The sequence below is a fragment of the Phenylobacterium deserti genome, from assembly GCF_003254705.1.
Classification (GTDB): domain Bacteria; phylum Pseudomonadota; class Alphaproteobacteria; order Caulobacterales; family Caulobacteraceae; genus Phenylobacterium; species Phenylobacterium deserti.
The window spans coordinates 55,814-274,436 of sequence record NZ_QFYR01000002.1 but is presented as its reverse complement, the minus strand read 5'-3'; the positions used below and the strand labels follow the sequence as shown (position 1 = coordinate 274,436).

216 protein-coding genes, 3 tRNA genes, 3 pseudogenes and 1 other annotated feature (2 of these 223 cut by a window edge) are annotated in these 218,623 nt (G+C 68.7%); of the genes and pseudogenes, 109 read left to right on the top strand and 113 right to left on the bottom strand.

Annotated features, from left to right (window positions below; translation table 11 throughout):
* Positions 1-19: the start of an alpha/beta hydrolase gene (locus DJ018_RS11005; RefSeq protein ID WP_111514998.1), read on the bottom strand. The gene continues 845 nt to the left of window position 1, outside the view; the window shows 19 of its 864 coding nt (coding positions 1-19); its start codon is at positions 17-19; its stop codon lies beyond the left edge, outside the window.
* Between the two features lie 249 nt (positions 20-268).
* Here DJ018_RS11005 and DJ018_RS11000 point away from each other — a divergent pair, with 249 nt between their 5' ends.
* The 9 genes from DJ018_RS11000 (at position 269) to DJ018_RS10960 (ending at position 10,279) form a co-directional block, all read left to right on the top strand.
* Positions 269-1,234 (top strand): alpha/beta fold hydrolase, encoded by a 966-nt coding sequence (locus DJ018_RS11000; RefSeq protein ID WP_111514997.1) that lies wholly within the window; start codon positions 269-271, stop codon positions 1,232-1,234.
* A gap of 25 nt (positions 1,235-1,259) precedes the next feature.
* Complete coding sequence (locus tag DJ018_RS10995; RefSeq protein WP_111514996.1) at positions 1,260-1,457, top strand: hypothetical protein; 198 nt, start codon at positions 1,260-1,262, stop codon at positions 1,455-1,457.
* Between the two features lie 435 nt (positions 1,458-1,892).
* Positions 1,893-2,699 (top strand): alpha/beta hydrolase, encoded by an 807-nt coding sequence (locus DJ018_RS10990; RefSeq protein ID WP_111514995.1) that lies wholly within the window; start codon positions 1,893-1,895, stop codon positions 2,697-2,699.
* 225 nt (positions 2,700-2,924) lie between these two features.
* A complete protein-coding gene (locus DJ018_RS10985; protein ID WP_240609521.1) occupies positions 2,925-3,368 on the top strand; it encodes an OsmC family peroxiredoxin in 444 nt (147 codons plus the stop codon).
* Positions 3,369-3,412: 44 nt separating this feature from the next.
* Positions 3,413-4,375, top strand: a complete 963-nt coding sequence (locus tag DJ018_RS10980; RefSeq protein WP_111514994.1) for an alpha/beta fold hydrolase — start codon at positions 3,413-3,415, stop codon at positions 4,373-4,375.
* 58 nt (positions 4,376-4,433) lie between these two features.
* A complete protein-coding gene (locus DJ018_RS10975; RefSeq protein ID WP_111514993.1) occupies positions 4,434-5,087 on the top strand; it encodes an isochorismatase family protein in 654 nt (217 codons plus the stop codon).
* 36 nt (positions 5,088-5,123) lie between these two features.
* On the top strand, positions 5,124-5,387 hold the full coding sequence (locus DJ018_RS10970) for a DUF1427 family protein (protein WP_111514992.1): 264 nt from the start codon (positions 5,124-5,126) through the stop codon (positions 5,385-5,387).
* Positions 5,388-5,406: 19 nt separating this feature from the next.
* Entirely contained in the window at positions 5,407-7,374 is a 1,968-nt protein-coding gene (locus tag DJ018_RS10965) for an amidohydrolase (RefSeq protein ID WP_111514991.1), read from the top strand.
* 202 nt (positions 7,375-7,576) lie between these two features.
* Entirely contained in the window at positions 7,577-10,279 is a 2,703-nt protein-coding gene (locus DJ018_RS10960; RefSeq protein ID WP_111514990.1) for an ATP-binding protein, read from the top strand.
* A gap of 42 nt (positions 10,280-10,321) precedes the next feature.
* Here the strand turns inward: DJ018_RS10960 and DJ018_RS10955 are convergent, their stop codons facing one another.
* Positions 10,322-11,194 carry an alpha/beta fold hydrolase gene (locus DJ018_RS10955; protein ID WP_240609520.1) on the bottom strand — a complete coding sequence of 291 codons (873 nt, stop codon included), beginning with the start codon at positions 11,192-11,194 and terminating at the stop codon, positions 10,322-10,324.
* Positions 11,195-11,706: 512 nt separating this feature from the next.
* Between DJ018_RS10955 and DJ018_RS10950 the strand changes: the two genes are divergently transcribed.
* A complete protein-coding gene (locus tag DJ018_RS10950) occupies positions 11,707-12,792 on the top strand; it encodes an alpha/beta fold hydrolase (protein ID WP_111514989.1) in 1,086 nt (361 codons plus the stop codon).
* Between the two features lie 275 nt (positions 12,793-13,067).
* On the opposite strand, the gene DJ018_RS10945 is transcribed toward DJ018_RS10950, so the two are convergent.
* From DJ018_RS10945 to DJ018_RS10935, 3 genes are all read right to left on the bottom strand, one after another.
* Positions 13,068-14,765 carry a sensor histidine kinase gene (locus DJ018_RS10945; RefSeq protein WP_165842884.1) on the bottom strand — a complete coding sequence of 566 codons (1,698 nt, stop codon included), beginning with the start codon at positions 14,763-14,765 and terminating at the stop codon, positions 13,068-13,070.
* Between the two features lie 354 nt (positions 14,766-15,119).
* Positions 15,120-15,716: an NADPH-dependent F420 reductase gene (locus tag DJ018_RS10940; RefSeq protein ID WP_111514987.1), complete on the bottom strand. Its 597-nt coding sequence runs from the start codon at positions 15,714-15,716 to the stop codon at positions 15,120-15,122.
* Between the two features lie 24 nt (positions 15,717-15,740).
* Positions 15,741-16,493, bottom strand: coding sequence for a 3-oxoacyl-ACP reductase family protein (locus DJ018_RS10935; RefSeq protein WP_111515294.1), 753 nt, complete (start codon positions 16,491-16,493; stop codon positions 15,741-15,743).
* A gap of 103 nt (positions 16,494-16,596) precedes the next feature.
* Here DJ018_RS10935 and DJ018_RS10930 point away from each other — a divergent pair, with 103 nt between their 5' ends.
* On the top strand, positions 16,597-17,523 hold the full coding sequence (locus DJ018_RS10930) for a LysR family transcriptional regulator (protein ID WP_111514986.1): 927 nt from the start codon (positions 16,597-16,599) through the stop codon (positions 17,521-17,523).
* A gap of 99 nt (positions 17,524-17,622) precedes the next feature.
* On the opposite strand, the gene DJ018_RS19700 is transcribed toward DJ018_RS10930, so the two are convergent.
* Both DJ018_RS19700 and DJ018_RS19695 read right to left on the bottom strand, forming a co-directional pair.
* Positions 17,623-18,432, bottom strand: a complete 810-nt coding sequence (locus DJ018_RS19700) for a SulP family inorganic anion transporter (protein ID WP_476742285.1) — start codon at positions 18,430-18,432, stop codon at positions 17,623-17,625.
* Positions 18,387-19,100: a SulP family inorganic anion transporter gene (locus tag DJ018_RS19695; RefSeq protein WP_476742284.1), complete on the bottom strand. Its 714-nt coding sequence runs from the start codon at positions 19,098-19,100 to the stop codon at positions 18,387-18,389. Before DJ018_RS19695 ends, DJ018_RS19700 begins: the two co-directional genes overlap by 46 nt.
* Before the next feature lie 46 nt (positions 19,101-19,146).
* Positions 19,147-19,202, bottom strand: a sequence feature (sul1 is cis-regulatory element that is thought to sense ions involved in sulfur or methionine metabolism; They are found in Alphaproteobacteria).
* Positions 19,203-19,791: 589 nt separating this feature from the next.
* Between DJ018_RS19695 and DJ018_RS10920 the strand changes: the two genes are divergently transcribed.
* The 8 genes from DJ018_RS10920 to DJ018_RS10875 all read left to right on the top strand — a co-directional run bounded on the left by DJ018_RS10920 (position 19,792) and on the right by DJ018_RS10875 (position 27,402).
* Positions 19,792-19,974 (top strand): hypothetical protein, encoded by a 183-nt coding sequence (locus DJ018_RS10920; RefSeq protein WP_111514985.1) that lies wholly within the window; start codon positions 19,792-19,794, stop codon positions 19,972-19,974.
* A 100-nt stretch (positions 19,975-20,074) separates the two neighbouring features.
* Positions 20,075-20,794, top strand: a complete 720-nt coding sequence (locus DJ018_RS10915; protein ID WP_111514984.1) for a Crp/Fnr family transcriptional regulator — start codon at positions 20,075-20,077, stop codon at positions 20,792-20,794.
* A 1,017-nt stretch (positions 20,795-21,811) separates the two neighbouring features.
* Positions 21,812-22,894, top strand: coding sequence for an SDR family NAD(P)-dependent oxidoreductase (locus DJ018_RS10900; protein ID WP_111514981.1), 1,083 nt, complete (start codon positions 21,812-21,814; stop codon positions 22,892-22,894).
* Between the two features lie 84 nt (positions 22,895-22,978).
* Positions 22,979-23,356: a hypothetical protein gene (locus tag DJ018_RS10895; RefSeq protein ID WP_111514980.1), complete on the top strand. Its 378-nt coding sequence runs from the start codon at positions 22,979-22,981 to the stop codon at positions 23,354-23,356.
* Between the two features lie 680 nt (positions 23,357-24,036).
* Positions 24,037-24,705: a hypothetical protein gene (locus DJ018_RS10890; RefSeq protein ID WP_111514979.1), complete on the top strand. Its 669-nt coding sequence runs from the start codon at positions 24,037-24,039 to the stop codon at positions 24,703-24,705.
* Between the two features lie 42 nt (positions 24,706-24,747).
* Positions 24,748-25,500 (top strand): CPBP family intramembrane glutamic endopeptidase, encoded by a 753-nt coding sequence (locus DJ018_RS10885; protein WP_111514978.1) that lies wholly within the window; start codon positions 24,748-24,750, stop codon positions 25,498-25,500.
* 88 nt (positions 25,501-25,588) lie between these two features.
* On the top strand, positions 25,589-26,377 hold the full coding sequence (locus DJ018_RS10880) for a hypothetical protein (RefSeq protein WP_111514977.1): 789 nt from the start codon (positions 25,589-25,591) through the stop codon (positions 26,375-26,377).
* A gap of 11 nt (positions 26,378-26,388) precedes the next feature.
* Positions 26,389-27,402 (top strand): L,D-transpeptidase, encoded by a 1,014-nt coding sequence (locus DJ018_RS10875; RefSeq protein WP_111514976.1) that lies wholly within the window; start codon positions 26,389-26,391, stop codon positions 27,400-27,402.
* 226 nt (positions 27,403-27,628) lie between these two features.
* On the opposite strand, the gene DJ018_RS10870 is transcribed toward DJ018_RS10875, so the two are convergent.
* Entirely contained in the window at positions 27,629-28,972 is a 1,344-nt protein-coding gene (locus DJ018_RS10870; protein ID WP_111514975.1) for a sensor histidine kinase, read from the bottom strand.
* Positions 28,973-29,342: 370 nt separating this feature from the next.
* On the opposite strand from DJ018_RS10870, the gene DJ018_RS10865 reads away from it, so the two are divergent.
* Together DJ018_RS10865 and DJ018_RS10860 are read left to right on the top strand one after the other, a co-directional pair.
* Positions 29,343-29,999: an AraC family transcriptional regulator gene (locus tag DJ018_RS10865; RefSeq protein ID WP_165842883.1), complete on the top strand. Its 657-nt coding sequence runs from the start codon at positions 29,343-29,345 to the stop codon at positions 29,997-29,999.
* A gap of 49 nt (positions 30,000-30,048) precedes the next feature.
* Positions 30,049-31,530 carry a serine hydrolase domain-containing protein gene (locus DJ018_RS10860; RefSeq protein WP_111514973.1) on the top strand — a complete coding sequence of 494 codons (1,482 nt, stop codon included), beginning with the start codon at positions 30,049-30,051 and terminating at the stop codon, positions 31,528-31,530.
* 320 nt (positions 31,531-31,850) lie between these two features.
* On the opposite strand, the gene DJ018_RS19185 is transcribed toward DJ018_RS10860, so the two are convergent.
* Positions 31,851-32,060: a hypothetical protein gene (locus DJ018_RS19185; protein WP_165842863.1), complete on the bottom strand. Its 210-nt coding sequence runs from the start codon at positions 32,058-32,060 to the stop codon at positions 31,851-31,853.
* Positions 32,061-32,245: 185 nt separating this feature from the next.
* On the opposite strand from DJ018_RS19185, the gene DJ018_RS19420 reads away from it, so the two are divergent.
* Positions 32,246-32,383 (top strand): hypothetical protein, encoded by a 138-nt coding sequence (locus tag DJ018_RS19420; RefSeq protein ID WP_240609519.1) that lies wholly within the window; start codon positions 32,246-32,248, stop codon positions 32,381-32,383.
* Between the two features lie 108 nt (positions 32,384-32,491).
* Here the strand turns inward: DJ018_RS19420 and DJ018_RS10850 are convergent, their stop codons facing one another.
* The 3 genes from DJ018_RS10850 to DJ018_RS19650 are packed head-to-tail and all read right to left on the bottom strand — an operon-like array spanning position 32,492 to position 34,357.
* The gene (locus DJ018_RS10850) at positions 32,492-33,265 is read right to left on the bottom strand and encodes a YsnF/AvaK domain-containing protein (protein ID WP_111515293.1); all 774 of its coding nucleotides are present in this window, start codon (positions 33,263-33,265) and stop codon (positions 32,492-32,494) included.
* Between the two features lie 17 nt (positions 33,266-33,282).
* Entirely contained in the window at positions 33,283-33,945 is a 663-nt protein-coding gene (locus DJ018_RS10845; RefSeq protein ID WP_165842882.1) for an OmpA family protein, read from the bottom strand.
* Complete coding sequence (locus tag DJ018_RS19650) at positions 33,938-34,357, bottom strand: YsnF/AvaK domain-containing protein (RefSeq protein ID WP_111514971.1); 420 nt, start codon at positions 34,355-34,357, stop codon at positions 33,938-33,940. The genes DJ018_RS10845 and DJ018_RS19650 overlap by 8 nt, the downstream gene beginning before the upstream one ends.
* A 206-nt stretch (positions 34,358-34,563) precedes the next feature.
* On the opposite strand from DJ018_RS19650, the gene DJ018_RS19645 reads away from it, so the two are divergent.
* A complete protein-coding gene (locus DJ018_RS19645) occupies positions 34,564-34,935 on the top strand; it encodes a DUF3761 domain-containing protein (RefSeq protein WP_205853749.1) in 372 nt (123 codons plus the stop codon).
* Positions 34,936-35,084: 149 nt separating this feature from the next.
* The gene (locus tag DJ018_RS10830; RefSeq protein ID WP_133254271.1) at positions 35,085-35,702 is read left to right on the top strand and encodes a Gar/GrdA family gentamicin resistance ATP-binding protein; all 618 of its coding nucleotides are present in this window, start codon (positions 35,085-35,087) and stop codon (positions 35,700-35,702) included.
* A gap of 665 nt (positions 35,703-36,367) precedes the next feature.
* On the opposite strand, the gene DJ018_RS10825 is transcribed toward DJ018_RS10830, so the two are convergent.
* The 4 genes from DJ018_RS10825 to DJ018_RS10810 all read right to left on the bottom strand — a co-directional run bounded on the left by DJ018_RS10825 (position 36,368) and on the right by DJ018_RS10810 (position 40,403).
* Positions 36,368-36,853 carry a helix-turn-helix domain-containing protein gene (locus DJ018_RS10825; protein ID WP_111514968.1) on the bottom strand — a complete coding sequence of 162 codons (486 nt, stop codon included), beginning with the start codon at positions 36,851-36,853 and terminating at the stop codon, positions 36,368-36,370.
* Positions 36,854-37,226: 373 nt separating this feature from the next.
* Complete coding sequence (locus DJ018_RS10820) at positions 37,227-38,477, bottom strand: RNA polymerase sigma factor (RefSeq protein ID WP_240609517.1); 1,251 nt, start codon at positions 38,475-38,477, stop codon at positions 37,227-37,229.
* Positions 38,464-38,811 (bottom strand): YciI family protein, encoded by a 348-nt coding sequence (locus tag DJ018_RS10815; RefSeq protein ID WP_240609537.1) that lies wholly within the window; start codon positions 38,809-38,811, stop codon positions 38,464-38,466. Before DJ018_RS10815 ends, DJ018_RS10820 begins: the two co-directional genes overlap by 14 nt.
* Before the next feature lie 371 nt (positions 38,812-39,182).
* A complete protein-coding gene (locus DJ018_RS10810) occupies positions 39,183-40,403 on the bottom strand; it encodes an MFS transporter (RefSeq protein WP_111514966.1) in 1,221 nt (406 codons plus the stop codon).
* A gap of 147 nt (positions 40,404-40,550) precedes the next feature.
* On the opposite strand from DJ018_RS10810, the gene DJ018_RS10805 reads away from it, so the two are divergent.
* From DJ018_RS10805 to DJ018_RS10775, 6 genes are all read left to right on the top strand, one after another.
* Positions 40,551-41,534 (top strand): AraC family transcriptional regulator, encoded by a 984-nt coding sequence (locus DJ018_RS10805; RefSeq protein ID WP_111514965.1) that lies wholly within the window; start codon positions 40,551-40,553, stop codon positions 41,532-41,534.
* Positions 41,535-41,653: 119 nt separating this feature from the next.
* Positions 41,654-42,565, top strand: a complete 912-nt coding sequence (locus DJ018_RS10800; protein WP_111514964.1) for an SDR family oxidoreductase — start codon at positions 41,654-41,656, stop codon at positions 42,563-42,565.
* A gap of 150 nt (positions 42,566-42,715) precedes the next feature.
* Positions 42,716-43,735, top strand: coding sequence for an AraC family transcriptional regulator (locus DJ018_RS10795; protein WP_111514963.1), 1,020 nt, complete (start codon positions 42,716-42,718; stop codon positions 43,733-43,735).
* A 94-nt stretch (positions 43,736-43,829) separates the two neighbouring features.
* A complete protein-coding gene (locus DJ018_RS10790; RefSeq protein WP_111514962.1) occupies positions 43,830-44,744 on the top strand; it encodes a MipA/OmpV family protein in 915 nt (304 codons plus the stop codon).
* A 79-nt stretch (positions 44,745-44,823) separates the two neighbouring features.
* Complete coding sequence (locus DJ018_RS10785; protein WP_111514961.1) at positions 44,824-45,675, top strand: SDR family oxidoreductase; 852 nt, start codon at positions 44,824-44,826, stop codon at positions 45,673-45,675.
* Positions 45,676-46,555: 880 nt separating this feature from the next.
* Positions 46,556-46,837, top strand: a complete 282-nt coding sequence (locus DJ018_RS10775; protein WP_133254270.1) for a hypothetical protein — start codon at positions 46,556-46,558, stop codon at positions 46,835-46,837.
* Positions 46,838-47,080: 243 nt separating this feature from the next.
* Here the strand turns inward: DJ018_RS10775 and arsC are convergent, their stop codons facing one another.
* Genes arsC through DJ018_RS10760 form a run of 3 tightly spaced genes read right to left on the bottom strand, consistent with a single transcriptional unit; the run spans position 47,081 to position 48,959 of the window.
* Positions 47,081-47,488 (bottom strand): arsenate reductase (glutaredoxin), encoded by a 408-nt coding sequence (gene arsC, locus DJ018_RS10770; protein ID WP_111514958.1) that lies wholly within the window; start codon positions 47,486-47,488, stop codon positions 47,081-47,083.
* Between the two features lie 5 nt (positions 47,489-47,493).
* Positions 47,494-48,564: an ACR3 family arsenite efflux transporter gene (arsB, locus tag DJ018_RS10765; RefSeq protein ID WP_111514957.1), complete on the bottom strand. Its 1,071-nt coding sequence runs from the start codon at positions 48,562-48,564 to the stop codon at positions 47,494-47,496.
* 41 nt (positions 48,565-48,605) lie between these two features.
* A complete protein-coding gene (locus DJ018_RS10760; RefSeq protein WP_111514956.1) occupies positions 48,606-48,959 on the bottom strand; it encodes an ArsR/SmtB family transcription factor in 354 nt (117 codons plus the stop codon).
* Positions 48,960-49,015: 56 nt separating this feature from the next.
* Here DJ018_RS10760 and arsH point away from each other — a divergent pair.
* A pseudogene (gene arsH, locus DJ018_RS10755) lies at positions 49,016-49,743 on the top strand (arsenical resistance protein ArsH).
* A 233-nt stretch (positions 49,744-49,976) separates the two neighbouring features.
* Here arsH and DJ018_RS10750 read toward each other — a convergent pair.
* The 8 genes and pseudogenes from DJ018_RS10750 to DJ018_RS10715 all read right to left on the bottom strand — a co-directional run bounded on the left by DJ018_RS10750 (position 49,977) and on the right by DJ018_RS10715 (position 61,909).
* On the bottom strand, positions 49,977-51,389 hold the full coding sequence (locus DJ018_RS10750) for an alkaline phosphatase D family protein (RefSeq protein ID WP_111514955.1): 1,413 nt from the start codon (positions 51,387-51,389) through the stop codon (positions 49,977-49,979).
* Between the two features lie 50 nt (positions 51,390-51,439).
* Positions 51,440-53,935, bottom strand: a complete 2,496-nt coding sequence (locus DJ018_RS10745) for a TonB-dependent receptor (RefSeq protein ID WP_111514954.1) — start codon at positions 53,933-53,935, stop codon at positions 51,440-51,442.
* Positions 53,936-53,982: 47 nt separating this feature from the next.
* Positions 53,983-55,011 (bottom strand): FecR family protein, encoded by a 1,029-nt coding sequence (locus DJ018_RS10740; protein WP_111514953.1) that lies wholly within the window; start codon positions 55,009-55,011, stop codon positions 53,983-53,985.
* The gene (locus tag DJ018_RS10735; protein WP_111514952.1) at positions 55,008-55,562 is read right to left on the bottom strand and encodes an RNA polymerase sigma factor; all 555 of its coding nucleotides are present in this window, start codon (positions 55,560-55,562) and stop codon (positions 55,008-55,010) included. The genes DJ018_RS10740 and DJ018_RS10735 overlap by 4 nt, the downstream gene beginning before the upstream one ends.
* A gap of 274 nt (positions 55,563-55,836) precedes the next feature.
* Positions 55,837-56,751, bottom strand: a pseudogene (locus DJ018_RS19640) (esterase-like activity of phytase family protein); the annotation flags it as partial.
* 104 nt (positions 56,752-56,855) lie between these two features.
* On the bottom strand, positions 56,856-57,872 hold the full coding sequence (locus DJ018_RS10725) for a LacI family DNA-binding transcriptional regulator (protein ID WP_111514950.1): 1,017 nt from the start codon (positions 57,870-57,872) through the stop codon (positions 56,856-56,858).
* Between the two features lie 64 nt (positions 57,873-57,936).
* Entirely contained in the window at positions 57,937-60,282 is a 2,346-nt protein-coding gene (locus tag DJ018_RS10720) for a TonB-dependent receptor (RefSeq protein ID WP_111514949.1), read from the bottom strand.
* Between the two features lie 349 nt (positions 60,283-60,631).
* Entirely contained in the window at positions 60,632-61,909 is a 1,278-nt protein-coding gene (locus tag DJ018_RS10715; protein ID WP_111514948.1) for a TetR/AcrR family transcriptional regulator, read from the bottom strand.
* A gap of 145 nt (positions 61,910-62,054) precedes the next feature.
* On the opposite strand from DJ018_RS10715, the gene DJ018_RS10710 reads away from it, so the two are divergent.
* Complete coding sequence (locus DJ018_RS10710) at positions 62,055-64,679, top strand: TonB-dependent receptor (RefSeq protein ID WP_111514947.1); 2,625 nt, start codon at positions 62,055-62,057, stop codon at positions 64,677-64,679.
* 22 nt (positions 64,680-64,701) lie between these two features.
* Positions 64,702-65,763, top strand: coding sequence for a tyrosine-protein phosphatase (locus DJ018_RS10705; RefSeq protein ID WP_111514946.1), 1,062 nt, complete (start codon positions 64,702-64,704; stop codon positions 65,761-65,763).
* Between the two features lie 286 nt (positions 65,764-66,049).
* Here the strand turns inward: DJ018_RS10705 and DJ018_RS10695 are convergent, their stop codons facing one another.
* Positions 66,050-66,712, bottom strand: a complete 663-nt coding sequence (locus DJ018_RS10695; RefSeq protein WP_165842880.1) for a glutathione S-transferase family protein — start codon at positions 66,710-66,712, stop codon at positions 66,050-66,052.
* Positions 66,713-66,729: 17 nt separating this feature from the next.
* Positions 66,730-67,398, bottom strand: coding sequence for a glutathione S-transferase family protein (locus DJ018_RS10690; RefSeq protein ID WP_111514943.1), 669 nt, complete (start codon positions 67,396-67,398; stop codon positions 66,730-66,732).
* Between the two features lie 156 nt (positions 67,399-67,554).
* Here DJ018_RS10690 and DJ018_RS10685 point away from each other — a divergent pair, with 156 nt between their 5' ends.
* Complete coding sequence (locus tag DJ018_RS10685; RefSeq protein ID WP_165842879.1) at positions 67,555-68,448, top strand: LysR family transcriptional regulator; 894 nt, start codon at positions 67,555-67,557, stop codon at positions 68,446-68,448.
* A gap of 924 nt (positions 68,449-69,372) precedes the next feature.
* On the opposite strand, the gene DJ018_RS10680 is transcribed toward DJ018_RS10685, so the two are convergent.
* The 3 genes from DJ018_RS10680 to DJ018_RS10670 form a co-directional block, all read right to left on the bottom strand.
* A complete protein-coding gene (locus DJ018_RS10680; RefSeq protein ID WP_111514942.1) occupies positions 69,373-69,783 on the bottom strand; it encodes a nuclear transport factor 2 family protein in 411 nt (136 codons plus the stop codon).
* A gap of 182 nt (positions 69,784-69,965) precedes the next feature.
* On the bottom strand, positions 69,966-70,211 hold the full coding sequence (locus DJ018_RS10675) for a tautomerase family protein (RefSeq protein ID WP_111514941.1): 246 nt from the start codon (positions 70,209-70,211) through the stop codon (positions 69,966-69,968).
* A 54-nt stretch (positions 70,212-70,265) separates the two neighbouring features.
* A complete protein-coding gene (locus DJ018_RS10670; protein WP_111514940.1) occupies positions 70,266-70,976 on the bottom strand; it encodes an SDR family NAD(P)-dependent oxidoreductase in 711 nt (236 codons plus the stop codon).
* Between the two features lie 79 nt (positions 70,977-71,055).
* Between DJ018_RS10670 and DJ018_RS10665 the strand changes: the two genes are divergently transcribed.
* Entirely contained in the window at positions 71,056-71,940 is an 885-nt protein-coding gene (locus DJ018_RS10665) for a LysR family transcriptional regulator (protein WP_111514939.1), read from the top strand.
* A gap of 202 nt (positions 71,941-72,142) precedes the next feature.
* On the opposite strand, the gene DJ018_RS10660 is transcribed toward DJ018_RS10665, so the two are convergent.
* From DJ018_RS10660 to DJ018_RS10640, 5 genes are all read right to left on the bottom strand, one after another.
* Positions 72,143-72,451, bottom strand: a complete 309-nt coding sequence (locus DJ018_RS10660) for a hypothetical protein (RefSeq protein ID WP_111514938.1) — start codon at positions 72,449-72,451, stop codon at positions 72,143-72,145.
* Between the two features lie 67 nt (positions 72,452-72,518).
* Positions 72,519-73,439: a 3'-5' exonuclease gene (locus DJ018_RS10655; RefSeq protein WP_276309825.1), complete on the bottom strand. Its 921-nt coding sequence runs from the start codon at positions 73,437-73,439 to the stop codon at positions 72,519-72,521.
* Positions 73,440-73,503: 64 nt separating this feature from the next.
* The gene (locus DJ018_RS10650) at positions 73,504-74,499 is read right to left on the bottom strand and encodes a relaxase/mobilization nuclease domain-containing protein (RefSeq protein ID WP_240609516.1); all 996 of its coding nucleotides are present in this window, start codon (positions 74,497-74,499) and stop codon (positions 73,504-73,506) included.
* Positions 74,496-75,035: a plasmid mobilization relaxosome protein MobC gene (gene mobC, locus DJ018_RS10645; protein WP_111514936.1), complete on the bottom strand. Its 540-nt coding sequence runs from the start codon at positions 75,033-75,035 to the stop codon at positions 74,496-74,498. Before mobC ends, DJ018_RS10650 begins: the two co-directional genes overlap by 4 nt.
* Before the next feature lie 264 nt (positions 75,036-75,299).
* The gene (locus DJ018_RS10640; RefSeq protein WP_111515289.1) at positions 75,300-75,611 is read right to left on the bottom strand and encodes a DUF736 domain-containing protein; all 312 of its coding nucleotides are present in this window, start codon (positions 75,609-75,611) and stop codon (positions 75,300-75,302) included.
* Between the two features lie 318 nt (positions 75,612-75,929).
* Here DJ018_RS10640 and DJ018_RS10635 point away from each other — a divergent pair, with 318 nt between their 5' ends.
* Positions 75,930-76,907 (top strand): HEPN domain-containing protein, encoded by a 978-nt coding sequence (locus DJ018_RS10635; protein ID WP_240609515.1) that lies wholly within the window; start codon positions 75,930-75,932, stop codon positions 76,905-76,907.
* Here DJ018_RS10635 and DJ018_RS10630 read toward each other — a convergent pair.
* Positions 76,904-79,057, bottom strand: a complete 2,154-nt coding sequence (locus DJ018_RS10630) for an AGE family epimerase/isomerase (RefSeq protein ID WP_111514934.1) — start codon at positions 79,055-79,057, stop codon at positions 76,904-76,906. The two genes, DJ018_RS10635 and DJ018_RS10630, sit on opposite strands and share 4 nt — an antisense overlap.
* A 145-nt stretch (positions 79,058-79,202) precedes the next feature.
* Positions 79,203-79,769 (bottom strand): polysaccharide biosynthesis/export family protein, encoded by a 567-nt coding sequence (locus DJ018_RS10625; RefSeq protein WP_111515288.1) that lies wholly within the window; start codon positions 79,767-79,769, stop codon positions 79,203-79,205.
* Positions 79,770-79,834: 65 nt separating this feature from the next.
* On the opposite strand from DJ018_RS10625, the gene DJ018_RS10620 reads away from it, so the two are divergent.
* From DJ018_RS10620 to DJ018_RS10590, 7 genes are all read left to right on the top strand, one after another.
* Positions 79,835-80,851, top strand: a complete 1,017-nt coding sequence (locus DJ018_RS10620) for a transglutaminase-like cysteine peptidase (protein ID WP_111514933.1) — start codon at positions 79,835-79,837, stop codon at positions 80,849-80,851.
* A 275-nt stretch (positions 80,852-81,126) separates the two neighbouring features.
* Positions 81,127-81,921: a transglutaminase-like cysteine peptidase gene (locus tag DJ018_RS10615; protein ID WP_111514932.1), complete on the top strand. Its 795-nt coding sequence runs from the start codon at positions 81,127-81,129 to the stop codon at positions 81,919-81,921.
* A gap of 34 nt (positions 81,922-81,955) precedes the next feature.
* Positions 81,956-83,317 (top strand): O-antigen ligase family protein, encoded by a 1,362-nt coding sequence (locus DJ018_RS10610; protein WP_111514931.1) that lies wholly within the window; start codon positions 81,956-81,958, stop codon positions 83,315-83,317.
* Entirely contained in the window at positions 83,314-83,901 is a 588-nt protein-coding gene (locus DJ018_RS10605) for a hypothetical protein (protein WP_111514930.1), read from the top strand. Before DJ018_RS10610 ends, DJ018_RS10605 begins: the two co-directional genes overlap by 4 nt.
* Before the next feature lie 139 nt (positions 83,902-84,040).
* The gene (locus tag DJ018_RS19180; protein WP_165842878.1) at positions 84,041-84,580 is read left to right on the top strand and encodes a hypothetical protein; all 540 of its coding nucleotides are present in this window, start codon (positions 84,041-84,043) and stop codon (positions 84,578-84,580) included.
* A 116-nt stretch (positions 84,581-84,696) separates the two neighbouring features.
* The gene (locus DJ018_RS10595; RefSeq protein WP_111514929.1) at positions 84,697-86,016 is read left to right on the top strand and encodes an outer membrane beta-barrel protein; all 1,320 of its coding nucleotides are present in this window, start codon (positions 84,697-84,699) and stop codon (positions 86,014-86,016) included.
* Positions 86,017-86,116: 100 nt separating this feature from the next.
* The gene (locus DJ018_RS10590) at positions 86,117-88,369 is read left to right on the top strand and encodes a GumC family protein (RefSeq protein ID WP_111514928.1); all 2,253 of its coding nucleotides are present in this window, start codon (positions 86,117-86,119) and stop codon (positions 88,367-88,369) included.
* 73 nt (positions 88,370-88,442) lie between these two features.
* Here DJ018_RS10590 and DJ018_RS10585 read toward each other — a convergent pair whose 3' ends face one another.
* Complete coding sequence (locus DJ018_RS10585) at positions 88,443-88,697, bottom strand: hypothetical protein (RefSeq protein WP_133254269.1); 255 nt, start codon at positions 88,695-88,697, stop codon at positions 88,443-88,445.
* A 245-nt stretch (positions 88,698-88,942) separates the two neighbouring features.
* Here DJ018_RS10585 and DJ018_RS10580 point away from each other — a divergent pair, with 245 nt between their 5' ends.
* The 5 genes from DJ018_RS10580 (at position 88,943) to DJ018_RS10560 (ending at position 94,225) form a co-directional block, all read left to right on the top strand.
* Positions 88,943-89,617 carry a sugar transferase gene (locus DJ018_RS10580; protein ID WP_111514926.1) on the top strand — a complete coding sequence of 225 codons (675 nt, stop codon included), beginning with the start codon at positions 88,943-88,945 and terminating at the stop codon, positions 89,615-89,617.
* 23 nt (positions 89,618-89,640) lie between these two features.
* The gene (locus DJ018_RS10575) at positions 89,641-90,864 is read left to right on the top strand and encodes a glycosyltransferase family 4 protein (RefSeq protein WP_111514925.1); all 1,224 of its coding nucleotides are present in this window, start codon (positions 89,641-89,643) and stop codon (positions 90,862-90,864) included.
* A gap of 44 nt (positions 90,865-90,908) precedes the next feature.
* Positions 90,909-91,985, top strand: coding sequence for a GDP-mannose 4,6-dehydratase (gene gmd / locus DJ018_RS10570; protein ID WP_111514924.1), 1,077 nt, complete (start codon positions 90,909-90,911; stop codon positions 91,983-91,985).
* Positions 91,986-91,995: 10 nt separating this feature from the next.
* The gene (gene fcl, locus DJ018_RS10565; RefSeq protein WP_111514923.1) at positions 91,996-92,943 is read left to right on the top strand and encodes a GDP-L-fucose synthase; all 948 of its coding nucleotides are present in this window, start codon (positions 91,996-91,998) and stop codon (positions 92,941-92,943) included.
* Positions 92,944-93,028: 85 nt separating this feature from the next.
* Positions 93,029-94,225, top strand: a complete 1,197-nt coding sequence (locus DJ018_RS10560; protein WP_133254268.1) for a hypothetical protein — start codon at positions 93,029-93,031, stop codon at positions 94,223-94,225.
* Between the two features lie 71 nt (positions 94,226-94,296).
* Here DJ018_RS10560 and DJ018_RS10555 read toward each other — a convergent pair whose 3' ends face one another.
* From DJ018_RS10555 to DJ018_RS10545, 3 genes are read right to left on the bottom strand one after another with little or no spacing between them, the layout of a single operon-like run.
* Complete coding sequence (locus DJ018_RS10555) at positions 94,297-95,406, bottom strand: glycosyltransferase family 4 protein (protein ID WP_111514921.1); 1,110 nt, start codon at positions 95,404-95,406, stop codon at positions 94,297-94,299.
* A complete protein-coding gene (locus DJ018_RS10550) occupies positions 95,403-96,743 on the bottom strand; it encodes an oligosaccharide flippase family protein (protein WP_165842877.1) in 1,341 nt (446 codons plus the stop codon). Before DJ018_RS10550 ends, DJ018_RS10555 begins: the two co-directional genes overlap by 4 nt.
* A complete protein-coding gene (locus DJ018_RS10545) occupies positions 96,740-97,765 on the bottom strand; it encodes a glycosyltransferase (protein ID WP_133254267.1) in 1,026 nt (341 codons plus the stop codon). The genes DJ018_RS10550 and DJ018_RS10545 overlap by 4 nt, the downstream gene beginning before the upstream one ends.
* A gap of 140 nt (positions 97,766-97,905) precedes the next feature.
* Here DJ018_RS10545 and DJ018_RS10540 point away from each other — a divergent pair, with 140 nt between their 5' ends.
* Both DJ018_RS10540 and DJ018_RS10535 read left to right on the top strand, forming a co-directional pair.
* Entirely contained in the window at positions 97,906-98,838 is a 933-nt protein-coding gene (locus DJ018_RS10540) for a glycosyltransferase (protein WP_111514918.1), read from the top strand.
* 110 nt (positions 98,839-98,948) lie between these two features.
* The gene (locus tag DJ018_RS10535; RefSeq protein ID WP_133254266.1) at positions 98,949-99,974 is read left to right on the top strand and encodes a glycosyltransferase; all 1,026 of its coding nucleotides are present in this window, start codon (positions 98,949-98,951) and stop codon (positions 99,972-99,974) included.
* 142 nt (positions 99,975-100,116) lie between these two features.
* Here DJ018_RS10535 and DJ018_RS10530 read toward each other — a convergent pair whose 3' ends face one another.
* The 3 genes from DJ018_RS10530 to DJ018_RS10520 form a co-directional block, all read right to left on the bottom strand.
* Positions 100,117-100,581: a DUF4112 domain-containing protein gene (locus tag DJ018_RS10530; protein WP_111514916.1), complete on the bottom strand. Its 465-nt coding sequence runs from the start codon at positions 100,579-100,581 to the stop codon at positions 100,117-100,119.
* Positions 100,582-100,616: 35 nt separating this feature from the next.
* Positions 100,617-101,627, bottom strand: coding sequence for a tyrosine-type recombinase/integrase (locus tag DJ018_RS10525; RefSeq protein ID WP_165842876.1), 1,011 nt, complete (start codon positions 101,625-101,627; stop codon positions 100,617-100,619).
* An 83-nt stretch (positions 101,628-101,710) separates the two neighbouring features.
* A complete protein-coding gene (locus DJ018_RS10520; protein WP_165842875.1) occupies positions 101,711-102,709 on the bottom strand; it encodes a tyrosine-type recombinase/integrase in 999 nt (332 codons plus the stop codon).
* Positions 102,710-103,355: 646 nt separating this feature from the next.
* On the opposite strand from DJ018_RS10520, the gene DJ018_RS10515 reads away from it, so the two are divergent.
* The 4 genes from DJ018_RS10515 to DJ018_RS10500 all read left to right on the top strand — a co-directional run bounded on the left by DJ018_RS10515 (position 103,356) and on the right by DJ018_RS10500 (position 105,706).
* Positions 103,356-103,544, top strand: a complete 189-nt coding sequence (locus tag DJ018_RS10515) for a hypothetical protein (protein ID WP_111514913.1) — start codon at positions 103,356-103,358, stop codon at positions 103,542-103,544.
* Between the two features lie 60 nt (positions 103,545-103,604).
* Positions 103,605-103,787, top strand: coding sequence for a hypothetical protein (locus tag DJ018_RS10510; protein WP_111514912.1), 183 nt, complete (start codon positions 103,605-103,607; stop codon positions 103,785-103,787).
* Between the two features lie 330 nt (positions 103,788-104,117).
* Complete coding sequence (locus DJ018_RS10505; protein WP_165842874.1) at positions 104,118-104,684, top strand: RNA polymerase sigma factor; 567 nt, start codon at positions 104,118-104,120, stop codon at positions 104,682-104,684.
* A gap of 5 nt (positions 104,685-104,689) precedes the next feature.
* Positions 104,690-105,706 (top strand): FecR family protein, encoded by a 1,017-nt coding sequence (locus DJ018_RS10500; RefSeq protein ID WP_111514910.1) that lies wholly within the window; start codon positions 104,690-104,692, stop codon positions 105,704-105,706.
* Positions 105,707-106,006: 300 nt separating this feature from the next.
* On the opposite strand, the gene DJ018_RS10495 is transcribed toward DJ018_RS10500, so the two are convergent.
* Positions 106,007-106,447: a thermonuclease family protein gene (locus DJ018_RS10495; protein WP_111514909.1), complete on the bottom strand. Its 441-nt coding sequence runs from the start codon at positions 106,445-106,447 to the stop codon at positions 106,007-106,009.
* Positions 106,448-106,790: 343 nt separating this feature from the next.
* On the opposite strand from DJ018_RS10495, the gene DJ018_RS10490 reads away from it, so the two are divergent.
* Positions 106,791-107,174 (top strand): helix-turn-helix domain-containing protein, encoded by a 384-nt coding sequence (locus DJ018_RS10490; RefSeq protein WP_111514908.1) that lies wholly within the window; start codon positions 106,791-106,793, stop codon positions 107,172-107,174.
* A 60-nt stretch (positions 107,175-107,234) separates the two neighbouring features.
* On the opposite strand, the gene DJ018_RS10485 is transcribed toward DJ018_RS10490, so the two are convergent.
* The 6 genes from DJ018_RS10485 to DJ018_RS19175 form a co-directional block, all read right to left on the bottom strand.
* Positions 107,235-108,170 (bottom strand): DUF2493 domain-containing protein, encoded by a 936-nt coding sequence (locus DJ018_RS10485; RefSeq protein ID WP_111514907.1) that lies wholly within the window; start codon positions 108,168-108,170, stop codon positions 107,235-107,237.
* A 125-nt stretch (positions 108,171-108,295) separates the two neighbouring features.
* The gene (locus tag DJ018_RS10480; RefSeq protein WP_111514906.1) at positions 108,296-108,835 is read right to left on the bottom strand and encodes a GcrA family cell cycle regulator; all 540 of its coding nucleotides are present in this window, start codon (positions 108,833-108,835) and stop codon (positions 108,296-108,298) included.
* A 102-nt stretch (positions 108,836-108,937) separates the two neighbouring features.
* Positions 108,938-111,046 carry a ParB/RepB/Spo0J family partition protein gene (locus DJ018_RS10475; protein ID WP_133254265.1) on the bottom strand — a complete coding sequence of 703 codons (2,109 nt, stop codon included), beginning with the start codon at positions 111,044-111,046 and terminating at the stop codon, positions 108,938-108,940.
* Positions 111,047-111,048: 2 nt separating this feature from the next.
* Complete coding sequence (locus DJ018_RS10470) at positions 111,049-112,008, bottom strand: DUF7146 domain-containing protein (protein WP_111514904.1); 960 nt, start codon at positions 112,006-112,008, stop codon at positions 111,049-111,051.
* Positions 112,005-112,688, bottom strand: coding sequence for a JAB domain-containing protein (locus DJ018_RS10465; RefSeq protein ID WP_165842873.1), 684 nt, complete (start codon positions 112,686-112,688; stop codon positions 112,005-112,007). The genes DJ018_RS10470 and DJ018_RS10465 overlap by 4 nt, the downstream gene beginning before the upstream one ends.
* 154 nt (positions 112,689-112,842) lie before the next feature.
* Positions 112,843-112,998, bottom strand: a complete 156-nt coding sequence (locus DJ018_RS19175) for a hypothetical protein (RefSeq protein ID WP_165842872.1) — start codon at positions 112,996-112,998, stop codon at positions 112,843-112,845.
* A gap of 466 nt (positions 112,999-113,464) precedes the next feature.
* Here DJ018_RS19175 and DJ018_RS10455 point away from each other — a divergent pair, with 466 nt between their 5' ends.
* Entirely contained in the window at positions 113,465-114,082 is a 618-nt protein-coding gene (locus tag DJ018_RS10455) for a retropepsin-like aspartic protease (RefSeq protein WP_111514901.1), read from the top strand.
* 565 nt (positions 114,083-114,647) lie between these two features.
* Here DJ018_RS10455 and DJ018_RS19170 read toward each other — a convergent pair.
* Positions 114,648-114,818 (bottom strand): hypothetical protein, encoded by a 171-nt coding sequence (locus DJ018_RS19170; RefSeq protein ID WP_165842871.1) that lies wholly within the window; start codon positions 114,816-114,818, stop codon positions 114,648-114,650.
* Between DJ018_RS19170 and DJ018_RS10450 the strand changes: the two genes are divergently transcribed.
* On the top strand, positions 114,817-115,188 hold the full coding sequence (locus DJ018_RS10450; RefSeq protein ID WP_111514900.1) for a tRNA-binding protein: 372 nt from the start codon (positions 114,817-114,819) through the stop codon (positions 115,186-115,188). The two genes, DJ018_RS19170 and DJ018_RS10450, sit on opposite strands and share 2 nt — an antisense overlap.
* A gap of 52 nt (positions 115,189-115,240) precedes the next feature.
* On the opposite strand, the gene DJ018_RS10445 is transcribed toward DJ018_RS10450, so the two are convergent.
* Together DJ018_RS10445 and DJ018_RS10440 are read right to left on the bottom strand one after the other, a co-directional pair.
* Positions 115,241-115,933 (bottom strand): RES family NAD+ phosphorylase, encoded by a 693-nt coding sequence (locus tag DJ018_RS10445; RefSeq protein ID WP_205853748.1) that lies wholly within the window; start codon positions 115,931-115,933, stop codon positions 115,241-115,243.
* Positions 115,934-115,935: 2 nt separating this feature from the next.
* Positions 115,936-116,334: an MbcA/ParS/Xre antitoxin family protein gene (locus tag DJ018_RS10440; RefSeq protein WP_111514899.1), complete on the bottom strand. Its 399-nt coding sequence runs from the start codon at positions 116,332-116,334 to the stop codon at positions 115,936-115,938.
* Positions 116,335-116,492: 158 nt separating this feature from the next.
* Between DJ018_RS10440 and DJ018_RS10435 the strand changes: the two genes are divergently transcribed.
* Entirely contained in the window at positions 116,493-116,843 is a 351-nt protein-coding gene (locus DJ018_RS10435) for a hypothetical protein (protein WP_111514898.1), read from the top strand.
* The gene (locus DJ018_RS10430) at positions 116,812-118,014 is read left to right on the top strand and encodes a tyrosine-type recombinase/integrase (protein WP_111514897.1); all 1,203 of its coding nucleotides are present in this window, start codon (positions 116,812-116,814) and stop codon (positions 118,012-118,014) included. Before DJ018_RS10435 ends, DJ018_RS10430 begins: the two co-directional genes overlap by 32 nt.
* Positions 118,015-118,025: 11 nt before the next feature.
* Here the strand turns inward: DJ018_RS10430 and DJ018_RS10425 are convergent.
* The 15 genes from DJ018_RS10425 to murA all read right to left on the bottom strand — a co-directional run bounded on the left by DJ018_RS10425 (position 118,026) and on the right by murA (position 128,036).
* Positions 118,026-118,102 (bottom strand) — tRNA-His (locus tag DJ018_RS10425).
* A 146-nt stretch (positions 118,103-118,248) separates the two neighbouring features.
* On the bottom strand, positions 118,249-118,977 hold the full coding sequence (locus DJ018_RS10420; protein WP_111514896.1) for an energy transducer TonB: 729 nt from the start codon (positions 118,975-118,977) through the stop codon (positions 118,249-118,251).
* A gap of 11 nt (positions 118,978-118,988) precedes the next feature.
* Positions 118,989-119,426, bottom strand: a complete 438-nt coding sequence (locus tag DJ018_RS10415) for an ExbD/TolR family protein (protein ID WP_111514895.1) — start codon at positions 119,424-119,426, stop codon at positions 118,989-118,991.
* Between the two features lie 5 nt (positions 119,427-119,431).
* The gene (gene exbB, locus DJ018_RS10410) at positions 119,432-120,331 is read right to left on the bottom strand and encodes a tonB-system energizer ExbB (protein WP_111514894.1); all 900 of its coding nucleotides are present in this window, start codon (positions 120,329-120,331) and stop codon (positions 119,432-119,434) included.
* 549 nt (positions 120,332-120,880) lie between these two features.
* Positions 120,881-120,956: transfer RNA gene (locus tag DJ018_RS10405), tRNA-Phe, on the bottom strand.
* Positions 120,957-121,021: 65 nt separating this feature from the next.
* Positions 121,022-121,192 (bottom strand): DNA gyrase inhibitor YacG, encoded by a 171-nt coding sequence (locus DJ018_RS10400; protein WP_111514893.1) that lies wholly within the window; start codon positions 121,190-121,192, stop codon positions 121,022-121,024.
* Positions 121,189-122,226 carry a ribonuclease E/G gene (locus DJ018_RS10395; protein ID WP_111514892.1) on the bottom strand — a complete coding sequence of 346 codons (1,038 nt, stop codon included), beginning with the start codon at positions 122,224-122,226 and terminating at the stop codon, positions 121,189-121,191. The genes DJ018_RS10400 and DJ018_RS10395 overlap by 4 nt, the downstream gene beginning before the upstream one ends.
* Complete coding sequence (locus DJ018_RS10390) at positions 122,223-122,810, bottom strand: Maf family protein (protein ID WP_111514891.1); 588 nt, start codon at positions 122,808-122,810, stop codon at positions 122,223-122,225. The genes DJ018_RS10395 and DJ018_RS10390 overlap by 4 nt, the downstream gene beginning before the upstream one ends.
* 12 nt (positions 122,811-122,822) lie before the next feature.
* Complete coding sequence (gene infA, locus DJ018_RS10385) at positions 122,823-123,041, bottom strand: translation initiation factor IF-1 (protein WP_111458197.1); 219 nt, start codon at positions 123,039-123,041, stop codon at positions 122,823-122,825.
* 110 nt (positions 123,042-123,151) lie between these two features.
* On the bottom strand, positions 123,152-123,628 hold the full coding sequence (locus tag DJ018_RS10380; RefSeq protein WP_111514890.1) for an arsenate-mycothiol transferase ArsC: 477 nt from the start codon (positions 123,626-123,628) through the stop codon (positions 123,152-123,154).
* A complete protein-coding gene (locus DJ018_RS10375; protein WP_111514889.1) occupies positions 123,628-124,104 on the bottom strand; it encodes a UPF0262 family protein in 477 nt (158 codons plus the stop codon). Before DJ018_RS10375 ends, DJ018_RS10380 begins: the two co-directional genes overlap by 1 nt.
* A gap of 138 nt (positions 124,105-124,242) precedes the next feature.
* Positions 124,243-124,842 carry an SH3 domain-containing protein gene (locus tag DJ018_RS10370; RefSeq protein ID WP_111514888.1) on the bottom strand — a complete coding sequence of 200 codons (600 nt, stop codon included), beginning with the start codon at positions 124,840-124,842 and terminating at the stop codon, positions 124,243-124,245.
* A 188-nt stretch (positions 124,843-125,030) separates the two neighbouring features.
* Complete coding sequence (gene hisD, locus DJ018_RS10365) at positions 125,031-126,314, bottom strand: histidinol dehydrogenase (protein ID WP_111514887.1); 1,284 nt, start codon at positions 126,312-126,314, stop codon at positions 125,031-125,033.
* A 2-nt stretch (positions 126,315-126,316) separates the two neighbouring features.
* Entirely contained in the window at positions 126,317-126,742 is a 426-nt protein-coding gene (locus DJ018_RS10360; RefSeq protein WP_111514886.1) for a DUF2948 family protein, read from the bottom strand.
* A gap of 1 nt (position 126,743) precedes the next feature.
* The gene (murA, locus tag DJ018_RS10355) at positions 126,744-128,036 is read right to left on the bottom strand and encodes a UDP-N-acetylglucosamine 1-carboxyvinyltransferase (protein ID WP_111514885.1); all 1,293 of its coding nucleotides are present in this window, start codon (positions 128,034-128,036) and stop codon (positions 126,744-126,746) included.
* Positions 128,037-128,363: 327 nt separating this feature from the next.
* On the opposite strand from murA, the gene DJ018_RS10350 reads away from it, so the two are divergent.
* Positions 128,364-128,438, top strand: a tRNA-Thr gene (locus DJ018_RS10350).
* Positions 128,439-128,518: 80 nt separating this feature from the next.
* The gene (locus tag DJ018_RS10345) at positions 128,519-129,094 is read left to right on the top strand and encodes a DUF2239 family protein (RefSeq protein ID WP_111514884.1); all 576 of its coding nucleotides are present in this window, start codon (positions 128,519-128,521) and stop codon (positions 129,092-129,094) included.
* A 57-nt stretch (positions 129,095-129,151) separates the two neighbouring features.
* Here the strand turns inward: DJ018_RS10345 and DJ018_RS19635 are convergent.
* Positions 129,152-129,403, bottom strand: a pseudogene (locus DJ018_RS19635) (DUF1353 domain-containing protein); the annotation flags it as partial.
* A complete protein-coding gene (locus DJ018_RS10335; protein WP_111514883.1) occupies positions 129,400-129,660 on the bottom strand; it encodes a hypothetical protein in 261 nt (86 codons plus the stop codon). The pseudogene DJ018_RS19635 and the gene DJ018_RS10335, both read right to left, overlap by 4 nt.
* A gap of 153 nt (positions 129,661-129,813) precedes the next feature.
* Here DJ018_RS10335 and DJ018_RS10330 point away from each other — a divergent pair, with 153 nt between their 5' ends.
* Positions 129,814-130,044: a hypothetical protein gene (locus DJ018_RS10330; RefSeq protein ID WP_111514882.1), complete on the top strand. Its 231-nt coding sequence runs from the start codon at positions 129,814-129,816 to the stop codon at positions 130,042-130,044.
* A 9-nt stretch (positions 130,045-130,053) separates the two neighbouring features.
* On the opposite strand, the gene DJ018_RS10325 is transcribed toward DJ018_RS10330, so the two are convergent.
* The 3 genes from DJ018_RS10325 to DJ018_RS19165 all read right to left on the bottom strand — a co-directional run bounded on the left by DJ018_RS10325 (position 130,054) and on the right by DJ018_RS19165 (position 132,261).
* The gene (locus DJ018_RS10325; RefSeq protein WP_111514881.1) at positions 130,054-131,721 is read right to left on the bottom strand and encodes a L,D-transpeptidase family protein; all 1,668 of its coding nucleotides are present in this window, start codon (positions 131,719-131,721) and stop codon (positions 130,054-130,056) included.
* 13 nt (positions 131,722-131,734) lie between these two features.
* Entirely contained in the window at positions 131,735-132,031 is a 297-nt protein-coding gene (locus tag DJ018_RS10320) for a hypothetical protein (protein WP_133254263.1), read from the bottom strand.
* 86 nt (positions 132,032-132,117) lie between these two features.
* Positions 132,118-132,261 carry a hypothetical protein gene (locus DJ018_RS19165; protein ID WP_165842870.1) on the bottom strand — a complete coding sequence of 48 codons (144 nt, stop codon included), beginning with the start codon at positions 132,259-132,261 and terminating at the stop codon, positions 132,118-132,120.
* Positions 132,262-132,655: 394 nt separating this feature from the next.
* On the opposite strand from DJ018_RS19165, the gene DJ018_RS10315 reads away from it, so the two are divergent.
* Entirely contained in the window at positions 132,656-134,047 is a 1,392-nt protein-coding gene (locus DJ018_RS10315; RefSeq protein ID WP_111514879.1) for a sensor histidine kinase, read from the top strand.
* A gap of 9 nt (positions 134,048-134,056) precedes the next feature.
* On the opposite strand, the gene DJ018_RS10310 is transcribed toward DJ018_RS10315, so the two are convergent.
* Both DJ018_RS10310 and DJ018_RS10305 read right to left on the bottom strand, forming a co-directional pair.
* Complete coding sequence (locus DJ018_RS10310; protein ID WP_205853747.1) at positions 134,057-137,338, bottom strand: PAS domain S-box protein; 3,282 nt, start codon at positions 137,336-137,338, stop codon at positions 134,057-134,059.
* Positions 137,339-137,476: 138 nt separating this feature from the next.
* Positions 137,477-138,988, bottom strand: coding sequence for a PAS domain-containing sensor histidine kinase (locus DJ018_RS10305; RefSeq protein ID WP_111514878.1), 1,512 nt, complete (start codon positions 138,986-138,988; stop codon positions 137,477-137,479).
* Positions 138,989-139,144: 156 nt separating this feature from the next.
* Between DJ018_RS10305 and DJ018_RS10300 the strand changes: the two genes are divergently transcribed.
* Positions 139,145-139,615, top strand: coding sequence for a DUF4402 domain-containing protein (locus tag DJ018_RS10300; protein ID WP_165842869.1), 471 nt, complete (start codon positions 139,145-139,147; stop codon positions 139,613-139,615).
* Positions 139,616-139,681: 66 nt separating this feature from the next.
* Positions 139,682-139,909, top strand: coding sequence for a ComEA family DNA-binding protein (locus DJ018_RS10295; RefSeq protein ID WP_111514877.1), 228 nt, complete (start codon positions 139,682-139,684; stop codon positions 139,907-139,909).
* Between the two features lie 31 nt (positions 139,910-139,940).
* Here DJ018_RS10295 and DJ018_RS10290 read toward each other — a convergent pair whose 3' ends face one another.
* Positions 139,941-140,198 (bottom strand): GlsB/YeaQ/YmgE family stress response membrane protein, encoded by a 258-nt coding sequence (locus DJ018_RS10290; RefSeq protein WP_111514876.1) that lies wholly within the window; start codon positions 140,196-140,198, stop codon positions 139,941-139,943.
* A 172-nt stretch (positions 140,199-140,370) separates the two neighbouring features.
* Between DJ018_RS10290 and DJ018_RS10285 the strand changes: the two genes are divergently transcribed.
* A complete protein-coding gene (locus DJ018_RS10285) occupies positions 140,371-141,684 on the top strand; it encodes a calcium-binding protein (RefSeq protein WP_111514875.1) in 1,314 nt (437 codons plus the stop codon).
* A gap of 19 nt (positions 141,685-141,703) precedes the next feature.
* On the opposite strand, the gene DJ018_RS10280 is transcribed toward DJ018_RS10285, so the two are convergent.
* The 3 genes from DJ018_RS10280 to DJ018_RS10270 form a co-directional block, all read right to left on the bottom strand.
* Entirely contained in the window at positions 141,704-143,041 is a 1,338-nt protein-coding gene (locus DJ018_RS10280) for a hypothetical protein (protein ID WP_111514874.1), read from the bottom strand.
* Positions 143,038-143,544: a terminase small subunit-like protein gene (locus DJ018_RS10275; protein ID WP_111514873.1), complete on the bottom strand. Its 507-nt coding sequence runs from the start codon at positions 143,542-143,544 to the stop codon at positions 143,038-143,040. The genes DJ018_RS10280 and DJ018_RS10275 overlap by 4 nt, the downstream gene beginning before the upstream one ends.
* Before the next feature lie 246 nt (positions 143,545-143,790).
* A complete protein-coding gene (locus DJ018_RS10270; protein ID WP_111514872.1) occupies positions 143,791-144,627 on the bottom strand; it encodes a flagellin in 837 nt (278 codons plus the stop codon).
* A gap of 327 nt (positions 144,628-144,954) precedes the next feature.
* On the opposite strand from DJ018_RS10270, the gene DJ018_RS10265 reads away from it, so the two are divergent.
* Complete coding sequence (locus tag DJ018_RS10265) at positions 144,955-145,365, top strand: DUF6491 family protein (RefSeq protein ID WP_111514871.1); 411 nt, start codon at positions 144,955-144,957, stop codon at positions 145,363-145,365.
* Between the two features lie 7 nt (positions 145,366-145,372).
* Here the strand turns inward: DJ018_RS10265 and DJ018_RS10260 are convergent, their stop codons facing one another.
* Entirely contained in the window at positions 145,373-148,036 is a 2,664-nt protein-coding gene (locus DJ018_RS10260; protein ID WP_240609513.1) for a glycoside hydrolase family 3 protein, read from the bottom strand.
* A gap of 234 nt (positions 148,037-148,270) precedes the next feature.
* Between DJ018_RS10260 and DJ018_RS10255 the strand changes: the two genes are divergently transcribed.
* Entirely contained in the window at positions 148,271-148,858 is a 588-nt protein-coding gene (locus tag DJ018_RS10255) for a sigma-70 family RNA polymerase sigma factor (protein ID WP_111514870.1), read from the top strand.
* Here DJ018_RS10255 and DJ018_RS10250 read toward each other — a convergent pair.
* On the bottom strand, positions 148,855-149,511 hold the full coding sequence (locus tag DJ018_RS10250; RefSeq protein ID WP_111514869.1) for a hypothetical protein: 657 nt from the start codon (positions 149,509-149,511) through the stop codon (positions 148,855-148,857). The two genes, DJ018_RS10255 and DJ018_RS10250, sit on opposite strands and share 4 nt — an antisense overlap.
* A gap of 183 nt (positions 149,512-149,694) precedes the next feature.
* Between DJ018_RS10250 and DJ018_RS10245 the strand changes: the two genes are divergently transcribed.
* Positions 149,695-151,008, top strand: coding sequence for an SLC13 family permease (locus DJ018_RS10245; protein WP_111514868.1), 1,314 nt, complete (start codon positions 149,695-149,697; stop codon positions 151,006-151,008).
* A 9-nt stretch (positions 151,009-151,017) separates the two neighbouring features.
* Here DJ018_RS10245 and DJ018_RS10240 read toward each other — a convergent pair whose 3' ends face one another.
* Both DJ018_RS10240 and DJ018_RS10235 read right to left on the bottom strand, forming a co-directional pair.
* Positions 151,018-151,557, bottom strand: a complete 540-nt coding sequence (locus DJ018_RS10240) for a lysozyme inhibitor LprI family protein (RefSeq protein ID WP_111514867.1) — start codon at positions 151,555-151,557, stop codon at positions 151,018-151,020.
* Complete coding sequence (locus tag DJ018_RS10235) at positions 151,557-152,390, bottom strand: TIGR00266 family protein (protein WP_111514866.1); 834 nt, start codon at positions 152,388-152,390, stop codon at positions 151,557-151,559. The genes DJ018_RS10240 and DJ018_RS10235 overlap by 1 nt, the downstream gene beginning before the upstream one ends.
* Positions 152,391-152,575: 185 nt before the next feature.
* On the opposite strand from DJ018_RS10235, the gene DJ018_RS10230 reads away from it, so the two are divergent.
* The gene (locus DJ018_RS10230; protein ID WP_240609512.1) at positions 152,576-153,199 is read left to right on the top strand and encodes a YceI family protein; all 624 of its coding nucleotides are present in this window, start codon (positions 152,576-152,578) and stop codon (positions 153,197-153,199) included.
* Positions 153,200-153,337: 138 nt separating this feature from the next.
* Positions 153,338-154,159, top strand: a complete 822-nt coding sequence (locus DJ018_RS10225) for a class I SAM-dependent methyltransferase (RefSeq protein ID WP_111514865.1) — start codon at positions 153,338-153,340, stop codon at positions 154,157-154,159.
* 35 nt (positions 154,160-154,194) lie between these two features.
* Here DJ018_RS10225 and DJ018_RS10220 read toward each other — a convergent pair whose 3' ends face one another.
* From DJ018_RS10220 to DJ018_RS10200, 5 genes are all read right to left on the bottom strand, one after another.
* Complete coding sequence (locus DJ018_RS10220) at positions 154,195-155,316, bottom strand: alpha/beta fold hydrolase (protein ID WP_111514864.1); 1,122 nt, start codon at positions 155,314-155,316, stop codon at positions 154,195-154,197.
* Positions 155,317-155,355: 39 nt separating this feature from the next.
* The gene (locus tag DJ018_RS10215) at positions 155,356-157,518 is read right to left on the bottom strand and encodes a histidine kinase dimerization/phosphoacceptor domain -containing protein (RefSeq protein ID WP_111514863.1); all 2,163 of its coding nucleotides are present in this window, start codon (positions 157,516-157,518) and stop codon (positions 155,356-155,358) included.
* A 117-nt stretch (positions 157,519-157,635) separates the two neighbouring features.
* Positions 157,636-158,211, bottom strand: coding sequence for a hypothetical protein (locus tag DJ018_RS10210; RefSeq protein WP_111514862.1), 576 nt, complete (start codon positions 158,209-158,211; stop codon positions 157,636-157,638).
* Positions 158,212-158,244: 33 nt separating this feature from the next.
* Complete coding sequence (locus DJ018_RS10205; protein WP_111514861.1) at positions 158,245-158,442, bottom strand: hypothetical protein; 198 nt, start codon at positions 158,440-158,442, stop codon at positions 158,245-158,247.
* Entirely contained in the window at positions 158,439-158,690 is a 252-nt protein-coding gene (locus tag DJ018_RS10200) for a hypothetical protein (protein WP_111514860.1), read from the bottom strand. The genes DJ018_RS10205 and DJ018_RS10200 overlap by 4 nt, the downstream gene beginning before the upstream one ends.
* 65 nt (positions 158,691-158,755) lie before the next feature.
* On the opposite strand from DJ018_RS10200, the gene DJ018_RS10195 reads away from it, so the two are divergent.
* From DJ018_RS10195 to DJ018_RS10175, 5 genes are all read left to right on the top strand, one after another.
* Entirely contained in the window at positions 158,756-159,418 is a 663-nt protein-coding gene (locus tag DJ018_RS10195; protein WP_240609511.1) for a helix-turn-helix domain-containing protein, read from the top strand.
* Between the two features lie 53 nt (positions 159,419-159,471).
* Complete coding sequence (locus tag DJ018_RS10190; protein ID WP_240609510.1) at positions 159,472-160,059, top strand: SOS response-associated peptidase family protein; 588 nt, start codon at positions 159,472-159,474, stop codon at positions 160,057-160,059.
* A gap of 67 nt (positions 160,060-160,126) precedes the next feature.
* Positions 160,127-161,440 carry a glycoside hydrolase 5 family protein gene (locus DJ018_RS10185; protein WP_240609509.1) on the top strand — a complete coding sequence of 438 codons (1,314 nt, stop codon included), beginning with the start codon at positions 160,127-160,129 and terminating at the stop codon, positions 161,438-161,440.
* Positions 161,441-161,495: 55 nt separating this feature from the next.
* On the top strand, positions 161,496-162,161 hold the full coding sequence (locus tag DJ018_RS10180) for an HAD family hydrolase (protein WP_111514857.1): 666 nt from the start codon (positions 161,496-161,498) through the stop codon (positions 162,159-162,161).
* Between the two features lie 83 nt (positions 162,162-162,244).
* On the top strand, positions 162,245-162,442 hold the full coding sequence (locus tag DJ018_RS10175) for a hypothetical protein (RefSeq protein WP_111514856.1): 198 nt from the start codon (positions 162,245-162,247) through the stop codon (positions 162,440-162,442).
* Here the strand turns inward: DJ018_RS10175 and DJ018_RS10170 are convergent.
* From DJ018_RS10170 to DJ018_RS10160, 3 genes are all read right to left on the bottom strand, one after another.
* Positions 162,439-162,645, bottom strand: coding sequence for a DUF3126 family protein (locus tag DJ018_RS10170; RefSeq protein WP_111514855.1), 207 nt, complete (start codon positions 162,643-162,645; stop codon positions 162,439-162,441). The genes DJ018_RS10175 and DJ018_RS10170 overlap by 4 nt on opposite strands.
* Positions 162,646-162,708: 63 nt before the next feature.
* Positions 162,709-163,539, bottom strand: coding sequence for a serine O-acetyltransferase (gene cysE, locus DJ018_RS10165; protein WP_111514854.1), 831 nt, complete (start codon positions 163,537-163,539; stop codon positions 162,709-162,711).
* Between the two features lie 29 nt (positions 163,540-163,568).
* Positions 163,569-164,183, bottom strand: a complete 615-nt coding sequence (locus DJ018_RS10160) for an NUDIX domain-containing protein (protein WP_111514853.1) — start codon at positions 164,181-164,183, stop codon at positions 163,569-163,571.
* An 82-nt stretch (positions 164,184-164,265) separates the two neighbouring features.
* Between DJ018_RS10160 and DJ018_RS10155 the strand changes: the two genes are divergently transcribed.
* A complete protein-coding gene (locus DJ018_RS10155) occupies positions 164,266-164,877 on the top strand; it encodes a nitroreductase family protein (protein WP_111514852.1) in 612 nt (203 codons plus the stop codon).
* Positions 164,878-165,166: 289 nt separating this feature from the next.
* Here the strand turns inward: DJ018_RS10155 and queF are convergent, their stop codons facing one another.
* The gene (gene queF / locus DJ018_RS10150; RefSeq protein ID WP_111514851.1) at positions 165,167-165,622 is read right to left on the bottom strand and encodes a preQ(1) synthase; all 456 of its coding nucleotides are present in this window, start codon (positions 165,620-165,622) and stop codon (positions 165,167-165,169) included.
* Between the two features lie 619 nt (positions 165,623-166,241).
* Here queF and DJ018_RS10140 point away from each other — a divergent pair.
* Positions 166,242-168,182: a polysaccharide biosynthesis protein gene (locus DJ018_RS10140; protein ID WP_111514850.1), complete on the top strand. Its 1,941-nt coding sequence runs from the start codon at positions 166,242-166,244 to the stop codon at positions 168,180-168,182.
* A 64-nt stretch (positions 168,183-168,246) separates the two neighbouring features.
* On the opposite strand, the gene DJ018_RS10135 is transcribed toward DJ018_RS10140, so the two are convergent.
* Positions 168,247-170,100 (bottom strand): phosphoenolpyruvate carboxykinase (GTP), encoded by a 1,854-nt coding sequence (locus DJ018_RS10135; RefSeq protein ID WP_111514849.1) that lies wholly within the window; start codon positions 170,098-170,100, stop codon positions 168,247-168,249.
* 421 nt (positions 170,101-170,521) lie between these two features.
* On the opposite strand from DJ018_RS10135, the gene DJ018_RS10130 reads away from it, so the two are divergent.
* Positions 170,522-171,535 carry an NAD-dependent epimerase gene (locus tag DJ018_RS10130; RefSeq protein ID WP_111514848.1) on the top strand — a complete coding sequence of 338 codons (1,014 nt, stop codon included), beginning with the start codon at positions 170,522-170,524 and terminating at the stop codon, positions 171,533-171,535.
* A 79-nt stretch (positions 171,536-171,614) separates the two neighbouring features.
* Positions 171,615-171,827 (top strand): hypothetical protein, encoded by a 213-nt coding sequence (locus DJ018_RS10125; protein WP_111514847.1) that lies wholly within the window; start codon positions 171,615-171,617, stop codon positions 171,825-171,827.
* A 1-nt stretch (position 171,828) separates the two neighbouring features.
* Here DJ018_RS10125 and DJ018_RS10120 read toward each other — a convergent pair whose 3' ends face one another.
* On the bottom strand, positions 171,829-173,118 hold the full coding sequence (locus tag DJ018_RS10120; protein ID WP_111514846.1) for a nucleotide sugar dehydrogenase: 1,290 nt from the start codon (positions 173,116-173,118) through the stop codon (positions 171,829-171,831).
* 144 nt (positions 173,119-173,262) lie between these two features.
* On the opposite strand from DJ018_RS10120, the gene DJ018_RS10115 reads away from it, so the two are divergent.
* The gene (locus DJ018_RS10115; protein WP_111514845.1) at positions 173,263-173,583 is read left to right on the top strand and encodes a hypothetical protein; all 321 of its coding nucleotides are present in this window, start codon (positions 173,263-173,265) and stop codon (positions 173,581-173,583) included.
* 82 nt (positions 173,584-173,665) lie between these two features.
* Positions 173,666-175,450, top strand: a complete 1,785-nt coding sequence (locus DJ018_RS10110) for a serine aminopeptidase domain-containing protein (protein WP_111514844.1) — start codon at positions 173,666-173,668, stop codon at positions 175,448-175,450.
* On the opposite strand, the gene DJ018_RS10105 is transcribed toward DJ018_RS10110, so the two are convergent.
* The 7 genes from DJ018_RS10105 to DJ018_RS10075 all read right to left on the bottom strand — a co-directional run bounded on the left by DJ018_RS10105 (position 175,364) and on the right by DJ018_RS10075 (position 183,482).
* Positions 175,364-177,763 carry a glycoside hydrolase family 2 protein gene (locus DJ018_RS10105; protein ID WP_205853746.1) on the bottom strand — a complete coding sequence of 800 codons (2,400 nt, stop codon included), beginning with the start codon at positions 177,761-177,763 and terminating at the stop codon, positions 175,364-175,366. The two genes, DJ018_RS10110 and DJ018_RS10105, sit on opposite strands and share 87 nt — an antisense overlap.
* Before the next feature lie 42 nt (positions 177,764-177,805).
* The gene (locus DJ018_RS10100; protein WP_111514842.1) at positions 177,806-178,768 is read right to left on the bottom strand and encodes a DUF1839 family protein; all 963 of its coding nucleotides are present in this window, start codon (positions 178,766-178,768) and stop codon (positions 177,806-177,808) included.
* 2 nt (positions 178,769-178,770) lie between these two features.
* Complete coding sequence (locus DJ018_RS10095; RefSeq protein ID WP_111514841.1) at positions 178,771-179,676, bottom strand: amino acid--[acyl-carrier-protein] ligase; 906 nt, start codon at positions 179,674-179,676, stop codon at positions 178,771-178,773.
* A gap of 1 nt (position 179,677) precedes the next feature.
* The gene (locus tag DJ018_RS10090) at positions 179,678-180,859 is read right to left on the bottom strand and encodes an acyl-CoA dehydrogenase family protein (RefSeq protein WP_111514840.1); all 1,182 of its coding nucleotides are present in this window, start codon (positions 180,857-180,859) and stop codon (positions 179,678-179,680) included.
* Complete coding sequence (locus tag DJ018_RS10085) at positions 180,856-181,104, bottom strand: acyl carrier protein (protein ID WP_111514839.1); 249 nt, start codon at positions 181,102-181,104, stop codon at positions 180,856-180,858. Before DJ018_RS10085 ends, DJ018_RS10090 begins: the two co-directional genes overlap by 4 nt.
* 128 nt (positions 181,105-181,232) lie before the next feature.
* A complete protein-coding gene (locus DJ018_RS10080) occupies positions 181,233-182,186 on the bottom strand; it encodes a glycosyltransferase family 2 protein (RefSeq protein ID WP_165842868.1) in 954 nt (317 codons plus the stop codon).
* 90 nt (positions 182,187-182,276) lie between these two features.
* Positions 182,277-183,482: a DUF4861 family protein gene (locus DJ018_RS10075; RefSeq protein ID WP_165842867.1), complete on the bottom strand. Its 1,206-nt coding sequence runs from the start codon at positions 183,480-183,482 to the stop codon at positions 182,277-182,279.
* A gap of 79 nt (positions 183,483-183,561) precedes the next feature.
* On the opposite strand from DJ018_RS10075, the gene DJ018_RS10070 reads away from it, so the two are divergent.
* On the top strand, positions 183,562-184,731 hold the full coding sequence (locus tag DJ018_RS10070; protein ID WP_111514836.1) for a glycoside hydrolase family 88/105 protein: 1,170 nt from the start codon (positions 183,562-183,564) through the stop codon (positions 184,729-184,731).
* On the opposite strand, the gene DJ018_RS10065 is transcribed toward DJ018_RS10070, so the two are convergent.
* Entirely contained in the window at positions 184,728-186,608 is a 1,881-nt protein-coding gene (locus DJ018_RS10065) for a glycoside hydrolase family 2 protein (protein WP_111515281.1), read from the bottom strand. The genes DJ018_RS10070 and DJ018_RS10065 overlap by 4 nt on opposite strands.
* Before the next feature lie 226 nt (positions 186,609-186,834).
* On the opposite strand from DJ018_RS10065, the gene DJ018_RS10060 reads away from it, so the two are divergent.
* From DJ018_RS10060 to DJ018_RS10045, 4 genes are read left to right on the top strand one after another with little or no spacing between them, the layout of a single operon-like run.
* Complete coding sequence (locus DJ018_RS10060) at positions 186,835-187,215, top strand: response regulator transcription factor (RefSeq protein WP_111514835.1); 381 nt, start codon at positions 186,835-186,837, stop codon at positions 187,213-187,215.
* A 2-nt stretch (positions 187,216-187,217) separates the two neighbouring features.
* Complete coding sequence (locus DJ018_RS10055; RefSeq protein WP_111514834.1) at positions 187,218-188,321, top strand: YaiO family outer membrane beta-barrel protein; 1,104 nt, start codon at positions 187,218-187,220, stop codon at positions 188,319-188,321.
* Positions 188,321-189,370 carry a HEAT repeat domain-containing protein gene (locus DJ018_RS10050; protein ID WP_111514833.1) on the top strand — a complete coding sequence of 350 codons (1,050 nt, stop codon included), beginning with the start codon at positions 188,321-188,323 and terminating at the stop codon, positions 189,368-189,370. Before DJ018_RS10055 ends, DJ018_RS10050 begins: the two co-directional genes overlap by 1 nt.
* Positions 189,367-190,797 carry a glycosyltransferase family 2 protein gene (locus DJ018_RS10045; RefSeq protein WP_111514832.1) on the top strand — a complete coding sequence of 477 codons (1,431 nt, stop codon included), beginning with the start codon at positions 189,367-189,369 and terminating at the stop codon, positions 190,795-190,797. The genes DJ018_RS10050 and DJ018_RS10045 overlap by 4 nt, the downstream gene beginning before the upstream one ends.
* A 108-nt stretch (positions 190,798-190,905) precedes the next feature.
* On the opposite strand, the gene DJ018_RS10040 is transcribed toward DJ018_RS10045, so the two are convergent.
* From DJ018_RS10040 to DJ018_RS10025, 4 genes are all read right to left on the bottom strand, one after another.
* Positions 190,906-191,301, bottom strand: a complete 396-nt coding sequence (locus DJ018_RS10040) for a response regulator (protein WP_111514831.1) — start codon at positions 191,299-191,301, stop codon at positions 190,906-190,908.
* Complete coding sequence (locus tag DJ018_RS10035; RefSeq protein ID WP_111514830.1) at positions 191,298-193,772, bottom strand: CHASE3 domain-containing protein; 2,475 nt, start codon at positions 193,770-193,772, stop codon at positions 191,298-191,300. The genes DJ018_RS10040 and DJ018_RS10035 overlap by 4 nt, the downstream gene beginning before the upstream one ends.
* Before the next feature lie 80 nt (positions 193,773-193,852).
* Complete coding sequence (locus DJ018_RS10030) at positions 193,853-195,562, bottom strand: MHYT domain-containing protein (protein WP_111514829.1); 1,710 nt, start codon at positions 195,560-195,562, stop codon at positions 193,853-193,855.
* Positions 195,563-195,643: 81 nt separating this feature from the next.
* The gene (locus DJ018_RS10025; RefSeq protein WP_111514828.1) at positions 195,644-196,114 is read right to left on the bottom strand and encodes a universal stress protein; all 471 of its coding nucleotides are present in this window, start codon (positions 196,112-196,114) and stop codon (positions 195,644-195,646) included.
* 140 nt (positions 196,115-196,254) lie between these two features.
* Here DJ018_RS10025 and DJ018_RS10020 point away from each other — a divergent pair, with 140 nt between their 5' ends.
* The gene (locus DJ018_RS10020; RefSeq protein ID WP_111514827.1) at positions 196,255-197,130 is read left to right on the top strand and encodes an NAD(P)-dependent oxidoreductase; all 876 of its coding nucleotides are present in this window, start codon (positions 196,255-196,257) and stop codon (positions 197,128-197,130) included.
* 27 nt (positions 197,131-197,157) lie between these two features.
* On the opposite strand, the gene pstS is transcribed toward DJ018_RS10020, so the two are convergent.
* The gene (gene pstS / locus DJ018_RS10015; RefSeq protein ID WP_111514826.1) at positions 197,158-198,252 is read right to left on the bottom strand and encodes a phosphate ABC transporter substrate-binding protein PstS; all 1,095 of its coding nucleotides are present in this window, start codon (positions 198,250-198,252) and stop codon (positions 197,158-197,160) included.
* Positions 198,253-198,570: 318 nt separating this feature from the next.
* Between pstS and DJ018_RS10010 the strand changes: the two genes are divergently transcribed.
* The 10 genes from DJ018_RS10010 (at position 198,571) to DJ018_RS09965 (ending at position 207,031) form a co-directional block, all read left to right on the top strand.
* Positions 198,571-199,044 (top strand): helix-turn-helix domain-containing protein, encoded by a 474-nt coding sequence (locus DJ018_RS10010; protein WP_111514825.1) that lies wholly within the window; start codon positions 198,571-198,573, stop codon positions 199,042-199,044.
* Positions 199,045-199,343: 299 nt separating this feature from the next.
* A complete protein-coding gene (locus DJ018_RS10005; protein WP_111514824.1) occupies positions 199,344-199,568 on the top strand; it encodes a Flp family type IVb pilin in 225 nt (74 codons plus the stop codon).
* Between the two features lie 17 nt (positions 199,569-199,585).
* The gene (gene cpaB, locus DJ018_RS10000; protein ID WP_111514823.1) at positions 199,586-200,437 is read left to right on the top strand and encodes a Flp pilus assembly protein CpaB; all 852 of its coding nucleotides are present in this window, start codon (positions 199,586-199,588) and stop codon (positions 200,435-200,437) included.
* A gap of 25 nt (positions 200,438-200,462) precedes the next feature.
* Entirely contained in the window at positions 200,463-201,863 is a 1,401-nt protein-coding gene (locus tag DJ018_RS09995; RefSeq protein ID WP_111514822.1) for a type II and III secretion system protein family protein, read from the top strand.
* Positions 201,860-202,153 (top strand): hypothetical protein, encoded by a 294-nt coding sequence (locus tag DJ018_RS09990; RefSeq protein WP_111514821.1) that lies wholly within the window; start codon positions 201,860-201,862, stop codon positions 202,151-202,153. The genes DJ018_RS09995 and DJ018_RS09990 overlap by 4 nt, the downstream gene beginning before the upstream one ends.
* Positions 202,150-203,331 carry a CpaE/TadZ family protein gene (locus DJ018_RS09985; RefSeq protein WP_111514820.1) on the top strand — a complete coding sequence of 394 codons (1,182 nt, stop codon included), beginning with the start codon at positions 202,150-202,152 and terminating at the stop codon, positions 203,329-203,331. The genes DJ018_RS09990 and DJ018_RS09985 overlap by 4 nt, the downstream gene beginning before the upstream one ends.
* Entirely contained in the window at positions 203,328-204,683 is a 1,356-nt protein-coding gene (locus tag DJ018_RS09980) for a TadA family conjugal transfer-associated ATPase (protein WP_111514819.1), read from the top strand. The genes DJ018_RS09985 and DJ018_RS09980 overlap by 4 nt, the downstream gene beginning before the upstream one ends.
* Positions 204,684-205,634: a type II secretion system F family protein gene (locus tag DJ018_RS09975; RefSeq protein ID WP_111514818.1), complete on the top strand. Its 951-nt coding sequence runs from the start codon at positions 204,684-204,686 to the stop codon at positions 205,632-205,634.
* Positions 205,635-205,637: 3 nt separating this feature from the next.
* On the top strand, positions 205,638-206,576 hold the full coding sequence (locus DJ018_RS09970) for a type II secretion system F family protein (RefSeq protein WP_111514817.1): 939 nt from the start codon (positions 205,638-205,640) through the stop codon (positions 206,574-206,576).
* Between the two features lie 2 nt (positions 206,577-206,578).
* Complete coding sequence (locus DJ018_RS09965) at positions 206,579-207,031, top strand: A24 family peptidase (protein ID WP_111514816.1); 453 nt, start codon at positions 206,579-206,581, stop codon at positions 207,029-207,031.
* Here the strand turns inward: DJ018_RS09965 and DJ018_RS09960 are convergent.
* Complete coding sequence (locus DJ018_RS09960; RefSeq protein ID WP_111514815.1) at positions 207,028-207,282, bottom strand: hypothetical protein; 255 nt, start codon at positions 207,280-207,282, stop codon at positions 207,028-207,030. The genes DJ018_RS09965 and DJ018_RS09960 overlap by 4 nt on opposite strands.
* Before the next feature lie 305 nt (positions 207,283-207,587).
* On the opposite strand from DJ018_RS09960, the gene ccoN reads away from it, so the two are divergent.
* From ccoN to hemN, 9 genes are read left to right on the top strand one after another with little or no spacing between them, the layout of a single operon-like run.
* On the top strand, positions 207,588-209,075 hold the full coding sequence (ccoN, locus tag DJ018_RS09955) for a cytochrome-c oxidase, cbb3-type subunit I (protein WP_240609535.1): 1,488 nt from the start codon (positions 207,588-207,590) through the stop codon (positions 209,073-209,075).
* A gap of 14 nt (positions 209,076-209,089) precedes the next feature.
* A complete protein-coding gene (ccoO, locus tag DJ018_RS09950) occupies positions 209,090-209,833 on the top strand; it encodes a cytochrome-c oxidase, cbb3-type subunit II (RefSeq protein WP_111514813.1) in 744 nt (247 codons plus the stop codon).
* Positions 209,830-210,003 (top strand): cbb3-type cytochrome c oxidase subunit 3, encoded by a 174-nt coding sequence (locus DJ018_RS09945; RefSeq protein WP_111514812.1) that lies wholly within the window; start codon positions 209,830-209,832, stop codon positions 210,001-210,003. Before ccoO ends, DJ018_RS09945 begins: the two co-directional genes overlap by 4 nt.
* Positions 209,996-210,862, top strand: a complete 867-nt coding sequence (gene ccoP, locus DJ018_RS09940) for a cytochrome-c oxidase, cbb3-type subunit III (RefSeq protein ID WP_111514811.1) — start codon at positions 209,996-209,998, stop codon at positions 210,860-210,862. The genes DJ018_RS09945 and ccoP overlap by 8 nt, the downstream gene beginning before the upstream one ends.
* Positions 210,863-210,867: 5 nt before the next feature.
* Entirely contained in the window at positions 210,868-212,379 is a 1,512-nt protein-coding gene (ccoG, locus tag DJ018_RS09935; RefSeq protein WP_111514810.1) for a cytochrome c oxidase accessory protein CcoG, read from the top strand.
* A complete protein-coding gene (locus tag DJ018_RS09930; RefSeq protein ID WP_111514809.1) occupies positions 212,376-212,876 on the top strand; it encodes a FixH family protein in 501 nt (166 codons plus the stop codon). Before ccoG ends, DJ018_RS09930 begins: the two co-directional genes overlap by 4 nt.
* Entirely contained in the window at positions 212,873-215,041 is a 2,169-nt protein-coding gene (locus DJ018_RS09925) for a heavy metal translocating P-type ATPase (protein ID WP_111515280.1), read from the top strand. The genes DJ018_RS09930 and DJ018_RS09925 overlap by 4 nt, the downstream gene beginning before the upstream one ends.
* Positions 215,041-215,196, top strand: a complete 156-nt coding sequence (gene ccoS, locus DJ018_RS09920) for a cbb3-type cytochrome oxidase assembly protein CcoS (protein WP_111514808.1) — start codon at positions 215,041-215,043, stop codon at positions 215,194-215,196. Before DJ018_RS09925 ends, ccoS begins: the two co-directional genes overlap by 1 nt.
* 53 nt (positions 215,197-215,249) lie before the next feature.
* Entirely contained in the window at positions 215,250-216,629 is a 1,380-nt protein-coding gene (gene hemN / locus DJ018_RS09915) for an oxygen-independent coproporphyrinogen III oxidase (protein ID WP_111514807.1), read from the top strand.
* A gap of 6 nt (positions 216,630-216,635) precedes the next feature.
* Here hemN and DJ018_RS09910 read toward each other — a convergent pair whose 3' ends face one another.
* A complete protein-coding gene (locus tag DJ018_RS09910) occupies positions 216,636-216,941 on the bottom strand; it encodes a hypothetical protein (protein WP_111514806.1) in 306 nt (101 codons plus the stop codon).
* A gap of 103 nt (positions 216,942-217,044) precedes the next feature.
* Here DJ018_RS09910 and DJ018_RS09905 point away from each other — a divergent pair, with 103 nt between their 5' ends.
* On the top strand, positions 217,045-217,428 hold the full coding sequence (locus tag DJ018_RS09905) for a hypothetical protein (protein WP_111514805.1): 384 nt from the start codon (positions 217,045-217,047) through the stop codon (positions 217,426-217,428).
* Here DJ018_RS09905 and DJ018_RS09900 read toward each other — a convergent pair.
* Positions 217,425-218,327, bottom strand: a complete 903-nt coding sequence (locus DJ018_RS09900) for a LysR family transcriptional regulator (RefSeq protein ID WP_111514804.1) — start codon at positions 218,325-218,327, stop codon at positions 217,425-217,427. The two genes, DJ018_RS09905 and DJ018_RS09900, sit on opposite strands and share 4 nt — an antisense overlap.
* Before the next feature lie 98 nt (positions 218,328-218,425).
* Here DJ018_RS09900 and DJ018_RS09895 point away from each other — a divergent pair, with 98 nt between their 5' ends.
* A protein-coding gene (locus DJ018_RS09895; protein ID WP_111514803.1) for a glutathione S-transferase family protein crosses the window boundary here: on the top strand, positions 218,426-218,623 show its start. It continues 480 nt past the right edge of the window; the window shows 198 of its 678 coding nt (coding positions 1-198); the start codon lies at positions 218,426-218,428; its stop codon lies beyond the right edge, outside the window.

Sequence of the window (218,623 nt, the reverse complement as noted above, 5' to 3'; positions counted from 1 at the left end):
TTTCGGAAGGACTGGACATGGAACGGCTCCGGATGATGTCCGCGAGCCTAGCCGCACGGCCCGCCCGGACGATTGAACGGAGGCACGGCGCTTTTGACGATCCGCCGGCCGCGCGCGCCGGCCTCCCGCACCGCAGTCTCGCCTGAGCAGCAGCACGGCGGCGCATCGCCAGGAGCGTGTCCTTCAACTGGCGCCGGAACCGTCCAATCGGCGTCGGCCGCCGCCGCCTAACGTTCCTTGGCCAACCTCAACCAGGGACCCGAACATCATGAGCACGGACACTCAGACCGCTTCCCGCCGCGCGGTGCTTTCCGCCGGCTTCGGCGCGGCCACGGGCGGCGCCCTGGCGAACCAGGCCGCCGCGCAGCCTCTGGCCACGGCGCCCCACGCCTCCAAGGAGCCCCGCAGGATGAACTATGTCACCGCCAAGGACGGCGCCCAGATCTACTTCAAGGACTGGGGCGCCGGCCAACCGATCGTCTTCAGCCACGGCTGGCCGCTGACCGCCGACGACTGGGACGCCCAGATGGTGTTCTTCGCCGACCGCGGCTTCCGCGTGATCGCCCACGACCGCCGCGGCCACGGCCGCTCGACCCAGACCTGGGGCGGCAACGAGATGGACACCTACGCGGACGACCTGCGCGCCCTGGTGCTCGCCCTGGACCTGAAGGATGCGATCCACATCGGCCACTCCACCGGCGGCGGCGAGGTCGCCCGCTACCTCGGCCGTCACGGAACCGACCGGGCGGCGAAGGCCGTGCTGATCGGCGCGGTGCCGCCGGTCATGGTGAAGAAGCCCGGCAATCCCGAAGGCACCCCGATCGAGGTGTTCGACGGCTTCCGCGCCGCCCTGACCGCCGACCGGGCCAAGATGTTCCTCGATGTCCCGTCCGGCCCGTTCTACGGCTACAACCGTCCGGGCGCGAAGGTCAGCCAGGGGGTGATCCAGAACTGGTGGCGGCAGGGGATGATGGGCGGGGTCAAGGCGCACCACGACTGCATCAAGGCCTTCTCCGAGACCGACTTCACCGAAGACCTCAAGAAGATCGACATCCCCGTTCTGGTGATGCACGGCGATGACGACCAGATCGTGCCGATCAAGGCGTCCGCGCTGAAGACCATCGGGCTGCTGAGGCAGGGGACGCTCAAGGTCTATCCCGGCTTCGACCACGGCATGGCCACCACCCACGCCGAGATCATCAACGGCGACCTGCTCGCCTTCCTGCGGGCCTGACCCCCGACGACGCGCGGAGCGAAGCATGGGACGGTTCTGGACCTTTCCGCCGACCGGCGCGCCGCCCCGGGCGCGCTGGGTCACGGCGGGCTTCATCCCCTGCCGCGTCGACGGCCGGCCGGTGCTCGGGATCGTCGAGGTGCTCGCTCGGGAGGCGCCCTGCCCGGCGCCGACCCGTCGCCGCCCGGGCCTTCGCGAGCAAACCCCAGCAGGTCTCGACTGAGCCATGGGTGAACCCCGCGACAGCGAACCGCCCGGCGCGGCGGACCGGGACAGGCGCGATCAGGACCGCCGGCTGGAGGAAGCGCTCGAGGAGTCCTTCCCGGCAAGCGATCCACCGGCGGCCAATCGACCCGAAGGCCCCTGACGCGCCTGCGGGCCGCACAGCGCAGGCTGTGCGGCCCGCTTCCGCTTGTCGCGAGGTTGCGCGGTCAAGCCGCCTTGGCCGGTGAGCCGCCAGTCTTCGCCCTGCGCCAGCACGGATCTTCTCGCCCGCCTCCCGGCGGCATCCATCCCGGCGCGCCAGCGCCAGAGCCCGCCGCCGGCGGGCCTGTTCGGCGCCAGCCGGCCCGGAAACGTCCAAGACCAGGCGCCCGCCCTTCGCCCACCCTGTCGGCGCCCTCAGAACAGGCTTGCCGATCTGCGCAAGGAGAACGCCATGTCCAAGACCATCATGCTCATCCACGGGGCCTGGCTGAACGCCAGGTGCTGGGACGGCTTCCGCAAACACTACGAGGCGCGCGGCTACACCGTCATCGCCCCGGACTGGCCGCTCGACGACCGCGAGCCCCGGGCCCTGCGCGATCAACCCGATCCAGCGCTGGCCAAGGTCGGCCAGAAGCGGATCGTCGAGCACTATGAGCGGCTGATCCAGAGCCTGCCGGAAGCGCCGATCCTCATCGGCCACTCGCTCGGCGGCGTGTTCGTGCAGCACCTGCTGGACCGCGGGCACGGCGCCGCGGGCGTGGCCATCGACCCCGCGCCGACGCCTGGCGTCCCGCTCGGGCCCCACGCGATCGTCTCAGCCTGGCCGGTGCTGTCCGACCCGTTCAGCGGCGGCAAGCTGATGCACATGTCGCGCACCTTCTTCCGAACCCGCTTTGCGCAGACCCTGCCGCTGCACGAAAGCGACGCCATGTACGACCGCTACATCGTGCCGACGCCCGGCAAGGTCTACTGGGACGGCATCCTCAAGGCGGCGGGCGCCATCACCTGGAGCAGCCGGACCCGCGCCCCGCTGCTGCTGATCGGCGGCGGCAAGGACCTCATCGCCGATGCGAGCATGACCCGGGCCATCTTCGAGAAGCAGAAGCGCGCCGCCTCCCGCACGGAGCTCAAGATCTTCGAGGACCGCTCGCACTGGACGTGCCTGGACCGGGGCTGGGAGGCCGTGGCCGACTACGCCCTCGACTGGGCGGCGGCCAACGCCCACAGCCGCCTGACCCGCCCCCTGGCCGCGGCCTGATCCCTTCCGTCGGCCACCTCCCGCCCAACCTGAGCCGACCGACTGCCGGCGCGCCTCGCAAGGCGCGCCGGCCTTTTCCGTTCTGGCGGGGGCGCCCCGTCGGCGACTCCGGGCGGACGCCGGCCGGCCACGCCGGTCCAGACAATCGGCGCCGGTTCCGTCAAATCCAGGCGACGCCCGATGCGGGATGCTCTGCGGACACACCCGAGCCGAGGAGCGCTGTCCATGCCCATCAAGGTCAAACGTCGAGGGTCCGCGACCTGGACCGGCGGCGCGTTCGAAGGCCGCGGCTCGATCTCGAGCGCCAGCGGCGCCCTGTGCGACTTCCCCTACGGCGCGGCGAGCCGCTTCGAGGGGCGGCCCGGGTCCAACCCCGAGGAGCTGCTGGCCGCGGCCCACGCCGCCTGCTTCACCATGGCCCTGACCCTGGTGCTGGGTCAGGCCGGGCTGAAGGCGGACGCGCTGCGCACCGAGGCCGAGGTCACCCTGGAGGAGCAGGACGGAGATTTCGTGATCCCCGCCGTGCATCTCACCGTCCGCGGCCAAGTCGCGGATCTCAGCCTGGCGGACTTCCAGGCCCACGTGGCCCGCACCCACGAAATCTGCCCGGTCTCCAAGCTGTTCCGGGCGGAGATCACCCACGCAGCGTCGCTCGACGCCGCGGCCTGAGCTCCTGCGCCGCCGTCCCGCCCCATTTTCCGGAGAGTCCCGCCATGCGCTTAAACCGCCACACCCGCCGCGTGCGAGGCGCCCTGGCCGGCGTTGTCGCCGCGCTCACGCTGAGCGCCCCCGCCCTGCCCGCCGCCGCCGCGCCGCCGGACCGCTGCCTGTCGGTCTGCGCGCCGACCTCGAGCCTGAAGGTCGGCGAGGTCACCTACGCCTATCGGGCGGTGGGACCGGCCGGGGCCAGGCCGCTGGTGCTGCTCAACCGCTTCCGCGGCTCGATGGACGAGTGGGACCCGGCCTTCCTCGACGCCCTGGCCCGGACCCGACGGGTGATCATCTTCGACAATGTCGGGGTCGCGCGGACCGACGGCCTCGCCTCGCCGCGCCTGGCGGGCTGGTCCGACAACGCCGCCGCCTTCATCCGCGCGCTCGGCCTGAAGGAGGTGGACCTGCTCGGCTACTCCTTCGGCGGCCTGGTGGCCCAGCAGCTGACGCTGGACCATCCCGAGCTGGTCCGCCGGCTGGTGATCGTCGGAAGCGGCGCGGGCTATGTCGAGGGCGCCAACCTGCGCGCCGAGGCGCTGCAGGTCGCCACCAAGCCCGTGAACACGGACGAGGACTTCCTTTTCCTGTTCTTCCGCAACACGCCGACCAGCCAGGCCGCCGGCCGGGCGCACCTGGCGCGCCTGCGGCAACGGCCCGGCGCCTTCGACGTGCGGGTGAGCGAAGCCACCTGGCGGGCCATGCTGTCGGCCGGCTCGGACGTCGGCACGCCGGAGACCTCGTTGCTGCGCCGCGCCCCGCAGATCCGCAAGCCGGTGCTGGTCGCCAACGGGGTGGAGGACAACATGATCCCGACCATCCAGTCCTACGCGCTCGCGCAGGCCCTGCCCCAGGCCCGGCTGATCCTCTACCCGGACGCCGGCCACGCCTTCATGTTCCAGTATCCCCAGCTCGTCGGGCGGGACGTCGCCGCCTTCCTGGACGAGCCGCCGCCCCCGGCCGGGTGACGCGCGCCTTCCGCCCCCCTTCTCCAGGTCCCACCCCGCACGCCCTTCGGAGGCCTCCATGCCGCTGACCGCCACCGCCGCACCCGCCGCCCGGCTCCTCACCCCGCACGACCATGCCCTGGTCATGATCGACTTCCAGTCGCAGATGGCCTTCGCCACCCACTCCATCGACCCGGTTCTGCTGCGCACCAACGCCGCGCTGGTGGCGCGGGCCGCGGCCGGGTTCGGGGTGCCGACCCTCCTGACCACCGTCGCGGAGCGCAGCTTCTCCGGCCCGATGTTCGACGAGGTCACCGCGCCCTTCCCGAACCACCGCCTGCTCGACCGCACGACCATGAACGCCTGGGAGGACGCCGGGGCGGTTGCGGAGATCAACGCCGCCGGCCGCACGCGGGTGGTGTTCTGCGGCCTCTGGACGTCGGTCTGCATCGTCGGACCGGTGCTCTCGGCCCTCGAGCAGGGCTTCGCGGCCTATGTGATCACCGACGCCTGCGGCGACGTGTCGACGGAAGCCCACGAACGGGCGGTCCAGCGCATGATCCAGGCCGGCGCCCAGCCGCTCACCGCCCTGCAGTACCTGCTCGAGCTGCAGCGCGACTGGGGTCGCGCCGAGACCTACGCCCTGACCACCGGCATCGCCGCGCAATACGGCGGCGCCTACGGGCTGGGCATCATCTACGCCAAGACCATGTTCGACGCGCACGAAGGCTGAGCGCGCCCGTCAGAGCCCACCTCCCGCGAGGCCGCCATGAAGCCCTACCTGATCGCCCTGGCCATGGGGCTCGCCGCCGGCCTCCTCTACGGCGCCTTCCAGGTGCGATCGCCGGCGCCGCCGGTGATCGCGCTCGTCGGCCTGTTCGGCATGCTGGTGGGCGAGCAGGTCCCGGCGCGGATCCGGCAGCTGGTCGCCCGGCCGGCCGGGCTGGCGGAGACCCGCACCGACGCCGATCGCGACATCCGCCGGGTCCCGCTGTCGCCCAGGCCGCCTCCGCAGCCGGGCGCGGACGGCTGACGCCCCGGAGGTCTTGGCGATGGACACCCCACTCACCCGCCGACCGGTGCTGGGCGGCCTGGCGGCCGGCGCCGCCGCCATTCTCCACGCCCGCCCCTCGGAGGCCGCGATGACCCCTCCCGACCTGATCCTGATCCACGGCCGCTTCTCCACCCTCGACCCGGCCAACCTCGACCCGGAGGCGGTGGCGATCACCGCCGGCCGGATCTCCGCCGTCGGCGCGGCCCGCGACCTCCTGGGCGCCCGCGCCCCCCGGACCCAGGTGCTCGACCTCGGCGGGCGGCGGGTGGTCCCCGGCCTGATCGACAGCCACATGCACGTGATCCGCGGCGGCCTGAACTACAACATGGAGCTGCGCTGGGACGGGGTCCGCAGCCTGGCGGACGCCATGTCCATGCTGAAGCGGCAGGTGGCGGTCACCCCGCCGCCCCAGTGGGTGCGGGTGGTGGGCGGCTTCAGCGCGCATCAGTTCGCCGAGCGGCGCCTGCCGACCCTGGCCGAGCTCAACGCCGCGGCGCCGGACACGCCGGTGTTCATCCTGCACCTCTACGACCGCGCCTTGCTGAACGCCGCCGCCCTGCGCGCCGTCGGCTACACCCGTGAGACGCCGGATCCGCCCGGCGGCGAGATCCAGCGGGATGCGGCGGGGAACCCGACGGGCCTGCTGCTGGCCCGGCCGAACGCCAGCCTGCTCTACGCCACCCTGGCCAAGGGCCCGAAGCTCCCGCCCGACTACCAGCTCAACTCCACCCGCCATTTCATGCGCGAGATGAACCGCCTGGGCGTCACCTCGGTGATCGACGCCGGCGGCGGCCTGCAGAACTACCCGGAGGACTACCAGGTCATCGAGACGCTGCATGCCGAGGGGCAGCTCACCCTGCGCATCGCCTACAACCTCTTCACGCAGAAGCCGCGGGAGGAGCTGGCCGACTTCGCCGGCTGGGCCGGGCAGGTGCGGCCGGGCCAGGGCGACGACCTCTACCGGCACAACGGGGCCGGCGAGATGCTGGTCTATTCGGCGGCCGACTTCGAGGACTTCCGCCAGCCGCGGCCGGAGATGCCGCCGAACATGGAAGCCGACCTGGAGCCGGTGATCCGGCTGCTCGCCGAGAACCGCTGGCCCTGGCGGATGCACGCCACCTATGACGAGACCATCAGCCGGGCCCTGGACGTTTTCGAGACTGTCCACCGCGACACCCCGATCGATCGCCTGCCCTGGTTCTTCGATCACGCCGAGACGATCAGCGACCGCAACATCGATCGCATCGCCGCCCTGGGCGGCGGCATCGCCGTGCAGCACCGCATGGCCTACCAGGGCGAGGACTTCGTGGCGCGCTACGGCGCGCGCGCGGCCGAAGCCACGCCGCCGATCCGCCGGATGCTGGCGGCCGGCGTGCGCGTCGGGGCCGGCACCGACGCCACCCGGGTGGCGTCCTACAATCCCTGGGTCTGCCTCGCCTGGCTCGTCACCGGCCGGACCGTCGGCGGCCTGCCGCTCTACCCCGCCGCCAATCGCCTCGACAGGGAGGCGGCCCTCCGGCTCTGGACGCAGGCCAACACCTGGTTCTCCAGCGAGGCGGGCAAGAAAGGGCAGATCGCCGTCGGCCAGCTGGCGGACCTGGCGGTCCTCTCGGCGGACTACGTCCACGTCCCCGAACAGGCGATCGCAGAGATCAGCTCGGACCTCACCCTGCTGGGCGGCGAGGTGGTGCACGGCTCGGGCCCCTTCGCCCACCTGGCGCCGCCCCTGCCCCCCGCCATGCCCGACTGGTCGCCGACCCGCACCTTCGGCGGCCAGCACGCCCGTCCGTCCACAGCCCGCCCCGCCACCAGCGACGACGCCCTCGCCAGGCTGAGCTCCGCCTGCGGCTGCGCCAGACCCTGCGGCGTGCACGGCCACCAGCATGCCCGCGCCTACGGGCCCGCCCCGGCCGGTGACGCCGCGGCCTTCTGGGGTGCGTTCGGCTGCGCCTGCTGGGCGGTCTGACGTCTGTCGCAGCGCCAGAGGCCTGGCCGCCGGGGCTCAGGTCGCCGGCGACGGGCGCCTGATCCCCCGCGCCCGCCGACCGGCGCGCCGCGCGCGGGAACACAAGGTGGCAGCCGCAAGGCGACGGCGGGCGGCGACCCTCTCCCGTCAGGTCGGATTGGTGTAGGTTGGCCGCCAGCTTCCATCCCACCGAGACGCGCCGATGCTCGAGACGAGCGACACCCGACCGGCCGCCGCGCTGCACTTCGCCGGCTTCGCGCTGTTCCCGGCGCAGCGGCGCGTGCTGCGGGACGACGTCGCCGTGCCGCTCGGCTCCCGCGCCTTCGACATCCTCTGGGCGCTGGCCGAGGCCCGGGGCGCGGTGGTCCCCAAGGCGGAGCTGATGGCCCGGGCGTGGCCCGGCCTCCATGTGGAGGAGGCGAACCTCCGGGTGCAGATCGCCGGCCTCCGCAAGGCGCTCGGGCCGGAGGATCTCGTCGCCAGCGTGCCTGGCGTCGGCTACAGCCTGGCGACGGCGGTCCTCGACGCCGCTTCCGCGACCCCCGTGCGGCGGGACCCGGACGCTGTCGCCGCCCCCGAGTTGATCGGCCGCGGCGAGCTGCTCGCCGATCTGCAGCAGCGCTTCGAGCACCAGCGTCTGGTGACCCTCGTCGGGCCCGGCGGCGTCGGCAAGACCAGCGTGGCGCGGCGCCATGCGGGCGCGGCGGCCCGGACGGCCTTCGTCGACTTGAGCGCCCTCGCCGACGCCCGTCTCGCGGCGAGCACGCTCGCCGTCGCCCTCGGACTGCCGGTGATGTCCAGCGATCCGACGCCAGCCATCGTCCGCCACCTTGCGGGCGGCGACTGGCTCCTGGTGCTCGACAACTGCGAGCACGTCGTCGAGACGGTGGCGGGCCTCGCCGAACAACTGCTCCAGGCCTGCCCCACGCTCGCCATCCTGGCCACGAGCCGCGAACCTCTACGTTGCGAGGGCGAGTGGGTTCTCCGCCTCGATGCTCTGGCGGCGCCGCCGGCCGGCGACCTGACCGCCCGCGAGGCCCTGCAGTATCCGGCGATCCAGTTGCTGGTGACGCGGGCCGAGGCCGCCTGGGCGGGTTTCACGCTGACCGACGCGGACGCGCCGGTCGCCGCCGAGCTTTGTCGTCGACTCGACGGTCTTCCGCTGGCGCTCGAGCTCGCCGCCGCCCGCATCGAGGCCTTCGGCCTCGAGGGCCTGGCCGGACAGTTGCACGACCATCTCGAGTTGCTGTCGGGCGGACGGCGAACAGCCCTGCCGCGGCGCCAGACGATCGCCGCGGCCCTGGACTGGAGCTACGCCCTTCTCTCCCCGGCCGAGCGGCAGGTCCTGGAGGCCCTGGCGGTCTTCCGTGGCCCGTTCTCCCTCGCGGCGGCCGTGGAGGTCTCGGCGGGCGATGACCTGTCGCCCGCCGCCGTGCGCGCCGCCGTGGGCGAGCTTTCAGCCAAGTCCCTTCTCGCGCGCGAGCGGACCGGGCCGCGGCTTACCTTCCGGCTGCTCGAAACCACCAGGATCTACGCCGCCCGCAAGCTGCAGGCCTCCCCTCGGGCGCCGGAGATCGCGGCGCGGCATGCCCGTCACGTGCAGGGGCTGATCGCCCAGGCGAACGAAGATTGGAATCCGGCCGCTCACCAGGCCTGGGCCGAGGTTCACGGTCGGATCATCGACGAAGTCCGGGCGGCGCTCGCCTGGCGCTTCTCGGCCGGCCAGGATGTCCAGGCGGCCGCCGACCTCGTCGCGGCCTCCGCTTCGCTCTGGTTCCAGCTTGTCCTGCTTGACGAGTACATCGGATGGCTCGAGCGGGGCCTCGCCTTACCGGGCGCGTCGGCCGACAGCCGCATGCGCATGCACGCCGCGCTCGCGCACGCGGTGGTGCAGGCTCGCGGCCTGCACCCGCTCGTCCCGCAATCCTTCGAGGCCTGCCTTGCGCTGGCCGAAGCCCAGGAGGACGTGCGCCATCAGTGGATCGCGGTCTGGGGGCTCGCGGGAGAGGCGTCCATGCGCGCCGACTACCGCGCCGCACTGGGCTTCGCCGAGCGTCTCACGCCGGTGGTGCAGCGGACGGGATCACGCGATGCGCAGCTGGTCCAGCGGCGGCTGCTGGCCCTGCAGACCCACATGCTCGGGCGGCACGATCGCGCGCTCGACCTCGTCGCCGAGGTCCTGGCGGAGCCGTGCCTCGAAGTGGCTTCGGCCTTCCACAGCCAGGTGCATCTCGACCAGGTCTGCGCCATGCAGGTCATCGAAGCCCGCGCGCTCTGGCTCACCGGGGCTGCGGATCGGGCGCGCGCCGTCGTGGACGCGGCGCTCGCCCGGGCCGCGGCGATCGAGAACGCGTTCACCGAGGCCTATGTGCTTTCGGCGGCGGCCTGCCCGGTCGCGTTCTGGCGCGGGGATCCGGATGTCGAGACCCTGATCGAGCGGCTGACGCGCCTCTCCGTCGGCCGCTCCCTTGTCGTCTACGAGAGCTGGGGACACGCCTTCGCGGCGGCCCGCCGGTTCCGGCTCGGCGGCCCGCCTCCGCGGGTCACGGCGATCAAGGCGCTGGACGAGCTGGCGGTGATCGACGCGCGGCTCCTGTCCGACGAGACCGTGAGCCGCTGCCAGGCCGGCACGGTCGGCTGGTGCGCGCCAGAGGCCCTGCGGGGACAGGGCCTCGCCCTCGCCGCAGCTGGCGATCTCGCGTCGGCCTGCGCCCGGTTCGAGGCCGCTGAACGGCTGGCCGACCAGCAGGGCGCGGCCGCGCTCGCCCTGCGCGCCGCCACGAGCCTCCTTGAACACCGACCGGGGGACGCGGCGGTCCGGGCGCGGCTCGCCGAGCGGGTCGGAAACCTCAACGAAGGACGCACCACGCGGGACGTGCGCGCCGCCGTTGCGCTGCTCGCCTGAGCACGTCGGCTCCGTCCCTCGCCGGCGGCCCTGAGCCGCGCCCTAGATCGCCGAGCGTGTGCTTCGAACGAACGCTGCGATGTGGGCCGCGGAGGCCTCCGGGTGTTCGTGCTGCGGACCGTGACCTGCGGAGGGGTAGGTCAGGAGCTGCACCGTCGGCAGCTGACCGTTCAGCGCGTACCAGTTCTCGACCGGGAAGATGATGTCGTGGTCTCCGCCGATGTGCAGGATCGGCAGATCGGTGGTCTTCAGCGCCTCGAGCACATGGTCGGCGGGGAAGCTGGGGTTGCGCGGTCCGGACCCGAGCTTGGCGCGCGCGAACGCGATCGGCACCGGCCGGCTGCGCGCTTCCGTCCGGCTCGCAATGCGCGCCACCGACGCCTGCGCCGCCGCGCGGCTCCGCGCAGACTTCGGCTCGAAGAACAGGATCTCCTCCTCTTCGAGGCCGTAAACCTCGATGCCGGCCGTATCGTAGAACAGCTGTTCGGCGGTTTTCACCAGCGGTCCGGGGGGGCCACAGCCGATCAGCACGGCGTGGGTCACCTGCCCGGGCTTCGAGGCGACGACGATCTGAGCGACCAGCCCGCCCAGGGACCAGCCGGCGATCACAACCTCCTTCAGCTGAAGCGCCTCGATCAGGTCGAGGGGATCCCGCACCATCTCCGACGGATCGTAGGTCGGCACGCCGCTGGAGAGCCCCAGACCGCTGTAATCGAAGACGATGGCCCGAAAGCCCTCGGCCGCCAGTCCGTCCAGGAACGCCGGGTCCCAGGAGTCCATGTTGCCGCGGAACCGCACGCAAAGCAGGATCGGACGACCCTCGCCGACGCTGCGATAGGCCAGCCTGCGGCCGTTGATCTCAACGAATTCGTTCGGGGCGGAGCGCGCGTCGCAAAGGCCGGTCATGGCGTTCATCATCTCACCTGCTCGAGGGCGTTTTGCTGCGGCGCCGCGAGGGGCGCGTCAGCGGCGGTCTGCGATCAGGCGTCGCGCCGGTGTTTGAAGGCGCCGGCTTGGCGGCCGTGGAGCCCGAAGCACCGCGAACCTTCCCGTGGCTGGCGCCCTGATCTTCACCGTCGCTCCCTGGTCTGCGCCGAGGATGTCAGCGCCGCGCCGGCCGCGATTGCACCGATCACCCCTATTTGGCGGGAAGCGTCAGGTTCATGCCCCGACCGCGCCGCAGGCCGGTGTCCGGCAGCGTCCGACGTCGCCAGAGCGGCGCCGGAACGAAGCTCCGCGCCGCGTCGGGTGCGCACCACACCCGATCGGCCCGCTGATCGGGCGAAGATCCCGGCGGGTCTGGCTCCGCGTCCGGGACCGCGCTGACCAAGGGAATTGATCGAGCCGCCGCGGAACGATGTTGCGCTGCACAATGTTGATCGTCGCGAAGGGGGCGCCGTGCGTTCTCACATTCCCAAGAAGATGCGATGAACCAGCTCACTGCCAGGCTGCCGGCCGGCGGCAGGACGTCCCGCGCCGGCGCCAAGCTCCCGCTCAAGGCCGGCGTCGCCGCTGTCGCTGTCGGCGCGCTGATCGCCGCGGCGATCGGCAATCACCTGGCGGCCGAACGGACGGAAGGACGCAACCCGCCTGCCGGGCGCTTCGTCACGGTGGACGGCGTTCGCCTGCATTACCAGGAGCGCGGACACGGGCCGACGCTGGTGCTGATCCACGGAAACGGCGTCAGTTCGGAGGATTACGTGCTCTCCGGCCTCTTCGACGCGCTGGCGCAAGGCCACCGTGTCATCGCCTTCGATCGCCCCGGCTTCGGCTACAGCGCCCGGCCGCGGAACCGGTCCTGGACCGCCCAACATCAGGCGCGGCTGCTCCTGGAAGCCATGACGGCTTTGGACGTCCCGGAGGCGGTTCTTGTGGCCCACTCCTGGGGCACCCTCGTCGCCATGCAGGCGGCGCTGACCGCGCCGGACCGGGTCCGCGGGCTGGTGCTGATGTCAGGCTACTACTGGCCGACGGCGCGCCTCGACGTCCCCTTGCTGGGCGGTCCGGCGATCCCGGGGCTCGGCGACGTGATGCGGTTCACCGCATCCCCGCTTCTCGGGCGCCTGATGACGCCGCTGGTGCTCAAGCAGATGTTCTCCCCCGCCGAGGTTCCGGATCACTTCCGGCGGGGCTTCGCCTCCGACATGTCGCTGCGGCCTTCGCAGCTTCGCGCGACGGCCGCCGATACGGCCAGGATGCCGCTGGAGGCGGGGAAGCTGGCGGGGCGGCTGAAGGCCGTCGCCGGCCCGGTCCTGATCCTGAGCGGCGACGGCGACAGGATCGTCAGCTGCGAGCATCAGTCCCGTCGCCTGGCCCGCGAACTGCCCGGCGGCGAGATCCAGGTGGTCGAGGGCGCCGGCCATATGTTGCACCACATCCGGCCGCAAGCTGTCGCCGAAGCCGTTGCAGGCTTCCTGCGCCAGATCGCATTCGACCCGGACCGCGCCGGACCCCGCGCCGATCCGGAGCCCCGCCGGCTGCCCGAGCCGCTGCCGCTGCCGCTGCCGGCCTGACCGGGCGCAAGGCTCGCCGCACGGCCAACGAGCAGAACGGCCGTCCCGCGCACGGGCGCCGCGGCCGGCAGGTTGTCTGACGAGAGGCTGGCCTGTCGGCGTGCAACCTCCCGAGCGCGTGGACTCGTCCGCCGTCCGCCAGCGGGTGCGACGGGGCGAGGCCGAGACGGCGCGGCCGCGCGAGCACGCCGTGCGTCGGCGCACGCGCGCGCATGAAGATGGAAGGCAGGTCCATCCCGGATCCTCGCCGGCTGCCGAACGTCTGCGACGCCTTGTCAGCGACCGTTCGGAATCGGACCTGCGCCGCTGGCTCGTGTGGAGACCTCGGGGACTCCCGCGTGACCCGTAAGGCGCTCCGTCAAAGGGAGGCGGAACCGGTAGGTAACGCCTCGCTCGCCCCATGTTCGCTCAAGCGAGCCTTGTAGCTCCCGCTCTATGCTTGCGCGGATCAGGCGCGACCCGAAGCCTTCGGCCCCGGTGGGCTCCGGCTTCGTCAAGCCGCTCTCCGTCCAGGTCGCATCAAGCGACGGGCGGGCGTGATCCACGGCCCATTCAAGCACGACCCGGCCGCCCGAGGCCAAGGCCCCGTACTTGGCGGCGTTCGTGGCGAGTTCATGCAGCACCAAGACCAAGGACACGGCGGCGTAGGAGGAAAGCGCGAAGGAAGGTCCGCTGAAGCTGATCCCCCGGTGCGGAGCCAAGACCGAACGGGCCAGGTCCCTCAGGTCCGTGCTCTGCCAGCTGTTCGCCGTCAGCAGGTCATGAGCGCGGGCAAGCGCCATGAGCCGGTGCTCGAAGCCGTCCAGGGACGCTTCGCCGGCGGCTTCCTTGCGGGCCTGCCGAGCCAGGGCCTGCACTGTCGCCAGCGTGTTCTTGACCCTATGGTTGAGCTCGTTCACCAGGGTGCTCTGGCGCTCGAGCGCCTGCTTCTGCTCCGCATCGTGTCGGAGCAGCCGGGCTGAGGCGGAAGTGAGAGCATCGTGAACGCGCTGGGTCTCCGCAAGCCCGGTGGATCGCTCTCGCACCTGCTGTCCTTCGCCGAGCGCGGCCGCGGCGGCTTCGAGGTTCTGCAGGTCTCGAGCGATCCGGCGGCTGAAGAACGCCGTCGCCCCCAGCGCCGTCGCAAGCAGCAGCAGCAGCTGGGCGGCGGCGACCGCGACCCCCTGCCATGCCGCCGTCGTCAGTTCGCTTTGCGGGGCGGCGACGACAAAGGTCCAACCTGAGGGCGCCCGGCTAAAGGCGAGGATCGAAGGCAAGCCCTCCAAGGTCCGGGAGCGGATCACGCCCTCGGAGCGGACGCGCACAGCTCGGGTCAGGTCCGGGGTCGCCGAGCCGCCGATCGTGCGCTCCGCATTGGCCGAACGGGCGACGATGCGGCCCTGCTGATCGAGGATGACGGCGATCCGGCCGGGCTCGCGGACCTTCGCCCGTATGAAGGGCACGAAGCGGCGGGCGGGCTGAATGTAACTGAGAGCGTACAGCTTCGATCCGATGACCGCCGGAGTGTCGATCGCAACGATGGGTTCGGCGCTGAGCTTGCCAAGCGTCACGCCCGAGATGCGGGTGCGACCTGCCTGCAGCTCCTGCCAGGCGGACTGTGGGAAGCCTCCGGCCGGCGGCAGCGCCCCCCCTGGAGGCAGGCGCGTGTTGATCACCTGCCCCTGGTCCTCCGCGAGGAGCACAAACCATCCCGGAGCGCCCCGCGCCGCGTCCCGCAACTCGGCTTCGAAGCCCCTGAAGTCGCCGCTCTGCAAGGTCCGGCGAACGCTGAGCGCCTCAAGACGCGCGCTATCCTGGCTCAGGAGGGACTCGCCCTCGAGAGCCAGCCCGCGGGTGCGGCTCACAAGATCCGCCTCGAACCGCGCTGCGCTCTCCTGATACCGCGCCAACAGCAGCACCACGGTGAGGACCAGCACCGGCGCCAGCGCAGCGCCCGACATGAGGAGGAGCCAGCGCCGCAGAGGAAGTTGCATGCGGGTTCTGGAGATCACCGCCTGACGCCGGGGAAGAGCAAGCCGCATGACGCCCCGTAACACGGACGAGCTTGTTTCCGCAGCCCCTCAGCCATCGGGATCACGCGAACCTTCGCCGTCATGACGAGCCTCGAGCCGATGTTCCCGTGCTCGCCGGCTCCGTGTTGTTGCGGGAGGCGCTCACGCCCGCCCATCTGGGCTGGCGTTCTCTGCGTCGCCGCCGCCGCCTGAGGCGCCGCCTGGTCCAGTGTCCCGCCCCGACGCCGGGACGCGCCGCAGACCCGACACGCGCCTTGTGATCGGGGCGCGCCGAGAGCGGTCATCGCGACCGCTCCAGTTTCAGGACCTAAAGTCCTACAGCCTCACCAGATTGAGCCCAGGCAGGGGACCGCCGGGGAACTGGCCCAGCCGACCGCCGGTCTCGAGGCCGCCGAGATCGATCCCCGCAAATCCGAGGCGGTCGACCAGGGCCGCCACCTCGGCCTTCGCGCCGGCGTCGTCGCCGGACAGGAAGAGCACGCGCCGCCCGCCGCCCTCTTGCGGATCCGCGCCCAGCAGCTCCGGCGGAAGGGTGTTGAAGCCCTTCACCACCCGCGCGCCGGGGACCAGATCGGCGAACACCTGGGTGGAAGCACGGCCGCCGAGGTCAACCGGTTTGAACAGCGGCGCCTCCAGAGGGTTGTTGGCGTCCACCACGATCCGGCCGTTCCACGGGCCCAGTCCCGCCAGGGCGGCCGGGAGCTTCGACCAGTTCACCGCCACGAACACGAGGTCGGCCTGCGCCGCTTCCGCGACCGTGGCCGGGGTCGCCAGACCGAGCTCGTCCGCCAGCGTCCGCAGGCTGTCCGGACCGCGCCGGTTGGCGATGAGGAACGGCAGGCCCGAGCGCGCGAGCGAGCGGCCGATGGCGGCGCCGACGCCGCCTGCCCCGATGATGCCGAGGGTGGTCATCCGAGTTCTCCCTGCGCTCGAGGTTCAGGCCGTGAACCCGCCGTCGACCGCGAGGTCGGCGCCGGTGACGAAGGCGGCTTCGGGGCTGGCCAGATAGGCCACCGCGCTGGCCACCTCCTCCGGGCGGCCGTAGCGGCCCACGGCGATGCCGGGACCGACGATCTGCGAGACCGGGCCGTCCGCCGGGTTCATCTCCGTGTCGGTGGGACCGGGATGGACCGTGTTGACGGTGATCCCCTTGGGACCAAGGTCGCGGACCAGGCTGCGGTTGAAGCCGCTCACCGCCCCCTTGGTGAGGGTGTAGAGCGAGGCGGTCGGAAAGGCCGCGTAGCGGGCCATGGACGAACCGATGTGGATGATCCGGCCGCCGGCCTTCATGTGCCGCACCGCCTCCTGGGTGGCGACGAACACGCCGGTCACGTTGACGGCGATCACCCGCTCGTAGGTTTCGAACGGGATATCCTCGATCGGGCCGCCGGTCCCGAGGCCCGCGTTGTTCACGAGGATGTCCAGGCTGCCAAGCTCCCGCGCCGTCCGCTGCACGGCGGCGCGAACCGCCGCCGGGTCGCCGGCGTCGGCCTGGATGGCCACAGCCCGGCCGCCGGCCGCCTCGATGTCGCGAACCACGTCCCGGGCGCGCTGCGGAGAGGCCGAATAGGTGATGGCCACGGCCGCACCGTCGGCGGCCAGCCGCCGGGCGATCGCCGCGCCGATGCCGCGCGAGCCGCCGGTGACCAGGGCGGTCTTGCCGGCGAGAGGTGGGTGGGAAGATGTCATGTCGCGCTCCGTCGCTGGGGTTTCGATGGAGCTGAAGATCACCGCTTTGTTCCGGCGCGGTTAGCCGCCTATCCTGCCAATGATCTTCAAGGGATGGTTGAAAATGGAGAGCCTCGCCAATCTCGAGTGCTTCGTCCGCAGCGCCGAGGCGGGCGGCTTCTCCGGCGCCGCGCGACGCCTGGGTCTGACGCCGGCGGCCGTGAGCCGCAATGTGGCCCACCTCGAGCGGAACCTGGGCGTGCGTCTCTTCCACCGTTCCACCCGCAGCCTCACCCTCACGGAGACGGGAGAGCGCTTCCTGCTGGCGCTTCGGGACGACCTCGCGGGCGTGCAGGCCGCCATCGCCGCGGTGGCGGGCGGCGACCAGCCGGCCGGCGTCCTTCGGGTCTCCATGAGCCTGACCTTCGGCGCCGACGTGGTCCTGCCCCTGCTTCCCGAGTTCCTCGCGCGCTACCCCCTGGTGCGCCCCGACTGGCGCTTTGAGAACCGGCAGGTGGACCTGGTGGCCGAGGGCTATGACGCCGCCATCGGCGGCGGCTTCGACCTGCCGGTCGGGTTCGTGGCCCGGCCGCTCGCGCCGGCGCACATCGTCGCCGTCGCGTCGCCCAGCCTGCTCGAGGGGCGTGCGCTCCCGTCTCACCCCGCCGAGCTGTCAGGCTGGAGCGGCGTCGTCATGCGCAGCGACACCACCGGCAGGATCCGCGAGTGGACATTCAGGAACCCGGCTGGCGAGGAGGCGCCCGCGCGGCTGGCGCAGTCCGTCGTGGTCAACGATCCCGCGGCCGTGCGACAGGCGGCCCGCCTCGGCCTCGGCGTCGCCATGCTCGCCATGCCCGATGTCGTCGCCGACCTTGCGACAGGACGCCTGGTCCGGCTGGCGCCTCGATGGTGGGCCGACGCGGGCGCCATCTCGATCTACTATTCGAGCCGGGCCCAGCTGCCGGCCAAGACCCGGGCCTTCGTCGATCACGTGGTCGAACAGTTCCGGCGGGAGCGTCTGGCGGATCGGTTCGACGGCAGCCTCGGCTAGCGCGCCGAGCACCTGGGTGCGCCCGCGTCATCGACGCCCCGCCCGCAAAGCCTCGATCGTCGCCCGGCGCGGCGCGGCCGCCCCATCGCCGCCGGGACGTCAGTGGCCGCCCGACAAGGGCAGATGGGTCTTGTCGTGCTTGCCGACCTGCTCCACCAGGGCCTCCTCCGCAGCCGTCAGACCGCTGAGCACGACCTCGGCGCCCTGGCGTCGGTAGCGGAACACCACCTTGTCCAGCGCGGCGACGCCGGTCAGGTCCCACAGGCGCGCCTCCGACAGGTCGATCTCCACCCGCTCCGGATGGCCGTGATGCTCGAACGCCGCGGCGAACACGTCCGCGGACGCGAAGAACAGCTGCCCCGCCACCAGGTAACGCAGCTGCCCCTCAGGAGCAGGCTCTTCGACCACCTGGATGGTCTTGCCGACCTTGCGCATGAAGAACACGGCGCTCAGCAGGACCCCGAGGACCACGCCCTTGGAGAGATCGTGCGTGGCGACCACCGTGAGCGTGGTGGCCGCCATCACGATCGAGGACTGCAGGGGCGTCGAGGGCAGGCGGCGCAGGGAGCCCCAGTCGAAGGTGCCGATCGACACCATGATCATCACCGCCACCAGCGCGGCCATCGGGATCCTGGCCACCCAGTCCTGCAGCACGAGGATCAGGAACAGCAGGAAGACGCCGGCCCAGAGCGTCGACAGACGCCCGCGCGCGCCGGACGACACATTGATCATCGACTGGCCGATCATGGCGCAGCCCGCCATGCCGCCGAACAGCGGCGAGAGCACGTTGGCGATCCCCTGCCCGCGCGTCTCGCGATCCTTGTCCGACGGCGTATCGGTGATGTCGTCGAGGAGGCTGGCGGTCAGCAGGCTCTCCAGCAGGCCGACGAACGCCAGGGTGAGCGCCACCGGCCGATGATCGTCAGCGTCTGCCAGCTGAGGGGGACCTGCGGCAGGGCGAAGACCGGAAAGGCGCTCGGCATCTGGCCCATGTCGCCCACCGTCCGGACATCCAGCCCCGTGGAGATGGCGAAGGCGCTGAGCACGACGATGGCGGCCAGGGCCGAGGGGATCGCCGTGGTCAGCCGCGGCAGGCCGTAGATGATGGCGAGCCCTGCCGCGACCATGGCGTAGGTCTGCCAGCCGGCGCCGATCAGCTCCGGCATCTGCGCAAGGAAGATCAGGATGGCGAGCGAGTTGACGAAGCCGGTCATCACCGACCGCGACACGAACCTCACGTAGCGGCCGAGGCGCAGGAGCCCCACCACGATCTGGATCAGTCCGCACAGCAGCGAGGCGGCGAACAGGTACGGGAGGCCGTGGTCCTTCACCAGGTCCGCCATGAGCAGCGCCATGGCGCCCGTGGCGGCGGAGATCATCGCCGGCCGTCCGCCCAGGAAGGCGATGGTCACGGCGATGACGAAGCTGGCGTAGAGGCCGACCGCCGGGTCGACCCCGGCGATGATGGAAAAGGCGATGGCCTCCGGAATCAGCGCGAGCGCCACGACCGTGCCGGACAACAGGTCGCGACGCGGGTTTGCGAGCCACTGCTGGCGCGCGGATGCAAGGACGGACATGGAAGATTCATCAGAACCCGCCGGCCGCAGCGCGGCGGTCCGGCGATATCGCCCGGCGGATCGGCGGCCGGGATAGCCACCCGCCCTCGCGGCGGGTCCATGGTGGTGCGCGCTCGTAGCTCAGGACGGGGGCGCAAGGCAAGGCGGCTCGGGGCACCACCACCCGGTCGGCTCGGCCGGCCAAGCGGACCGGGCCTCGCCCAGGCAGGCGGATCCGCACAGGACCGATCGGCGCGCTGGACGCCCGCCCGCAGACGCCGAACCGGGCCGGCGGCCCTGCCCCGACGGGCCGCGGCCGCCTGCCGCAGACCGCAAGGCTTGGACGGGCGTCTCAAGCGCCTAGATGCGGTCCTGGCGCTCGGCTGTTCGCCTGCAGCGCCTGGCGGCCCTGGCTCTGCGTGCATTGAGACGGGGCCGCCGATCCCCTCCCATCAGTCCGGCGCCAGATCCGCGGAGCCCCCGCGTCGCCCAGCTGCGTCAGTCCACTCTGCGCGTGACGACGCCGGCCTCGGACTCGAGAACCAGAACCGGACGCTTCCGGCGGGCGGGAGGCCGACGTCCCCGGGGCGACCGTCGCGCAGCCCCCTACCCTGCCGAAGCAACGGCGTGGCTCGCAACCCGCGCCAGGGGAACGCCGGCGAACGTCAGATGTTAGGTTCGCGACCTAGTTGCCTGAAGTTCGAGCACGCAGATGCCGCGTCCCACTTATGACAAGCCGCTTGAAGCGGGCGCCGTGGACGGCGAGGTCGCGATCACCGGCCCTGGAAACGTCCAGGGGGCCTTCACGCCTGAGGCGGCTCTCGAGAGCGCTCAGGAACTCATAGAGGTCGCCAAGCAGGCTGAGGCCCAGGAACCTCCGTCCGCATCCCCCTAGTCAGGTCGGCGACAGCCTTCCCCCTTCGCCCTGTCGGGTTCCAGACGGTGTGCCGAGCGCTCTCCCGCTATAGCGGAGGAGTCGCGGGGGGGGTGTTTTCATGAAACCGACGAGTCCGAACCTTCTGCTGGCCGAGCTCGAGCCGGCGGCGCTCAGCAAGCTCGAACATCGCGCTCGGCGCATCGAGGCGCACAAGGGCGACGTACTTCAGCACCCGGAAGGTGAGCTCCAGGCGGTCTTCTTTCCCGAAACGGCGGTGCTGTCCGTGGCCGCCGGGACTTCGGCGGGCGAGAGCGTCGATGTGACGCTTGTCGGGTCTGAAGGTGTCTTCGGCGCTTTCGAGGCCTGCGGCAGCCAGCGTGTCTTCTCGCGCCTGGCGGTCCACCTTCCCGGGAACGTCCTGCGGGTTCCCGCCAGCGCCTACCGGGAACTCTTCGATCAGAGCCCGGCTCTTCGGAACGCCGTTCACCGGTATGTGGAGCTGCTGCTGATCGAAGCGCGCCAGTTCGTCGCCTGCAACGCCCTGCACTCCGTCGAAAACCGCCTGGCGCGTGCGCTGCTGGACACGAACGACAGGAGCGGCACGCCGCTCCTGATGGTCACTCAGGATGCTCTGGCGCAACTGCTTGGCGTCCAGCGAACGACCATCGCGGCGGCCGTCTCGACGCTTCAGCGGGCGGGCCTCATCCGGTCCGGACGCGGAGCGTTGGAGCTGCTCGACCTGCCGGGGCTGGAACAGGCGGCATGCAGTTGCCGCGAAAGCCTGAGCATCGCCCGACGCGGCATATGGACCTCGGCGCGGCAGGCCTGCGAAGCCTAGCATCAGACCGGAGCTTCGGCCCATTGCACCCCTTCAGCATACACGCCTGATGCGTCCTCGCTGGCGAGGTCCACGAGCCGGGCCCTCAGGGCGGCCGCGGTCGCCGCGGCAACCAGCCAGCGGGCTTTGTCGAGCGCATCGTCCAGCTCCGCATGATCGCTGAGGCGATCTGCGTTGGCCAGGAAGGGACGAAGGCGTTCCGCGCCTGGAGGCTGAGTTCAGGCTGCGTGGCGCGCTCCCTCATCTGCCTGCTGAACGTCAGCTTCGGTCGGAGCGGACAGACGGTCCGACGTGAGGCTAGCGTCGGGAACTCCGGCGACAGCGAGCATGTCTGGAGAACCGAAGGCGTGCCGCGCAGCGTGCTGCTACCGAAACCGTTCGAAACGGCTCAGCTCATCAGGGCCGTGCGGAAGGCCTGTGAGGTGCCCGAGCGATGAGGGCCAGCCGGGCGGGCTGCTGGAAACCCGCGCCGCGCCGGCGCGTGCCGGCAGCGACCCTCGGTCGAACAGGCAACGTCGACACGCCGACAGTCGGACCGTAGCCTCGATCATAGGCGCCCAGCCCGCTTGATTGGAGGACCTCGTGCCGGGGTATCGCTTGTACTTGGTCGACGCCGCTGGCCACTTCGCAGGAAGCGACGAGTTCGAGGCGGCGAGTGTTCGGGACGCGATGGCCGAAGCGGAACTGCGACGCGCGGGTCCCGCGGCCGAACTCTGGCAGCAAGCCCGTCAGCTGTGGGGGCTTGGCGCCTCTACTACCGGCCGGATGGCTTTGCAGAGCTGACCGGCTCCCGGCCGCGGCGCAGGTTCCGCCCCTAGCCCGGGACAAGGCGGCGGCCACGCGACTTTTGCAGGTGTCGGAAGACCTCATGGGGGTGAGCTTCGACCGCATGGCGGAGGTCTGACGCCCAGGGTCAGGCCCGTATCGGCCCGTAGCATTGGGCAGGTTTTCCGCGCCAATCGGCATATCGCCCGAAGCCAGCGTCGATAGCCTCAAGGGGATTTCACGAGGTGAGCCATGACGACCGACCACGCTGAGCACCGCTTTGATTCGCGTCCCCACGACCCCGCCTCCAGACTGTCTCGGCGCGGGCTCCTCGCGCTCTCAGCCGTTGGGCTGACGGCAGCGACGCTCGGCGGCTGCGCATCGACAGGATCGGCCGACGGTGGCTGGACGGCGGCAGATGTCCCGTCCCAGCGCGGGCGCACCGCGCTGGTGACCGGCGGCAACGGCCATCCGGAAGGCGGTCTCAGCGGCCTCGGCTATCATGTGGCCCTGCAACTCGCGCGAGCCGGGGCCGATGTGACTATCGCCTCTCGCAAACAGGCGCGCGGCGCTGAAGCGGTTCGGATCATCCGCGCCGAAGTCCCCGGCGCGACGATCCGCTACGAGCCTCTGGACCTTGCCGACCTGTCGTCGGTCTCGGCCTTCTGCGGCCGGATGCACGAAGGCGGCCGAGGCCTCGACCTTCTGGTCAACAACGCTGGGGTCATGGGCCGACGTCACCGGGAGGTCAGCGTCGACGGGTTCGAACGCTGCATGGCGACCAATGTGATCGGCCATTTTGCACTGACGGCGCAACTGCTCCCGCTTTTGAAGCAGGGACGCAGTCCCAGGGTCGTCTGGGTGGCGAGCCTGCGCGGAGCCAACGGCGAACTCGATTTCTCGGACCTCCAGCTCGCCCGCGCCTACGACTATGTGAATTCCTACGACCAGACGAAGCTGGCCATGCTCCTCTTGGCCCAAGAGTTCCAGCGTCGCAGCCAGGACGCCGGTCTCGGGGTGACAAGCATCGCCGCCCACCCTGGAACCGCGCGCACCCACATCGTGCTGGATGGGCCCGGCCCCGACAGCCAGGAAGGGTTCCGGTTCAAGAACATGCCCTTCATGTTTCGCGACCCGGCGGGACGGGCGCTCTCACTTCTCTATGCAGCGACCGACTCGAAGGCCGTCGGGGGCCGCTACTACGGGCCAGCCGGCTTCGGTCACATCCTCGGGCCGCCCGGCGAGACGCCAATACCGGAGCGCGCCCAGGATGCCCACGCCGCTTCGAAGCTCTGGGCCGCCATGGAGACCCTGAGCCATCAACGGCTCGCCTGACGGGCGCGAACGGCGCTGTCGTCGAACACCTTTCGCCCCAAACCAACGCGGACGCGGTCACCCCGCCGCTCGAGGAGCCAAGCCATGACCAAACCGGTTCTCGTCTTTCCCGTTCTGATCAGTCTCGCCGGCTGCGCGACCCTAACCCAGGGAACCAGCCAAGAGATCGCCGTGGTGACGCCCGGTGTGGAAGGCGCGCACTGCGTCATCACCGACGCCAACCGAAAGGTGGCGACCCTCATGGCCGGGAACACCCGCGCAAAGCTATCCCGAGGCCGTCGTCCTTTGATGGTCCGCTGCGAGAAAGCGGGATTCCAGCCGGGCGTTGCGGAGATCAAGGCGTCGATGTCGTCACGCTCGCGCGTCCAAGCACCGCTCGGCTACGCAGTTGACGGGCTGTCTGGCGCCATGTGGAGCTACCCTGCGGAGGTCACAGTGACCCTGTCACCGAGTGCCGGCTAGCGCGGTCAATGTCGGCATGTCCTGCGCTTCTTCCTGGCAGGCGGCGACGCTGAGGCCAGCGGACGTTCCGGCTCTTCTGCTTGAGCGTGTCGGTTTGGAGGTCGGGAATGTAGACGTCCCGAACCGAAATGCCCTGAGCGTCACGGGGATCGCGCTGAGGTCGCATCGTACGCTCAGGCGCGATCGAACATCATAGTCGCGACGCATGCCACGATTGTTCAGGCTGCCCCACCCGAGCCAAAGCCTCCCACCTGCAGCGTTCGAGAAGCCTGAATGGCGGCAGCTCAGGACGTCCGCTTTCCGCCTCCTGGCTGATGTCGGCTCCCGACCCATGGCTGACGTTCGCAGCCAATGACCGGTTCGGGTCGGAAGACGACATACAGAGGGGAACGAACCTGCGGTACCTGCGTCGTTCCCGACGCTAGCCTACACTTCGCACCATCTGCTCTCGGGCGGGAGGCTAGCCTCCGAGTTCGACCTGTCGAGGCTCTGCACTTCAGCATCATCCAGCGGCTGCATCCGGATGTTCTGAGCGTCTGCTGTGAATGGCGCCCAAGCGCGTTGCGAGGACGCCGTGCGGTAGGGCTTAGCTAGTGCTCAGCTGATGGCGTACGAGCGTCTCCGATGGCAGCTTAGGGGCGCTACGCGTCTGGCCGGCAAGGAACCAACACGAGGGTCGCTTGGATTTTCTCAAACTGCTTCGCAGCTTCGAGGATCTGATCTTTGAGGTCGCAACCTGGCTGCTGTTTTATCCACGTACCCTCTGGCGGATTTTCGTCGGACCAATCGGCGCGATGACTTACTCCGACGCAGAGCAAGCCGATCCGGAAGATCAGCGCTACGATGACGCCATATCCCCGCCGCTGTTCCTGCTGCTGACCGTGGTGCTGGTGAACGCCGTTGGGATGGCGCTTCACGTGCCGACACCGCAGACTTCATCCGAGACAGTAAGAGCGATCCTGAACTCCCCGCAAAATGCGGCGCTGTTCCGCGCGCTGCTGTTCAGTCTGATCCCGTTGGTCGCCGCCTCATCCCTGCTGGGGCGCAGGCAGGTCCCACTTTCCCGCCAGTCGCTCCGCCCTCCCTTCTATGCACAATGCTTCCTTGTTAGCCCGTTCGCCCTGGTGGTCGGCATTGGCGGCATTATCCTCCAGCGCCCTGATCTGCCGAACGCCTTTGGCGCGGCGCTTCTTGGCGCCGGATGCATCTGGCTCCTGACGGCGCAGACGCGCTGGTTTGCAAGTCGCACCCCCATGGGAACATTGCGCGCGCTGATCCAAGCAATCTGGTGCTTGTTCGTCTCCGTGACCTACCTCCTCCTGATCCTGATCCCCGTCGCTTTTCTCTAGGCTCAGCCGAGCTGAAGTTTGCCGACATCGAGGGCCGCTATCATGTGGAAACGAGCCTCCTGTGACCACGAGACCAGGCGGCGGGACTTCCCCTTCTACGACGGTGAGCCAGCAGCCCTGCCTGCGATCCGGTGGCTAGCGGCATTGCTCGTCGCGGCGGCCGCCTTTGCGACACTCATCTTTTTAGATGGCGATTGGGCTGGCGTGTTCTCCCAAGCAGCTCCCATGGTGCTGTTCGCCTGCCTCATGCTCACTGCCCTTCGGGTGATGGCCGGGCCCAGATGGCACGTGCTCTTTCGTCGACCGACTGGCCGCGACATCGCAGTCGGCCTCGGCGGGGCTGTCCTAAGCCTCTCCTGCAGCGGCCTTGTCGGCATGCTCTTGGTCACACGCATCAGCGTCGCACCCAATCCCGCTGTAGCTGACCTCAGCGACCTTGATGCGGCGCGACTCGTCTTGTTTGTCGCTGCGAGCGCACCGCAGATCCTCGGAGAAGAGCTGATCACGATCATTCCATTCCTGGCGCTTCTGACCGCGTGCTTCGCGAAGGCGCGCTGCGACCGGAGCCTGTCGGTCGTGGTCGCCTGGGTGGGATCGGCCGTGCTGTTCGCGCTGCTGCACCTGCCGACTTACGACTGGCATGTGGTGCAGACGCTCGCCGTGATCGGAACCGCCCGTCTCGCGCTGAGCGTGCCCTACCTCGTCACCAAGAACATCTGGGCCTCGACGTTCGCTCATGTGCTCAATGACTGGACGCTGTTCGCGCTTGCAGGCCTGCTGAGCGCCCGCCTCTGACCTGACGTGAAACTGACGCCAACCGTGCCTATTGCAAGAATATCGCTTCGCGGTTGAGATAGAGTTCGTAGGTCACAAGGGGTCCGCCATGCGCATCAGCCGAAGTCTGCTCGGCATCTTCCTCGCGCTCGCAGCCAGCTCGGCCGCCGCGCAAAACACCCCGGCCGATGTACGCGACTTGGTTGGAGCGCGCGGATCTTCGGGCGAAGCTCAGCTTGCGGCGCGCGGCTACGTGAACGTCGGCGGACAGCAGGGAGACGACACCTCCTGGACCTACTGGTGGAACGACCGTCGCGGCGTGTGCCTTTCGGTCGCCACATCCAATGGCCGCTATCAGTCCATCGTCACCACTCCGGCTCCCGATTGCCGCCGCGGTGGCGGACAGGCACAGCGCCCGCCGAGTCGGCCGGAGTTCGGCGGCGGCTATCGTCCCGGGTATGGCGGCCCTCCCGGCTCGGGCGAGGAGCACATCACGCTCGTTTGCTATGGCGAGGGCCGCCGCCCGGTCGTCGAGAGCCGTCCTGGCTACGAGTGGGACAACAACAAAGACCACTATGTTCCGAAGAACCGGATGGAGCTTTCAAGCCAGAACTTCGACGCCACCGTGATGGTGGAGTTCTGGGGAAACACAGGCCGGATCCGGCCGGCAAGATCGCTGATCCCGCCCATCAACGCCGGCGGCGATGGCGGCTGGTGGCCGCTCACGGACGTATCCGTCGGGCGTGACAGGATCACAGCCCAGTTCCGGTTCAGCGCCCTCAACAAGCCACGGGTGCAGGTTGACCGTCGAAGCGGCAGGATCTCCGTCGAAAACGGCCAAGCCGGCTTCCGAGGGAACTGCGACACGGTCGACGAGCGCGACCATCGGCGCTTCTAAGTCGTCGCGCCATGCGCTTCACCCTGACCGCCGCTGCGCTTGCTCTAGGCTTGGCCAGCGCAGCGGGCGAGAAGGCACGCGCCCAAGGCCTGCCGGCGAGCTCGCCGGCCGAGCTCGCCCGCCAGGCGGAGTTGCTCAAGCCTGGTCAGTGGGTATGGCTCCCGCAGATCGCTCCGAGCGGCCCGCTCCTGATCTACGTTGATCTGTCGCGCCAGCTTGCCACCGTCTACCGCAACGGCGTGCGGATCGGCGTCAGCACCATCTCGTCCGGCAAGCCTGGTCACGAGACGCCAACTGGCGTTTTCACGATCCTACAAAAGGACGCAAAGCACCACTCGAGCCGCTACAACAACGCCCCTATGCCCTTTCAACAGCGCCTGACGTGGGACGGCGTGGCGCTGCATGCTGGCGGATTGCCGGGCTATCCCGAGAGCCACGGCTGCGTCCACTTGCCGATGGCCTTCGCCAGAGCCTTGTTCGAGGTGACGCACCTTGGCGCGACCGTCGTCATAGCCGGCGGAGCGGGTGACCATGTGCGCGCCGCGCCGGGCACATTGCTGGCTCCCGTCGAGGCTGGCGGACGAGCCGCATCGGCTGCCCCTCTGCGCGACCAAGAGTTCCGCTGGCGGCCGGAAGCCTCGCCACGCGGCCCGCTGACGGTCATTGTCTCAAGGCGCGATCAGCGCATCGTGGTGCTCAGGAACGGCGTGGAGATCGGGCGCAGCGTCGCCCTGGCGCCAAGCGCCGCCGCGGGCTTGCACGTCGCGACCTACGCGCCTGACGCCGACCGCCGGCCGCATTGGATCTTTCTAGGTGTGGCTGGCCACAAAGAAGAGGCTGGAAGGCCAGCGGACGAGATCCTGTTAAACAAGATTCAGGCGCCCCGGGCATTCCAAGCCGCACTCAGTGAAGCTCTGCGTCCGGGTGCTACGTTCGTGATCACCGACGCCGGGGTCGGAGCCGCCGCGGGCACGAAGCTCACTGTGCTTGATGGCGCATTGCTTGGGGGCGCACCGCCAAACTGAGGGGCGCCGGCACTTCGAAGTCCCGGCGACGAAGCAGGCTACTCCGCAGAATGTGCGCTTCCCGGCGGAGGCGAACATCCGCGTTCCGTCCAGCGTCTGCTCATCAGCAGCCAAGTGACTGTCCGCTCCGCGACCGGGGCCAAGTTCCGCTTCCGACCCAAGGCGTCATCGGCGAACAACGCCGAACTGGACGGCGCGGCCGGCACGGGGCGGCGCTGAGGCAAAGTTAAGTGGCCGAGAATTCCAGACGCACAGTAAGCCCCTCCGGCTTCCAGTCGTACTCGGCCTTGCCTCGAAGCTGTTCAGCCAACTGGCTGACGAGGCGTGCGCCGAAACCCTGCCGCTCGGGGGGCGCGTCCACGGCCGGGCCGCCCACCTCTTTCCACTCGAGTCTGAGGGTTGCGCCGGCCGACCAGGTCACAAGAACCTGGCCCTCCTCTTCGTGAAGTGCGCCGTACTTGATCGCGTTAGTGACGAGCTCGTGCACGATCATCGCCACAGGCTGCGCCTGTATGGCGGCGACCATCACGTCCGGCCCGTCCAGCACGTACCGCGCCGGCGGAACGAGCGCCGCCAGTTCCTGCGAAACCAGGCCTCGCAGTGAGGCGCCTTCCCACTTCTCCGCCGCAAGCATGCCTTGCGAGCGGGCGAGCGCATCCACCCGGCCAGCCACCACGTCCTTGAAGGTCTGAAGGTCAGGGGCACGGGTGAGCCGCAGGATGGATTGCACGACCGTCAGTGCATTTCGGGCCCTGTGGTCGACCTCCCGCATCAGCAGCTCGCGTGCCGCCAACGCCGCTTTTTCAGCGGTGATGTTCCGCACCTCGATGATTGTGCCGATCGACTTGGCGCTCTCATCCCGGATCGGGCTGGCGGTGAAGGCGACCGTGTAGAAGTTACCATCCTTGTGGACGAAGATCTCTTCGCCCTGCTGGTGGTTGTTCTCCGGGAAGGCGCGGTCGATCGGGCACTCTTCGAGCGGATACGGCGAGCCGTCCGGCCGCGTATGGTGGACCACATCATGCAGCGGCCTGCCGCGGGTCTCAGCCAGGGTGTAGCCCGTCAGCCGCTCGGCGGCCGCGTTCATGTAAGAACAGTGCTGATGCTCGTCCATCAGGAAGATGGCCACCGAGGCGTTGTCCAGCACGGCGTTGAGGCTGCGGTTCACCTCCGCAAAGCGCTCGGCTGAGCGGCGGTCTTCACCGATGTCCCGATAGAACAAGGCCAGGCCGCAGCTGGTCGGCACGGCGCGAATGCATAGCCAAATGTCGTGCAGGTCGGACCGGTAGCGATGCTCGAACTCGAGCGCTTCGCCGTCCATAGCGCGGCGGTAGTTGGCTTCAACAACCGTGCCCACACTGGCCGGGAACGCTTCCCAGTGGCTTTTTCCGATGAGTTCCTCCGGCGGACGTCCGTCCAGCCGCAGGGCTTCCCGGTTCATGAAGACGACGCGGTAGTGCTCATCGAGGAAGCAGACGGCCTCGTTGACATTATCCGCCAGAACCCTCGCCATCTCCTCGTTGAGGCGCGCGGTTCGACGCTGGCTGAACTCGAGATCTGCGTCCGCCATAGCTCCCCCAATCGCGCAGCATCTACGGCCACAGGCGCGGAGAGCGCAATGAAGCTTTCAACCGGCTCCGGTAGCACACCTGTGATGTCCGCTCTGGGGAGTCCTCCCAAGGTCAGCTATCGACCCGAATCAGATGTCGGCGCCTGCTCACAAGCGGACACGGGCTGCTCTGGGTGACACCCACAGCAGCCCTGTTGGAAGCCAGTCGCGGATTGGAGCGCCTTTGGTGCGTGAGCCGAGACAAAGCGGGGGCGATTGTCGCGTGCCGGTTTGCCGCTCTAGGATCATCGCGTTATCTGCCGGCATGTCTCAGACTCTCGAGGTTCGAAGCGCGCGGCTTGCCATCAGCCGGCGAAGCGAGACGAGGCTCGTGTACTACCCGCCGGGCCTGCGTCAGACCCGGCACGAGCATTCACGCGCCGAGATCTCGATGGTGCTGGCCGGCAGTTTCCGGGAGAGCCAGCCTGCGTCCGACTTTGCGGTCGACGCCGGGCGCCTGACCACGCGCGCGGCCGGCGCCGAACACGCGGTCACCTTCGGCGTGCGCGGCGCCTTGATCCTCAATCTCTCAGTGGGATCCGACGAAGGCGTGCCGAAGCACATCGGCTGGCGTTCCGCGAACCTGGCGTCTGTGCGCAGGGTCCTTGCGCATGATCCGGCGGAGGCGCTCTGGCGACTGGCCAAGCAGTCCGAGCCCTCAGGCGCCCGGATCGGCAGCGCGCCGCCTTGGGTGCGGAAAGCGCGCGAGCGGCTGCAGTGCACCCCGGTGTCTGTCGCCGAGCTCGCGGCCGAGTTTGGCGTGCACCGCGCCCACCTGACCCGCAGCTTCGTGAGTTGGTTTGGCGAGACGCCCAGCCGCTACCGCCGACGGATCATGGCCGAACGCGCTCTTTGCGCCTTCCTGACGGGCGGCTCGCTCGCCGAAAGCGCGCAGGCGGCCGAGTTCGCGGACCAGGCCCACATGAACCGGGCGATCGTCGAACTCACCGGCCTTGCGCCAGGGCGCCTTCGCAGGCTGCTCGGCTAGGTCACATCCGTTCAAGAACGAGGCTCGGCCGGATTGCTATGGCGCGGCGATGAAGCGTCGATCCTTGCTCGCCCTCCTTGTGTGGTTCGCCTCGGCTCAGGTCGCCTTTGGTGCGCCGTCGCCGACGGCCTTCCGCCGCGACATGGACGCCTTCGTCGCGCGCCTGAGCCGGACCCCGGGCGCTCCGCCAGGCTTCGTGGTCGTTGCGGTGACCGGCAACTCCACGCTCTACGAGCACGCGGGCGGCATGCGCGACGCCGACCGCGGGGCGCCGATGACCCTCGATACGCCCATCTACAACGCCTCCACCACCAAGGCCTACACCGGGCTGCTTGCCGCCATTCTGGATGAGAAAGGCGTGCTGCCGCTCAACACCCGCCTGGACCAGGCATGGCCTGAAGCTCAGCTGGGTGCTGGCGTGGGCGACGTCGCCGCGTCCCGCCTGCTCTCTCACACCTCGGGCCTGTCGGAAGGCGGCCTGGTCTTCCGGTCGGTCTACACCGGCCAGATCACCGCGACCGAGACACCCCGCCAGCTGGCGCGCTACGTCCAGCGTGGTCCCTCCGAGTTCCGCTATTCGAACTTCGGGCCGTTCGTCTACTCGGCCATGGCCGAAGCCCGGACCGGGCTGACCTGGCGTGACCTGCTGGCGCGTGAGGTGCTTTCGCCGCTGAAGCTGCGCCACAGCTCCGCGCGACTGGAGGACTTCCCCGTGGGCGATGTCGCGCGCTGCCACTCCCGCCGCGGCCAGGGCGGATGGACGCCGCTGGCCCTGAAGCCCACGGCGGCCCTCAACGCCGCGGGCGGCATGTACACCAGCGGACGGGACACAGGCCGCTTTCTGCAGATCTTCCTGCGCGGCGAGGCGGCGGCGGAAGGCGCCATTCCGGCGCGCACGCTGCGCCGCACCTGGCGCAAGGAGGCGCCGCAGTCCGCGACCTTCAACGGCCTCAGCCGGGACGGATACGGCCTTGGCTGGGATCTGGGCGAGTATGAAGGCTGGCGCTACGTCTCACGATCGGGCGGCTATGTCGGCTGCCGCTCCATCGCCCTGTTCATCCCGGAGCTCGATATCGGCGTCGCGGTGCTCTCCGTCGGAGACACAGGCGCGAACAGCTTCAACGTGGCTCTGGTTCAGCAAGCCCTCGACCTGTGGCGGGGGGATCCGCGCGCCACCGAGCGCGGCGCCCAGCGGATCGCCGACGGGGCGCGCAGCGCATCTGCCATCGCCCAGGCTGACAGCCAGTGGCGGGCCGCCCTGGACCGGACGAAGGGTGACCCCGTACCCGCGGGCCTCGCCGGCAGCTATCGCCACCCGCGGCTAGGTGAGCTGGTGGTCGTTTCAGGGGCGCATGGCCTGATCCTGCACGCAGGCGTCTTCAAGGCCGACCTTCTTCCGCTCGGCGGGGACGAGGTCCTGCTGGTATCGCAGGCGCTTGCGGATCCGGCTCCCGTCCGTTTCTCGCGGACAGCGACGGGCTCAATCAGTGCGCTTCAGTGGGATGACGACAGGTTCGAACGCATCCAGTGAGACCCGGCGCTGCGATGCAGCCAGGACGGCGGGCGGACTTCGCTGGCTGGCGATCGGCTGCGCGAAACCATTGCGCGTTTACGACGAGGCGGATCGGCTCTCCTTTGGCTGCACGTTCGAGGTGCGCGGCCCCGACGTCGGCGATCGAGACGTTCGAGGCCCTACCTCTTCACGGCCGACGCGCTGAACTCTGGCGAGGTCGCCGGAAGATCGTTGAGCGACGATCGAGACCACGAGCTTGAGCCCCTTTCGGGTCGCCGATGAACGCTCGGGCGTTCGGCGCTGCCCAAGGAGCCCGCCCTGCGAAGGATCCAGTCGTATCAACCGGGGCCGGCGAGAGCGCGGATCTTGCCGACCAACCTTGCTCCGTTCCAGATCTCGGCGGCGTCACAGCTGGCATGCTCCTGCAGCCATCGGCGCGCGGCGCCGCGGGCGAGATCATCATCAGCGAGATAGACGAAATCGGCCTGCGGCGACGACCCGTCGTTCCGCAGCCCTATGAACGTGTAGATGTTGAGGGCGTCAGCCATCGCAAGGCCTCTATAACCCAGCCGCCATGGGCCACCTGTCGGGTTTCCGACGATTGGGGGATCGCCAGCTTCGCCCTCGTCCCGCCGCTTCAGGTCCGGGTCATGGCCGCGGCCGGCGACGCGCCGAACCTCGCCTCGGCGGTCAACATCGGCGCCTTCAACCTCGGCACGCCATCGGAGCGGCCGTGGGTGGAGCCGTGATCGCCAGCGGGCTGGGCTATCCTGCAGTCGCGCTGGCCGGCGCCGCGGCGTCGGGCCTGGGCCTGCTGCTGGTCCTGGCGATGTCCCACCGGCGAACGGCCTTCGCCGTTGCAGCCGAGTAGGACGGGCGCCCGCTCCACGCCAGGAGCGGGCGTTCCCAGCCAATGAATGGTTCGGGTACAGCAACACCCGCCGCTCACGCGGCGGGCGTCCTTGCCTGAGGTCTGCGTTTAGCGCGGTTCAGGCCGAGTGCGGGTGTCTTCAATATCCACGTCCGTGCGACGAACGGTGTCCTGCACGTCTTCCACACGCTCGTCCTCCGAATTGAAGACGCGCACTTCCTCGACCACGCGGGCGGTCTTGCCGATGACCGCTTCTTCGCCGGTAGTGGAGACTTCGATCGACCGTTCCTGGAACGCGTCGTCAACGGCCGACAGGGGCTGGTTCACCGGCACCCGCTCGATCTCCACATGCTGCTCGCGCAGGCGCACCTGCTCGTGCACAGGGGTCTCGGTGACATAGGAGCGCACCTTGACGCCGCCGCGAGCAACTTCCCGCTTTCCGACGACCAGCTGCTCTTCGACCACGGGGATCGCCTGCTCGGAGCCGGTGTGCTCCACGGCGGCGAGGCCTTGGGCCGGGCGGTTCCAGCCTTCGGCGCGCCACTGCTGGCTGCGCTCATCGATGTCGATGGTGTTCGCTTCTTCGAGGACGCGGACCGCGGCGTCGGCGCGAGCTTCGTCCACGTCGGCGGTCACTAGGTAGCCGCCCCGCCGCACGCCTTCTTCATAGGCGTGGCGGTCGTCGTCAGGCAGGAAGGCGTTCTTGATCGATGCCCAGATGCCCGGCTGGCTGCCACTGGAGTAGGAGTCGTCGCGGTAGCCTGGGCTTGACTTGTCGTGGATACGGACGTCATCGGCGCCTAGGCCGGCGGCTTGCAGGCGCTCGACTGCGGCTTGCGCATCGCTGCGATCATCGAAGAATGCTGTGATGGTACGGGTCATGGATAGCTCCTTGGGGGTCATTTGGAGGTCACGATCAGGTCGGTGCGGCGGTTCTCGAACCGCCCTTCCGACGTGGCGTTGCTTTCGACGGGCTTGCTCTCGCCGCCGCTGGCGGTGCTGACACGGGACGGGTCTACCCCCGCCGCCACGAGAGCCTGGGACACGGCCGCCGCGCGTTGTGAGGCGAGCTGGGCGTTCTGGGCTTCGGATCCGCGAGCGTCGGCGAAGCCAATCAGCTGCACCCTGGCGTTGGGGTACGCGTTCAGGATCTGGGCGAGGGCCTGGATGGTGGGCTGGTCCACGCTGCGGATCACCGCGGCGTTGGTGTCGAAGTTCAGCTTGTCGAAGGTAAAGGTGCGGGGCGCCGGCGCATCTGAGGCCAAGAAGCGCTGCAACTCGTAGTTCAGGGTCTGCGGCGCCAAGCCGACGGTCTGTCCGCCTGGCAGCGTGACCTGCTCGACTGGCAGGGCGGCAGCCGCCTCTGCTGCTGGCGCGGCGGGCGCGGCTGGGGCGGTCTGGGGCGCGACTTCCGTTTCCCGCCTCCCGCACCGGCTGAGCAGCAGCAAGAGCGCGACGAGGGCCAGCGCGAGCAGAAGCCACAGCCGCCACTTAGGGGCCTTCTTCTTATCGACATGGACGTACTGGGGCGGCGCCCCCTGCTTGTGCGGGGGCTCACCCACGAGCGTCAGCTCCTTGTGGGTCGGTGTCGGTTGGGAGGTGTTCAACGACGGCGCGGGTGGCGCGGACGCTGCCCGGGATTTCCACCGGCTCGATGAAGGAGCGCCGCCGTACGATCACTTCTTCGATCACGAAGAGCTGCTTCACCACGACGGCGCGCTCCTCAACCACGCTGAGGATGAGGCAGTCACCCTCCTGACGGGGCGGCGGCGCTTCGAAAACCAGGTGGTTCACGGTCCGTCGCTCGACGTCGAGCTCTTGCCGCTCCAAGGCCGTTTCGAGGACGACCGGGCGTTCTTCGACCTGGGTGGTGACGCGGACTCGGTCTGTCTCCACCGCCTGCTTAGTGACGTGAAGTTTCTCTTCTACGATCGGTATAGCTTCTACTGGCGTTACAGCCGGATTTCTCTGCATAGCAGCGGTTAACCCTAGACGTCGGTGGTGACGTTTATCAGCAATAGCTGTCTTGTTTACTGAATCGTCGGGGCCGGAAGCGTCTGAAGCGCCAGCTAGTTCCTAGGGCTAAGGCAGCAACCCACGGGTGCATCGGGACGCGACAACTTTCGCAGACCTTTTGCATTCAATGAGAATTGAGGAAATTCCAGTCGCAGCAGGCGCCAATGCCATTATTCATCGCGAAAATATTCTTCGGCCTGGTTCTGATTGGAGGCGCAGGACATCTCCCGAGTGCTGCACGCGCCAGCAACCCGACGGGTGAGGCGCGGATGAAGCAGTGCGCCAACGAATGGCAGGCCCTCAAATCGAGCGGCAAAGCCGACGGCGTGAACTACCAGGCGTGGATGCAGCAATGCATGGCGTCTGGAGGGCCGTCGCCGCGTGTGTCGAAAAGCGTTTCGCCCCCCAGCACCGACGGCGTCCCGCCAAAGAGCTCCACCGCCAAGTGCCGAGACGGCACCTACACCTCGACCCGTGTACGGGCCGGAGCCTGTGCACGTCACGGCGGAGTGGAGCGCTGGCTTCAACCGGTTTGAAGGGGCCCGACCGCTCCGGGCGATTGTTCCGACTGAGCAGTCGTCCTGTCGCCGGTGAAACAACCTCCGCCAGCCCGCTCTCAAAATCGGAGCGCAGCGGCATAGTCCTGCGCCCCGCCGCTGGATGTCCGTTTTCGGGATCGATCCTGATGTCCGCGTTCAACCCGTTTGCAGACAGCCTGCGGGCTCCGCTACGCTTATGCATGTCGCGCGATGTCTTGATTGTTCTGCTGAATGGCCCTTTGGGCGTCGGCAAGTCCACGCTGGGCGAGGTGCTCGGCGAGGCGATCGAAGGATCGGTTACGCTGGATGGAGACTGGTTGACTGCGTGCAACCCACCGCCGGCTGACGAGACGTCGTATCTGCACGAGACGATAGCGCTCCTCGTCAAACACCATCTAGCGAACGGCTATAGCTGCTTTGTGATCAACCATTACTGGTCCACCCCGGCTCAGATCGCGGATCTCGCTGAACGCCTCCACGCTTTCACCTCCAACCTGCTCTTCCACTGCTTCCGCCTGACGCTTCCTGTGGAGGAGAACCTCCGGCGGATCGGCATCCGTCGCGCCTCCCGAGCTGTCGATGAAGCCGAGTTCGAGGATCAACATTTCCGGGAAGAGGCGGCCCTGTTCGCCCGTGCTGATGGCGTTGAGCTCGGCGTCCCATTCGACGCGTCAGCCCCACCTGATGTGCTCTGCCACCGCCTGCTTGCCATGCTCGGGATCTCCGGAGCTAACGAAAACGGTCCGCTGTCCACCGGGAGCTGACGCTCTGGATGCCCGCTCGTGGCATGCGGCGAATGTCCGCTCCTTGGACCCATGCGGCATTCATCAGCTCCTCGAAGCTGCGCAGGATCTTGAGAAAATCCACCTGGCCCTCGTGCTGACGGCTGGCGGGGCGAGGCTGCCAGCTAACGGCGTGAGGACCACGTGCTAAGGGGCCGGGAAGCGACCGGCGCGGCTTGCCCACCCTCGGATTGGAGAGCGGACCTTTCCGCAGTCTGCTTCCCACTCATTGCGGACATTGGGCGCGGAGCGTGAGGCGGTCCGCCAGAAGCGTCGCGGGACGGCGGCAAGGAGCCGACGACGGCCAACGATCCGCATTAGGTCGCCCGAGCTTCGGCGCAGCACGACCCCCAAAGCGTTGCCGCTGGTGGCTGTTCAAAGGAGGACCCGCATGCCGACCTAGGGTGAAGGCCTTCGACGGCGCGCGAGTTGCGTGCAGTTGCACGTTCCGCGCAGAAGACATGGCAGTTGCGCGCACGAAGTTTCAGGGGGCTTCAGATCAGGGCGGCTCGTGCGGAGCTATGGAGCCGCAGCCATCGGATCGCGGTGCGCGATCTGACTGCTGGTTCAGCCATCCCACGGCGGCAGGTGGCGCAGCGGCTGGACTAGATCATCTGCCTCAGCTTGGGCGCGTCGGCGATCGCCCCTCAGCAAGGGTCCAGCGACGGGCCCGAGCTGTTGCGCGTACGCTCCACGATCAGCCAGATCTTTGCGACGCTCGCGTAGATTTGCATCCGCAAAGGATCCAGTTGCTCCATAGCGAAGGCAGTTGGGTAGAGCCGGCTGTCGCGCCACTCCAGGTATCCCCGCTCAACAAGGCGGTGGACCTTCCTTCTGACTGTCTCTCTCGGAATGCCGCTCGCGTCCGCCACTGAGCGAACATTCGTGCCAAGGCCAGGGATGACCGGGACGGCGCGGCTGAGAAGGGCCGGGCGTGAGAGTTGTGCGAACTCAGGGGACGCCTGGGCACGCGTCAGGACATTCAGGAACACGGCCCAGTCTTCAAGATCCGGGAAGAAGGTCTGAGCGGATCGGACAACGGCTGCGAGTTCCGCCATGATCGGCGGGCCAGTAGCGGCGTAATGCTCGGCCAGGAGCTTCGCTACTGCGCTCGCGCTTTGAGACGGCTCCATGTGGAGGCAGCCCCTTCAGGTTACCGAAGTCTCGGCCGGAGAAACGCGGATCGCAAAGCGGGCGGTCAGCCTCGCCCCTGCCCCTTCGAGGCAGGCCCTGAACATCGTCGAACGCTATGCGTTCCAGCAACTAACATGCAGCAGGAACGCGCTCAGCTCGTCGGGCTTGCGCTCGTCGTCATCTTTGGTCCCGTGTCGTCATGCGGGCGTTCTGATCGGAGCCGACCGAGCCCTCCCCAGACCTGATCGCCGCCTCGAACCTGAGACGTCGTAGCTCCGTCCGTCCTCGTCAACGATCCGAACGCCACGTCTACCTTGCCGGACGAGCTCGGCGTCACATGCCGAGCTCGACTTGCTGATCCACAACGGCGCGCTAGCGCGCAGGCCTGGACCGACCAAGGGCTTTCGTCGCCTCGCTCATCCGCTGCTCAAGGAAGCGCCGCTCGGCGGGCGGCGGCGACAGGCGAAGCGCCGCCTGAAGCGCCTGGATGGCCGCTTCATAGTGGTCCGCATCGGCGCACAGTTGGGCCCGGGCGGCATGGTACGGGCGCCATGCCCGCACGCGAGGCTCGTCGGCCAGTCCCGCCAGCGCGCTCAATCCTTCGCCTGGCCCGAAAACCTTGCCCCGGCTGACCGCGCGGTTCACCTGCACGACCACGTCGGCGCGCACGGCCAGCAGCGCGTCATACAGCTTGGTGATCTCGATCCAAGGGGTGGCGCCCGTCTCCGCGCGTGACAGGTGGGCCGCGTGGATGGCGGCCTGGACCTGCCTCGGGCCCGGTCGGCCCAGCTCTGCGGCGCGTTCCAGCAGGACCGCGCCATCCGCGATCAGATCACGCCGCCAGAGGGCGGGATCCTGATCCTCCAGCGGGACCATCACACCGCAGCCGTCCAGGCGCGCCGGCCGCCGGGCTTCGGCGAACCGCACCAGGGCGGCCAGGGCGAGGACCTCCGGCTCTTGCGGAAGAATCTCGGCCAGCACGCCGGACAGCCGCAGCATCTCGGCGGCGAAGGGTGCGGCGTCGTCCGTCAGGGCGGCGTCCTCGAAGGCCTGTGCGTAGGCGACCTCCAGCGTCGAGAGCACCGCGTCGAGGCGCTCGGGCCAGTCAGACGGCTCCGGAATGGCGAACGGGACGCCGGCCGCCTGGATCTTCCGCTTGGCGCGGGTGATGCGCTGGAGCATGGCCGGCGCGCCGACCAGGAACGCCCGGGCCAGCCGCTCCGTGGAAAGGCCGCACACCACCTTCAGGGTGAGGGCCGCGCGGCTTTCCGGGGCGAGCGCCGGGTGGCAGCAGACAAAGATCAGGCGCAGGCGCTCGTCAGGGATCGGCTCCCGAGCGGCGATCAGGATTTCCTCGGGCGTGGCCTCCGGCTGCGGCAGGTCGTGCTGCGCGCGGTCCCGCACCGCCGCCTTGCGTCTGGCGTCGATGGCGCGGCGCATGGCGGCTCGCCAGAGCCAGGCGGCCGGATCGCGCGCCGGCTGCTGGCGCCAGGCGACCAGCGCCGCCGCCGCCGCATCCGAGAAGGCGTCCTCGGCAAGGTCGAGGTCACGGAAGCGCGCGGCCAGGGCGGCGACAATCCTCGGGCGCGCCGCCGCGATCCGCCCGCCGTCAGCCGTCCTCACGCATCAGCGGCCGGACCTCCACCTTGCCGCCCTCTGCAACAGGCACGCGCCTCGCGATCGCCAGCGCCTGGTCGAGGTCATCCACCTCGATCATGTAGTAGCCGCCCAGCTGCTCGTGGGTCTCCGCGAACGGACCATCGTGCAGCGTCTGCCGACCCCCCTGGGTCACGACCGTGGTGGCGGTGTCGACGCCCTGAAGGCCGGCGCCGCCCGTCTGAACGCCGGCGGCGATCAGCTCCTCCGCCAAAGCCATGTGCTTGGCCACGATCTCGGTCAGGCGCCGCTCGCCGGCTTCCCCCTGGTACGCGGACTCCGGCTCATAGATCAGAAGCATGTACTGCACGGTTTTGGTCCCCCCTTCGGGCTCGAGAATGTCCGACGCCCAGCGTGGCGTCAGCAGGGAGACGTGGAGGACCGGCCGGATTCGACAGGCCTTCGCCTTTTTCGTCAGCCACCCAGGTCACCGCGAACCCACGCGCGGTCCGCGGATCGCTCCATGGCTCCGACGAAGGCTACAGAGCCGGAGGCGCTTCGACGGCGAAGGTCGCACCAAGCCGTCTGTGCGCCCGCTACATCAACGGCCCCAGAGCTGCCGGTCAGCTCCGCGCCAGAAGCAGACATTGGCGTCACCGCCGAAAGCGGCCATTCAGAACCAAGCCCGCCGCTATGTAGAACAACGGGCTCGTTCTTGCCGCTGCTGACGGCTTAGCGGGTGCGGAAGAGCGCCGCCGTGCACCGGCGGTTTGCGACGAATGTCGCCAGGCCAGCCAGGACGCTGGCCGCGGGCACGATCAGCAGGCCGAGCCCAAGACCGTTGGAAACCTGCGCGGCGCTGGCGGCGTCGCTGACCATCCCGACGAACAGCGGCGCCAACGCCGGACCCAGCAGGCCGGAGGCGATCATTAGCAGGCTGGAGGCCAGCGCCTGACGCCCCGGCCCCGCCACCAGGTGCGCCGCGCCGAAGACGGCGGGCAGCAGGAAGGCGAACGACAGCATCCCGGGGACAAACAGCGCGATCGACATCCAGCCGACCGGCGCGAACAGCGCCGCGGTTGTGGTCCCGGCGGCGATCAGCAGCAGCACCGCCTGCGCCCCCAGCAGGCCGCCGCGCCCGGAGGCGACCGCGCGATCGAACAGCCGGCCGCCCCCCAGCGTGCCGATGACGCCCATCCCGCCCTGCAGCAGGCCAAAGGCGAGACCGACCTCTCCGGCGGTGAAGCCATGGGTGCGGATGAGGAAGGGCGCGCCGAAGGCGTAGAACGGGGCCGAGGCGAAGCCGAGCGCCACCCCGCCGATCATCAGCCAGCGAAAGGCGGGGGACGAGAGGAGACGCAAGCTTGCCTGGGCGAAGGGCTCGGCCGTGTCCGCGCTCGTCTTCGGCGGCGGCGTGGGCCCGGATGTCACGACGGTGAGGACGGCGATCAAGCCGCCGATGGCTCCGGCTCCGATCAACGCCGGCCGCCAGCCGAGCGTGTCCGCGAGGGCCCCGCCTGCAGCGAACCCGACCATGGTGCCGAGCGGTATGCCCATCGAGAACAGTCCGATGGCGAGGCCGCGCCGCGTCTGCGGAATCTTCCGGGCGATCAGGGCATGGGCGGACGGGATCGCGCCGGCTTCGCCCAGCGCCACACCCAAACGGCTGGCCGCCAGCAGGGCGAAGCTTCCGGCGAGGCCGCCGAGCGCCGTCATGGTGCTCCAGACCAGAATGCACGAAACGAGCACGAGCCGTGGCGAGCCCTTGTCCGCAAGACGGGCGATCGGCAGCGACAGCAGCGTGTAGCAGACCGCGAACGCCGGGCCGGTCATGAGGCCGATCTGGGTGTCGCTGAGCGATAGCTCCCGCTTGATCGACTCCGCCAAGATGAATGGAAGTATTCTATCGACCTGACAGAACATACTGACGAGCACGAGCGTGAGCAGGAGCATCAACGATCGCGTGTTGCTGAGACCATCTTGATGGTCGACCCTCAGAACTCTTCCGATTTCTGTTGACGATGCGCTTCCATTGAGCATTGTACGCACTCACCCGGCTGATTGGCGCCATCACGCTAGAGGGAGTGTCTTGTGGTCAGAATGCCGGAAGCCGCAGAATTTCTGCCTATTCCTACAACCGCCGTCGCGACCGCCGAGCCGGAGAAGCCCGGCCTGGGATTGCTGCTGTCGACCGTCGAGACCTATGTGTCCGCACGCGGCGGCGGAGAGGGACTGTTCAAGACGCCGATGAGCGGCGTCCACATCATCCGCTCTTTTGAAGCGCGCATGCCCAATCGGCAGATGTATCGCCCGTCCCTGTGCGTGGTTCTGCAGGGCGGCAAGCAGATCCATTTCGGCGAGGACACGCTGAACTACGGCGCGATGGAATGCCTGGTCGTCAGCATGGAGCTCCCGGCGGCGGGGCGCATCATCCAGGCGAGCGCCGACGAACCGTTCGTAGGCCTGACCATAGACCTCGACCTCGGCATGGTGCGCGAAACCGTGCAGCAGCTCGCCCCGCCGGCGACGCAGCCCGTCGCGCCGAGCGGCGCCTGCGCCTTCGTCGTCAAGGTCGATGGCGGCCTGGCGGACGGCGTTCAGCGCCTGGTGCGGCTCGCCGAAACCCCCGAGGCCGTTCCCGTTCTCTATCCGCTGATCATGCGCGAGATCTGCTACTGGCTGCTCAGCGGCCAGAACGGCGACATGTTCCGGAAGCTCGCCATGCCGGAGACCCACGCGGAGCGGGTGGCCAAGGCGCTCCGCCTCCTGCGCGACAACTTCAGCCGGGCGCTTCGGGTCGAGGAGCTGGCGGACACGGCCGGCATGAGCCCCTCGTCCTTCCATCAGCACTTCAAGGCGCTGACTTCGATGACCCCGCTGCAGTACCAGAAGCAGCTGCGATTGCTCGAAGCGCGACGGCTGATGGTGGCGGAGACCGCCAACGTCGCCCAGGCCGCCTATGAGGTCGGCTATGAGAGCGCGTCCCAGTTCAGCCGGGAGTACGTCCGGATGTTCGGCGTCGCTCCGAAGCGCGACGTGATGAACTATCGCGCCTTGCTGGAGCAAGCCACCCGCCACGTCTGAACCGGCTCCGTCGTAGGATCAGGCACGTTTTCCGCGACTTCGGGCATGGGGCCCGCGCGCCATGGGTCCTATGTCCCCACGAGGGCGCCGGAAGGCGCGTTCGTAGGAAGGCCGAAGACGTGACCAGGTGGACGACCGAGTACATCCCTTCGCAGCGCGGCCGTCGGGCGGTCGTCACCGGCACGGGCGGCTTGGGCTATGAGGATGCGCTGCAGCTGGCGCGCGCCGGCGCCGAGGTGATCATCGCCGGCCGCAACCCGGCCAAGGGCGCGGAGGCGGTCCACGGCATCCGTGAGTCAGCGCCCCGGGCCAACGTACGGTTCGAACGGGTCGACTTGGCGGATCTGGCATCCGTCGCCGCCTTCGGCGAGCGCCTCAAGGGCCAGCTCGACGGGCTCGATCTCCTGATCAACAATGCGGGGGTCATGACGCCTCCGAAGCGCCAGACCACCGCCGACGGGTTTGAGCTCCAGCTCGGGGCCAACCACCTCGGGCACTTCGCCCTGACGGCCGCGCTCCTGCCGCTGCTGCGGAATGGCGTTTCCCCGCGCATGATCAGCGTCTCCAGCGTCGCCGCCCGACAGGGCGAGATCGACTTTGATGACCTGAACGCGGAGCGAAGCTACCGTCCCATGCCGGTGTACGCCCAGTCCAAGCTGGCCTGCCTGATGTTCGCGCTGGAATTCGACCGCCGAAGCCGATCCGCGAGCTGGGGCGTCGCCGGGATCGCCGCTCACCCCGGCGTCGCCCGCACCCAGCTGCTCTTCAACACGCCAGGCGGCCATCCCATGCGCCGGGTCCGTAGCGCCCTTTGGTTTCTGTTCCAGCCCGTGCCGCAGGGCGCCTTGCCGACGCTGTTCGCCGCCACGGATCGAAGCGCGCAGGGCGGCGGCTACTACGGGCCGGACGGCCCCGCCGAAGTCCGCGGCTTCCCCGCGCCGGCCAAGATCCCGCCGCGCGCGCTGGACGAAACGGCCTGCGCGCGGCTGTGGGAGATGTCGGAACAGCTGACTGGCGTTCAGTTGCGATAAGTCGATAGCCGCGAGATCTGCAATCGCCTCGCGAAGCTTGGGAAGCCGGCGCCCGCCTCGGGCCCGCCGCCCGCCGCAGCACAGTTGACCCGAGGCTCCAGAGGACGACCGATCAAACGGACTGCCTCAGAGTGTGGAGGTCCCTTCCCCATGACGGGTTCGCTGACGCGCAACATCACCATCGCGGAGACGGCGCAAGAGGTCGCCGCCGCCCTGGCTGCGCCGCTGCAAACGGCGGCCACGGCCTACGTCGAGGCGCACGGCGGCGGCGAAGGTCGGTTCAGCACGCCGATGCGCGGCGTGCACCTGATGCGCGCCTTCCGCGAGAAGATCCCGCCGCAGGAGATCTACAAGCCGTCCCTCTGCGTCGTCATCCAGGGCGCCAAGCAGCTGGTGTTCGGGGACGACACCCTGGACTACGGCGCGATGGAATGCCTGATCGTCAGCGTCGAGCTCCCGGCCAGCGGCCGCGTAACCCGGGCAAGCGCCGAGACGCCCTTCCTCGGCGTCAACATCGAACTCGACACGAGCATGGTGCGCGAGGTGCTGCAGCAGCTGCCTTCGGCGCGCGTCGACAGCGAAGCGACGGCCCTGGGCGCCTTTGTCGGGAAGGTCGACGCCGCCCTGGCCGACGCCGTGCTTCGCCTCATCCGGATCGCCGACACGCCGGAGGCTGTCCCGATCCTCTACCCCGCCGCCATGCGCGAGATCTGCTATCGTCTCCTGACCGGCCCTCACGGCGACCATCTCCGCAAGCTGGCGCTGCCGGGGACCCACGCCCAGCGGATCGCGAAGGCGATCTATCTGCTGCGCGATCACTTCAACCAGACGCTCAGCGTCGATCAGCTGGCCGAGGCCTCGAGGATGAGCGCCTCGTCCTTTCATCAGCACTTCAAGGCGCTGACCTCCATGACGCCGATCCAGTATCAGAAGCAGCTGAGGCTTCTCGAGGCCCGCCGGATGATGGTCATGGAGGCCGCCAAGGTCGGAGAGGCCGCCTACCAGGTGGGCTATGAAAGCCCCTCCCAGTTCAGTCGTGACTACGCGCGCATGTTCGGCGCCGCGCCAAAGCGTGACGTCGCGAGTGCAAGGTCTTCCTGGCCGACGCGGCCCGCTGAGCGGCGAGACCGCCCCACGGCGAGGTGTGGACCTTCGAAGAACGCGACCTGACATCCCGGAGGATCGGGCAAGTTTTGTCGGGCTTCAGGCGCGCGGTCCAGCCGGGGCTCCGGGACAATGGCTTCACTCAAACGTGGAGCCAACGATGCGCAGACCCGCCTCCCGCCGAAACCCCGGGGCAAAACCCCACGGCGCGCCGCCAACCGCAACGATCGAGATCGAGGTGCCGGCCTGGGACTCCGACGGGGATCGCTCGCGGCCGAACATCCGCGCCTTCCTGCTTATCGCCGCGGCTGGCGGACTGAGCCTGCCGGCCGCCGAAGCGTCGGCGCAAACATCGCCTGCCGATGGCGCGCCGCAGGGCGTCGTGGCGGTTGGCGTCGGCATGGCGCCGGACTTCGACGGCGCCGATAGCGTCCGGGCCATTCCCTTCGCCTTCGGAACTGTCGATCTGGGCGGCGCCGACTTTCACCTTCGCGGGCTGCAGGCGCGCGCAGACCTGGCGTCGGATTCACGGCTATCGTTCGGGCCCGTCGTAAGCGGACGGCTCTCGCGGACCGACGCCGACGGGCCCGTCGGACAGCTTTCTGAGTTGGACACCGCGATCGAAGCGGGGGCGTTCGTGGGTTACCAGTTCGGCGGCGACTCGGCCGGCCAAGGTTCGGTGCTCACAGAACTCACGCTCCTCCACGACGTCTCCGGCGTGCACGACGGCCTGCTGATGACGGCGAGCGCCAGCTACGCCGCGGTCCGCAGGCCGGACTACGTCCTCTCGTTCGATGTTCAGGCGACCTGGGCGGACGCGGACTACGCCACGACCTATTTCGGCGTCTCGGATGTCGAAAGCGTGCGAAGCGGCCTGCCCGCCTACAGCGCCGGGCACGGGATGCGCGACCTCGGTCTCGGGGTGACCGCAGGCTACTGGTTCACCCCGAGCCTCGGCGTGATCGGCCGGGCGGGCGCCGTCTACCTGGTGGGGGACGCCGCGGACAGTCCGATCGTCGATGCCGGGAGCCGCTGGCAGCCGACCGCAGGCGTCGCCCTCGCCTACCGGTTCTGAGCCGCCCTCCCCCAAACGTCCCGCCTCGGAGCGGGGCCCGCCGGCCCATCGGCCGTCCTTCAGCAACAGGCTATTTCCCATGACTGACACCTCCCGCCGCGCCTTGCTCGCCCTTGCAGCTGCCGGAGCGCCGGCGCTTGCCGCCGGAGCCGCGTCCGCACAGTCCCGACCGTCGACCCGCTTAGACGCCGCTCCGCCGCGAGCGGGCGCCCCCCGCGTCGCCCTGGTCACCGGCTCCTCCCGGGGTATCGGCGCGGCCACCGCCCGGCGCCTGGCGCGCGACGGGTACTTCGTCACCGTGAACTACCTGACGAACGCCGAATTGGCGGCTGGGGTGGTCAGGAGCATCGAGGCCGCCGGCGGACGCGCCATCTCCCGGCAGGCCGACGTCGCCGACCCGAGCGCGGTGCGCAGCTTGTTCGATGCAAACGAGCAAGCTTTCGGCGGCGTCGACGTGGTGGTCAGCAATGCCGGCATCATGAACGTGGCGCCCATGGCGCAGATGACGGACCAGGGCTTCGACCGGATGATCGCCACCAACCTCAAGGGAAGCTTCAACGTCCTGCGCGAAGCGGCCCGTCGAACCCGGGACGGCGGCCGCATCATCGCCCTCGCCTCCACCTCGATGACCCAGAAGCGCGCCACCCACGGCCCTTACGCCGCCACGAAAGCCGCTCAGGAAATGTTCGCCGGTTCGCTGGCGAAGGAGCTGGCTGGCCGTCGCATCTCGGTCAACGCGATCGCCCCCGGCCCGACGAACACCGACCTGTTCCGCGTTCCGCCGCAGGTCCGGCGGATGGCGGCGGAGCAGATCCCCTACGGGCGCATCGGCGAGCCCGAGGACGTCGCCAACGTAATCGCCGCGCTGTGCTCCGGCGACGGCGAATGGATCAACGGCCAGCTCGTCTTCGCAAACGGCGGCTTCTTCTGAGACCCGCGCAAGATGGCGCGACAGCCCGTCCCGACGGCAAGCGCTTCCCGCAACACAAGCAAGGCAGGCTCCAGGTGGCCTCCGAACTGAGAACGCAACACCGGCGTCGGCTCCGGTCGGCGGGGGCCGATTGCTCCCGCAGTCACCTCGGTTTGCCGGCCCGCCGTAACGGGTTCGCGGAGCCGCTTGGCGAACTGCTTGATCGCCTCCTCAGCGAACCGCCCGGAGGCGCCCTCGAGCCAGCAAGCGAGCGGCTGACGCTCATAGACTGGCTTCTCGATGACGCCAGACTTGAGCCTGAAGCCGAGTCCGACATCGGCCTGAGCCTAGGCGGTTCGGAGGATCTGCTCGTGCCAGCCGCCATCCTGGGACTGGCCGGAGCAACCAGCGGCTAAGCGCCAGAAGCAGATATTAGCGTCTCTTCCAAAAGCGGACCTTCAAGCGCCCGTTCGGCCGCCCTCACCTGCCCTGCGGACGTCTATGGGTGGTTAGCGGGCGTTCGACGATCCTCCGCCGAAGGCGCTCGGTATAGAGGTTCGCCCGTGACCCTGGCCATCTCTGAACGCGACCGGTGCAACGTGGGTGACCTGCTCTGCGGAACGTCCGTTACGGGTCATCAGCTGCATGTCCACGCTCGCCGCGGTGAAGCCTGCCTTCTCGCCGATCTAGTCGCGCTTAGCGAACCTCCCGCGACACCACGAGGTCGCAATGGCCGGTTCCTGATGAACGGACGCAAGATCTACCTGCGGCGGCAGGCCTCGCCTGAGGTTGCAATAAACCTTCGCCCACACGAGGAACAACGCCAGCCCACCTAAGGTTGACGGCCGGGACTGTGAGAACACTGCAGGTCCCCGTGGTTTTCGCTGTTTGGGGTTTTGGGATGAATATTGAGAAACAACTCGCAGATGCGACGGCGGATCGCCGCGCATTCCTGTCCACAGCTGGCAAGCTTGCCGTGATCGTGCCGCCAGCCATGACCGCGCTGCTGTCCACCAGCATGAGCTCGCCAGCGATCGCCGCTTCGGGCGGCGGCGGCATCGTCCGGGGCAACAACGGCGTCGGCAACGGCCCCGACCCGCAGCCGCCAGGCAACCCGCCGATGAACGACGGTCCCGGCACCGGCCCCGGCAACCCAGGAAATCGAGGCGGCCCAAACCGCTGAGCCGTAGGGCCAACGCGTCACCACCTGTCGCTCGAGGGGTGGTGACCGCGTACAGGGCCCGGCCCCGTTCGCAGGCGCTCCAGCGCAGCCACCAGACCGCTACCGCCTGTAGCTCCCGTTTCGGCCAGAAGCCGCTGCGCGTCGGCGAGCAGATCGTTCATCCCACGATGGAAGCCGTACCGCGAAGGTCCGCCATGGGTCGGTAGCGGACTTTGGCTCCCGCCTAGAAGCCGACATCGCGGGCTAGAGTCGGACCCCTTCGCCGTCCTCTTTGGTGAAGCTGGCGGGTCTGCGCTCCAGCAGGTCCAGCACCGCCTCGGAGGGGCGGCAGAGCCTCACGCCCTTGGGCGTCACCACGATCGGCCGATTCACCAGGATCGGCTGCTGGGTCATGGCGTCGAGGATCGTGTCGTCGCTAACGCTCGGATCGAGCAGGCCGAGTTCGGCGGCCGGCGTGCCCTTCTCGCGCAGGATGTCGCGGGGCCTCGCGCCCATAGCGTTCAGCAACTCCTGCAGCTGAGGCTTGGTCCAGCCGGCCTGAAGGTACTGAACGACCTCAGGCTGGTAGCCGGCGGCCTTCACCATGGCGACCGTGTTGCGCGACGTGCCACAGGCCGGGTTGTGGAAGATGGTGATCGGGAAGTCGGACATGCAGTTCACCTCGTGATTGGCGGGGCGCAACGCGCCGCCACCCGTTGAACGGCCGCGTCGCGCTCGTACCAGCCTTTGGACCGGTTCACGATCGCGACGATGGTCAGCATCACCGGCACCTCGATCAGCACGCCCACGACCGTCGCCAAGGCCGCGCCCGACGAGAAGCCGAACAGGCTGATCGCGGCGGCGACCGCCAGTTCGAAGAAGTTGCTTGCGCCAATCAGGGCCGAGGGACCGGCGACGCAGTGCGCTTCACCCGTCGCGCGGTTGAGCAGATAGGCGATGGCCGAGTTGGCGTAGACCTGGATCAGGATCGGCACCGCGAGCATGGCGATGATCGCCGGCTGGGCGAGGATCTGTTCGCCCTGAAAGCCGAACAGCAGCACCAGCGTCGCCAGCAGTGCGGTCAGGGAGAGCGGGCCGATCCGACCGAGCACGCGTTGCAGCTCAGGCTCGCCGCCCCGCTTCAGCAGCGTGGAACGGACCAGCTGGGCGAGCACGACCGGCGCGATGATGTAGAGCCCCACCGACAGCAACAGCGTCTCCCAAGGCACCGTGATGGCGGAGAGCCCGAGCAGCAGGCCTACGATGGGCGCGAAGGCGACCACCATGATGGCGTCGTTCACCGCCACCTGACTGAGGGTGAAGTGCGGCTCGCCTCGGGTGAGATTGCTCCAGACGAAGACCATGGCCGTACAGGGCGCGGCCGCCAGCAGGATCAGGCCGGCGATGTAGCTGTTGATTTCCCCAGCCGGGAGGTAGGGCCGGAACAGGTCGCTGATGAAGACGGCGCCCAGCGCCGCCATCGAGAACGGCTTTACCGCCCAGTTCACGAACAAGGTCACGCCGATGCCGCGCCAGTGCTGGCCGACCTGGCGCATCGCGCCGAAGTCGACCTTCATGAGCATGGGGATGATCATCAGCCAGATGAGCACCGCCACCGGCAGGTTCACCTTGGCGAGCTCGGCGGAGCCAATGGCCTGGAACACAGCCGGGAACAGATGCCCCAAGCCGACGCCTGCCACGATGCAGAGCGCCACCCAGAGGGTGAGGAAGCGCTCGAAGCGGGACATGGCTTTCGCACCAGCGGCCGGCGCGGGAGGAACGAGACTCATCAGGCGCAGGCGCCTTCCGCTGAGCACGCCTGGCTGGCGATGGCGGCGAGCGGCGCACAGATCTCCGGCGAGCCGCTGCAGCAGTCTTCCATCAGGAAGGCGAGCAGCTCGCGCATCGCGTCGTATCGCGCCGTGTAGATGATCGACCGGCCTTGGCGGCGTGGCTCGATCAGGCCGGCATGGCTCAACACGTTGAGGCTGGCGGAGAGGGTGTTCGGCAGCACGCCCAAGCGCCGGGCGATCTCGCCCGCAGCCAGGCCTTGCGGGCCCGCCTGAACGAGCAGGCGGAAGGTCGAGAGCCGGCCTTCGTGCGCCAGAGCGCCGAGGCTTGCGACGGCGGACTTGGTTTCCATATTTCGACAATACAGGAACAATGCGACAGACTAAAGTCGCTGCGTGAGGTGCGCCGATGACCGACTTTCCCGCCCTTGAGGCGCAGTACCTCGACACGCCGACGCTGGAGAAGCTTGCGCCGCCGAGGATCTCGACGCATCCGCCGCGCATCCTGCTGCTCTACGGTTCGCTGCGGGAACGGTCCTACAGCCGCCTGTTGACCGAGGAGGCGGCGCGCATCCTGCAACGCCTCGGCGCCGAGACCCGCATTTTCGATCCGCGCGACCTGCCGCTGCCGGACTCCGTCTCGCCGGATCATCCGAAAGTGCAGGAACTGCGAGCGCTCTCGATGTGGTCGGAAGGCCAGGTCTGGTGCAGCCCCGAGCGCCACGGGGCCATCACCGGCATCATGAAGGCGCAGATCGACTGGATTCCGCTGGAAGTCGGTAGCGTGCGCCCAACCCAGGGACGCACGCTCGCGGTCATGCAGGTCAGTGGAGGTTCGCAGTCGTTCAACGCCGTGAACACCCTGCGCCTTCTCGGCCGCTGGATGCGGATGATCACGATCCCGAACCAGTCCTCCGTCGCCAAGGCGTTCAGGAGTTCGAGCGGGACGGTCGCATGAAGCCCTCCGCCTACTACAACCGCGTCGTGGACGTGATGGAGGAACTCTACAAGTTTACCCTGCTGACGCGGGACCGTTCTGACTACCTGGTCGACCGCTATAGCGAACGGAAAGCTGACGGCCGTCTGCCCCACGGCGCAGATCTGGCGGCGGCCGCGATGGAGCACGAGACAAGGTAGACGCCCGTATCATCCGGTAAGCGGACATTCCGAAAGTCCGCTCGACACCCAGAGCGGACATCTGGGTGCACTTCAGGCTGAGTCTCTCCCCTCGGTGCCGCCGTGGCGGTGTAGGCCCTGGCAGCCGTTTGGCGAGCATCTCAAAGATTACAATGCACAACCTGGACAGTGCTCTGCCTCTCTGCGCGCAGACGCAGAGGCTGCTGTTTCGGGAAGCCACATCCGAACAAAGCTCAATAATAGGCGCGTCCAGCTTGGGCGCGGTTCCAGCGCTCGCGCGAAAGAGCGTCGATCTTCTGGGGCCAGGTCTTACGGCCCGGAGTGAGCTCCGACGCACGCAGCTGAACAGGCGGCCACACGGCATGACCCCCTTCGTCCCGCAGTTCGAGCCCGACGGTGGGATCCGGCGGCGCAAGGTCGAAGTCTAACAAGCCGAAGTTCACGTCGCCCGAGAACGCCTGTCGCACCCGCAGTATGGGGCGCGCGGCGAGGTAGAGGTCGACGGTGTCCTGGGCGAGCGGCGAGGACACCAGCTCGTAAAGATCGTAGCCGCCGCGCTCCGACCACGGCAGGCAGTTCAACTCGCCATAGTGAGTGTCGCCAGACAGCAGCAGCACGCCCGTCACCCCGCGTCTGGTGATCTCGTTGAGGATCAAGTCCCGTTCAAAGGTGTAGGAGGCCCAGGAGTCGGCGCCTTCCGGTTTGCTGTCGTTCCAGCCGGAGCCGGACACCAAGACCTTGAAGGTCGCGCGGCTTGCCGCCAGTCCGTCCAACAACCAGCGCCGCTGCACCGCGCCAAGCATCGTCTTGCTGGGCCCGTCCGGCTGGTCGTTGGGATCGCGGTGGAAGCGCACGTCGAGAAAAAAGAAGTCCACGCCGCCGTAGGACCACCGGAAGAACGCGCCCAGCGCATTCTGCACGCCGAGCTCCGGATTGGGCCAGTAGCGGCGGAAGGTGTTCAACGCCTCCACCTTGCCGGGGTGGCGGCGGTCGTGGTCGTTCAGGCCGTAGTCGTGGTCGTCCCAGATCGCCAGCTGGGGCGTGGTGGCCATGAACCGGCGGATCTCCGGCAGGTCGCGTTGGCGGCGGTACTCCTCCGCGAGGATCTCGGGCTCGGGCGTGTCGGCGTAGACCGCATCGCCGGCCCATACGAAAAGGTCGGGACGGGCCGCCTCGATGGCGCGCCATATGGGCTGCACCGGGTAGCGCGCCCGCCGCGCACACGACCCGAAGGCCAACCGGAATCGGGACGGGAGGACGGGTGCGGTGGTCAGGCGGAAGGGCTCATGACCCGCGTCGTCCGGGTTGGGCCGGCCGTCCACCAGCACCCGGTAGTGGTAGGTCGTCGCCGGCTGCAGGCCCTCCAGCCGGTGAACGAGCACGAAGTCCTCGCCCCTTCGGGCGGTGCGCGGGGTGGTTCGCCGCGACCCCGAGAAGCCCGGATCGGGGGCGAATTCGATCGCTGTGGCGAAGGGGCCGCTGCTGCGCGTCCAGATGCTCGCCTCGTCGGGTCCGCAAGGGCCCAGCACCGGGCCTTGCATCAGCCGCGGGATGCCGCGCCAGTCGATGTTCGACTGCCCCGCCGCGCCCCCCGGGAGGGCGGCGCCAAGGGCGGATCCGATGAGGGTTCGTCGGCGAAGGGCCATGCTGCGTCTCCCTGCGACGGCCCGCCTGAGGCAGGCCGCCGCTGGTGGGTTTAGAACGCGAACCGGGCGCCCACGCCATAGGTCGCCGGCGCGCCGACCAGGCGAGCCGCGCCGTTCAGCTCCGGAAAGTACACCTCGTCGGTGATGTTGCGGCCATAGGCGTAGAGCGACCAGTCTCCGGGCGCGGTCAGCTCCACCCGGGCATTCACCAGGGTATAGGCCGGCGCCGTGTTGCCCGGACTGGCGTTCAAGCGGTTCGACTCCTCGCCGTGGTGGGTGACCCCCAGCCGGCTGTCGAGCCGCCAATCGCCGGCCAACTCCAGGTGGTGGTTGAGGGCCAAGGTGGCCGACACGTCGGGGGCGCCCGGCAGGGGATCGCCGACGGTCTGCAAAACCTCCGCCACGCGGTTCGAGCTGAAGGACAGCACCTCGGTGTCGAGGAAGGTCGCGCTTGCGTCGAGGTAGAAGCTCTGACGCCCGGTGCGGAACAGTTCGGCCCCGATGGTGATTTCGGCGCCGTCGCTGCGCGCACGGCCCACGTTGGCCCGCCCGTTGGTGTCGTTGGACAGCCGGGTGGTGGCCTGCAGCTCCTTGAACCGGTACCGGAACGCGTCGAGCGAAACCCGCAGGCGCGAGGTGGTCCACCGCAGGCCCGCCTCGTAGGCGTCCACCGTCTCGGACGCGAACGGCTGGGTCTCGGCGACCGTGAAGATCGAGGTGCCGTCGAAGCCCCCGCCGCGATAGCCCGTGCCCGCCGACACGAAGACGTTCAGGTCCGACGTCACGTCGTACTTCAGCGTGAGGCGGCCGGAGACGTTGTCGTCCTCGAAATCCTCGTCCCAGACGAAGGGATTGGTGGTGGCGAAGGTCGTGGTGAAGGTGCTGATGCCCCAGGGGTTCCGGTCCACGTTCCGACCCCGGTAGCTCGCCGTGTCGCGGGTGTAGCGCAGGCCGGCGGACAGTTGCAGCCGCGAGGTCAGCCGGTAGTCCGCCTGACCGAAAGCGGCGAGGCTGTCGCGCTCCTGCTGATGCAGGTTGTCGTAGATCGTCAGGGCGGAATAGCTGATCCAGTTGGTGTCGAAGTCCACCTCGTCGCGGACAAAGAAGCCACCCACCAGCCAGTCGAGACGGCCGCCCGTCTCATCGCTCAGACGAAGCTCCAGCGAAGCCTGGCTGAGCGTCTCGTCGGCGTCGAACTGCGAGGCGGGATAGGGCGAGCCGTCGCCGTTGCCCTGGACGGCCCGTTGGGAGCCCTGCCAGCCGCCCACCGCCGTGAAGTTCAGGTTCTCGCGGACGCGGTGCTCCAGCATCGCGGAGCCGCCGTAGATGTCGATCTCATGGCTCGGATAGGCGACCGAGTAGAACTCGTAGGGGTCGGCGTTCTCGCCGGCGTTGGCGAGGGTGGCGTCCAGGCTGCGCGCGATGCGGTCATACTGGCGCGTGTCGCCGCGGTCGCGGCTGCCGAACAGCTTCAAGGTGAGCTCGGTCTCGGGCGCGAAGGCCACCGAAAGGGTTCCACGCCCGGCGACGAGGTTCTTGTCGCCGAAGCCCTCGCGGCGGCCGGGGTTCACGAGCGGCGGAACCTGGGTCTGGACCACGCCGCGAACGGAGGGGCGGAAGCCCGCCAGCAGGCCCGCCCCGGCCCCGTCCATGAAGCCGCCGCCGGCTTCCGCGAGCACCGCGAGCCGCAGGCCCACCCGATCGGTCACGGGGCCGCCGACGGCCGCTTCGAAAGCCACGTAGTCGTAGCTGCCGTACTCGGCCCGGGCGCGGCCCTCCACCTGATCGCCCGGTCCCCGGGTGATGGCGTTGATGACGCCCGCCGTGGTGTTGCGGCCGTAGAGGGTTCCCTGCGGCCCTTTCAGGATCTCGATCCGTTCGAGGTCGAAGAGCGGCATGCCGAGGTAGGCGTTGGACGTCTGGTAGACGCCGTCCACGTGAAGCGCCACCGACGGGTTGCCGTTTGGCTTGTAGTCGTCGGCTCCGCCGATCCCGCGAATGCTGATCAAGCCGTAGTTGGTGCCGCCGAACGCATAATTCACCGAAAGGCCCGCCACCTCGTCCACGAGGTCGGTGACGCTGGTGATGTTGCGGCGCGTGGCGTCCTCGCCGTCGACCACGGCGACGGCCACCGGCACATCCTCGATGGCCGCGGCGCGCTTCTGGGCGGTCACCACCAGCTCCTCCATCACGGAGGGTGCGGCGGCGGTCTCTGCGGTGATGGTGTAGGTGCGCTCGCCCGTCGGCGTGGCCCTCAGCCCGGTTCCGACCAGGAGCTGGCGCAGCGCCTCGCGCGGTTCGAAGTTCCCGGACACACGGCCCGCCTGCCGTCCCCGCACCAGCGAGGGCGCAAACAGCACCTGGACGTCAGCCTGGCGGGCCAGGGCGGTCAAAGCCGAACCCAGGGGCTGGCTGTCGATGGCGATCGGCCCGGGCCGTTCAGCGCCCTGCGCGGCAGCGGCGTGGGCCGTCATCAGCGCCGCGCCCGCGCAGCAGGCCAGAAGGCTGCGACGGAGGAGCCCGCCGCACGAAAAGAAGCTCGTCATGGTGTTCGCCCCAACAGTTCCGGTCGGTGACCGTCGAACCCAGGAACTCAGGGCGCTGGCGAAGCCTCATCCTGTCGCGAAAATTTCATGGAAGCCGCGTCACCACCCTCAACCCGGCCGCCCGGAGGCGGCTCTACTCGCCACAAGGCTGTGTCGACTTGCCGGACCTGCAGCCCAAGGGAGGACAGCGCCTGCGCGAAGTCGCGCGCCCCCTCATAGCGGAAGGCGCCGGACACCCGCGTCGCGGCGGCGGCGTCCGCCACCACCAGCCGGTCCGCCGAGTACCGGTTGAAGGCCGCGGCGACCTCGCCCAGCGGCCAGTCGTCGAACACGAGGAGGCCCTCGCGCCACGCGGTGGCGCGCTCGACCTCCGTGGGTCCGAGCTTTCGGAGGCGAGCCGGCCCGGTGAGCACCTCGCCCCCCGTCACCCGCAAGGGGGCGGCCCCACGGCGGATCGTAACAGAGAGGGACGCCGTCTCCGAAAGCACCTCAGGCCCGCCCGGGCCTAGTGTGACCTGGAAACGCCCGCCGGGGCAGCGGGCGGCGCCCTCGCCCGCCACGACAACGAACGGCGCGCCCGCCAAATGCCGGGCCTCGAACCAGGCCTGGCCCGCCATCAACCGCACTTGTCGGCGTTCGCCGCCGAAATCGAGCTTCAGACGGCTCAGGGGCGCAAGCGTCACGGAGGAGCCGTCCGGCAGAGGCGCAACGAGGCGCTCTCCCGCGCCTGTCGATATCGTCGCCGCTGCGGCGGTGGCGAAGACTAGGGCCCCTCCGCCCGCCCCGGCCGCCGCCCCCGCGCCCGCCAGCCCCGCCATCAGCCGACGGCGGTCGACGCCGGACGCGGTCTGCAGCGCCTGGGCGCGCAGGGTCAGCAGGTCCGGATCCGCCGCGGCCGCCTTCAGGTCCGCCCAGGCGGCCTCCACTTCGTGCAGCGCGCGGGCGTTCTCCGGGGAGCGCGTCCAGTCGGCCAACTCCGCCTGCTGCTCGTCCGACAGGGCGCCGGCGTCGCAGCGGGCGAACCACTCGGCCGCGGGCTCGCACGGCGCCGCCGCCGTTTTCCGCCGCCACCTCATCCGCCCGTCTCCTGCAGCGCATCGCGCAGCACGATCATGGCGCGCGCAAGGTGCTTCTCGACGGCGCTGACCGAGATGCGCAGACGTGCGGCGATCTCGGCGTGGCTCATGTCCTCGAAGCGCCGAAGGATCACGACCGTGCGGGTGCGCGCCGGCAGGGCGCGCAGGGCCGAGCGCACGCGGGCCAGGTTCTGGCGCCCGCCCACCACCTGCTCCGCGCCCGGCGCGTCGTCCGTGGCGTCCAGGCCCTGCAGGTCGAGGCGGGCCGGCTCCGGCCAGCTGCGGTTGCGCCGGGCCTTGTCACGGCAGAGGTTCGCCGCGGCTTCGAAGACATAGCCGTCGACGTTGTCCAGCGCGGTCAGGTCGGGGCGGCGAAGCAGGCGCAGGAAGAGCTCCTGGACCATCTCCTCGGGCTCGCACGAAGGGCCCAGGCGGCGCACGAAGTAGCGGATCAGCGGACCGCGTAACCGCCGCGCCAGGTCGGCGAAGCTGCTCGCTCCGTCGCGGAGGCCCGGTGCGGACAGGGATGCTTGCAACGCCGCCTGGCTCATCGGCGCGCTCCGTCGCATCAATCTGCAACGAACCTGTGACGCGGCCATCATCTGTCTGTGTCGAGCCGCTTGCGGCCTGAGCCGGACCTCTCGATCTGCCGCCGGTGGCCGGCGGACAACTTCGGACACGGTCGCGCGGAGTGGTTCGTTGCTGGCGGGGGACGTCCCATGGCGGAGACCGGCGCCGGACGTTTCGGTCAATCCGGCCCGGGGCGCAGTTCCCGAAGCGCAGAACAACCAGCCGGGTCGGTGTGCCGACTTCGAAATTGTTGTCCGAGAAGAGGATCAGCGAGGGAGCGCCATCGACCAGTCGCGGCCCCCAGGCCATGGCCTCGAGGTTGCCGACTCCCGGCCCCTCAAGCTCGTCGAAGTTCAGAAGCAGGGTCTTGCGGACCGACCGCACGACGGGACCGGCCAGGGCCCGCCGTCTTCGAACATCGTCCGCCTGCGAGACGTCGGCGAGATAGAGCCGGATGTGGAACGTGTAGCGGCCGCTTGGGCCCTGAACGCCGGACCGCTCCAGCACCAGCAACCGATGCGCATCGACGGCGAGGATCTCGCTTACGCCGTTGTCGGCGTTCCGGCCCGCTGGCGGACGTTCCGCGGCACGGTCGATCGGATAGGCGTACTGGGCCAGCACGCGCCCGTGGCGGCTGAGTCGAGACAGACGCACCATGGCGCCTTGGTCCGAGCTGGCCGGCGGGCCGTCTTCAATCAAAGGCCCCTCCAGCGAGACCCAGAGGTCGCGGCCGTCGGCGCTCCAACTGAGGCCTTCGATGACCGCGTTGCGCCGAGGGCCGCGCCGGCCGGACGGGTCGAAACGGAACTGCCGCGGCAGTGGCGCCTCCCTCACCGCGCCGTCCGCGCCGCTCCGCCGGATCCGCGCCGGGCGTCCGTGATCGGGGTCGCCTTCGCTGGCCCAGACCAGCCCGCCGCGGGGATCAAGGCGCACGGCCTCGCCGTCCGGCGCCTCCTTCCCTGAGCCCGGCGGGCCAAAGTCGCCGACGGACGGGCGGAGCGCAGTCCACGGACCAGGCTCGAACCGGACCACGCCCGCGGCCAACCGCATGGAAGCGGCGTAAAGCCGGGCGGGCCCATGCTCCGACTTGTCATCGCTGATCAGGACCCAGGTTCCTGAGCGCCGGTCATAGTCAGCGCCCGAAATCCCGCCGAACGGCGGCTCGCCCACGCCGGGGCCCAGGGCGAGGCGCGCCTCGAGCCTCACGAAAGGCTGCGCCCAGCCGGCGGACGCGACGAGGGAGATCGCCAGCGACAGACCCAGTCGCGCCCATCTCACGGCGGGGAAGGTCCCGTCGACTCGCGCGCGGCGAGTCCGACCTTGAACACCAGACGACGGTGCGGCTCCTGCGGGTTGGCCATCCGATGAAGCAGCCGCTCGACCGCAGCCTCGCCCATCTCCTCGACGGGCATCTCGATGGTGGAAAGGGCCGGCGCGTGCCACTGCGCCCAGGGGATGTCGTCGAACCCGATCACCGACACCTGCTCCGGTACAGGCACGCCAATGCGCCGCAGCTCGCGCATCGCGCCGATGGCGATCAGGTCTGCGCCGCAGATGATCCCCGTGGCCGTGCTCGAGGCCAAGGCCGTCCGCACGTCCGGCTCGAGGTCCACGGAGAAGGCGTTGCTGACGGTCCAAGCCAAGCTTCCACGCGCCTGGATCCGCGCGATAGCCGCCTCGGCCCGCTGCCGGGCGCTGGATGCGGCATAGGGCCCAGTGATCACACCGATGCGTGTGTGACCGAGATCAAGCAGATGGTCCGCCGCCAGCGCCCCGCCCTGGGCATAGTCCGCCTGAACCACATCGTAGCCGTCCAGCGCGCGGTCCAGCACAACCGCTGGCACGCCGCGAATGAGGCGTTGCACCGGCCCCGTGTCATCGATCGGGAACCACACGACGCCGTCGACGCCCTGACGGACCAGCAGATCCACGGCTGTCAGTTCAGACTGGGGCGAACCTTCGGTATCGGTGAGCAGAACGCTGTAGCCCTGCGCCCGCGCCGCCTGGATCACGACCTGCGCCAGACTGGGGAAGAAGGGATTGGTCAGATCCGGCACGATCAGGCCGATGGCGTGAGTGCGCCCAGTCTTCATCGCCTTGGCGCTCGCGTTCGGCCGGTAGCCGAGCTCGGCGGCCACCTTGAGCACATGGGCTCGCGTGGCCTCCCCCACTGAACCGGCGCCGTTCACGGCATAGGAGGCGCTGGCCAGCGATACGCCCGCAGCCTTCGCCACCTCCTTCAGCGTAGGCCGGACAGACGCCCTTCCCGCTGGCGCATCCCCCTTGGACATTCGCCCCTCCTGCCGCCGAGTTTCCCCGGTGGAGCCTCGCCAATCCCCTGTCAACGCTTCCGGATCAGAACTGCGCCCGCAATGAAACGGTGACGGTTCGCGGCGCGCCGACGAAATAGCGGTCCAGCGTGCGGACCGTCGCTCCCGTCTGCAGGCCGAACTCCGGTTGGGTCGCCGTCGACCCGCTGACGGCGCCGAGGAAGGCCTCGTCGAACAGGTTGTCCACGTTGACCTGCAGCCGCAGATCAGGGCCGCCCGCCGGCCGGAAGTCATAGGCGGCCATCAGACCCGCGACTGTATAGGCGTCGATCGTCTCCACGCCGGCCTCGCGGAACGTGACCGGCTCAATGATGTGGCCGCCGACCCGTTCGCCGACGTAGCGCACGTTCAGCTCAAGACGCAGGGCGGACGTCGGCTTCCAGCCGGCCTGCGCGTACAGGCTGTGCTCGGGAATGTCGCGCACCCGCTTCCCGCCGATCACGCCGACCGAGGCCAGCGCGCGCCGTGCCGCGCTGCCCGGCGCAGGATCCTCGTGCTTGGCGTCCTGGTAGGCATAGGCCGCGTAGAGGTCGACCGCGCCGAAGTCGTAGAAGCTGGAGAGCTCCACGCCCCGATTGACCTGGCCGGCGATGTTGGCGGCTCGGGTCGCGACATTGCCCCGGACCACTTCGTCCGGCTCGAGCGCCGCCGTCGAGTCGCGCGGAACGATCCCGACGTTGTTCTTGAGGTCCACGTGATAGGCCTGCAGCAGGAAAGCCGCACGGTCGGAGACGAAGCGCACTCCCGCGTCCAGGTTCTCGGTTCGAACGGGTTCCAGGTCGCCTGGGCGGATCACGGCGGTCGATCCTAGGAAAGCGTCCTCCGGAATCCCCGCGAAGTTCCGGGCCCAGCCGCCGAACAGCTCGAAGCCGCGGCCGAGCGTCCAGGCCGCGCCGATCTTGGGGTTGAGGTCGGAGTTCTGCGAGAACTTGACGTTGGCCCGGTACTCTAAAGGCGAGCGCGCGTCATAGGCGACGTCGTACCAGGTGGCTCCGAGGTCAAGCTTCAGCCGGTCTCCGAACGCCCGCACCTCGTCCTGCACGTAGAACATGGTGGTTTCCACCGACGCTGTCCGCTCGTACTCGACATAGCTCAGCCGGTCGCGGTCGTAGGTGATGCCCTGGGCCGGATTGATGATCGGGTAGAAGTTGCGCCGTTCACTGGAGTCGCCGCCCTCCCACCAGCCGCCCGCGCGCAGGTTGTGGCGGCCGAAGGCGGCGCGGATCTCGCTCGTGACGCCGTAGCGTTCCCGGTCACGCGGCGTGACCCGCATGTCTGCCGGTCCGCCGACTGCGTTGCTGTTGCGCAAGGTGGTGAGGGCTGGCCGCTGCGCGCCCCCGGTGGCGCCATAGCCGGTCACTCTTCGCGGATCGCCGCCTGTCAGCACGCGCGACCGGTCCTGGTAGCGGAAGGATTCGCCCTCCAGCGTCTGATAGTACGGGTTGAACGCGACGCTGACCGCCTCCCCGAGCTTCAGATCCACGTTGACGTAGGCCAGGAGGTCATGCCGCGCGCCGCCCAGCGCGCCGCCGAAGTCGACGTCCCTTGCCGGTATGCCGCTGATCACGTCGGTCGCCCGGTCGCTGCCCGGCGCCGCCTGGAATTCCCCGAGCGTGACGATGTTGAAGTCGTTGTCGACCTGGTCGTTGTAGGACACGCGTGCGCGGATCGTGGAGCCGCCTTCGAATCGCTTCAAGGCCTTGATCTCGATGTGATCGCGCTCGGAGCCGCGGCTGCGGCGGCCGGCCCACACATCATTCTCCTGGTGCGAGGCCGACAGGTAGGCGGAAAGGCCGGCGAACTCGCCGGTGTCCAGACGGCCATACACCCGGCGGAAATCGTAGGATCCGGCACCGGCCTCGGCGGCGCTCCCGGCCTGCCGCCGCGGATCGTCCGTGACGAAGTCGATGAACCCGCCCAGCGCGAAGCGCGACGGCGCTCCGATGTCGCCGGCGCTCTGCGAGACATCGATGCGGCCGATGTTGCTGCTCTCGATGAACCGTTGCGGCGGCGAGCCCCCGTTGAAGCGGCTGTCGCCGGTCGGCACGCCATCGATCGTCAAGCCGATCTGCTCGTCGGTGAGCCCGCGCATATAGAGTTCGAACGAGAAGCTGCCGCCGCGACTGTCACCTGTTGAGACCTGTACCCCGGGAATCTTGACCAGGCTTTGGGTGATGTCGGCGCCGAGGGGTCGGGCGCGGATGTCATCGGCGCCCAGCGCGGCGCTGGCCCGCGTCAGTCCAGAGCCGAACCGCTGCGCGGTGACCACCACCGCCTCCAGTTCCTCCGGCTGGACCTGCGCCGCAGCCGGACTGCCGCCGCACAGCGCAACGGTCAGACCGGCCGAAATGAGGTAATCAGATCTCGTCATACGTCTCGCTCCGCTCAGGAAGTGAAACGTTTCATATTTGCGAGTGACGACACTCCGATGACGGTGTGCGACGACAGCTCAGCGCCAGAAGCCGACATTCGCGCTCGGTCCAGAAGCAGACATTCCGCCTGCCTGGAGTGGCGCGCCTCACTTGGTCTGCTGAACGTCGGTCATGGGTGGATAGCGAAGATCGACCTCCAGCTTGGAATTGGACCTTTCCGGTACAGGCGGCACGCAGTTCCCCTGCGCAGTCGGCGAGCATGGAATGATCGAAGCTACTGCAGTGGGTTTTCTACCCTGTAAGGCGACATCTGCGCCCAGCCTTAACCAGACACCCTGGCAGCGACGGCTAGCGAACGGCCGAGACGCAGCCTTCACCAGCGTCGCTGGCCGCTCCTGCGCCGAACAATCCTTCAAGGTTCATCCGCGCACGCGGTCTGAGCCACGCGTCGCGTTCCAGTGGCTCCAAGCCATAGACGCCTCGGATCGAGCCCATCAGCAGGGTCGAGATCATGTGGGCGTCCAGGCGATCAAGCGCATCGCCGGCCTGGACCATCTCGTCCAGCAATCGCATCGATCCTTCACCGCGCCCGGCGCGGAGCTGTCGCGCCACGCCCGCCAGCTCAGGTTCGCGAGCGGAGAACAGGATCAACTCCTCCAAGGCGGTTGCGGCCGGATGGAGGTCGCCGCCCGGTTTGAGAAGGAAGTCTACGAAGGAGTCCGCGATGGTCCGCGGGGACAAGCTGGATGGCGAAGCCCGGCGGTTGGAGGCCCCCTCCTCCGTGGCGCGCTCATGCAGGCACCGGAAGGTCGCGTGGACCAGACTGGCCTGGCTCGGAAAGTGGTGGGTGACGTTGGCCAGGGAGGCCGTCGCGACCTGAGCCACCGCCCGGTGAGTCAGCCCCTCGACGCCATGCAGTCCGACGATCTCGATCGCCGCGTCCAGCATGCGCACCGCGGCCTCCGATGTCGGCGGGCGCCAGTCGCCCGCGCTCGCCGCGCCCCGGCGCTCGGCGTTGGCCCGCCAGCCATCCCACCCCGGCAGGTCCGCCCGCCGCCCGGAGAGCCGAGCCGCGAACCGCATGCAGGTCTGCGACAGCCACGGCAATTCCTGGATCCAATCGGCCTCCGGGCCATGCACCAGCGTTGCGCCCGCCGCGAAGTCCGACAGCGTCGCCCCGCATCTCTCCGGAAGGCCGGATCGCGCGCAGACCTCAGACCAGAAGGCGTCGGCCGCAGCCTGATCCCTGGCGGCCGTGGCTCGCAATGACGGCATCCGCGCCGCGAGCTGTCGGAACTCGCGCACCGCCAGGATCGGCGAACGCTGACGGCAGAGGTCCTGAATCAAAGCCTGCAGCCACGAAGCCAGGCTCTCCGGAGGCGCCGCTTCCGGCGCGGCGGCCAGGACCCGCGTCCGCCACTCCGCCGCCTGACGGGACGCGTGTTCGAACGCCGCCGCCAGCAGGCCTTCGCGCCCTCCGAAATGGTAGTTCACCGCTGAGGCGCTTGCCCCCGCTCGTTCGGCCAGGGCGCGCGCGCTCACGCCTCGCACGCCTTCGGCCATCAGGATATCCAGCACCGCGGTGATCAGGCGGCCCTGCGGAGTGGCGGCTGCGCTCTCTTTCACGAGGCGTTCCTAGCCGATTTTCACGCGTCGCGCACGACCGTACAATCGTTCTGATAATCCCGGTTTTCACGGAATTGTCGCCGTATCGTTGCACCGCACACATGTTCGACGGGTAGTCGGCCCTTGAATTTTTTCGGGGGACCTCATGTTCATTATCCGCCCGCGGCCCGCTCGCTCGAGCTGCGCCGCCCAACTGTTCGCCGGCGCCGCCGTTCTGGCGCTGAGCGCCGGGGTCGTCCGAGCTGAGGCTCCAGATGACACGGTGGACGAGGTCATCGTCACCGGCTCCATCGTCGGAAGCCAGATGGCCGCGCTCCAGCAGCAGCGCGCGGCCGACAACCTTGTGAACATCGTGGCCGCCGACAACATCGGCCAGTTCCCCGATCAGAACTCGGCCGCCGCGCTCGCCCGGGTTCCAGCGGTGGCTGTTCAGCGGGATCAGGGCCAGGAGCGCTATCTTCAGGTCCGTGGCGCGCCCAACCGCTGGACCAGCGTCTCCATCGACGGGATCACGGTCATCGGCGTGGATGAGGCGGGCGGGCAGCGCGCCTTCCGCTTCGACGCCGTTCCGGCCGTTATCCTGAGCGCGCTCGAGGTCAACAAGTCGCTGACGCCGGATCTTTCCGCCGAGTCCGTGGTGGCCCGCGTAAACCTGCGCACCCTGTCGCCGTTCGACCGCCCTGGCTTCAGCGCTTCGGCCGACCTCGGCCTAGGGGAAATGGACCTGGGCGGCGGCAAGCAGGAGCAGTATTCGGCCCGCGTCTCCTGGTCGGACGAAAGGTGGGGCTTCGCCGCCGCCGCCTCGCACTATCTGCGCGAGCAGACCACCGACAATCGCGAGTTCGACTACGACGCCGCGGGCGTGGCCAGCGCGATCGACGTCCGCAACTACCTCGTGGAGCGCGAGAACAACGCGCTGATGGGGACCATTGAATTCCGGCCGGCCGACGGCCACTCGGTGTTCGCGAAATCCCTCTACACCGAGTTCAACGACGACGAGCAGCGCAACCAGTACGTCTTCCAGATCGGCTCTGCCGCTTCGGGCGTGCGGGGCGCCAGCCGGGGCGACCTTGTCGGCGTCCCGGTGCGGGGCAGCTTCAACTACGGCAAGTACCGCAACTGGAACCTGATCAACACCATCGGCGGCGATCACCAGATTGGCGGCTGGACCACCTCCTGGCGGGTCAACCAGACTGAGACGGAGAACACCACCGACCTGCCGCTGGTGCTGCAGCAATACTCCTCCTCATCGGTCGCCCTGCGCCCCTCGCTCAGCTACGACCTGTCAGACCCCAACCTGCCGGTGATCACGCTGTTCGGCACTGTCCCCGGCGCCACCGCGGGATCGTTTGCGCGCGGCGCGCCGCTGGCGGCGCTCAATCAGGGCAACTTCAACCAGAACCTGGTGCTGCCGCTGACCTCGGCCGTCACCTCGGAGAGCTGGATCTACAAGGCCGACGCCACGCGCGCCCTTCAGTGGAACGGTCAGGAGGTCGAGGTCTCGTTCGGCGCCCAGTATGACGACCGCCAGATCGACGGCGCCATTCTCTCCGGCGTCGCGCCGCCGGTGGCGATCTTCGCCTTGTTCCCCACCGTTGGTCTCAGCTTCAACCCCGGCGCATACGTGACCGACAGGCCCTGGGATTCGGGCTTCCCGCGCGGCTTCGACGTGAACTACGTCGACAACGAGCGCATGACCGCGGACATCCGTTCGGGCCTGGCTGCGCTGCAAACCGCCGGCCGCTACGACCCGTCCGTCAACACAGCGCCCTCCGACCGCTACTCCATCGAGGAGAAGCTGCTGGCCGGCTACGGCATGGCGAAGTTCCGGGCCGGGCCGGCGGAAGTGGTGGCCGGCCTGCGGGTCGAGCGTCTGGATCAGACCATCCAAGGGTTCGTCACCGCAGGGGCGGTCGTCACTCCGCTGAAGGTCGAGAATGACGACACCCAGCTCTTCCCCAGCTTGAACGCCAAGTTCGAGCTGTCCGAGGACCTCCTCCTGCGACTGGCCGCGCAACGCGCCATTTCGCGGCCGTCGTTCGGGACGGTGCGCACCGGCGCGTCGGTCAGCGACGTCAACGAGGTGGTCTCGGGCGGCAACCCGCTCCTGGAGCCGGAGAAGACCTGGGGTCTCGACGCCTCGCTCGAGCGCTACCTGCCGGGCGCGGGTCTGGTCTCGGTGGGCGCCTTCTACCGCCACGTGGACAATGTGCTGTTCAACAGCACCACGGTGGTCGGCGACGATCGCTACAACGCCGGCGGCATCAACCGCAGCGGCTACGACTACACCACCACCCTGAACGGCGACGACGGCAAGCTGTACGGCTTGGAACTGGCCTATCTGCAGCAGTTCGTCTTCCTGCCGGCGCCGTTCGACGGCCTCGGCGTGCAGGGGAACCTGGCGTTCCTTGACGGCGAGTTCCAGACGCCGGACGGCCGCACGGCGCCGTTCCCGGGAACTTCGAACACCATCGTCAACGCGTCGGTCTACTACGAGAAGCACGGCCTGTCCGCGCGTCTCAGCTACCAGTGGCGAGACGACTGGGTCGATACCCTGAGCCTTGTGGGCTACGGCGACCAGTACCGGAAAGCCTACGAGAGCCTGGATCTCTCGGTCCGCTATGCGCTCAACGACCGCTTCTCCGTGTTCGTCGACGCCAACAACCTCACCGACGAGACCTACATCGCCTACGAGGGCGACGAGAACCATCCAAGCGAAGTCGAGCAGATCGGCAGTCGTTGGATGGCCGGTTTCCGCTTCACCTACTGACCCTGATCACGGAGCCCAAACCATGCGTCTTCTCGCACTGCTGGCGAGCGCAAGCCTGCTCGTCTCCACGTCCGCCTTCGCCCAGGTCTCCGACGCCGCCGTTGAACGGACCGGCGACACGCTCACCGTCACCTGGAAGGCGAGCCCGAACGCGGCGGTCGACGTCCTGGTCGCCGAACGGCCCGACGCCCCCGCCTCCGCGCTCAAGCTGGTCTCGAACGACGATCGGGATGGCCGCCACACACTGGCGGCGCCCGCGAGCCGGCGGCTCTACGTCACGCTGCGGGGCGCCAAGGGCGAGACCCTGCACGTGGCCGAACGCGTCCTGCCGGTCGAGGGCGTGCAGAACTTCCGCGATGTCGGCGGCTACCGCACGATCGACGGCCGCCGCGTCCGCTGGGGCGTGATCTACCGCTCGGCCGGCCTTTCGCAGATCGCGCCGGGTGAAGCCGACGAGCTAGGCAGCCTGGGCATCCGCACCGTTCATGACCTGCGCTCCAAGGGTGAACGCGCGAACGAGCCGACGCGCTGGCCTGGCGCTGGTCAGCCGATCATCAAGGCCCGCGACTACGACATGGACATGAGCGGCTTCGCTAAGGCGTTCGCTGGCGGCATCAACGAAACCAAGGCGCGCCAAACCTTCGCGGCCTTCTATCCCGGCATTCTCGACAGCCACAGAGAGCAGTTCCGCGAGCTCTTCCAGACCCTACTCTCGGCGGAGGGGCCGGTTCTCTACCATTGCTCCGCGGGCAAGGACCGCACCGGGGTGGCCACCGGCCTGGTGCTGACGGCGCTGGGCGTGCCACGCGAGACGGTGCTGGCCGACTACGCGCTTTCGAACCGCTACTACCGCATGAACCTCTCCCCGGCTGCGAACCGCGCCCCGACGGCCGAGATGCGCATGTTCGCCAGCCTGCCCCCTGAGGTGGTCAAGGTCTTCCAGGGCGTCGAGCCGGAATACCTGGAAGCGGTCTTCGACGAGATTGATCGCCGTCACGGCGGGTTCGATGTCTACCTCCAGAAAGAACTAGGGGTGGGCCCGGCCGAACTCGCCAAGCTCAAGGCGACCTACCTCGAGCAGTAGGGCGCCGGCCCGAGCGCGGCTGCACACAGATGGCGGCGCTCACCCTCCTGTCGGCAGGCCGGTGGGCGAGCGCTCCCTCGTCGTTGGTGTTTTGGACGAAGTTCACCCTGCCCGCCGCGGTAGCCGGGTTCCGCTTCCTGCTCGCAGCTGAGTTGATCCCGCCCGCTCCGCAGATGATCCCTGCCGTCCAGGTCGGATCCACGGCAGATCTGCTATGCGCCAAGAGGGGACCTTGGTTAGCAGCCTACAAGCAGACGTTCAGCCGTCCCGCCCTGCATGCCCCTGCTCACCTCCGCCAGTGGGGTGGATAGGCAGCCTCGTAGCCCCGCATCGTTTCTAACCGCGACAACCAGGCCCCGAGTGCTGGCAGACGCGCACCGAGGTCTTCGAGGCCGAGCGCCATCTCGACAGCCTCCGGGCGCGCTGAGACCCGGCGCAGCATTTGGATATGCGGCAGGGCGACGATGTCGGCTGCCGTGATGTGGTCATCCGCCAGATAGGGCGTAATCGACAGCGCCTCGTCTATCCAACCGAGCGCGTCGTACGCGCGAACGGCGGCCGCCCGCATGCCCTGAGGATCGTTCGTCGCCTCGCCGCGTAACAATGGGCGGACGACCTCCACGAGCAGATCGCGAGTGTAGTTCTCGAACTCGTTCACGCGCTGCCAGATGCGGCCGTGCTCCTGCGGCGTCTGGCCGAACAGCGGCACGGCAGCATAGGTGCGGTCCAAAAAGGCCATGATCGCCACGGACTCGTAGAGCGCCGCGCCGCCTGTCTTGAGCACCGGCACCTTGCCTCGCGGATTAAGCTCTAGGAATGCGGGCGAGCTATGCTCCTGCTTGGCCAGCTCCATACGGTGAGAGGCGTACGGCACGCCCTTGTATTCGAGCGCCAGCTGTACCCGCCAAGCGTAGGGGCTGCCGCTGATCCAGAAGAGTTCGTGATCCATGGTCGAGCCTTCCGCGCTCACAGTTGGATACCGGCGGCTTCGAGCGCGCCATCGATCCGCGCATCGACCTCACGCTTCGTTTGAGCCCACGCAGGCACCGTCTCCAGCAACCGCTGCTGCCAAGCCACGAGGTTCGGGAATTCACCGAGCGGTATCTTCGTCCGGTGGGATTGGGAGAAGGGCGCTGCGATGTCGAGGTCCGCCAAGGTCACCCGATCACCGACAACAAAGCGCCGATCCGCTAGATGCGCGTCCAGCACGGCCGCGCCCGCCCGGATCTTCGCAAACGCCAATCGGACGATGCTCTCATCTTCGGGCTGGCCCATGAGGCGCTTCCCGATCCGTTCATCGAACGTGAGCGTCGCGAATATCCGCCACTGTTCGCCCGACCAGAACATCCATTGAAGCACCTCATACCGCTCGCGCGTGGAGGCCCCGAGCAGCTCGCCGCCCGCCTTCTCCGCGAGGTAGAGGTTGATCGCCGAGGACTCGTAGAGAACGAAATCGCCGTCGACCATCACAGGCGAGAGGCCATGGGGGTTCAGCGCCAGGAAATCGGGGGTCTGGCTCTCGCCCCTGAAGAGGTCGATGTTCACGCGCTCGAGGGCGACGCCCATGATCGCGGCTGCGGATGTGACGCGGCGAAGGCTTCCCGAACCGGGGTCGCCATAGATCTTGATCGGCATGAAGACGTGATCCTTGCGGGACGGTGCCAGTCCCCCCCGCCTGATCCTGAGGCGCGGGCGGGCTGTATGGCGGTGAAGCCGCCATGAGCGAGAACTAGGCCATTCAGCTCCGTCGGTGTATCCACCGCATTCGAACAACATCTATCCGAGTTTCGAATGGGCGATCGCTGGCAGGAGATGGCGGTGTTCGCGCGTGTCGCGGAGAGCGGCAGTCTTTCGCGCGCCGGCCGCGAGTTGAAGCTCTCGCAGCCGTCGGTCTCGCGGATCATCAGCGCTCTAGAGGCGCGGCTGGGCGCGACGCTGCTGCTGCGCACCACCCGCAGCGTCTCGCTGACCGACGCAGGGGCGCTGTATCTCGAGCGCGCGAAGTACTTGCTCGCGGAGATGGAGGAGGCCGAGCAGGCAACCCGGGGTGCAGACTCGCTGCATGGCGTGATCCGCTTGGCGGCGCCGGTGCTCTACGGCGCCCGTGCGGTCATCCCGGCCCTGGCGCCGTTCCTGGCGCAGCATCCGGAGCTTCGGGTCGAGATGATTATGAGCGACGCGCGCCAAAACCTGATCACCGACGGAGTGGATGTCGCCCTACGCATCGGGGTCGGACCACTGGAGGACTCCACCTTCGGCTCCCGCCGCCTCGCGCGCGTCGCGAGGCTGGTGGTCGCGTCACCCGCCTATCTGGCGGCGAACGGCCGGCCAGCAACTCCGGCTGAGCTCGCCCGGCACGATTGCATCCTTCAGCACGGCCTGTTCGGTCGTGAAAGCTGGCGCTTCAGCCACAACCAGACCGTCACGGCCGTCGATGTGTCTGCAAGGCTCTGGATCAACTCGGCGCCGGGCGTGCTGGCGGCCGCCGTGGCGGGGCTGGGCATCGCGTTAGCGACCCGCGTGATGGCAGGAGAGGAGCTGCGAAGCGGTCAGCTTGAACAGCTGCTTGGAGCCTATCAGCTCGATCCGGCGGAAGTGTACGCAGTCTTCCCCGCAGGACCGCGGCCATCATCGAAGGTCAGGGCGATCGTAGACCATCTCGCAGCGTCGCTCGACGTTCCCTAAGGTCAGCTGCGCGCCAAGAGCGGACATCGACTGCCGGCTCAGAAGCGGACCTTCAGGATCTCGGCGTAACACCGATGGCCTGCCACGCAGAACGATCAAGCGATGGGTGGGAAGCGCGCACGATCCTGCTGCGGGTCCGGCGTTGAAGCAGCGGGTTTAGCGTCGGCCGATGGGGGCGCACCGTGGTGGGTCTGTCTCTTCGCGGCTGATCACCGCGGGATAGGCCAAGGAGACGTCTCCTGCCGGATCGGCGGCTAGGATGAGTCCGCCTGGTTCGAGGAAGAACCTCCGACAGATGTCTTCCAGGCAGAGTTCGTTGCCAGCGATATGGTACGGTCGGGCTTCAGGCGGTGACACTGCAAGGCCATTGCTGCCTGCGTACTGGAACAAGCCATCAGGCCTGAGGTGCGCTTTATACGACGCGTCATGGGCGTGTGGCGGCATCGAGCCCGGTTCCCAAAGAACGTTCCCTACAAGCATTTGCCGCGTCTCCGCTTCCGTCAGAGCGCGGGTGCCAGCCGGCATCGGCCGCAGTGGTTCGAGCTTCGAGGGCAGGCAACCGACGCCAGAGCTAGTTTGCGAGCCGCTAACCAGCAACGCTAAGCCGAGTAGTGCATCTGCAGGACCCATAAGCGCCTCCTAGCCCGCGAGAGCACGAGGTCGTTCAGCGACCCCGCCGAAGGGTGGCCATGAACGCCTCCTGCGTTGGCCTTCGTCCCTCGTCATCATTCTACGTCCATCAGTTCTGCCTCGCGCCAGAAGCAGACATGGGCGGTCTGCCAACAAGCAGACGTTGGAGCCCTGACCTGTAAGGTCCGCATCATGCCAACTGGCGCTTATCCCTTGCCAACGAGGCTTTAGCCCGGCGCAACGTGATCGATCAGCTTGCAGACGACCATCCGAACGCCGGGCTAGTCGCTCACCTCAAACTTCGGACGCGGGAACAAGACGCATCGGCGCAAAACCGAGCTTATTGGCGAACACTTCCTGGACGAGGACGGCTGAGGGAAGCGGCCGCCACGCTACCTCGATCTGATCAATGAAACCGTTTTCGTTGAGGTGCAGGTGCTCGTTACCGTCGACCGTAACGCCGTCGCACGTGAATGAGAAGAACACGGCCACGTCGCGGTCGGAAGCAAACCTCAATTTGACCTCTAAGGTATCGATCGTCTCTAGGAAGCCCGTGAGGACCTCCACGACCGCGTCCTTCCCGAGGGTTGGCTCAGGGAAGATCGGACCGCGAAGAACGATATCGTCCGCAAGATGCGGAACGATCCGCAGATTGTCCCTGGTGCTCAGGGCATTGAAGTAGGCCTCCACATGAGCAGTGGTCATTCGGCTTAGTCCTCTTTGTGGGGGGAGTGGAACATCGGCTCGTCAGAAGGCGCGCGGATTGAGAGGGCCCGGGTGGAGCCGACGGGCGGGATGCGGGATGAACCCGGTCCGGCTCGCCCGCCCCACGAGGGTGTCCTTGGTCTGCCGGCTGCTGATCGAGCGGGACGCTTGGCGACGCGATTTCAGGCGCTTGGCTGGCTGTAGGCAGCGTGCAGGCGGCGATAGTCCGCCAGCGGCAGGCCACCCTGGCCCAGGTCTTCGATCGGATGTTCGTGGAAGATTACGGTTGTTTCTTCGCGGGGCTTCCCCATGACGTCGAAGAGAAGATCCGCGACGCCCTTGTAGATCGCGGCCTTCTGCTCGGCCGTGGTCTGGTCTGCACCTGGCCTGGTTCCCTCACGGGTGACGAAGATGTTCACGATCGGCATTGGAGGTCTCCGGAAGCAACGGAGAGCGCCGCCGGCGCTCTCTCCTGAGTAGGATCAGCGGCCAGCGATCAGACCGCCGTCCACGTGAAGGATTTCGCCCGTGGAGAATGCGGCATCCTCCAGGTACAGGACGGCGCGCACGACATCCTCGACCTCGCCCAGCTTGTTCATGGGGTGAAAGGCCCCCAGTTGCTCGACGCTCGCGGGGTCGTGCATCGGCGTGCGGATGACGCCAGGGGCGACAGCGTTCACGCGGATGCCGCGGGTTGCGTACTCGATCGCGAGGCTCTTGGTGGCGGCGTTCATGCCGCCCTTGGTCAGCATGGCGATGAAGGCCGGCGAACGCGAGCTGGCGAACTCCGCCGTGGAAGCCGTGATCTGGACCACATGGCCGCTGCCCTGCTGCAGCATCACTGGGATGACGGCTTGGGTGGCGAAGAAGAACCCGTCGAGGTTGGTTTTCGACTTCAGCCGGTAATCCGCCTCCGTGTAGTCCGTGAACGACTTGCCGATGAAAATGCCAGCGTTGTTCACCAGCGTGTCGATGCGGCCGAACTTCTCCAGCGCGGCCGCGACGAGCTGCTTGGCCGTGTCTGGGTCGCCTATGTCGCCGGTGACGGTCACCAGATCCGGATCAGCTGAGGTCTGGATGGAGCGCGAGGTGGCGACCACGCCGTAACCGCGCGCGCGGAACCCGTTCACGATAGCCTCGCCGATGCCCTGCGAGGCGCCCGTGACAATGGCTACCTTCTTGATGTCCGACATTGTTGAGCGTCCTTCATGCTTGCCTGGTGAGCGGATGTAGGGCGCTGCCGAGGGCGCGAAAATTCGCTATCTCTGATCAATGGCTGATAAAAAACGCACAGATCTAGATTGGCAGGATGTTCGGACTTTCGTGGTGCTGGCACGGCACGGGAGCCTGTCCGCCGCTGCACGAAGCCTGTCTGTCAACCACGCGACCATCTCGCGTCGGCTTCATTCCTTAGAGGCATGTCTTGGTGAGAAGCTCGTCGAGCGGCGGCCTGAAGGCTATGTGCTGACGCCGGCCGGCACGCATGCGCTTCAGGCCGCCAGCGACATGGAGCAGGCGGCTCAAATCCTCAGCCAAGGCCTGCAGGACGGCGCTCCGTTGGGCCTTGTGCGCATCAACTCGTCCCCTGGCCTTGCCGGCGGCTTCCTCTCCGCGCGTCTCCCGGCTCTCGCCATTCGTCACCCAGGGCTGGAGATCGATCTCGCGCCTGCGCTGCGATCCGTCAGCCTCGAACGGCATGAAGCCGACATCGCGATCCGCTTCGACAAGCCGAAGGACGGGGATGTCCTGGCGCGTCCGCTGGCCACCGTCGGCTACGCGTTCTACGGAACGGAAGAGACCTGTCGCGCGGTCGAGGAGGGCGGCAATCTGATCCTGATCGGGTTCAATGAGGCCGACGCTTACCTTTCCCAGGCAACCTGGATGGCCAAACAGTTCCCGCGCGCTCGCGTCGCCTTTCGCGCCAAGGATCAGTTCCTACAAGCCATCGCCGCACGTTCTGGCGTCGGTCTCGCCCTGATCCCTCATTATATCGGACGCGCTGACCCACTGTTGCGCATTTGCGATCTTGGAGCGGTGCCTTCAAGCAAGGAAGTGTTCCTCCTGACCCGCAGCCGTGACCGGAAGGACGCCTCCATCCGGGTCGTCGCTGATGAGGTACTTGCGTTGTTCGAGCGAGAACGTGACCTGTTCATGTGAGCTTCGCTCCACGTTCAACCGTCCTTGGTGTTCCAAGGCCCATCACCTTTGGGCATGCAGGGCTGGTTTGCGCCACTGGGGGGTGGGCGGAAGCCCTGAACGCCAGCTAGGCTCAGCAGCCGACGCACTGAATCGAGATTTCGAGCCGCCCGAGAGCGGACCTACCTAAGGTCAGCTAAGAGTCAGCAGCAGACCTTCACACCTAGGCGACTTTTTCGAAGCCGCTCTCCGGCCAAGCCTTCCGCTTGAGGCCCCACCGGGCATCCGACGCACGGTCGGCAAGAACGTAGTCCAGGAAGCGCTGGGTCCACGTCCCGCCCGTCCCCATGACGCTGACCGTGAACGCTTCACCCTCGTAGGCGCCGGTCCGCGCGAACATCAGATAGCCCCACCAGCGCGCCTCGCGCTCGGTGATCTGATGATCCCGATGGGGCGTCTGCAGAGCCTCGATCGCCGCGGGAGGCATCTCCGCCATGATCGTGCGGATCTCATCGCCGGTATGCTGCTTCATGGGCGGAGCTTAGCCGCACAGGCGTGCGATTCCCTTGCGATACCCGGCCGCACGCGTACCCCCGTGATCAGCAGCGATCGGAGAACCGGTCGTGAGCGTCGATCCGCCGGACCAGCAGATCCACCTCGCCACGGTAGATCTCGGCCTGCAGCCAGGCGAGTTCGTCGGCGCGCTCCGCCTCGGCGACGTCCCGCCACCAGGCCCGCGGCAAGCCGTTGCTCTCGCCGTTCCAGCGATAGCCGCGCGCCTTGAGCTGATCCTTCAGGTCGAAGGGCGCGCCCTCCGCCCAGATCCGGTAGACCGGCGCCCGCGCCGCCTCCAGCAGCCGCGCCAGGGCCGGCGCGCCGCTGCGCGGCAGCGGACGGCCCAACAGGGCGATGGCCGCCAGGCAGTCATGCGTGGCCCGGTGCTTCTCGTAGAAGAACCCCGCGCCGCCGGCGAGATAGGCGAGCTTGGTTCCTTCGAAGCCTTCCGCCGCCCAGTCCACCTGGCTCATCGAGCAGGCCCAGGGCTTGGTGGTGAACGTCTCGCAGAACCGCTCCAGGAAACGGCGGTCGAAGCCGGCGTTGTGCGCCACCACCAGGGCCGCCGGCGCCGCGAAGGCCGCCACCTCGGCGGGATCGATCCGGCGCCCGGCCACCATTTCGTCGGTGAGGCCGGTGAGCGCCGTCACCTCCGGCGGGATCGGCGCCGAGGGCTCGCGCAGGCCGTGGAACGGCGCCCCGACCGAATAGATCGTCCCGTCCAGCCCATAGGTGAAGGGCGCCATGGCCAGCTCGAGGATCTCGCAGCGGGCGGGATCGAGACCCGTGGTCTCGACGTCCACGAACAGCCCGAGCCGCGTCGGCGCGCCTGACGGCGGCGCGACCGGCGACCAGTCCTCCAGCTTACGCAGCACCCGGTAGCGGCCGCTGGCCTCCAGGGCGGCGGCCATCCGCTCCAGCTCGGCGGGATCGGCTTCGGACAGGACAGGTACGGAACCGGACACCGCCTGCTCCTTCCCGATTCCCACGCCGCTCGCCAGAGGGCGCCGCGTCGCGTCCGGTCCGGCTTCACCGCCCCCGGCTGCGATCCGGCCCGCCCCCGAGCGCATCTCGATCGACCGTCCGGCGCAGGGCCCTCGCCAGCCGCTCGCGGCGGGTCTCTGGTTCGGGCATGGCGGCGGCGAAGGCGGCCAGCTGAGCGCCCAGGGCCCGGTCGGCAGGGTCGGCGGCGCGGGCCAGCGCCAGGGCCTGGGCGGCATAGAGCCCCTGCACCACCGCCCGGCGCCGCCGGGCCGCCGCCCAGGGCCCCTCCTCCACCCCGCCGGACGCCGCCTCCCGCAGCGCCGACGCGAGCACCCGCGGCGCCGCCCCCTGCCCGGCCGCCCAGCGTTCGCGCATCCGCCGCACAGCGCCGCGTTCGGCCTTGCGGGCGACGCCGCGGGCCCGACGCGGGGTCGCCTCGGCCTCGATCCCGTGATCGCGCAGGGCGCGGGCGAAGCCCTGCCGCCAGGCCTCAAGGTCGGCCTTTCGGGGGTTCAGCCGCCGCCCGTCCCAGCCCAGCGCGCACACCGTCAGGTGCACATGCGGATGGTCGGCGTCGGTGTGCAGCGCCATCAGCCAGTCCCGTTCGTCGCCGAAGGCTTCCTGGGCGAAGGCCCGCGCCGCCGCGTGCAGCCGCAGCGCGTCCGTTCCGGCCGGCATGGACAGCACCAGCGACAGGCTAAGCGGCGCGCCCGCCCAGCGGCGGGGCTCCATCTCCGTGGCGTCCGCCCAGGCCTGCGCCGTCTCTTGCACCTCGTCCCGGCCCGACACCACACCGTCCGGCCCCTCCGCCTCCAGCAGCCCGCGCCGGGTGATGTATTCGAGGTGGGCCCGCAGGTGCCCCGCATCCCGCGTCCGCCCGGTCACCTTGACCATCACCTCCGGCGCCCGCCTCACGAGCCGCGCCAGCCGGGCCCGCGCCGCCGCGCCGCCGCCCGCCCCGAGCACCGTCTCGGGCCTTTGCAGCCGCACCGGCGGACGCCAGGCTTCCTCGAAGCCGCGCAGCAGGCGGAAGTCGCTCACCACAGGGTCTCCCACGCCGCCAGGTTGCCGGCCACGGCGGCCCGCAGGCCGCCCATCTGGGCGCGCAGCTCAGCCCTCAGGTCGGCGACGGCGGAAAGCTCCAGCTCCAGCACCCGCCCTTCCAGCACCGCCACGTTCAGGGCCCGGGCGATCTGGTTGACGTTGACGCCGATGCGCCGCAGCTCGCCCTGGATCGCCAGCAGGGCGCGCGCCTCGTCCCGCCCGAAGCAGGGCCTGCCCCGCAGGTGCGCCGCCACCAGCCCGGCCGCCCAGGCCGAGCGCGACAGGCCCATGGCCAACGCCGCCGCCCGCGCCGCCGCCGCATCGGCCTCGCACAGCCGCACCATCAGCCGCGCCGACCGCCCGCCGGCCAGCCGCCGCGCCTCGCCCGCCGCCGCTCCGCACCCGCCCCCCTCGCGCGCCACCGCCGACAGGACCAGCTGCGCCAGCCAGGCCGAGCGCCCGCCTGCCGGGCGCGACAGCGCCTCGACCTGCGCCGCCAGCCCGTCCGGGATCCGGGTGCTGAGCACCGTCATCTCGCGTCCTTGTGTCTACACGCTGCCGGCAAGGCTATCCTGCGCTCCCACACCCCAAGCAGACTGCCCCCTCCCCTCGGCCGCCACGAGGCGCAAGCCTACGCGCCCCGCGCCGTCCACCCGCCGCGCCGCCCGGGCGCGCCCCAGCCGGGCAGATGAAGAACCCAAACACGGCAGGACGCCCGCCGCGCAGGGCGCGGCGGGCGTCAGGTCCGGAAGCGCAGGCGCCCCGCCGGATGCCGGCGGGGCGCAGATCGGAGCGGTTCAGTTGACGGTGCGGCTCCGCGACCAGATGAGGCTGTAGCCCTCCTCGGCCTCCACCAGGGAGGCGAAGATCGGCTGCGGGAAGCTGGGGTCGTCGAGCTTCACCGACAGGTAGTCCCGGTTCTCGCGGGAGGTCTTCTTCCAGGCCGCGCCGAACTCGGTCTGGCCGGCGAAGATCCGGAAGTCCGGGGCCTTGTCGTCGCCCTTCTCGTTGGGCCGCAGCTGGGCGGCCTTGACGTTGAGGCTGAGGGTCTTGATCGAGCCGGCGTAGCTGCCGTCCGGGGTCTTCACGAAGGTGCCGATGGTCGCCATGGGATAGTCTCCTTTGAGGGTCCGCGCCGCGCCTGCCGCGGCCGCGATGGCGATCGACCGGACCGGGCCAGGGTCAGCGGCGCAGGCGAAGCCCGCCGCCAGCAAGACGGCCAGGGGCGCGGCTTTCTTGCCTCGCGAGGAATGGGCCGCCCGGCCCAGGGGAAGACAAGCCGCGCCGGCCGTTGCGCCGCCGCCCCGGCCCGGTCCAGATCCAGCCCGAAGCGACCGCGCAAGGCCGGCCGGTCCGCCAAGTCCAAGACGCGGGCCCGCGACTCAGCGAGACTCTCCGTAGACCTGCCCCTTGGACCGCAGCGCCGCTTGGTCCAGACTCGCAAGAACGCCCACGGCGCTCCGCCGCAGCGCCGCAACACGGAAGGCCCGGTGAGGACCAGTCTCGACCATCTGCCGGAGGCCAAGCGCCGCGAGCTGTCGCGGATCGTGGAGATCCTCTTCGCCGAGTTCGGGGACGCCCTGACCGGCAAGACGGCGCCGCACCGCAAGGCCGGCCGCATCCTCAAGGTGGTGCTGTACGGCAGCTACGCCCGCGGCGACTGGGTGCAGGACCCGATCGGCGGCTACACCTCCGACTACGACCTGCTGGTGGTGGTCAACCACGAGGAACTCGCCGACCTCGCCGAGTACTGGGGCCCGGCCGACGACCACCTGCTGCGCGCCTACCAGATCAGCCGCGAACTGACCGCGCCCTCCCACTTCATCGTCCACGCCCTTTCCGACGTGAACAGGCAGCTCAAGCGCGGCCGCCCGTTCTTCACCGACATCATCAAGGACGGCGTCGCCCTCTACGAAGCTCCCGACCACCCGTTCGACGCGCCCCAGCCGCTCTCCCCCGAGGAAGCCCGCCACGAGGCGCAGGGCTATTTTGAGCAGTGGTTCGAAAGCGCAGAGAACTTCCGTCAGCTAGCCGTAGACGGCGCGCGAAGGGAGATGCTGAAGGAGAGTGCTTTCCTGCTCCACCAGGCCACCGAGCGCCTCTACCACTGCCTCTTGCTGGTCCTGACGCTCTACAGCCCCAAGTCCCACAAGCTGAACTTCCTGCGCTCGCAGGCCGAGCGCGTCGCGCCGCAGCTGATCGAGGCCTGGCCGCGCGACAGCCGCTTCGCCCAGCGCAGCTGGGAGCTGCTGCGCCGAGCCTATGTGGACGCCCGCTACTCGCCGCACTACCGGATCACGCCGGACGAGCTGGCCTGGCTGATCGAGAGGGTCGGCGTCCTGCAGCGGCTCGTCGAGCAGGCCTGCGCCGCCCGGCTGGCCCCGGACGCGGCGACGCCGGCTTAACCGACGCGGCGCGCCGTGTCGAACAGCTCCTGGAGCGCGACCATGATGTGGTAGAAGCTGCTGGCGGGCGCCGGCTCGTCCACGAAGCTGCCGTCGGGCCGCATCTTGTCGCGCCAGGCGCCGCGGGTGGGGACGTCCAGGTACCGCGCCAGACCTCGGCACGCCATCAGGGCGTCGCCTTCCTCCCCAAGGATGAGCGCTGCTTTCAGGTACTCCGTCTGCGGCCAAAGGCGAGCCGTCGCGTCGCGCACCGACAGGTCGTCCCACAGGGCGTTCACCGCGACCTCGCGCTCCGTGTCGACGCCACGCTTGCCCAGTTCGAACAGCTTGCGCGCCGCACTCCTGCCGCGCGCATCGCCGCGGCTGACGCCCCAACGCTCAAGCAGCCACGCCCATTCGAAATGGTGCCCCGGTTCGACCAGCCCGGCCTCGCCGGTGATCGGACGCCACTCCGCGTCGAAGAACTCCTGCAGCACGCCGGTTTCGGGATCGATGAAGCGGTCCAGGGCCAAGCCCGCGAGCTCGTCGGCCAAGGCCGCCCACTCGGCGTCCCCGCCCGCCGCCTGCCATTCCAGCGCGGTTTCCAGGAGATGCATCGTCGAATTTGCTTGGAAAGGGTGAGACCCCGCCTCGCGGAATCCACCCTGCGGGTGCCGCATCGCGCCGATGGCTGTGCGCAGCTGCGTCGCCTGGTCGGCCCAGCCGCTGCCGGGCTCCAGCTCATGCAGCGCCGCCATGGCCAGCATGGCGAAGTCCTGCTCGTAGAGACGCGCCGTGTCGTCCAGCACCCTGCCGTCGCCGGCCAGCTGGCTGACGATCATCCCGTCCGGCCGGCGGCCGTGCGCCAGCAGGAAGTCCAGGCCGCGGCGAGCGACCCCCAGCCAAGGGCCCTCGTAGCCCTGCTTGGCCGCCGCGGCATAGACGAAGGCCTGGCGGGCCTGCACCCGGACCCGGCGGAACGGATCGTGCGAGCCGCCGCTCAGCGTCAGGCCTTCGCGAAAGCCGCCGTTGCGGGGATCAACGCCAAGCGTCGCCCACAGCGGCAAGGCCGCGGTGGTCAGCCAGTGTTCGTACCAGTCGGCCGCCGCCTTCAGCGAGGTCAGGGCCGAGCGGGCGCCGGGCGCGGCCGCCGCGACCGTCTTCACGGCCTGGCTCTCATCCATCCGACAGACCAGAACGGCATCGGCTTCGACCACGATCGCCAGGTTCTCCGCCCCGACGACCGCCACGTGAACGCCTTCGGTGGCGCGAACCAGGATGTTGTGAGAGCCGATAGCCTGAGCGCCGTCCGAGACGCTGTTGCCGTGGTCGTCCTTCGGCGACGCCGCCCAGACCGCGTCCCAGGCGCCGAGGTCCGACCAGGCGAAGTCGACCGGCAGCACCGCCGCCCGAGAGGTCTTCTCCATGACCGCATAGTCGATCGAGATCTTCGGAGCGCTGCGGAACGCCTCCCCGAGCGTCAGGGCGCCGTCGCCCCGCGCCTGCGCGACGCCCTTTCGCGCCGCCGCCGCGATCTCCGGCGCAAAGGCTTCGAGTTCGCCCAGCAGCGTCCGGGCCGTGGCGACGAAGTAGCCGGAGTTCCAGAGGTAGCCTTCAGCCATGTAGGCGCGCGCGCGCTCCATGTCCGGCTTCTCGACGAAGGCTTCGACCGGAAGCACGCCCCCCTCGCCAGCTTGCGGGCGGATGTAGCCGTAAGCCGTGGCCGGCTCGGTGGGCTGAATGCCCAGCGTCACAATGGCCCCCTCACGAGCGGCCTCCAGGGTGGCCGCGATCGAGCGGCAGAAGGCGTCTGGATCCGGCACATGGTGATCGGCCGACACCACCACGGCCACCGCGTCAGGATCGCGCGCTTCGATCCACGCGGCCGCCGCGGCGATCGCGGCGGCGCTGTCGCGTGCTTCGGGTTCCAACAGCAGCGCGCCGTCGGCGCTGATCATCTGCAGCTGAGTCTCGATCAAGCGCTGGTGCTTGACGCCGGCCACCACCAACGGCGCCACAGCCCCGGGGATGTCGGCGACCCGCTGAACCGTGGTCTGGAAGCTTGAAAGCGGCCCCAGGAGCGGCAGGAACTGCTTGGGCAAGGTGGGACGGGAGGCAGGCCACAGGCGCGTCCCCGACCCGCCGCACATGATCACCGGATAAACGGTCACTGCTCGCCTCCGAACATTCCAAGCTCGCCCTGTTACGCATGCGTCGGGCAAACACCAGCACAAGCTGTGCCTTTCGGACACAAGCCCGGCCGAAAACGCCGCAGATGCAGAAAGGGCGCCGTCTCCGGCGCCCTTTTCGAAGCGTCTAGAAGAAGCGCTCCGCGATGCGAATGGTGTCGCCCGGAGCGACCTGGGTGCTGGAGGTGAGCGCCAGCTCCTCCTCCTTGTCGCTGTTGGCGCGCTTGATGAACACCTTCTTGGTGTTGGCGCGGTAGGTGAAGCCGTTGGCGGTGGCCACGGCGTTCAGCACGGTCAGGCCGTTGGTGTAGGGGTACTCGCCGGGCTTGGTGACTTCCCCGAGGATGTAGAACGGACGGTAGTTCAGCACTTCCACGCTGACACGCGGCTCCTTCAGGTAGCCTTCCTTCAGGGCGGCCTCGACGGCGCGCTGGAATTCCGGCGCGCTGAGGCCCGCGGCTTGAACTTCGCCGATCAGCGGGAAGGAGACCTTGCCAGACCCGCCGACGAAGAACTCGCCGGTGAGCGCTTCCTCACCGAAGGTGATCACTCGGATCTTGTCGCCCGAGCCCAGCCGATAGTCCGCGATGGCTCGACCGGCTTCCTGCGCCTGGGCCACGGACGCCGCGCCCCCGAACATCAGAAAACCCATGCAAGCGACAACAACCGCCGCCAGCGCCAACAAGCGTCGCATCTTCAATCCCGCTCCGTAGACCAACGTCCCCGCGCGACACATACCGCAGTGCGGCGAAGCATGGAATGGCGCAGGTCCATCGGCCGCACCAGAGGCTGGCGCTCGACCTCGAAACACAGGCGAATGCGGCGCCTTCACAGGGCGATAACCTTAACGATTCCGATGCTTACGTCCGGCTAACCACATCCCTAGAAGCCTCATTAAGAGGGACCGGCGGACACTCACCCCAACAAATAGAAGTCTGTGGTGGTGTGGTGTTTCAGCATGCGATGTTGCGGGTGATCCCGCTCGCTGCAGGCCTGTGCCTGACGGGTTTGCCAGCCCTGGCGGCCCCGCCCTCGCCGCCCGCGGCGCTGGAACTGGGCCCGAGCGTCAAGCCTCCGCGCGGCTACGTTCAGTTCTGCCGCCGCGAACCGACGCGGTGTGGCGGCCGCCAGGCGCAGAGCGTTGCCCTGCCAAGGGTCCCCTCGCTCGATTTGCAGCCGTCGGCGGTGGGTCCGAGCGCCGGCACGCTGAACAGCGTCTCGGGTGAACCGGCGCTCTCTTCCGAACAGGTCGCAGAGCGCCTGCAAGTCGATGCGCAACCGGCAGATGGTCCGCTCCGGATGTCCCTTGCCCTGTGGACGTTGCTGAAGACGGTCAACAGCCAGACCAACGCGGCTATCCAAAGCGCCGAGGACCGGCAGACCCATGGGGTCGCTGATTTCTGGGACACCCCGCTCGAGAGCGGACGCACAGTCGGCGACTGCGAAGACTATGCGCTCGAGAAGCGCCGCGCCTTAAAGGCGGCCGGCGTCCCGCCTCACGCGCTCGACATCGCCATCGGCGTGACGCCCTGGGGTGAGACGCACGCGGTGCTGCTGGTGCGCACCAGTCAGGGCGACTACGTGCTCGACAATCTGACGGACTGGGTCCGGCGCTGGGATCTCACCGGCTATGAGTGGCGCCTGAGGCAGGTGGGCGGCGACGAAGGACGCTGGCGCCGTGTTCGCGCCGCCCCTCGCGCCCGGTCTGCCGCTGCGCTTCAGCTCACGGCCGCCGTATCGGACCGTGTTGTCGAAGATATGCTGAACGCCATGTAAACGCAACGGCCGCGCATGAACCCTGTATTCATGCTGAACGCGCGAACTACATGGTCAATAAACGCGCCGTACACCATGGCCGCTAAAAGCTTCACGATCGCATAACCACAACAGTAGAGACGCGCTTAACAGCCGCTCACGTAGAACATCACCAACAATACTAATCAGGTGATGGTGTGGTGTTTCAATATAGGACTCTGCGCGGGCTCACGCTCGCCGCAGGGCTCTGGCTGACGGCGTCTGCCGCCTTTGCAGCGCCTCAGCCGGGCCAAACCATGCGAATGGGGGCCACGGCCCTGCCGCCAGAGGGGTATGTCGCCTTCTGCCAGCGTCGACCTGAAGACTGCGGCGCCGACATCGGCGCCGTGATCCTGGGCGCCGCCCGCGCCCAGGCGGATCGGGCGGCGTTGCTTGCCGCCCTGAGCCCGGCTCAAGCCATGAGCGCCAGCGCCACGCCAGCGGCGACAGGCCTCTCCGCACCTGCGCCGACAGCGCCGCAGCCGCTCGTCCTGACAGCGCTCCCCGAGCTGCTGACCAGCGTCGTCGAGCGGCAGGCCGTCACCACGCACGCCGTGTTCGTCACGCCGGGAGCCCCGTCGGAGGAGGCGAGCCAGGCGCCCGCCATGACGCCCGAACTCTGGGCCAAGCTGAACCGTGTCAACGCCAAGGTGAACCGGGCGATCGCCCGCCGGACGGATGCTGAAGGCTACGGCCGGACAGACTACTGGGCGGCGCCGATCGCCGAAGGACGCGGGTTCGGCGACTGCGAGGACTACGTGCTTGAGAAGCAGCGCCAGCTCGCGGACGTCGGCGTTCCGCGCGAGGCGCTCAACATCGCCCTCGCCACGACGAGCTGGGGCGAAAGTCACGCTGTGCTGCTGGTCAGCACCCGAGAGGGCGAATACGTCCTCGACAACCTGAATCCCTGGGTCCGACCCTGGCGCGCCGTCAACTATCGCTGGGGCGCACGTCAGGTGAATGGGGAGGCGTTCAGCTGGGCCATGGTGCAAGATCCGAAGCCGCAAGCCGACATGCCGCGCGGCGCCCTATTGATCGCGTCCATCCGATAGGCTTCCTTCCCGCGCAACGGCGGGGGCCACCTTCTTGAACACGTCCATTGAGTCAGGTCGAAGCGCACGCTTCGCCAGCCGCCGTTCGCACGGCGACAAGCTTTGGCCGCCGCCAGCAGGCGGCTGGGTCGCCATCGCCAGCGTCGTGCTGCTTTATGGCGCGCACCTCGCATACGGCGCTCTGTACGACGCCGCCTTGCTCCTTGCGGCGATCAGCGCCGTCTTCGTGCTCGCGGCGCTTCTTCAGCCGCGCATGCGCGATGACCTTCTGCGCCTGAAAGGCCTGGAGTGGCCGGGCGCTCTTTTCGCCCTGGTGATCGGTGTCGGCGTATTGACCCTGACGCCCTGGACGCCGGGCGGCGCTCACCCGGTGTGGTCGTATGTCGGCGCGGGCAGCGCATCGTCCACCATCGACCGTTCCGCCACCATCGTGGAGCTGGTCCGGCTGATGGGCCTGGCCTGCCTCTTCCTGGTGGGGTGCGCCTGCGGCGCCCGGGACGACCGCGCCCGCTACGCTGTTCGCCTGACGCTGGCGTTTGGCGTCGCCTTCGGCCTCTGGGCCTTCATCGCTTCGGCCACCGGCGCGATCTATCAGAGCCAGGGTCACCGTCTCGAGGCGCGCTTCCTGAACCCGAACACGGCCGGCACCTTCTTTGCCGTGCTGCTTCTGCTCACGCTGCCCGAGCTTCGGCGCAAGCTGAAGAGCGAGCGCAAGCCGGATCTTACCGCTCTGCTGCCGCTGGCGGCGGCCGCCCTCACCTTCACGGTCTGCCTTCTTGCGTCGGCCTCACGAGGCGCGATGTTGGCGTTTCTCGCGGGCGCGGCGGCCTACCTTCTGGTGCTGCTGGCCACCGGCGGCCTGAAGATCTCCCGCGCCCTGCTCGGCGCGTTCGGCGGAATCCTGTCCCTGGTGCTCGTACTGGGGCTGGTCGGCGACCGGCTGATCGAGCGCGCCTTCCACACCGAACGAGACGCGGTGGTGCGGCACGAGATCTGGGCGGCGCACTGGCAGGCGTTCCTGGACTCGCCGCTGTTCGGTTACGGCCTCGGCACGGCCGAGACCGTCAACAAGACGCTGATCAATCCGTCCAACGCCGAGGTGCTCTGGAACATCAAGGCGATCCTCAACGTGTACATCCAGTGGCTCGAGGAAGCCGGGATCGTGGGGGCGGCTCCGATGTTCCTCTGCATCGGCGTCCTCGTTTTCATCACCCTTCGCGGCGCGCTTCGCAGAAGCCGGATGACCGGCCTGCTCGCCGCGCTTCTCGCCGTGGACGTCGTGTTCCTGGCCCACGGGCTTACCGACTTCGCCCTCCAGGTGCCCTCGATGGCGGCGCTTTGGGCCTGGCTTCTCGGACTGCAAGTCAGCCTCGCACAGGGGAGTTCGCGTCGATGAACACCCGATCTCAGTCCGCCAGAACGGCGGCGGTCGCCGGGCTCGCCATCACGACGCTGGTGAGCGCCAGCCTCGCCTTGGTCGCCCTCAACGCTGGAGGTGAAGTACGGATCGGCCCCGTGACGCTGATGCGTCTCGCCGCCGGATACGACCGGCGCGCAGAACCGCTCCTTGCGCCGGAAGCGCCTCCGCCGGCGGCCGATCGCGCTCGAGCGGTGCAGCTTAGCAGATCCGCACTCGCAGAGTTTCCGTACGACACCCCTGCCCGGCTACGGATCGCCTACGCGGAGTCCCTGGCGACCGGCACGCTCACCCCGACTGCCCGGACTGAGCTGTCGCGCTCCTATGACTTGGTCGCGATGGACCCCGACGTGGGGGGCTGGCGCGTGCGCTTCGCCCTGAACTTCGCCCAGCAGCTGCCGCCGGAGCTCAGAGAGGCGGTCAAGAAGGAGACCCTGGCGCTAGGGCGGACGTGGTCAACACGCAAGCAACTGAGGCAAGCGGTTCCGCTGTTGCGGGATCCGATGGGCGCGGTCTGGCTCACTCTTTGGCTCAACGATGCCGAAGCAAGCGTCACTCGTTGACCACAGTTCACCCGAAATGGGTGCACCGCAGCAGTGAGTTACCATAACGTTGATTATTAGGAGTTGAGAAAGCTTCGCCGTTGTGGCTGTAGCTCACCAAGCGGCGCCTTGGCCGCTTTGGATTCTGGTGGGGGGACCGATGAGCCTCAAGCAACTCTCTTTCGGCGCCGCAGCGCGTCTCTTCGCCGCGACGGCTCTGCTCGGCGGCGTGGCGGTTCCCGTAATCGCCCAGGCGCAGACGGCGGCTGAACAAGCCGCGGCTCTTGCCGACAGCATCGCGGCGGCCGTGCAAGCGGCGGTGGCGCAAGGCGATCAATCGCCGGAAGCCGTGGCGGCTCGCGTTAACCTGGCGATCGCTCAGGTGACGGCCAACGTCGATCCGGCCATCAAGCAAGTGGCGCTCCAACAGGCGCAAGCGCGCGTCGCGAGCATCGTGGCGTCGGTGCCCAGCATCGCCGCCAACCCGACCGCGCAAGCGGCGGTGACCCAGGCGGTGAACGCCGCCCTCACGACGCAGCAAGCGATCGTCACGGCGCAGCTTAACGCAGCTCCGGGTGCGACGGGCGGCGCCGGTACGGGCGCAGGCGCGGCAGGCGGTCCCGTGGGCGCTGCAGCGATCGCCGGCGGCCCCGCCGCGGGCGGCGGCGGCGGCGGCGGCGGCGGCGGTCAGCACCGCTAAGCGACAGTCTACGGCGGGCGGCCTCGACGCCGCCCGTCCGATATCAAAAGATCATCATCGAGCGATTTGGACAGCCGCCCGCAAGGCGCGCGGCTGCAACTTGACGGGGCGTCAACGTGACTTCGAACAAGCGTATTCTTTTCGCCGGGTTGGCGATCGCTTTGACGGCTGGCGGCGCCGCAAACGCCCAGTCCGCCCGCGGCGCCCTGGCTCAAGCCAGCGACACAAGCAGTAACTTCCGCCGTGACCGCAACATCGCCGTGCGGCAGCGCCCCCATGAAGGCTACGAAGCCCTGGGCGTCCGCGCCGGCGCCTTCATGGCCTGGCCGAAGCTGACCACCACCGTCGAGCACAACGACAACGTCTACGCGACCGCGGTGAACGAGCAGGACGACATCGTCGCGCACGTCGTCCCCGAAGTGGTGCTGACCTCCACTTGGTCGCGACACATGGTGCAGGCGTTCGCCCGCGCTCAGATCCACCGTTTCAAGGATCTCGAAACGGAGAACACCGAGGAGTACTCGGTGGGCGCCCAAGGCCGCCTTGACGTCCTTCGCTCGTTCCAGGTGCGCGGCGGCGCCGACTGGTCGCGCCTGGTTGAGCCGCGGACGTCGTCCGCCTCCCCGACCAACACGCTCGAACCCATCCGTTACGAGCTGTCGACCGCCAACATCGGCGCGATCCGCGAGTTCAACCGCCTGCGCGTGTCGGGCCGTTTCGACGTGCGCCGCTTCGACTACGAAAACGGCGTCACCACCACCGGCGCGCCCGTGCTGCAGGACGACCGCGACCGGAGCGTCTACACCGTGACCGGCCGTGCCGAGTACGCCGTCAGCCCGGACACGGCGCTATTCGCTCAGGTGTCGGGCAACACCCGCGCCTATCGTCTCAACAATCCTTCGGCTAGCCTCTACCCGGCCTTCGTCAACCGTGACTCCGAGGGCTACGAGGCGCTGGTCGGTGCAAACTTCGAGCTTTCGGCTCTGGTCCGCGGCGAGCTCGGCGTCGGCTACCTCCATCAGGAGTTCGACGATCCCCGCTTCAATGAGATCGACGGCCTCGGCGCGCGGGCGCAGGTGGAGTGGTTCCCCACGCAACTCGTGACCGTGACCCTGACCGGATCCCGCACGGTTGAAGACGCCGGCATCATCGGCTCTTCCGGCTATCTGTCGAGCAACCTCGGGGCGCAACTCGACTACGAGCTGCTGCGCAACGTGATCGTCGGGGCGCAGGCGTCCTACGGCAACGACGACTACGAAGGCATCGACCGCGAGGACAAGCGGTTCGTGGCCGGCGTAAGCGCCACCTATCTGATGAACCGCAACGTCGGGCTCACCGTCGGCGTCACCCACTTCGAACAGGAGTCCGATGGCGCCGCCGGCGGCCAGGATTTCGAAGTCAACCGCGTCGGCGCCACGCTTACCCTTCAGTACTGACATATCGTCGCGACCCCAGGTTGGGGTCTGGCGTGATTTTTGAAGACTGGTAGCGGTCTGCCGCAAAGCCGCGCTTGGCGCGCCCAAATCGAGACTGCTGATGAACGTACACAGCCCTGCTTCTGCGCTCGAGCCTGACGCTTACGCGCCGGGCGGCACCGGTCGTCTGGCCGGCCTGGTCGGAGGTCAACTCGACCTCCGGCGGCTGTGGCTCGCCTTCCGCCGCCGCCTGCGGCTGTTCCTTGCCGTCGCAGGCGCGGTTTTCCTGGCTGCTATCCTGCTGACACTTTCCGCGACGCCGAAGTACACGGCCACGGCGAACGTCATGCTCGACACGCGTCAGGAGAATGTCACGAACGTCGAGCAGGTGCTTTCTGGCTTGCCGGCGGACTCCAGCGTGGTCGATACCGAGGTCGAGATCCTCAAGTCGCGGCAACTGGCCGAGCGGGTCGTCACTGCGCTCAAGCTCGACCGCGATCCTGAGTTCAACTCGGCCGTCGCCAAGCCCACCGGCCTCAAGGCTGTGGCCGGCGGCATCGCCGCGCTGTTTGGCGCTAAGGCGCCCAGCCAGGTCGCCCTGAGCCCCATTGAGCAGCAAAAGCAGCACGAGCGGATCGTCGACAATGTGCTGGGCGGCCTATCCATCAAGCGCGCTGGCCTGACCTACATCATCAACGTCAGCTACGAGTCCACCAGCCCGCAAAAGGCTGCGCAGATCGCCAACAAGTTCGCCGAGCTGTACCTTCTCGAACAGCTGGAAGCGAAGTTCGACGCGACGCAGCAGGCGACCGGCTGGCTGAACACCCGCCTGTCGGAACTCCGGGGTCAGGTGCTCGCCGACGAGGCGGCGGTCCAACAGTACAAGATCGCAAACAACCTGCTCAGCGCTTCGGGGACCAACCTCACCGAGTCCGAGATCTCGAACTACAACCAGAGCCTCACCCAGGCCCAGGCGCAGGTGGCTGAAGACCAGGCCCGGCTGAACACGGCCCGCGCCCAGCTTGCCCGCGGTTCGACGGGCGAGGACGTGGGTGAAGCGCTCAGCTCTCCGGTGATCGCCAAGCTGCGCGAGCAGCGCGTCGAGGTCAGTGCGCGCGTCGCCGACCTGCAAGGTCGCTACGGCGAGCGGCACCCCGAAATGCTGAAGGCCAAGCGCGAACTCGCGGACATCGACAGCCAGATCTCAGGCGAGATCCAGCGCATCATCTCCAACCTGGAAGCCAAGGTGCAGGTCGCCCGGCAGCGGGCCGGCGCGATCGGCGGCAGCCTGGGCGGCGCCAAGGGCACCCTGGCGGCCAACAACCGGGCCATGGTCGGGTTGAACGAGCTGCAGCGGAAGGCGGACGCGTCTCGTACGCTCTATGAGAGCTACCTGAACCGCTACAAGGAAACGAGCACCCAGCAGGGCATCGAGCAGTCGGACGCCCGGGTGGTTTCCAAGGCCAAGATCCCGACCAACCAAAGCGCGCCCAAGGTGCCGTTGAACCTCGCTCTCGGCCTTCTTCTGGCCCTGGGCGCCGGGGTCGGCGCGGTCACCCTGGTTGAGATGCTCGACAGCGGTCTGACGACGGCTGAAGACGTCGAGCGCCGGCTGGAGTCCTCCTACCTCGGAGCCGTTCCGCTGCTCGCGACCGTGGCCGAGGGCTCGAACCTCGATCCCATCGACTATGTGGTGGCCAAGCCGCTCTCCAGTTTCTCGGAGTCCTTCCGGAGCCTGCGCACGTCTGTCGCCTATGCGCGCCTCGGCGAGCCTGTGAAGATCGTGGCCGTGACCTCGTCCCTGCCGGGCGAAGGCAAGACCACCACCTCCATGTGCCTGGCGCGCACGGCCGCTATCCAAGGCTTGCGTGTCATCATCGTCGACTGCGACCTGCGTCGCCGCAGCGTCAACCGCCTGCTGAAGGCGGAACCGGCGATCGGCCTCCTGGAAGTGCTCAGCGGCGACGTCCCGCTGCAACAGGCCACCGTAGTGGACGAGGCCTCCGGCGCTCACGTGCTGCCGCTCGCCAAGAGCAGCTACACGCCGAAGGACGTGTTCGGCACGGCCGCCATGGACCGTCTGCTGCAGGCTCTGCGAGCTCAATACGATCTCGTGGTTCTCGACACCGCGCCGGTTCTGCCGGTCGCCGACACCCGCGTGCTGGCCCCGAAGGCCGACGCGGTGGTCTTCCTCACCCGCTGGCGCAAGACGCCGCAGCACGCGGTCGAAAGCGCCTTCCGCCTCTTCCAAGGCACGGGCGCTCACATCGCCGGCGTCGCCCTGACCCAGATGGATATGAAGGCGCAGACCAAGTACGGCTACGGCGACCCGGGCTACTACTACGCCGAATACAAGAAGTACTACGCGAGCTGAGGCGGCCGAGCGCCGCAAACAAGAAGGGCCTCCCGATCGGGAGGCCCTTTTCTGTTTCAGGCTGCCGAGGCGTTCAGAGCTTCGCGGCGCCCCAGATTAGCGCAGCCCAGAAGAGCCCGTTGGTCAGCACCACGAAGCCGAGCGTTCGGCGGGCGGACCAGCGCGGCTCCCCTGCCCCGCTCATCGCCACCGCCAATTCGCGCTGCATGCGCCGGACCGGATTGTCGCCTTGGAGGCTCGCCGCGTCGGCGAGCTGGATCGACGGAGCGCCAGTTGCATCCCCGTCGTGCAGGTCGGCAGTTTCGGGGCGTTGCAGGGGTCGAGCCACGTCGAACTCCTTGTGAGGACACGCCCAAGCTAAGAGGCCGACGCCTAACAATTGGTCTCCGGACGCCCTTAACGGCCGGAAACTCTGCTCCCGTTCCGCGCAACTTCGGGATGTGAATGAAGCGCGACCCAAATTGGTGCGCGAATTGCCGCACCGCAGCAGAAACTCGCTCAGCGTTCGTCGAACAGCTTTGCTGGCACGCTGTTCGCACGGTAAAGGTTGGGTAAGGGCGCTGGGGGCCTAAGATGTATCTTTCCGGGACGAAGACCGCGGACGCGCCGCGCCTTGCGCCAGCTTCGGCGCCGCAGCAGGGCGTGGACCTGTGCCGCCTGTTCGACATCGTTATCGCGAGCGCCGCCCTGCTCTTTCTGGCGCCGCTGATGGGCGCCATCGCGCTGCTTGTGTGGGCGCACGATGGCGGACCCGTCCTGTTCGGGCACAGCCGGATCGGCTTCGAAGGGCGCACCTTCCGGTGCTGGAAGTTCCGCTCCATGGTCATAGACGCGGAAGCGCGCCTCGCCGCCCTCCTCGCCCGCGACCCCCAGGCGCGCGCCGAGTGGGAGGCCGACCACAAGTTGCGTCGCGATCCGCGCATCACCGCCCTCGGGCGCTTCCTACGCGTCTCAAGCCTCGACGAGCTGCCGCAACTGTTCAACGTCCTTAGAGGCGAGATGAGCTTGGTCGGCCCGCGTCCGATCGTGCTTGCGGAGGTGCCGCGCTACGGCCGCTGGTTCTCCCGCTACTGCGAGGTGAAGCCCGGCATCACCGGCCTGTGGCAGGTTAGCGGCCGCAACGACGTCGACTACCGCCAGCGCGTCGCCATGGACGTCCTCTACGCCAAGCGCTGGAGCGCCCAGACTTACGTCCGCATCCTGTTCGCCACCGTGCCGGCCGTCCTGGCCCGCAAGGGCTCGTACTGATCCTCCGCCGGGACGACCACGTCATGCGTATCGCCATTCACGACTATGCCGGTCACCCGTTTGTCTTCGAGCTGTCCCGGCAGCTCGCCCGTGAGGGCCATCAGGTCGGTCACTTCTTCTTCGAAGGCGACCCCGGCCCGAAGGGCGCGACCGAGCGCAAGGCGGACGATCCGGAAACCCTGCAGATCTTCCCGATCGCCATCTCCGAGCCTTACCGCAAGGACCAGCTGCTGAAGCGCCGCAGCCAGGACATCGAGTACGGTCGCAAGGCCGGCGCCGAGATCGCCGCGTTCCGGCCCGACGTGATCCTCTCTGGCAACACGCCCCTGGAGTCTCAGGCGCCCCTTATGGCTGCCGCGCGGCGCGCCGGCGCCGGCTTCGTCTTCTGGATGCAGGACTTCTACAGCCTCGCCGTCCGCAACCTGTTGAGCTCGAAGTTCTTCGGCGCGGGCGGGCTCGCCGCGCTCTGGTACGAGCGACTGGAAGCCACTCTGCTGAACCGCAGCGATGCCATCGTGGTGATCAGCGACGACTTCCTGGCCGGCCTCAAGCAGCTCAAGGTCGACGCCCAGGACGTGGAGATCATCCCCAATTGGGGCGCTCTCAATGAGATTCCCTTGCGGCCGAAGGCCAACGCCTGGTCCGAGCGGATGGGCCTGACGGACAGCTACGTCTTCCTCTATTCCGGCACCCTGGGCCTCAAGCACGACCCGATGATGCTCTGCGCCCTGGCCGACGCGTTCCAAGATGATCCGGCGGTCAAGGTGGTGGTCTCCGCCGTCGGCGCCGGCGCTGAGTTCCTGCGCCTGGAGCTGGACTCCAACCCGCGCCCGAACCTGCTCCTCAAGGGTCTGGAGCCGATCGAGGCCCTGCCCGACGCGCTGGGTGCAGCCGACACCTTCGTTGCACTGCTGGAGGAGGACGCCGGTCGCTACTCCGTGCCCTCTAAGGTGCTGAGCTACCTATGCGCCGGCAAGCCGGCCCTGCTCTCCGCGCCGCTGGAGAACCTGTCCGCCCGCATGCTGACGCAGGCCGGAGCCGGCCGAGCGATCCGCGCGGGCGACACTGCCGCCCTCATCGCCGCCGCGCGCGAGTTGCGCAACCAGCCCCTCACGCGCCAGCGGATGGGCGACGCCGGGCGTGCCTACGCCATCGCCAACTTCGACATGGCGGCCGTGTCCCGCCGGTTCATGGCCGTCTTCGATGACGTCCTGGCCCGGCAGCCTGCCGCCGCTGTGGCCGCCTAAGGCCGCTCAGAAACAACAACCAAAGCATCAGCCGAGAGACTCACATGCCCGACGCGCAAGGCCGCAAGGTCGCACTCATCACCGGCGTCACCGGCCAGGACGGCGCCTACCTGACCGAGCTGCTGCTCGAAAAGGGCTACATCGTCCACGGCGTGAAGCGGCGCTCGTCGTCGTTCAACACCGGCCGGATCGAGCACATCTATCAGGATCCGCACGAGGAGAACCCGCGCCTCATCCTACACTATGGCGACCTCACGGACTCCACCAACCTGATCCGCATCGTCCAGCAGGTGCAGCCGGACGAGATCTACAACCTGGCCGCCCAGAGCCATGTGCAGGTCAGCTTCGAGACGCCGGAGTACACCGCCAACGCTGACGCCGTCGGCACCCTGCGCCTGCTGGAGGCCATCCGCATTCTGGGTCTTGAGAAGAAGACCCGCTTCTACCAGGCCTCCACGTCGGAGATGTACGGCCTGGTCCAGGAAGTGCCCCAGAAGGAGACCACCCCCTTCTACCCGCGCAGCCCCTACGGCGTGGCCAAGCTCTACAGCTACTGGATCGTGGTGAACTACCGCGAGGCCTACGGCATGCACGCCTCCAACGGCATCCTCTTCAACCACGAGAGCCCGCTGCGCGGCGAAACCTTCGTCACCCGCAAGATCACCCGGGCCGCCGCGGCCATCGCCCACAAGCGCCAGGACAAGCTCTTCCTCGGCAACCTCGACGCCAAGCGCGACTGGGGCCACGCCCGCGAGTACGTCCGCGGCATGTGGATGATGCTGCAGCAGGATCAGGCCGACGACTACGTTCTCGCGACCGGCGAGACGACCACCGTGCGTCAGTTCGTCGAGTGGGCCTTCGAGGACGCCGGCTTCAAGCTGCGCTGGGAAGGCGAAGGCGTCGATGAAAAGGGCTATGACGCCAAGACCGGCAAGTGCCTGGTCGAGATCGATCCGCGCTACTTCCGTCCTACGGAAGTGGACCTGCTGCTCGGCGATCCCACCAAGGCCAAGACCAAGCTCGGCTGGGAACACGAGACTGGCGTGCGGGAGCTGGCGCGCGAAATGGTCCGGGAGGACCTGAAGTCCATGCTCACCGACCCCATCGCCGCCTACGCCTGAGCCAAGCTTGATGTACCAGCTGAAGGGAAAGCGTATCTGGGTGGCCGGCCATCGCGGGATGGTCGGCTCGGCGGTCGTGCGCCGGCTGGCGCGTGAGGACTGCGAGGTCCTCACCGCCACGCGGAGCGACGTCGACCTGCGCCGCCAGGCCGACGTCGAAGCCTGGATGGAGGCGAACCGGCCGGACGCCGTGGTCCTGGCCGCGGCCAAGGTCGGCGGCATCCTGGCCAACGACACCTACCCGGCCGACTTCCTCTATGAAAACCTGATGATCGAGGCGAACATCATCCACGCCGCCTATCGGGCGAATGTGGAGAAGCTGCTCTTCCTCGGGTCGTCCTGCATCTATCCGAAGTTCGCGCCCCAGCCGATCCCCGAGGACGCCCTCCTCACTGGCCCGCTGGAGCCCACCAACGAGTGGTACGCCATCGCCAAGATCGCCGGCATCAAGCTGGCCCAGGCGTACCGCAAACAGCACGGCTGCGACTTCATCAGCGCCATGCCCACCAACCTCTACGGGCCGGGCGACAACTTCGACCTCAACTCCTCTCACGTCCTGCCGGCCCTGATCCGCAAGGCGCACGAGGCCAAGGTCGCGAACGATCCGGCCATCACCATCTGGGGCACCGGCACGCCGCGGCGCGAGTTCCTCCATGCCGATGACTGCGCCGACGCGTTGATCTTCCTGCTGAAGACCTATTCGGACTTCGAGCACGTCAATGTCGGCTCCGGCGAGGACATCGCCATCGGCGACCTCGCCCGCCTGGTTTGCGACGTCGTCGGCTTCCAGGGCGAGATCCGCAACGACACCTCTAAGCCCGACGGCACCCCCCGCAAGCTCATGAGCGGCGACAAGCTACGCGGGCTCGGCTGGACCCCGAGCATCGGCCTGCGAGACGGGATTGCGGGAGTGTATGAGGAATGTGAACGCACGTTTGGTACTGCAGCGGCCTCATAAGTGCCGGGTCGATTACCAGAGCGGCAGGCCCCCTTTATTAACCAGGATTAACTCGGCGTATCCTATGGCGCAGCTGAATCTGCGAATGCCGCGTCCTGATATCGTTATGATATCCGGGTCAGCACTTGCACTTTTTTTCTCTCGACCCACTGCTTTGGGAGAACTGTACGCACTTCCGGCTCTCTTGATTGCAGCCGCGCTAGCCTTGGGCTCAGCTCTGATCAGCGCTGCTCACAAACAGCCAGTCGTCGGTGGATCAGCGCAACTTGGAGGTTACGCTGCGTTCGCCGTGTTTCTCATTCTCTTGGTGATTGCCGGCACCCGCTCTCAAACACTCGACATAACCACCAAGACATCCGTCGTATGCTTGATAGGCGTTTTCGTGGGCTCGGTCGTGCTCGCAACGCCAGAGCGCTGCCGCGCCTTTTTCGACGCGATCGCGGTGATCATAGTGGTGTTGTCGGCGGCGCTACTATTTTCCTTCACACTGCTGCTGGCTGGGGTTCGCGTTGAGACCCTAAGCGTCGGCCACTTCTGGTACGGCTATCCTCGCCCAGCAGTGATCATCTTGCCCGGAACGACCGTCTACAACTACGTGGCAACGTGGTTCGGGATGATGCCACGTCTCTCGGGCTTCTTCAGAGAGGTTGGAATATTCCCGGCGTTTGCATGCTGGGCAGCTGGATATTGCAGCTTCCGACGATGGAGTCCGCTCGCGACTGGGATATGCTTGATAGCCTCTGTTGCAAGCCTCTCCACCATGGGCCTAGTTGCCTTGGTGACGCTAGGCGGCGTGATAGGCGCACGACTCCGGCTTCCTTGGTGGTTCTACTTGGTAGTCGCGCCGTTTGCCGCGTTCATTCTAATCGCTGTGACATACAACATCCCATATATTGGGCTCGGGTATAAGTACACGAACGCGACCATCTCCTTCGTGGAGCGGATGAACGCAATCAGAAACGTCGGAAGTGAGGATCTGCTGATCGGCGGCGAGCCTGATGGACGCAACCTTGCCATCAACCTCATCGCCCAGGTCTCAACGTACGGCTTGATTGGCATCGGCATCATAGTTTCTAGCTTGCTTGGAGCGGTACGCGACACTCGCTACTTCTTCGCCAGCCTTCTACCGGCGTTCGTGATCGCGCTGTTCAGTCAACCGATCGCCACGGAGCCGCTTTTCTTTCTTCTTTTCATCTCGCACAGAGTTTTTGCACCCATCCCCTCGTCGGCTGCACAACATCGTGAGCAGCGCTTCTACTGGCCTACTGCATATAGATGGTGAGTTGCCGGACGTGCGCAGCTATTGGCATAGTTCAGCTGCCCTAGCGAGCACTACGCCCACTCAACAAACGACTATGCTGGGCCCACGTCAGACGCAAAGCCCGCAATCTTTAAATAGTCCCTCGCCGTCCGCCCGGCGTCATAGTCACTCAAGTCCCGCACGTAACGTTCACTGCGCCGCAGTTGGTCTGCGACAGATGCAGCAAGTTCATCGGAGTTATCTAACGGCACCAGTGTCACACCGGGCATGTACCTTGCGAACGCGAAGCTGGGTATGTCGCTCGCCACGACGGGGACCCCACTCGACAGCGCCTCCAAAAGCGCAATGCTATGCTGCTCCGCGATAGACGGCATAAGGTAGACGTCTGCTGCAGCTAACAGGTTAGGGACATCCCTCCGCGGGCCGAGAAAACGGATCCGGCCGCCTAGCCCCGTCCCTTCGATCGCAGCCACCAACTCTCGAAGATAATTCTCGTCCTCAACTACGCCAGCGAACCAGAGACTCGCGCTTGGATTGGAGGCTAGAACATTCATCAAGGATTTCACTGCGAAGCACTGCTGTTTGATCGGAGCGATCCGCCCCAATTGAAGCAGAATTCGTTCGTGAGGCCGGATTTGCAGATGGTCCCTGACTTCCTTGCGCTTCTCGGAAGTTGTCCGGAAACGTTCCACGTCAACCCCGTTTGAGATAACCTGAGGCTCGGGGCCCCATGGCACGTTTCGCTTGTAGTTGGCTGCAGCGGGTTCTGCGACAGCGATCACGCTGCGGGTAAGCGGCACAAGCATGCGCTCCGCCCAGCGCGCCTTCCAGTTAGAGAAGTCATTGGTGCTGCTGTGCAGGACGAAGTGGATCGGCGGTCGCCTCCTGACCATGGCCAAAGCAATTCGGCCGTAAAGCGCAGGGAGCAAAGAATGCGCAAACACCACGTCTGGCTCGAACGCAGCAAAAGCACGCGCGAAGTTCCGCGAGCGGGCGAGCCCGTATAACTCTTCGCGAGGAACGTAGAGCTCAACACCGGCTTCGGCCAACGCAGCGAGCTCCGGCTCGAAAGCTTCAGCCGCGGGAGCGTTCGACGCAATCGCTGAGCGTGCCCCCAGTATCCGATGTTGGATACACAAGTCTCTCGCAAGCACTTCAGCCCCCGAGTGGCGGGGAATATGAACTAGGTGGAGTATCTTCATCCAACTCGCCGGATTTGACTAATCGAGGCCAGCAGTTCGCGGGTCATGACTGGGAATTCGGGCAGAACTCGGAGGCGCTGAGCTCGGCAGTTTTGGACGCTGATCAGCAGGGCTCCAGAGGCGATGCCGATCGCTGCGCCCGTTGTCACGCCAAGCGGCCCAAACATGATGCCCAGAAAAATCCCGAAGACGGGGCCAAAGACGGTGGTGACGGCGCTACCGAGAAGGTTCCATCGCACCACGCCCGAACCAACTCCGAGCAAGTAAGCCGGAACTGAAACCACATTGAACAGCCAAGCGAAGCAGAGAACAGCCAACGTGAGGCTAAATATACCATCAACCCGGCCGAGCCAGAGCTTGCTCAGCAGAGGAGCCCCCAGCGCGAGAATGCCGAACCCAGTAACAGCAACAAGCATGATCAGCGTCACCGCACGTTGATAGAGGTCGCGGAGCGCTGGATCGTTCTCGGCTACAGCTCGCGCAAAAAGGGGCGTCAGGTTTTGGCTCGGCGTCACGAGTAGCTGGCGTGCCTGAAGAACGACGCGAGAAGCCATTTCGAAGAGGCCCAACGCGTGGACACCGCCAACAACAGAAAAAGCGAGCTTTACGGCAGGCTCATGCAGGAAGGTGGCTAAGTTGACAGCCTGAAGTCGCAGGCCGAAGCCAAGAAGTTCACGAAGGGGCTGCATTCGCAGCCGCCAGGGCAGGCGCAGATCTACACGCCCTGAGGCAGCACGCGTCGTGAGCAGCCAGCCAACAATACAGATGAACAGGTTCTGAGCCATCTGAGCGAGCGCGACACCGCGAAGGCCAAACGACCGGATCGCGAAAACAGCCACTCCGATCTGCCCTATCGCAGCCAGCATCGAAAGAGCACTTTTCTGATAAGATTTGCCGAGACCAAGCAGAGCAGAATTCACTACTGCCGTTAGATTCATGAGCACAAAAGACCCGATGGCGAACGGCAGGAGTTGTCGCGCTTCACGTATAACAGCGGGATCTGGAAGTAGACCCAGCCCCATGTAGGCCGGCCAGTAGAGCAGCAAGCCGAGCGTAAGATAGAGCAGGAAATTGAGGAGCCAAGCCGTCTCAATGTAATCGATGGCAGTTCTAGCTTGTGGTCCTTCCCGGTCAGCGAGGGCGATGTAGCGACCTAGGCCAGCAGCCGCACCGACGTCAGCCACCCGAGCAATCGAAGTCGCCGCCATCACAAGCGACCATATGCCGACACCAGAGACCCCGACAGAGGCGATGATGATCTTGTACAGAAGGAACAGTCCTAGGCTCGTGACGACAACCTCAGCGACGTTCCAGCTAATGTTCTTGCGGAGGTTCACGCGGTCCATCGTCCAAGCGATTGAGTCAGCGCCTTCAGACTACGTGCGCGCATGCCCGCGACCAGGTTAGCGGTGTTGGGTCGATCGGGAGGTGACCACCCCAACAGCTTTGCGGCAGCTTCCCGAGCCTCAGTCCAGTCGAGCGAAAGGTTCGGAAATCCGAATCGCCGCGCCTGAGCCTCCACATAGGAATTGCGCCGCACCACCACGGGAACTGCCCGCTGAACTGCCCGACCAAAGATGCCCGAGGCCTGATTGTACTGCGGCCCGTAGCAACTCCACATGAGATCCGCGACCGCATACGCACCCGCCATATCTTCATCGGAGACGAAGCCGTCTCGCAGGAGACCGCCGGCCCTTACGAACTCGTCCGCCATCCCCTTTGACTCGGACGCAACCTTGCCAGCCGCGACGAACAGGAATCGCTCGCGAAGCTGTTCGCTTGAGCGCCAGATCTCCACAAACTGGTGAAAGCCCTTGTCCTCGTTTTGCGCGCCGAGCGCGACGACAACCGTACGGTCGCCTGCCGCCTCACGGATCTCAACGGCCATAGCGCTCATCACGGACGCCCCAACTGTCGGCAGGTCCCATAACTGCGGATCGTAGATCCAGTCAGTGGCGACGGAAATAACGGCTGGCTCCACATCAGCCGGCAGAATGCTGATGACGGACACGCCAGGCCAACGCTTCAGCACCCTCATGGCCAAGCCCTTGACGAGCGTTCGCGTGGATCGGGGACGTGCACATTCGACCGGTCGGAAGAGGAGGCCGACGGTCCGTCGCCCCGCTAATGAACGGCGAATAGCCGCCCTCGCGAATCCAACTGTATCCTCCTCAATCATCAGGAAAAGCACCGGTTCGGCGACCGGCACTGCATCGCGCCAATGCTCAGCGAGAGACGGGATCAAACCGCCTGCGAGTGTTCGTGAGAAGAAATCGATATACTCCTGCCGGTGCCCCTGCCGCCCGTAGGAGACGAGGGTCAGACCGCAGTCGCTCGCCGGTCTCGCGGGATTGCTCACGTCTGCCTCTGCGCTCACAGTTGGTGTTCTGGGAAGGTGATATTTCTTTACGGCTAAGCCTGCTACTACTGAGCTATAAATCAACCGAAATGGGGGCGTCCGATCCTAGCTCGGGCACCCGCCACCGTCTGAGGCTCTAAGTGAAAGCGCCGATTGCATTATTTGCTTACCGTCGAGCCGATCACCTATCCCGAACACTCGACGCGCTAGAGGCATGCGAAGGCTTTGCGGATCATGATCTGCACATCTATTCTGATGGACCGAAGAACGCGGCGGCGGTAGCTGACGTCGAAGCGGTGCGAGAACTACTTGGGTTCCGCAAGCGGCCGAACATGACTGTCGTTGCTCAAGAGGCGAACCGTGGCCTCGCGAACTCGATCATCAGCGCCGTTACAGCGCTGACTGACCAGTACGGCTCTGTGATCGTGGTAGAAGACGACCTGCTCTTACAGCCTTCCGCCCTTTTATGGTTCCAGGGCGCTTTGGAGAAATATTCCAGCAGCGAACAGGTGATGCACGTAGGGGGCTACCAATATTCGGTTCCTGAGTTCGAGTCTCAGAGATCCGGATCGTTCCAGCGGTTCACCACCTCATGGGGATGGGCCACTTGGAAGCGGGCTTGGAAGCACTTCGACGCTCAAGCTACCGGATGGGAGGAGCTGGACTCCGACCCCTTGCTCGAACGAAGCTTCAACGCCGGCGGTACGTTTCCGTTTGCCGACATGCTGCGCAAGCAGATGCGAGGGGGCCTGGACAGCTGGGCGATCCGCTGGTGGTGGTCGGTCTTCAAAGCTGACGGACTTGCAGTTATGCCGCCGAAGTCTCTTGTGACGAACATCGGCTTTGACAGCTCGGCGACGCACAACTCGGTCGGGTCTGCGAAGGCGTTGCTCAGCGGGCCCCGCCCCGCCGTTTGGGACAAACCGGGGCCCCCAGATCTCCCAGGTGCCGTTGAGTTGGTTCCCTTTGCTGAGCAGGCCTTCCGACGCGGCCTTCTGCGTACCAACGCGATGCGCAACCATAAGATCAAGAAGGGGCTGGCGGCTCTAGGAATGCGACGATTCCAAACGTGACAAGCGCCGCCCGAAAGATCGCCGCATTCGGACCTCTCCCGCCGTCTCTGACGGGAGCCGCGACATGCACCGGCGCTATTCTCGATGAGCTCGAGAGGCGCGGCGCAATTGTGCAACGTTATCCTCTCCTGGGCATGGGCGGCTCCTTGGTCCACCGACTAGTCGCCAGAACCTGGTCGTCAGTCTCACGGCTAGCGGGTCTCGCAACCGGCAAGCCGGACGCCGTCTACTTCTCGCTGGAGAGCAATGCCGGGAAGGCGCTTGCGCTTCCTCTTCTGCTACTCTGCCGAATGCGCGGGCTCCGGGTTTTCGTGCACCATCACGGCTATAGCTACGTCAGGAAGCACGATAACCTCATACCGTTGATCATTCGCGCGGTGCCCGACGCGGTCCACATCTTCCAATGCGAAAAGATGGCTATTGAGTTCGACGGCAGGTATTCGAGACGCGCGCCGGCGCCGCTGACGCTCACGAACGCCTTCCTTGTGGCGCAACCACGCCCACAGCCGCGCAGCCTCGACGATGCGTCTATAAGGCTCGGCTTCATGAGCGGCTCCCACCCGGTCGAGAAGGGACTGTTCCGCGCATTGACCGTTGCGGGAAGCACCGCGAGGCACCACCCTACCACCTTTGAGGTCGCAGGGCCGCTTGACGACGCGACCTCTAAGGAACTCTCGAAAGTAGCGCATGAACTCAACGTTGAGCTCGTGCTTTGGGGAGCAGTGAGGGAATCCAAGGCGGCATTTTTTAGCCAGCTCGACTATTTGCTTTTCCCGAGCACCTATCGCAATGAGACGCAGGGGATCGTCAACTTGGAGGCGCTCTCTTACGGCACTCCGGTGCTGGGAATCGATCAGTGCTGCGTGCGGGAGACCATCGAGCCCTTCGGGGGGGCGGTTTTCGAGAGCGAAGCGGAGTTCTTGGCGCGGGCTCCAGCTACCATCCTCTCCACAGTCGAGAGCACCACGGCCCAACAGAGGAGTCGCACGAACGCGACCAAACAATTCAGCTCTCAGTTCGACAAATCAACGAACGAACTCGCGGCATTGTTGGCAGCGCTCCTGCAGCCGACGCCCCTGGTGCCAGCCCGATCCTCGACGAGCGCGCGGCAGCTCGCGGACGAACGCGTCAACTAGGTCGCTGCTCCCGAGTGCGTGGGTGCTGCGCGCGGGCGGCGAGCAGAGTCGCTCCGCAGCTCACCCACGCTTGTTGGCTGGGATCGGACGCAGGTCGAACGTCATGGAGCTCCATCAAAAGGCGTGGGGGTGCCCAGCGCAACTACTTCGCCCGCCAGCTTCCCTCGGGCAGGTCGACGGTCTGCGGCCCAGAAGCTCGTCGCCCCCGCCCGAACCAGCTCCTGGCCCGCCCCCAGTCCTCCGGAAGCTCGCTCTTCCCGTGCCGCTTCTCGATATCGCGCTGCAGGGCTCTCGCCGCCATGAGGTGGCCAGGGAACAGGGTGTCGATCGCCCAGCCGAGGATCGGCACGCTTGAGGCGCCGGTATCGGCCAGCAGGTAGCCCGCCATCCGCGCCAGGGTCGCCGGCTTGGCGCCCGCCTGCACGGCCTCATAGAGCAGCAGACCCGCCGCACCGGCGCTGTACAGCGTCCCAGCGCCCGGAGCCCAGGCGATCACCCCGTCCACCCCGAGCCGCAAGGGGCCGAGCTTCACGAGCCCATCCGAGAGCCGCTTGATCCGTTCGGCCTGCCGCCAGGCCCGATGGGCGCGTTCACGATCCTGATCCATGAGCTCACAACGTGCGCCCCGCGCCCCGGTTCTGGTCAGCCGTCGGTGCGCGGTCCCTCCCGCGGGTTCCACTGCTCGGCCGAGCGCCACAGGCGCTTCTCCTCCACGCCGCCGCCGGTCCCCTCCCCTTGGTCCGCCCAGACGTTCACCGGCGCACACTGGACGTAGTGCGCCACCGTGCTCAGGTGCCGCCAACGGCCGGCCCGCATGATCTCGATCAGCGATCGCCCGGCCGCCGCCAGGTCCTGGGCGGCGCCGATGCGGAAGGAGTGGGCGTTCAGCCGCCGGGCGATATCGGGCGGGATCTTCGCCCGGCGGACCGCCAGGGCCAGCACCTGGTTCACCAGCCGCGGGTCCGCATGGCCCGGCAGCGGCCGCCCTCGCCAGATGGCCCGCAGCAGGGGGCCCCGCTCGATCTTCGCCGCCTTCAACCAGGCCTGCACGGCCGCCGTGGTCTCGCGCGACAGGTAGGCCGCGTAGCGCTGGCCGAAGGGATCGTTCTTGGCCCGCCGCACGAGGATCTTGCCCGTGCCGTCCGGCAGCGGCTCGAAATCCTCCACCTCCAGTCGGATCAGCTCGCTTCGCCGCAACAGACCGTCATAGGCCAGCCGCAGCAGGGCGCGGTTGCGCATGCCATGCAGATCGTTGGCCCAGGTGGCGACCAGCTGGTCGCGCATCGCGGCGGTGAGGCCATAGGCCTGCTGCGCCGGCCGGCCGTGCTCGCGCCGGCCGCGCCGGAAGGCCAGCTGCACCGGCAGGCTGTAGCTGACGTCCGGCTCACCGGCGAGCCGGTGCACCGCCCGGATCGAGCGCAGGTACTGCACCACCGTGTTGCGGGCGCAGCTGGGGAACAGGTGCGACACGAACCCCGCCACGGCGTCGGCCTCGGCCGGGAGCGGCGAGAACCCCGCCCCGGCGCACCAGCGCTCGAAGCGCTCGAAGCAGCGGGCATAGGCCAGGATCGTGTTGGGTGCGTAGGCGCCCTGCATCCGGGCCAGCGCCAGCGCCCACGGCGGCCACGGGTCGTCCCCGAAATGCCGCGCCATCCATCCCCCGTCCATCCGTCACCCCCTGCTCACCACAGCCGCGAGCCGCAGCACCCCGACACCGCCACACCCGCCGCGCCCGCTCAGCGCGCGACCGGGTGGCGCTCGGCCTCGTCATCTGCCTCCCCGTCGGACGCCGCCTTGACGACCTCGACCTGTCCCGCCGCCCAGGGGTTCACCGGCGCGTGGCGCACATAGCGGGCGACGGTATCCGCATGGGTCCACCGGCCCGCCCGCATCACCTCCAGCAGGGTCCGGCCGCCCATCACCAGGTCATGCGCGGCGCCCACCCGGAAGGAGTGGCCGGACAGCCGGACGGAGCCGGCCGGCTGCAGCCCCGCCGCCGCAGCCAGGGCCCGCAGCCGCTGGTTCAGCACCACCCCGTTCATCTGCCCGCTGCAGGCCACGCTGCGCCGGACCCGCCGCAGGATCGCCCCCTCCGTCACGCCGGCGGCCGCCAGCCAGGCGTCCACCGCCGCGAGCCCCGCCGGCGACAGGAACGCCTGGGCGCCCTTCCCCTCCGGATCGACCTTGGAGCGGCGCACCCGCAGGCGCGCCCCGCCGTCCGACAGCCGCTCGAGGTCCTCCAGCCGCAGCGCCATCAGCTCGCCGCGCCGGCACAGGGTGTCGTAGGCCATCCAGAACATCGCCCGGTCCCGCAGGCCCAGCAGGTCGTCGCCGCAGGCGGCCAGCAGCCGGTCGCGCACCATGGCGTCCGCCGGCGGCGCCTGCCGCGGCCGCGCCCCGTGGCGGCGCAGGCCGGCGCGGTAGGCCAGCCGAACCGTCTCGCTGCGCGTCGGCTCCGGGTGGCCGCCCAGCCGGTGCGCCCAGCGCAGGGCGACCAGGATCCGCGCGACGCTGCTGGCCACATACTCCGGGAAGAGCGCCGTCACATAGCCGGCCACCGTCTCGGCCTCCGCCGGCACGGCGGGCGCCAGGCCGCGGGCCGCGCACCAGACGTCGAAATTGGCCAGGTCGCGGGCGTATTCCCGAACCGTCTTGGGGGCGTAGGCGCCCTGCAGCGGCGCCAGCCTCACCCGCCAGCGGTCTTCCGCCTCCGCCCGCACCCCGAACGCCGCCATAGGATCCCTCCACGCCGATCCTCCGGAAGACGCAGCCGGGGCCGCTTCACCCTCACGACGTGTCCGACCAAGCGCACCACGCGGGGCGTTGCGGGGCCGCGCCCCGCTGGAAGGGGTCGCCCGAGACCTGCGGCTCGGGCGCAGGGGAAGGCCTTCCCCGCCTTCAAGCCTCCCACTTGCGGCGGCGACCAACCCCTGCGGCATTCACCGTTTCGGCGCCCGATGCCGGGCCACGCCGCCGCCCGCCTCGTGAAGCCCGCGCCACCCGTTCGCGCCGCCCGGTCCCGCCGGCGGCTGACCCACGCCGCGCACAGCCGCGCACCCTCCCACCGTTCTCGTCCTCGCGCCCAAACCGTCGCCCTTGGCCTGCATCCGCCAGGCGCCGCCCCACCGACGCCCCTGCCCCTTGCAGATCCGCGCGCCGCCGCGCGGCGCGCGTCCTCGTGCTTCCACCCGGCCGGCCGGCGGCTTACAACCGGGCTGTCGGGCGTCGGGAGATAGGGCGCCGGCCTGGAGCCGGGGGATGCGGGCGACCGCATCGGCAGCGGCCGGACCGCCCAAGCACCGAGCCTCCACAAGGGGTTTCCAACGCCCGACCCCTCTCCGGCCGCCGCCCAGCGGCCAACCGTCACCAGGGACCTGCCGCATGACCGATCGCTTCGTCCTTCGTCCCGCCCGCAGCGCCGAGCGCTTCAAGGTGGTGGATGTCTGGACCGGCGAGACGGCGGTGATCGCCATGGTTCCGCAGGACGACCTCGGCCGCGAGGACGCCGAGCACCTGGCCGAGCTGCTCAACCGCCGGGCCCGCGGCGGCGAGCGCCGCATCCTCGCCTGACGGCGGGCAGCAAGCTCCACCGTTGCCTCCGGTCCGGGACTCGGCGCAGCCTCCTCGTCCATGAACCCCCGCTTCGTGGTCCGCCCCAACATCGTGCCCGGCCGCTTCCGGGTGATCGACCGGCTCACCGGCGAAGCCGCCCTGCTCGGCCTCACGCCCCTGGCGCTGGCCGAAGCCGACGCCCGCGGCCTGGCCGAACGGCTCAACCAAACTCCCTGCGAACCGGCCCGTCTCCCGGCCTGACGGCCGCCACGCCGCGCCAGCGCCGCGAAGCGCGCCGCGACCTGCGCCCGCCCGCAGGGCGCCGAAGTCTCCGAGAGAGGCGTTTCCTTCGCTCACGGAGCGCAGTTCGCCGGCCGGCTTGTCACCGAATCACAAAGGCGCCACGCTTGAAGCGCCGGGGCCGCAGTCCCGGCGGGGCGTGGAAACCTCTTGTGCGCGAACCAACCCGAGGCGGGCCGCTCCTGACGTGAGCGCCGGCCGCGGCGGCCGGATTCGGCCGCCCGGGCGCTGACTCCACAGGCTGCGTTTCCGATCCGGCATCCGGCCGCCCCAACGCTTTGGGGACGACCCGTGAACGGCTCGGCGCACGCCAGACCCAAGATCCATCCCGCCGCGGCGGCTTCGGCCGCGGACGCGCGTGACGCGGCCGGTCCGGCGCATGCCGCGGCGCCCCCTGCAGCCGGCCTCGACCTCGAAGCGACGTTCCGGGAGCACGGCGGCTGGCTGCTGGACTTTCTGCGCCGCCGGTTCGGACCGCGCGAGGCGGAGGACCTGGCCCAGGAGACCTTCGCCCGCGCCGCCGGCGCCCAGCCGCAGCTGCGCCACCCGCGGGCCTTCCTCGCCCGAGTGGCGATCAACGCCGCCCGCGACGCGGCCCGCCGCCGTGCGGCGCGCCCGCAGTACGCGCCGGAGGACGCCGCTCCGGCGGCCGGCCTGCCGTCCCACCAGTCGGAGACGGTGCTGCTCAAGCAGGTGATCTTGTCCCTGCCGCCGCACCTGCGCGAGACCTTCGTGCTGAGCCGCTTCGGCGGCCTGACCTACGAGGAGATCGCCCAGCGCTGCGGCGTGTCGGTGAAGACCATCGAGGGCCGCATGACCAAGGCCCTGGCGCTCTGCGCGGCGGCGCTGCGGGACTGAGGGCGATGACACAGGATCACCGAAGGGCGCCGGCCCGCGCCCGCGACGAGGCTGCGCGCTGGTTCGCCCGGCTCAGCCGGGTGTCGGTCCGCACCGACGACCTCAAGGCCTTCCGCGCCTGGCGGCAGGCTCCGGAGAACGCCGCGGCCTACGCCGAGGTGGAGGCGGCCTGGACGCAAGCCGGCGCCTTGGCCGCCGACCCGGAGCTCGCCGCCGCCACGGCGGCGGCGTTCCAGCGCCGGCCGGCCGTCGCCGGGCGCCGACCACGCGCTCGCAGGCCAGGCGCCCTGCCGATCGCCGGGGCCGTGCTGGCGCTGGCGGTGGCCGCCGGCGGCCTGCTGGTGCTCCGCAGCCCCCAACAGCCCCGCTTCGAGACACGGGTGGGCGAGCAGCGCGTCGTGACCCTGCCGGACGGCTCGCGCCTGCGGCTCAACACTGACTCCGAGGTTCAGCTGGCCTTCACGGCCGGCGAGCGGCGGGTGCGGCTGCGGCGCGGCCAGGCCGTCTTCGAAGCCGCCAAGGACCCGTCCCGTCCCTTCGTGGTCGACGCCGGCCTCGCCGAGGTGCGGGCGCTCGGCACCCGCTTCGACGTGTGGCGGGCGCCGGGCAGTGTGCGTATCGCCCTGCTGGACGGCAAGGTCGAGGTCGCCCCGTCAGCGACGGACCCCGCCGCCCGGACGGCGGTGCTCGCCCCTGGCCAGCAGCTCACCGCCACGGCGAGCGGCCTGTCGGCCCCGGGCCCCGCCGATCCCGCGGTCGCCGGCTGGACCACCGGCCGCCTGACCTTCCGCAACACGCCTTTGTCGACAGCGGTCGCCGAGGTGAACCGCTACAGCTCCGGCAAGCTGACCCTCGCCGCGCCGAACCTGGCGCATCGGCCGGTGAGCGGGGTGTTCGACGCCGGCGACACGGACGCCTTCGTGTCGGCGGTGACGTCTCTCTACGACCTCGAGGCGGAACGCGCCGCAAACGGCGGCCGGCGGCTCAGGCCCGCGTCGGCGCACCCATCGACGCTGCCCTGACGATCGCGCTCTGGCGAAAGGGTGTCCGGCCGCCGCGTGCGTCTTACCCTTTGACGGCCGGAGCCCCGCCGCCCCTGCGGCGGACCCGCGGCGCCGTCGCCAGGAGGGGGATCCCGGTGTCCACGTCTCCAGCCGGGAGGTCCTGGTCCGCCTGGCCGGAACGCGGCGCAAAGCCCTCCGGCCGCGCACCTGCCCCGGTGCGCCCGGCGCCCGTCCGTGTCGGCCGTCACCGGCCCGGCGCGGGCGCCGGAGGCGCCGGCCCCCAAAGTCCGAAGCACGGGGACCGGCCCCCGAACCTGTTCAGCACCATTGCGCCTTGCGGCCGCGCCAGGTCTGGGCGAGGCCCTCGCGGGTCAGGCGCTGTCCGACATCCTCGCCGTCCACCTCCAGCCGGCGCAGCAGCCGCCCATAGCGGTCACGGTCCTCGCCGTCGCGCCGCAGCGTCACCGCCGCGCCGGCCGGCGCCAGATTCTCCAGGCGCGCCTTGGCTTCCAAAGCCAGCGCCGCTTCCCGCTCGCAGCTTGCCCGGGCGGGCATCTCCGGGGCGTCGATGTTCAGCAGGCGGACCCGTTCGCCGCCGACCAGCAGCAGGGTGTCGCCGTCGACCACCCGCGCGACGCGGGCGAGCTCTCCGCCGGCCGCGCCGACCGGCGTCGGATCGCCGGGCGCCTCGGTCTCCACGCCGGCGGCCCGCACGGCGTCGAGCACCTGCGGCCCCCACCAGCCGGCCGCCACGGTCATGACAAAGGCGCCAACGCAGGCCGCCGCAAGCCGCCATCCGGTGAGCGGTCGCCCGCCCCCGCGATGTCCTGGCGCGGACCTCGCCCCGCTCCGCCTGGAAACCGGGCGACGGCTCGGCCGCCGCCAGGGTGAGTTCCTGCCGCCCATGCCCTCTTCTAGCCCGTCGCACCGACCGAAGCGAAGGCCGCGCTTGCAAGGTCACGAGCACGAGACGCCGGTGAATGCCCCGGCTGCCGGCCCTGCGAGGCGGCTGCCGGCCGCCCTGGGCGCGTCAGAACACCAACTCGGGGCCGTGTCTGCGCGATCTTCCGGACCCAGGCGAAGCGGTGCAGTCTGCCCGGTCATGCCGACCCCTGCGCCGCCTCCGGAAGAAGCCCTCGTCGCGGCACTCGTCGCCGCACGTCGCCGGGCCCTGGGCCTGTCGCAGGGCGCGCTGGCCGAGCGGATCGGCGTCACCTGGTGGATGGTGCAGAAGTACGAGAACGGCGATGCGCGGATCTCCGTCGGCCGCCTGCTGCAGATCGCCGCCGCCCTGGACTGCAGCGCCGCCGAACTTCTGGCGCCCGTCGACCACCGGCCGGAGCGTCCGTCCGCCGAGGAGGCCCTGCTCCGCGCCCATGCCCTCGGCGCCGCGGAGCTGGTGGCGGCCTGGGGTCGCCTGACGCCGCTCAGCCAGCGCAGCCTGCTGCGCCTGCTCCACACCCTGAAGGGCTCGGCCGAAGCCTGATCTCACGGTCGGCGCGGCAGCAGGCGGCGCGCGTCAGGACCGCACGCCGCCCGTACCGGGTCAGGTGCGAGCCCGCACCGCCACGCAGCGCACCGCCCTGGCCTGGGCCAGCTCCATGAGGTTCAGCGCCGGGCCGAAGGGAGCAGCCGCCCGGACTGGATCCAGCGAACGGGCGAGCACCAGCACGCACACCGGCTCCAGCGCCATCAGGTCGTCGTTGGCCCGGAACGGCGCGGCGCGTCCGTGGCGGTCGAACTGCGGCCGGGCGAGCACGACCCGCACTCGCTTCTGCTGCGCCCAACGCAGCGCCAGCCGCTCGCCGCCGGGGGCGCCGGTCAGAGCCAGGGTCATCTCGGGCCATTCGCCCAGAGCCCAGTTGAGCGCATCGAAGATCCGCCGGGCGTCCTCAAGGCCGGTCGCCTGCGGGGCCGCCCGGAACGCCACCACCTGCCGTCCCGGGTCGGCTTCCGCCTGCCGCCGGGCCTGCAGCGCCCGAAGCGCCGCCTGGGCGTCGAGCTGCGCCGCCGTGACGGAGCCGGCCCGCGCCGATCCGCGCCAGGGGCTCCAGGTCTCGCCGGTGGCCTGGGCGTAGGCGTCCGCCGCCGCCTCGCGGACGGTTTCGATCGCCCGCACCGCGACGTCGGCCGCGTCGGCGCGGCGCTTGGCCTGCTGCAGCTCGTCGTCGGCGACCTCCGAGCCGTCGAAGTCGCGCAGCAGCCGGGCGAGGCTGTCGCGGGCGCGGTCGGCCTCGCGCTCCACGCGCTGGGCGCCGGCATGCAGGCCGCCGATGAAGGTCTCGCAGATGGGGGTGGCGAAGTCCTCCAGGGCCGTGCCCAGCAGGGTGTCGAGCAGCTCGCCCATGAGGGCGGCGCCCAGCTGGCCGAGCGCTTCGGCGGTCGGGTGCGGCCGTGGATCCTCCAGGGCGCTGCTCAGGGCGTCGAAGGCGTCCAGCGGCAGGTCGCCAGGGGTCAGCAAGGGGGTGGTGAGCGGGATCATGGCGGTCTCCTTCGGGTTGGCGAGCCGGAGCTCGCGCCCTTTCCCGCCGGGGCGGGGACGGCCGGTCAGGGGCGCCAGAGCGCGCCCCGCGCGTCCCTTGACCGGCCGTCCCCGGCCTGGCCCCTTCAGGCGCCCGCTCCGGCCGGCCGACCCGCCGGAGGCGCCTTGCCGCGGCCGCGGAACGCCCGCGCCGCATGGCTGGCGCAGTAGGGCCCGCCGACGCAGGGGCGCCCGCAGAAGCCGAAGTCCGGCGCCCTGGGATCGCCGATCGGCCAGCGGCACTGGCGGGGCGTGAGGGCTGCGAGGTCCCAGGCGAGCGGCGGGAGTTCGACCTCGAGTTCCGCAGCCTTGCTTCGGACGCCGGCCGCCTTGACCGGCCTGGCTCTCGCGGACGATCCCGCCGCTGCGACGGGCCGAGACTTGGACGGCGTGCGAGGCCGGTGACTGCGCCTTGTCGGCGCGACCGCGCCGGCGGCCCGCGCGTGGGCGCCGTGCTGCGACAGGCCCAGCCGGTGCACCTTGCCGATCACGGCGTTGCGGGTGACGCCGAGCCGGGCGGCCGCCTGGCTGGCGCTGACGCCGTCCCGCCAGAGCTGCTCCAGCCGCGCGACGCGTTCGGGGGTCCAGCCGCCGGAGCCCGGCGGGTCTTGAGGATGGGGTGACATGACAGGTCTCCGCCCGGCCAACCCGGGCGCCCCGCTCCGCCCTTCCTCCGCTCCACGACCCAGCAGACGAAAGGGCCTCCGCACGGCGGAGGCCCCCGATCGTCAGGCCGCGAGCGCCGCCGCGTCCGCGCCCTCCCCAGCCGGCTCCGCCGGGTCCGCTGCGTCACCTGCTTCGACCTCCGCCGCCCCGTTGGGCAGGTCCGCCCCAAGCGGCGCCATATCCTGGGCCGCGGTCGCCTCGTCGGGGCTCGCTGGATCGGGCTCGGAGCCTGCCGGGTCATGCCGCGTCGCTTCCGGCGAGGACGCCTCAAGGGTTGAAGTCCAGGTCAGCTCCGGAGGGACCCACCCCTGGGCGGCCGCCAGAGACGCGACGCGCGCCACCAGCTCGTCCTTCTTCAGCCCGCAGGCCTTGGGATCCGTGTCGCCGAGCCCCTGGAGCATGGCCGCCAGTTCGGCCTTTCCGTGCAGGCGGAGGTAGGCCGGGTCCGGCGTCCAGCCGCCGAAGCGGGCTCCGCACAGGCCGGCGATCTCCGCCGCCTCGGCGCGGGCGGCTCTGCGGACGGCGTCCGTGCGGGGCTCCCGCAGGTCCAGGCAGACGGCGACCAGCTCGGCGAGCATCGCCAGCTGTTCGCTGGCGCCCAGCCCCGCGGTCCAGGCGATGGGCGTCAGGCCGGAGGCCTCCAGCGCCTCCCGCCGCGCGACCAGCCGCCGCCTCAGGTCAGCGTCCAGGCCGGCGATCGGCGGACGAGCGCCGACGTAGGCCTCGGCCCGCACCGTCAGGGCGGTCGCGTCCCGCCCGACCCGCGCGGCGGTGAGCAGCCGCAGAAGGTGCGCGGTGAGCACGGTGAGGGCGGCGGCCGGATCGTTGGCCAGGGCGCAGGCGAGCGCCCGGGTGGCGAGGTCCGTTCGGGCGTCGTGCAGCGCATGGCCGGCGCCCAGCGGACCGGGCGGCGGCTGCGGCGGCGCCCGGGTTCCAGCTGCAAGGGACGCCGGGGCCTCGGCGTCCTCCGAGGCGGGCGCATCAGCGGATGGGTCGTCGGCCGCCAGGTCCGGGGCGACCTCCGTCGGGATCGGCGCCGGCCGCCAGAAGAAGCTGACGTCAAGGCCGGTCGCCCCGTTGGGCGCCAGCCGCGCGGCGGCCACCTCGCCGTCGGTCACCTTGGCGCGGGCCACCGCCAGCTGGGCCGCCAGATGCTCGGCCAGGGCTTGGTCGGACGCGGCCGCGCCGCCCGCGATTTCCAGCGCAGCCTCGGCGGCCTCCGCCCGGCCGCGCGCCGCCTCGAACACCGCCCGCTGCGCCTCCGGCAGCCCGCCCACGTGGACATAGGGCAGGTGCAGGAGGCCCTCCGGCGCCCGGTAGCCGCCCTCGTCTCCGAGCTGCACCGCCAGGCCTTCCGCCTCCAGGCCGGCCGCTAGGGCTTCGGCCCGCTCCCGCCACAGGCGCGCCAGCAGGTCGGGGTCCAGCAGGGCGTCGGGCAGTTCGCCGAACAGGTCGGCCTCGATGCGGCCGCCCGCCGCCTGGTAGGCCGCAAGTCCGACCAGCGGAACCCGCGTGTCGTCGGCGGTCACTCGCCCGCCCTGCACCTGGGCCTGCAGCTGGTAGTCATGCAGGACGCCGTCCAGCGCCGCCTGTGCGAAGCCTTCCTGCCGGTCCTTGTCCTTCAGACGGGCCAGCATCCGGACCTGCCGCACCGTCAGCCGATCCTGCCGGTAAGCCTCGAGCACCCGCGGGTGCACCCCTGCCAGGGCGGCCAGGCGCTTGATCTCCAGCTCTTCGTAGCCGAGGGCGGCGGCGATCTGGCCGGTCGCCATGTGGGCGCGCCGGAGCTTGCCGATGGCGGCGATGACGTCCGCCGGGTGCACCGGCGCATGCTCGCGGTTCGGGATCACCGCGGCCGCCGCCTGCGCCGCCCGTCCCTCCACCAGCAGGCACTCGACCGGCGCGTCGGGCGCGATGGCGCCGGCCTCCACCAGGGACAGGAGGGCCAGGCGCCGCCGCCGGCCGTCCAGCACCTGGAAGGGCTCGGCCTCACGCCGTCGGCCGCGGCGCACCACCAGCGGATAGATCAGGCCGGCGGCGCGGACGGTGTCGGCCAGCCGCGGGATGTCCGCGTCCGCGGCTTCCTCGGCGCGCAGGTTCTCCGGGGCGACGCCGAGGTCCTTGAGCGGCACGGTCAGCCGGCGCCCGGCCGGGATCTGGGAAGCGGTCATGGTCAGGGTCTCCGAGCCGGCGGTCCGGACCACCCGTCCGTCCGGCTCGCCCCTCCCCGCCCCCGCTCCACCTCCCCGGCCCCGGCGGCCGCCGCCTCGTTCCAGTCCCCGAACGGCGCCGGCGGCAGGCGGACCCGGGCGCGCCAGCCGTCCGCCCGCAGCGCCCGGACCAGGCCCGCGGCCGCCTGCTCGCCGGCCGCGCCGCGATCGGCCGCCACCAGCACCGCCTGCACGCCCGGCGGCGGGCGCCAGCCCGGCAGCCGCGGCGCGGAGAGCAGCGCCCAGGCCGGCAGGCCGAAATGCTGGCCCGCCGACAGGGCCGAGAACACCCCCTCGGCGACCAGCAGAGTCGGACCGGGCGGGTCGAGGCGGACCGCCGCCCCCGTCGGCAGCACGCCCACCGTCTTGCGGGCGAGCGGCAGCGCGGCGCGCGACCCGTCAGCGGCCAGATAGGTGATCTCTACGGCGCAGGTGGAGCCGTCCGGCGCCTGAACCCGCGCCAGCAGCGCCGGCCGCCGCCGGCCGCGTCCGGCGTAGACCGCCGCCGGGACCGCCGGGTGGAAGCGCAGGGCGGCCGACCGGGTCCGAACCGACCGGTGCGCCAGGTGCCGGGACGCCAGGCCCTGCAACGCGCCGCCCTCGGACCAGAGCTGCTCGGCCGTGCGCCGCCGCCCCGCCGGCGAGAGCATGGCCGGCGGGAGCATCGTCGCGGCGCCGGTCGGGCTGACGCCCGCCAGCCGTCCGTCGGCATCCACCAGGCCGCGGGCCTGCAGGTCCCGCAGCACGTCTCGCCAGTCCGCCCGCCCAAAGCTGTGGATCACCACGCGCCCGCCCTCCAGCAGGAGCGAGACCGACCGATCCCGCGCGCCGTGCCCCGGGGCGGGCACATTGGCCCGCAGCCCTCCGGCCCACAGGTCCCCGCCGAGCGCGCGGACGATGGGCTCCAGCGAGGCGACGCTCACAGCAGCCCTCGGGCGCGAAGGCTGACCACCCGCCCGTCGGCGACCAGCAGGTGGTCGTGCACGGCGATGCGCAGCACGGCCCCGGCGTCCACCAGAGAGCGGGTGTCGGCGACCATCTCCGACGTGGGCTCGACCTGCCCCGCCGGGCGGTTCTGGACGAGGATCAGGGCGGCCGCGTCGAGCTCCAGCGCCCGGCGCAGGATCTCGCGCGGATAGACCGGCGCATGGTCCACCGATCCGCAGGTCAGGCGCTCGTCGCGGACAAGGCGATTGCGGGCGTCGAGGAACAAGGCCCGGCATTGCTGCCGCGTCTCAGCCGCCAGCACCGCACGGACATAGTCCTGCAGCACGGCGCCCGAGGACAGCACCGGACGGGCGCGAAGCTCCGCCTCGTGGCTCTTGCGGAAGAGCTCGCGCCAGACGGCGATCTCCAGCGCCGCGGGCGCCGGCGCGACCTCGGCCAGCCGCGACGGCGGCGCGCCGAGCGCCTCCGGCAGGGATCCGAACCGCTGCAGCAGGGCCGCCGCCAGCGGGCCGGCCTGGACGCCGGTCGCCCGCCGCAGGGCCAGGGCCAGGCATTCGCGCGCGTCCAGCGCTTCGGGCCCGGCGGCCTGCGCCCGCCGGCGGATGTCGGCGAGCGCTTCGCCTTCCCGCAAGGGATTCCGATATGCGGCGCCCATGGCGCCCTCCTTCAGGTTTCCGACCCCACGCCGGGGCCGTCCGCCTGAGCCCTTCCTCCGCCTCCCATCCTGCTGGCCGGCTCCGCGGCCCATCTGCGGGAACGCCGCGGCGGCCGCCGAACGGCTGCGCCACGGCGATCGTGCGCCGCGCGCGTCAGGTCAGCAGCCATCCCGCCACCGTCACGGCGGCCAGCAGCACCAGGATCGCGGGGATGGCGAGCACCGCCCAACCGGTGGCCTGGGCTTCAAACCAGGCTCCGATTTTGAGAGAAAGGGCGGCCGGCGCCCGGCGGGAACGCGAATGGGTCATGCGCTCAGACTAGAACATAAAGGGTACAGCGCCAAAGATTTTCTGTAGGTTTTATACAGTCGCTCGATCGCTTGCGCTCTGAGCGACTCGCTTGTCACGGACGATCGCCGGCCTCCGCGGCGAGACAAGCCTCCATCGACTGAAGCCGAACGCCCCCTTGCCGCTGGACGGCGCGGCGGTCCGTTCGCCGCGGATCTCATGCGTGTCCCGGCCTATCTCACGGGCGCCGCCGCTAGCCGGCCGCGTCGCCGGGTCTTGCCGATCCGCCGGGTCGGCGGCCGGACGGGTCAGGCCGAGGCGGTGGATCATCCAGGGCATGCTCAGCCTCTGGACGAAGATCGAGAACGCCACGACGGCGGAGGCGACGACGCGCCTGCGGCGCGCCGGATAGCCGGCTCGAGGCTGCGATGCGACGGGCGATCGCCAACAGGCGGAACCCCGCCGTCCGGCGCGGATTGCGCGGAGCATGAGCCGACGCACACCCCTGATCCTCGCCCTGTTCGGCGTGCTCGCCGCCGGGTGCGACAGCCTGTCCCCACCCGCGCCGGCCTCAAGCGTCGAGTACCGCCCGGAGCAGGCCGGCACGGTGGACCACGCCCTGTGCCTGCTCGGCTTCAGCGCCGTGCCGCTGAGCCGGCTGGTCAGCGGGCACCAGACCGTGGAGGGACAGATCAACGGCAAGCCGGCCACCTTCGTGCTGGACACGGGGGCGAACGTCAGCGTCGTCCACGCCGGCTACGCCGAGATGTTCGGCCTCTCGCCGCAGCGCGGAGTCGCGGGCGCGGCCATGGGGCTCGGCGGCGGCCTGCAGGCCTCCAGGTCGGCGATCGACGCACTGCAGGTCGGCGCCGTGAGCATCCGCCAGGAGCACCTGATGCTGGCCGACCTTTCCCAGCTGACGACCGTGCTCGGCCGCCTGTCCGCCACGCCCATCCACGGCATCATCGGCCAGGACGTGATGCGCCGGCAGCGTGCAGTGATCGATGTGGCGCGCCCGATGCTCTACCTCCAGCCGGCGGCGGCCGAACCGGCGCCTGTCGCGGCGGAGCGCTGCACCGGCGCGGACGGCGCAGCCGCCGGCTGAACGCGGCCTTACGCAAGCCCCTGGCGGACCGGCGTTCCCCCTGCCCGCCGTCCCTCCCGGACGGACCTGCGCTGCCCGGGCCGGCTCAGGGCTCGTCGGCGGCCGAGGGGTCAAGGGCGGCGGACACCGGGGTGGTTCGCGGCATCGCCAGGTAGCCTTGCTGCCGTTCCGCTGGCGCCGGCGGGGGCGCCCGCAGCCGCCGCATTCTTCCCGCTCGGGAAGTTTCTGATGCAAGCGCCCGTCCAGGCAGTTCGATCTTCCCGCTCGGGAAGCTGGGAGGCGCGGTGCGCGGGCCGCCGCGGCGGCGCGTCACGAGCCTCTCCGCCTCAGGGGTACGGGACGTCCGCCGGCCCGGATCGCCGCTCCCGCAAGATCCGGTCCCACTGCTGCTCCCATCCTGGGACGATGGGGATGTAGAGCAGCGCGCCGCCCGCGAGCCTGTAGAGGTCGACGCGCGTACCGGAAGGCCTGCGCGCAGTGCAGAGGAAGAGATCGGTCTGCATGAGGACCAGCTGCCCGTGGGATCCCGATCAACCTTTCCCGCCGGCCGCCGTTTCGACGGCCATCAAATGCGATCCTCGCCGCGCCAGGTGCGGGGCGACTGCGGAAGGCGCGCCTCGACCTGGGGAAACGGGGGCGGTCCGGACCGAAGCCGATGCGCCAGCCGCCAGGCCTGCCCCGCCGCGAAGCCCCGCGCCTCTAGGCTCGAGCGGCCTGCGGCGGTACTCACGGCCATGCACCTGGTTCACGATCCCGCCGCGCCCGCCGCCGAGCCCATCAGCTTCGCCGACTTCCTGAAGGTGGATGTGCGCGCCGGCACGATCCGCGAGGCTGCCCGCTTCCCGCAGGCGCGCAACCCGTCTTACATCCTGATGATCGACTTCGGACCGACCCTCGGCGTGCGGAAGTCCGCGGCCCAGATCACCGAGCGCTACAGCCCCGAGGACCTCGTGGGCCGCCGCGTGCTCGCCGTTGTGAACTTCCCGCCCCGCCAGCTCGGACCCATCCGCTCGGAAGTGCTTGTCCTCGGACTGGCCGACGCGCAGGGCGCCATCGTGCTCGCCGCGCCGGAGCGCGAGGTGCCGAACGGGGCCCGGCTGGCCTGAGCGCGGCCCCTCCGCCGCAGCGGTCGGGGTCGCACCATGAGGTCAGGCGAGCTCAGACCGGGATCCAGCGCTCGGCGGCGTAGTCGAAGTAGCGGTCCACCCGCTCGCCGTTCCAGCGATACTGCAGGTGGCGCTCCTGGCGGGGAACGCCTACCGCGCGGGGGGTGAAGGCCGCCACGCACCGGCCGCCCGCCCGGCGCACGCTGGGATAGACGAGGCCCAGCGCGCCGGCGTCGCGGACCTCGGCGGCGTAGGCGCGCGAGGCGGCGTAGCTCTCGGGATCCAGCACCGCGGACCGCCGCGGCTCGGCCAGGGCGTCCACGTCCTCGAGCACCGCGTCCACCGTCCCCACCAGCACCCGCATGTCCTCCGTGCGGACCGGATCGCCCGCGTCCCGCGCGAAGCGCTCGAAGTGGTGGAGGGTCTCGGCGATCGCGGTCTCCAGCTCCCGGGCGGCGTAGTAGACGCCGAAGCGTCCGTCGCTGAAGCGCGAGCCCCTGGGGTTCACATGGGTGAAGGAGGCCATCACCCAGCTGGCGCCGGGCCCCGCTATGCGGTCCTCGGGCGCCACCAGTCGGATGTCGCCTGCCTCGTCCCGCACCCGCGGATTTGTCAGCTGCTCCAGGGCGATCAGCGCCTCCCAGACCCGCGGGTCGGGAGAGGCCCGCTCGAAGAGGTCGATGGGCGGATATCGCGAGGCGATGATGCGCCAGGCCTGCGACCACTTCACGCGCCGCTCGGCCACGTCTAGCTCCAGGGCGCGCGGGCGCTGTCGAGGTAGGCGCGCACGGCGGCCAGGTCCGTCACGTCGCCGGCCAGCATCCGCTCGAGCGGGGTCTGGCCGCCGAAGCCCGCGTTCGGCCGGCTGATCCAGGAGTCGGCCAGCGCCGGATCGGAATAGACGATCTGCAGCGCCTTCCAGATGCCAGCGATGTAGCCGATGCGGCGCAGGGTGTCGGCCGGGACCCGCACCCCATTGCCCGCCTTCCAGGCATAGAAGGTGCGCTCGGCCGGGGATCCCAGGAGCACGCGGGCCTGGTCGGCGGACACCCGCCACTTGGCCAGGATCGCGAACGCCCCTTCCAGCGCCTTGCCGGAGTCCACCTCTTTGAGGTCGGTGCGGGGCTGTTCCTGAGCGGCGAGCATGGCGGTTCTCACTTTTGCAGTAAGTAGTGCATGAACTGCAAATCCGCAACCTGGTTGCTGGCGCCGAAGCGGGATCGGCTCCCGGACGGGTAGGCCTACGGCTTGGCGGCGGCAGGGCGCCTGTGCCCTGCTTGCGTCTAGGAGGCCGATGTCCGGACATGCCCCGCTCCCCCTGCCCCGACTGGCCCGCGCTGATGGACCTCGCCACGGCGGCCGCCTACCTGACGCTGGGCCCCGGCACGGCGGCCAGCCTGCTGCGGCGGGAGAACGTGGCCCCGATCGTGGTCGCCGCCCGCCTGAAGCGCTGGCGCCGCGAGGACCTCGACGCCCTGGTGCAGCGGCTGGCCGGCCAGGGGATCGCCGGCGAAGGGGCTTGCCAGGCCATGCTGGAAGGATTCGACTGGGCCCTGGCCGCCGTGGAGCGCCGGGCCCGCAGCCCTCGTTCCGAGCGGGGCGGCTCCGGTCCGCGGAGGCCCGATGAAGTACGTCAACCGCGTCCAGCGCCCTGACGGCACGGTCCAGCTCTACCTGCGCAAGCGGGGCCTGCCGTCGGTGCGGCTGCCCGACGGCCTCGGCGAAGCGGCGCTGGCCCGTCACGTGGCCGCCCTCGTCGCCGATCTCGCGCCCGACGCCGCCGCCCCGCCCAGCACCTTCTCAGGCGCCCTGCGCGCCTATGAGCTCACCAGCCCCGACTTCCGCATCCTGGCCGCCTCCACCAAGTACGAGTACCGGCTGATCCTCAAGGAGTTCGAGGACGACCTCGGCCGGCTGGCGGTCTCGGCCTTCACCCCGGCGTTCGTCGACCGGCTCAAGGGCGCCTGGGCCCGCCGCGGCCACCGCGCCGCCAACATCCGCCTGCAGGTGCTCAAGAACGTCCTCAAGCCGCAGCTTGTGGCCGGTCGGCTGGCCAAGGATCCCTTCCCGCTGGTCGGACAGGTGCGCCGGCCGCGCGAGCTGAAGGAGCCGCACCTGATCTGGTCCGACGCGGTGTTCGCGAAGGTCATGGAGGCGGCGCTCGCGGCGGAGAAGTTCGGCCTGGCGCGGGCGCTGGCGGTGGGCCGCTACGTGGGCGCCCGCCGCGGCGACCTGGTGGCCATCCCCCGCACAGCGCGCGAGGCCGGCCGGGTCCGCTTCATGTCCGGCAAGCGCCGGATCCGCGTCGACGTACCGGAGGATCCGCGGCTGACGGCCTGGCTGGGGCGCACGCCGGAAAGCCCGCCGGACCGTCCCCGCCGGGGACGCAAGGCCCGGCCCGGCGAGCCGAGACTGGCGACGACCACCCTGGTCTACAACGTGGCCGGCCGGCCGTACACCGAGGACGGCCTGGCCCTGGAGCTGCGCAAGCTGGTCGCCCGCCTCCATCAGAACGGGGCCATCGACAGCGGCGACTACGACCTGCACGGCCTGCGCCACACCCGCGGGGTGGAGCTGGCGCTGGCCGGCTGCAGCGACGCCGAGGGCGCGGCCATGATGGGGCACGGCAGCGCCTCGAGCTTCGCCCAGTACCGGCGCCAGGCCGACCGCATCCGCCTGGCCGACGCGGCCGAGGCGAGGCTCGCCGCCCGCCGCGGGGCCGCCCCTGAACAGGCCGCGAACGAAAAGTGCAACGAGGCCTGCAACCAGAGTGCAACGGAGCCCCTGGAAACAAAAAAGGACCGAGGAAATTCCTCAGTCCTTTGAATGCTTTGCGATGGTACCGCCCTCCCGGATCGAACGGGAGACCTCCAGAGCCACAATCTGGCGCTCTAACCAACTGAGCTAGGGCGGCACGTCGCGAGGGCCGGTTTGTAGTCGCGCTGCGCTTCCTGATCAAGCGCCGGAGCGGCTAGAGCAGCACGATTGCGCAAAGAAAAAGCCCCGAGGCGAGGCCTCGGGGCTGATCCTGGTTGTCCCCGCCTCAGGTGGCGGCGACGATCACTTCGGCAGAACCCACCGGAGCGGAATGCGGACCGTGCCGCCTTCCACGGGGGCGCCATCCTTGGTCATCGGACGCATCCGGAAGAGCTTGGCCGCGCGGAGCGTGGCTTCGCCGAAGTCTTGGTTCGGCGGGTCTTCCGAAACCACGGAGCAGTTCTCGAGCGTACCGCGAGCGGTCACCGAGCAGCTGATCGTGGCGCGGCCTTCGACACCCATCCGCTGAGCGCGTTCCGGATAGTACCGGGCGAGCTCTTCCGCGTTCGGGCGACGCGACCAATCCGGGTTCGTGAGAACCGACGGACGGGGCTGCGGCGCTTCGGCCGGCGGAGCCGGCACTGGGGCCGGCGGACGCGGGTCCTCGATCCGTTGCGGAACCGGCGGAACCGGCAGCGGCGGGATCTGGGGCACGCTCGGAACGGCGACCGGCGGACGCGGCTGCAGCGATGGCGGCGGCGGCGGCGGCGGCGTGTTCGGAGGCGGCGGCGGCGGGGGCGGCGGCGGCGGCGGAGGCGGAGCCGGTTTAATGATCTCCACGTCCGTCACGTCATCGACGTATTCCTTGAACTGCGGCTCGAAACGGCTCTTCCAAAGGTAGAGCGCGAGCAGAGCGTGCAGCAGGAGCACGATGATCAAGCCGATGGTGAAGCCTTTGTTCTTCTTCGGCTTCGGCTCGTCGAACGGGTTGTAGACCGGCGAGGCGGTGTCTTGCTGCGATACTTCAGCCATGAGTCACCGCCCTACGTGTTTCGATCTTCACCGACCAGGGCCACGCTGTAGAACCCATTGTCCTGCAGCATGTTCATCACGCCCATGAAGTCGCCGTATTCGACGTCTCGGTCGGCGCGGATGAAGATCCGTTCCCTGGTCGGGTTCCGCTTTTCACCCAGGCTCCGGCGAAGGTCGTCCCCAAGGCTGGGAAGGTCCGTCTCGTTGTCCTGGATGAACAGGCGCCCGTTCGTCTGCAAAGAGATGTAGACGGGTTTAGGTGGGTTGACCCCTGGCTTCGCGACGGCCGGTGGAAGGGTCACTTCCACCGTCACCGCGGCCATCGGCGCAGCCACCATGAAGATGATCAGCAGCACCAGCATCACGTCCACGAAGGGTGTAACGTTGATGTCAGCGTTCTGATCAGTCTCGTAGCGGCTGCCCCCAGAGCCTGACATTTTGGCTCCCATGTGGCTTAGGCTCCTTTGTCGAGCTGCCGGGAGATCGCGTTCATCAGTTCAGCCACAAAACCTTCAGTGCGGGCGCCGTAGGCGGAAATCCGCGTCTGGAAGTAGTTGTAGAAGATAACCGACGGGATGGCGGCGAAGAGACCCAGGCCGGTGGCCAGAAGCGCTTCGGCGATACCCGGGGCGACGACGGCCAGGTTGGTGGTGTTGGTGTTCGCGATGCCGATGAACGAGTTCATGATCCCGTAGACGGTGCCGAACAGACCGATGAACGGACCGTTGGAGCCGACGGAGGCCAGGAACTGCATGCCGCTCGACAGGCGACGGCCCAGCTGGGCTTGCACCGCGCCGACCGCGGCTTGAGCGCGGGCCAGGGTGGTGTCGCGGTGTTCGCCGGCCACTTGCAGGCCAGCTTGACGGGACAGCTCAACTTCGGCGGCGGCCGCGGCGGCCATGTCGGCCAGCGGGTTGCCTTGGAAGTCTTCCGATTGGGAGATACGGCCCATGTCGGTGATCGAGCGCGCGCCGCGGAAGGCTTCGAGGAAGTTGTCCGAGGTGCGGTTCAGGCCGCGGAACTCGATCATCTTGGTGACCAGCAGGGTCCAAGAGAAGATCGAGGCCAGCACGAGGCCGATCATGATGGTCTTAACGACCGGGTCGGCGTCCATGAACATGGTGCCGACGCCGAGCTTGCCGCTGTGTTCCATTTGCGGGGGCGCGCCAGCCTCTTCGCCAGCCGGAGCCGGAGCGGGGGTGGCGGCCGGAGCGGCGGCGGCGTCGCCAGCCGGAGCAGCGGCGGCCGGAGCGGCCGGAGCGGCGGCGTCCTGAGCGAACGCCGGCGCGCTCGCCATCAGCGCCACGGCGCCGAGGAGAGCGATGAAAGGGGTCTTCCGTTTGTTGTCGAGCATCTGTCGCCAGTTCCTGGTTGGTCTAGCACGATTGGCCGGAGGGTCGTCGCGCGAGAGCGTCTCCACCCTAGTTGAAACAAGCCCGCCGCCCACCCAGATTATTATCCGGAGCAGATGACAGACCGCTGTCGCTGCGCCCGACCCGTAACGCGTACTCCACAACACGTGGAAGGGCGTTTCGAAGGCGCGAGGCGACCCCGTGTCCCCGAAGGAACTCGAAGTCTTACCGCAATGTTAGACTTGCGGCCTCGGGTCTTTGGCAACCTCATATCAAAGCGTCAAGGGGTCAGAGCACCCGCCCTGCCTAGGAAAACAGCGACGCACAGCAGCTCTGCTGCGACGCACAATTGTTGTGCGAAGGATAAGCCTAGAGAATTCCACTAGTCCGGGAATTTCGATGCTGCGGCGCAGCAATTTCGGCGGAACCGCGGTTTCGAAAACTGCCTCCAGCGTAGCCAGCCGCCGGTGCAAATGGTCAGACAGCGGGCGATCGCGGGCGCGATCGGCAGACACCCTGTGAGGGTATAACCTTCGACATTAGGAAGGAAGTGGTGCCTGGGGGCGGATTCGAACCACCGACACGCGGATTTTCAATCCGCTGCTCTACCAACTGAGCTACCCAGGCAAGGGCCGCCGACGCGGGAGCCGGCTCTATAAGGGAGCCGATTCAGGAAGTCCAGCGGCCGCGCGCTAGTCTTCAACAGGTTCTTCGCCAGGCCCGTCGCCGCCTTCTACCGCAGGGACGGCATAGGCGCCGGAGAGCCAGCGCTGAAGATCGACGTCGGCGCACCGGCGCGAACAAAACGGGCGGTACGCCGTCGCCGTGGGTTTGCTGCAGATCGGGCACCCAGACTGGCTCATATCGCTCGCACCTCGACGAACTCTCGGGCTGCAGTCGGCTCGCTGACGATGTTGAAGCGTGCGCCCAGACGCTCACCGAGCTTCCGCACGAGAGGCGAAGCCTCGATCGCCACCTCCGGAGCACAGCGCCCCTCCAGGCGAGCGCCCGGGTTCGAAGCGCCTTCCGTCTCCAGGAGCCGGACCAAGCGTTGAGCCACGGTGCGTGGCGTCAGGGCGCCGCTCTCGGTGCACAAGCGCTCGGCTAACGGCTGCACCCGCCGCGGCAATGACAGCTCCATGGTGCCGAATCGTCCCACGGCCCCAATGGCGACCCCGGGGTTATCCGGGCCAAAGGCGGTGCGAGCCGCGGCAAGCAGCGCATTGCCGTCGTGCCCACGCCCAACCAGATCGAGAACCACAATGCCGCCCAGACCCTTCAGGCGCAGCAGACGAGCGGCCGTGGCCAGCGCGGCGAGATTCGCTTGGCGCGCCACCCTCTTGGCGTCCGCGCCCTTGCGCTCACCTAGGTCCACGTCGATTGCGGTGAGCGCACGGGTCGGCTCGATAGCAAGCACGCCGCCGCCGGGCAGAGGATGGAGAACTTCGAGCACCTCGGCCTCCGCCTCGTCGGCGACCTCGCGCGCCAAGCGACCGTCTTCGATGTCGCCGTCACGCACGTACGACCGCAAGGCCTCTTCCAGGGTGGGCGGCGGCGCCAGCAGGCGGGGCTCCCCTTCCCCAGGCCCAACCAGCCGGGCGATCGGCAGCTTCCCGCGTCGGGCCTCAGCGCGGATCTCCACCTCCACCGACGCGCCACGGATTGGCCGCTGGTCAGGGCGGAAGGGCAGAATCGCTTCCGCGCCGCCAAGGTCGAGGAAGGCCGTGGCCAAGGCCGATTCGACGCTCGCCACGCGTGCAACGAGGCGTGCGCCCAGGGAGGTCCTCGGGTCGTCCCCGTCGCGGCGGATCAGCAGCCGCTCCGGGCGATCGTCGATAGTCACCACGCCTCGGGTTTCGCCTACGCTGCGGTCGAGGAATGCGCGGCGCTCGCTCATGATCGACGATACCCCAGACCGTCGAGCAAGGCGGCCGTCTCATAGAGCGGCAGGCCGACCACGCTCGGATAGGACCCCTGCAGGGTAGTGACAAAAGCGCCGGCTCGCCCCTGCACGCCATAGCCGCCGGCCTTCCCCAGGCCTTCGCCGCACGCCAAATAGAGTTCGACGTCCGTGCGGCTCAGCCGCTTGAACCGCACGCGGGTTTCCACCAGTCGGTGCGCGGAGCGACCGCCCGGTGCGATCACGCAAACGCCGGTCAGCACGCGATGGCTCCGTCCGGACAGCAACTCGAGGCAGCGCCGCACCTCAGCTTCCGTTTCCGCCTTCGGCAGGATGCGACGGCCCAGCGCCACAACCGTGTCGGCCGCCAGGACGAACGCCGCCGGCTCCTGCGCCGCCACGCGCTCTCCTTTGGCCACGGCGAGGCGGTTTGCCAGCTGGCGGGGTGTCTCTGAAGGATGGGGTGTTTCGTCGACCTCGGCCGCGCTTACGGCGTCGGGCTCAAGCCCGATCTGACGGAGGAGGTCGAGCCGTCTGGGGCTGGCGGAGGCCAGGACCAGGCGCTGCGGCTCATTCTGCAATGGAAATACGATCTAGCGGACGCGGAAGGTGATGCGACCTTTGGTGAGGTCGTACGGGGTCATCTCGACGAGCACCTTGTCGCCAGCCGACACGCGGATGCGGTTCTTTCGCATCTTCCCAGCCGTGTGCGCGATGATCTCGTGATCGTTCTCGAGTTTCACGCGGAAGGTCGCGTTGGGCAGGACTTCACTCACCGTTCCCGGAAACTCCAGCAGCTCTTCTTTCGCCATGCAGGCTCCAACGGGGCATCATAAAAGGACGGCCCGCGCCCTGATCACAGGCTGCGAGCCGGTACCACTCCCCCATATAACGCAGGTGGCAGGTCGAGGTCGATGCCGCCTCAGCCGCCGAACCGTTTCGCGATGCGCGCGGCCAAGGCGTCCCGCACCTCCCGGTAAGCGGCGATCCGAGCTTCACGAGCCCCTTCGACGAGAGTGGGGTCGAAGGTCGGCCAGTATTCGATCTCGGTGGCCCGCCCGCGGGACAGCTCGACTGCTGTGTGCTGAGCCTCGGGTGTCAACGAGATCACAAGGTCGAACGAGTCGTCATTGAGCTCGCCGAAGGTCTTGGGTCGGTGGCGCGAAAGATCGCAGCCGAGCTCGCCCATGACCGCTTCAGCGAACGGATCTACCCCCTCCCCTTCCACCGCCCGCTGGTCCGCTGACGAGGGCTTCAGCCCGCAGCTGTCCACGAACACTTGATCGCCCACCAGCCGCTTGAGCAAGGCCTCAGCCATCGGCGATCGGACCCTATTGAAGTTGCAGGCGAACAGAACGGCGGAAGGGCGCGTGGGCGCTTGTTCGTCCGACAACGGCATCACCCTCGCCAATGGAGGGAACAGATGAGGGTGAACAGCCGCCGCGCGGTGTCGAGGTTCGTCTCGATCTTCCCGGCCAGCCGGGTCCGCAGCAACTCGGACGCTTCATTGTGCAAGCCGCGCCGCCCCATATCCAGGGCCTCGATCTGGGCGGGAGTCGAGTTGCGGATGGCCTGATAATAGCTCTCGCAGATCAGGAAGTAGTCCTTGATGAGGCTGCGAAACGGCGAGAGCGAAAGTATGTGCCGACGCTCGTACCCCGGCCCGCGCACATCCAGCACCAGACGATTTTCCACCAGCCCCATCTTGAGGTCGTAGGGTCCCGTCTCCGCGCCTTCCGGCACAAACAGGTTCTCCTCAAGGAGATCGAAGATGGCGATCTGCCGCTCCTGCTCCTGATCGCGCGACGCCGCCGCGAGGGTGTCCTCGTCGAGCTCGACGCTCTGCAGGCGGTGCTTTGCGGACGTGGTGGCCATGGGTTCCGTGGAGGCGACCCATTCGCTTTAGGCCAAACCGGCCAGTGTCGTCATCCGATGCACGACAACGGCCGCAAGCAAAAACGCGAAAAGACCCCCGGTGCGATCGCACCGGGGGCCACAAGCCTTGCGTTGAGCTTAACGATAGGACGCGTAACGGGCGCCCACCGGCCGGACGTAATCGGCGTGCACATAGCCCACGCCCACGCCGCCTTGCCCCACGAGGATCCAGTTGGTCCCCGGAACCTCGGCCAGGGCTTCAAAGCGCTCGCCCGAGCGCAGCTGGCCGACCCGACCGCCCCGCGTGCTCGGAGCCGAGCGCAGGTTCACGGTGCTGGTCGCAACCAGCGTCTGGTCAATCCGGCGGTAGCTGGCCGGCGAGATGTCGGAAGACAGCCGGTAACCGCCGCGCGTGTAGGTCGAGCTGTAGCTCCGGCGGGCATCGTTGTGCTGCATCTGGCAGCCCACAGCCGAGCCAGCAGCCGCGCCGACCGCCGCGCCGACAACAGTCCCGGTCGTCCGGTTGCGGCCCGAAACGCTGTTGCCGAGCAGACCGCCCGCTAGGGCGCCGATCAGCGCGCCGCGCTCCTGCTTCACGCCTTCCGCGCCGCAGCCGGTCACACCCGGGACCAGGCTCTGCGCCGAGGCCGTCGTCGCCCCGCCCGCCACCAGCGCACCGGCCAGCATGGCGGCCGCCGCGGCGCCGTTGATCGTCTTGCTGAACTTCGACGTCTTCATCTTCGCTCTCCGTCCATTGCGTGTCTGAGAGGCCCAACAGGACCTCGATGAGGCGCAATCTAGAACCGGCATCCTGAACGGCCTTTGGGCCGGTTTGACAGGAACTGTTCAGCTTCGTGGACGCGCCTTGAAGGCGTTCAAACGAAGACGGCAGCAGAACGATCCGAGCAGGTCGGCCGAGCTTGGCCTCAGCCCTGCCCCATGCGGATCGCGGCGGAACGGGCGTGGGCCGGGAGCCCCTCAGCTTCCGCGAGGGCGACAGTGGCAGGCGCCAGGGCGGCGAAGGACGCCGGGTCGCACTTCACGAAGGAGGTGCGTTTCAGGAAATCGTACAACGAGAGGCCCGAGGAGAACCGCGCCGCCCGGCTGGTGGGCAGCACATGATTGGAGCCCGCCACATAGTCGCCGATCGCTTCCGGAGCATGCCGTCCCAGGAACATGGCCCCGGCATGCCGCACCCGCTCAGCCAGCTCTTCCGGAGCTGCGACCGCGAACTCCACGTGTTCGGGCGCGATCAGGTCCACTAACGGGGGCGACTGTTCCAGCGGTGCGATGACCACCGCACCGTGGTTGCGCCAGGAAGTCTCCGCCGTCTCGCCGGTCGAAAGGGTGGCGATCTGCGCTTCCACAGCGGCTTCCACCTTCGCGGCGAAAGCTTCGTCGTCGGTGATCAGGATCGACTGGGCCGCCGGGTCATGTTCGGCTTGCGACAGCAGGTCGGCTGCGATCCAGTCCGGATTGTTCGCTCCGTCCGCGACCACGACGATTTCGGAAGGCCCCGCCAGGGCGTCGATCCCCACGGCGCCATAGACCCGACGCTTGGCCGCGGTGACGAATGCGTTGCCAGGTCCGACGATTTTGTCGACAGGCCGGATCGGTCCCGCCCCATAAGCCAAGGCGGCGACCGCCTGAGCCCCGCCCACGCGCCAGATCTCCGTCACGCCTGCAGCCTTGGCGGCGGCGAGCACGGCCGGCTGCAATTTCCCGGGCGGGGTGACCATCGCGATGCGGCCCACGCCTGCGGCAGCGGCCGGAACCGCGTTCATCAGCACGGTGGACGGATAGGCCGCACGTCCGCCGGGCACATAAATGCCGACCGCGTCCAAGGGACCCCAGCGCCAGCCGAGCTCGACGCCCGCATCGTCCGTGAACCGCTGATCGGCGGGACGCTGGCGTTCGTGGTAGCGCCGGATCCGCTCGGCGGCGAAGGCGATCGCCTCGTGCACATCGGCTGGGCAAGCAGCGGCGCCCGCCTCGATTTCCTCGGGGCTGACGCGGATGCTTTGCTCGTTCAGCTCCACTTTGTCGAACTCGCGCGCAAAGCGTAGCAGCGCCTCAAGGCCCTCGCCCCGCACCGCCGCGATCACGTCGCGAACGATGGCGTCCACCTCTTCGGGCGTCTCGCGTCGTTCATCGACGAAAGCTGCGAATGCGGCCTGAAAGCCGGGATCTTCGAACCGGAAACGACGCATAATCAAACTTCGTGGGCGGGAGTTCGCGGTGTCGACCAGGGTTGCGACACGTCGGCCAGGATCGCCTCGACGCACTCCACGCTGGCGCGGATGTCCCCACCGCCCGCGCAGCTGATGGTCACGACACCCCCCGGCGCTTCCGCCGGCTCGAAGGTGACGGCCAGGATCTCCAGAACCGCGTCTTTAGCGTCTCGGCGGATCTTCCGCGCCTCGACCTTCAGAACGCCGCCGAGTTGGAGGCCCGAACGGATGCGCTCGCCGCCACCTGCTTCCCAGCGGAAGCGGTTGAACGCCAGGGTCAGCCGCCGCGCCTTCGGCTCGAACGCAATGTCACCCACCTTGAGCACGGCATCCTGCATCGCGGCGGAGATTACTGCGAGGTCGTCGCCATCCTCGGCGAGCAGGCGCAAGGGCGCGGCCTTTGCCATCTCAGTCCTCCGCGCCGTGGTTGTCGCCTTTGATCCGGCGAACGTGTGCGCCACAGGCGCCCAGCTTCTCTTCCAGGCGCTCGAAACCACGATCCAGGTGGTAGACGCGGTTCACCACCGTCTCACCTCGCGCGGCTAGGCCCGCGATCACCAGACTGACCGATGCGCGAAGGTCCGTAGCCATTACCTGCGCGCCCTCCAGAGAGCCGACGCCACGCACCCGCGCTTCGCCGCCTTGCACGACGATGTCGGCGCCGAGACGGATCAGCTCCGGCGCATGCATGAAGCGGTTCTCGAAGATGGTCTCGCGAATGACGCTCTCGCCTTCGGCCAGCGTCATCAACGCCATGAACTGGGCCTGCAGGTCTGTCGCGAACCCGGGATAGGGATCGGTCTCCACCTCGACGGCTTTCAGGCGAGCGCCATTGCGCTTCACCGTCATGCCGTCGTTGTGCGGCGTGACTTCAACTCCCGCCTCGACCATTTTGTCGAGCAGCGCCTGGATGAAGTCGCTGCGAGTGTTGGTCAGCCGCACCTCGCCGCCAGCCATGGCCGCGGCCAGCGCATAGGTGCCAGTCTCGATCCGATCCGGCAGCACAGCGTGAGTCGCGCCCGACAGGCGGCTGACGCCCTGCACGCGGATCGTCGGCGTGCCAGCGCCGGTGATCTTCGCGCCCATCTTGTTGAGGCAATCGGCGAGATCGACGATCTCAGGCTCGCAGGCGGAGTTCTTCAGAACCGTCTCGCCGCTCGCCAGGACACAGGCGAGCAGCGCGTGCTCCGTGGCGCCGACGGAAACGAACGGGAACTCGATCTCGCCGCCGCTCAGGCCGCGCGGCGCCTGGGCGTAGACATAGCCCTCGTGCAGATCGATGCGCGCGCCGAGCGCTTCCAGCGCCTTGAGGTGCAGATCCACCGGACGGGCTCCGATGGTGCAGCCGCCAGGCAGCGAAACCTTGGCCTGACCGGTGCGCGCCAGCAGCGGGCCAAGTACGTTGAATGAAGCCCGCATTTGCCGAACGAGGTCATAGGGCGCGAAGCCGCTGACGATCTCTCGCGTCGTCAGAAGAGTCTCAGGACCGGCGGCCCCGTCGCCTTCGACCACCTCGGTTCCCAGGCGCTGCAGCAGCTTGCCCAAGAAGCGAGTGTCCGCCAGACGCGGCATGTTGGTGAGCCGTAGCGGCTCGTCGGTCAGCAGGCTGGCGGCCATGAGCTTGATGGCCGAGTTCTTGGCGCCGCTGATCGGGATTTCTCCCTCCAGCCGCGCGCCGCCGGTGATGGCGATGCGGTCCAATCCAAATCCTTCGATGCGCCGCGCGACGCGCGGGGAGATGCTTGGCAGCTATCTAGCGATCCAGGGGCGGCAGCGCAAAGGCCGCCTCAGTCCTGTTTGTCGTCTGAACGTTTGGTCGTCTCGGGCCTGTCTGCCGCCTTGCGACGGCGCAGGTTCGCTCGCAGCGCCTGGGCCAGCTTGGCTTCTCGATCGGTTGGCGGTTTGGACGTGTCGTTATCGGCCATTCCCGACCGGTGCGACGGCTCGTCCACAGGGTCAAGTTCGACATCTTCGATTTTGCGCTTGGCCCGGCGCGCATCGTTGGCTATAGCGCCCGCCTCGCCTTTCGCCGCCGTAGCTCAGTGGTAGAGCGCATCCTTGGTAAGGCTGAGGTCGGCAGTTCAATCCTGCCCGGCGGCACCACTTCTTCCTTTGCGATGAGCGCGGACGCTTCGGCGTCTGCGCTCTCGCTTTGAGCTCCCGCCGGTTTATACCCGGACGCAATGAGCGATACTTCCGATAGCTTCACGGTGTTTGTTCAGCATCGCCGCCTGGCCCAAGGCTCGGCGCGAGTCGCCGCGTGCGCAGCCGCCGAGGCCCTGGCCTCCGGCGCGTCCCACGTCCTGGTCTTCGATGATCGCACCGGCCGCCCGATCGACTTGGACCTGCGGGGTCCCACGCTCGCCGTGCCCCCAGTCGAATCAGCCAAGGCGCCGCGTGGCCGCGGGCGACCGAAGCTGGGGGTTGTTGCGAGAGAAGTGACGCTTTTGCCGCGCCATTGGGACTGGCTGTCGACGCAACCAGGGGGCGCTTCCGCCACGCTTCGCCGCCTTGTTGATCAGGCCCGCCTTCGATCGGCGGAGGTCGACCGTTCCCACCAGGCGCGAGACGCTGCTTATCGCGTCATGTCGGCCTTGGCCGGCGATCTGGCAGGCTTCGAAGACGCCACCCGGGCGCTGTTCGCGTCCGATCTGCCCTCGTTCCAGGCCGCCGTCGCGAGCTGGCCAGGGGACGTGCGCACCTACCTCTCTCGCTGGACGTCCTCCGGCCTGTCTTCGGACGGAAGTCCCAGCGCGTAGCCGCCCGGCCTTCGCGTCAGCACCTGGCGCCGCATCCGCGGGTCGAAGGATATGTGGATCCACCACCGCGGCTTTGAGCCATGGCCCATCCGGCGGATAGCCGATTGACCAGGCGAGGCGCGGAATGGACGCAAGGTCCGTGGTCGCGCCGGCCGGCACGGTGATGGTCTCGCCGGAGCCCACCTCGCCCACCTCGTAAGTCAGCGGCGCGGCCACCAGCCAGCAACAGCGCCCGTCCGCCGTCAGCTCCGGCGCCCCGTCCGCCCGCTCGGCGAGCCGCAGGCCCAGGTGCGCGGTGAACCGGCTCATGGGAAGGTCACGTCGGAGAGATCCTCCTGCACCGCCACGCCCGCCGGCTGCGGCGGGCAGTCCACGCTGCCGCTGATGGAGGCGCCGGGGACGAGCACCCCCACCGCGGCCGTGTAGGTGATGTGCCGCTCGCAGTGCGCATAGGTCTCGCCCAACTGCCTCAACACCGCGCCGGGATCGCCCGCCGTCTGGCAGGCGCACAGCAAAGCGCTGGTCGCCGCGGCCATCGCCGCGGTCGGAAAAACCCGCATGTTCATGATGTTGTCCTTGGGAGCTCAGCCCGCCTGGGCCGTTCTGCGCCACTGCCGCCGCTTCGCGGCGCTGCGGGCGCACTCATCAACCGTACGAATAACCTACGACAAACGCGCGCGGTCGTCAAGAACAAACAGAGAACACATGCGGCAGCCCTCTTGATCTGGATCAAGGCTTCCCGTCGCCGGCGGGGCTACCCACGCCCCTCCATGCTCCAGACCTATGAACTCTTCCTCGAGACCCCCCAGGGCGAGCGCCGGTTCGAACCGGTCACCTGCGCGACGCCGGCGGAGGCGTTGCGCAAGGCGCGCCTGCGGCTCGAAGACGGAGAACTTGCGGCCATCGAGGTGCGCCGGGCGGGCGAACACCTCTTCACGCTGAAAGCCTGAGGCGCGGATCTAGCCTGCGTTCTCCGTCACCCCGGCCTGAGCTTGGGCTTGCTCTGCGGCGTGCCGCCGGGCCAGCTGCGCGGACCACGCCTTGTCTCGCCCATAAACGTCCGGCCGGAAGATGAACCCGTCCTCCGTCGGCTCGGCCGTCAGGTAGGTGATGTAGACCGGCACAGCCTTAGGCAGGGGCGCGGGCGTCTCGGGATTGGCGGCCGCAGCCTTCAACGCCTCGGCTTCGCCGTCCATCAGCAGCTCGGTCAGCGCCATGGCGTCCTCCAGCCGCACGCACCCGGAACTCGCCGTGCGCTGGTCGAGCCCGAACAGCTCCTTCATCGGCGTGTCGTGCAGGTAGATGCCCAGCGGGTTCGGGAAGGCCAGCTTCACCTGCCCCATCATGTTCTTCGGCCCGGGCTTCTGGCGCACCCGCACGCTCACCGTTCCGGCGGCGACGCCGCGCCAGTCGACGGCCGCAGGATCGAGCTTGCGCGCGTCGGGCTCGTAGCTTTCGAACACCTCCATGCCGTCCGCGTCGAGGTAGCCCAGCCCTTGCGTCAGCACCCGATGCGCGATGGTCGTCTGCACCAGGTCCTCGGGCACGTTCCAATAGGGGTTGAAGACGGCGTAGCGCAGCACGCCCGCCATCATCGGGGTCGGCAGGGTGGGCTTGCCCACCACCACCTTCATTCGCTTCACCATCTGCCCGCCGTCGTAGAGCTTCAGCTCTCCGGCCGGGGCGTTCACCAGGATGTAGCGCTCACCCAGCGACGGCGGCAGGGCCTTCGCCCGCTCCAGGCTCGCCAGGATCATCTGTTCGTAGCGCCAGGGACCGGCGTTCAGCGCCGCCAGCGTGGCAGCGTCCGCCCGTCCGCTCACCGCGAGCCCATGCGCGGCCTGGAAGTTCGAAACCGCCGCCTCGAGGTCAGTGTCGTACGCCCCCGCCTCCGGCAGACCCAGGCGGCGGCGCAGCTGCTTGACGCGTACGCCGGTTGCGCCAGCGGCCAGCACCGGCCCGGCCGCGACCTTCACCTCCGGCAGGCTGCCCCAGCTGGCGCGATATCGTTCCAGCCCTTTGGACAGCGCCTCCTGCAGGGGATTGCGCCGGCTGGCCTCGTCCACGAACGTCGCCAACGACGACGCCTTCGCCGCGGCTTCCAAAGCCTTGGCGCCGCCGAGCCACACGGGCGCGATCTCAGTGTCGATGAACGCGAGACCGCCATCGGCTTCGCCAGCCGGCGCACGTCGCGCCGCCAACGCGTCCGAGAGCGCGATCTCTGCGCGGGCCAGAGCCACGGCGTCGCTGCCCTCGGCAGCCTCCAGGGCGCTGAGCAGCTCGTGCTCACGGTCTGCGCCATCCTGCGTCAACACTTCCGCCAACCGACGCGCCTCTGGACGCACGGCGCCGCCTGCAGTCCAAAGCGGCGCATAGCCGCGATCGCGATAGAAGCTCGCCGTCTCGTGCGAGCCATGGCCCGCGAGATAGCTCTCCCGCAGGGCCGCACGAACGGCCGCATCCGGCTGCGCCATAGGCGCGGCCGATCCCACCGGCGGATCGGTCCAGCCGGAGGGTGATTGTGCGAAAGCCGGCGCGGCGACGCATGCCAGATGCACCGCCGCCGCGCCTGCCAGCAGAACCGAGAGGCGCGCGCTTGGCCTCTTGGCGTTTACGCCCGCCCCCATGCTCGCCTCGGGCTTAGCCGCGTTCGCCGGCGCGCATGTCGGTCGACGTGCCCGTCGAGCCGGTCATGCCGGTGGAGGTGCCCATGCTGCTGGAGCCGCTCATGCTGCTGGAGCCTTGGGTCGCGCCCGCCGTCGCCGACGCATCGCTGGTGGCGCTCGGGTCGGAGCTCGCGGCGTAGGCGCCGCCGGTGCTGGTGTTGGAGGCGGTCGACGCCGTCCCGGTGCTCGCCATGTCCCCGCCGCCGTTGGAGGCGCAGGCCGTCAGAAGTCCAGCCGCAGCAAGGGCCACGGCGCAAGCAACAACACGCATGTTTTCAATCTCCCGTTCTTGGTTTCGGCGTTCCATCAAGTTCCTCCGGGCGGCCCAGGTTCCCGGAGGTCTGAATGTTCTGGCCATCAGTTTCGGCGGCGCCCCAGCAGCGGAAGACCGAACAGCAAAGGCAGGAAAAAGAAGACGAAATGCCCGCCGGTCGCCAGGTAGACGACGATTGAGATTCCGATCGCCGCCAAGGCGATCAGCAACATGGTCAGGCCACGCATCACCTAGCTCCTTCGAACGGGGCGAGAACCGCCTCTCGGGCGAGTCGTTCCACGCTGCGGCAGGCACAACCTTAACGCGCGCGCGAGTGAGTTCACCAGTCGAACCACAATCAAGAGTTCACCGCATGCGGAGCCGCCGCGGTCGCCCGCCGCAATAGGAGCGCGCACACCCAGTTCAACGCAGGCGATGTTCAAAGACACTGCCCAAATTGCGAGCACGATTTAGGGGTGACCTGCCCCCGCTAATCTACGAGCGGTAGCACTCTCGTCGCTTTTCATTTGATGCATATCTCGTCAGCTCACGGCGTCACTTGCTCCGCACAGTGATTCGAGATTCGCCATGGCTTGAGTTTAGGCGCTTAATACGCCTGCAAGGCGAACATCGGGGAAGCGCATGGGGGGCTCCAGCGTCAGTTCGGTCCAGGGTCGTCCTTCCGCCATGCGGGTCGCATGGGCGTCCCTGATTGGCATCGCTCTGGTTTTGGCAGCTGCGGCCCTTCACTCCACCTTCAGTCAGCGGCTCCCGGGCCTGGGTGCATTCGGCTTCTTCTATCCCGCACTGCTCGCCGCCGCCCTCCTTGGAGGCTGGCTGCCGGCGGCGGTGACCCTGGCCATCAGCACGGCGCTTGGATGGTGGTTCCTGCTGGGCCCTGCCGCAATCCGGCCGGTTGGAGGCGGCCCGGCCGCCAACTTGGTCGTTTACGGAGTCTCGGGCGCGCTGGTGGCGATGGTGGGGGCTCGTCTGGACACCCTGCTCCGCCGTCGACGCATCGGCCTGGCGCGCTTGGCTGAGCGGGAGCTGCGTTACCGCACGCTGTTCGAAAGTGTGTCCGACGGCTTCGCACTGGTGAAAGCGGTCCGCGCCCCGTCGGGCGAGATCCTCGACTACACGGTGCTGGAAGCGAACCCCGCCCTCCTACGCCTTCTGCGCGCCGACGAGAGCATCATCGGCAAGCGGCAGAGCGAGATCCTGCGCGACCCGCCGCCGACCTGGCTGCAGGCGTGCGAAACGGCGCTCAAGGGCGCGCCGGTCAGTTTCGAATTCAATGCGGGCCGCACCAGCTGGCTGGACATCCACCTCAGCCGGGTGAGCGATGATCGCCTTGCCCTCTTCATCGTGGACATCACCGACCGCAAGGTGGCCGAAGCCCGCCACACGGAGTTGTTCGACGAGCTGAACCACCGGGTGAAGAACAACCTTGCCATGGTGTCCGCCATGCTCGGCATGCAGGCTCGGCTGACGGCCACGCCCAAGGTCCGCGAAGACCTCAACCGCGCCATCGACCGCATTCAGACCATCGCCGACGTCCACGCGGCCCTTTACCGCTCCAGCAGCAAGGACCAGGTCGATTTCGCCACCTACCTGCGCGACCTGTGCGAACGTCTGGCCGGATCGCTGATGACCGACGATCGCGTCCGGCTGGAAGTCGCGGCCGAGCCGGCCAGCTTGCCCCTCGACAAGGCCGTGGCCATGGGCGTGGTCGTCAACGAGCTTGTCACCAACGCGGCCAAGCACGCGTTCCCTCCGCCGAACGTCGGCGTGATCCGCGTCTGCCTTCGTCACGACGCTGGCGACCTGGTGCTCTCCGTCGGCGACAGCGGCTGCGGCATGCCGCACGAAGCGTCCAGCGGCAAAGGCCTGGGGATGCGTCTCGTCCGCTCGCTGGTCCAGCAGCTCGACGGCGTGCTCGACATCCAGGCGGACAAGGGCTCCACCTTCACCATCCGCATGCGGGAGCCGGGGATCCTGCCCCTCAAGGAGGCGGCCCAGAGCCGGCTCCTTTAGGCGCGGACGCTAGCCGTCCGCCAACATCTCCTGGATGCGCACCGTCAGAGCCTCGATGGCGAACGGCTTCGTGATCATCTGCATGCCCAAGTCCAGGAACCCCGACGCGCGAGTGGCCGCCTCTGCGTAGCCGGTCATGAACAGCACCTTCAGTTCGGGTCGAACAGCCCGGGCCGCATCCGCCAGCTGCCGCCCGTTCAGGCCGGGCAGGCCAACGTCTGTGACCAGAAGATCGATGCGCTTGTCGGACTGCAGCACCTGCAGCCCTGAGGGCCCGTCGGTCGCCTCTAAGGTGCGGTAACCCAGCTCCGACAGGACTTCGATCACCAAGTCTCGCACGGCCGTCTCGTCTTCGACGACCAGCACCACCTCCTGGCGCGCTTCAGCCACGGGTGAGAGTTCCGCCGGCGCTTCTTCGTCCGGATCGTCCACCGAGCCTTGGGCGCGTGGCAGATACAGGCGCACCGTGGTGCCCTCGCCAACCCGGCTTTCGATCTGCAGGTGGCCCTCCGACTGCTGGGCGAAACCATAGATCATCGACAGGCCAAGGCCTGTGCCCTGCCCGATCGGCTTGGTGGTGAAGAACGGCTCCACCACCCGGTCGAGGATCTCCGGCGCGATGCCGGATCCCGTATCGCTGACTGAGATGCAGACGTAGGGCCCCGGCGTCAGGTCGCGCCCCGCTTCTGCGGCGCTCACTTCGACGTTGCGGGTCTCCAGCGTCAGCCGCCCGCCGTCCGGCATGGCGTCCCGGGCGTTGATCGCCAGGTTCAGTACGCCGCTTTCCAGCTGGTGGGGGTCGCAACGCGTGGTCCACAAAACCTTGTCCAGCTTGAACTCCAGCTCGATGGCTTCGCCCACCGTGCGCTGCAGCAGCTCGTCCATGTCCTTGAGCAGCCGGTTGGCGTCCACCGCCTTGGGGTCCAGCGGCTGGCGTCGCGAGAACGCCAGCAGCCGCTGGGTCAGGGCGGCGGCGCGGTTCGCGCTGGTCGTGGCCGCCGACACATATCGATCCAGCTCGTTCAGCCGCCCCTGCTGCAGCCGGCGGGTCAGCAGCTCCAGGCTGCCGAGGACTCCGGTCAGCAGATTGTTGAAGTCGTGGGCGATGCCGCCGGTCAGCTGGCCCACGGCTTCCATCTTCTGCGCCTGGCGCAGCGCCGCCTGGGTCTGCTCCAGTTCGGCCGCAGCCAGCTTTTCCGCCGTGACGTCACGGCCGACGGCATGGATGAAGTTCTCCGACGGCACGGCGGTCCAGGACACCCAGCGGTACTCGCCGTCCCGTCCACGGTAGCGGTTCTCGAACCTCAGGGTCGTCAGCCCCTGCTCCAGGCGCCCGACTTCCGCCAGGGTGGTCGCCACGTCGTCCGGATGGACGAGATCCAGGAAGGCGCGGCCGATGAGTTCGTCCTCGCTCCAGTCGAAAAGGGTCGTCCAGGCCGGATTGACCGCCACGATGGAGGCGTCGAACCCGGCCACCAGCATTACATCCGTGGACAGCCGCCACATCCGGTCCCGCTCAGCCGTCCGTTGGGCGACCTCCGCCTCCAGCCCCTCGTTCAAGCGCTGGAGCGCCAGCTCGGCTTCTTTGCGGTCCGTGATCTCGTACGACACCCCGAGGAACCGCCGCCGTCCGGTGGAGTCCGTGATGACCTCGCCGCGGCGGGCCATCCACTGCTCGCGGCCGTCGTCCGCTCTGCGAATCCGGTACTCGATGTACTCCAGGGTATTGTTGTCCAGGTACGCCTGGCCGGTGCCGACCTGCTTCAGGTCGTCGGCGTTGATCTGCGCCAGCAGCTCGTGCGTCTTGAACTCGCCGTCGCGGGGAAGGCCCCACAGGCGCTGGAACTCCTCGGAGACCTTGATCATCCCCGTGTCGGGGAACAGCTCGAACGCCCCGATCCGCCCCGCCCGCTGCGCGATCCGCAGGCGCTCTTCCGACTCCCGCAGCTCGGCCTCGATGCGCGCCTGCCGCTGGGCCGCCTCGTGCCGACGGCTGATGTCCCGGTAGAAGATCGCCAGCCCGGCCTGGGACGGATAGACCCGCACCTCCATCCAGGCCCGCCGCCCGTCCGGACGGTCGTAGGGGCCTTCCAGGCTTCCCGGACGCATGGTCCGCATGGCGTCCTGATACAGCTGGCCGAAGATGTTGTTCTCGCTGCCCGGCCAGAGCTCCCAGTGCGTGCGCCCCAGCATCGCCTCCGCGGGACGGCCGTCCAGTCGCAGCGCTTCGGCGTTGATCCGCACCACCCGGAACTGCCGGTCCAGCAGAACGAAGGCCTCCTGCATGCTTTCCAGCACGCGTCCGACCTGCATCTCGGCTTCGGCCCGCTCCACCACCGACCAGATCCGCTCGGCGGTTTCCAGCACCAGCTCGGCGTCGCTGGAGGTCCACCGCCGCGGCTGGCGGTCGTGGACATAGAGCGCCGCGGCCATCTTGCCGTTCTTCAGCAGCGACGCCGTGATCACGGCGCGGGTGTCGATGGCGTCGAACGCGGCCCGGGCCTCAGGGAAGTTCGTGCGCGGATCGGCATAGGCGTCGTCGATGACCAGCGGGACGCCGTTCCGCAGATTGGCCAGCACGTCCGGCCCAAACCCAGCCAGATCGTGGACGCCGCTCCGATGCGGCACGCTTCCATCGGTCCAGTTGCGGTCGGTGGTGAAGAAGCGCGCCTCGCTGTCCACGCGGCCATAACCCACGCGGCTGACGCCCAGGTGCTCGCCCAGCATCCGCTGCGCCGTCTGGATGATCTCGTGGGAGTCCGACAGCACCCGCAGCGCCGCTTCCAGCGACAGCAGGAACGCTTGCCGCCGCCGGCTGGCCACCTCCCGCGTGGTCTCCTGCAGGAGGCAGAGCACGCCCAGGACCTGCTCCCCCTCGCCCCGCACCGGCGTGTAGGAGAAGCTGAAGAAGGCCTCTTCTGGGTATCCGTTTCGCTCCAGCACGAACGGCCGGTCGTCGAAGTGCAGGGCCTCGCCCGCGTAGGCGCGCTCGATCAACGGCCCCACGTCCTGCTCCAGCTCTGGCCACACGTCCAGCAGCCCGCGGCCCAGCGCGGCCCCAGCTCGCGCGCCCAGCACCGGCAGATAGGCGTCGTTGAAGAGCACGATCCGCCGCTCGCCCCACAGCAGGAACATCGGCTGGCGGCTGTCCAGCATTACCGAGACCATGGTCTTCAGCGGGGCCGGCCAGGTTTCCCGCGCGCCAAGCGGCGTCGAGGCCCAATCGTGGGTGGCCATCTGTTCGGCCAGCCGCGGCCGGCCGGCGTCAGGAGAGCGCAGGGCGTCGTCCACGGTCAAACCACCCGTCGCGCGTGCGGCAGGCCCGGGCCGGGTCGAAGGTGTGCGGCGCTCAACAGAATTTGCCCCAAACGACGTTATAGCAACGCTTCGGATCGCAGCAGGTTCCGGGGCGAGACGAAGCTCGCATGGTCAGCCCTCGACGGGCGCCTCCAGCTCCATCCTTAATCCGTCCGGGTGGTAGTCCATGCGCGCCTCGCCGTGCAAGTCGCCACGCGACAGACGCGAGATCAGACGCGAGCCGAAGCCCATCCGGCTGGGTGCTTTCACCTGCGGCCCGCCCTGCTCGCGCCAGGCAAGCTTCAGCCGGCCCTCCTCCACCCGCCAGACCACCGACACCATCCCTTCCGGGCCTCCGAGGGCGCCGTACTTCACGGCATTGCTGGCCAGTTCGTGAGTGATCAGCCCCATGGCCAGCGCCTGCGTCGAGTTCAGCTGCACCGCCGGCCCATCCAGCACCACGCGCTCGGCGAAGGCGCCCAGCTCCTGCGCCAGCACGTCCTGCAGATTGGCGCCCAGCCAGGCGCTCTGGGTCAGCACGTCGTGGGTTCGCGACAAGGCGATCAGCCGCCCCTCGAAGTCGCGGATGAAGCTCGGCAGGTCCTTGGCCTGCCGCGCCGTCTGGGCCGCCATCGACTGGACGGTGGCCATGTTGTTCTTCACCCGGTGGTTCAGCTCGTTCAGCAGCAGCTGCTGACGATGCACCAGCTCCTCGCGCGCCGTCACGTCGCTGCCCTGCGCCAGGATGCCGGTGACCGCCCCCGTCTCGTCGCGGATGGGTTGGTAGATCAGGTCCACGTAGCGCGCTTCGGGCGCCGACCCGGGCATCTGCTGGATGGCCGCGCGCATGCCCGATCCGCGGAACGGCTCCCCCAGGGAGTAGACCATGTCCAGGATCTCGAAGAATCCCTGCCCCTCCAGTTCGGGCAGCGCCTCGCGGGCGCTCAGGCCGATCACATCCCGGTGCCCGATCAGCTGGCGGTAGGCCGCGTTGGTGATGGAGAAGCGGTGCTCCGGGCCGTCCATGGCGGCCACGAAGCCGGGCGCCTCCTCGAACAGGGCGTACAGCCGATCGCGCTGGATCCGCAGCCGCTCCTGGCTTTCGGCCAGCGCGTCGGCGATCTCCCGCAGCCGGCGCTCGGCCACCACCCGCCCGGTGCTTTCCACGCAGGTGCAGAACATGCCGGCGACCTGTCCGGCCTCGTCGTAGAGCGGGCTGTAGGTGAAGGTGAAATAGGTCTGCTCCGGGAAACCGTGCCGGTGCATCAGCAGCGGCATGTCCTCGACCCAGTGCGCCCGCCCCGAGAGCGCCTTCTCCACCAGCGGCTCCAAGTCCGGCCAGATGTCCGCCCAAACGTCGCGGAACCGCGCGCCCATGGCGGTGGGGTGGCGCGCGCCCAGGATCGGCGCATAGGCGTCGTTGTAGATGAACGCCAGCTCGGGCCCCCAGGCGATGAACATCGGCTGCAGGGTGTTCAGCATCATGCTCACGGTCGTCCGCAGGGACTGCGGCCACGTGGTCGGCGCGCCGAGCGGCGAGGAAGACCAGTCATGCGCGCGCATCCGGGCGCCCATGTTGCCGCCGTCCTGCAGGAACACCGGCGCGGCGGAGGTCGGATCGGAAGCGGGGTTCTCAACGCTCAAGCAACTGGCTCCTCGACGAGCGGTGCGCGCCCTACCATCACGGCGCACGCCCCTCCAGTTCGATTTCCGGCGAAGCTTTTCTCAGCGGCCGCCCTCCCGATCGTCGAGCGAGTCCGACAAATTGCACGCTCCGGGCGAAACGGCTATGGTCACGCCATGGGGTGGCCGCACACGGTTCTGACGTTCCTCGGCGCGGCTGCGTTCGCCGGCGCCGCCGCCGGCCAATCGCTTTCGGGCGCCGAAGCCTCCGTGGCCACGTCCGGATCGGTGACCATTCTGGATCCCATCGCTCTTGGTCAGGCGACCGCGCTCGCCTCCACCCCCGTCATGCGCCCCAAGACGGGCTCTTCCGTGGCCAGCGTGGACGGCGCCACCTTTACGCTCAGCGGGCTCGGTGGTGAGACCTACAGTGTCAGCGCCCCGTCGGTGATCAGCCTGAAGCCTGAGAAGGGCGGCGACGAACTGCGCCTCAGCCTGTCGCCAAACCAAACGACCGGCGTCGTGCCTGGAGCAGCCGGCGCGCCCGGCTCCACCAGCATCTCGGTGAACGCCACCTTGCCCCTCAGTTCCAGCACCACCTCCGGCGCCTACGTCGGCCGTTATGGCCTGACGGTTTCGTATCCCTGAGGCCACAGTCGGCAGGCTTCTCGGAACTGGATCGAACCTAACGCAGGTTAGTCTGGTTCTCCCGGCATGGTGGACCTGAACTCAGCATCGCTGGACGAACTCCAGACCCTTCCGGGCGTGGACCTTCGCACGGCCTACGACCTTCTGCTTTGGCGCCCGTACCTGACCTGGGACGAGGTCGGCTTCGTGCCAGGCTTCGACGGCCCGCGCGTCACCGAGCTGCAGTCGGCCGGGGCCGCCGTCGGTTTGCCGCGCGAGCCCTCATGGCTGGTGGCCGAGCGGCGGGAAGCCTGAGCTCCGCCGCTCGACCGTCCGAGCGGCAGACCTAGACCCGGCGGCGCCGGAACAGGCCCACCAGGAACAGCAGCAGGATCGCGCCCAGCGTCGAGACGATCAGGCTCGGGATCCAACCCGCGCCGGTGTTCCAGCCGATGCTGCTCGCCAGGAAGCCGCCTAGGAAGGCGCCCACCAGGCCCACGATCAGATTGGTGAGCAGGCCATGGTTGCGGCCCATCACCTTCTCCGCGATCCAGCCGGCCAGGATGCCGATGACGATCGCGCCGATAATGCCAACGCCGTTCATGTGAAAGGTCTCCGTTCGAATCGGCAGCTGAACCTTCGGCGGGCGGCGAAGGTTGCATCCCGCCGGAGACGGCTTGAGCCTTCCCGCTCCCAAGGCTCAGCTCTTGCAATCCGCCGCGGCAAGACGCCCGGCCGCGCGGACCTGTGCCGCTTCGGGACAGCAGGAGCCCGCCATGAGCATCACCATCCGCTTTGAAGACGTGCCGACGGGTCTTCTCACCGGCTACGCCAACCAGGGCTTCGGCTTCACCAGCCAGTTCGCCGCCACCACCCCCACCGGCGAAGCCTTCTGGAACCGCGCCTACATCTCGAACCTGGGCACCGGCGGCTATCTGATCAATCAGCTCAGCAGCGACACCATCACGGTGAAGCCTGCCGGCGGTCAGGCGTTCGGCGCCTCGTCCATCGACGTCAACGGCTTCAGCTTCAAGGGCTTCAACGGCGACCAGCCGCTCACCGGGACGCAGGTCGTCACCTTCAACTTCACTGCCCTGAAGGCCGGCAGCTACGACACCGTCGAGTACAGCTTCACGACGGACAACGTGGACGCCTTCCAGACGGTGATCCTGCCGGCGGCGTTCAAGTCCGGCCTGCTCTGGCTCAGCTGGAACGTGAGCGGCGCGACGGAGAACTGGGGCGCCTTCGACAATCTGGTGCTGGAGCCGAACCGCGCCCCGGTGGCCCAGGCCTTCACCGGTCAGATCACCGGCGGCCAGACCTTCACCGGACGCCTTTCGGCGACCGATCCGGACGGACAGGCGGTCACCTTCAAGGCGGTGGGCGCGCTTCCCCCCGGCGTCGTGCTCGACGCCAACGGAACCTTCTACGTCCAGCCACAGGCCGGCGACGCGGACCTGGCGGGCGCCGAGAGCCGCACGGTCAGCTTCCAGTACCTGGCCACCGACGGCGCCCTGCAATCAAGCGTCGCCACGGCCAGCGTGAAGATCACCGGCGTGCCCAACGGCCCGGACATCTGCGGCACCATCTGGGCGGACCGCCTCACCGGCACGAATGGCGGGGAGAAGATCTTTGGGTTCTTCGGCAACGACCGTGTCGACGCCCGAGGCGGGGCGGACAAGATCTGGGGCGGCGACGGCTGCGACCAGATCCTCGGCGGGGCCGGCGCTGACGTGATCTTCGGCGACGACGACTGCGACACCCTCGAGGGCGGCGCCGGGAACGACACCCTCACGGGCGGCTGGGACAACGACGCCTTCGTCTTCGGCCGCGACTTCGGCCACGACGTCATCACGGACTTCCAGTCCGGCCACTACGATCCAGGCTTCCTCTGGCTGAAGCCGCAGTGGGATCCCGGCGACGTCATCCAGATTTCGCCGGCAGTGTTCAGCAACTTCAACGACTTGATGGCCCACGCACGCCAGACCTGGACCGGCGTGGTCATCACGACCGATGACGGCCAGAACAGCCTCACCCTTGTGGGTCAGAGCCTGTGGGGCCTGAACGCCCGCGACTTCGTCTTCGCCTGACCTGCGCCGCAGGGGCGGCTCAGCCCATCCAGCCCAGCGCCTGGCCGGCGGGCCGCCGCGCGGCCGCTCGTGGGCCCGCCGATCCACGCCGGGTCACCGCGAACTCACCGAAGGCGTCGGCGCCGTGGCTCGCCTCGTCGTGCAGCGGGCCGGAATAGCTGTGCGTCACCCGGCTCCAGCGCTTGCGGTAGGCCCGCAGGCGCGTGAGTCCGAGATCGCACTTTTCGGCGTCGAACCAGCAGATTGGGATCATCAGGCGCGCGGCGTTGATCCGCTCCTCTGGGTCCATCGCTGCGCCCACCTCCACCGGCCACACCCCGAGCCCGTGCAGGCTCTCCAGCCGCGAGCGGCCTGCGGCCCCCAGCTCGCGCACCATCACGTCGTGCGGCAGATGGTGGGTTCCGTAGACGTACGGCTTGCCGGCCAACGCTTGGCGGACGACCTCCTGCAGGCCAACGCCGCTGGTCTCGAAGTAGTCGATGACCCGCACTTCCCTGCCCGCCTGCTGGAAGAACCAGATGGCCGTGTAGTCGTCGATGCCCAGGTCCCAGGCGGTGTCCACCTTCAAGGCAGGGTCATGAGGTACGCGTCCGATGCGGTTCTCGGTCTGCGCCTGGCCCAACAGGCTCGCATAGTAGGCGCCGGGTTGGGCGGTGTTGAAGTCCACCATGTACTCCGTCGCGAACCGCGCCAGGCCCTCCTCCTCCGAGCCGAGCTCGGCGATGAACTCGCGCTTCTCCTGCTCCAGCTGCTCAGGCGTGAACACGTCCGTCTCGGTGGCGGGCGAGCGCAGGGTGAACCAGCCCTTCTCCCCCTGCCGACTCTCGAAGGTGCGTGTCGCGTGATTGCGGCCGCGCGGCGTCCAAAGGAACAGAGCCCAGCCTCCGTTCTCCGCCAGGATGGGTCGGATGAAGCTCCAGGCCTCGGGCTTGGCCAGCGACCACTCTGAGAAGACCACTCCGACCGGCGAGGAGCCGACCAGGCTGTCGTAGTTGTCGGAACCGAGCACCTGCCAGGTCGAGCCGTTGGCCAGCTCCAGCTTCATCTCCGAGTTGTAGCGCGCGACCCGGGTCTCGCGAGGGAAGGCTTCGTCGATGCGCCGCTTGCCCGTGTGGGGGTTCACCGCGTCCCAGATCACCTTTCGTCCCTGGGCCGCTTCCGGCAGCAGGTGCCAGTAGGCGCCGGTCCGGTTCGACGCGGCCAGCGCCGTCCAGTGCAGCGCCACCTCGTCCTTGCCCCAGCGGCGGTGAGCCGCCACGTCCGCCCGCAGGCCTCCCCCGAGCAGGTGATTCCAGAGGTCGAGCTGGTATGGCCTGGGCCGCCAGCTGACCGGCAGGTGCAGGGTGCGCGCCTTCAATCGCGATCTCCCTCGCCCGGGGTGACGTCGCGCACATAGATCGTGCCGTCCGCCCGAACCGCCCGCTCGAACTGTCGCGGCTTGATGGTGATGACCACCTCTTCCGGATCTGCCTTCGCGCCTCGCGAGCCGAAGCGAGCCGGCGCGTGCTTGGAGGCCATCCACTGCAGTGTGCTGACCTTCAGCCGATCGGCGGTGACTGTGGCTGGGGTGCAGGCTTCGGCGACCATCAGCGCCTGATCGGCCCGCAGCTCTCCGGCCACTTCCTTGGCCTGCGCATAGGCTTCGGCGAAGTCGGGGTACTTGCGCAGCCACTGGTACAGAGTCGCATAGGCCGGCATGCCGTCGGTGTTGCAGATCTTGAACCACACATCGCCCTTCGACATGCGATCGCAAATCCGCTCGGCCACTTCGCGCGAATAGCGCACCTGGACGACCTCGCCCCGTTTGTTGGGACGCTTGCTGCGGGGCGTCGGCTGCTTCTGCCTTGGGCTACGGGCCATCGAAGATTTCCTTGTCGGTCAGGTGTTTGGAATGGCCGCTTCGTATGGCGCGCAGGTTCGGGAGCCTCAGGCGCAAACGACAAAACCCGCCGCGGCGCAGGCCAGGGCGGGTGGAGCGGTGTTTCAGAACTTGCGGAAGGCGCGCGGTCAGGCGACCTGCAGCGTCGTCAGCGCGGCCACGAACCTTGGCCGGCTTGAGAAAAAGAGGCGCGCGGAGCCCGCTGAGAACCCCGCGCGCCGCCGCGTTTAGCGGAAGAGGCTCATAAGGGTCCCGGAGGACTGGTTGGCGATCGACAGCGCCTGGACGCCAAGCTGTTGCTTGGTCTGCAGGGCCTGCAGCCTTGCGCTTTCCTTGGCCAGGTCGGCGTCGACGAGGTTGCCCACGCCGGCGTCGATCGAGTCTTGAAGCTTGCCGATGAACTCCAGGTGGGAGCCCAGCGACTTGGAGCCGGTGCCGAGAGCCGACAGCGAGCTCGAGACGTTCGCGATGGCCGTGTCGAGGTTGGCGACCATGTCGGTCGCGATGGTCTGCGTGCCGATCGAGGCCGTTTCATCGACGCCCGAGCCGCCGATTCCGTTGCTGAGCGACAGGTCTTGCGCGGCGACCGAGATCACCGAGCTGCCCTTGGCGTTCGCCAGGGCCTGCACCTGCACGCCCTCAGCCTTGATCATGTTGGCGCCGTTGAACTCGGCGTTGGCGATCGCCTTGCCGATTTGGTCACGGAGAGCCTTGAAGTCGTCGTTCAGGGCGACGCGGCTGTTGGTGTCGAGGGTGGTGTCCGTGGCCGCCAGGGCCTTCTCCTTCATCTGCACGAGCAGATCGGAGATCGTCTCGCCGGCGGAGATCGCCACGTCGACGGTCGACTGACCGCGGGACAGGGATTCCTTGACGGCGTTCAGGGAGTTGGAGGTCGAACGCTGGTTCTGGGCGATAGCCCAGATGGCCCCGTTGTCCTTCGCCGAACCGACCTTCTTGCCGGTGTTGATCCGGGACTGGGTGACCTCGAGGTCGCTGTTGGTCTTGTTCAGGTTCTGCAGCGCCACCATGGCGCCGACATTGGTATTCACGCTGTTCATAGGCATTGTGCCCGGGTCCTTCTTTCAAGGTCACTCGCCGTCGTTTTGACAGCCGCAGGCATTTTGCCCGCCGGGATGACCAATCAAGCTTCGGGCCAACTGCCCACCGGGCCACTTTCCTAGGCAAAACAAGCAGGTCACGGCCTGCCGGCTGCCGGGCAACTTCTGCCGCTGGCAAGTTTTGCCGGACCGGATGGGTAATATCTTCCTACCAAACGCCGCTAACGGCTCGTTTACTCTGTTGCTGGGCGCACAGGGGCGGCAATTGCTTCCCAGCGCGCCCCGGAACACCCGCCCAACGCCCGCGTTCGCCGCTAAGAGCAGGAGGATTCGATGCGCCCCGTCCCCTTCGCTGCAATCAGCAGCCTGATGGCCTTGGCGGTCGGGGCATGCGCCGCGCCTCCGGGCCGTGAGGCGGCGCCCGGCGCCCAGGCCGGCTCTGCGCCGCGCCAGTGCTTCTGGACCCGCAACGTGAACGGCTTCGCCGCGGCCGACGACAATGTGGTCAATGTCCGCGTGAGCGGCGGCGACATCTACCAGCTGGCGCTCTTTGCGCCCTGCCGGGACGTGGACTGGGCGCAAGGCGTCGCCCTGCGCTCCCGCGCCGGCTCCACGGTCTGCACGGGAGCCGACGCCGAGCTGATCGTGCCGGGCCCGCTTGGCCCGAACACCTGTCAGGTGCGCGAAGTGCGCCGCCTGACGCCCGAGGAGGCCGCAGCCCTGCCCTCGCGCGCCAGGCCCTGAACGCGCCTTACTTCGGCAGGGTCTTGGACCCCGTCAGCTGGAACTGGGTGCGCACGCCCGGCGCCTGAGCCAGGCCCTGGCGCGCCACCGGCTGCCCGCCGCCGACCCAGATCTGCACCTGGCCCGGATCGATCCGGCGAACGCCCTTTTCGTCGACGGTGCTCAGCGCCCGCTCGTCCAGCGTGAACTGGACAGTGCGCGTTTCGCCCTTCTTCAGGCTGACGCGCTGGAAGCCGTGCAGCGAGCGCACCGCCGCCCCGGCCTTGCCCGGATGCGTCGTGTACAGCTGCACCACTTCGTCCCCGTCTATGGCGCCGTTGTTGGTGACATTCACCGACACCGTCACCGGCTGGCCGGCGGCCACCCGCGCGCTGCTGACCTTGGGGTTGGCGTAGCTGAACTTGGTGTAGCTCAGCCCGTGGCCGAAGGGATAAAGCACCTCGCCGTTGAAGTAGCGGTAGGTCCGTCCGGCCATCTTGTAGTCGCTGAACGCCGGCAGCTGGTCGGCGGACTTGTAGAAGGTCACCGGCAGGCGGCCGGCCGGGCTGTAGTCGCCGGCAAGCAGCTGGGCCACCGCGTGCCCGCCTTCCTGGCCCGGGTACCAGGCTTCGACGATGGCCGGCACGTTGGCGTCGGCCCAGTTCACCGACAGCGCGCTGCCGTTCATGAGAACCAGAACCGTGGGCTTGCCCGTCGCGTGGACGCGCTGCAGCAGTTGCTGCTGCGGCGCCGGCAGGTCGAGGCTGGTGCGGTCGCCGCCGGCGAAGCCCGGTACTTCCAGCTTCATCTCCTCGCCTTCGACGCGCGCCGACAGGCCGCCCACAAACACCACCACGTCCGCGTTGCGGGCGGCGGCCACCGCGTCGTCGCCGTTGTTGCTCGGCAGGCTCCAGATCAGGCGCTGGCGGCCCTTCACGCCGCGTTGGAAGCCTTCCACCCGGATCGGGTAGCGCTTCCCGGCTTCGAGCCGCACGCCGCCGTCGAGGATCGAGGGCGCGTCGCCCACGCCCCACTCTTCCACCACCGGCTTGTTGTCGATGAACACCCGGTAGCCGTTGTCGCTGGCGAACCGGAACCGGTACTCGCCCGTCTCCGGCGCCGTGATGTAGCCGGTCCAGCGGGCGGAGCTTTCACGATCGCCCGTCCAGTCGAAGGCCGCGTTGGCGCTGGTGCGGGCTTCGGCCGCTCCTTCCAGCTTCACGTTGCCGAAAGTCTCCTGCTTCAGGCCCTTGGTCGTGCAGGCCGCGTCGACGCAGAACGCCGCGTCCGGCACCGGCGCGCTGGCCGGACCCACCAGGCCCGTGCCTTCCACGTGCACGATCTCGGCGTTCGGGAACCGCGCCTTCAGGCCGGCCAGCACCGTCACCGGGTTGGTCGGCGTGCCGTAGTAGTTGCCGATCAGGGCGTCGACGCTGTCGGCGTTCGGGCCGATCACCGCGATCCGCCGCGGCGCACCCTTGAACGGCAGCAGGCCGTCGTTCTTCAGCAGCGTCATGGACGCCTTGGCCATCTGCAGCGAGACCGCCGCGTGCTCGGGCGTGTTGTTCTGCGCGGCGGTGATCTGGCCGTAGGGGCCCGAACCCGGCGGGTCGAACATGCCCAGGCGGATGCGCGCTTCGAACAGCCGCTGCAGCGCCTGGTCCAGCACCGCCTGCGGCAGCAGTCCGCTCTTCACCGCAGCTTCGATGTGCTCGGGCTCGGTGCTCATGTTGTTGCGGTAGTCGCCGCAGATCAGGTCCATGCCGGCCTTGAAGCCGACCGCCACGCCCTCTTCGGCCGTCTTGGTGTAGTGCAGCGAGTCCGGACGGAAGATGTTGGCCGCCGCGCCGCAGTCCGACACCACGTAGCCGGGGAAGTTCCAGGCGGTGCGCAGGTAGTCGGTCATCAGCAGGCTGCTGGCGCAGCCGGGCACGCCGTAGACGGCGTTGTAGACGCACATCACCGACTGCACCTTGCCGTCGATGACGGTGGCCCGGAAGGCCGGCAGGTAGGTGTCCTCGAGGTCGAAGGCCGACGGGTGGACGTCCTCCTTGTGCCGGTTCGACTCCGGCCCGGAGTGCACCGCGAAGTGCTTGGAGGTGGCGATCGTCTTGAACCCATTGGGGTTCGAGCCCTGCAGCCCGCGGATATAGGAGATGCCGATCTGCGAGGTCAGGTGCGGATCTTCGCCGTAGGTCTCCTGCCCACGGCCCCAGCGCGGGTCGCGGAAGATGTTGATGTTGGGCGACCAGACGGTCAGGCCCCGGTAGAACTCGGCCCCGCCGTCGGGATGCAGCCGCTCCACGTACTTGGCGCGGAACTCGGTGCTGACCACGTCGCCGACCTTCTGCATCAGCGGCGCGTCCCAGGACGCGGCCATGCCGATGGCCTGCGGGAAGACAGTGGCGAAGCCGGCGCGCGCGACGCCGTGCAGGCCCTCGTTCCACCAGTTGTATTGCGGCACGCCCAGGCGCGGGATCGCCGGCGCGGTGTGGCCCACCTGGTGGGCCTTCTCTTCCAGCGTCATGCGCCGGACGAGGTCGGCCGCCCGCTGCTCCACGGAAAGCTGCGTGTTCCGGTACGGCAGGTTCGCCACCGCCGCAGGCAGGGGCTGGGTGGCTTGCGCCATCGCCTGCCCGCTCGCGGAAAGCGAGACGAGCATGCTGAACATGAGCAGGGTTTTGCGGGTCAAGTGACGTCCTCCCGGAATATTTTCCGAAGGACTAGCCCAGAAATGGTAGCGCAACCAGCACCGATGGCCGAACACCGCTCGCACCCGTCGACCGTGCAGGAACTCTCCCACAAACACGCGCGGACGTCAAGAACAAACGAGGAACAGGGCGCGGTCACATCTTTGTTGATCATGCCAGGAACCAAGCTGAGCCGTAGACGTTTCCTTGGCGCAGAACTCTTGGGGGGATTCAGCATGTCCGCGTCCACGTCTTATTCCGCAGCCAAGTTCGAGCGCGAGCTCCTGGCCGCCGTTCCGTTCCTGCGCGCCTTCGCGCGCACCCTGTGCCGCGACCTCGAGCAGGCCGAGGACCTGGCCCAGGAAGCCGTCATGAAGGCCTGGCAGAACCGCGAGCAGTTCCAGCCCGGCACCAACCTGCGCGCCTGGCTCGCCACCATCCTGCGCAACCGCTTCTATTCTGTCGGCCGCCGCCGCAAGTGGCACGCCGACTACGATCAGGAGATCATGGAGCGCACCCTGGTGGCCCCCGACGACCCCTCCGCCCAGGTGGAGCTGGAGGACGTCCGCCGCGCCCTGGCCATGCTCCCCGACTTCCAGCGCGAGGCGTTGATCCTGGTCGGCGCCGGCGGCATGTCCTACGAGGAAGTCGCCGAGATCGCCGGCTGCCCGCTGGGCACGGTGAAGAGCCGCGTCCGCCGCGCCCGCGACGAGCTGCAGTCGATCCTCTTTGAAGGCCGCCCGCGCGATCTTCCCCGGGTGGACGAGCCCCTGCAGGCCCTGGTCGCCGACTTCGACCGCCTGCGCAGCCGCGCCGCCGCCTAGTTCGACCACTCCGCCAGGGTCTGGCCCGCCCCGTCCTCGAACGCCACGCGCTCGAAGACCACGCGGACCAGGCACGCAGGCCGCGTCTCCGGACCCTCGTTCGCACAGCGCACGGGGGTCTCGTCGCTGGCGATGCGTCCGCGCAGCACCAGCCGCCATCCGCCCGCGCCCACCGCCTCGGGCGGGGTCTTGCGGGTCACCTGATAGGCCCGGCCGCCCCGCCGCGAGAGGCGCGAGCCGCCGGTCTCGAACACCTCGGCCAGCCCCACGGTCTCCGGCGCGGCGCCCGCCTCGCCGCTGAGCCCCGCAACCGGACAGGTCTCCACCAGCAGCCAGGGCCGCCGTATCCAGAAGCCTTCCACCGCCTCCACGTCCCCGCTATGCGCCAGCCGCGCCGCCCACGGCGTGTCGGTCCAGTCCACCGGCGAAGCGGTCAGCTTCAGCGCCTGGGACTTGGCGTCATAGGCATAGGCGATGTCCCCCGCCCCTGGGCCGAAGCAGCCGAAGGGCAGCCGAAGCTCGAACCGGCGCCCCGCCATCTTGGGGATGCTGTCGTCATAGGGCGCGCCCGCCGCACTGCGGCTGGCCGCCTGCGCCACCGCCTGCAACAGCTCCGCGCGGCCCACGAACGGTTGCGGTCCCGGCAGCGTCACGGGAGCCTGAGGCGCCGGTTCGGCTTTCGGGGCGGGAGCTGCAGGTTCGGGCGCCGGCTCGGCTGGTCGCGAGCATCCTGCCAGGGAGGCGGCGAGCGCCAGGCAGGCCGCCCTTCCATAAAAACGCGGCGATCCCATCGGGGCACCATAGCAGCGACCGGCGGCCTGACCTACGCTGGGCCGATGAGTTTCGAACAAGCGGCGGCCCTGGCTGTCCTGATCGCGGCCGTCGCTGCGATGATCTGGGGCAAGCTGCGGTCCGACATCGTGGCCCTGACCGGCGCGGCCACGCTGATGGCGCTGGGCGTGGTGCGCCCCTCGGAAGTCCAGGGCGCCTTCGCCAGCCCGGCGATCCTAGCCCTGGCCGCCCTGTTCGTGATCGCCTACGCGATGGAGCAGTCTGGCTTGCTCGGCGCGCTGATCCGCGTGGCGATCCGCTTCTGCCGACGGCTAGGCTCGCTGGGAGTCTGGATCGTGATCGCCCTGTGCGGCGCCGCCTCCGCCTTTCTCAACAACACGCCGATCGTGGTCCTTGCCGCACCGGTGGTGAGGGACGTCTCCACCTCGCTGAACCTTTCGCCGCGCCGCTACCTGATCCCCCTGTCGTACGTCACCATCATGGGCGGCAGCTGCACCCTGATCGGCACCTCCACCAACCTGCTGGTCAACGACATGGCCCGCAGCGCCGGCCAACCGGCCTTCAACATCTTCGACGTCACCCCCGTTGGGCTGATCATCGCCCTGGTCGGCGGTCTCTACCTCGCGCTTGCCGCGCCGCGCCTTCTGTCCGGCAAGGCCGCCTCCCCGCCCGTCCCGGTGGCGGAGGCGCTGGAAGACGCCAGCGCGCGCGTAGACGGGTCGGTTGGCGATCCCACCGTCTTCCTGCCCAACGACCGGCCGCTCGATCTTCGCCGGGGCCTGATCTCGCTGGGCGTGTTCGTCATCGTCGTGGCGGTGGCGGCCGTCGGTTGGGCTCCCATCGCCGCCAGCGCATTCACCGGCGCCGTGGTGCTCATCCTCCTGCGCGTCATCAGTCCGGACGAGGCCTATCGCGGCCTGCGCCCCGAGATCTTGCTGCTGATCGCCGGCATGGTGGTGATCGGCCTGTCGCTGGAACTCACCGGCCTCGCCGCCACCGCAACCGAGGGGCTGATCGGCATGGTGCAAGGCCTGGGGCCGCACATGGCGATGATCCTGCTCTACGGCGTGACGCTTTTCCTGACCGAGATCCTGTCCAACGCCGCGGTGGCCGTGCTGCTCACCCCCGTCGCCGTGGCCCTGGCCGAGAGCCTGGGCGTCAGCACGCAGCCCTTTCTGGTCGCGGTGATGATGGCCGCCAGCGCCGCCTTCGCCACCCCGTTCGGCTACCAGACCAACGTCTTGGTCTACGAGATGGGCGGCTACAGCTACCTGGACTTCCTCAAGATCGGCCTGCCGCTCAACCTGGTCACCTGGGCGGCGGCGGCCCTGGCGATCCCGACCTTCTTCCCGTTCTGAGGAGACGCCTCAGCGGCCAACCTGCGCCAGCCGCTCCAGCTCGTCCGCCCGCTCCCGGCTGCGATCGGCCATGCAGCTCGGCCCGTTCAGCCGGTCGATGGTCCCGCCGGTCGCCCCTTCGCGGCAGCTCTGGTCGCGGAAGCGGATCCACGCCCTCTGCGCTTGCCGCAGTTGCGCCTTGCCCGCTTCGTCCTGCGCCGCCATGGCGGCCTGGTAGGCGCGGTTCAGCCGCCCATCCTGCCGTTCGAACTCCGCGCCCAGGCATTCGGCCATGGCGCTTGTCACGCCCTGCGCCGCCTCGCCGCTGTTCAGGCAGGCGTCCAGCTCTGCACGACCCGCCGGCTGAGCGGGGTGAGGCAGCGGCGCCGTGGCCGGGACCTCGGACGCCCGCGCGGCGGCTGCGCCCGTCTCAGGCGTGGCGGCCTGTGGCGCGACCGGCTGAGCTGATGCCGGCGCAGACCCTGGCGGGGGCGCCGGCTCGGCCGCCTGCCGTTCGCATCCGGCCAGCGCCAGAACCGCCAGCCCCGCCGCCACGGCCGCGCCCCGCATCAGTTGTTGCCGCCGATCAGGTCGCCGAGGTTGCCCAGCACCGAACCCTCGCCGCGATTCTGGCCGCCCGTCCCACCGGCTGCCGCCAGCATCCGCCCAGCCAGCCTGGAGAACGGCAGGGACTGGATCCACACCCGCCCGGGGCCGCGCAGGCGCGCGAAGAAGATACCCTCGCCGCCGAAGAGCATGCTTTTCACCCCGCCCGCCCGGATCAGGTCGAAATCGACGCTGGGCGTGTAGGCCGCCAGGCAGCCTGTATCGACGTGCAGCTCCTCACCGGGCGCCAGCACGCGTTCGGTGATCGTGCCGCCCATCTGCACGAAGGCCCAGCCGTCGCCGTCCAGGCGTTGCATGATGAAGCCTTCGCCGCCGAACAGGCCGGTCATGATCCGCTGCTGGAAGTGGATGCCGATGGACACACCGCGCGCCGCGGCCAGGAAGCTGTCCTTCTGGCAGATCAGCGTGCCGCCCAGCTCCGCCAGGTGCAGCGGCAGGATGGCGCCAGGGGTCGGCGAGGCGAACGCCACCCGCGCCTTGCCCGATCCGTTGTGGGTGAACACAGTGGTGAACAGGCTCTCTCCGGTGACCAGGCGCTTGCCCGCCCCCAGCAGCTTGCCCATGAACCCGGCCCCCTGCCCGCCGGAGCCGTCGCCGAACACTGTGGTCATCTGCACCGAGGCGTCCTTCCAGACCATGGCCCCGGCCTCGGCCACGGCGCTCTCGCCGGGATCGAGCTCGATTTCCACGAACTGCAGTTCCTGGCCCTTGATCTCGAACTCGATGTCGTCCGCGACGCTGCTGCTGCGGTGGTGCGTCCAAGGGCTCTGGGACATTCGCCTGCTCCTGCTGGGGCGGTGTGTGGTCGGGCCCGGGATACTAGCGGCGCGCCGGCCCAGGGCCAGTCTCTCGCTGCGATTGTTTCCGCCTGGGTAGTAGTGAAACACCCGCCGCCCGCTTTATCGCAGCTAAGCTGCAAGCCACCTGATTGGCTCCTCACAGCTGTTCAGGAAACCCTGCCTTGTCGCTGAAGCTTTCCGTTCTCGCCGGCGCCGCCGTCGCCCTTCTCGCCACCGGCGCCCTCCAGGCCCAGGACGCCTTCAACCGCGATCCAGCTCAGGTCCGCGCCGGCCGCTACAACCTCGACCCGGCTCACTCCAAGATCACCTGGTCGGTCAATCACCTGGGCTTCTCCACCTATACCGGCCAGTTCGCCGGCGGCACGGGCACGCTGCAGATCGATCCCAAGTCGCCCCAGGCGGCCAAGCTCGAGGTCAAGGTGGACACCACCCAGGTCGGCACCCTGAACGAAGCGCTCGACAAGCACCTGAAGACGGCCGACTTCCTGGACGTCGCCAACCACCCGACCGCCACCTTCCGCTCTACGAGCCTGAAGCTGGTCGACAAGGACACCGCCGACATCACAGGCGAGCTGACCCTGCGCGGCGTGACCAAGCCCGTGACCATCCGCGCTGACTTCCACCAGTCCGGCGTCAACCCGCTCGACAAGACCTATTCCCTGGGCTTCGACGGTACGACCAAGATCAAGCGCTCAGACTTCGGTGTGAACTACGCTGTCCCCATGGTCGGCGATGAAGTCACCCTGCACCTCGAGGCCGAGTTCAAGCTCGCGCCGGCGGCCTGATCCGCTCCACCTGAGCAGACCCTCCGCTCGTCTCGCGCTGGCGTGGACGGGCGGCGGACCCCGCAGCCTTCCAGCCAACGCGTCTTGTGCGGACGACGTCTGTGTCGGACAGTCGCCGCAATTCAAACGGAGGGCCTCATGAGAACCGTCACCACCTTCACCCTGGCTGCCGCCCTGATTGCGACCGCCGCGCCCGTGGCGATGATCGGCACGCCGGCCGCCGCCCAGACGCCCGCCGCGCGCCAGTCGGCTCTAAAGGCCGCGGTGGCGGCGCCGACCCGCACGCCCGCCAACACGCAACGTGATCGCTACCGGCACCCGGTCGAAACCCTGGACTTCTTCGAGGTCGACCCCACCGACACGGTGGTCGAGATCTGGCCGGGCGGCGGCTGGTACACTGAGATCCTCGCCCCCTATCTGGCCAACGGCGGGACCTACTACGCCGTGGCGCCCGAACGCGGTCAGGCCGGCGTCCGCAAGATGATGGAGGCCAACCCGGCTCTCTACGGCAAGATCAAGGTCGGGGCCTTCCCGGCCCAGGGCGGGCCCGGCGTTCCGGACGGCACGGCCGACGTCGTCGTGACCTTCCGCAACGTCCACAACATGATGATGGGCGATACGCCCTTCGCTGACGCCGCCTTCCGCCAGATGTTCGCCATGCTGAAGCCAGGCGGCGTTCTGGGCGTGGTCGATCACCGCCTGCCGGAAAGCGCCGACACGGCGCGCGAGAAGACCAGCGGCTACCTCAAGGTCTCCACTGTGCGCCGTCTGGCTGAGGCTGCGGGCTTCCAGTACGTCGGCGCGTCCGAGGTGAACGCCAACCCGAAGGACACCACGGACCATCCGAACGGCGTCTGGACGCTGCCGCCCACCTATCGCGCGGGCGACGTGGATCGGGCCAAGTATGCGGCCATCGGCGAAAGCGACCGCATGACCCTGAAGTTCGTCAAACCCCGCTGATCCTGCGGCGTCCGGGTTCGCCCGGACGCATTCGCTTACCGCGCCTTGCCGGCCGCTTTGGCAGCCGGCTTTCGCGGCTTGGCAGCCTTGCCCTTGGTCGCCTTCCCCTTGGCGGCCTTGGGCGCCGGCGCCGCGCTCTCGCGCGCCTGGGCCACTACCTGGCTGATCGCCTCCACCACGGCTGCAGGCTGATCCAGCTGGATGAAGTGGGTGGCGCCCGCCACCTCTCGCCATTCGCCGCGCGTCGAGCGCGCCGCCAGCCTGCGGTGCCCCTCCTTCCAGCGGGCGGAGGCCTCGGCATAGGCCTTGTCGTTCTGCACCGGCTCGCGCGGCGGCGTCTGCGCCGACAGCACCACCAACGGCATGTTCCCGAAGTCGCGGCGCGCCAGACGTTCCTGCTTCCAGCTCAGGCTTTCCGGCTCGGCGCCGGACGGAAAGTAGTTGTTCGACTGCTCCACCTCGGCCTCGTACCAGGACGGCCGGGTGAAGCCCTTCAGCACGTACTCCGTTTCTGCGGGGGTCAGGTCCGGAGCGAGGCTGAAGCAGCCCTGCGGCGCGTCGGCTCTCAACGCGCCCTGGCGGGCGAGTTCGGCGCAGGCTTTCAGTTTCTGACCACCTTTGGCCATGGCCTGCAGTTCACGCCGGCGCTGCCGGCCGGTCGGCGCCCACTGGCCGGCGAAGCCCGGGTCCACCAGCACCATGCCGGCCACCTGCTGCGGAAACCGGTCGGCGAACAGCGTCGAGTAGAAGCCCCCGATCGAATGGCCGACCAGCACCACAGGTCCGCGGATGTCCGCGGCCAGCAGCAGGCGTCGCAGGTCGTCGGTCACATGGATCCCGTCCACCGGGTCCTTGGGCGGATCGCTCAGGCCGAAGCCTGCTCGATCGTAGAAGCAGGTCCGGCTGATCGCCGACGCCTGCGCCTGGACCTTGCGCCAGTTGGCGATGGAGCCCTCGCCGCCCTGTTCGAACAGGATCGTCGGCGAGCCTTTCCCCGTGCAGGCGATGTGCAGCCGACGTCCAGGCTCCACCTCCACCAGGTTGGGCTTCAGGAGCTCCGGATCCATGCTGCCCGTCTGAGCGGCCGCCGGACAGGCCGCGCCCAGCGCCAAGCCCGCCGCCAGAGCTCCCATCAGCCGCCGCGCAGATCCCAGCATCCTCAACCTCCCACCTTGTCCGCGGGCCAAGGCGACGCTTCAGCCCGCGCTCGGTCTTAAACTCGCATCGTGGCTGATCGGCGCCGAGAGCACCGCCCTTAGACCGGGCATGTTGTCCTCGTACTCCAGCACGCCGGCGAGCTGGCTCACCAGACCATTCATCATCCGGCTGCCGAACCCCGAAGCGGCCGACGCTGGCCGGCCGCTGCCACGATCGGCCACGATCAGGCGCAGATCGCTCCCTGACGCCTCAAGGGTGATGGCGAGCGGGCCTGGCGCGCCGCCATAGGCGTACTTGTTGGCGTTGATCACCAGCTCGGTCAGGATCAGGCCCAGGGTCACCGCCCGGTCCGTCGGCAGCAGGATGGGGGCCAGCGTCAGCACCGTTTCGCGCCTCCACTCCGGCCCCAAGGACTCGGCCACATCCGCCCACAGGTCGTCGATGTAGCGGGCCATGTCGATGGTCTCGATCTGATCGGCGCGGTAGAGCCGTCGGTGCGCCATGGCCACGGCGCCCAGCCGGCGGCGGGCTTCCTCCAGCGCCGCCTGCAGATCGGGCTTGTCCGACGCCCGAGCCTGCAGCGCCAGAAAGCTGGAAACCAGCGCCAGACTGTTCTGCACCCGGTGGTTCATCTCCCGCAGCAGCACTTCCTTTTGCTCCAGCAGGCCGTCCTTTTCGGCCACCGAAGCGCCAAGGCGGGTGTTCAGCTCACCCAGGCGACGTTGCTGACGCAGCTCCAGCAGGCTTCGGCGCAGCCGTCCCGCCGCCTCGATCTCCGGCAAGGACCAGGGCTGGGCGACCCCTCTCACCTGCTCGCGCCAGGCCTCGAACGAGGAGCGCGGCGTCAGCGTGCCCAGCGGGCCCACCTTGACTGCGGCGTGTGGGTTGCCGGCCCATTCGACCACCTGCACCCGCTCGGCCCGGAACCACATCAGGGTGGTGGGCTCCTGACCCGGCAGCACCACCGCCAGCAAGCCGCTGCCGATCTCCTGGAACTCCTGCGCCGGCGAGAACACGGAGCCCAAGCGGTGGGTGGCGAACGGCGCGTTGGAATGGTTGGCCCGCACCCAGGCCGCCACCTCCTGCAGGTGCGCCTCGCCAGGACAGGCGCCCGAGCACAGCGTCTGCGTCCCGCTCAGCAAGGCGAAGCTGTCGGCCGCCAGCATCCGGCGCACCTGGTCCAGGTGGTCGGTCAGGCTGAGGTCCAGTTCGTCGTCCTGCCGCAGCAGTTCGCGGATCTCGTCTTCCAGACCGCGCAGGCGGACGCGCTCTCGATAGGCCTCGGCCTCCTGCCGCCCCTTGATCTGACGGGCCAGGCCCGAGGCTAGGGTCCGGCAGGCCGCCCGCTGGTCATAGGTCAGCAGCCGGGGCGTCGCGTGGTGGCAGGCGATCAGCCCCCACAGGCGTCCGTCCACCACGATCGACACAGAGGCCGACGCTCCCACGCCCATGTTCTGAAGGTAGCGCAGGTGGATGGGCGAGACGCTGCGCAGGGCGCTGTCGGAAAGGTCCAGGGCGCCGCCGCCCGGCTCGCGCGGGCGGATCGGCGCCGGCTCGTAGACCGCGCTGGGGATCACCCGCACGAGATTGCGCACATAGAGGGCGCGCGCCTGCGAGGGGATGTCCGACCCCGGGAAATGGTGGTTCAGGAACGAGTCCATGCCAGCCGCCCGGTCCTCGGCCAAGACCACGCCGGCCGCGTCGTCCAAGAAGCGGTAGACCATCACCCGGTCGAAGCCGGTGACGCCCCGGAACTCCCGCGCGGCTCGCTCGCACAGCTCCTGCAAGTTCGCGGCCCGCTCGAAGTTGGCGCCGGCGCGCTCCAGCATCCCGAGCACGGCGGAAGCCGACGTGGCCGCGCCAACCCCGGGCTCCAGCTCCACCAGCATGAATTCACCGGCCTGGTGGGCGCTGACGTCGAGCAACTCGCCGGCCTCGGTGCGAAGCTGCCCCGCATAGCCAGACGCTCCGCCGGAGTGGGCGGCGCGTCCCACCGTGGCGGCGAGTTCGTCGCCGATCACGCTCGCCAGGTTCGCACCCAACCAGTCGGTCACGCCCAGCCGCCGCTCCACGTCCCCGGCCACGGCTCGGATGGTCAGCAGGTCACGATCCGCAATCAGCAGCAGTCCGTGCGGCTGGATGGATCCTGGGATGTGGATGGGCTCGGCGTGGCAACTCGTCGAGTCGGGCGCTGCCGACATCAGGCCTCCAGGCGGTTGGAAGGTACCGCCCCGCCCAGAGCTGAGCTCACGCTTGGGATGGCCACGCACCAAAATAACATGTGACAGGCTAAGGTTCCCTCGACCCGGGGCGCCGCGTCAACCTGCGCCCAGAAGATCTAGCGCGACCTTCAGCACGGCCTCCAGACGCAGCCCCTCTCGCTCTCCGCCGCCCGCTTCCCGCGGCGTCAGCTCGCGCCCGCAGATCATATCGCACGCGCCCACCAGATCGGGCTGCGCCATCAGCCTCGAACGCAGGCCCTCCAGTTCCTCCCGCGCCCGCGCCCTGCGCGCCGCCACCCTCAGCACCACCTCCAGCGCCGGCTCGCCGCGTGAGCCTCCGCCCGGCTGGATCTCCAGTGTCGAGCCGATCGGCGCCTCCGCCTCGGCCCGCCGAAAGCACGCGCCGTAGCGCTCGCCCGCCGCCTTCTGGCCGTCGTTGATCCGCCCCTTGTGGTGCAGCCAGTCCAGCCCGGTGCGCCGCTGATACGGCGTCTCGCGCCCGCCCTTGCCGGCCGGCTCCTTGCTGAAGGCGGAGCCCCGCCGCTTCGACAGGGCCACGGTCTCCGCCACGCCCTCCGCCACGGCCCGGGCCTGCGCCCGCGCCTTTTCCCGCTGCTCGAGCATGAGCAGCCGCTCGCGCGTGTCCCGCGCGGGATCCCAAGCGCGTCCCATGCGCCGCTCCTTCCTGTAAGTCGTTGTTTTCGCTCAGCGCGCGCCGCGCGCCACCACCGCATCCGCCAACCGGTAGACGGCCTCTCCGGCCTCCCGCTCGCCTTGGATGATCACCAGGCCGGCCGCCGTGTGCGCGAGCAGCTGGCGCAGGAACTCGCCCCGCTCCTCCGGCTTGCGTCGGCTCAGCGCCCCCGCAACCAGCTTGGCCGCATCCTCCAGCCCCGCGCTCATCGCACCAGAGCGGGGAACCCGCCCTCCCTCAGCACGGCCGCAACGTGGGCCTCGCACCGCGCGAACTTCGGCCGCATCGCCGCCTCCTCCGTCCGCCCTCGCGTCTGGAACAGCCGCTCCAGCCGCCCCGCTACGATCGCGTCCAGCCCCAGCAGCGATCGCGCCCGCGCCGGAGGTTCACCCCCATGACGAAGCGCCGCATAGCTGATGCTCGCGTGAGTGGAATTTATGTGATGTACTGTCGCCATGCGTGAACTGTACGAAAGGTACAGGGCTTGCGCAAATTTTTCCTGTATGTTTTTTACAGCGGCAGATGACCGCAGACTCTTCCATGGACAGCCGCCCTCAGCGGCTCCGCGAAGCCCGGATCGCGAAGGGCTTCGAAACCGCCGCCGCGGCGGCGGACGCTTTCGGCTGGAACCGGAACACCTACGCCTCGAACGAGAACGGCAACGCCGCCTTCTCCTATCGACGGGCCAAGGAGTACGCCGCCGCGTTCGGCGTCCGGCCCGAATGGCTCTACGACTCCGCCGGCCCTATGCGCCCCACAGCCGAGCCCGGTTATGTGCCCATCATCGGTCGCGTGGGCGCTAATCCCGACGGCGTGGTCCTCTTCGCCACGGGGCAGGACGCTGGTGACTTGGCCCCTATTCCACCTGGCGGCACCGACAAGGCCGTGGCCCTGCGAGTGGTCGGCCACTCGATGCGCGGCATCGCCGACGACGGCGCCCTGATCTACTTCGAGGACCAGCGGACCCCGCCCACCCCTGACATGCTGGGCCACGTAGTTGTGGTCGAAGTCGATACTGACGAGGTGCTGGTCAAGCGCCTGCTGCGCGGCTCGCGAGGCGGCCTCTTCGACCTGGAAAGCGTCGCCGGCCCGACCCGTCACGACGCCCGCCTGCGCTGGGCGGCCCACATCACCGCGATCATTCCCCCCTATCAGGCACGCCGCATCATTCGCGGCGTCGCATGAGGATCATAGAACCGCCTCTTGGCGGATTGTAGTTTTTATACGGTTGCTCACAGGTGATCCGCCGCCCCACTCTGCGGGCGATGTGCAACGAATACCGCTTCAAGCAGGCGCTGGACCGGATCGCTCTCGAGTTCAGCCAGCAGCAGATCCCGCTGCACTGGGCTGGCGGCGCGCCCAACCTAGAGCCGCGCGACTCCATTCGTCCGACCGACCCCGCCCCGATCCTGGTGGGATCGCCCGAAGGCGCTGAACTGAAGCAACTGCGCTGGGGCTTCCCGCCGCCGCCGGGCCGGAAAGGCGGACCGATCATCAACTTCCGTTCCGAAGGACGCCGCTTCCCTGTCGGTCGCTGCTTGATCCCGGCCGATGGCTTCTACGAGTTCACCGGCGACAAGGCGCCGAAGTCCAAGTGGCTCTTCACCAGCACCGAGTCAGAGCTGTTCTGCATCGCCGGACTGGTTCGTGAGGACCGCTTCACCATGCTGACCTGCGCGCCAGGCCCGGACATCGCGCCCTACCACGACCGTCAGATCGTGATCCTTCATCGCGCCCAATGGGCGGACTGGCTCGGCCTGGCAGAAGCCCAGCCGGCGATCACACCCCTTCCGGCCGGCTCACTTGCAGTGACCCAGATCCGCTGACGCCGCCCATTGACGCCGCGCCGCCGCGCCGTGGAAACAGGACAGTGAAGCCTTGCGAAGGAAGATCATGTTCAGCCGCCGTTCCATTCTCGCCGCCGGCGCCGCCCTTGCCGCCGCGCCTGGCGCGCTGGCCGCAGCCCGCCCCGGCTACGTCACCGCGGAGGGCATGGGCTTTCGCATCGACGGACGGCCCTACCGCTACGCTGGTTCGAACATGTGGTACGGCGCGTACCTGGGCGCCGACGCGCCTTTCGGCGCCCGTGATCGCCTGGCGCGCGAACTGGACCGGCTCGTGGAAACCGGCGTCGACAACATCCGCGTGCTGGGCTCGTCCGAGGACTCGCCCCTCAAGAATTCGATCAAGCCCGCCTTCCGCAACCGCGGCTCCGATTACAACGAGACCCTGCTGAAAGGCCTCGACCTGCTGCTCGCCGAAATGGGCCGGCGCGGCATGAAGGCCGTGATCTACCTGACCAACTTCTGGGAGTGGTCCGGGGGGATGATGACCTATCTCTACTGGACCAACGGCGGCCGCTACATCGACAACGGAGACCCGTCGCACCCTTGGCCGGCCTTCGCCGATTTCAACGCTGACTTCTACAAGAGCCGCGTCGCTGTCGGCATGTACCACGACTACGTCCGCGCCGTGGTCGGCCGCACAAACACCGTAACCGGCGCGGCCTACCGCGATGACCCTGCCATTATGGCCTGGCAGCTGGCCAATGAGCCGCGCCCCGGCGGCAGCGAAAAGGTCGGCGCGCCCAACCTGCCCACCTTCTACGCCTGGGTGCGCGACACTGCCCGCCTGATCAAGTCTATCGACCCTAACCATCTGGTTTCCACAGGCAGCGAGGGGCTGCAGGGCTGCCTGTCCATGGCCGAGTGCGTCGAGACCGAGCATCAGCCGCCCATCGACTACGTGACCACCCACATCTGGCCGCAGAACTGGGGCTGGGTTGATCCCAAGCGCATTGCGCAGACCCACGCCAACGCCACGGCCAAGGTCGCCGAGTACATCGACGGCCATCTGGCGATCGCCCGCCGCATGAACAAGCCGTTGGTCATCGAGGAATTCGGCTACCCGCGCGATGACGCCTCGTTCGAACCCGGCTCGCCCACGACCTTCCGAGACCGCTACTACGGACAGATCTACGCCGCGGTCCTGCAGCACGCGGTCCGCGGCCCTCTCGCCGGCTCCAACTTCTGGGCCTGGAACGGCGAAGGCCGGGCGCAGCACGCCGAAAAGCAGTTCCGTCCGGGCGACCTGTCCTACCTGGGCGATCCCCCGCATGAGCCGCAGGGCTGGTACGGTGTGTTCGACGTCGACGCCAGCACCCGAGCCCTGATCCGCGACCACGCTCGCGCTCTGAAGGCGCTCTAGGCGCGGGAACACCGGTTCCGCTTGCGGGTTGTCTGCGCCTCGACAGGAGCGCGTGATGGCCCGGGCGGTGATCTTCGATGTGGATGGCACCTTGATCGACACGGTCGATCTGCATGCCGCGGCGTGGGTGGACACCTTTCGACACTTCGACCTCGACGTCGCTTACGACGCGGTGCGCAGCCAGATCGGCAAGGGCGGAGACCAGCTGATGCCGGTCTTCCTTCCACCTGACATGCTGGAGGCGCGCGGCGAGGAGATCGAGACCTTCCGAAGCGAACTGTTCAAACGCGACTACTTGCCGAAGGCTCGTGGCTTCCCGCAGGTGCGAGATCTGTTCCAGCGCCTCAAGGCCGACGGCGTCATCATCGCCATTGGCTCGTCCTGCAAAGCGGACGAGTTGCCCGTTTACACGGATCTTGCCGACGTCACCGACCTCATCGACGTCAAGACCACGTCCGATGACGCAGAACGCTCCAAGCCCTTTCCGGACATCTTCCAGGCGGCCCTGGAGAAGCTGGCGCCGCTCACCGCCAGTGATGTGCTTGTGGTGGGCGACAGCCCCTTCGACGCCGAGGCCGCCGGCCGCGCCGGCCTCGGCGCCGTCGGCGTTCTGTGCGGCGGCTTCCCGGAGGCCGAACTCAGGGCCGCCGGCTGCCGCGCGATCTATGCGGATCCCGCCGCGATCCTGGCGAGCTACGCGGAAAGCGAGCTTCGCCTCTGAATTTCAAGGAAGACGCGCAAAGCCGTCGCTTTCTGCAATCGCAGGGCGGTAGCGCTCACATCAGCGCTAACTAGGGTCGCGACATGGACGAGCTTGAACAGTCCGTCTTCGCCCTGGAGCTGCTTGTGATGCTCCGGCTCTCGATGGACGATCCGGACCGGGTCCGGCAAATGGCCGACGCCATCAGGGTGGATCTCGACGATTCAACCCCGATGGAGCGCCGCATTCGCCAGCGCGCGCTGGAGATGCTGACGCAGATGGCGCCGGCCGCGAGGACCTAGGGCAGATCCTCGGCCAGGATGGCCATTTCGAACATGAACGAGCCGTCCTCGTCCTCGTCTTGGAACACGACGCCGACGAACTCCTCGCCGATGTAGACCTCGGCGGAGTCCTTCTGCTTGGGGCGCGGCACGAGGGTGATCCGCGCATTGGCGAAGGTCCCGCGCAGATGGGTCTCGATCTTGCGGATAGTCTTTTCGTCCACGCGAGGCGCTCCTGAAGTCCTTACTCGGCGCGAACCTAACCGCTTGGGCGCGCCGCGCAAACCTCAGATCACGTAGTCGTACACAGCCTCGGCAAGCGTGTGGTCCATGCTCTTGGCCGGTTCGGTGCAGGTTGGGCAGTTGACCAGCCGCGCCGGCACCCCGGCCGCCGTGCAGCCGGCCGGCACCGGCTTCAGCACCACCGAACCGGAGGCGATCTTCGCGTAGTCGCCGATCTTGATGTTGCCCAGCACCTTGGCGCCGGCGCCGAGCAGGACGCCCTTGCCGATCTTGGGGTGCCGGTCGCCGCGTTCCGCGCCCGTGCCGCCCAGGGTCACGCCCTGCAGCATGGACACGTCGTCTTCAATCACCGCGGTCTCGCCGATGACGATGGCGGTGCCGTGGTCGATGAACACCCCACGCCCGATCCGCGTGGCCGGGTGGATGTCCACCTGGAAGAGTTCGCTAGTCCGGCTTTGCAGGTAGAGCGCCAGGGTTTCTCTGCCTTGGCCCCAGAGCCAGTGGGCGACCCGATGGGTCTGGAGAGACAGGAAGCCTTTGAAGAACAGGAACGGCTGGATGTAGCCCTTGCAGGCCGGATCGCGCTCGAAGACCGCCCGAAGATCCGCCTCGGCCATGTCCACCAAAGCCGGATCGGCGGCATAGGCGTCCTGCGCCACCTCGCGAAGGGTCATGGCCCGCAGCTCCTGGTCCCCCAGCTTGCGCGCCAGCTGGTACGACAAGGCGTCGCCCAGGCTCTTATGATTCAGGATCGTCGTAGCCAGCAGAGAGGCGAGCGCGGTCTCGTCACGCGCCGCAGCCTCCGCTTCGTTGCGCAGGGCCGCCCAAACCGGCGGCGCGGCGGCGGGATCGATCACTTCCAGACGTTGGCTCATGGCGTCCTCCCGCCCCAAAGGCGGCTCTCCTATCCTAGCATGGCGCGCGCCAGCGCGTCCGGCAGGTCTCCCTCCCGCGCCATATGGTAGGCCCGCAGCAGCATCGCCACCGTCAGCACGTCCTGCAAATGTCCGGCCAGGGCTGCATCGAGCGCTTCCCGGAACGGCACGCGCTGCATGACGATCTCTTCGGTGTCGTCGACGTGGTGATCGCCGTCGGCGGCGCTAAGACCGAAGGCCACGTAGCCCATCGCGCGCTCGTCGGTGACCGAGTTGGAGAGCTGTACCTCCAGCACCTTTCGCCATTCCGCCGCTTTCAGGCCGGTCTCCTCGGCCAACTCGCGCTGCGCGCCGATCAGCGGATCCTCGTCCAGAGGCGAGCCGCCTTCCGGGATCTCCCAGCTGTAGTCCGACAGCGCGAAACGGTTCTGGCCGACCATGATCACCGTGCCGTCGTCGTGCAGCGGCAGCACGGCCATAGCCAGGTTCTTGAAGCTGACGACGCCGTACTGGGCTGGGCGCCCCGTCGGCGCGACAGCCTCGTGGTGACTCACGCTGATCCACGGGTTCTCGTAGACGAGCCTTTGCGAGACACGCTTCCAGGGCTGTCCGTGGGGCCGAAGCCAGGCGGGTTTGTCCGACATCTGTCCTGCGCTGCCTTGAAGAGCGGGCGCGCGAACCCATAAAGATGCGGACACCTCCGCTCCAGAGAAATGCGAGACGCCTTTGACCGACGCTGTTCTGCCGCCCGCCCCCGAGTTCGGCGCTCCGCTGCAGATCCTTCCGTCCCCTGAGGTGCTCCGCTTCCTGGCGCTTCGGCGTTCGGCCCCTGCGGTGGCCCTCCGAAGCCCAGCGCCTACGGCCGCTCAGCTGCAAGACCTGATCCGCTTGGCCGCCCGCGTTCCCGACCACGGCAAGCTCGCGCCCTGGCGGTTCGTCGTACTGGAGGGGGACGCGAAGGACCGGTTTGCCGCCGGCCTCGAGCAACTGGCGCAATCACGCGGCGACGCGGTCGCCGCCAGCAAGCTCGGCAAGCTGAAGATCCCTCCCCTGGCGATCGCGGTGGTGAGCTCGCCCAAGGCGGCCGCGATCCCGGAGTGGGAGCAGTTGCTGTCGGCGGGCGCCGTCTGCACCAACCTGACCTATGCGGCCTCGGCCATGGGTTTCGGGGCTAACTGGATCACCGACTGGTATTCGTACGACCGCGAAGCCCTGGCCTTGCTGGGCGCGTCCGCGGACGAGAAGGTCGCCGGCTTCATCCTGATTGGAACGGTGGTCGAGCCGCCGCTGGAGCGGGAACGACCCGATCACTCTAAGCTGGTGTCCCGCTGGGGGTGACGCCTTGGTGAGCGCAAGCAGCGCTCCAGACACACGACGGCCGGGCGACGCGCCGCACCGCCCGGCCTGAAGTGACACGCCCGAGGAGAGTTGGGCGTGATCAGGTATAGGCCCCCTCGGCCGCTTTGGAAAGCCCGCGAGGGTGCAGAAAGTGTGTCCGCACGGGATTCTCCTGAGAGGAGAGCCAGTCGTCCCCGTCGGCAAAGCTCAGCGACATCTGATGATCGCTGGCAGAAAGGCGCAGCTTATACGCAAGCTCACCTTACTACCTGAAGTATTGATCTGGCGCTTAGCCACGTCCGCGATAGGACGGCACCCCTTGGTCGGGCAGCCACAGGCCTTCCGGCGGGGCCCCGGTCTGCCAGAACACGTCGATCGGTATGCCGCCGCGGGGATACCAGTAGCCGCCAATACGCAGCCAGCGTGGCTCCAACTCGGCCACCAGCCGCCGTCCGATGGCCACGGTGCAGTCCTCGTGGAACGCCCCATGGTTGCGGAAGGAGGTCAGATAGAGCTTCAGCGACTTGGACTCGACCAGCCAATCGGCCGGGGCGTAGTCGATCACCAGATGTGCGAAGTCGGGCTGTCCGGTCACCGGGCAGAGCGAGGTGAATTCCGGCGCCGTGAATCGGGTCAGGTAAAGGCTGTCGGCGTGCGGGTTTGGCACGCGCTCCAGCACCGCCTCTTCAGGGCTCGCGAAGCCGCGGACGTCGCGGCCAAGCTGGGTCAGGTGGGTCTCTTCCATGCGGCGGGCTTTAGCCGCTAGACCGGATGCAAACAACGGGAGCAGGCGATGACGGGCAAGGATTTCAGCGACTTCGCGGTATGCCCCTGTCCTTCGCCCGCGCCCTAGCGCGCGGATCCGAACGAACGCGGTCTGCCCCGGGTTCATCGATACGCCGTGTTCGACAAGTCCAAGGCGGCGGACATCGCTCCCTCCGCCGTCTTCTTCGCGTCGCCGGCTTCGCGCCACACCAATGGCGAGACGCTGTTGCTTGAAGCGGGACTCACCTCGGCTTCACCCCGCTCTCGGCCGGTGACCGGATCGGATCGGGTGCCTGCGCAAGAGCCTCACCTGCAGCACTGGTGACACCAAACGCGATTTACCCCTACGACCACATGGGGTCCGTCGGCCTCAAAGCCACGTTTCGATTGAGCTTTTTGGAACCAGATCAGCTCGCCATAGGCCTCCGCGGCGGCCTTTTTCGTTGCATGCACGACGTGCAGTTTCTAAGGTTAGGACTATCTCGCGACGCGCAGAACGTGTGCGATTCGCGTTCCAGTGGAGCTGACGCCCCAAAAAGGTGCGGCCTGTCGCACTCCAGGTTTCAGGTTTGGATTCGACAGTGAGCGGAGTGCGGCGCATGGAACGGCTGGCGTTTCGAGCTCAGACCATTGTTGCCGATGTCCTGATCGCCTTCGCTGCGTTCAGCGCCGCCTACAGCATCGCCCCGTCAGGCCTCACCACACTGGCCCTGAGCCCCTCGCCGTCCCTGACAATGGCGCAGCTGGTTGGGCTTTACGGCGCACTAGCCGGCCTCTTCACCCTTCTGTTCCGCCGCGAGCTGTCCCCTTGGCGCTACGCCTCGATTCCGGACGCGCTGGTGCTCGCGCGCATCGCCCTGCTCACCGTGGGCGTGTTCCTGCTCTGCATCTTTGTGCTGGATCGCGCCCAAGCCCTGCCGCGGCCCACTCTGTTCATGGCCCCCATCTTCCAGATGATCGGCTCCATGGGGCTGCGGATCGCGCGTCGCGCGCTGCACGAGCATGCGCTGGACACCTTCTCACCCCTCAAGGCGGTTACTGACCGCGTAGGGCAGTCGACCAGCCTGCTGCTGATCGGCCCGCCGGCCGCCGCCGACACCTACCTGCGCGATGTCGCCCGAAGCCATGACCGGACCTACACCCCCGTCGGAATTGTCGGCACCGACCGGCGCGATGTCGGGCAGCAGGTACGCGGCGTTTGCATCATCGAGTCGCTGGAACGCCTGGACGAGGCGCTAGCCGACCTCCGGCGCTGGAACCGCTATCCCCGCGCCATCCTGTTCCTCGAGGAGCCGGGGCGGCTGAAGGGCCTCACCGCCGACCAGCTGGGGCGGCTGAAGAACGACGGAATCCGCCTGCTGCGTCTGCCGTCGATCGTCGACCTTTCGCACCACGAGGGCGTCACTCTCCTGCCAATGCCGGAGATCAACATCGAGGAGTTGCTGGCCCGCGACCCCATCGAGCTCGACGCCGCACCGGTGGCTCAGCTGATCCGTGGCCGCCGCGTTCTGGTCACGGGAGCCGGCGGTTCGATCGGAGCCGAGCTCTGCCGCCAGGTGGCCCGGTTCAAGTGCGCCCACCTCACCTTGCTCGATATCTCCGAAACCTCGCTGTTCGAGATCGAGCGCGAGATGGCGGAAACCTACCCGCACATGTCGCGCAGCGCCGTGCTCTGCGATGTGCGTAACGCCGCCCGCCTGAACGCCGCCTTCATGGCCGAACAGCCGGACCTGGTGTTCCACGCCGCGGCCCTCAAGCATGTGTCCATGGTCGAGCGCCACCCGTGCGAAGGCGTGCTCACCAATGTGATCGGCACCTGGAACGTGGCCGAAGCGGCGAAGACGGCGCACGCCGCCCAAATGGTGTTGATCTCCACCGACAAGGCCGTCGATCCCACCAATGTCATGGGCGCCACCAAGCGACTTGCCGAAGCGGTGATCCAGGCCCAGCAAACCGTCGGCGACGGCACGCGCTTCTCGGCCGTGCGGTTCGGCAACGTCCTGGGCTCAGCGGGCTCGGTGGTGCCGATCTTCAAGTCGCAGATCGAACGCGGCGGCCCGGTGACCGTGACCCATCCGGAGATGGAGCGGTTCTTCATGACGATCCCGGAGGCGTCTCAGCTGGTGCTGCACGCCACCGCGACCTCGGCAAAGGGTGAAGCTGGCGACGCGCGGCTGTTCCTCCTAGAGATGGGCGCGCCGGTGCGCATCATCGATCTGGCCAAGCAGATGATCGCCCTGTCCGGCCGCACGCCCGGCAAGGACATCGAAATCGAAGTCACCGGCCTGCGGCCGGGCGAGAAGCTCACCGAAGCGCTGCTCGATGAGACGGAACGCTCCGTCCCCTGCGCGCCCAAGGTCATGGAGGTGATCTCCAGCTCCGCCTTGCGCGTCACCGCCGACCACCTCGAAGGGCTGCAGGCGCACGCGGAGCGTGGCGAGGTCGCCGAGGTGCGCCGCGCCCTGTTCGACCTCGTGGCGCAGATCCGCGGCGAGAAACCCGGCGCCGCTCCTCACCTGCGCGTCGTCGCCGGGCGCTGAGCGCCCAACAAGAAAAAGGAGCGGCGTTTCCGCCGCTCCCCTCGGATATTCCTGAGCTTTCGCCCTACTCGGCGGCTTCCATGGCGGCGCTCGCCTTGGAGCCTTGCAGGCGGCTCTTCAGCTCTTCGTATTCCGCCCACAAAGCCTGCGGCAGGCGATCGCCGAACTTGGCGTAGAAGGGCGGGATCAGCTCCGCTTCCTGGCGCCAGATATCCGGGTCGACGCTGAGCAGAAGCTCCAGCTGTTCCGGCTTCAGCGACAGGCCCGACGTGTCCAGGCTGTCGGCCGTCGGCAGTTTGCCGATCGGGGTGTCTTTGGCGTCCGCCCGGCCTTCCAGGCGCTCGACGATCCACTTCAGAACGCGGGCGTTCTCGCCATAGCCCGGCCAGACGAACTTGCCCGTCTCGTCCTTGCGGAACCAGTTCACGAAGTAGATGCGCGGCAGCTTGGAGGTGTCGGCCTTGGCGCCCATGGCCAGCCAGTGGGCGAAGTAGTCGCCCATGTTGTAACCGCAGAAGGGCAGCATCGCGAACGGGTCGCGGCGCAGCTCGCCGATGGCGTTCTCCGCTGCGGCGGTGCCTTCCGACGCCACGTTGGACGCCATGAACACGCCATGCGCCCAGTCGCGAGCCTCAGTGACTAGCGGCACGGCGCTGGCGCGGCGGCCGCCGAACAGGATGGCGCTGATCGGCACGCCAGCCGGATCCTCCCATTCGCCAGCGATCACCGGGCACTGGGCGGCCGGAACGGTGAAGCGGGCGTTCGGGTGGGCCGCCGGCTCGGCGCTGTCGGGAGTCCACGGACGGCCGCGCCAGTCGGTCAGCTCGGCCGGCTTGTCTTCGGTCAGGCCTTCCCACCAGACGTCGCCGTCCGGCGTCAGCGCCACGTTGGTGAAGATCGAATTTCCGTGGAGGGCGTCGACGGCGTTCTTGTTGGTGGCTTGGCCGGTGCCCGGCGCCACGCCAAAGAAGCCCGCCTCCGGATTGACGGCATAGAGCCGGCCGTCCTCGCCGAACCGCATCCAGCAGATGTCGTCGCCGATGGTCTCGGCCGTCCAGCCCGGCAGGCTGGGCTGCAACATCGCCATGTTCGTCTTGCCGCAGGCGCTGGGGAAGGCGGCGGCGACGTAGTGCGTCTTCTGCTCGGGCGAGGTCAGCTTCAGGATCAGCATGTGCTCGGCGAACCACCCCTCGTCACGCGCCATCACGGAGGCGATACGCAGGGCGAAGCACTTCTTCCCGAGCAGGGCGTTGCCGCCGTAACCGGAGCCGTAGGACCAGATCTCCCGGGTTTCCGGGAAGTGGACGATGTACTTCTCAGGGTTGCACGGCCAGGCCACGTCCGCCTGCCCTTGCGCCAGGGGCGCGCCAACCGTGTGCACCGCAGGGACGAACTCGCCGTCCGTCCCGAGTTGATCGAGCGCAGCCTGACCCATGCGGGTCATGATCTTCATGGATACGACCACGTACGGGCTGTCGGTCAGCTCCACGCCGATGGCGCTGATCTTGGAGCCGAGTGGGCCCATGCAGAACGGCACCACGTACATGGTGCGGCCCCGCATCGCGCCGTCGAACAGGCCGTTCAGCGTTGTGCGCATCTCGGTCGGGTCGGACCAGTTGTTGGTCGGTCCGGCGTCCTGCGGATCGGCCGAGCAGATGAAAGTCCGGCTTTCCACCCGCGCCACGTCGCTCGGATCCGACGCTGCGTAGAAGGAGTTCGGCCGCTTTTCGGGGTTGAGCCGCTTCAGGGTGCCGGCGGCGACCAGCTCTTCGGTCACCCGATCCCATTCGGCTTGGGAGCCGTCACACCAGACGACGCGCTCCGGCTTCGTCAGTTCCGCAATCTCCCGCACCCAGGCGAGAAGTTTGGCGTGTTTGGTCGGCGCGGACTCGAGGCCCGGAATGACGCTCTGACTCATGAAACTCCCCAAAGGTCATCAGCGCCCTGGCTGTAGGAGCCGGGGCGACATAAGCGGCGCCGCGGGGGCGCTCAGTACTAACGCTCGAGTACGAAGAAGATCCAATCACTGTCAAACAACAACGTGAAAATTCAACGGCAGAATGCGGACTCAGCCGCCCTCCGGTGAGTATCGGCATAGTGACAACGTTGTCATGACCTCAAGTGCCCGGGACTTATCACCTTGATGTTGACTTCTGCTCGTCCACTGCGCAGCGCATTGTGACACCGGTGTCATCGATTTGGTGAAAAAATGGGAGCGCTAACACCTTGTCCGTTGAAAGGTTCCCTTTCGCAACGGCTGTTTTTCACAAGTCAAGAACCGCACCTCGACCAGAAGCCGCTGGCGCCATATTCAGCGGGTAGCGAGAGGCGAACCCCATATGGCGATCCTGGTCACCGGCTCGGCCGGCTTCATCGGCTTTCACCTGTCCCAGCGCCTGCTGGCGCGCGGGGATGAGGTGATCGGCGTCGATGACCTCAACGCCTACTACGACCCTGCCCTCAAGGCGGCGCGGCTCGACATCCTGGAGAAGCAGCCAGGCTACCGCCACGCGCGGCTCAACCTTGCCGATCGCGACGGGATGGCCGCCCTCTTCGCCGAGACCCGGCCCACGGGCGTGGTCAACCTCGCCGCACAGGCCGGCGTCCGCTACAGCCTCGAAAAGCCCGAGGCCTATGTCGACAGCAACGTGGTCGGCTTCCTGAACATCCTGGAAGGCTGCCGGGCCGTGCAGCCCGCGAACCTCGTCTACGCTTCCACCAGCTCAGTCTATGGCGCCAACGGCAAGCTGCCGTTCAACGTCCACGACCACGCCGTTCACCCCATCACGCTCTATGCGGCCACCAAGCTGGCCAACGAGGCGATGGCGCACAGTTACTCGCACCTGTTCGGCTTCCCCTCCACGGGGCTGCGCTTCTTCACCGTCTACGGGCCATGGGGACGCCCGGACATGGCGCTGTTCAAGTTCACCGACGCGATCCTCTCGGGCCGGCCGATCGACGTCTTTGGCCAGGGCAAGATGCAGCGCGACTTCACCTACGTGGACGACATCGTCTCAGGCGTAATCGGCGCCTTAGACCGCCCCGCCCAGGTCAACCCGACCTGGGATCCCCAGTCGCCGGATCCCGCCACCAGCGGGGTGGCCGCCTGGCGCGTGCTGAACATCGGCAACTCCCAGCGTGTCGAGCTGATGCGCTACATCGAGGTCCTGCAGGAAAAGCTCGGCCGGAAGGCGGAGCTGAACCTCCTGCCCATGCAGCCGGGCGACGTCGCTCGCACCGAGGCCGACATCGCCGAAACGCGCGCGGCCCTCGACTACGCTCCCACCACGCCGGTCGAGGTGGGCGTCGGACGCTTCGTGGACTGGTATCTGGACTACTACGGACGTCGCTGATCCGCGGATCTCGCGACATCTCGCCGCGCGGCGGCGTGCGGCTTGGCCTGTTCGCGCGGCGCGCCTGAAACTGCCCGTTATGGGACAGGAAACTCGCGCCGCCACGCTCTTCAGCCCCGCCCGGCAGGGCCGCGCCAAGCGCACCAACCGCTTCGTTCAGCTCGCTCCAGGCCCGGAGACGCCGCAGGCTCGCGACAAGGCCGGGGCCCAGCACGGCATGCTTATCATGCTGGCTAGCGGAGCCGCTTTCTGGGGCGGCGTGGCCGCCACCGTCGCCCTGCTCGCCGGCTGATCTAGAGCCGCAGGTCGGCTGCGCCTCGCGGCAGCACGCTTTTCACGTCCACCAGCACCGATCCGGGCTTGCCCAGGGCGCGGATCTTCTCCGGACCCAAGTCCGCGAATTGCTGGTGCGCGACGGCCAGCACCAGGCCGTCGTAGCCATCCGCCGCAGGTCCCTCGACCAGTTCGATCCCATACTCGTGCCGCGCTTCGTCCGGGGCGATCCACGGATCCCAAACGTCCACCTGCGCGCCGTAGTCGGCCAGTTCCTGCACGATGTCGATCACGCGGGTGTTGCGCAGGTCCGGGCAGTTCTCCTTGAACGCCAGGCCCATCACCAGAATGCGGGCGCCGTTCACCGGCAGGCTTCGGCGGATCATCTCCTTCACCAGCCCCTGGGCGATGTAGGCGCCCATGCCGTCGTTGATGCGTCGCCCAGCCAGGATGACCTCGGGGTGATAGCCCAGGGCTTCGGCCTTGTGGGTCAGGTAGTAAGGATCGACCCCGATGCAGTGGCCGCCCACCAGCCCCGGGCGGAAGTTCAGGAAGTTCCACTTGGTGGCCGCCGCCGCCAGCACCTCCGAAGTGTCGACGCCAAGGCGATGAAAGATCAGCGAGAATTCGTTGATCAGCGCGATATTCAGGTCGCGCTGCGTGTTCTCGATCACCTTGGCTGCTTCCGCCACCTTGATGGAGCTGGCCCGGTGGGTGCCCGCCGTGACCACCTGGGCGTAGAGCGCATCCACGAAGTCGGCCGCCTTGGGCGTGGATCCCGCGGTCACCTTGATGATGTTCGCCAGCCGGTGGTGCGGATCGCCCGGATTGGCGCGCTCCGGGCTGTAGCCGGCGAAGAAGTCCCGGTTGAACGTCAGGCCCGAGACCTGCTCCACCACCGGCACGCAGTCCTCCTCCGTCGCGCCGGGGTAGACGGTGGACTCGTAGATAACCACGCCGCCCTGGCCGATCGACCGTCCGACAGTACGGCTGGCCGCCATCAGGGCCGACAGGTCCGGCCGCTTATGGGCGTCGATGGGCGTCGGCACCGTGACGATGAAGACGTTGCAGCTCTTTAGATCGGCTTCGTCGGCCGAGAACGTCAGCTTGTCCGCCGCCTTCAGGTCCGCCTCGGAAACCTCCAGCGTTCGATCATGGCCGCGGCGCAGTTCCTCCACCCGCCGCGCGTCGATATCGAACCCAACCACCTCGTGCTCCGCTGCGAAGGCTGCCGCCAGCGGCAGGCCCACATAGCCGAGGCCCAGCACCGCGATCTTGGCCGGCGCGCGGGTGAAAGGGTTGTGCAGCATCGAGATCTCTGGACGTGAAGCGACGCGGGCGTCACTAGCACGGTTTGCGCTCGGCGCGGGAAGCCTGCGCGTCCCCCTGCCCCATTGCCGGGCGCCGGGAACAGCCCGAAGCTGCACCATATGAAGACTAGATCTGGAGCCGCATTGCGACGCCTCGCCCTTCTCTCCATCCTCGCTGGCGCGCTCTGCGGCTGCACCACCGCGGTGGTCGACGCGCCCGACGCTTTGCAGGGCAAGGACATTCAGAACGCAGTGGCCCTGTTCGGCCCGTGGCACGAACGGCGGACGGTGAACGGGCGCGTCGTCTACATCTGGCGGCGGACCGTTGAAGTCGACGGTTCGCCACAGGGCTGCGAGCTGTCCGTGGAGATGGGCTTCCGGGGCGCGGTGGCCCGGAGCCTCGTTCAAGGCTACCCCGCAGCCTGCAGTTCGTTCCGGGTGATCTACGAGCCGGACCGCCGCTGACAAGCTTTGCAGAAAGTCGCCGAGGCTCGGGAACATAGCTCCACTACAGCGGGTTGGTGCCGCGCTGAATGGAGGCGAAAATATGGCGCCCGAAAGTGCCCGCAGGCCTGCAGCCCTGTCCCTGACGCTCGGCGATTGCGCGGGGTGGCTGCACGGAACGAGCGGCGAAACTGGCGTGCTGCTCTGCAGCCCCTGGGGTTTCGAAGAGCTCTGCCTCAGACGCGCCTGGCGCATGCTCGCCGACAACCTGGCGGACGCGGGATATCCGACGCTTCGCTTCGACTATCCCGGCTGCGGCGACTCCCTAGGGGACCCGGAAAAGGTCGCTGGCCTCGCCAGCCTCGTGGAGGCGGCGCGCCTCGGCGCTGACACCCTCAGGAAAGCCGGCGTCCGCCGTCTGGTGATCATCGGCCAAGGGCTAGGCGCCACGGTCGCTGCGCTCGCGGCCCCGAGCGTTGAAGCCGAAGGTCTGGCCTTGCTCGCCCCGCCCGCTCGCGGCCGGGATTACCTGCGGGAGCTTTCCGCCTGGGGCGCTATGGTCGCCGAAACCATGCACCTGCCGGCCGACATCGCAGCCCCCGGCGCGGTCGCCGGCTTCGCCTTGCCGGACGGCCTTCGCACCAGCCTCTCAGTGGCCAACCTCCTGGACCTGGCCCAGGCTCCAGCGCCTCAGGTGCTGGTGGCGGCCCGTCCTGGCCGGCCAGGCGACACGCGCCTCGCCGAACGTCTCCGCCAACTGGGCGCGCAAGTCGCCGAAGTCGCCTACGCCGGCTACGAAGCGGCGCTCGGCAATCCCACCGCAGCACATGCCCCGGTGGACGTGATCGCCGCTGTGACCGATTGGATGCAGAGCCGGTTTCCGGCTCAAGCCGGCGAGGCTTCCACGCTGCCCGCGCTCGACCAGCTCCGGACTGCGACCTTCCGCGAGACGGCCGTTCGCATCGGCCCGCACCAGCTCTTTGGCGTCCTGTGCGAGCCGCAGGGTCGGCGGCGGGGCGACACCGTGCTCCTGCTGGGCTCGGGCGGCGACCCTCACGTTGGCTGGGCGCGCTCCCACGTGGACTACGCCCGCGAACTCGCCGCCGCTGGCGTCGCCTCCTTGCGCCTCGACAGCCGTGAAGCCGGCGACAGCCCCGGCCCGCTCAGCGCCGAGCCGCTCCAGCTCTACGATGAAAGCCAAGTCGAAGACGCCCTCTCGGCCGTGGACTGGCTGGAGCGCCAAGGCCTTGGTCCTGTGCTTCCCGTCGGCCGCTGCAGCGGCGCCTTCATGGCCTTCCATGCGGCGCTGCGCGACAGCCGCATCGGGCGCATCATCCTGGTGAACCAACGTCGCTTTATCTGGGACCGCCAGGGCGGGGTGGAAGCGGCCCTCGACAAGGTAGGCCATTACCAGCGCCAAGTGCGCGATCCGCTGAAGCTGCTCGTCCGCTGGGTGCGCGGCGACCTCAACCTGGAGGCGGCCCTGGCGCGCCTTGGCCCTGCCATGCTGATGAAGCTGCGGGGGATACTGGGCGGTCATCGCCGCGGTCTCGCCTGCCGCACGCTGGACGCCTTCCGCACGCTGGAAAAGCGCGGCGTCGCCATCAGCATGCTCTACTGCCGTGGCGGCGAAGGCCACGCCGATCTCAACGCCCTGCTGGGGCAGGACGGCGGGCCGCTCAAACAGCTGAACAACGTTGAGCGCATTTGGCTGGACGGGGCCGACCATGGCCTGACGCCGGTAGCGGCCCGCCGCCGGCTTCTGGACCTGATCCTCGCCACCGCCCTGACGGGCGAAGTGTCAGCCGTAAGCGCCCAGAACGCGCCCGCCGAGGCCGAGGATCTCGCCTTGGGGCTCGCCGCTCCCGGCGGCGCCCTGGCGGCCTGACAGCCGCACGGTTCGCGGCTCGCCCGGAGCCAGAGGAAACCAGTCGTCCTGCGGGGCGAAGGCGGCGTCGGCCACATGCACATAGGGCTGGAGCCGTTCGGCGCGCAGCGTCAGGCGCCAGCCCTGCCCGTCCGGCTCCACACGGGTCTCGACCGCGCCCGCGCCGGCTCGCGGCGTGCCGGGCAGCACGTGCAGGGCTTGGCTCTCCAGCTCTTCACCGTGCCGGAGCTCGGCCAACACCATCTGGTGGGCGCGTGGTCCAAACCGGTAGGCGTAGTTCAGGTCGAAGAAGCGCCCCACCAGCTCGAACCCGCTCAGGGTGGTCGCACTCCTGGGCGCCAGCATCACCTCGCGCCGCACGTCGATCAGCGCGCCCGGCTCGTCGCCGAACGCCGCCAGCCGCAGCTCGCCCGACCAGGCCGCACCCGTCTCGTTCATCAGGTGAACCGCCAGCCCGTTCACGCCCTCGTCAGTCAACAGCACCTGCACCGGCTGGAGCACCCGCCGCAGCACGTGCAGCGCCGGCTTGGACTCTCCATCGGCGTCGATCAGCCCCCACCCTGCGCCGATCTCGAGATCCCGAAGCGTCCAGACCAGCCCACCGCCGCAGCCGGACCCTGCCCTTCGCCATTCGCTGAACACGGCGGCCATGGCCTCACCGCTGACCACTCGCGACAGATCGAGATAAAGGTCCGGGTCTTCCCGGCGCAGCCGGTAAGGGTCTGCGCCGAACAGGCGCTGCAGGTAGTGGTCGCGGACATCCTCGAAGTCCCAGCTCGCCCCTCGGTCGCGAGGCACGCGGGCCTTCCAGCGCGGGTCATGCACGGCCGGCGCGTTCAGGCCACGCGCCAGGGTCTGCGGCTGCGGCACATTCGCGAACGCCAGACACTCTGCCGCAAAGCGCACGCCGGTCCGACGCGCATCCTCCAGCGGCCGTTCATAGGCGCCCACGCCGTAGTAGTGGGTGACGCCCTTGTCGGCCTGGAACGGCATGGCCCCGCCGCATGGTGTGTTGGGCACAAAGGCCGCATCAGGCCGAAGGTCCCGCGCCACGTCGGCCAGCACCGTCTCGAACAGGCTCCAGTCCAGGGCGGCGGGGTCGAGGCCCATCATCGCCGCCTGCTGCATCACCTCGCTGCCGCCGCACAGCACCGCCAGGGACGGAGAGCCCTGGGTTCCCGCCAGGACAGCGGCGGCTTCGGCGCGCACCAGCTCCCGGAACGCAGGGTCGGCGGCCGGATAGTCGAAGTTGGCGAACATGAAGTCCTGCCAGACCAGCAGCCCGAGCTCGTCGCAGACCCGGAAGAAGTCGGCGCTCTCATAGACCCCGACCCCGCTCACCCGGACCATGTTGAAGCCGGCATCCCGCGCGGTTCGCAGCGTCGGCTCATAAGCCTCGCGGCCGGAGCTCAGCGCCACCAGATCGGGCGTGATCCACGCCGCGCCCCGGCAGAACACCGCCTCGCCGTTCAGCCGCAGCGCAAAGCCCTCGCCATCGAGCCCGCGATCCACCTCCAGGCGTCGGAAGCCGACCCGGCCGAGCTCCAGCGTCTGACCACCGGCCCGAACCGTGACCGGGTAAAGCGGCTGAGGGCCATGGGTGTGCGGCCACCATGGCTCGGCGCTGGAGACCTCCAATTCGACCTTCAAGCGACCATCCGGCGTGGGCGTCATCGCCGCCTCGGCGTCCCCGCAGGCCAGCACCACCTCGCCGAGCGCTCCGGACAACCTGAGGTCCGCCAACAGCCGTCCGCTGGCGCCGGTCCAGTCCGTCTGCAGCCTGAGGTCCGATGAGTGCAGGGCTTCTGTCGCGGTCAGGCTGATCGGTCGCCAGGGACCCACGATGTCCACAGACGGGCACCAGCCCGGCATGTGGCCCAGCAGCGTCGTGCGCACGAGCCGCAGGCCCTGATGCTCGATCATCCGCGGCCGCCAGCGCGCTCTCGGACCTTTGCCGCTCAGCTTCGGCGTCAGCGCACGGAAACAGATCCACAGCTCTGCGCCCGGCGCGATCTGCACCTCGGCTTCGGCCGGCGCGAACATGGAGCTGGAGACGAGCAGCGGCGCAACGTCGATCCAGACTTCGGCGAAGGTCGCCAGCCCTTCAAGCCGCAGGCGCTGCGGCCCCGTGCTCGGCAGCGGCAGGCGCCACCAGAAGTCCTGGTCATGCAGAGGTGTCGGCTGGTCTCGCCGCCAGAGGCCGGCCGCTTCCAGCGCCTGGGCGACCGTGCCCGGCGCGCGGGCCTCGACCCAGTCGGGCAGGGCACGTGCATCGGCCGGCGTGGCGCAGGCGCCCGCAGGCGTCGCCGCCATCTGCCAGCCTTCCTCCAGCCGCTCCATCCCCCGTGGGCCTCGTCAGGCCGCGTGCTGGATCGGCTCGGCGGCGAACAGCCGCTCCCATGCCTCAGCGGCCGGATCCAGCGCCTGGGCGAAACCTTCGAAGCGCCGCCGAGCCACGGCTCGCGCCAACTGGAACTGCGCCCCCTTGGCCGTGGCGGCAATGGTCTCGCACGCCGCAATGCGCGGGTCGGCGCCGTCGGACAGCCAGGTCAACCCAGCGCCCAGCAGGTCGAAGTTGGCGCCCAGAAGCCGCAGGTTGTGGAACGCGAAATCGTGGAACGCCTGCTCGCCCCGTCCTGCCAGAGCCTCAGCCCTAGCCGGCGCTTCCATCTGGAAGGCGCGGATCGGATTGCGCGCCGGCCGCTTGGCCCAATGGCTTGCAAACAGCGTCGCCGCCCTCGCCCTCAGCTCCTCCGCCGGGAGCCGCAGGGGCTCCAGCGTGGTGAACTCCACGTAGGGACGGAACGGCGCGCCATAGGGCGTCGAGGCCGGGAACACGCCGTCGAAATCCTCGCCCTCAAGGACGAAGTAGCCAGCGTTGTGGAAGTACTCCATCCGCTTGCCCGCAAGGTCGATGCGGTTGGGCGCGATGGTCGTCTTGCCGTGCGTGGTCCGGTAGGCCGCGATGCCGGTGTCCGGCAGCCAGAACGGGTCCACCTCGATAAGGCACATCCGGCCTCGCAACATCTGCAACAGCGCGTGCTGCTCCACCGGCTCGTAGATCGCCAGTTCCTGCACCCGCAGCCCGAACAGCGTCTCCAAATCCTCCAGCGGAAACTTGGTGAAGCTGAACTGGTCGCCTTCGAAGTCCTGCCGCGCCGCAAAGCCCAGCGCCGCCTCCGCGGGCAGGCCGAGGGCATGCAGGACCTCGATCCAGAGGTCCACGTAGCAGTTGGTCTCGGCCCAGGTGCGATCGGGGGCGTGCAGCGCGTGAGGCTGGAAGCCCTCGATGTTCAACCAAGGCAGGCAGGCGTCCACCGTCAGCCCCAGAGGACGCGGCGCACGTTGTCCGGCCAGGCCGCCGGGTCGAGGCCATGGTGGCGGAACAGCGCCAGGGCGATGCGCTCCAGGCCGAAGCCCACGCACGACGTGTGCGCCGGGCCGCCGTCCGCCAGCCGCACGCCCCAGGTGTGGGCGAAGTGGTCCTGGTGGTAGTTGAAGCTCAGGCAAGCCGTCGGCTGAGCGTTGGCGACGGGGATCACCATCTCCAGCTTCAGCCCCTGCTCGCGCTGGTTCACCTTCATCATGCGGCCGGCCCGGCCGAAGAAGGGATCGTTGGCGGGCACCACTTCGTACGGCAGGTCCAGCGAGGCGATCATCTCCTCCGCCCGCTCGATCCAGCGCTGGCGGAAGGCCTGCACCTCCTCGGCGGTGCCGGCGCGAACGTACTCGCGCATCCGGAACAGCTGCATGCGGGCCGGATCGGCGCTCGGCTCGTGCCGGAAGCAATAGGACTGAACGTCGAACAGCCGCCCGCCCGGCGGCAGAGGCCCCTGAGCCGCCACCATTGGATAGAGCGGGTAACAGGCGGCGGGCGTCAGGGCGATGTCGGTCGCTTCCTGCTTCTGGGTCCAGTCGCCGCCCTCGTCGAGCGTCGCCAAGAGGTCCATGTGGTCATGGTCGCCGCCGCAGAAGCTGTGCACCGTGCCGGCCAGCTGCGGGAAGCTCTTCATATAGCCGGACGTTTCGAGCTGCCGGCGGGTCATGGCTGGCGGAAAGCGGATCACCTCCGCCCCGTCCGCGCCGCCGACGCGGCTGACCAAGGCCTCAAAGCGGACGATCACGTCCTCGAAGACGCCGCTGCGGCCGTAGAGGCCTTCCACGCCGGTGCGGATCAGAAGGCCTTCGGCGATCAATTGATCCAGAAGGGTGACGCTGGCGTCCATGTCAGGATCTCCGAGTTTGGGCGGTGCGCTGCACGAGCAGCAGTTGGCCGGCGCCGGCCAGGATGCGGTCGTTGCCGATCATCAGGCGGGCGGAATGGATGTCGCGAAGGTGCCGGCCCAGGCTGTAGGGGCCGGAGTTCTTGTAGGCTTGCAGCCCGCAGATCATCAGCGCCTCGTCCACCACGCGCAGGGCTTCGGTGGAGACAGAGACCTTCAGCGCGTTCATGGCCAAGGCGAAGCCCATGGTGGGCCCCGCGTCCGGGTTGGCGCGCATGACGTCCCAGCGGGCGAGCCCGTCGCGGATCGCCGCCTCGATCAACCGCAGCCGCGTGTAGGTCTCGGCGAGCTTGGGCGCGCCGGGCGGCGTCACGGCAGGGTTCTTGCGCGCTTCGGCCGTGACGAACGCCTGGGCCTTAGCCAGGGCGTCGCTTGCGATGCCACACCACACGCTGCTCCACAGCAGGTGCGAGGCCGCCACCATGGACTCTGCGGCGATGTCGGCGAACGGCCGCGGCAGGATCTGCTCCTGCGGGGCGTTGGCCTTGTAGCGGAAGCCATGGCTGCAGGTGCCCCGCATGCCCAGCGCGTCCCAGGTGGAGACCCGCTCGATCTCCATTTGGTCCTTCAGGAGGACGCAAAGCACCTGGTCTGACGAGGGCGCGTCCGGATCGCGGCGGGCCGTGGCGAAGATGGCGTCCGCCTCCTCGCCGTAGGAGATCACCGGCGCGTTCTTGGCCAGGTTGAACCGCTCGCCGTCCGCTTCCACAGCACAGATCGACTGGCGAAGGTCGCCGCCGACGCCGGCTTCGGTGGTGGAGGATGCGAACAGCAGTTGCTCGCTCGCCGCACGGGTCAGGAACTCCCGATGCCAGGCGCTCTCCATCCCACAGTCCAGCAGGTTGACCAGGCTGATGTGGTGCATGGCGAACACCATGCCGGCCGAGGCGCAGGCCCCGCCCAGGGTGGTGCAGATGCCGGCGATGTCGGCCAGGCTTGCACCCTCGCCGCCCACTTCGGCAGGCGCCGACAGGGCCAGCAGGCGCCCAGCGCGCATGGCGTCGACCGCCTCATGCGGGAAGCGGCCCTCGCGGTCTACGGCTTCGGCGTGTTCAGCCGCGATCTCCGCAGCCGCCCGCACCCGCTCGGCCAGGCTTGCACCGGCGACAGCGCCGGCCGGCTTCATGCGACTAACGTAGCGGAAGAGATTTGCGAGACCGCGCGCTCGATAGCCGATGCGCTGCGGAAGGTGGCCCGGTTCAGCATCTCTTCCGGGAACTCAATGTCGAAAGCTTCTTCCAGCGCCAGCATCAGCTGGACCGAAGCGAACGACTTCATGCCGGCCCGGTACAGGTCGGTCTCATCGGTGATCTCGACACCTGCCGGCAGACCGGCGTGCGCAAGGATGATGTCGTGGATTTGCTGGTTCATAAGCGCCCTCCCGTGGGCGCCGGAAAGCCACACCGACGCCACATTTCACAGTCGAGCTCGTTAACGTCGGCAAAGCGAAGCCGTTGCACAGCTTCCGTAAAACTTGACCATAAAGCTTGAAGGCGGCGTCAGGCCGTCGCTTTGGCCGCCGCTGCGCGCTTGTCGGCCAGGATCTGGCTGACGATGTAGGGGGCGTCCGCAGCCCGCTCGACGATGGCTTTCAGCCCTCGAACGATGCCGCCTTCACGCCGCGCATCGAGCACTTCGCGCAGGCGGGTCTTGGCCCGCACCTGCGCCAGATGCCGCCGGGCCGCGCGTCGGTCTTCCTCCGACAGCCGCTCTGCGGACGCGAGGCTCGTGCAGGCCTTCAGGAGCGCCTGCAGGTCGCGGGTGGTGTGCGTGGCGCTCAAGGAGTCGCTCCGCTCCACCGCCACATAGCCGCAAGGCTCCAGCACCTTGAACACCGCTCCGTTGGCCAGCGCGGTGGCATAGAACACGTAGTCCTCGCCCAACCGGACCGTCTCGTCGTAGCGCAGACCCATGGCGTCGATGAAGCTGCGGCGCATGATCGGCTTCAGGAAACCCAGCTCGCGGCGGGGCATTCCCGGCTGGCTGATGTTGCCCTCGGCGAACCGGGCGAAGCTCAGCGTCATCGGCAGCGGCTCACGCTCTCCGATCAGCCGCCGCATCGGCTCTTCCGGCCGATCGGCGTAGATCATCGAGATGTCGTCCGCGACGAAGTCGCATCCGTCGGACTGGTCCAGCAGCTTTCCGAGGCGCCCGACCTCGAAATAGTCGTCGCCGTCCAACGGGCACACCCAGGACGATGTGGCCGACTCCAGCGCCTTGTTGCGCGCCGCCGAGGGGCCGACGTTGACCGCCATGGAGCGTATCAGCAGGCGGTCGGACCCCGCCGCAGCCTCCTGGGCGCGCGCCACCGTGTCATCGCTGGAGCCGTCGTCGATCAGGATCACCTGCGCCGCTTCGGGCTGCGCCAGCGCCGAACTCACCGCGCGGGCGATGGTCCGCCCGGCGTTCTTGGCGGCGATGATCACCGAAACGGTGCGGTCGGACTGGGACACGTGCAAACCCCCTGGCGCGCGGAAACGCCCCGGCCAGCAAGCGCGGCCTTGGACCTGCGTCCAACGGTCAGGCCTGCAGGAACGTTCCCTTCAGCGCAGGGGCGCGACGCGGATCGGATGCTCCAGCTCGGCCAGGGTGCGGTCGAGTTCCGCGCGGAACGCCGCGAGGTCGTGGATGTCCCCATCCTTGGTCCAAACCGCCGCAAAGGCGTAGCGGACGTTCTGCGGCTCGCCGAACCGCACATAGAGGCTGCGTCCATCGTCCGCGGGCTTGGCTTCGTCCACGCGGTAGAACAACGCTAAGCCCAGATCGTCCCGGTTCTCCGCCTGCGGCCCCCAGCTGGCCAGGTAGGCCCAGTCGCCCCCGCTGGCGGACTGCAGCACCGTCACGCCGGGATGCTTCACCAGTCCCGCGGCCAGCGGCGCGTCGGCGCCCGCTCGTGCGCGCACCCACGTCAACCGACTGCCAGCGGTGATCTCGTAGCGCGCGGTCAGGTCCGTCCGCCCATCGCCTACGCGCACGCCGCGGTCGTCCACGCGGACCGCGGCGATCACTGGCCCGTTCGCTTCCACCGCCGCGCTGATGGAATCAACCTGGCCGATCTGCTCGGCCATGGCGCCCCGCACCACGCCCAGGCCGCCGACGCCCAGCGCCTCGCCCACCTTCAGCACGTCCATCCCCCACGCCGCCTCGGCGTGGTAGTCATCCTGGCCGAGCCCAATCCGGTGCAGCACCAGCTCAGGCTGCTTCTTGCCGTAGACATCCGTGACGTTGCGCCCGTCCAGATAGAGCCGATAGCCGACCTTGTCGGACTCCCAGGCCGGCCCCTCCATGGCGATCAGGTTGTCATGCACAGTGTGCTCGGCCGGCACGTCCAGCCGCGCGGCCGGCTCGAACCGCCCGCCCTGGAAGGTCTCGCCTGTCTTGGTCGCGCCCGCCTGGACGTTCAGCACCGCCTGCACGCGGGAGCTCGTCTCGGCGGCTCCTGGCCGCAGCGTGATCCGTCGGCGCTGGTTGGGGCGGAAGTCGGCCACCAGCACCACCGCCTCGATGAAGCCGTCCCCATTGCGGTCGATCGCCTGCGCCGGCGCGGGCCGGCCATCGACGGCTGCGGTCCACGCCAGGTTCCGCCGATCCACCCGCGTCAGCAGGCTCGCCGGCGCCTCGATCAGGGCGTCTTTACGCGCCACCGGTTCGGTGTTTTCCGCGACGAGGTCGACTTGCGTCTGCGCCTGGGCCACGCCCGCGACGAGCAAAGAGGCGGCCAGCGCCAGCGCCGAAGGATGTCGAAGCATGAGCCCTCCCACGGGCGGCTTGACCGCCCTGGCCGGCTTAGCATGACTTGGCGTCCAACGAACACACAGGGAGGACGGCATGGCGAGCTGGCGCAAGAGTGGGGCGGCGTTGCTGCTGGCGGCGGCTGCGATCACGACCCCTCTGTCCTCACCCCCCGCCCAGGCTCAGCCCGCAAGGGCCCAGGCTGACGCTGCGACCGTGCTGACGGCCATGGAGCGGGTCGGCGCCTGGCAGATCGCCCACCTCTCGGATTTCGGCTACGTCCGCACCTTCCGCGACCACACCGAAGAGCCCCGCGGCTGGATCCAGGGCGCCTTCTACGTCGGGTTAGCTCAGTTGGCCGCCCGCTCCCCTGACCCCCGCTTTCGGGAGGCGCTTGTGGCCAAAGGCCGAGCCGAGGGATGGGACCTGGGCCCTCGCACCTACCACGCCGATGACCACGTCATCGGACGCGCCTGGCTCTGGGCCGCCGAAAACGCCGGCCAAAAGGAGGCTCTGCCGGTGGTGCGCGCCCGTCTCGACCGCGTCTTGGCGGCGCCGCCCCGGACCACCCTGGATTTCGCCGCCGGCGGCTCGCCCGGCGCGGCTTGCTCAGATCGGTGGTGCTGGTCCGACGCCTTGTTCATGGCCCCGCCGCTGTGGGCCGAGATGACCCGCCTCACCGGCGATCCCAAGTACCTCGCCTACGCCGACGCCGAATGGCAGGCGGTCAGCGCCCTGCTCTACGACCCGGCCTCGCACCTCTACTACCGTGACAGCCGCTTCATCGGGCAGCGGGGCCCCAAGGGCGAGAAGATCTTCTGGAGCCGCGGCAACGGCTGGTCCTACGCAGGCCTCGTGGCGATGCTGAAGTCCCTGCCCAAGAACCACCCCTCCCGGCCGCGCTATGAGGCGCAGTTCCGGCAGATGTCAGACCGGGTGATTCAGCTCCAGGGCTCGGAGGGCTACTGGCCCGTCTCGCTGGAAGGCGGCCCCGGCGCCACGCCCGAGACCAGCGGCACGGGCTTTTTCACCTATGGCCTGGCCTTCGGCCTGAACAGCGGTTTGCTGGACGCCAGCTACCGCCCCGCGGTGGAGCGGGGCTGGGCCGCCCTCGCCCGCGCCGTCCGTCCGGACGGCCGCCTGGGTTGGGTGCAGCAGGTCGGGGAAGCGCCCGACCACGTCCTGCCGGACGACACCCAGCTGTTCGGCGTGGGCGCCTTCCTGCTAGCCGGCTCGGAAGTCTACGACCTGAAGCGCCGGCTTTAACGGCCGGCCTTCTCCGCCAGCTTGCGGTAGTGGTCGGCGAGCACCTGGAACGCCTGCTTGCGCTGCCCAGTCTCGCTGATCAGCCCCTTGCGGTTCCAGCCCTGCTGGTGAACCGGGTGCTGGCGCCGGGGCGAGCGGAAATCCTTCAGGATCCAAGGCGACATGCCGCGCAGGAAGCTGACCTTGTCAGCCATGGCCAGGGTCGCCCGGAAGTACTCGGCCTGGAACTCCTCCGAGAACTTGCGCCCGTTCTCGTCATGGAAGCCCACCTGGGCGTCCGCGCCCAGTTCGGAGAAGATCAGCGGCTTTCGGTAGTCCGAGCGCCAGGTGATCGCCGGCACCGCTGACAGCGCATCGCCCGAGTACCAGCCGTTGTAGGTGTTGATCGCCATGACATCGAGCTTGGGCGCCAGGGGATCGTTGATCACCTGCTCGGGATGGCCATCCCGCTCCGTGCGGTCCGCCAGCAGGGCCGCGGTCACCAGCCGGCTGTCGTCCAGCGCGCGCACGTCGTCCACCAGGGTCGACAGGAACGCCGTCCGCGGCTCGCTGATCGGGGTCTCGTTGGCCACGCTCCACAGGATGATCGAGGCGCGGTTGCGGTCCCGGACGATGTTCTCGGCCAGCATCTTGCGGGCGTTGGCCAGGGTCTGCGGATTGGAGAAGGCGACGCGCCAGTAGACGGGGATTTCGCTCCAGACCAACAGCCCCATCTCGTCCGCGGCGCGGGTCATGACCTCGCTGTGGGGGTAGTGCGCCAGCCGCACGAAGTTGCCGTTCAGGCCGACCTTGGCCTCGCTCAGCAGCGCTCGCGCGGAGGCCGGCGTGATGGCGCGCGTCGGCTCCTTGCCGATCTCCTCCTCGTGCAGGCTGATGCCGCGCAGGAACACCGACTTGCCGTTCAGCAGGATGTCCTCGCCCCGGACCTCGATGGTGCGGAAGCCGATGCGGTCGCGCAGGACGTCGCCGCCCGCCTCCACCGTCACGTCGTACAGCGTCGGGCTCTCGGGGCTCCAGAGGCGCAGGCCGCGGGGCCGGGGGATGGATCCGGTCCACGCTCCGCTGGCGTCCGTCTGGCCGCTGATCGTCAGGTTCGCGCCCGCCACACGGACCCGCACCGGCGCGTTCGCCGCCCCTGGCCCGTCCAGCTTCACGCTCGCGGCGATGTGGCCGTCCCGCGTCAGACGCACCCAGGCGTCGTCCACAAAGGTGGCCGGTGTCACCACCAGCTTCACCGCGCGCGTGATGCCGCCGTAGTTCTCCCAGTCGGTGACCGGCGGCGGCACGCTGTCGGCATTGCGCTGCGAATCCGCGCCCACCGTCACCTGGTTCTCGCCGTCCCGCAGCAGGCCGGTGACCTCGAAGGCGAACGGCGTGAAGCCGCCCTCATGCCGTCCCACCGCCTTGCCGTTCACATAGACATGGGCCGTGTAGTCCACCGCGCCGAAGCGCAGGAATGCCCGTTGCCCAGGCTTCAAGTGCGCCGTGAAGGTCCGCTGGTACCAGATCAGGCCTTCGTAATGCCGCAGGGTCGGATCCTGGGTGATCCAGGACGAGGGCAGATAGGCCACGGGCGAGCGGCGCATGTCATATTCGTAGAGCGCCTGCGGGTCGGCCTTCTCGGCCGCCGCCACGTCGGTCTCGTCATAGCGCCGGTGCCCTTTGCCCGCCTCCTCGCCGTGGAAGCCGGCCAGACCGTCGCGGAACGGGTCGATTGAGTAGTTCCAGGCGCCGTTCAGGTCCACGCCGTCCCGCAGGTCGGCCGCAACCAGCACGGGCGTGGGCGCCGGCTGGGCCACAGGCTGCGCCACTGAGACGGACGCGCACGCCGCGGCGGCCGCCAACGCCAGACCGAACCTGCGCGCGGCGCGAAACATGGTTTGCACTCGAATTCCTCCCAGCGCCCTCTTGCAGAGCGCGGCCATTCTTGGACGTCCGGCTCCTTGGCGTCCAGCCGGCAGGCCGATGGCGCCGACGCCACACTCAAGCCTTGCCTCGTTAGGCGCGACCATAGGTCTGCTCGCACCACCTAGGCGTCGTGGTATGGCGCGAGGCGATGGGCGACCGTCCCGTCCTTTCTGAGTCTCGCTTCCGGTGCGTCGCATGCCCCAGTCCCAGGTTCTGATCGCCGACGACGATCCCCTTCTGAGGGAGATCCTCCAGCACAAGCTCTCCGCCGCCGGGTACGCCGTGCGCAGCGTGGAGGACGGCCGCGCCGCCCTTGAGCAGGTGCAGGTCGAGCGGCCAGACATCCTGGTGCTCGACGCCATGATGCCGGTGATGGACGGCTTCGAGGCCCTGCGCCGGCTCAAGGACGATCCGGCATCGAGCGACATTGTCGTGGTCATGCTCACCGCGCTGAAGGGCGACGAGGACGTGGTCAGCGCCCTGCGCCTCGGGGCGGCCGACTACCTCGCCAAGCCGTTCAATCCCGACGAACTGGTGGCGAGGCTGCAGAGACTGGCGCCGGCGGCTCAGGCCTAGACATGTCCAGGATGCCGCTTGTCGCCGCCGCGGGGCTCCTCTCCCTCGCGCCCGCCGTCGCCCTGGCCCAGGCGCCTGTCGACGATTTCGCCCGCGGCCGCGAGCTGCGGCTGGCCGGACGCTCCGCCGAAGCCGCCGAAGCCCTGGAACGCGCCGCCTCGGCTCAGCCGCAGGACGCGGACATCTGGCTCAATCTCGGGCTGGCGTATGCCGCGGCTAAGCGCTTTGACAAGGCGGACGCCGCCCTGGACCGCGCCCTCGCCCTCGCCCCGTCCTACACCGACGTCCAGATCGCCCGCGCCCGGATCGCTCTGTTCCGGGGCGACGCCGCCGAGGCCGAGCGCAGGCTGCAGCCCGCCCTTCAGGCGCAAGCTCCCACCCCCGACGCCGTCCAACTGCGCGACCAGATCGCTGCGGCCCTGCGGGAGGGTGAAATGCCCTGGCGCTTCGACGCTTCCGTCAGTCGCGCCCGCGTTTCCGGCCCGCTTCCGGACAGCACCTTGGCGACGCTCGCTCTCAGCCGACGCCTGACCAGCGGCGTGACCCTAGGCGGCAGCACCGAGTACGTGCGCCAGTTCGGCCGGACCGACCTCTATGTCGAAGGCTTCGCGGCCAACCGGTTGGGATACCTGGCGCTGGGCGGCGCGCCGGACGCCGACTTCCGACCCGAGATCGCCGTCCGCGCCGGCCTTGCCGGCAAGCGTTGGTCGATCAGCGAAGGCTGGACGGTTCAGCTGGGTCTGGACGGCTCCTGGGCGCGCTATCCGGTGGGCGACGTGCGTTCGCTGCACCCCGTGGCGACCCTGGCACGCGGCGAAGGCTTCACCCTTCAGGCCCGCTGGATCAACGTCCTCGACGAGCAGGACGAGTACCGCGACGGCTATGCCCTGGGCCTGGGCTGGCAGGTCGCCCCTCGCCTGCGCGCCTCCCTCGGCTGGGCCGACGCGCCGGAGTCCACGCAGGGTGTGACGACGCCGTTGCAGGCGGTCTCCGCCGGGCTGCAGTACGACTTTGGCTCTGCGGTGGTGCGGATCGGCGGCGCCCACGAGATGCGGCCGGCCTATGACCGCGACGAGCTCACGCTCGCGGTCTCGCGTCGCTTCTGATGGCCCTGCTCACCCTCATCTGGCTGCTGGCGCTGGGCATGACCTTCGCCGCGCTGTCCTGGATGAGCGTGCTGCTGGCCATGCGCCTTTGGCACGACCGCCGCGCCGCGCGTCGGGCGGCCGCCCGCAAGTCGGTGGAGCAGGCGCTGATCGCCCTTCTGCTCGGCAAGTGCGACCTTCAACGCGATCTTGGCCCCTTCGCCGGCCGCGCGCGGCTGATGTCGGAGTGCCTGCTGGAGTTCTTAAGCCTGGTGCGCGGCGCCGACCGCACGCTGGTGCTCGCAGCGTTCGACAGCCTCGGCGTGCCGGCCACCCTGCGTCGGCGGCTGACCCGCGGTTCGGCCGCGGGCCGTCGCGCCTGCATCGAGGCCTTGGCGGCCTTTCCAAGCCCGGAGACCGAAGCCGCCCTGCGACAGGTGGTCTCCAGCGGCGCGCCTCAGCTGCGTCTCGCCGCCCTGAAGTCCATCGCCGAAGCCGGCGGCCACGTGCCGCTCGGCCGCGTCCTGGCCGACCTCAAGGTCGGCGCCCTGCCCCTTTCCGGGCTGTCGGGCGACTTCCTGCGCGATCGCGTCGCCGCCGAACCCGGCGAAGCCATCTCCGCCCTGGAAGACGACCTGCTGCCGAGCACCCTGCGGGTCCTGGTGCTGGATGCGCTGGGCTCGGCGGGTGACTACGCCGCGCTCGACATCCTGGCCGCCCACGTGGGCGCACCGGACGCGGAGGTCCGCGCCGCCGCCGTGCAGGCCCTGGGCCGGCTCAAGCATCCCGCTGCCCGGCCTCACCTCGCCCGCGCGCTCCAGGATCCCGACTCCCAAGTGCGCGCAGCCGCCGCCGAAGCCGTTGGCGACGCAGGCCTGGACGGCCTGGCGGACGATCTTTGCGCAGGTCTGGAGGACGCCGTTTGGCGTGTGCGCTTCCAGGCCGCCGCCGCGCTTCGCAAGCTTGGCGCGCCCGGCCTGCAGCGCCTCCAACACGCCGCCCGCGAAGCGTCGGACGTGGCGAGCCGCGCAGCATCCCTCGCGCTGGCCGAACAGGGGCTGCCCTCATGACCTTGCATGACCTCGCCCTCGCCGCCGCAAGGTTCTCGGCGCTGATCGCCGGGTTCGTGATCCTGGCGGGCTTCGCCCAGAACAGCTTCCACATTTGGCAGCTGCTGGTCGCCTCGCGCGCGCTGCGCCGGCAACGCGGGCTTCCCGAGACCAGCCTCGTCTGGCGCCGCTACGCGGAGGCCGCACCGCCCATCGCCCTGCTGGTGCCGGCCTATAACGAAGAGCTGACCATCGGCGAGAGCCTGCGCTCGCTTCTGGCGCTGCAGTACCCGAGCTTCGAAGTGGTCGTGGTCAACGACGGCTCCGGCGACGGCACCCTCCAGGCGCTGATCGACACCTTTGAGCTCGAGCCCGTGCAGCGCAGCTACGAAGCGATCGCCCCCTGCGCCGCCATACGCGGCCTCTACGGCAGCCGCCGCCAGCCGCGCCTGCTGGTGATCGACAAGGAGAACGGCGGCAAGGCCGACGCCCTGAACGCTGCGATCAACCTGGCCCGCGCGCCCATCGTCTGCTCCATGGACGCCGACTCCCTGCTGGAGCCGGACGCCTTGCTGCGCGCCGTGCGTCCCTTTGTTGAGGATCCCGAGCGGGTGGTGGCGGTGGGCGGCACCGTGCGCGTCGCAAACGGCTGCGACATACGGTTCGGCCGCGTCTCCCGCGTGGGCGTGCCGCGCAACTTCCTGGCCCTGCTGCAGACCATTGAATACCTGCGCGCCTTCCTGATGGCGCGTCTGGCCTGGAGCGAGATGGGCTCGCTGATGATCATCTCAGGCGCCTTCGGCCTTTTCCGGCGCGAAGCGGTCCGGGCGGTGGGCGGCTACACCTTGGGCACGGTTGGCGAGGACATGGAGCTGGTGGTCAAGATCCACCGCCACTACCGGCGCGAGCGCATGCCCTACCGTGTGGTCTTCGTGCCCGAGCCGGTCTGCTGGACCGAAGCGCCGGAGACCCTGCAGATCCTCGGGCGCCAGCGCGCCCGTTGGCACCGAGGCGCCCTGGAGACCTTCTCCAAGCACTTCGGGATGCTCTTCAACCCGCGCTACGGCCGGGTGGGCTCGGTGGGCTTCGGCTACATCTTGCTGGTGGACGTCCTGGGCCCCTTCGTGGAACTCGCCGGCTATGTGCTGATCCCGGCCTTCTGGCTGCTGGGAATTCTCAACACCGAGTTCCTTTGGGCCTTCCTCGCCGTCAGCTTCGGCTTCGGCGTGGTGATCAGCGTCGGCGCCCTGGCGCTGGAGGAGACCGAGCTGCGCCGCTTCCCGGACGTGAAGAGCCTCGCTGTCCTCATGGCCGCGGCCGTGGTCGAGAATTTCGGCTATCGCCAGATCAACAACGTCTGGCGGCTCTGGGGCGCCTGGCAGTTCCTGCGCAAGCAGGAGAGCTGGGGCGTTATGACCCGGCGCGGCTTCAGTCGGGCGGCGGCGTAAGCAAAGCGCAGGATCAGCGCCCACTCACGGCGTCGGTCGGTACCGGAAAGCCGTAGAGCCGCATCTGGACCGAATGCGCTCTGACGAAGTGGGCATCCTGCCCGCCGCCTAGGCAGCGTCCGCAGCGCGGGCCAGGATCGCCCGCACCTCTCCGGCAAGGGACATCGGGTCGAAAGGCTTCGTCAGCACCGCCACGGCCCCTGCCTCGCGCAGCGAAGCCTGCTCGTGCGGCTGGGCGCGAGCCGTGCAGAACGCCGCCGGGGTCTGCTTGCAAACCGGCAGCTTGCGCAGCTCGCCCAGGGTGGTGGGACCGTCCATCTGCGGCATCATCACGTCCAGCAGCAGCAGGTCGGGCGCAAAGCCCTCGTCGCGAACCGCCGCTATGGCCGCAGGTCCGCTGTCGGCGGTCCGCACCTCGAGCTCCGGGTCGAGCGCCAGAGCGAACTCCACGAGTTCGCGGATGAACTCGTCGTCGTCGACATAGAGGATGCGGGCGGCGCTCACGCGGAGGGCTCCTGTTGGCGGGTCAGACTGCGGACGGTGTGCGCCAGGGCGTCGAAACTGACCCGCGACTTGGTCAGCACGGCCTCGACCTTGCCGACAACATCGGCGTCCACCTCCTGCCCCGAATAGATGATCACCGGCGGGGCGCCACCCTCCTCGCCCAGCAGGGGCAGAAGATCGAGGCCGGATCCATCGGGCAAGCCGACATCCAGGATCACCAGGTCCGGCCGGCGGCGCTCAAGCCAGGCGCGAGCCGCGCCAAGGCTGTCCATCGCGACCACCTCGCCGGCTCCGGTCAGCGCCACGCGCACGACCTCGGCCAGATCCAGGTCGTCATCTACGTGCAGGATGGTCAGAGGCCGCCGCCCGCCGAGCGCTCCCGCCACCACTTCCCGAAGGCGACCGATGTCCACCGGCTTGCCGATCCAGTCCGCCACCGTCAGGCCAGCGATGCTGCCGGCGTCGTCGCCGCTCATCACCACAATGGGCAGGCCACGCAGCGCCGGGTCCGCCCGCAGCCGCCGAGCAAGCGACAGGCCATCACCGTCGGGCAGGTGCAGATCGAGCAACAGGGCGTCGAAAGGCCGTGCGCGTAGAGCGCTCTCCGCCCCTTCGACCGACTGGGCGATCTCCACGGCGAAGCCGTCCTTCTCCAGGCCTCGCGCCACGACGTTGGCGAGCGCCGCGTCGTCCTCGCAGACCAGCAGGCGCATGCGCCCCGCCCCCACCTCGTCCAATTGGGCGCTGGGCAGGGACAGCTGGAACGTCGCGCCGGCGTCGCTGCTCTGCGCCAGCACCAGCGTGCCGCCGTGCCGCTCGGCGATCTCGCGGGAGATGGCCAGACCCAGGCCCGATCCGCCGATGCTGCGTACGCTGGATCCGTCCGCCTGGGCGAACTTGCGGAACAGCAGGGCCTGGAAGCCTTCCGGCACGCCCGGGCCCTGGTCGCTGACCCGGGCCGTCACGCCCTGCTGCCCCCGCTCGAGGCTCAGGGTCACCGTGCCACCTGCTGGCGAGAACTTGATCGCGTTGGACAGCAGGTTGTTCAGCACCTGGATCAGCCGGTCCGCGTCGCCATTGACCATCAGCGGCTCCGACGGCGCGGCGAACGCCACCCGAACCTGCCGCTCGTCGGCGAAACCAGACATGCCTTCCACGGCCCGTCCTGCCGCCTGCCGCAGGTCCATGGCCCGCATGTCGAACCGCACCTGTCCGGAGGCGATCTTCTGCACGTCCAACAGGTCGTTGATGAGGCGCACCAGCCGGTCGCAGGACACTTTGGCGATGTGCACCAGCCGCGCGGACTTCTCCGGAAGCGGCCCGGCGGCGCCGCCGTCCAGCAGCCCCAACGATCCGGCGATGGAGGTCAGCGGCGTGCGCAGCTCGTGGCTGACGGTGCTGACAAACTCGTCCTTCAGCCGCTCGGCTTCCTTCCGCTCGGTGATGTCGCGCACCGCCGCCACGACGTGCACGCCATCGCGCATCCGCAGGGCGCCCAGGGCGATCTCGACCGGGAAGGTCGTACCGTCTTTGCGCCGGCCAGTGTACTCGCGCGCCAGCCCGAGTTCCGGATCCCCCTTGAGGGCGAGCCGCTGAAGGAACAGCCCTTCTCCGGGCGCGAGGTCCACCAGCAGCGATGCGTCCCGCCGCACCAGCTGTTCGCGGTCGTAGCCGAACATGGTCTCGGCCGCCCGGTTGATAGTTTCGATCGAGCCGCTGGGGTTCAGCGTGACGATGGCGTCCATGGTGCTCTCGAAGATGCCGAGTTGCCGGGCGCGCTCCTGTTCGATCCTCTCCATCAGAATCTGCCGCGACTGGGTGTGCCGATGGACCAGCCACGCCGCCAACATCAGGCTGGCCAGAAGCAGCACCGAAACCACCCCGGCCATGATGCGCGTGTGGAGCGATCGGACCCGAACCTGCGCCGTTCGCTGATCCAGGCGCAACGACTCGGTGCGGATCATCTCCCCCACAGTCCGTCGGATTTCGTCCATGGCCGCCTTGCCGCGGCCGTTGGCGACGAACTGCGCGCCAAAGCCGGCGTCAGCGCGTCGGGCCTTGATCCCCTCGGCCAGCAGCTTAAGCCGCAGATCGACCTGCTGCCGCAGCAACCTCATCCGCTGAAGTTGGCCTGGCTCGTCCGCCAAAAGGCTGTCCAGCGACGCCAAATGCGCGTCCAGCGCGCCCACCCCACTGTGATAGGGCTCTAGAAAGCTCTCCTGGCCCGTGACGATGAAGCCGCGCTGCCCCGTCTCGGCGTCCTGCAGCAGCGAGAACACCCGCTGGATCTGCTCGCGGGTCCGGTAGGACTCCTCCACCTCGCCCCGCAAGGTCGCGACGCTCACCAGGCTCGCGAACAACAGGCCGGATGTCAGCACCACAAGCAGCGGGGCGACAATCAACGCGATCAGGAACGCGATGCGATAACCTCGACCGACACCAGGGGGTGCGGCGGGCGAAACAATGGCCATGCCGAAGACTCCTGCTGCCGCTTTAGCCGAATACCCAAGCTTTGGCTGCGGGTCAGATGCGCGCGCCGACCGATGGCGGCTCACACGCGGCCGGAACGACCCGCCAGGACATCTAGTCCGGACGCCGGCTCCGGGTCTGGAAGCGGCATGGTCAACCGCATGCGCAGTCCCTCAGGTGCATATTCAACCTCGGCGCGCCCGCCGAGCTCGGCCGCGCTGCCCTGCACCAATCGGCTTCCAAATCCGCGACGTTTCGGCGGCTGAACCGTGGGACCGCCTGTCTCGCGCCAGGTGATCTCCAGATCCCCGCCCTGCGAACCCTCTAGCATTTTCCAGTCGACCTCGACCTGGCCGGACTCCGCCGACAGCGCACCATACTTGGCGGCGTTGGTGGTCATCTCGTGCAGCACCATCCCGAGCGCGAGGGCATGCCGGGCGGGCAGCCGCACAGCCGGCCCTCTCGCAACCACTCTTTGCTGGTCGTACGGGTGCAGTTCCTGCTCCAGGATCTCCCGAAGACTGGCGCTCTCCCAAGATCCCCGCGTGAGCACATTGTGTGTGTTCGACAGGGCGAGCAGCCGCGCCTCGAAAAGCTGACTGAAGTCCTCGATCGACTCGGCTGTCTTCGCTGTTTGTCGCGCAATCGACTGCACCGTCGCGAGGGTGTTCTTCACGCGGTGATTCAGCTCATCGATCAGCAGCCGTTGTCGTCTGTCGCTTTCCGCAAGGGCGGTGAAGGCTTCGCGCCGCTCGGTGACATCCAACACGACGCCAACCATTCGGCGTGGCCGGCCCGCAGCGTCGTTCACCACTCGTCCGCGCACATTGATCCAGCGCGCCGCATTGCCTACGGGCCTCAATCGGTATTCGGCATCGAGTTCCACGTGATTGTTGATCGCGTGGTCCAGCAGGCGAGTGCGGCGGTCATGCTCGGCTGGTTCCAGCGCGTTCAACAACTCGGCCTCGCCGAACGGCTCATCGGCGGACCGCCCCAGGATCTCTTTGCCTTTGGATGAGACGTGCAAGGTCTTCCGCGGCAGAGCCAGCTCCCAGTACCCCACGCCCCCAGCTTCGAGCGCCGCAAGAACGTTCAACCTTTGATCGTAGAGCGAGGCGAGAAGCGCCAGCGCCAGCACCAGAATCGTGCCTCCAGCGACGACGGCGGCTAGCACGAAAGGAGGTGCGCCATGAACAGAGTGGGCCCCTCCGGCATGGGTGAGCTTCAGCCCCGCCATGGCGGTGTAATGCATTCCCACGATGGCTGCGCCGAGGATCACGGCGGCGGCTCCTCGCCAGCGCAACGAGCGCTCACGACGAGCGGCGAAGAGTGCGGCGGTCGACGCCAGCACGGCGATGACGAAGGAGAGGCCTACCAGCCTTATGTCGTGTCCCAGTGAGACCGCGGTGCTCAGGGCGGCCATGCCGACGTAGTGCATCAGGCAGATGCCGATCCCCATGGCGAGGCCGGAAACAAGCAGGCTTCGCTTTTTCGCCCGCTCGTGCGCGGCGGCGAAGAACGCGCCGCACGTGGCGCCGATGGCCAACGAGAGCGACAAGAACGTTAGGGGCAGGTCATAGCTGACGGGCGAGCCCGGATCGAAACCGAGCATGGCCACGAAGTGCATGGACCAGATGCTGGCCCCCATGGCGACGGCCGCGGCGCCGAGCCAGATCAGGCGCGTGCGCCCGATGTGCGATCGCACCCTTCGGAACAGATCCAGGGCTGTCCACGAACCGAAGACCGCGACAACCATGGACAGAAACAAGAACACTGGGTGGTGATGCACCATCGATTGTCGAGGCTGCCATCAAGCGAGCCATCACGCACCAGACTTTTTTCAACCCAGACGTGAAAGTGCTTCGGTGCGAGGCTAGCTGACGACGTCGGCGCTGCGCTCGAACAGCTCGTCGGAGATCACGGTGCGTGCGATCAGGACGCTGCAGTCCACGCTGTCGACCAAGTAGGCGCCCGTCGAGCCCGCCCACCACCGGGCCAGCAGAGACTGGCGGCGATGGCCCACCACGACCAAGTCCGCTCCAACTCTTCGAGCCGCCTCCCCGATCGCCTGCGCCGGATCGCCGACCACCAGCTCGGCCGTGGGATTGAAGCCCATCGCCCGCAGCCGCGCAGCGCCTTCCTCCAGCACCTCGCGATAGCGGTCCTGGTGCAGGGCGACCGCACCCGCGAATGCGCCTTCGCCGATCGCCATGCCGCCCGTCTCCGACACGACGGACAGCAGATGAACCTGTGCGCCGCAGCTCTTCGCCAGCAGAGCGCCCTCACGCAGGGCCGTCCGCCCCTCCACCGAACCGTCGAACGCCAGAAGGATACGCTTGTACACCGCAGGCTCCCTCAGGGGCCGCCGCCAACCGACCGACGCCCCGGCTTGTGAAACGCACCCGCCTGATGGCAGCTCCGCCAGGCGCCTGTACGTTGCGCCAGCGCAGCCGCCGCTTGTCTGCGGCGTAGGGAGATTTCCGGATGGACGTTGGATTTGTCGGCCTCGGCGCCATGGGCACGGCCATGGTTCAGAGCCTATTGCGGAACGGGCATCGGGTGACGGTCTGGAACCGCACGCCCGAAAAGGCGCAGCCGCTTGCCGAACTCGGCGCCGCCATCGCCCAGACCCCGGCCGACGCGGCGCGCGCCGGCGTGGTGATCACCATGGTCGCGGACGACGCCGCCCTTCAAAGCGTGCTGGAGGGAGAGCACGGCCTGCTGGGCGCCCTGCCTTCCGGTGGTCTGCACATCTCGATGAGCACGATCAGCGTCGCCCTGTCGGACAGGCTGACGACCACCCACGCCGATCGAGGACAGGGTTTCGTCTCCGCGCCCGTGTTCGGCCGTCCGCCGGCGGCTCAGGCCGGCAAGCTGTTCGTGGTCAGCGCTGGGGAGCCGCAGGCGGTGGCCCGCGCCACGCCGCTGTTCGAGGCGATGGGCCAGCGGCTGTTCACCGTGGGCGAGACGCCATCGGCTGCGAACCTGGTGAAGCTGTGCGGCAACTTCATGATCCTCTCGACGGTGGAAAGCCTGTCGGAGGCGATGGCGCTGGCCGCCAAGGGCGGCGTCGAGAAGAAGGCGCTGCTGGAGGTGCTGACCGGCACCATCTTCGGCGCGCCCGTTTTCAGCATCTATGGCGAACTGATCGTCGAGGAGCGCTTCCGCCCGGCGGGTTTCGCCGCCCCGCTGGCGCTCAAGGACCTGCGCCTCGTGGGCGAGGCCGCCGACGCGCTCGGTGCGCCGATGGACGTCCTGGATGTGGTTCGCTCCCACCTGTCCCAGGTGATCGAGCAGGAAGGCGCCGACATTGACTGTTCGGCGCTTTCCAAGGCGGTCGAGCGGAACGCCGGGCTCTAAGGACGCCCGCTCGACCGGCTCGGGCGGTCAGCCGCCGGTGTAGACCGGCTGGCCGTCCGGACCCTTGACGTTGGCCCACTGGCTGCGGACGAGGTCCTTCACAGCGGCCGGCAGCGGCACGTAGTCGAGCTGCGCTGCGCCCTGGTCGCCGTTCTTGTAGGCCCAGTCGAAGAAGGACAGCACCGCGCGGCCCTTGGCGGCGTCAGCCTGCTGACGATGCACCAGGATGAAGGTCGCCCCGGTGATCGGCCAGCTGGCGCCGCCCGCCTGGTCGATCAGCAGCAGGTAGTTGCCCGGCGCGTTGGCCCAGTCGGCGCCCGCGGCGGCGGCGGCGAAGGCGGCCGCCGTCGGCGACACGAACGCGCCGTCGCGGTTCTGCAGCTGGGTGAAGGTCAGCTTGTTCTGGGTGGCGTAAGCGAATTCGACATAGCCGATGGCGCCGCCGGTCTGCTTCACGAAGGCGGCCACGCCGTCGTTGCCCTTGCCGCCGATGCCGGCCGGCCATTCCACCGCGTCGCTGGCGCCAACGCGCTGCGCCCAAGCCGGGCTCTTGCCCGCCAGGTAGGTGGTGAACAGGAAGCTGGTGCCCGAGCCGTCCGACCGGTGCACCACCGTGATCGGCAGGTTCGGCAGGTTCACGCCCGGGTTCAGAGCCGCGATCTGCGGCGCGCGCCAGCTCTTGATCTGGCCCAGGTAGATGTCGGCCAGCACCGGTCCGCTCAGCTTGAGCTGGCCCGGCTGGACGCCCGGCAGGTTCACGACGGGGACCACGCCGCCCATGACGGTCGGGAACTGGTAGAGCCCGGCCTTGTCCAGGTCTTCCGGCTTCATCGGCTTGTCCGACGCGCCGAAGTCGACCGTCTTCGCTTGGATCTGCTTCACGCCGCCGCCCGAACCGATCGCCTGGTAGTTCAGGGTCAGACCGCTGCTGGCGCGGTAGGTCTCGGCCCAGCGGGCGTAGAGCGGCGCGGGGAAGGTCGCCCCCGCCCCCGAGATAGACGCCGAGGCGGCGGCGGGGCCTTGCCCCCCGGCCTTGGCGTCGCCGGCCGGCTTGTTGCAGCCGGCGAGCAGCAGGACGCCGGCCATCAGGGCGACGCCCGTCGAAAGACCAAGCTTGAGCATTCGAATTCTCCGTGCGCGGACGCTTTGGCTGGGCTCTACCTCGCGAGCACAACAGTTCTGTGACAGCCTGCGACTCGCGCGCGGCCCAGCCCTGGGATTGCTCTAGCCAAGTCCTGTGACGCTTCGGCTTCCGCCTGCTGAGCAGGCGCGAAAACGCATCAAGCTTGACCATAGTGCGGCGCGGCGCCGCACTTGGCCCGCGTTACCCCAGTTTGGGTAGCGCCGGATTGTCCCTCGCTCGCCATTTGGCCTTTTGTCCGTTCGCAGCGGCCGGCGCCCCGAACACGGCCAGCCTGTTTGCGTCCGGAGCTCCCGCCCATGTCCCTCTCGCCCCACCTGGCCGCCACCTCGCAACGCCACGACCTCGGCGACGAGGGCCCGCACCCGGTGGACCGGCACGTTGGCCTGCGGATCCGCATGCGGCGCAAGGAGATGGGCGTCACCCAGGAAGCTCTGGCCGACGCTCTGGGGCTGACGTTTCAACAGATCCAGAAGTACGAGCGGGCCGCCAACCGGGTCAGCGCCTCCAAGCTTTGGGAGATCGCCCAGGCGCTTAACGCCCCGATCGCCTACTTCTACGAAGGTCTCGGCGAGGCCTCCCACGACACCGGAGGAACCGGCGATGCGCGCACCCAGGAGTTCCTGCTGACCCCCGAAGGCCTAGAACTGGCCGGCGCCTTCCCGCGGATCGCGCGTGGTCGGCTGCGTCGCAAGGTGCTGGAGCTGGTGCGCGTCCTCGCCGATCCGGACCCCTCCACGCATGGCGACGAGGACGTCACCCTCTCGTCCTAACGGCGGCGCTTCGCAGGTCTGCGGAGCCGGGCGCCAAGCCCTCCGACATGCTCAAGCCTGAAGCGCCTGCGCCTCAAAGCTTAACAGGAATGGTAAGCTCCAGCGTAGCGTTAAAAAAATATGGCCAGTTTGCGGCAAAAATAAGCTTAAGCTTTCCAATAGCTTGACTGGTAAACGATTGATTTGAGGCGGTTTGTAGCGCGGCCATACGCGGAACCGCATTGGTTAAGCTCTGTTTCTGTCGCGATCGGCGCCGGGTGACCCGGGGGCCGAGCCACACAGATCCAGAGGACCACCCCATGACCAAAGCCTACGTGGCGGCTCAAGTCCGCCTGACCCAGCTCAAATCCCGCCTTGCTGGCCTCCGCAAAGACGAGTCCGGCGCGGCTCTAGTCGAGTACGCGATGGTAGTGGGCCTGATGGCGGTGATCGCGGTCGGCGTGCTTTCTACCTTCGACGACAAGGTGACCGTCGCCTTCAACAACATCGGCACCCAACTCGCCGGCAACACCACTCTTAAGTAAGCGAACAGGGGGCGAGCATGCGCAGCGTCGGTTTGGTTCTCCTGGCTTCCTCCGTACTGGTCGGCGGCGGCGCCGTTTGGGGTCTTCGCAGCCTCAGCAGCGCCAACGCCGCGCCGACGCCTGTCGCCCTCTCGGGGCGTACTCAGGTGGTCGTGGCCGCCAAGTCCATCGGGTTCGGCGAGCCCATCGACGCCGCGTCCCTGAAACTGCAGCCCTGGCCGGAAGGTGCGGCGCCCGCCGGCGCCTTCCGGTCCGTGGCCGAACTCACCGCCGGCGGCGTGAACCGCATCGCGCTCGCGCCTATAGCGGCCAACGAGCCCATCCTGCCCCAGCGCATCTCCGGCCCCGGCGGCCGGGCGACCCTTTCGGGCGTCGTCCGTGCTGGCATGCGCGCCAGCACCATCCGGGTGGATGACGTCATGGGCGTCGGCGGCTTCGTCCTGCCCGGCGACTTCGTGGACGTCCTCGTCACCCGTGGCGAAGGCGAAAACGACGTAATGCGGACCGACATCCTCCTGGAAGGCGTCCGTGTGTTGGGCGTCGACCAGCAAGCCGATCAGAGCAAGAACGAGCCGCTGGTGGCCAAAGCCGCCACGATCGAAGTGACGCCCGCCCAAGCCCAGAAACTGGCCCTCGCCGGTCAGGTCGGCACCCTTTCGCTTGCCCTGCGCAGCGCCGAGGAGCCGCTGGCGCGCGGCGACAATGCGGTGCGCACGGTCCGCACCGGCGACCTCACCCTGGCCGCCGCCGCCGCGCCCGCGCCGCGCACCCGGCCTGCCCGCATCGTCCGGCGCGCCAGCCCGCAAGGCCCGAGCGTCCAGGTCTGGCGCGGAGCCGAAGCGTCCAGCGTCGCCGTCGCACGCGAATAGCCAACGAAATTTCGGGGGAACGCACATGAACAACCACAAGCGAACGGCGACAAGCTGCGTCCGACGCGCCGCCCTGGTGCTGACGACGGCGGCCATTGCGCTCGCCCCGCCCGTTCAGGCGGCGCAGTCGAAACCGAAGGTCGAAGGGCCTGTGCGGACCATTTCCGCAGACGCCTCCGGCTACGGCGGCCAGGTCGCCCTGCCGGTCGGCGGGTCCAAGATCCTGCGCTTCAATCAGACCGTCGGGCGCGTCATGGTCAGCGACCCCAAGGTCGCCGACGTAGTCCCCCTTAGCGATAAGACCATCTACGTGCTGGCCAAGGCGCAAGGCGCGACCAGTCTTCTGGTTATGCCCTCCGGTGAAACCGGCCGGCCGATCGCCGCCATGGACCTGCGGGTGGGCTATGACCTTGAAGCCCTGAACCGCGCCTTCACCGAGATCATGCCGGGCGAGCCGGTCACCGTCTCGAGCGAGGGCGACGGCCTGGTGCTCAGCGGCACCGTCTCATCCTCCGCAGTAGCCGCCCGCGCCGCGGCCCTGGCCGAGCGGTACGCCCCTCAGAAGGTGCTCAACCTCATGAGCGTTCGTGCAGCCGAGCAAGTCATGCTCTCGGTGCACGTCGCCGAGGTGAAGCGCAGCGTGCTCAAGCAGCTCGGAGTGACCAATGTCACGGGCGCTTGGTCGGACACCGGCGTATGGGACCTCGCCCCGCTCGTGACCAACCCCGACGCGGTGGCCAACATCCTGGGCGCCGGCGAGATCGGCAGCAATTTCACCGTTCAGGGCTTGTTTGAAGCCCTTGAGCGGAAGGGCTTTGCTTCCACCCTCGCCGAGCCGAAGCTGACGGCGCTCTCCGGCGAGACCGCCACCTTCTTCGCCGGCGGCGAGTTCCCGGTGCCTGTCCCGCAAATGCAGGGCGTGGGCCAGGTCCTGCTTACGGTCGAATACAAGCCTTACGGCGTAAGCGTCGGCTTCACGCCCACGGTCCACGGCGAGACCATCAACCTGCTGGTCTCGCCCGAAGTCAGCGCTCTCGACCGCGACAACAGCGTGCAGCTTCAGGGCTTCCGCGTCCCCGGCATCACGACGCGCCGCGCCAAGACGACCGTCGAACTGCGCAATGGACAGAGCTTCGCCATCGGCGGCCTGATCCGCCGGGAGTTCTCGGATTCCATGCGCGGCCTGCCGGGCGCGGCGAGTTTGCCGATCTTCGGCGCGCTGTTCCGCTCCACGGCCTACGAGAACAACGAGTCCGAGGTCGTGATCATCGTCACGGCTCACCTCGCCAAGCCGACCGATCGCAAGAACCTGATCCTGCCGACGGACACCGCTGGCGCGCCATCGGGCGCGGAGCTGCTGCTGACCAGCACCACCGACCATCCGAAGACCGCGCCGGCTCCGGCGCTCCAGGGAGCTGCGCAATGATCCGGCCGCTTGCCATCCTGCCCCTGCTGGCCCTCGGGGCCTGCACTACGCCGCTGGACGCACCTCTGTCGCCGACGCTCGGCCAAGCGGTGGCCAGCATGGACGCGCAGATCATCCCGCCCACGGAAACCGACCTGCCGCCGGAAAGCTCAGGCGCACGAGGGGTGGCTGCGGTGGATCGCTATCAACGCGGTCGCGTGAAGCAGCCGCCTGTCACGGGCACCTCGGAAGTCGGCATGCGCCAAGCTTCCGGCGACATGACCTCTACCTCAGGGAGCGGCACGCCATGAAGAACGAGCCTCAGATCCTGCTCATCGGTCTTGCGCCCGACCAGGTTGAGACCGTCCGCGCCGCGGCCCGCCAGCTGGGCAAGTTCCGGGTCGAAGCGGTTGGCAAGGTTCCGCTGGCTTCCCTGCAGGTGGAGGCGTTGGACGCCGCCGCCGTCATCGTGGCCGTCCAATCGGGCGAACCCGCCGCCTTGGACGACTTCCACCGGCTGTCCCATATCCTGCCCGACCGTAAGCTGATCGCCGCGCCTAGTTCGGCCACCGCCGAAGACGTCCGCCGGCTGTTCCGGGCCGGCGCCGCCGACGTGCTCCCCTCAGCCCTCAGCCTCGATGCGGTGGTGGGAAGCCTGTCGGAGCTGCTTCGCCGCCGCACCGGCGCTGTGAGCGGCCAAGGCCGCATCATCTCCGTGCTGAAGACCGGCGGCGGCGCGGGCGCCACCACGGCCGCTCTCAACCTGGCAGCGATCATGGCCGGCGCGGGCGCCAAACGCCGCCAACCGGCCCGTCGCACCGCCGTGCTCGATCTCGACACCCAGTTCGGCGACACCGACGTCGCCCTGGACCTCCAGCCGCGCAGCACCTTGGTGGACATCCTGCGCGCCGAAGGCCGGGTCGACGCCCGCTTCCTGGAAAGCGTGATGACCGAGCACGCCACCGGACTGAAGCTGCTGGCGCCGCCCACCTCTGTGGTGCCGCTCGATGCGGTCACGCCGGAGCTGGCGCTCACCCTGCTGGACCACTCGGCCAGCCAATTCGAGCGCACCTTCGTCGACCTGCCCGCCGCCTGGAGCGACTGGACTTTCCAGGTTCTGTCGCGCTCGGACGTGATCCTGCTGGTGTCCACTCCCACAGTGGCCGGCGCCCTGGGCGCCCGCCGCGTGCTCGACGCCTTGAAGGAAGCCAAGGTCCAGCGGCCGGTCTTCTTCGCGCTCAACAAGCTGAACGGCGTGATCGACGCCTTCGAGAAGCCGGCCCGCATCGGCAAGACCCTGGACATGGGCGTCGACGCAGCCCTCGCCTTCGACGCCAACGCGGTCAAGGCCGCCGACCGCGGCAAGCTGGTCGTCGAGGCCTATCCTTCCAGCCGCCTGGCCAAGGACCTCGCCGCCGCCGCCGCCAAGCTCGAGCGCCGCCTCGAGGCTCTGGAATCCGGTGCGGCCGTTGCGGAGGTCGATGCATGAGGCTCTCCTTCGCGACGGCGACGCCCGCTCGCGCAGGCGTCCGCTACGAGGCGCCGGAGCCGCGCAACTTCGCGCCCCCGGCCAACACCGTGCGGGACGACGCCTATTTCGAGCTGAAGACGGACATGCACCGTCGGCTGATCGAGCGGCTGAACCTCGCCGGGCTTCAGAACCGTCCGGCCGAACAGGTTCGCGCCGAGGTCTCCGACCTGGTCGCCATCCTTCTCAAGGAAGACGCCCGACCGCTCAATGAAAGCGAGTCCTCGCGGCTGATCGATGACCTGATGCACGAGCTCCTGGGCTTCGGCCCGCTAGAGCCCCTGCTGCAGGACGCGGACATTTCGGACATCCTCGTGAACACTCACAAGGAGGTCTACGTCGAGCGATTCGGCCAGATCGAACTGACCGACATCCGCTTCGCCGACGAACAGCACCTGCTGCGCATCATCGAGCGCATCGTCGACAAGGTCGGCCGGCGGATCGACGAAAGCCAGCCGATGGTGGACGCTCGCCTGCCGGATGGCAGCCGCGTCAACGCCGTGGTCCCACCCATCGCCGTGGACGGCTCCCTGCTGTCGATCCGCCGCTTCGCCCGCGTGCCCTACGACATGGGCCGGCTGGTGTCCGGCGGCTCCATGGACCACGCCTGCGCGGACATGCTGACCGCTATCGTCGCGTGCCGGCAGAACATCCTGATCAGCGGCGGCACCGGCACCGGCAAGACCACCCTGCTCAACGCCATGTCCACCGGCATCGGCGGCCGCGAGCGGATCGTCACCATCGAGGACGCCGCCGAGCTCCAGCTTCAACAGCGGCACGTGGCGCGCCTCGAGACGCGTCCCTCCAACATTGAGGGCCGCGGCGAGATCACCCAGCGCGAGCTGCTCAAGAACGCCCTGCGCATGCGGCCGGACCGCATCATCATCGGCGAAGTCCGCTCGGGCGAAGCCTTCGACATGCTGCAGGCCATGAACACCGGCCACGACGGGTCCATGGCCACGGTGCACGCCAACACGCCGCGCGACGCCCTCGCCAGGCTGGAACAGATGGTCTGCATGGCCGGCCTCGACCTGCCCCCCCGCGCCATCCGCAGCCAGATCGCCAGCGCGATCGACGTGGTGGTCCAGCTGAAGCGCTTCACCGACGGCTCGCGCCGGGTGATCAGCGTCTCGGAAGTCGACGGCATGGAAGGCGACGTGATCACCATGCAGGAGATCTTCCGCTTCGAGCAGACCGGCGTCAGCGATGCGGGCAAGATCCAGGGCCGCTTCGTCTGGACGGGTCTGCGCCCGAAGTTCCTCGACCTGCTGAAGGCCAACGGCATTCCGCTGCCGGAAGGCATGGCGGCCTAGATGAGCAACGCCCTCGCAACCCTGTTCTACCTCCTGGTGGTGCTCGCCTTCGCTGCGGCGGTTCAGGGCGTCTGGCTCACCCTCCGCACCTACGCCGGCGAAGGGCGCACCCTCTCGCGTCGTCTCGCTCGGGCGAGCCATGCCCCCGAGCAGACTGCCCGCGAAGAAGACGAACGCAGCCCCGCTGACCGCTTCCTCGACACCCATGCGCCGTGGCTGCGAGCTCGCTTGGCCACCGCCGCCTCGCCGCTCCGGCCCAGTCAGGTCGCTCTCGGTGCGGGCGGCATGACCCTCACCTTCTTCCTGCTGATGCAGCTGGCTCACATGCCAGCCTTGCTGTCCCTGCTCGCCGCCGTCTGGGGCGGCGTGGCCAGCCCCATCCTCCTGCTCTCCTTCTTGGCGGCGCGCCGGCGCAAGCAGTTTGTCGCCCAGATGCCGGCCGCCGTGGACCTGATGGCTCGCAGCCTGCAGGCCGGCCACCCGGTCACCACCGCCATGTCCGTGGCGGCGCGCCAGATGCCTGATCCGGTCGGTCCCGAGCTGGCCAAAGTCATGGCCGAGATGAGCGCCGGTCTCGATCGTGACACCGCGCTTCGCAACCTGATCCGCCGCTTTCCCGTACCGGAGCTGCGGATGTTCGTCGCCTCCCTGGAGGTCACCCGCGAGACCGGCGGCAACCTCTCCGAAGTCCTGCTGAAGCTCGGCGACGCGCTCCGCTCCAAGGCGCAGCTGCGCAAGAAGGTCAGCGCCATCTCGGCGGAAGGTCGCATGACCTTCTGGGTGGTGGTCGCGCTGCCCCCCGCCGTCGCCGGCATCCTCAGCACGCTGAACCCCGACTACTACAAGGCCGCCATGCCGGACCCCTTGTTCTGGCCCCTGATGTCGGTCCCCCCCGTCCTCCTGCTCATTGGCGCCCTGGTGATCTGGCGCATGATCAACTTCAGGATCTGACCCATGGCACAGCTCCTGCTCGTGGTCCTTCTTGCGCTCGCCGGCCTGACCCTGGCGGCCGGTGCGGCCACCCTGCTGCTCTCCGACCACGGCTTCAATGCGCGCCTGAACACCCGGCTCGGCGCTACAGCTGCGCCCTCCGCGCAGGGCCTCGCCGGGCGCCTGACGCCGCAAGCGCTGCACCTGCTGACCCGCTGGGGCGAGGCCACCGGCAAAGGGGCGCTGGAGGATGACCGCCGCGCAGCCCTTCGCCTGCGGCTGATCCAGGCCGGCTTCTATTCCGACCGCGCCGCCGAAGCTTTCTTCGGCATTCGGGTGGCCGCAGCCCTGGTGCTGATGCCGATCGCCTTGCTGGTCAGCCTGCCCCTGGGGCTCGAAGGCTCGCTCGGCTTCCTGGCGCCGCTAATGGTCGGCGCGAACCTCGGCTTCTTCGTGCCCAACATCCTGCTCGACCGCCGCATCGCCGAGCGACGTGAAGCCATGCGTCTTGGCCTGCCCGACGCCGTAGACCTTTTGGTGGTGAGCATCGAGGCTGGCGCGACGCTCAGCGCCGGCATCCAGCGCCTGGTGCGCGAGTTCGCCGAGCTTCATCCGGTGGTGTCCGAACAGTTCGGCATCCTGCTCACCGAAATCCAGGCCGGCGCCAGCCGGGCCGACGCCCTCAACCGCATGACCAAGCGCTCGGCCAGCGAGGAAGTCGGGTCTCTGGTGACCATGCTGATCCAGTCCGAAGCGGTGGGCACCAGCCTCGGCGGCGCGCTGCGCGTCTTCTCCGACGAACTTCGCAAGGCCCGCTACCTGGAGGCGGAACGCAAGGCCGCCGAGCTGCCGGTCAAGCTCGCCTTCCCGCTCGTGCTGCTGATCTTCCCCTGCCTGCTGACGGTGATCTTCATCCCCGTGGGCCTGCAACTGCTCAGCACCCTCTCCGGCATGGCCAACTGACCATGTTCGCGCTGGCCGTCTTCTGCCTGATCCTCGTGGTCGCCGCGGTCTGGGACGTTACCAGCTACCGCATCCCCAACGCCCTGTGCGCCGCCCTGGCCCTTGCCGCCCTGCTGCTCGCCCTTCCCGACGGCGCAGGCGAATGGCTCTCGCGCGGCGCCTCGGTCGCGGTGATCGGGGGTGCGGTTCTCGCCCTTTACTTGGTGGGCGGCATGGGCGGCGGAGACGTCAAGCTGCTCGCAGCCGCCGCCATGTGGATGCCCTTCGAGAGCCTGCCGGTGTTCGTCATGGCTCTGGCCCTCGTCGGCGGCGTCCAGGCGGCCCTGACCATCGCCGCACGTCGGCTGGCGCCCGCCGCCGCAAACGGCCCGGGCGCCGAGCGTCGCCGAATGCCCTACGGCCTCAGCATCGCCGGCGCGGGCCTCGCCTGGGCCCTGGCTGCGACCGCGGTCTAGGCCGCCGCCTTCAGCCGGCGCATCCGCGGCAGTGCCGCGACGGCCAGGGCTAGCAGGCCCGACGCCAGGAAGCCCACCGCCGCATAGCACGCCGGGCAGTGCGCCAGCTCGCCGCCGCCCGAGCCGCAGATCACGCCATAGGCCTGCGACAGCGCCCGCATGTGCAGCCAGGCCAGTACGCCGGACATGGCGGCCGAAGCGAGCAGCCCGATCCCCAGAAAGGTCAGGTCGCGTGAGGCGGCTTGGGACATAGCGGCGGGCTCCTTGAACACCCGCCTTGTCGTCCACCGCCCCTAGGAACGCCTTGACCTGGATCAAGGCGGCTTGGCCGCACCCGGCGCACTGACGAGCACAGATCCACCCATGTGACTCGTCGGGGGCCATGACAGCCATAACCGCTCGCCAGGAGGACACGCCCTTCGGGGCCATCCTCCTCTTCACCTTCTGCGCTGTAGGCGCGCTGGTCAGCCTGCTGGCTGCCGCCTTCACGCAGGACCCATCCTTCCGCCTGCACGGCTACGTTTTCCTGGGCGCCTTCGTGCTGGCCTCCTCGGTGATGACCGTGGGCCTGTCCTCCGGCCGCTTCCGCTTCGATGCGGGCCGCTACGAGGACGGCGTCATCCGCGCCGGCGTGATCGCCACCATGTTCTGGGCCGTCGTCGGCCTGCTGGCCGGCGTGTTCATCGCCGCCCAGCTTTCCTGGCCCGCTCAGCTCTACTTCCCCGAAGCGGGCTGGCTGAACTTCGGGCGGCTGCGCCCCCTGCACACCTCGGGCGTGATCTTCGCCTTCGGCGGCAATGCGCTGATCGCCACCTCCTTCTACGTCGTCCAGCGCACCTGCAAGGCGCGTCTGGCCGGCGGCATCTGGCCGTGGTTCGTCTTCTGGGGCTACCAGCTGTTCATCGTGCTGGCCGCCACCGGCTACCTGGCCGGCATCACCCAGTCCAAGGAGTACGCCGAGCCCGAGTGGTACGTGGACCTGTGGCTGACCGTTGTCTGGGTCGCCTACCTGCTCGTCTTCCTGGGCACGATCTGGAAGCGCAAAGAGCCGCACATCTACGTGGCCAACTGGTTCTACCTGGCCTTCATCGTGACCATCGCGATGCTCCACATCGTCAACAACCTGGCGATGCCGGTCAGCCTGCTGAACCACACCAGCTACTCGGTGTTCTCGGGCGTCCAGGACGCCCTGGTGCAGTGGTGGTACGGCCACAACGCGGTCGGCTTCTTCCTGACCGCCGGCTTCCTGGCCATGATGTACTACTTCGTGCCCAAGCGGGTGGAGCGGCCGGTCTATTCGTACCGCCTGTCCATCGTCCACTTCTGGGCGCTGATCTTCATCTACATCTGGGCAGGTCCCCACCACCTGCACTTCACGGCCCTGCCGCAGTGGGCCCAGACCCTGGGCATGACCTTCTCGATCATGCTGTGGATGCCGTCCTGGGGCGGCATGATCAACGGCCTGATGACCCTCTCGGGCGCCTGGGACAAGCTGCGCACCGACCCGGTGGTCCGGATGATGGTCGTCTCCATCGCCTTCTACGGCATGGCCACCTTCGAAGGCCCGCTGATGTCGATCCGGGCGGTCAACTCGCTCAGCCACTACACCGACTGGGGCATCGGCCACGTCCACTCGGGCGCGCTGGGCTGGGTCGGCTTCATCAGCTTCGGCGCCATCTACTGCATGGTTCCGTGGCTCTGGAAGAAGAGCGGCCTGTATTCGAACCGTCTGGTCGAGTGGCACTTCTGGATCGCGACCACCGGGATCCTGCTCTACATCTGCGCGATGTGGGTCTCCGGGATCATGGAAGGCCTGATGTGGCGCGAATACACGCCGCAGGGCTTCCTGGCGAACTCCTTCGTCGAGACGGTCGCCGCCAAGCACATCGAGAACGTCATCCGTACGCTCGGAGGTCTCATGTACCTCAGCGGCGCGGTGATCATGGCCTACAACCTGTGGCGCACGATCCGCATGCCCAGCCTCGCCCAGAGCGAAGCCGCGGCCGCCGGTCCCGCCGCCCCCGTCGCCATCGCGGCGGAATAGGGAAGCACCCGCAAATGTCCCTCTGGAAGCACCACGGCAAGTTCGAGCGCCATTCGCTCGTCCTGCTGATCGGGATCCTCGTGGTCGTCGCCATCGGCGGCCTCGTGGAGATCAGCCCCCTCTTCTACCTCGAAAGCACGGTCGAAAAGGTGCAGGGCGTCCGCCCCTACACCCCGCTGGAGCTGCGCGGCCGCGACATCTACCTGCGCGAAGGCTGCTACGTCTGCCACTCCCAGATGATCCGCCCGCTGCGTGACGAGGTGGAGCGCTACGGCCACTACAGCCTGGCCGCCGAGAGCATGTACGACCACCCGTTCCAATGGGGGTCGAAGCGCACCGGGCCTGATCTGGCCCGCGTCGGCGGCAAGTACTCGGACGAGTGGCACAAGGCCCACCTGATCGACCCGCGCGCGGTGGTGCCGGAGTCGGTCATGCCGCCCTACGCCTTCCTGGCGAAGACCGACCTCGACTACCACGACATCCAGCAGAAGCTCGCCGCCATGAAGAAGGTCGGCGTGCCATACACCGCCGAGCAGATCGAGAACGCCGAAGCGGACCTCCTGGCCCAGGCCGATCCCTTCGACAGCAACGGCCCCAAGCTGAAGCAGCGCTACGGCGCCAAGATCGCCCAGCGCGACTTCGACGGCGATCCTGAGCGGGTGACCGAAATGGACGCCCTGGTGGCCTATCTGCAGATGCTCGGCACCCTGGTCGACTTCAAGACCTACAAGGCCGAGGCCCCGGAGAACCTGCGATGAGCGGCCTCGAATACGAGACGGTGGCCCGCTTCGCCCAGCAGGGCGGGACCCTCTACTTCGCCGCCATTTTCCTGGCCGGCCTGATCTACGCCCTTTGGCCCAAGAACAAGGAGGCGTTCCAGCGCCTCGCCCAACTTCCGCTCGAGAAGGACGAGAGCGATCATGTCTGACCGCAAGATCGACGAACACACCGGCGTCGAGACCACCGGTCACGAGTGGGACGGCATCCGCGAGCTCGACAATCCCCTGCCCCGCTGGTGGCTGTGGGTGATGTGGGCCAGCGTCGCCTTCTGCGTGGTCTACTGGATCCTGATGCCGGCCTGGCCGGGCATCAACGGCTACACCAAGGGGCTGCTGGGCAAGTCCGACCGGGCCGAGGTGGCCCAGGACCTGACCGAGTTCAAGCAGATCCGCGGCAAGGAAGCGGCCAAGCTGACCAACGCCAGCCTGGAGCAGATCGAAGCCGATCCGCAGCTGCAGGCCTACGCCCTGGCCCTCGGCGCCTCGGTGTTCGGCGACAACTGCGCCACCTGCCACGGAACGGGCGGCGCAGGGTCCAAGGGTTACCCCAACCTGCGCGACGACGTCTGGCTCTGGGGCGGCAGCCTGGAGGACATCCACCACACCATCGAGGTGGGCGTCCGCTCGGGCGAGGACGGCGCACGCCTGTCGCAGATGCCCGCCTTCGGCCGTGACCAGATGCTCCAGCCCGCCCAGATCGACGACCTGACCGAGTACGTGGTCCACCTGTCGCGCCGTAAGGCCGACGCCGCCGCCGTGGCGCGCGCCTCGACGCTCTATCAGGAGCAATGCGCCGCCTGTCACGCTCCTGACGGCACGGGCGCCCAGGCCATGGGCGCCCCGAACCTGACGGACGCCGAGTGGCTCTATGGCTCGGACCGCGAGGACATCAAGGCGCAGATCTGGAACGGCCGCGGCGGCGTCATGCCGACCTGGGGCAAGCGTCTGGACCCTGAGACCATCAAGGCCCTGACCGTCTACGTCCACGCCAACGCTGGGGGTCAGTAGCGCCAGTGACCGTCGTCATCGACCGCACCCGCGGGCCTGATCCGGCCCAGCGTCGCGCCGGCCCGGGCGGAACTCCCGTCTCGGCCGCCGAGCGGGTGCGGCAGAAGAAGGCCGCGGGCGACCTCTACCAGGCTCGGGTGCCGATCTACCCGAAGCTGGTGCACGGCCGCTGGCGGGCCATCAAGTGGGCCCTGCTGATCGGGACGCTGGCTATCTACTACGTCACGCCCTGGCTTCGGTGGGAGCGTCCCGGCGCCCTGCCGGACCAGGCCGTGCTGGTCGATTTCACCGGCCAGCGGTTCTACTTCTTCTGGATCCAGCTGTGGCCTCAGGAGGTCTACTTCATCACCGGCCTGCTGGTGATGGCGGCCCTGGCCCTCTTCCTGACGACGGCCCTGTTCGGCCGTCTGTGGTGCGGCTACGCCTGCCCGCAGACGGTCTGGACGGATCTCTACATCTACGTCGAGCGCCTGTTCGAGGGCGACCGCAACGCCCGCATGCGCCTGGACGCCGCGCCTATGAGCTTCGACAAGCTCTGGCGCAAAACCGGCAAGCACCTCGTCTGGCTCGCCATCGCATTCGGCACCGGCGGCGCGTGGATCTTCTACTTCCACGACGCGCCAAACCTGATCCGCGACTTCTGGGTCGGAAAGGCGCCGGCCACCGCCTACGTCTCCTGCGCCGTGCTGACCGGCACGACCTACCTGCTGGCCGGCTTCATGCGCGAGCAGGTCTGCACCTACATGTGCCCCTGGCCGCGCATCCAGGGCGCCATGCTCGACCAGCACTCCTTGCAGGTCACCTACCGCACCGACCGCGGCGAGCCCCGCGGCGCCCACAAGAAGAACGCCTCCTGGGAAGGACGCGGCGACTGCGTGGACTGCAACCAGTGCGTGGTCGCCTGCCCCATGGGCATCGACATCCGCAACGGCCCCCAGCTGGAATGCATCAACTGCGGCCTGTGCATCGACGCCTGCGACGAGATCATGGGCAAGCTTGGCAGGCCCAAGGCCCTGATCGCCTACGACACCGATGCCGCCGTCGCCGCACGGGCGGCCAAGCAGACGCCCGTCTACCCGCTGGTGCGTCCCCGCACCGTCTACTACGGCGCAGCCCTGGCGCTGGTCAGCGGGCTGATGCTGTGGGGCTTCGCCAACCGAAGCACTCTGGATCTTCACGCTCTGCGCGACCGCAACCCCATGTACGTGCGCCTGCACGATGGCGCTGTGCGTGACGGCTACACCCTGAAGATCGCCAACCGCGGCTTCGAGCCCAAGACGCTGCAGGTCGCCTTCGCCGGCGTTCCGGGCGCCAAGCTGAAGATCCCCGGCGAGCCCGCCACCGAAGGCGTGCTTACCGTCATCGCTCCGCCCAACGAGGTCACCGCCGTGCGGATTTTCGTGAACGCGCCGCCGGCCGCCCTCACCGCCCCCGACCTGCCCGCCGCCTTCACCGTCACCGACGGCAAGGTGGAGGCCGTCGCCAAGACCACCTTTGTCACCGGAGCCGCCCGATGAGCGTCGCCAGCCTCGAGCCCCGCCGCGCTCGCCGTCCCTTCCGCATCACCGGCTGGCACGTCCTGGCCGGGATGATCGCCTTCTTCGCGGTGGTGATCGCCGTGGACGTGGCCTTCACCGTCATGGCCCTGCGGACCTTCCCCGGCCAGGTGTCGGTGACGCCCTACGAGGACGGCCTCCTCTACAACAAGAAGCTGGAGCAGATAGCCGCCCAGGAACGCCTCGGCTGGCGCGCCTCCGCCGCGCAGGAAGGCGGCGTCGTCGCCATCCAGATGCGCGACGCCCAGGACGCCCCGCTGGTCGGGCTGACCATTCGTGGCCGCCTGGAGCGCCCCGCCACCGAAGCCGGCAAGATCACCCTGGCCTTCCGCGAGGTCGAACCCGGCCGCTACGTCGCCGACGCCAAGGGCCTGGCCGGCAGTTGGGACCTGACCCTGTTCGCCCACGACGCCCGCAACAACGCCTTTGAAGCCGAACGGAGGCTCACGTGGCCCTGACCTACGACCTGGCCCGCGCCCCGGACCTTTCGGCGTTCCTCAAGCGTCGCGACGGCGGCTCTCCCACTCTGGAGCTGCTGGTCAAGGGCGCCCGCTGCGCCAGCTGCCTGTCCAAGATCGAGCGCGAGGCCGCCGCCGTCGGCGGCGTGGAAAGCGCTCGCCTGAACCTCACCTCCGGCAAGCTCACGGTCGCCTTCAGGAGCGCCCAGGGCGCTGACCCCGCCGCCGTGATCGCGGCCGTGGAAGCGGCCGGCTACCCCGCCACGCCCTACGATCCCGGGCAGGCCGCGCTCGCGCACGACAAGGAAGGCCGCCGCCTGATCCTCTGCCTGGCCGTGGCCGCCTTTGGCGCCATGAACAGCATGATGTTCACCGTGCCGCTGTGGGCCGGCCTGTTCGGGCAGGAGCTCGGCCCGGCCACCCGGACCTTCATGCAGTGGTGGAGCGCCCTGGTCGCCACGCCCTGCGCCCTTTACGCCGGCATGCCCTTCTTCGAGAGCGCCTGGCGCTCGCTGCGGGCCCGCCGGGCCAACATGGACGTGCCGATCTCCATCGGCGTGATCCTCACCCTGGCCATCAGCTTCTCCGAGACCATCCTCGGCGGGCCGGACGCCTATTTCGACGCCGCCGTTTCCCTGCTGTTCCTGCTGCTGATCGGCCGCTGGCTGGACCACCAGTTGCGCGCCAAGGCTCGCAGCGCCGCCGCCGACCTTCTGGCCCTGCAGGCCCCCGCCGCCACCGTGCTCGATGGACAGGGACGCGAGCGCATCAAGCCGCTCAGCGACGTCGCAGTTGGTGACGAGGTGCTGGTCCGCCCGGGCGAGCGGATCCCCGTGGACGGCCGCGTCACCGCTGGTGTCTCAGAGCTCGACAACGCCCTGCTCACCGGCGAAACCGCGCCCGTTCCGGTGCAGGAAGGCGAGCTCTGCCGCGCCGGCGCTCTTAACCTGTCGGGCCTGCTGCGCCTGACCGCCACGGCCCGCAGCGAGGACTCGGCCGTCGCCGCCATCGCGCGCCTGGTTGAGGCCGGCGCCCAGGCCAAGTCCAAGTACGTCCGCCTGGCCGACAAGGCCTCGGCCATTTACGTGCCGGTGGTGCACACCGCCGCGGCCCTGACCTTCGCCGGCGGCTGGGCCCTGGGCCTTGGCCCGCGCGAGGCCCTGCTGCGCGCCGTCGCCGTGCTGATCATCACCTGCCCCTGCGCCCTCGGCCTCGCCGTCCCCGCCGTGCAGATCAGCGCGTCCGCCCGCTTGTTCCGGCGCGGCGTGCTGGTGAAGTCCGGCGCCGCGCTCGAGCGCCTAGCGGAAGTGGACCATGTGGTCTTCGACAAGACGGGCGTGCTCACCGAGGGCAAGCCGCGCCTGCTCGATGCACCGACCGGCCTGGTAGCCACGGCCGCGCCCCTCGCCCGCGCTTCGGCCCACCCGTTGGCCAAGGCTCTGGCCGCGGAAGCCGGTCCGGGCCCCGCCGCCATCGAGGTGGTCGAGCACCCCGGCCAAGGCGTGGAAGGCATGATCGACGGGCGCCGAGCCCGCCTCGGCCGCGCTTCGTTCGTAGGCGTTTCCGGCGAAACCTCGGGCGAGACCGAGATCTGGTTCGGCTTCGAAGGCGACACCAAGGTCCGCTTCCGCTTCACCGACGCCCTGCGCCCCGACGCCGCCCAGGCCATCGCCGCCCTCAAGGCGCGCGGCCTGACGGTGGAGGTGCTGTCCGGCGACCTCTCCGATCCCGTCGCCCGCGCCGCCGCTGCGGCCGGCATCGAGGACTGGCGCGCCGGCCTGACGCCCGAAGGCAAGTCGGCCGCCGTCGACGCCCTCAAGGCTCAGGGCCGCAAGGTGCTGATGGTCGGCGACGGCCTTAACGACGCCGCCGCCCTCGCCCGCGCCCACGCCGCCATCGCGCCGGGCACGGCGCTGGACGCCAGCCAGAACGCCGCCGATCTCGTCTTCTCGGGCGAAGGGCTGATGGCGGTGGCGCAGTCCGTCGACACCGCCCGCGTATCGCGCACCCGCGCGATGGAGAACTTCGGCTTCGCCACCCTCTACAATCTGGTCGCCACGCCGGCGGCCATGTTCGGCTTGGTGAACCCCTTCGTGGCCGCACTAGCCATGTCGGGCTCGTCGCTGATCGTCACCCTGAACGCCCTTCGGCTGAGGAGCCGCTGATGGACCTGCTGATCTACCTCGCGCCCGCGTCGGTGTTCCTGGGCGCCATGGGCCTGTTCGCCTTCTGGTGGACCCTGCGCAACGGCCAGTACGAAGACCCGGCGGGCGACGCCGCCCGCATCCTTGTGGACGATCCGGAGGACCGCCCCGCCTGAGGATTTGATCCAGGTCACGGCGCGCCCAGGCGCGGCGGCGCAAGGCTCGCGTCATGACGCTCGCCCTCGCTTCCGCGCCGCTTTCGCAAGCCCAGCTGATCGCCAAGTACGACGGCCGGGCGCCGCGCTACACCAGCTATCCCACGGCGGTTCAGTTCACCCCCGCGGTGAACGCCGCCGCCTACCGCGCCTGGCTGGCCGAGCTTGCGACGGACGATCCCGTCTCGCTCTATCTGCACATCCCCTTTTGCGCCCGGCTCTGCTGGTACTGCGGGTGCAACACCCGCGCCGTGAACCGCCACCAGCCGATCAGCGACTACGTCCAGCTCCTGCTGCAGGAGCTGTCGCTGCTCGAAGCCGCTCTGCCCGCGCGCCTCCCCGCCAACGCCGTCCACCTGGGCGGCGGCACGCCCAACATGCTGAACGCCGACGAGCTCGCCGCCATCTTCGGCGGCCTGCGTCATGTCTTCGACCTCAGCCCCGATGCCGAGATCGCCGCCGAGCTCGACCCGGCGGTTCTGACCCGCGACTGGGTCCGAGCCGCCGCCTTTCATGGCCTGAACCGCGCAAGCCTTGGGGTGCAGAACCTCGATCCCGTCGTCCAGCAGGCCGTGAACCGCAAGGAAGCCTTCGAGGAGATCGCCGCCTGCGTCGGTTGGCTGCGCGAGGCCGGCGTCCGCTCCATCAACCTCGACCTGATGTACGGCCTGCCGCACCAGACGGTGGCCAACACCCTTTCCACCCTGGACGCGATCGTCTCGCTTCGGCCTGAGCGTCTCGCCCTGTTCGGCTACGCCCACGTCCCCTGGATGAAGGCCCACCAGCAGCTGATCGCTGACGACGCCCTGCCCGGCCCCTCCGAGCGCCTGGACCAGAGCGAAGCCGCGGCCGAACGGCTGATCGCTGAGGGCTATGTGCAGATCGGCCTAGACCACTTCGCCCTGCCCGAAGACGAACTCGCGGTCGCCGCCGCCCACAAGCGCCTGCACCGCAACTTCCAGGGCTACACCACCGACGGGGCCAAGACCCTGCTGGGACTGGGCGCCTCCTCCATCGGCTCGCTGCCGCAGGGTTTCGTGCAGAACGTGGCCCAGGAGCTGGGCTGGCGGCAGGCGGTGGCGGCCGGCCAGCTGCCCATCGCCCGAGGCGTGGCGATCACCGCCGACGACCGCTTCCGCGGCGAGATCATCGAGCGGCTGATGTGCGACCTGGCCGTCGATCTCCAGGCCGTCTGCGATCGGCACGGGCGCGCGCTCGCGGACATCAGCGGGGAGGTCGCCGATCTTTGCCCCTTCGCTCGGGACGGACTTGTGGAGTGGGACGGCGCGGTTCTGCGCGTCACCGAACCCGGACGCGTTCTGGTCCGTTCGGTCGCCGCCGTGTTCGACGCCCATCTGGCGCCCGAGGCCGGGCGCCATTCCAGGACGATCTAAGGCGGCTTAGCCGGCCTTGGAGGACAGGGCGGCCGAGATGTCTTCGTGCTCGCTCGTGCGCACCACGCGCGAGACGTTCAGGCGCGTGAAGATGTGGGTCGCGCCCCGCTTGGCCGCCTTTTCCAGCGTGCCGCGCACCGCCGACAGGTCGTCGGACACGCCCGCCTGCAGCACCGAATAGCCCTCGCCCTCGGCGTCGGCTTTCACCAGCACATAGTTGCCCGCCATGGGGGAATGCGACGCGCCTTGCGGCCAAAGCCGGAAGCGGTAGGTGGCGCCCGAAGCGCCGGGAAGATCGATGAACTCTCGCATGGAAACTCTGAAACCTGTGACCGGTCGGTATTATTTCGCGATCTTGGCTGCGGCGAGGCGGCCGACCGACGCGTTATAGGAAGATCGCGACCTCAGTCATGGCATGACCGCATCCTTCGATCGCTTTCTCCGCCACCGCCCCGCCATCCACCCGAAGACCGCCCTGGGGCGAACCTTCGCAGTGACGCGCGAAACGTGGCAGCTCTCGGACGACCCCCGCACCACCCGTCCCGCTGTCGAGATCATCGCCAGCGGAAGGACGGCGTCGGAAGCGGCCGACCTCGCACGTGAGGCCGCCCTGTCCTTCGCTCAGAACGGTTACCATAAACCGGCGCGCGCGTGGTGGGGTGTTGAGGACCGGACTTTCCACAGATTTACGGTGACCGGCGCCGGGGCTCGTGTCGCAGCCGGCTCGGCCGTGGCCCTCGGCCTCGCGGGCCTGGCCGCCTTCGCCTTCCTCAAGCGCCGCAAGGGCAAGTCGCGCTAGTCGGCCCGGCCCGCGATCTCCACCCGCCGCGCGCCGATGCCCTGGCCGATCACGTCCATGAAGGCCCGCACCCGCGCCGTGCGGCGCAGGTCGGCGTGGGTCACCATCCACAGCTCGCGGTCGATGTCCCGCAGCGGCTCCGGCAGCACGCGCGCCAGCAGCGGCTCGCCGTCGCCCAGGTAGCAGGGCAGCAGCGCCAGCCCTACGCCCGCCCGGGCGGCGATCATCTGGTTGATCACGCTGTTGGTGCGGTAGGCGAAGGCGCCCTCCGGCAAGGTGCGATTCAGCCAGTCGGCGGTGTTGATCCCGCCAACCCCTTCTTCCCAGCCGATGAAGCGCTGGCGCGGCAGGTCCGCGGCCTCGATGCGCCCGGCTCCCTCCAGCAGCCTTCGCGCCCCGTAAACGCACCAGCCGATCTCGGCCACCTTGCGCCCGTGCAGGTCCGGCTCCTTGGGCCTGGCCACCCGCAGCGCCACGTCCGCCTCCCGCCGCGACAGGCTCAGCACGCGGTTGTCCACCACCAGGGTTACGTCGATGCCCGGGTGCTTCTCCCGGAACTCGGCGATCAGCGGCGTCAGGATCTTGTACCCCAGCGTCTCGGACGAGGTGACCTTCAGCGTCCCGCTTAACCGGGTGTCGGCGCCCAGCAGGTCCCGGTCGAGCGCCGCGGCCTCGCTTTCCACCCGCTCGGCCGCCGCCGTCATCCGCTCGCCCGCGGTCGTAGGCGCGTACGCGCCTGCCGGCAGGCGCTCGAACAGCCGAACCCCCAGCCGCCCCTCAAGGGCGTTCAGCCTGCGGAAGGCGGTCGAGTGCGCCACGGCGAGATCGCGCGCCGCCGAGGTCAGCGAGCCGGACCGGCTGATCGCCAGCACCAGCTTCAGGTCGTTCCAGTCGTCCATGGCTCTTGCACCGTTGCAAACGCGATTGCCATTCTTACAATTCGGCTTGCGTCACCGCCACGCCTAAGCTCCACGCATATCCTGAAAGGAGCTTCGCGATGCCCGACCTCGAACTGGTCAGCCATCACCTCTGTCCCTACGCCCAGCGCGCCGCCATCACCCTGTCCGAGAAGAACCAGCCGTTCCGGCGCACGGACATCGACCTCGCCGACAAGCCGGATTGGTTCGAAGCCATCTCGCCGCTTGGCAAGGTGCCGCTTCTGAGGGTGAACGGACGCGTGCTGTTCGAAAGCGCG

What these genes read in the sequence shown, in the direction of transcription:
- DJ018_RS11000 (WP_111514997.1), top strand. Translation starts at nt 269, where the DNA reads ATGAGCACGGACACTCAGACCGCTTCCCGCCGCGCGGTGCTTTCCGCC.
- DJ018_RS10995 (WP_111514996.1), top strand. Translation starts at nt 1,260, where the DNA reads ATGGGACGGTTCTGGACCTTTCCGCCGACCGGCGCGCCGCCCCGGGCG.
- DJ018_RS10990 (WP_111514995.1), top strand. Translation starts at nt 1,893, where the DNA reads ATGTCCAAGACCATCATGCTCATCCACGGGGCCTGGCTGAACGCCAGG.
- DJ018_RS10985 (WP_240609521.1), top strand. Translation starts at nt 2,925, where the DNA reads ATGCCCATCAAGGTCAAACGTCGAGGGTCCGCGACCTGGACCGGCGGC.
- DJ018_RS10980 (WP_111514994.1), top strand. Translation starts at nt 3,413, where the DNA reads ATGCGCTTAAACCGCCACACCCGCCGCGTGCGAGGCGCCCTGGCCGGC.
- DJ018_RS10975 (WP_111514993.1), top strand. Translation starts at nt 4,434, where the DNA reads ATGCCGCTGACCGCCACCGCCGCACCCGCCGCCCGGCTCCTCACCCCG.
- DJ018_RS10970 (WP_111514992.1), top strand. Translation starts at nt 5,124, where the DNA reads ATGAAGCCCTACCTGATCGCCCTGGCCATGGGGCTCGCCGCCGGCCTC.
- DJ018_RS10965 (WP_111514991.1), top strand. Translation starts at nt 5,407, where the DNA reads ATGGACACCCCACTCACCCGCCGACCGGTGCTGGGCGGCCTGGCGGCC.
- DJ018_RS10960 (WP_111514990.1), top strand. Translation starts at nt 7,577, where the DNA reads ATGCTCGAGACGAGCGACACCCGACCGGCCGCCGCGCTGCACTTCGCC.
- DJ018_RS10955 (WP_240609520.1), bottom strand. Translation starts at nt 11,194, where the DNA reads ATGAACGCCATGACCGGCCTTTGCGACGCGCGCTCCGCCCCGAACGAA.
- DJ018_RS10950 (WP_111514989.1), top strand. Translation starts at nt 11,707, where the DNA reads ATGAACCAGCTCACTGCCAGGCTGCCGGCCGGCGGCAGGACGTCCCGC.
- DJ018_RS10945 (WP_165842884.1), bottom strand. Translation starts at nt 14,765, where the DNA reads ATGCAACTTCCTCTGCGGCGCTGGCTCCTCCTCATGTCGGGCGCTGCG.
- DJ018_RS10940 (WP_111514987.1), bottom strand. Translation starts at nt 15,716, where the DNA reads ATGACCACCCTCGGCATCATCGGGGCAGGCGGCGTCGGCGCCGCCATC.
- DJ018_RS10935 (WP_111515294.1), bottom strand. Translation starts at nt 16,493, where the DNA reads ATGACATCTTCCCACCCACCTCTCGCCGGCAAGACCGCCCTGGTCACC.
- DJ018_RS10930 (WP_111514986.1), top strand. Translation starts at nt 16,597, where the DNA reads ATGGAGAGCCTCGCCAATCTCGAGTGCTTCGTCCGCAGCGCCGAGGCG.
- DJ018_RS19695 (WP_476742284.1), bottom strand. Translation starts at nt 19,100, where the DNA reads ATGTCCGTCCTTGCATCCGCGCGCCAGCAGTGGCTCGCAAACCCGCGT.
- DJ018_RS10920 (WP_111514985.1), top strand. Translation starts at nt 19,792, where the DNA reads ATGCCGCGTCCCACTTATGACAAGCCGCTTGAAGCGGGCGCCGTGGAC.
- DJ018_RS10915 (WP_111514984.1), top strand. Translation starts at nt 20,075, where the DNA reads ATGAAACCGACGAGTCCGAACCTTCTGCTGGCCGAGCTCGAGCCGGCG.
- DJ018_RS10900 (WP_111514981.1), top strand. Translation starts at nt 21,812, where the DNA reads ATGACGACCGACCACGCTGAGCACCGCTTTGATTCGCGTCCCCACGAC.
- DJ018_RS10895 (WP_111514980.1), top strand. Translation starts at nt 22,979, where the DNA reads ATGACCAAACCGGTTCTCGTCTTTCCCGTTCTGATCAGTCTCGCCGGC.
- DJ018_RS10885 (WP_111514978.1), top strand. Translation starts at nt 24,748, where the DNA reads ATGTGGAAACGAGCCTCCTGTGACCACGAGACCAGGCGGCGGGACTTC.
- DJ018_RS10880 (WP_111514977.1), top strand. Translation starts at nt 25,589, where the DNA reads ATGCGCATCAGCCGAAGTCTGCTCGGCATCTTCCTCGCGCTCGCAGCC.
- DJ018_RS10875 (WP_111514976.1), top strand. Translation starts at nt 26,389, where the DNA reads ATGCGCTTCACCCTGACCGCCGCTGCGCTTGCTCTAGGCTTGGCCAGC.
- DJ018_RS10870 (WP_111514975.1), bottom strand. Translation starts at nt 28,972, where the DNA reads ATGGCGGACGCAGATCTCGAGTTCAGCCAGCGTCGAACCGCGCGCCTC.
- DJ018_RS10860 (WP_111514973.1), top strand. Translation starts at nt 30,049, where the DNA reads ATGAAGCGTCGATCCTTGCTCGCCCTCCTTGTGTGGTTCGCCTCGGCT.
- DJ018_RS19185 (WP_165842863.1), bottom strand. Translation starts at nt 32,060, where the DNA reads ATGGCTGACGCCCTCAACATCTACACGTTCATAGGGCTGCGGAACGAC.
- DJ018_RS10850 (WP_111515293.1), bottom strand. Translation starts at nt 33,265, where the DNA reads ATGACCCGTACCATCACAGCATTCTTCGATGATCGCAGCGATGCGCAA.
- DJ018_RS19650 (WP_111514971.1), bottom strand. Translation starts at nt 34,357, where the DNA reads ATGCAGAGAAATCCGGCTGTAACGCCAGTAGAAGCTATACCGATCGTA.
- DJ018_RS19645 (WP_205853749.1), top strand. Translation starts at nt 34,564, where the DNA reads ATGCCATTATTCATCGCGAAAATATTCTTCGGCCTGGTTCTGATTGGA.
- DJ018_RS10830 (WP_133254271.1), top strand. Translation starts at nt 35,085, where the DNA reads ATGTCCGCGTTCAACCCGTTTGCAGACAGCCTGCGGGCTCCGCTACGC.
- DJ018_RS10825 (WP_111514968.1), bottom strand. Translation starts at nt 36,853, where the DNA reads ATGGAGCCGTCTCAAAGCGCGAGCGCAGTAGCGAAGCTCCTGGCCGAG.
- DJ018_RS10815 (WP_240609537.1), bottom strand. Translation starts at nt 38,811, where the DNA reads ATGCTTCTGATCTATGAGCCGGAGTCCGCGTACCAGGGGGAAGCCGGC.
- DJ018_RS10810 (WP_111514966.1), bottom strand. Translation starts at nt 40,403, where the DNA reads ATGCTCCTGCTCACGCTCGTGCTCGTCAGTATGTTCTGTCAGGTCGAT.
- DJ018_RS10805 (WP_111514965.1), top strand. Translation starts at nt 40,551, where the DNA reads ATGCCGGAAGCCGCAGAATTTCTGCCTATTCCTACAACCGCCGTCGCG.
- DJ018_RS10795 (WP_111514963.1), top strand. Translation starts at nt 42,716, where the DNA reads ATGACGGGTTCGCTGACGCGCAACATCACCATCGCGGAGACGGCGCAA.
- DJ018_RS10790 (WP_111514962.1), top strand. Translation starts at nt 43,830, where the DNA reads ATGCGCAGACCCGCCTCCCGCCGAAACCCCGGGGCAAAACCCCACGGC.
- DJ018_RS10785 (WP_111514961.1), top strand. Translation starts at nt 44,824, where the DNA reads ATGACTGACACCTCCCGCCGCGCCTTGCTCGCCCTTGCAGCTGCCGGA.
- DJ018_RS10775 (WP_133254270.1), top strand. Translation starts at nt 46,556, where the DNA reads ATGAATATTGAGAAACAACTCGCAGATGCGACGGCGGATCGCCGCGCA.
- arsC (WP_111514958.1), bottom strand. Translation starts at nt 47,488, where the DNA reads ATGTCCGACTTCCCGATCACCATCTTCCACAACCCGGCCTGTGGCACG.
- arsB (WP_111514957.1), bottom strand. Translation starts at nt 48,564, where the DNA reads ATGTCCCGCTTCGAGCGCTTCCTCACCCTCTGGGTGGCGCTCTGCATC.
- DJ018_RS10760 (WP_111514956.1), bottom strand. Translation starts at nt 48,959, where the DNA reads ATGGAAACCAAGTCCGCCGTCGCAAGCCTCGGCGCTCTGGCGCACGAA.
- DJ018_RS10750 (WP_111514955.1), bottom strand. Translation starts at nt 51,389, where the DNA reads ATGGCCCTTCGCCGACGAACCCTCATCGGATCCGCCCTTGGCGCCGCC.
- DJ018_RS10745 (WP_111514954.1), bottom strand. Translation starts at nt 53,935, where the DNA reads ATGACGAGCTTCTTTTCGTGCGGCGGGCTCCTCCGTCGCAGCCTTCTG.
- DJ018_RS10740 (WP_111514953.1), bottom strand. Translation starts at nt 55,011, where the DNA reads ATGAGGTGGCGGCGGAAAACGGCGGCGGCGCCGTGCGAGCCCGCGGCC.
- DJ018_RS10735 (WP_111514952.1), bottom strand. Translation starts at nt 55,562, where the DNA reads ATGAGCCAGGCGGCGTTGCAAGCATCCCTGTCCGCACCGGGCCTCCGC.
- DJ018_RS10725 (WP_111514950.1), bottom strand. Translation starts at nt 57,872, where the DNA reads ATGTCCAAGGGGGATGCGCCAGCGGGAAGGGCGTCTGTCCGGCCTACG.
- DJ018_RS10720 (WP_111514949.1), bottom strand. Translation starts at nt 60,282, where the DNA reads ATGACGAGATCTGATTACCTCATTTCGGCCGGTCTGACCGTTGCGCTG.
- DJ018_RS10710 (WP_111514947.1), top strand. Translation starts at nt 62,055, where the DNA reads ATGTTCATTATCCGCCCGCGGCCCGCTCGCTCGAGCTGCGCCGCCCAA.
- DJ018_RS10705 (WP_111514946.1), top strand. Translation starts at nt 64,702, where the DNA reads ATGCGTCTTCTCGCACTGCTGGCGAGCGCAAGCCTGCTCGTCTCCACG.
- DJ018_RS10695 (WP_165842880.1), bottom strand. Translation starts at nt 66,712, where the DNA reads ATGGATCACGAACTCTTCTGGATCAGCGGCAGCCCCTACGCTTGGCGG.
- DJ018_RS10690 (WP_111514943.1), bottom strand. Translation starts at nt 67,398, where the DNA reads ATGCCGATCAAGATCTATGGCGACCCCGGTTCGGGAAGCCTTCGCCGC.
- DJ018_RS10685 (WP_165842879.1), top strand. Translation starts at nt 67,555, where the DNA reads ATGGGCGATCGCTGGCAGGAGATGGCGGTGTTCGCGCGTGTCGCGGAG.
- DJ018_RS10680 (WP_111514942.1), bottom strand. Translation starts at nt 69,783, where the DNA reads ATGACCACTGCTCATGTGGAGGCCTACTTCAATGCCCTGAGCACCAGG.
- DJ018_RS10675 (WP_111514941.1), bottom strand. Translation starts at nt 70,211, where the DNA reads ATGCCGATCGTGAACATCTTCGTCACCCGTGAGGGAACCAGGCCAGGT.
- DJ018_RS10670 (WP_111514940.1), bottom strand. Translation starts at nt 70,976, where the DNA reads ATGTCGGACATCAAGAAGGTAGCCATTGTCACGGGCGCCTCGCAGGGC.
- DJ018_RS10665 (WP_111514939.1), top strand. Translation starts at nt 71,056, where the DNA reads ATGGCTGATAAAAAACGCACAGATCTAGATTGGCAGGATGTTCGGACT.
- DJ018_RS10660 (WP_111514938.1), bottom strand. Translation starts at nt 72,451, where the DNA reads ATGAAGCAGCATACCGGCGATGAGATCCGCACGATCATGGCGGAGATG.
- mobC (WP_111514936.1), bottom strand. Translation starts at nt 75,035, where the DNA reads ATGACGGTGCTCAGCACCCGGATCCCGGACGGGCTGGCGGCGCAGGTC.
- DJ018_RS10640 (WP_111515289.1), bottom strand. Translation starts at nt 75,611, where the DNA reads ATGGCGACCATCGGCACCTTCGTGAAGACCCCGGACGGCAGCTACGCC.
- DJ018_RS10625 (WP_111515288.1), bottom strand. Translation starts at nt 79,769, where the DNA reads ATGCGACGCTTGTTGGCGCTGGCGGCGGTTGTTGTCGCTTGCATGGGT.
- DJ018_RS10620 (WP_111514933.1), top strand. Translation starts at nt 79,835, where the DNA reads ATGGCGCAGGTCCATCGGCCGCACCAGAGGCTGGCGCTCGACCTCGAA.
- DJ018_RS10615 (WP_111514932.1), top strand. Translation starts at nt 81,127, where the DNA reads ATGCGAATGGGGGCCACGGCCCTGCCGCCAGAGGGGTATGTCGCCTTC.
- DJ018_RS10605 (WP_111514930.1), top strand. Translation starts at nt 83,314, where the DNA reads ATGAACACCCGATCTCAGTCCGCCAGAACGGCGGCGGTCGCCGGGCTC.
- DJ018_RS19180 (WP_165842878.1), top strand. Translation starts at nt 84,041, where the DNA reads ATGAGCCTCAAGCAACTCTCTTTCGGCGCCGCAGCGCGTCTCTTCGCC.
- DJ018_RS10590 (WP_111514928.1), top strand. Translation starts at nt 86,117, where the DNA reads ATGAACGTACACAGCCCTGCTTCTGCGCTCGAGCCTGACGCTTACGCG.
- DJ018_RS10580 (WP_111514926.1), top strand. Translation starts at nt 88,943, where the DNA reads ATGTATCTTTCCGGGACGAAGACCGCGGACGCGCCGCGCCTTGCGCCA.
- DJ018_RS10575 (WP_111514925.1), top strand. Translation starts at nt 89,641, where the DNA reads ATGCGTATCGCCATTCACGACTATGCCGGTCACCCGTTTGTCTTCGAG.
- gmd (WP_111514924.1), top strand. Translation starts at nt 90,909, where the DNA reads ATGCCCGACGCGCAAGGCCGCAAGGTCGCACTCATCACCGGCGTCACC.
- fcl (WP_111514923.1), top strand. Translation starts at nt 91,996, where the DNA reads ATGTACCAGCTGAAGGGAAAGCGTATCTGGGTGGCCGGCCATCGCGGG.
- DJ018_RS10560 (WP_133254268.1), top strand. Translation starts at nt 93,029, where the DNA reads ATGCCGCGTCCTGATATCGTTATGATATCCGGGTCAGCACTTGCACTT.
- DJ018_RS10555 (WP_111514921.1), bottom strand. Translation starts at nt 95,406, where the DNA reads ATGAAGATACTCCACCTAGTTCATATTCCCCGCCACTCGGGGGCTGAA.
- DJ018_RS10530 (WP_111514916.1), bottom strand. Translation starts at nt 100,581, where the DNA reads ATGGATCAGGATCGTGAACGCGCCCATCGGGCCTGGCGGCAGGCCGAA.
- DJ018_RS10525 (WP_165842876.1), bottom strand. Translation starts at nt 101,627, where the DNA reads ATGGCGCGGCATTTCGGGGACGACCCGTGGCCGCCGTGGGCGCTGGCG.
- DJ018_RS10520 (WP_165842875.1), bottom strand. Translation starts at nt 102,709, where the DNA reads ATGGCGGCGTTCGGGGTGCGGGCGGAGGCGGAAGACCGCTGGCGGGTG.
- DJ018_RS10515 (WP_111514913.1), top strand. Translation starts at nt 103,356, where the DNA reads ATGACCGATCGCTTCGTCCTTCGTCCCGCCCGCAGCGCCGAGCGCTTC.
- DJ018_RS10510 (WP_111514912.1), top strand. Translation starts at nt 103,605, where the DNA reads ATGAACCCCCGCTTCGTGGTCCGCCCCAACATCGTGCCCGGCCGCTTC.
- DJ018_RS10500 (WP_111514910.1), top strand. Translation starts at nt 104,690, where the DNA reads ATGACACAGGATCACCGAAGGGCGCCGGCCCGCGCCCGCGACGAGGCT.
- DJ018_RS10495 (WP_111514909.1), bottom strand. Translation starts at nt 106,447, where the DNA reads ATGACCGTGGCGGCCGGCTGGTGGGGGCCGCAGGTGCTCGACGCCGTG.
- DJ018_RS10490 (WP_111514908.1), top strand. Translation starts at nt 106,791, where the DNA reads ATGCCGACCCCTGCGCCGCCTCCGGAAGAAGCCCTCGTCGCGGCACTC.
- DJ018_RS10485 (WP_111514907.1), bottom strand. Translation starts at nt 108,170, where the DNA reads ATGATCCCGCTCACCACCCCCTTGCTGACCCCTGGCGACCTGCCGCTG.
- DJ018_RS10480 (WP_111514906.1), bottom strand. Translation starts at nt 108,835, where the DNA reads ATGTCACCCCATCCTCAAGACCCGCCGGGCTCCGGCGGCTGGACCCCC.
- DJ018_RS10475 (WP_133254265.1), bottom strand. Translation starts at nt 111,046, where the DNA reads ATGACCGCTTCCCAGATCCCGGCCGGGCGCCGGCTGACCGTGCCGCTC.
- DJ018_RS10465 (WP_165842873.1), bottom strand. Translation starts at nt 112,688, where the DNA reads ATGGGCGCCGCATATCGGAATCCCTTGCGGGAAGGCGAAGCGCTCGCC.
- DJ018_RS19175 (WP_165842872.1), bottom strand. Translation starts at nt 112,998, where the DNA reads ATGACCCATTCGCGTTCCCGCCGGGCGCCGGCCGCCCTTTCTCTCAAA.
- DJ018_RS10455 (WP_111514901.1), top strand. Translation starts at nt 113,465, where the DNA reads ATGAGCCGACGCACACCCCTGATCCTCGCCCTGTTCGGCGTGCTCGCC.
- DJ018_RS10450 (WP_111514900.1), top strand. Translation starts at nt 114,817, where the DNA reads ATGCACCTGGTTCACGATCCCGCCGCGCCCGCCGCCGAGCCCATCAGC.
- DJ018_RS19170 (WP_165842871.1), bottom strand. Translation starts at nt 114,818, where the DNA reads ATGGCCGTGAGTACCGCCGCAGGCCGCTCGAGCCTAGAGGCGCGGGGC.
- DJ018_RS10440 (WP_111514899.1), bottom strand. Translation starts at nt 116,334, where the DNA reads ATGCTCGCCGCTCAGGAACAGCCCCGCACCGACCTCAAAGAGGTGGAC.
- DJ018_RS10435 (WP_111514898.1), top strand. Translation starts at nt 116,493, where the DNA reads ATGCCCCGCTCCCCCTGCCCCGACTGGCCCGCGCTGATGGACCTCGCC.
- DJ018_RS10430 (WP_111514897.1), top strand. Translation starts at nt 116,812, where the DNA reads ATGAAGTACGTCAACCGCGTCCAGCGCCCTGACGGCACGGTCCAGCTC.
- DJ018_RS10420 (WP_111514896.1), bottom strand. Translation starts at nt 118,977, where the DNA reads ATGGCTGAAGTATCGCAGCAAGACACCGCCTCGCCGGTCTACAACCCG.
- DJ018_RS10415 (WP_111514895.1), bottom strand. Translation starts at nt 119,426, where the DNA reads ATGGGAGCCAAAATGTCAGGCTCTGGGGGCAGCCGCTACGAGACTGAT.
- exbB (WP_111514894.1), bottom strand. Translation starts at nt 120,331, where the DNA reads ATGCTCGACAACAAACGGAAGACCCCTTTCATCGCTCTCCTCGGCGCC.
- DJ018_RS10400 (WP_111514893.1), bottom strand. Translation starts at nt 121,192, where the DNA reads ATGAGCCAGTCTGGGTGCCCGATCTGCAGCAAACCCACGGCGACGGCG.
- DJ018_RS10395 (WP_111514892.1), bottom strand. Translation starts at nt 122,226, where the DNA reads ATGAGCGAGCGCCGCGCATTCCTCGACCGCAGCGTAGGCGAAACCCGA.
- infA (WP_111458197.1), bottom strand. Translation starts at nt 123,041, where the DNA reads ATGGCGAAAGAAGAGCTGCTGGAGTTTCCGGGAACGGTGAGTGAAGTC.
- DJ018_RS10380 (WP_111514890.1), bottom strand. Translation starts at nt 123,628, where the DNA reads ATGCCGTTGTCGGACGAACAAGCGCCCACGCGCCCTTCCGCCGTTCTG.
- DJ018_RS10375 (WP_111514889.1), bottom strand. Translation starts at nt 124,104, where the DNA reads ATGGCCACCACGTCCGCAAAGCACCGCCTGCAGAGCGTCGAGCTCGAC.
- DJ018_RS10370 (WP_111514888.1), bottom strand. Translation starts at nt 124,842, where the DNA reads ATGAAGACGTCGAAGTTCAGCAAGACGATCAACGGCGCCGCGGCGGCC.
- hisD (WP_111514887.1), bottom strand. Translation starts at nt 126,314, where the DNA reads ATGCGTCGTTTCCGGTTCGAAGATCCCGGCTTTCAGGCCGCATTCGCA.
- DJ018_RS10360 (WP_111514886.1), bottom strand. Translation starts at nt 126,742, where the DNA reads ATGGCAAAGGCCGCGCCCTTGCGCCTGCTCGCCGAGGATGGCGACGAC.
- DJ018_RS10345 (WP_111514884.1), top strand. Translation starts at nt 128,519, where the DNA reads ATGAGCGATACTTCCGATAGCTTCACGGTGTTTGTTCAGCATCGCCGC.
- DJ018_RS10335 (WP_111514883.1), bottom strand. Translation starts at nt 129,660, where the DNA reads ATGAACATGCGGGTTTTTCCGACCGCGGCGATGGCCGCGGCGACCAGC.
- DJ018_RS10325 (WP_111514881.1), bottom strand. Translation starts at nt 131,721, where the DNA reads ATGGGGGCGGGCGTAAACGCCAAGAGGCCAAGCGCGCGCCTCTCGGTT.
- DJ018_RS10320 (WP_133254263.1), bottom strand. Translation starts at nt 132,031, where the DNA reads ATGCGTGTTGTTGCTTGCGCCGTGGCCCTTGCTGCGGCTGGACTTCTG.
- DJ018_RS19165 (WP_165842870.1), bottom strand. Translation starts at nt 132,261, where the DNA reads ATGCGTGGCCTGACCATGTTGCTGATCGCCTTGGCGGCGATCGGAATC.
- DJ018_RS10315 (WP_111514879.1), top strand. Translation starts at nt 132,656, where the DNA reads ATGGGGGGCTCCAGCGTCAGTTCGGTCCAGGGTCGTCCTTCCGCCATG.
- DJ018_RS10300 (WP_165842869.1), top strand. Translation starts at nt 139,145, where the DNA reads ATGGGGTGGCCGCACACGGTTCTGACGTTCCTCGGCGCGGCTGCGTTC.
- DJ018_RS10295 (WP_111514877.1), top strand. Translation starts at nt 139,682, where the DNA reads ATGGTGGACCTGAACTCAGCATCGCTGGACGAACTCCAGACCCTTCCG.
- DJ018_RS10290 (WP_111514876.1), bottom strand. Translation starts at nt 140,198, where the DNA reads ATGAACGGCGTTGGCATTATCGGCGCGATCGTCATCGGCATCCTGGCC.
- DJ018_RS10285 (WP_111514875.1), top strand. Translation starts at nt 140,371, where the DNA reads ATGAGCATCACCATCCGCTTTGAAGACGTGCCGACGGGTCTTCTCACC.
- DJ018_RS10275 (WP_111514873.1), bottom strand. Translation starts at nt 143,544, where the DNA reads ATGGCCCGTAGCCCAAGGCAGAAGCAGCCGACGCCCCGCAGCAAGCGT.
- DJ018_RS10270 (WP_111514872.1), bottom strand. Translation starts at nt 144,627, where the DNA reads ATGCCTATGAACAGCGTGAATACCAATGTCGGCGCCATGGTGGCGCTG.
- DJ018_RS10265 (WP_111514871.1), top strand. Translation starts at nt 144,955, where the DNA reads ATGCGCCCCGTCCCCTTCGCTGCAATCAGCAGCCTGATGGCCTTGGCG.
- DJ018_RS10255 (WP_111514870.1), top strand. Translation starts at nt 148,271, where the DNA reads ATGTCCGCGTCCACGTCTTATTCCGCAGCCAAGTTCGAGCGCGAGCTC.
- DJ018_RS10245 (WP_111514868.1), top strand. Translation starts at nt 149,695, where the DNA reads ATGAGTTTCGAACAAGCGGCGGCCCTGGCTGTCCTGATCGCGGCCGTC.
- DJ018_RS10240 (WP_111514867.1), bottom strand. Translation starts at nt 151,557, where the DNA reads ATGCGGGGCGCGGCCGTGGCGGCGGGGCTGGCGGTTCTGGCGCTGGCC.
- DJ018_RS10235 (WP_111514866.1), bottom strand. Translation starts at nt 152,390, where the DNA reads ATGTCCCAGAGCCCTTGGACGCACCACCGCAGCAGCAGCGTCGCGGAC.
- DJ018_RS10225 (WP_111514865.1), top strand. Translation starts at nt 153,338, where the DNA reads ATGAGAACCGTCACCACCTTCACCCTGGCTGCCGCCCTGATTGCGACC.
- DJ018_RS10220 (WP_111514864.1), bottom strand. Translation starts at nt 155,316, where the DNA reads ATGCTGGGATCTGCGCGGCGGCTGATGGGAGCTCTGGCGGCGGGCTTG.
- DJ018_RS10215 (WP_111514863.1), bottom strand. Translation starts at nt 157,518, where the DNA reads ATGTCGGCAGCGCCCGACTCGACGAGTTGCCACGCCGAGCCCATCCAC.
- DJ018_RS10210 (WP_111514862.1), bottom strand. Translation starts at nt 158,211, where the DNA reads ATGGGACGCGCTTGGGATCCCGCGCGGGACACGCGCGAGCGGCTGCTC.
- DJ018_RS10205 (WP_111514861.1), bottom strand. Translation starts at nt 158,442, where the DNA reads ATGAGCGCGGGGCTGGAGGATGCGGCCAAGCTGGTTGCGGGGGCGCTG.
- DJ018_RS10200 (WP_111514860.1), bottom strand. Translation starts at nt 158,690, where the DNA reads ATGGCGACAGTACATCACATAAATTCCACTCACGCGAGCATCAGCTAT.
- DJ018_RS10195 (WP_240609511.1), top strand. Translation starts at nt 158,756, where the DNA reads ATGACCGCAGACTCTTCCATGGACAGCCGCCCTCAGCGGCTCCGCGAA.
- DJ018_RS10185 (WP_240609509.1), top strand. Translation starts at nt 160,127, where the DNA reads ATGTTCAGCCGCCGTTCCATTCTCGCCGCCGGCGCCGCCCTTGCCGCC.
- DJ018_RS10180 (WP_111514857.1), top strand. Translation starts at nt 161,496, where the DNA reads ATGGCCCGGGCGGTGATCTTCGATGTGGATGGCACCTTGATCGACACG.
- DJ018_RS10175 (WP_111514856.1), top strand. Translation starts at nt 162,245, where the DNA reads ATGGACGAGCTTGAACAGTCCGTCTTCGCCCTGGAGCTGCTTGTGATG.
- cysE (WP_111514854.1), bottom strand. Translation starts at nt 163,539, where the DNA reads ATGAGCCAACGTCTGGAAGTGATCGATCCCGCCGCCGCGCCGCCGGTT.
- DJ018_RS10160 (WP_111514853.1), bottom strand. Translation starts at nt 164,183, where the DNA reads ATGTCGGACAAACCCGCCTGGCTTCGGCCCCACGGACAGCCCTGGAAG.
- queF (WP_111514851.1), bottom strand. Translation starts at nt 165,622, where the DNA reads ATGGAAGAGACCCACCTGACCCAGCTTGGCCGCGACGTCCGCGGCTTC.
- DJ018_RS10140 (WP_111514850.1), top strand. Translation starts at nt 166,242, where the DNA reads ATGGAACGGCTGGCGTTTCGAGCTCAGACCATTGTTGCCGATGTCCTG.
- DJ018_RS10135 (WP_111514849.1), bottom strand. Translation starts at nt 170,100, where the DNA reads ATGAGTCAGAGCGTCATTCCGGGCCTCGAGTCCGCGCCGACCAAACAC.
- DJ018_RS10130 (WP_111514848.1), top strand. Translation starts at nt 170,522, where the DNA reads ATGGCGATCCTGGTCACCGGCTCGGCCGGCTTCATCGGCTTTCACCTG.
- DJ018_RS10125 (WP_111514847.1), top strand. Translation starts at nt 171,615, where the DNA reads ATGGGACAGGAAACTCGCGCCGCCACGCTCTTCAGCCCCGCCCGGCAG.
- DJ018_RS10120 (WP_111514846.1), bottom strand. Translation starts at nt 173,118, where the DNA reads ATGCTGCACAACCCTTTCACCCGCGCGCCGGCCAAGATCGCGGTGCTG.
- DJ018_RS10110 (WP_111514844.1), top strand. Translation starts at nt 173,666, where the DNA reads ATGGCGCCCGAAAGTGCCCGCAGGCCTGCAGCCCTGTCCCTGACGCTC.
- DJ018_RS10105 (WP_205853746.1), bottom strand. Translation starts at nt 177,763, where the DNA reads ATGGCGGCGACGCCTGCGGGCGCCTGCGCCACGCCGGCCGATGCACGT.
- DJ018_RS10095 (WP_111514841.1), bottom strand. Translation starts at nt 179,676, where the DNA reads ATGGACGCCAGCGTCACCCTTCTGGATCAATTGATCGCCGAAGGCCTT.
- DJ018_RS10090 (WP_111514840.1), bottom strand. Translation starts at nt 180,859, where the DNA reads ATGAAGCCGGCCGGCGCTGTCGCCGGTGCAAGCCTGGCCGAGCGGGTG.
- DJ018_RS10085 (WP_111514839.1), bottom strand. Translation starts at nt 181,104, where the DNA reads ATGAACCAGCAAATCCACGACATCATCCTTGCGCACGCCGGTCTGCCG.
- DJ018_RS10075 (WP_165842867.1), bottom strand. Translation starts at nt 183,482, where the DNA reads ATGCTTCGACATCCTTCGGCGCTGGCGCTGGCCGCCTCTTTGCTCGTC.
- DJ018_RS10070 (WP_111514836.1), top strand. Translation starts at nt 183,562, where the DNA reads ATGGCGAGCTGGCGCAAGAGTGGGGCGGCGTTGCTGCTGGCGGCGGCT.
- DJ018_RS10065 (WP_111515281.1), bottom strand. Translation starts at nt 186,608, where the DNA reads ATGTTTCGCGCCGCGCGCAGGTTCGGTCTGGCGTTGGCGGCCGCCGCG.
- DJ018_RS10060 (WP_111514835.1), top strand. Translation starts at nt 186,835, where the DNA reads ATGCCCCAGTCCCAGGTTCTGATCGCCGACGACGATCCCCTTCTGAGG.
- DJ018_RS10055 (WP_111514834.1), top strand. Translation starts at nt 187,218, where the DNA reads ATGTCCAGGATGCCGCTTGTCGCCGCCGCGGGGCTCCTCTCCCTCGCG.
- DJ018_RS10050 (WP_111514833.1), top strand. Translation starts at nt 188,321, where the DNA reads ATGGCCCTGCTCACCCTCATCTGGCTGCTGGCGCTGGGCATGACCTTC.
- DJ018_RS10045 (WP_111514832.1), top strand. Translation starts at nt 189,367, where the DNA reads ATGACCTTGCATGACCTCGCCCTCGCCGCCGCAAGGTTCTCGGCGCTG.
- DJ018_RS10035 (WP_111514830.1), bottom strand. Translation starts at nt 193,772, where the DNA reads ATGGCCATTGTTTCGCCCGCCGCACCCCCTGGTGTCGGTCGAGGTTAT.
- DJ018_RS10030 (WP_111514829.1), bottom strand. Translation starts at nt 195,562, where the DNA reads ATGGTGCATCACCACCCAGTGTTCTTGTTTCTGTCCATGGTTGTCGCG.
- DJ018_RS10020 (WP_111514827.1), top strand. Translation starts at nt 196,255, where the DNA reads ATGGACGTTGGATTTGTCGGCCTCGGCGCCATGGGCACGGCCATGGTT.
- pstS (WP_111514826.1), bottom strand. Translation starts at nt 198,252, where the DNA reads ATGCTCAAGCTTGGTCTTTCGACGGGCGTCGCCCTGATGGCCGGCGTC.
- DJ018_RS10010 (WP_111514825.1), top strand. Translation starts at nt 198,571, where the DNA reads ATGTCCCTCTCGCCCCACCTGGCCGCCACCTCGCAACGCCACGACCTC.
- DJ018_RS10005 (WP_111514824.1), top strand. Translation starts at nt 199,344, where the DNA reads ATGACCAAAGCCTACGTGGCGGCTCAAGTCCGCCTGACCCAGCTCAAA.
- cpaB (WP_111514823.1), top strand. Translation starts at nt 199,586, where the DNA reads ATGCGCAGCGTCGGTTTGGTTCTCCTGGCTTCCTCCGTACTGGTCGGC.
- DJ018_RS09995 (WP_111514822.1), top strand. Translation starts at nt 200,463, where the DNA reads ATGAACAACCACAAGCGAACGGCGACAAGCTGCGTCCGACGCGCCGCC.
- DJ018_RS09990 (WP_111514821.1), top strand. Translation starts at nt 201,860, where the DNA reads ATGATCCGGCCGCTTGCCATCCTGCCCCTGCTGGCCCTCGGGGCCTGC.
- DJ018_RS09985 (WP_111514820.1), top strand. Translation starts at nt 202,150, where the DNA reads ATGAAGAACGAGCCTCAGATCCTGCTCATCGGTCTTGCGCCCGACCAG.
- DJ018_RS09980 (WP_111514819.1), top strand. Translation starts at nt 203,328, where the DNA reads ATGAGGCTCTCCTTCGCGACGGCGACGCCCGCTCGCGCAGGCGTCCGC.
- DJ018_RS09975 (WP_111514818.1), top strand. Translation starts at nt 204,684, where the DNA reads ATGAGCAACGCCCTCGCAACCCTGTTCTACCTCCTGGTGGTGCTCGCC.
- DJ018_RS09970 (WP_111514817.1), top strand. Translation starts at nt 205,638, where the DNA reads ATGGCACAGCTCCTGCTCGTGGTCCTTCTTGCGCTCGCCGGCCTGACC.
- DJ018_RS09965 (WP_111514816.1), top strand. Translation starts at nt 206,579, where the DNA reads ATGTTCGCGCTGGCCGTCTTCTGCCTGATCCTCGTGGTCGCCGCGGTC.
- DJ018_RS09960 (WP_111514815.1), bottom strand. Translation starts at nt 207,282, where the DNA reads ATGTCCCAAGCCGCCTCACGCGACCTGACCTTTCTGGGGATCGGGCTG.
- ccoN (WP_240609535.1), top strand. Translation starts at nt 207,588, where the DNA reads ATGACCGTGGGCCTGTCCTCCGGCCGCTTCCGCTTCGATGCGGGCCGC.
- ccoO (WP_111514813.1), top strand. Translation starts at nt 209,090, where the DNA reads ATGTCCCTCTGGAAGCACCACGGCAAGTTCGAGCGCCATTCGCTCGTC.
- DJ018_RS09945 (WP_111514812.1), top strand. Translation starts at nt 209,830, where the DNA reads ATGAGCGGCCTCGAATACGAGACGGTGGCCCGCTTCGCCCAGCAGGGC.
- ccoP (WP_111514811.1), top strand. Translation starts at nt 209,996, where the DNA reads ATGTCTGACCGCAAGATCGACGAACACACCGGCGTCGAGACCACCGGT.
- DJ018_RS09930 (WP_111514809.1), top strand. Translation starts at nt 212,376, where the DNA reads ATGAGCGTCGCCAGCCTCGAGCCCCGCCGCGCTCGCCGTCCCTTCCGC.
- ccoS (WP_111514808.1), top strand. Translation starts at nt 215,041, where the DNA reads ATGGACCTGCTGATCTACCTCGCGCCCGCGTCGGTGTTCCTGGGCGCC.
- hemN (WP_111514807.1), top strand. Translation starts at nt 215,250, where the DNA reads ATGACGCTCGCCCTCGCTTCCGCGCCGCTTTCGCAAGCCCAGCTGATC.
- DJ018_RS09910 (WP_111514806.1), bottom strand. Translation starts at nt 216,941, where the DNA reads ATGCGAGAGTTCATCGATCTTCCCGGCGCTTCGGGCGCCACCTACCGC.
- DJ018_RS09905 (WP_111514805.1), top strand. Translation starts at nt 217,045, where the DNA reads ATGACCGCATCCTTCGATCGCTTTCTCCGCCACCGCCCCGCCATCCAC.
- DJ018_RS09900 (WP_111514804.1), bottom strand. Translation starts at nt 218,327, where the DNA reads ATGGACGACTGGAACGACCTGAAGCTGGTGCTGGCGATCAGCCGGTCC.